Annotated in this window: 192 protein-coding genes, 24 tRNA genes, 3 rRNA genes and 1 riboswitch (2 of these 220 running past the window's edge); of the genes, 100 read left to right on the plus strand and 119 right to left on the minus strand. The window is 56.3% G+C overall.

The genetic code is table 11. The features are described from left to right. From arcA to NH461_RS14345, 8 genes are all read left to right on the plus strand, one after another. Positions 1-1,218: the 3' portion of an arginine deiminase gene (arcA, locus tag NH461_RS14310; RefSeq protein WP_261600991.1), read on the plus strand. The gene continues 3 nt to the left of window position 1, outside the view; the window shows 1,218 of its 1,221 coding nt (coding positions 4-1,221); its start codon lies off the left edge, out of view; it ends in the stop codon at positions 1,216-1,218. Between the two features lie 144 nt (positions 1,219-1,362). After that, positions 1,363-2,274 (plus strand): carbamate kinase, encoded by a 912-nt coding sequence (arcC, locus tag NH461_RS14315; RefSeq protein ID WP_261600992.1) that lies wholly within the window; start codon positions 1,363-1,365, stop codon positions 2,272-2,274. Positions 2,275-2,395: 121 nt separating this feature from the next. After that, positions 2,396-3,400: an ornithine carbamoyltransferase gene (locus NH461_RS14320; protein WP_261600993.1), complete on the plus strand. Its 1,005-nt coding sequence runs from the start codon at positions 2,396-2,398 to the stop codon at positions 3,398-3,400. A 421-nt stretch (positions 3,401-3,821) separates the two neighbouring features. Further along, on the plus strand, positions 3,822-4,751 hold the full coding sequence (pyrB, locus tag NH461_RS14325) for an aspartate carbamoyltransferase (protein WP_261600994.1): 930 nt from the start codon (positions 3,822-3,824) through the stop codon (positions 4,749-4,751). Between the two features lie 16 nt (positions 4,752-4,767). After that, entirely contained in the window at positions 4,768-5,232 is a 465-nt protein-coding gene (gene pyrI / locus NH461_RS14330; RefSeq protein WP_261600995.1) for an aspartate carbamoyltransferase regulatory subunit, read from the plus strand. Between the two features lie 204 nt (positions 5,233-5,436). Further along, complete coding sequence (locus NH461_RS14335) at positions 5,437-6,489, plus strand: serine protease (RefSeq protein ID WP_261600996.1); 1,053 nt, start codon at positions 5,437-5,439, stop codon at positions 6,487-6,489. 169 nt (positions 6,490-6,658) lie between these two features. Continuing rightward, entirely contained in the window at positions 6,659-7,126 is a 468-nt protein-coding gene (locus NH461_RS14340; RefSeq protein ID WP_261602920.1) for an arginine repressor, read from the plus strand. Positions 7,127-7,235: 109 nt separating this feature from the next. Next, entirely contained in the window at positions 7,236-7,622 is a 387-nt protein-coding gene (locus NH461_RS14345) for a Rid family detoxifying hydrolase (RefSeq protein WP_261600997.1), read from the plus strand. 89 nt (positions 7,623-7,711) lie between these two features. Here NH461_RS14345 and idi read toward each other — a convergent pair whose 3' ends face one another. The 8 genes from idi to nudF form a co-directional block, all read right to left on the minus strand. Next, positions 7,712-8,239, minus strand: a complete 528-nt coding sequence (gene idi, locus NH461_RS14350; RefSeq protein WP_261600998.1) for an isopentenyl-diphosphate Delta-isomerase — start codon at positions 8,237-8,239, stop codon at positions 7,712-7,714. 88 nt (positions 8,240-8,327) lie between these two features. Continuing rightward, entirely contained in the window at positions 8,328-9,056 is a 729-nt protein-coding gene (locus NH461_RS14355; protein WP_261600999.1) for a 1-acylglycerol-3-phosphate O-acyltransferase, read from the minus strand. 145 nt (positions 9,057-9,201) lie between these two features. Then, positions 9,202-11,466, minus strand: a complete 2,265-nt coding sequence (parC, locus tag NH461_RS14360) for a DNA topoisomerase IV subunit A (protein WP_261601000.1) — start codon at positions 11,464-11,466, stop codon at positions 9,202-9,204. A gap of 124 nt (positions 11,467-11,590) precedes the next feature. After that, positions 11,591-13,474 (minus strand): DNA topoisomerase IV subunit B, encoded by a 1,884-nt coding sequence (gene parE / locus NH461_RS14365; protein ID WP_261601001.1) that lies wholly within the window; start codon positions 13,472-13,474, stop codon positions 11,591-11,593. A 142-nt stretch (positions 13,475-13,616) separates the two neighbouring features. After that, positions 13,617-14,198, minus strand: coding sequence for an esterase YqiA (gene yqiA / locus NH461_RS14370; RefSeq protein WP_261601002.1), 582 nt, complete (start codon positions 14,196-14,198; stop codon positions 13,617-13,619). Then, positions 14,198-15,022, minus strand: a complete 825-nt coding sequence (gene cpdA / locus NH461_RS14375; RefSeq protein WP_261601003.1) for a 3',5'-cyclic-AMP phosphodiesterase — start codon at positions 15,020-15,022, stop codon at positions 14,198-14,200. The genes yqiA and cpdA overlap by 1 nt, the downstream gene beginning before the upstream one ends. A 30-nt stretch (positions 15,023-15,052) precedes the next feature. Next, positions 15,053-15,481 carry a DUF1249 family protein gene (locus NH461_RS14380; RefSeq protein ID WP_261601004.1) on the minus strand — a complete coding sequence of 143 codons (429 nt, stop codon included), beginning with the start codon at positions 15,479-15,481 and terminating at the stop codon, positions 15,053-15,055. A 26-nt stretch (positions 15,482-15,507) separates the two neighbouring features. Then, positions 15,508-16,140 (minus strand): ADP-ribose diphosphatase, encoded by a 633-nt coding sequence (gene nudF / locus NH461_RS14385; protein ID WP_261601005.1) that lies wholly within the window; start codon positions 16,138-16,140, stop codon positions 15,508-15,510. 252 nt (positions 16,141-16,392) lie between these two features. Between nudF and tolC the strand changes: the two genes are divergently transcribed. Beyond that, on the plus strand, positions 16,393-17,673 hold the full coding sequence (gene tolC, locus NH461_RS14390; RefSeq protein WP_261601006.1) for an outer membrane channel protein TolC: 1,281 nt from the start codon (positions 16,393-16,395) through the stop codon (positions 17,671-17,673). A gap of 136 nt (positions 17,674-17,809) precedes the next feature. Here the strand turns inward: tolC and hldE are convergent, their stop codons facing one another. The 4 genes from hldE to NH461_RS14410 all read right to left on the minus strand — a co-directional run bounded on the left by hldE (position 17,810) and on the right by NH461_RS14410 (position 25,740). Then, a complete protein-coding gene (hldE, locus tag NH461_RS14395; protein ID WP_261601007.1) occupies positions 17,810-19,240 on the minus strand; it encodes a bifunctional D-glycero-beta-D-manno-heptose-7-phosphate kinase/D-glycero-beta-D-manno-heptose 1-phosphate adenylyltransferase HldE in 1,431 nt (476 codons plus the stop codon). Positions 19,241-19,285: 45 nt separating this feature from the next. Further along, complete coding sequence (gene glnE / locus NH461_RS14400; RefSeq protein WP_261601008.1) at positions 19,286-22,147, minus strand: bifunctional [glutamate--ammonia ligase]-adenylyl-L-tyrosine phosphorylase/[glutamate--ammonia-ligase] adenylyltransferase; 2,862 nt, start codon at positions 22,145-22,147, stop codon at positions 19,286-19,288. Positions 22,148-22,287: 140 nt separating this feature from the next. After that, on the minus strand, positions 22,288-23,889 hold the full coding sequence (locus NH461_RS14405) for a methyl-accepting chemotaxis protein (RefSeq protein ID WP_261601009.1): 1,602 nt from the start codon (positions 23,887-23,889) through the stop codon (positions 22,288-22,290). A 333-nt stretch (positions 23,890-24,222) separates the two neighbouring features. Then, positions 24,223-25,740 carry an inorganic triphosphatase gene (locus NH461_RS14410; RefSeq protein ID WP_261601010.1) on the minus strand — a complete coding sequence of 506 codons (1,518 nt, stop codon included), beginning with the start codon at positions 25,738-25,740 and terminating at the stop codon, positions 24,223-24,225. Positions 25,741-25,924: 184 nt separating this feature from the next. On the opposite strand from NH461_RS14410, the gene NH461_RS14415 reads away from it, so the two are divergent. The 3 genes from NH461_RS14415 to NH461_RS14425 all read left to right on the plus strand — a co-directional run bounded on the left by NH461_RS14415 (position 25,925) and on the right by NH461_RS14425 (position 28,646). Beyond that, entirely contained in the window at positions 25,925-26,605 is a 681-nt protein-coding gene (locus NH461_RS14415) for a TIGR00153 family protein (protein ID WP_261601011.1), read from the plus strand. Positions 26,606-26,637: 32 nt separating this feature from the next. After that, complete coding sequence (locus NH461_RS14420; RefSeq protein WP_261601012.1) at positions 26,638-27,909, plus strand: inorganic phosphate transporter; 1,272 nt, start codon at positions 26,638-26,640, stop codon at positions 27,907-27,909. Positions 27,910-28,046: 137 nt separating this feature from the next. Then, complete coding sequence (locus NH461_RS14425) at positions 28,047-28,646, plus strand: TIGR04211 family SH3 domain-containing protein (protein WP_261602921.1); 600 nt, start codon at positions 28,047-28,049, stop codon at positions 28,644-28,646. Positions 28,647-28,729: 83 nt separating this feature from the next. Here NH461_RS14425 and NH461_RS14430 read toward each other — a convergent pair whose 3' ends face one another. Together NH461_RS14430 and NH461_RS14435 are read right to left on the minus strand one after the other, a co-directional pair. Next, positions 28,730-29,599, minus strand: a complete 870-nt coding sequence (locus NH461_RS14430; RefSeq protein ID WP_261601013.1) for a general secretion pathway protein GspB — start codon at positions 29,597-29,599, stop codon at positions 28,730-28,732. Beyond that, the gene (locus tag NH461_RS14435; RefSeq protein WP_261601014.1) at positions 29,599-31,347 is read right to left on the minus strand and encodes an ExeA family protein; all 1,749 of its coding nucleotides are present in this window, start codon (positions 31,345-31,347) and stop codon (positions 29,599-29,601) included. Before NH461_RS14435 ends, NH461_RS14430 begins: the two co-directional genes overlap by 1 nt. A gap of 136 nt (positions 31,348-31,483) precedes the next feature. Between NH461_RS14435 and NH461_RS14440 the strand changes: the two genes are divergently transcribed. Beyond that, positions 31,484-32,710: a multifunctional CCA addition/repair protein gene (locus tag NH461_RS14440; protein WP_261601015.1), complete on the plus strand. Its 1,227-nt coding sequence runs from the start codon at positions 31,484-31,486 to the stop codon at positions 32,708-32,710. A 102-nt stretch (positions 32,711-32,812) separates the two neighbouring features. Here NH461_RS14440 and NH461_RS14445 read toward each other — a convergent pair whose 3' ends face one another. Genes NH461_RS14445 through folB form a run of 3 tightly spaced genes read right to left on the minus strand, consistent with a single transcriptional unit; the run spans position 32,813 to position 34,472 of the window. After that, the gene (locus tag NH461_RS14445) at positions 32,813-33,616 is read right to left on the minus strand and encodes an undecaprenyl-diphosphate phosphatase (RefSeq protein WP_261601016.1); all 804 of its coding nucleotides are present in this window, start codon (positions 33,614-33,616) and stop codon (positions 32,813-32,815) included. Between the two features lie 20 nt (positions 33,617-33,636). Further along, positions 33,637-34,122 carry a 2-amino-4-hydroxy-6-hydroxymethyldihydropteridine diphosphokinase gene (gene folK / locus NH461_RS14450; RefSeq protein ID WP_261601017.1) on the minus strand — a complete coding sequence of 162 codons (486 nt, stop codon included), beginning with the start codon at positions 34,120-34,122 and terminating at the stop codon, positions 33,637-33,639. Further along, a complete protein-coding gene (gene folB, locus NH461_RS14455) occupies positions 34,119-34,472 on the minus strand; it encodes a dihydroneopterin aldolase (RefSeq protein ID WP_261601018.1) in 354 nt (117 codons plus the stop codon). Before folB ends, folK begins: the two co-directional genes overlap by 4 nt. 222 nt (positions 34,473-34,694) lie before the next feature. On the opposite strand from folB, the gene plsY reads away from it, so the two are divergent. Beyond that, positions 34,695-35,318 (plus strand): glycerol-3-phosphate 1-O-acyltransferase PlsY, encoded by a 624-nt coding sequence (gene plsY / locus NH461_RS14460; RefSeq protein ID WP_261601019.1) that lies wholly within the window; start codon positions 34,695-34,697, stop codon positions 35,316-35,318. A gap of 78 nt (positions 35,319-35,396) precedes the next feature. On the opposite strand, the gene tsaD is transcribed toward plsY, so the two are convergent. After that, complete coding sequence (gene tsaD / locus NH461_RS14465; protein WP_261601020.1) at positions 35,397-36,416, minus strand: tRNA (adenosine(37)-N6)-threonylcarbamoyltransferase complex transferase subunit TsaD; 1,020 nt, start codon at positions 36,414-36,416, stop codon at positions 35,397-35,399. A gap of 183 nt (positions 36,417-36,599) precedes the next feature. On the opposite strand from tsaD, the gene rpsU reads away from it, so the two are divergent. The 7 genes from rpsU (at position 36,600) to NH461_RS14500 (ending at position 44,186) form a co-directional block, all read left to right on the plus strand. After that, on the plus strand, positions 36,600-36,815 hold the full coding sequence (rpsU, locus tag NH461_RS14470; RefSeq protein WP_005301411.1) for a 30S ribosomal protein S21: 216 nt from the start codon (positions 36,600-36,602) through the stop codon (positions 36,813-36,815). A gap of 28 nt (positions 36,816-36,843) precedes the next feature. Next, a complete protein-coding gene (locus NH461_RS14475; protein WP_261601021.1) occupies positions 36,844-37,287 on the plus strand; it encodes a GatB/YqeY domain-containing protein in 444 nt (147 codons plus the stop codon). A gap of 120 nt (positions 37,288-37,407) precedes the next feature. Continuing rightward, entirely contained in the window at positions 37,408-39,162 is a 1,755-nt protein-coding gene (dnaG, locus tag NH461_RS14480) for a DNA primase (RefSeq protein ID WP_261601022.1), read from the plus strand. A 92-nt stretch (positions 39,163-39,254) separates the two neighbouring features. Continuing rightward, positions 39,255-41,096 carry an RNA polymerase sigma factor RpoD gene (gene rpoD, locus NH461_RS14485; RefSeq protein WP_261601023.1) on the plus strand — a complete coding sequence of 614 codons (1,842 nt, stop codon included), beginning with the start codon at positions 39,255-39,257 and terminating at the stop codon, positions 41,094-41,096. Between the two features lie 187 nt (positions 41,097-41,283). Further along, positions 41,284-41,359: transfer RNA gene (locus tag NH461_RS14490), tRNA-Ile, on the plus strand. Between the two features lie 380 nt (positions 41,360-41,739). Then, the gene (gene nirK, locus NH461_RS14495) at positions 41,740-42,915 is read left to right on the plus strand and encodes a copper-containing nitrite reductase (protein WP_261601024.1); all 1,176 of its coding nucleotides are present in this window, start codon (positions 41,740-41,742) and stop codon (positions 42,913-42,915) included. A 158-nt stretch (positions 42,916-43,073) separates the two neighbouring features. Then, on the plus strand, positions 43,074-44,186 hold the full coding sequence (locus NH461_RS14500; protein WP_261601025.1) for an alpha/beta hydrolase family protein: 1,113 nt from the start codon (positions 43,074-43,076) through the stop codon (positions 44,184-44,186). 6 nt (positions 44,187-44,192) lie between these two features. Here NH461_RS14500 and NH461_RS14505 read toward each other — a convergent pair whose 3' ends face one another. From NH461_RS14505 to NH461_RS14520, 4 genes are all read right to left on the minus strand, one after another. Further along, positions 44,193-45,341: a helix-turn-helix domain-containing protein gene (locus NH461_RS14505; RefSeq protein WP_261601026.1), complete on the minus strand. Its 1,149-nt coding sequence runs from the start codon at positions 45,339-45,341 to the stop codon at positions 44,193-44,195. Between the two features lie 148 nt (positions 45,342-45,489). Further along, positions 45,490-46,524, minus strand: coding sequence for a peroxiredoxin family protein (locus NH461_RS14510; RefSeq protein WP_261601027.1), 1,035 nt, complete (start codon positions 46,522-46,524; stop codon positions 45,490-45,492). 18 nt (positions 46,525-46,542) lie between these two features. Beyond that, complete coding sequence (locus NH461_RS14515) at positions 46,543-47,076, minus strand: TlpA family protein disulfide reductase (protein WP_261601028.1); 534 nt, start codon at positions 47,074-47,076, stop codon at positions 46,543-46,545. A 13-nt stretch (positions 47,077-47,089) separates the two neighbouring features. Further along, a complete protein-coding gene (locus NH461_RS14520) occupies positions 47,090-47,776 on the minus strand; it encodes a cytochrome c biogenesis protein CcdA (protein WP_261601029.1) in 687 nt (228 codons plus the stop codon). 219 nt (positions 47,777-47,995) lie between these two features. On the opposite strand from NH461_RS14520, the gene NH461_RS14525 reads away from it, so the two are divergent. Further along, positions 47,996-50,410, plus strand: coding sequence for a winged helix-turn-helix domain-containing protein (locus tag NH461_RS14525; RefSeq protein WP_261601030.1), 2,415 nt, complete (start codon positions 47,996-47,998; stop codon positions 50,408-50,410). A 94-nt stretch (positions 50,411-50,504) separates the two neighbouring features. Here the strand turns inward: NH461_RS14525 and NH461_RS14530 are convergent, their stop codons facing one another. Next, positions 50,505-53,852: a hypothetical protein gene (locus NH461_RS14530; RefSeq protein WP_261601031.1), complete on the minus strand. Its 3,348-nt coding sequence runs from the start codon at positions 53,850-53,852 to the stop codon at positions 50,505-50,507. 771 nt (positions 53,853-54,623) lie between these two features. Here NH461_RS14530 and pykF point away from each other — a divergent pair. Further along, positions 54,624-56,036, plus strand: coding sequence for a pyruvate kinase PykF (gene pykF, locus NH461_RS14535; protein WP_261601032.1), 1,413 nt, complete (start codon positions 54,624-54,626; stop codon positions 56,034-56,036). 319 nt (positions 56,037-56,355) lie between these two features. Beyond that, a complete protein-coding gene (locus tag NH461_RS14540) occupies positions 56,356-56,979 on the plus strand; it encodes a GntR family transcriptional regulator (RefSeq protein ID WP_261602922.1) in 624 nt (207 codons plus the stop codon). A 32-nt stretch (positions 56,980-57,011) separates the two neighbouring features. On the opposite strand, the gene NH461_RS14545 is transcribed toward NH461_RS14540, so the two are convergent. The 8 genes from NH461_RS14545 to NH461_RS14580 all read right to left on the minus strand — a co-directional run bounded on the left by NH461_RS14545 (position 57,012) and on the right by NH461_RS14580 (position 65,960). After that, positions 57,012-57,140 (minus strand): hypothetical protein, encoded by a 129-nt coding sequence (locus NH461_RS14545; RefSeq protein WP_255388636.1) that lies wholly within the window; start codon positions 57,138-57,140, stop codon positions 57,012-57,014. 176 nt (positions 57,141-57,316) lie between these two features. Next, a complete protein-coding gene (gene ilvN, locus NH461_RS14550) occupies positions 57,317-57,814 on the minus strand; it encodes an acetolactate synthase small subunit (RefSeq protein ID WP_261601033.1) in 498 nt (165 codons plus the stop codon). Further along, the gene (locus NH461_RS14555; RefSeq protein ID WP_261601034.1) at positions 57,814-59,532 is read right to left on the minus strand and encodes an acetolactate synthase 3 large subunit; all 1,719 of its coding nucleotides are present in this window, start codon (positions 59,530-59,532) and stop codon (positions 57,814-57,816) included. The genes ilvN and NH461_RS14555 overlap by 1 nt, the downstream gene beginning before the upstream one ends. 587 nt (positions 59,533-60,119) lie before the next feature. Then, positions 60,120-61,943, minus strand: coding sequence for an AMP-dependent synthetase/ligase (locus tag NH461_RS14560; protein WP_261601035.1), 1,824 nt, complete (start codon positions 61,941-61,943; stop codon positions 60,120-60,122). A 316-nt stretch (positions 61,944-62,259) separates the two neighbouring features. Further along, positions 62,260-63,216: a transcriptional regulator LeuO gene (leuO, locus tag NH461_RS14565; RefSeq protein WP_261601036.1), complete on the minus strand. Its 957-nt coding sequence runs from the start codon at positions 63,214-63,216 to the stop codon at positions 62,260-62,262. A 339-nt stretch (positions 63,217-63,555) separates the two neighbouring features. After that, the gene (locus tag NH461_RS14570) at positions 63,556-64,668 is read right to left on the minus strand and encodes an MJ1255/VC2487 family glycosyltransferase (RefSeq protein ID WP_261601037.1); all 1,113 of its coding nucleotides are present in this window, start codon (positions 64,666-64,668) and stop codon (positions 63,556-63,558) included. After that, positions 64,665-65,174: a phosphatase PAP2 family protein gene (locus NH461_RS14575; protein WP_261601038.1), complete on the minus strand. Its 510-nt coding sequence runs from the start codon at positions 65,172-65,174 to the stop codon at positions 64,665-64,667. The genes NH461_RS14570 and NH461_RS14575 overlap by 4 nt, the downstream gene beginning before the upstream one ends. Positions 65,175-65,300: 126 nt before the next feature. Next, a complete protein-coding gene (locus NH461_RS14580) occupies positions 65,301-65,960 on the minus strand; it encodes a TetR/AcrR family transcriptional regulator (RefSeq protein WP_261601039.1) in 660 nt (219 codons plus the stop codon). 475 nt (positions 65,961-66,435) lie between these two features. Here NH461_RS14580 and leuA point away from each other — a divergent pair, with 475 nt between their 5' ends. From leuA to thiQ, 8 genes are all read left to right on the plus strand, one after another. Then, entirely contained in the window at positions 66,436-67,986 is a 1,551-nt protein-coding gene (gene leuA / locus NH461_RS14585; protein ID WP_261601040.1) for a 2-isopropylmalate synthase, read from the plus strand. A gap of 2 nt (positions 67,987-67,988) precedes the next feature. After that, a complete protein-coding gene (gene leuB / locus NH461_RS14590) occupies positions 67,989-69,077 on the plus strand; it encodes a 3-isopropylmalate dehydrogenase (protein WP_261601041.1) in 1,089 nt (362 codons plus the stop codon). A 23-nt stretch (positions 69,078-69,100) separates the two neighbouring features. After that, a complete protein-coding gene (gene leuC / locus NH461_RS14595; RefSeq protein ID WP_261601042.1) occupies positions 69,101-70,540 on the plus strand; it encodes a 3-isopropylmalate dehydratase large subunit in 1,440 nt (479 codons plus the stop codon). Positions 70,541-70,559: 19 nt separating this feature from the next. After that, a complete protein-coding gene (leuD, locus tag NH461_RS14600) occupies positions 70,560-71,162 on the plus strand; it encodes a 3-isopropylmalate dehydratase small subunit (protein ID WP_261601043.1) in 603 nt (200 codons plus the stop codon). A gap of 139 nt (positions 71,163-71,301) precedes the next feature. Then, positions 71,302-72,084: a DUF547 domain-containing protein gene (locus NH461_RS14605; protein WP_261601044.1), complete on the plus strand. Its 783-nt coding sequence runs from the start codon at positions 71,302-71,304 to the stop codon at positions 72,082-72,084. An 86-nt stretch (positions 72,085-72,170) separates the two neighbouring features. Then, a riboswitch (TPP riboswitch) is annotated at positions 72,171-72,278 on the plus strand. Between the two features lie 138 nt (positions 72,279-72,416). After that, positions 72,417-73,370, plus strand: coding sequence for a thiamine ABC transporter substrate binding subunit (thiB, locus tag NH461_RS14610; RefSeq protein ID WP_261602923.1), 954 nt, complete (start codon positions 72,417-72,419; stop codon positions 73,368-73,370). A 13-nt stretch (positions 73,371-73,383) separates the two neighbouring features. Further along, positions 73,384-74,973, plus strand: coding sequence for a thiamine/thiamine pyrophosphate ABC transporter permease ThiP (gene thiP, locus NH461_RS14615; protein ID WP_261601045.1), 1,590 nt, complete (start codon positions 73,384-73,386; stop codon positions 74,971-74,973). After that, the gene (gene thiQ, locus NH461_RS14620) at positions 74,973-75,701 is read left to right on the plus strand and encodes a thiamine ABC transporter ATP-binding protein (protein ID WP_261602924.1); all 729 of its coding nucleotides are present in this window, start codon (positions 74,973-74,975) and stop codon (positions 75,699-75,701) included. Before thiP ends, thiQ begins: the two co-directional genes overlap by 1 nt. 115 nt (positions 75,702-75,816) lie before the next feature. On the opposite strand, the gene NH461_RS14625 is transcribed toward thiQ, so the two are convergent. Then, a complete protein-coding gene (locus tag NH461_RS14625) occupies positions 75,817-77,193 on the minus strand; it encodes a PhoH family protein (RefSeq protein WP_261601046.1) in 1,377 nt (458 codons plus the stop codon). Between the two features lie 308 nt (positions 77,194-77,501). On the opposite strand from NH461_RS14625, the gene rapA reads away from it, so the two are divergent. The 3 genes from rapA to NH461_RS14640 all read left to right on the plus strand — a co-directional run bounded on the left by rapA (position 77,502) and on the right by NH461_RS14640 (position 82,333). Beyond that, positions 77,502-80,420: an RNA polymerase-associated protein RapA gene (rapA, locus tag NH461_RS14630; RefSeq protein ID WP_261601047.1), complete on the plus strand. Its 2,919-nt coding sequence runs from the start codon at positions 77,502-77,504 to the stop codon at positions 80,418-80,420. A 166-nt stretch (positions 80,421-80,586) separates the two neighbouring features. Then, on the plus strand, positions 80,587-81,303 hold the full coding sequence (gene rluA, locus NH461_RS14635; RefSeq protein WP_261602925.1) for a bifunctional tRNA pseudouridine(32) synthase/23S rRNA pseudouridine(746) synthase RluA: 717 nt from the start codon (positions 80,587-80,589) through the stop codon (positions 81,301-81,303). A gap of 76 nt (positions 81,304-81,379) precedes the next feature. Beyond that, positions 81,380-82,333, plus strand: a complete 954-nt coding sequence (locus NH461_RS14640; RefSeq protein ID WP_261601048.1) for a D-2-hydroxyacid dehydrogenase — start codon at positions 81,380-81,382, stop codon at positions 82,331-82,333. 74 nt (positions 82,334-82,407) lie between these two features. On the opposite strand, the gene djlA is transcribed toward NH461_RS14640, so the two are convergent. Then, positions 82,408-83,253, minus strand: a complete 846-nt coding sequence (djlA, locus tag NH461_RS14645; RefSeq protein ID WP_261601049.1) for a co-chaperone DjlA — start codon at positions 83,251-83,253, stop codon at positions 82,408-82,410. A gap of 189 nt (positions 83,254-83,442) precedes the next feature. Between djlA and lptD the strand changes: the two genes are divergently transcribed. The 6 genes from lptD (at position 83,443) to apaH (ending at position 90,236) form a co-directional block, all read left to right on the plus strand. Beyond that, a complete protein-coding gene (gene lptD, locus NH461_RS14650; RefSeq protein WP_261601050.1) occupies positions 83,443-85,803 on the plus strand; it encodes an LPS assembly protein LptD in 2,361 nt (786 codons plus the stop codon). A 68-nt stretch (positions 85,804-85,871) separates the two neighbouring features. Continuing rightward, positions 85,872-87,176 carry a peptidylprolyl isomerase SurA gene (gene surA, locus NH461_RS14655; protein ID WP_261601051.1) on the plus strand — a complete coding sequence of 435 codons (1,305 nt, stop codon included), beginning with the start codon at positions 85,872-85,874 and terminating at the stop codon, positions 87,174-87,176. Next, the gene (pdxA, locus tag NH461_RS14660) at positions 87,163-88,155 is read left to right on the plus strand and encodes a 4-hydroxythreonine-4-phosphate dehydrogenase PdxA (protein WP_261601052.1); all 993 of its coding nucleotides are present in this window, start codon (positions 87,163-87,165) and stop codon (positions 88,153-88,155) included. The genes surA and pdxA overlap by 14 nt, the downstream gene beginning before the upstream one ends. Then, positions 88,152-88,967, plus strand: a complete 816-nt coding sequence (gene rsmA, locus NH461_RS14665; RefSeq protein WP_261601053.1) for a 16S rRNA (adenine(1518)-N(6)/adenine(1519)-N(6))-dimethyltransferase RsmA — start codon at positions 88,152-88,154, stop codon at positions 88,965-88,967. The genes pdxA and rsmA overlap by 4 nt, the downstream gene beginning before the upstream one ends. 61 nt (positions 88,968-89,028) lie before the next feature. After that, the gene (apaG, locus tag NH461_RS14670) at positions 89,029-89,412 is read left to right on the plus strand and encodes a Co2+/Mg2+ efflux protein ApaG (protein WP_261601054.1); all 384 of its coding nucleotides are present in this window, start codon (positions 89,029-89,031) and stop codon (positions 89,410-89,412) included. Between the two features lie 8 nt (positions 89,413-89,420). Beyond that, positions 89,421-90,236 (plus strand): bis(5'-nucleosyl)-tetraphosphatase (symmetrical) ApaH, encoded by an 816-nt coding sequence (gene apaH / locus NH461_RS14675; protein WP_261601055.1) that lies wholly within the window; start codon positions 89,421-89,423, stop codon positions 90,234-90,236. 137 nt (positions 90,237-90,373) lie between these two features. Here apaH and folA read toward each other — a convergent pair whose 3' ends face one another. From folA to rplU, 7 genes are all read right to left on the minus strand, one after another. Beyond that, entirely contained in the window at positions 90,374-90,865 is a 492-nt protein-coding gene (folA, locus tag NH461_RS14680) for a type 3 dihydrofolate reductase (protein WP_261601056.1), read from the minus strand. A gap of 18 nt (positions 90,866-90,883) precedes the next feature. Then, on the minus strand, positions 90,884-91,357 hold the full coding sequence (locus NH461_RS14685; protein WP_261602926.1) for a threonine/serine exporter family protein: 474 nt from the start codon (positions 91,355-91,357) through the stop codon (positions 90,884-90,886). Then, positions 91,354-92,148 (minus strand): threonine/serine exporter family protein, encoded by a 795-nt coding sequence (locus tag NH461_RS14690; protein WP_261601057.1) that lies wholly within the window; start codon positions 92,146-92,148, stop codon positions 91,354-91,356. Before NH461_RS14690 ends, NH461_RS14685 begins: the two co-directional genes overlap by 4 nt. Before the next feature lie 123 nt (positions 92,149-92,271). Beyond that, positions 92,272-93,444, minus strand: a complete 1,173-nt coding sequence (cgtA, locus tag NH461_RS14695) for an Obg family GTPase CgtA (RefSeq protein ID WP_261601058.1) — start codon at positions 93,442-93,444, stop codon at positions 92,272-92,274. An 87-nt stretch (positions 93,445-93,531) separates the two neighbouring features. Then, complete coding sequence (locus tag NH461_RS14700; protein ID WP_261601059.1) at positions 93,532-94,458, minus strand: DMT family transporter; 927 nt, start codon at positions 94,456-94,458, stop codon at positions 93,532-93,534. A gap of 65 nt (positions 94,459-94,523) precedes the next feature. Then, positions 94,524-94,781: a 50S ribosomal protein L27 gene (gene rpmA / locus NH461_RS14705; protein ID WP_007467532.1), complete on the minus strand. Its 258-nt coding sequence runs from the start codon at positions 94,779-94,781 to the stop codon at positions 94,524-94,526. An 18-nt stretch (positions 94,782-94,799) separates the two neighbouring features. Then, positions 94,800-95,111 (minus strand): 50S ribosomal protein L21, encoded by a 312-nt coding sequence (rplU, locus tag NH461_RS14710; protein ID WP_047880949.1) that lies wholly within the window; start codon positions 95,109-95,111, stop codon positions 94,800-94,802. Positions 95,112-95,558: 447 nt separating this feature from the next. On the opposite strand from rplU, the gene ispB reads away from it, so the two are divergent. Together ispB and NH461_RS14720 are read left to right on the plus strand one after the other, a co-directional pair. Further along, positions 95,559-96,530: an octaprenyl diphosphate synthase gene (gene ispB, locus NH461_RS14715; protein ID WP_261601060.1), complete on the plus strand. Its 972-nt coding sequence runs from the start codon at positions 95,559-95,561 to the stop codon at positions 96,528-96,530. Positions 96,531-96,746: 216 nt separating this feature from the next. Next, positions 96,747-96,941, plus strand: a complete 195-nt coding sequence (locus tag NH461_RS14720) for a hypothetical protein (protein ID WP_261601061.1) — start codon at positions 96,747-96,749, stop codon at positions 96,939-96,941. Between the two features lie 115 nt (positions 96,942-97,056). Here the strand turns inward: NH461_RS14720 and mdh are convergent, their stop codons facing one another. Further along, entirely contained in the window at positions 97,057-97,995 is a 939-nt protein-coding gene (gene mdh / locus NH461_RS14725; protein ID WP_261601062.1) for a malate dehydrogenase, read from the minus strand. A gap of 377 nt (positions 97,996-98,372) precedes the next feature. Between mdh and argR the strand changes: the two genes are divergently transcribed. The 4 genes from argR (at position 98,373) to NH461_RS14745 (ending at position 103,339) form a co-directional block, all read left to right on the plus strand. Next, positions 98,373-98,843, plus strand: coding sequence for a transcriptional regulator ArgR (argR, locus tag NH461_RS14730; RefSeq protein WP_261601063.1), 471 nt, complete (start codon positions 98,373-98,375; stop codon positions 98,841-98,843). 291 nt (positions 98,844-99,134) lie between these two features. After that, the gene (locus tag NH461_RS14735) at positions 99,135-100,103 is read left to right on the plus strand and encodes a TAXI family TRAP transporter solute-binding subunit (RefSeq protein WP_261601064.1); all 969 of its coding nucleotides are present in this window, start codon (positions 99,135-99,137) and stop codon (positions 100,101-100,103) included. Positions 100,104-100,235: 132 nt separating this feature from the next. After that, on the plus strand, positions 100,236-102,812 hold the full coding sequence (locus NH461_RS14740) for a TRAP transporter permease (RefSeq protein ID WP_261601065.1): 2,577 nt from the start codon (positions 100,236-100,238) through the stop codon (positions 102,810-102,812). A gap of 77 nt (positions 102,813-102,889) precedes the next feature. Continuing rightward, complete coding sequence (locus NH461_RS14745) at positions 102,890-103,339, plus strand: universal stress protein (RefSeq protein WP_261601066.1); 450 nt, start codon at positions 102,890-102,892, stop codon at positions 103,337-103,339. Between the two features lie 78 nt (positions 103,340-103,417). Here NH461_RS14745 and NH461_RS14750 read toward each other — a convergent pair whose 3' ends face one another. Next, a complete protein-coding gene (locus tag NH461_RS14750; protein WP_261602927.1) occupies positions 103,418-104,050 on the minus strand; it encodes a flavin prenyltransferase UbiX in 633 nt (210 codons plus the stop codon). An 8-nt stretch (positions 104,051-104,058) separates the two neighbouring features. Continuing rightward, on the minus strand, positions 104,059-105,420 hold the full coding sequence (mpl, locus tag NH461_RS14755; protein ID WP_261601067.1) for a UDP-N-acetylmuramate:L-alanyl-gamma-D-glutamyl-meso-diaminopimelate ligase: 1,362 nt from the start codon (positions 105,418-105,420) through the stop codon (positions 104,059-104,061). A gap of 209 nt (positions 105,421-105,629) precedes the next feature. Here mpl and fbp point away from each other — a divergent pair, with 209 nt between their 5' ends. Both fbp and ppa read left to right on the plus strand, forming a co-directional pair. Continuing rightward, positions 105,630-106,646, plus strand: coding sequence for a class 1 fructose-bisphosphatase (gene fbp / locus NH461_RS14760; RefSeq protein ID WP_261601068.1), 1,017 nt, complete (start codon positions 105,630-105,632; stop codon positions 106,644-106,646). Between the two features lie 170 nt (positions 106,647-106,816). Continuing rightward, positions 106,817-107,347: an inorganic diphosphatase gene (gene ppa, locus NH461_RS14765; protein ID WP_261601069.1), complete on the plus strand. Its 531-nt coding sequence runs from the start codon at positions 106,817-106,819 to the stop codon at positions 107,345-107,347. Positions 107,348-107,601: 254 nt separating this feature from the next. On the opposite strand, the gene NH461_RS14770 is transcribed toward ppa, so the two are convergent. The 3 genes from NH461_RS14770 to NH461_RS14780 are packed head-to-tail and all read right to left on the minus strand — an operon-like array spanning position 107,602 to position 113,454. Next, entirely contained in the window at positions 107,602-107,958 is a 357-nt protein-coding gene (locus NH461_RS14770; protein ID WP_315903228.1) for a gamma-glutamylcyclotransferase family protein, read from the minus strand. 16 nt (positions 107,959-107,974) lie between these two features. Then, positions 107,975-111,736 carry a translocation/assembly module TamB domain-containing protein gene (locus NH461_RS14775; RefSeq protein ID WP_261601071.1) on the minus strand — a complete coding sequence of 1,254 codons (3,762 nt, stop codon included), beginning with the start codon at positions 111,734-111,736 and terminating at the stop codon, positions 107,975-107,977. Beyond that, complete coding sequence (locus tag NH461_RS14780; RefSeq protein ID WP_261601072.1) at positions 111,733-113,454, minus strand: autotransporter assembly complex protein TamA; 1,722 nt, start codon at positions 113,452-113,454, stop codon at positions 111,733-111,735. Before NH461_RS14780 ends, NH461_RS14775 begins: the two co-directional genes overlap by 4 nt. Positions 113,455-113,623: 169 nt before the next feature. Between NH461_RS14780 and msrA the strand changes: the two genes are divergently transcribed. Continuing rightward, positions 113,624-114,268, plus strand: a complete 645-nt coding sequence (msrA, locus tag NH461_RS14785) for a peptide-methionine (S)-S-oxide reductase MsrA (RefSeq protein WP_261601073.1) — start codon at positions 113,624-113,626, stop codon at positions 114,266-114,268. Positions 114,269-114,271: 3 nt separating this feature from the next. Here the strand turns inward: msrA and NH461_RS14790 are convergent, their stop codons facing one another. Continuing rightward, positions 114,272-114,481: a DUF1107 domain-containing protein gene (locus tag NH461_RS14790; protein ID WP_261601074.1), complete on the minus strand. Its 210-nt coding sequence runs from the start codon at positions 114,479-114,481 to the stop codon at positions 114,272-114,274. Between the two features lie 289 nt (positions 114,482-114,770). Here NH461_RS14790 and NH461_RS14795 point away from each other — a divergent pair, with 289 nt between their 5' ends. The 8 genes from NH461_RS14795 to NH461_RS14830 all read left to right on the plus strand — a co-directional run bounded on the left by NH461_RS14795 (position 114,771) and on the right by NH461_RS14830 (position 121,331). Further along, positions 114,771-115,322, plus strand: a complete 552-nt coding sequence (locus NH461_RS14795) for a YtfJ family protein (protein ID WP_261601075.1) — start codon at positions 114,771-114,773, stop codon at positions 115,320-115,322. 100 nt (positions 115,323-115,422) lie between these two features. Continuing rightward, complete coding sequence (locus tag NH461_RS14800) at positions 115,423-115,716, plus strand: hypothetical protein (RefSeq protein WP_261601076.1); 294 nt, start codon at positions 115,423-115,425, stop codon at positions 115,714-115,716. Positions 115,717-115,758: 42 nt separating this feature from the next. Beyond that, positions 115,759-116,499: a DUF2796 domain-containing protein gene (locus NH461_RS14805; RefSeq protein ID WP_261601077.1), complete on the plus strand. Its 741-nt coding sequence runs from the start codon at positions 115,759-115,761 to the stop codon at positions 116,497-116,499. Between the two features lie 214 nt (positions 116,500-116,713). Continuing rightward, on the plus strand, positions 116,714-117,409 hold the full coding sequence (locus NH461_RS14810; RefSeq protein WP_261601078.1) for an ATP-binding cassette domain-containing protein: 696 nt from the start codon (positions 116,714-116,716) through the stop codon (positions 117,407-117,409). Then, the gene (locus NH461_RS14815) at positions 117,406-118,665 is read left to right on the plus strand and encodes an ABC transporter permease (RefSeq protein WP_261601079.1); all 1,260 of its coding nucleotides are present in this window, start codon (positions 117,406-117,408) and stop codon (positions 118,663-118,665) included. Before NH461_RS14810 ends, NH461_RS14815 begins: the two co-directional genes overlap by 4 nt. 10 nt (positions 118,666-118,675) lie before the next feature. Then, complete coding sequence (locus tag NH461_RS14820; RefSeq protein WP_261601080.1) at positions 118,676-119,158, plus strand: DUF3299 domain-containing protein; 483 nt, start codon at positions 118,676-118,678, stop codon at positions 119,156-119,158. Positions 119,159-119,630: 472 nt separating this feature from the next. After that, positions 119,631-120,272 carry an NAD(P)-dependent oxidoreductase gene (locus NH461_RS14825; RefSeq protein ID WP_261601081.1) on the plus strand — a complete coding sequence of 214 codons (642 nt, stop codon included), beginning with the start codon at positions 119,631-119,633 and terminating at the stop codon, positions 120,270-120,272. 168 nt (positions 120,273-120,440) lie between these two features. Next, positions 120,441-121,331: a TIGR03899 family protein gene (locus NH461_RS14830; protein ID WP_261601082.1), complete on the plus strand. Its 891-nt coding sequence runs from the start codon at positions 120,441-120,443 to the stop codon at positions 121,329-121,331. Positions 121,332-121,463: 132 nt separating this feature from the next. Here the strand turns inward: NH461_RS14830 and NH461_RS14835 are convergent, their stop codons facing one another. The 14 genes from NH461_RS14835 to cysG form a co-directional block, all read right to left on the minus strand. Further along, a complete protein-coding gene (locus NH461_RS14835) occupies positions 121,464-122,801 on the minus strand; it encodes an IS4 family transposase (protein WP_261600266.1) in 1,338 nt (445 codons plus the stop codon). Between the two features lie 400 nt (positions 122,802-123,201). After that, a tRNA-Asp gene (locus tag NH461_RS14840) sits at positions 123,202-123,278 on the minus strand. 14 nt (positions 123,279-123,292) lie between these two features. After that, a 5S ribosomal RNA gene (rrf, locus tag NH461_RS14845) occupies positions 123,293-123,408 on the minus strand. Between the two features lie 148 nt (positions 123,409-123,556). Further along, positions 123,557-126,445: ribosomal RNA gene (locus NH461_RS14850) — 23S ribosomal RNA — on the minus strand. A gap of 354 nt (positions 126,446-126,799) precedes the next feature. After that, a tRNA-Val gene (locus NH461_RS14855) sits at positions 126,800-126,875 on the minus strand. 65 nt (positions 126,876-126,940) lie between these two features. Continuing rightward, a tRNA-Lys gene (locus NH461_RS14860) sits at positions 126,941-127,016 on the minus strand. 1 nt (position 127,017) lies between these two features. Then, a tRNA-Glu gene (locus tag NH461_RS14865) sits at positions 127,018-127,093 on the minus strand. 96 nt (positions 127,094-127,189) lie between these two features. Next, a 16S ribosomal RNA gene (locus NH461_RS14870) occupies positions 127,190-128,755 on the minus strand. The 16S, 23S and 5S rRNA genes sit together here with 4 tRNA genes alongside, the layout of an rRNA operon. Positions 128,756-129,490: 735 nt before the next feature. Then, on the minus strand, positions 129,491-130,231 hold the full coding sequence (gene cysQ, locus NH461_RS14875; RefSeq protein WP_261601083.1) for a 3'(2'),5'-bisphosphate nucleotidase CysQ: 741 nt from the start codon (positions 130,229-130,231) through the stop codon (positions 129,491-129,493). 15 nt (positions 130,232-130,246) lie between these two features. Continuing rightward, positions 130,247-130,870 carry an adenylyl-sulfate kinase gene (cysC, locus tag NH461_RS14880; protein ID WP_261601084.1) on the minus strand — a complete coding sequence of 208 codons (624 nt, stop codon included), beginning with the start codon at positions 130,868-130,870 and terminating at the stop codon, positions 130,247-130,249. A gap of 35 nt (positions 130,871-130,905) precedes the next feature. Then, positions 130,906-132,633 carry an SLC13 family permease gene (locus NH461_RS14885; protein WP_261601085.1) on the minus strand — a complete coding sequence of 576 codons (1,728 nt, stop codon included), beginning with the start codon at positions 132,631-132,633 and terminating at the stop codon, positions 130,906-130,908. Between the two features lie 5 nt (positions 132,634-132,638). After that, positions 132,639-134,069, minus strand: coding sequence for a sulfate adenylyltransferase subunit CysN (gene cysN / locus NH461_RS14890; protein WP_261601086.1), 1,431 nt, complete (start codon positions 134,067-134,069; stop codon positions 132,639-132,641). Positions 134,070-134,079: 10 nt separating this feature from the next. After that, complete coding sequence (cysD, locus tag NH461_RS14895; protein WP_261601087.1) at positions 134,080-134,988, minus strand: sulfate adenylyltransferase subunit CysD; 909 nt, start codon at positions 134,986-134,988, stop codon at positions 134,080-134,082. Positions 134,989-135,001: 13 nt separating this feature from the next. Then, the gene (cysG, locus tag NH461_RS14900) at positions 135,002-136,408 is read right to left on the minus strand and encodes a siroheme synthase CysG (protein ID WP_261601088.1); all 1,407 of its coding nucleotides are present in this window, start codon (positions 136,406-136,408) and stop codon (positions 135,002-135,004) included. Positions 136,409-136,819: 411 nt separating this feature from the next. Here cysG and NH461_RS14905 point away from each other — a divergent pair, with 411 nt between their 5' ends. The 3 genes from NH461_RS14905 (at position 136,820) to NH461_RS14915 (ending at position 140,094) form a co-directional block, all read left to right on the plus strand. Next, entirely contained in the window at positions 136,820-138,778 is a 1,959-nt protein-coding gene (locus NH461_RS14905; protein WP_261601089.1) for a bifunctional 2',3'-cyclic-nucleotide 2'-phosphodiesterase/3'-nucleotidase, read from the plus strand. A gap of 95 nt (positions 138,779-138,873) precedes the next feature. Then, entirely contained in the window at positions 138,874-139,443 is a 570-nt protein-coding gene (locus tag NH461_RS14910) for a Crp/Fnr family transcriptional regulator (RefSeq protein WP_261601090.1), read from the plus strand. A gap of 186 nt (positions 139,444-139,629) precedes the next feature. Next, a complete protein-coding gene (locus NH461_RS14915) occupies positions 139,630-140,094 on the plus strand; it encodes a GNAT family N-acetyltransferase (RefSeq protein WP_261601091.1) in 465 nt (154 codons plus the stop codon). 49 nt (positions 140,095-140,143) lie between these two features. On the opposite strand, the gene NH461_RS14920 is transcribed toward NH461_RS14915, so the two are convergent. Further along, on the minus strand, positions 140,144-140,860 hold the full coding sequence (locus NH461_RS14920; protein WP_261601092.1) for a LysM-like peptidoglycan-binding domain-containing protein: 717 nt from the start codon (positions 140,858-140,860) through the stop codon (positions 140,144-140,146). A 121-nt stretch (positions 140,861-140,981) separates the two neighbouring features. On the opposite strand from NH461_RS14920, the gene NH461_RS14925 reads away from it, so the two are divergent. Next, positions 140,982-141,602: an FKBP-type peptidyl-prolyl cis-trans isomerase gene (locus tag NH461_RS14925; RefSeq protein WP_261601093.1), complete on the plus strand. Its 621-nt coding sequence runs from the start codon at positions 140,982-140,984 to the stop codon at positions 141,600-141,602. A gap of 296 nt (positions 141,603-141,898) precedes the next feature. Continuing rightward, on the plus strand, positions 141,899-142,387 hold the full coding sequence (locus NH461_RS14930; RefSeq protein WP_261601094.1) for a DUF2780 domain-containing protein: 489 nt from the start codon (positions 141,899-141,901) through the stop codon (positions 142,385-142,387). Between the two features lie 157 nt (positions 142,388-142,544). On the opposite strand, the gene NH461_RS14935 is transcribed toward NH461_RS14930, so the two are convergent. The 7 genes from NH461_RS14935 to dusA all read right to left on the minus strand — a co-directional run bounded on the left by NH461_RS14935 (position 142,545) and on the right by dusA (position 149,566). Then, positions 142,545-143,306 (minus strand): phosphoadenylyl-sulfate reductase, encoded by a 762-nt coding sequence (locus NH461_RS14935; protein WP_261601095.1) that lies wholly within the window; start codon positions 143,304-143,306, stop codon positions 142,545-142,547. After that, positions 143,299-144,990 carry an assimilatory sulfite reductase (NADPH) hemoprotein subunit gene (gene cysI, locus NH461_RS14940; RefSeq protein WP_261601096.1) on the minus strand — a complete coding sequence of 564 codons (1,692 nt, stop codon included), beginning with the start codon at positions 144,988-144,990 and terminating at the stop codon, positions 143,299-143,301. The genes NH461_RS14935 and cysI overlap by 8 nt, the downstream gene beginning before the upstream one ends. Next, positions 144,990-146,801: an assimilatory sulfite reductase (NADPH) flavoprotein subunit gene (locus tag NH461_RS14945; protein WP_261601097.1), complete on the minus strand. Its 1,812-nt coding sequence runs from the start codon at positions 146,799-146,801 to the stop codon at positions 144,990-144,992. Before NH461_RS14945 ends, cysI begins: the two co-directional genes overlap by 1 nt. Before the next feature lie 134 nt (positions 146,802-146,935). Continuing rightward, positions 146,936-147,169, minus strand: a complete 234-nt coding sequence (locus NH461_RS14950; protein WP_261601098.1) for a thymidylate kinase — start codon at positions 147,167-147,169, stop codon at positions 146,936-146,938. Between the two features lie 114 nt (positions 147,170-147,283). Further along, positions 147,284-147,922, minus strand: coding sequence for a TIGR04219 family outer membrane beta-barrel protein (locus NH461_RS14955; protein ID WP_261601099.1), 639 nt, complete (start codon positions 147,920-147,922; stop codon positions 147,284-147,286). Between the two features lie 146 nt (positions 147,923-148,068). After that, positions 148,069-148,305, minus strand: a complete 237-nt coding sequence (gene pspG / locus NH461_RS14960; protein WP_261601100.1) for an envelope stress response protein PspG — start codon at positions 148,303-148,305, stop codon at positions 148,069-148,071. 220 nt (positions 148,306-148,525) lie between these two features. Then, positions 148,526-149,566, minus strand: coding sequence for a tRNA dihydrouridine(20/20a) synthase DusA (gene dusA, locus NH461_RS14965; protein WP_261601101.1), 1,041 nt, complete (start codon positions 149,564-149,566; stop codon positions 148,526-148,528). A gap of 843 nt (positions 149,567-150,409) precedes the next feature. Between dusA and zur the strand changes: the two genes are divergently transcribed. The 3 genes from zur (at position 150,410) to NH461_RS14980 (ending at position 151,834) form a co-directional block, all read left to right on the plus strand. Beyond that, positions 150,410-150,859, plus strand: a complete 450-nt coding sequence (gene zur / locus NH461_RS14970; protein WP_261601102.1) for a zinc uptake transcriptional repressor Zur — start codon at positions 150,410-150,412, stop codon at positions 150,857-150,859. Between the two features lie 34 nt (positions 150,860-150,893). Then, positions 150,894-151,358 (plus strand): chemotaxis protein CheX, encoded by a 465-nt coding sequence (locus tag NH461_RS14975; protein ID WP_261601103.1) that lies wholly within the window; start codon positions 150,894-150,896, stop codon positions 151,356-151,358. Positions 151,359-151,624: 266 nt separating this feature from the next. Beyond that, on the plus strand, positions 151,625-151,834 hold the full coding sequence (locus NH461_RS14980; RefSeq protein ID WP_261601104.1) for a cold-shock protein: 210 nt from the start codon (positions 151,625-151,627) through the stop codon (positions 151,832-151,834). Positions 151,835-151,903: 69 nt separating this feature from the next. Here the strand turns inward: NH461_RS14980 and pgi are convergent, their stop codons facing one another. Beyond that, on the minus strand, positions 151,904-153,556 hold the full coding sequence (gene pgi / locus NH461_RS14985) for a glucose-6-phosphate isomerase (RefSeq protein ID WP_261601105.1): 1,653 nt from the start codon (positions 153,554-153,556) through the stop codon (positions 151,904-151,906). Positions 153,557-153,837: 281 nt separating this feature from the next. Between pgi and NH461_RS14990 the strand changes: the two genes are divergently transcribed. Beyond that, a complete protein-coding gene (locus NH461_RS14990) occupies positions 153,838-154,257 on the plus strand; it encodes a secondary thiamine-phosphate synthase enzyme YjbQ (protein ID WP_261601106.1) in 420 nt (139 codons plus the stop codon). Here the strand turns inward: NH461_RS14990 and NH461_RS14995 are convergent. Beyond that, positions 154,238-155,353, minus strand: a complete 1,116-nt coding sequence (locus NH461_RS14995; protein ID WP_261601107.1) for a GNAT family N-acetyltransferase/peptidase C39 family protein — start codon at positions 155,351-155,353, stop codon at positions 154,238-154,240. The genes NH461_RS14990 and NH461_RS14995 overlap by 20 nt on opposite strands. A gap of 74 nt (positions 155,354-155,427) precedes the next feature. On the opposite strand from NH461_RS14995, the gene NH461_RS15000 reads away from it, so the two are divergent. Continuing rightward, on the plus strand, positions 155,428-156,894 hold the full coding sequence (locus tag NH461_RS15000) for a RimK family protein (RefSeq protein ID WP_261601108.1): 1,467 nt from the start codon (positions 155,428-155,430) through the stop codon (positions 156,892-156,894). Positions 156,895-157,117: 223 nt separating this feature from the next. Here the strand turns inward: NH461_RS15000 and alr are convergent, their stop codons facing one another. Further along, positions 157,118-158,197 carry an alanine racemase gene (gene alr / locus NH461_RS15005; protein ID WP_261601109.1) on the minus strand — a complete coding sequence of 360 codons (1,080 nt, stop codon included), beginning with the start codon at positions 158,195-158,197 and terminating at the stop codon, positions 157,118-157,120. 22 nt (positions 158,198-158,219) lie between these two features. Continuing rightward, a complete protein-coding gene (locus NH461_RS15010) occupies positions 158,220-159,617 on the minus strand; it encodes a replicative DNA helicase (RefSeq protein WP_261601110.1) in 1,398 nt (465 codons plus the stop codon). Between the two features lie 239 nt (positions 159,618-159,856). Between NH461_RS15010 and NH461_RS15015 the strand changes: the two genes are divergently transcribed. Beyond that, positions 159,857-160,621 (plus strand): YdiY family protein, encoded by a 765-nt coding sequence (locus NH461_RS15015; RefSeq protein ID WP_261601111.1) that lies wholly within the window; start codon positions 159,857-159,859, stop codon positions 160,619-160,621. Between the two features lie 134 nt (positions 160,622-160,755). Here NH461_RS15015 and rplI read toward each other — a convergent pair whose 3' ends face one another. The 7 genes from rplI to nsrR all read right to left on the minus strand — a co-directional run bounded on the left by rplI (position 160,756) and on the right by nsrR (position 166,272). Continuing rightward, complete coding sequence (rplI, locus tag NH461_RS15020) at positions 160,756-161,208, minus strand: 50S ribosomal protein L9 (RefSeq protein ID WP_261601112.1); 453 nt, start codon at positions 161,206-161,208, stop codon at positions 160,756-160,758. Between the two features lie 38 nt (positions 161,209-161,246). After that, the gene (gene rpsR / locus NH461_RS15025) at positions 161,247-161,474 is read right to left on the minus strand and encodes a 30S ribosomal protein S18 (protein WP_002539422.1); all 228 of its coding nucleotides are present in this window, start codon (positions 161,472-161,474) and stop codon (positions 161,247-161,249) included. A 16-nt stretch (positions 161,475-161,490) separates the two neighbouring features. Continuing rightward, positions 161,491-161,793 (minus strand): primosomal replication protein N, encoded by a 303-nt coding sequence (gene priB, locus NH461_RS15030; RefSeq protein WP_261601113.1) that lies wholly within the window; start codon positions 161,791-161,793, stop codon positions 161,491-161,493. Positions 161,794-161,800: 7 nt separating this feature from the next. Further along, complete coding sequence (gene rpsF / locus NH461_RS15035; RefSeq protein ID WP_261601114.1) at positions 161,801-162,187, minus strand: 30S ribosomal protein S6; 387 nt, start codon at positions 162,185-162,187, stop codon at positions 161,801-161,803. A gap of 238 nt (positions 162,188-162,425) precedes the next feature. Further along, a complete protein-coding gene (gene rlmB / locus NH461_RS15040) occupies positions 162,426-163,166 on the minus strand; it encodes a 23S rRNA (guanosine(2251)-2'-O)-methyltransferase RlmB (protein WP_261601115.1) in 741 nt (246 codons plus the stop codon). 3 nt (positions 163,167-163,169) lie between these two features. Continuing rightward, on the minus strand, positions 163,170-165,722 hold the full coding sequence (gene rnr / locus NH461_RS15045) for a ribonuclease R (protein WP_261601116.1): 2,553 nt from the start codon (positions 165,720-165,722) through the stop codon (positions 163,170-163,172). A gap of 118 nt (positions 165,723-165,840) precedes the next feature. After that, positions 165,841-166,272 (minus strand): nitric oxide-sensing transcriptional repressor NsrR, encoded by a 432-nt coding sequence (gene nsrR / locus NH461_RS15050; RefSeq protein ID WP_261601117.1) that lies wholly within the window; start codon positions 166,270-166,272, stop codon positions 165,841-165,843. Positions 166,273-166,385: 113 nt separating this feature from the next. Between nsrR and hmpA the strand changes: the two genes are divergently transcribed. Further along, positions 166,386-167,570 carry an NO-inducible flavohemoprotein gene (hmpA, locus tag NH461_RS15055; protein WP_261601118.1) on the plus strand — a complete coding sequence of 395 codons (1,185 nt, stop codon included), beginning with the start codon at positions 166,386-166,388 and terminating at the stop codon, positions 167,568-167,570. 196 nt (positions 167,571-167,766) lie between these two features. Here the strand turns inward: hmpA and motX are convergent, their stop codons facing one another. The 12 genes from motX to NH461_RS15115 form a co-directional block, all read right to left on the minus strand. Next, a complete protein-coding gene (gene motX, locus NH461_RS15060; protein ID WP_261601119.1) occupies positions 167,767-168,393 on the minus strand; it encodes a flagellar protein MotX in 627 nt (208 codons plus the stop codon). Between the two features lie 263 nt (positions 168,394-168,656). After that, positions 168,657-169,973 carry an adenylosuccinate synthase gene (locus NH461_RS15065; RefSeq protein ID WP_261601120.1) on the minus strand — a complete coding sequence of 439 codons (1,317 nt, stop codon included), beginning with the start codon at positions 169,971-169,973 and terminating at the stop codon, positions 168,657-168,659. A 122-nt stretch (positions 169,974-170,095) separates the two neighbouring features. Continuing rightward, the gene (locus NH461_RS15070) at positions 170,096-170,290 is read right to left on the minus strand and encodes a DUF2065 domain-containing protein (protein WP_261601121.1); all 195 of its coding nucleotides are present in this window, start codon (positions 170,288-170,290) and stop codon (positions 170,096-170,098) included. Positions 170,291-170,425: 135 nt separating this feature from the next. Next, entirely contained in the window at positions 170,426-171,412 is a 987-nt protein-coding gene (gene hflC, locus NH461_RS15075) for a protease modulator HflC (RefSeq protein WP_261601122.1), read from the minus strand. Between the two features lie 2 nt (positions 171,413-171,414). Continuing rightward, positions 171,415-172,575 (minus strand): FtsH protease activity modulator HflK, encoded by a 1,161-nt coding sequence (gene hflK, locus NH461_RS15080; protein ID WP_261601123.1) that lies wholly within the window; start codon positions 172,573-172,575, stop codon positions 171,415-171,417. Between the two features lie 57 nt (positions 172,576-172,632). Continuing rightward, complete coding sequence (hflX, locus tag NH461_RS15085; protein ID WP_261601124.1) at positions 172,633-173,922, minus strand: ribosome rescue GTPase HflX; 1,290 nt, start codon at positions 173,920-173,922, stop codon at positions 172,633-172,635. Between the two features lie 26 nt (positions 173,923-173,948). Further along, positions 173,949-174,218: an RNA chaperone Hfq gene (gene hfq / locus NH461_RS15090; protein ID WP_261601125.1), complete on the minus strand. Its 270-nt coding sequence runs from the start codon at positions 174,216-174,218 to the stop codon at positions 173,949-173,951. 85 nt (positions 174,219-174,303) lie between these two features. Next, positions 174,304-175,239, minus strand: a complete 936-nt coding sequence (gene miaA, locus NH461_RS15095) for a tRNA (adenosine(37)-N6)-dimethylallyltransferase MiaA (protein ID WP_261601126.1) — start codon at positions 175,237-175,239, stop codon at positions 174,304-174,306. Then, complete coding sequence (gene mutL / locus NH461_RS15100; RefSeq protein ID WP_261601127.1) at positions 175,232-177,289, minus strand: DNA mismatch repair endonuclease MutL; 2,058 nt, start codon at positions 177,287-177,289, stop codon at positions 175,232-175,234. The genes miaA and mutL overlap by 8 nt, the downstream gene beginning before the upstream one ends. A gap of 2 nt (positions 177,290-177,291) precedes the next feature. Beyond that, positions 177,292-178,965, minus strand: a complete 1,674-nt coding sequence (locus tag NH461_RS15105; RefSeq protein ID WP_261601128.1) for a LysM peptidoglycan-binding domain-containing protein — start codon at positions 178,963-178,965, stop codon at positions 177,292-177,294. A gap of 50 nt (positions 178,966-179,015) precedes the next feature. Next, positions 179,016-179,480 carry a tRNA (adenosine(37)-N6)-threonylcarbamoyltransferase complex ATPase subunit type 1 TsaE gene (gene tsaE, locus NH461_RS15110; RefSeq protein WP_261601129.1) on the minus strand — a complete coding sequence of 155 codons (465 nt, stop codon included), beginning with the start codon at positions 179,478-179,480 and terminating at the stop codon, positions 179,016-179,018. 9 nt (positions 179,481-179,489) lie between these two features. Further along, entirely contained in the window at positions 179,490-180,977 is a 1,488-nt protein-coding gene (locus NH461_RS15115; RefSeq protein WP_261601130.1) for an NAD(P)H-hydrate dehydratase, read from the minus strand. Between the two features lie 209 nt (positions 180,978-181,186). Between NH461_RS15115 and queG the strand changes: the two genes are divergently transcribed. Beyond that, positions 181,187-182,314 carry a tRNA epoxyqueuosine(34) reductase QueG gene (gene queG / locus NH461_RS15120; RefSeq protein WP_261602928.1) on the plus strand — a complete coding sequence of 376 codons (1,128 nt, stop codon included), beginning with the start codon at positions 181,187-181,189 and terminating at the stop codon, positions 182,312-182,314. A 917-nt stretch (positions 182,315-183,231) separates the two neighbouring features. Here queG and NH461_RS15125 read toward each other — a convergent pair. The 20 genes from NH461_RS15125 to orn form a co-directional block, all read right to left on the minus strand. Beyond that, positions 183,232-183,322, minus strand: a tRNA-Asn gene (locus tag NH461_RS15125). A 161-nt stretch (positions 183,323-183,483) separates the two neighbouring features. Continuing rightward, positions 183,484-183,559, minus strand: a tRNA-Gly gene (locus tag NH461_RS15130). A gap of 2 nt (positions 183,560-183,561) precedes the next feature. Continuing rightward, positions 183,562-183,637: transfer RNA gene (locus tag NH461_RS15135), tRNA-Met, on the minus strand. A 165-nt stretch (positions 183,638-183,802) separates the two neighbouring features. Next, positions 183,803-183,878: transfer RNA gene (locus NH461_RS15140), tRNA-Gly, on the minus strand. 91 nt (positions 183,879-183,969) lie between these two features. Beyond that, positions 183,970-184,045, minus strand: a tRNA-Met gene (locus NH461_RS15145). Positions 184,046-184,083: 38 nt separating this feature from the next. Beyond that, a tRNA-Asn gene (locus NH461_RS15150) sits at positions 184,084-184,176 on the minus strand. Between the two features lie 35 nt (positions 184,177-184,211). Then, positions 184,212-184,287, minus strand: a tRNA-Gly gene (locus tag NH461_RS15155). A 35-nt stretch (positions 184,288-184,322) separates the two neighbouring features. Beyond that, positions 184,323-184,398, minus strand: a tRNA-Gly gene (locus NH461_RS15160). Between the two features lie 35 nt (positions 184,399-184,433). Then, positions 184,434-184,509, minus strand: a tRNA-Gly gene (locus NH461_RS15165). A 35-nt stretch (positions 184,510-184,544) separates the two neighbouring features. Next, positions 184,545-184,620, minus strand: a tRNA-Gly gene (locus tag NH461_RS15170). Between the two features lie 35 nt (positions 184,621-184,655). After that, positions 184,656-184,731 (minus strand) — tRNA-Gly (locus NH461_RS15175). A 2-nt stretch (positions 184,732-184,733) separates the two neighbouring features. Beyond that, positions 184,734-184,810: transfer RNA gene (locus NH461_RS15180), tRNA-Met, on the minus strand. A gap of 38 nt (positions 184,811-184,848) precedes the next feature. Further along, positions 184,849-184,939, minus strand: a tRNA-Asn gene (locus tag NH461_RS15185). A 35-nt stretch (positions 184,940-184,974) separates the two neighbouring features. Next, positions 184,975-185,050, minus strand: a tRNA-Gly gene (locus NH461_RS15190). A gap of 2 nt (positions 185,051-185,052) precedes the next feature. After that, positions 185,053-185,129: transfer RNA gene (locus tag NH461_RS15195), tRNA-Met, on the minus strand. A gap of 38 nt (positions 185,130-185,167) precedes the next feature. Further along, a tRNA-Asn gene (locus NH461_RS15200) sits at positions 185,168-185,259 on the minus strand. Positions 185,260-185,294: 35 nt separating this feature from the next. Then, a tRNA-Gly gene (locus NH461_RS15205) sits at positions 185,295-185,370 on the minus strand. A gap of 132 nt (positions 185,371-185,502) precedes the next feature. Then, positions 185,503-185,578: transfer RNA gene (locus tag NH461_RS15210), tRNA-Gly, on the minus strand. Between the two features lie 19 nt (positions 185,579-185,597). Continuing rightward, positions 185,598-185,674: transfer RNA gene (locus NH461_RS15215), tRNA-Met, on the minus strand. Between the two features lie 130 nt (positions 185,675-185,804). Further along, positions 185,805-186,350 (minus strand): oligoribonuclease, encoded by a 546-nt coding sequence (gene orn, locus NH461_RS15220; RefSeq protein ID WP_261601131.1) that lies wholly within the window; start codon positions 186,348-186,350, stop codon positions 185,805-185,807. A 133-nt stretch (positions 186,351-186,483) separates the two neighbouring features. On the opposite strand from orn, the gene rsgA reads away from it, so the two are divergent. The 5 genes from rsgA (at position 186,484) to NH461_RS15245 (ending at position 193,338) form a co-directional block, all read left to right on the plus strand. After that, positions 186,484-187,536, plus strand: a complete 1,053-nt coding sequence (rsgA, locus tag NH461_RS15225) for a small ribosomal subunit biogenesis GTPase RsgA (protein WP_261601132.1) — start codon at positions 186,484-186,486, stop codon at positions 187,534-187,536. A gap of 170 nt (positions 187,537-187,706) precedes the next feature. Next, positions 187,707-188,588 carry an archaetidylserine decarboxylase gene (gene asd / locus NH461_RS15230; RefSeq protein WP_261601133.1) on the plus strand — a complete coding sequence of 294 codons (882 nt, stop codon included), beginning with the start codon at positions 187,707-187,709 and terminating at the stop codon, positions 188,586-188,588. A 136-nt stretch (positions 188,589-188,724) separates the two neighbouring features. Further along, complete coding sequence (locus NH461_RS15235) at positions 188,725-190,140, plus strand: SLC13 family permease (RefSeq protein WP_261601134.1); 1,416 nt, start codon at positions 188,725-188,727, stop codon at positions 190,138-190,140. 229 nt (positions 190,141-190,369) lie between these two features. Then, positions 190,370-192,247, plus strand: coding sequence for a methyl-accepting chemotaxis protein (locus tag NH461_RS15240; RefSeq protein ID WP_261601135.1), 1,878 nt, complete (start codon positions 190,370-190,372; stop codon positions 192,245-192,247). 191 nt (positions 192,248-192,438) lie between these two features. Next, the gene (locus NH461_RS15245; protein WP_261601136.1) at positions 192,439-193,338 is read left to right on the plus strand and encodes a DMT family transporter; all 900 of its coding nucleotides are present in this window, start codon (positions 192,439-192,441) and stop codon (positions 193,336-193,338) included. A gap of 279 nt (positions 193,339-193,617) precedes the next feature. On the opposite strand, the gene epmA is transcribed toward NH461_RS15245, so the two are convergent. After that, on the minus strand, positions 193,618-194,589 hold the full coding sequence (epmA, locus tag NH461_RS15250) for an elongation factor P--(R)-beta-lysine ligase (protein WP_261601137.1): 972 nt from the start codon (positions 194,587-194,589) through the stop codon (positions 193,618-193,620). A 499-nt stretch (positions 194,590-195,088) separates the two neighbouring features. Here epmA and frdA point away from each other — a divergent pair, with 499 nt between their 5' ends. The 4 genes from frdA to frdD are packed head-to-tail and all read left to right on the plus strand — an operon-like array spanning position 195,089 to position 198,393. After that, complete coding sequence (frdA, locus tag NH461_RS15255; RefSeq protein WP_261601138.1) at positions 195,089-196,894, plus strand: fumarate reductase (quinol) flavoprotein subunit; 1,806 nt, start codon at positions 195,089-195,091, stop codon at positions 196,892-196,894. Beyond that, complete coding sequence (locus NH461_RS15260) at positions 196,894-197,634, plus strand: succinate dehydrogenase/fumarate reductase iron-sulfur subunit (protein ID WP_261601139.1); 741 nt, start codon at positions 196,894-196,896, stop codon at positions 197,632-197,634. Before frdA ends, NH461_RS15260 begins: the two co-directional genes overlap by 1 nt. A 2-nt stretch (positions 197,635-197,636) precedes the next feature. After that, the gene (gene frdC, locus NH461_RS15265; protein ID WP_261601140.1) at positions 197,637-198,020 is read left to right on the plus strand and encodes a fumarate reductase subunit FrdC; all 384 of its coding nucleotides are present in this window, start codon (positions 197,637-197,639) and stop codon (positions 198,018-198,020) included. A 10-nt stretch (positions 198,021-198,030) separates the two neighbouring features. Then, a complete protein-coding gene (frdD, locus tag NH461_RS15270) occupies positions 198,031-198,393 on the plus strand; it encodes a fumarate reductase subunit FrdD (RefSeq protein WP_261601141.1) in 363 nt (120 codons plus the stop codon). A gap of 301 nt (positions 198,394-198,694) precedes the next feature. Here the strand turns inward: frdD and efp are convergent, their stop codons facing one another. Continuing rightward, positions 198,695-199,261, minus strand: coding sequence for an elongation factor P (gene efp, locus NH461_RS15275; protein ID WP_261601142.1), 567 nt, complete (start codon positions 199,259-199,261; stop codon positions 198,695-198,697). Positions 199,262-199,294: 33 nt separating this feature from the next. Here efp and epmB point away from each other — a divergent pair, with 33 nt between their 5' ends. The 5 genes from epmB to NH461_RS15300 all read left to right on the plus strand — a co-directional run bounded on the left by epmB (position 199,295) and on the right by NH461_RS15300 (position 204,393). Continuing rightward, positions 199,295-200,317, plus strand: a complete 1,023-nt coding sequence (epmB, locus tag NH461_RS15280) for an EF-P beta-lysylation protein EpmB (protein ID WP_261601143.1) — start codon at positions 199,295-199,297, stop codon at positions 200,315-200,317. 190 nt (positions 200,318-200,507) lie between these two features. Next, positions 200,508-201,779, plus strand: coding sequence for a methyl-accepting chemotaxis protein (locus NH461_RS15285; RefSeq protein WP_261601144.1), 1,272 nt, complete (start codon positions 200,508-200,510; stop codon positions 201,777-201,779). A gap of 9 nt (positions 201,780-201,788) precedes the next feature. Further along, complete coding sequence (locus tag NH461_RS15290; RefSeq protein WP_261601145.1) at positions 201,789-202,127, plus strand: methyl-accepting chemotaxis protein; 339 nt, start codon at positions 201,789-201,791, stop codon at positions 202,125-202,127. A 709-nt stretch (positions 202,128-202,836) separates the two neighbouring features. Continuing rightward, the gene (gene rimK / locus NH461_RS15295; RefSeq protein WP_261601146.1) at positions 202,837-203,742 is read left to right on the plus strand and encodes a 30S ribosomal protein S6--L-glutamate ligase; all 906 of its coding nucleotides are present in this window, start codon (positions 202,837-202,839) and stop codon (positions 203,740-203,742) included. Positions 203,743-203,850: 108 nt separating this feature from the next. Beyond that, positions 203,851-204,393, plus strand: coding sequence for an MgtC/SapB family protein (locus tag NH461_RS15300; protein WP_261601147.1), 543 nt, complete (start codon positions 203,851-203,853; stop codon positions 204,391-204,393). A gap of 710 nt (positions 204,394-205,103) precedes the next feature. Here NH461_RS15300 and groL read toward each other — a convergent pair. Then, positions 205,104-206,753: a chaperonin GroEL gene (groL, locus tag NH461_RS15305; RefSeq protein WP_261601148.1), complete on the minus strand. Its 1,650-nt coding sequence runs from the start codon at positions 206,751-206,753 to the stop codon at positions 205,104-205,106. Between the two features lie 41 nt (positions 206,754-206,794). Further along, complete coding sequence (locus NH461_RS15310) at positions 206,795-207,085, minus strand: co-chaperone GroES (RefSeq protein WP_255388782.1); 291 nt, start codon at positions 207,083-207,085, stop codon at positions 206,795-206,797. 195 nt (positions 207,086-207,280) lie between these two features. On the opposite strand from NH461_RS15310, the gene NH461_RS15315 reads away from it, so the two are divergent. Further along, the gene (locus NH461_RS15315) at positions 207,281-208,666 is read left to right on the plus strand and encodes an MATE family efflux transporter (protein WP_261601149.1); all 1,386 of its coding nucleotides are present in this window, start codon (positions 207,281-207,283) and stop codon (positions 208,664-208,666) included. Between the two features lie 96 nt (positions 208,667-208,762). Here the strand turns inward: NH461_RS15315 and NH461_RS15320 are convergent, their stop codons facing one another. Beyond that, positions 208,763-209,284, minus strand: a complete 522-nt coding sequence (locus NH461_RS15320) for an FxsA family protein (protein ID WP_261601150.1) — start codon at positions 209,282-209,284, stop codon at positions 208,763-208,765. A gap of 337 nt (positions 209,285-209,621) precedes the next feature. On the opposite strand from NH461_RS15320, the gene NH461_RS15325 reads away from it, so the two are divergent. The 4 genes from NH461_RS15325 to NH461_RS15340 all read left to right on the plus strand — a co-directional run bounded on the left by NH461_RS15325 (position 209,622) and on the right by NH461_RS15340 (position 214,558). Further along, the gene (locus NH461_RS15325) at positions 209,622-211,490 is read left to right on the plus strand and encodes a protein-disulfide reductase DsbD (RefSeq protein ID WP_261601151.1); all 1,869 of its coding nucleotides are present in this window, start codon (positions 209,622-209,624) and stop codon (positions 211,488-211,490) included. A gap of 234 nt (positions 211,491-211,724) precedes the next feature. Then, positions 211,725-212,360 carry a response regulator transcription factor gene (locus NH461_RS15330; protein WP_261601152.1) on the plus strand — a complete coding sequence of 212 codons (636 nt, stop codon included), beginning with the start codon at positions 211,725-211,727 and terminating at the stop codon, positions 212,358-212,360. A gap of 217 nt (positions 212,361-212,577) precedes the next feature. Continuing rightward, positions 212,578-212,844, plus strand: a complete 267-nt coding sequence (locus NH461_RS15335; protein WP_261601153.1) for a DUF4212 domain-containing protein — start codon at positions 212,578-212,580, stop codon at positions 212,842-212,844. A 10-nt stretch (positions 212,845-212,854) separates the two neighbouring features. Further along, a complete protein-coding gene (locus NH461_RS15340) occupies positions 212,855-214,558 on the plus strand; it encodes a sodium:solute symporter family protein (RefSeq protein WP_261601154.1) in 1,704 nt (567 codons plus the stop codon). A gap of 56 nt (positions 214,559-214,614) precedes the next feature. On the opposite strand, the gene NH461_RS15345 is transcribed toward NH461_RS15340, so the two are convergent. Both NH461_RS15345 and NH461_RS15350 read right to left on the minus strand, forming a co-directional pair. After that, positions 214,615-218,094, minus strand: a complete 3,480-nt coding sequence (locus tag NH461_RS15345) for a PAS domain-containing hybrid sensor histidine kinase/response regulator (protein ID WP_261601155.1) — start codon at positions 218,092-218,094, stop codon at positions 214,615-214,617. Between the two features lie 242 nt (positions 218,095-218,336). Continuing rightward, a complete protein-coding gene (locus NH461_RS15350; protein ID WP_261601156.1) occupies positions 218,337-219,503 on the minus strand; it encodes a 3-phenylpropionate MFS transporter in 1,167 nt (388 codons plus the stop codon). Positions 219,504-219,817: 314 nt separating this feature from the next. On the opposite strand from NH461_RS15350, the gene NH461_RS15355 reads away from it, so the two are divergent. The 10 genes from NH461_RS15355 to dusB all read left to right on the plus strand — a co-directional run. Beyond that, complete coding sequence (locus NH461_RS15355) at positions 219,818-221,632, plus strand: DUF294 nucleotidyltransferase-like domain-containing protein (protein WP_261601157.1); 1,815 nt, start codon at positions 219,818-219,820, stop codon at positions 221,630-221,632. A gap of 46 nt (positions 221,633-221,678) precedes the next feature. Further along, a complete protein-coding gene (locus NH461_RS15360) occupies positions 221,679-222,302 on the plus strand; it encodes a 3'-5' exonuclease (RefSeq protein ID WP_261601158.1) in 624 nt (207 codons plus the stop codon). A 196-nt stretch (positions 222,303-222,498) separates the two neighbouring features. Then, a complete protein-coding gene (acs, locus tag NH461_RS15365; protein WP_261601159.1) occupies positions 222,499-224,448 on the plus strand; it encodes an acetate--CoA ligase in 1,950 nt (649 codons plus the stop codon). 371 nt (positions 224,449-224,819) lie between these two features. Beyond that, the gene (aroQ, locus tag NH461_RS15370; protein ID WP_261601160.1) at positions 224,820-225,281 is read left to right on the plus strand and encodes a type II 3-dehydroquinate dehydratase; all 462 of its coding nucleotides are present in this window, start codon (positions 224,820-224,822) and stop codon (positions 225,279-225,281) included. A 66-nt stretch (positions 225,282-225,347) separates the two neighbouring features. Then, positions 225,348-225,812, plus strand: coding sequence for an acetyl-CoA carboxylase biotin carboxyl carrier protein (accB, locus tag NH461_RS15375; protein WP_261601161.1), 465 nt, complete (start codon positions 225,348-225,350; stop codon positions 225,810-225,812). A gap of 12 nt (positions 225,813-225,824) precedes the next feature. Then, positions 225,825-227,168, plus strand: a complete 1,344-nt coding sequence (gene accC, locus NH461_RS15380) for an acetyl-CoA carboxylase biotin carboxylase subunit (RefSeq protein ID WP_261601162.1) — start codon at positions 225,825-225,827, stop codon at positions 227,166-227,168. 186 nt (positions 227,169-227,354) lie between these two features. Then, complete coding sequence (locus tag NH461_RS15385; protein ID WP_261601163.1) at positions 227,355-227,636, plus strand: YhdT family protein; 282 nt, start codon at positions 227,355-227,357, stop codon at positions 227,634-227,636. Continuing rightward, complete coding sequence (gene panF / locus NH461_RS15390) at positions 227,629-229,089, plus strand: sodium/pantothenate symporter (protein WP_261601164.1); 1,461 nt, start codon at positions 227,629-227,631, stop codon at positions 229,087-229,089. The genes NH461_RS15385 and panF overlap by 8 nt, the downstream gene beginning before the upstream one ends. 154 nt (positions 229,090-229,243) lie before the next feature. Further along, positions 229,244-230,128 (plus strand): 50S ribosomal protein L11 methyltransferase, encoded by an 885-nt coding sequence (prmA, locus tag NH461_RS15395; RefSeq protein ID WP_261601165.1) that lies wholly within the window; start codon positions 229,244-229,246, stop codon positions 230,126-230,128. 163 nt (positions 230,129-230,291) lie between these two features. After that, positions 230,292-230,686, plus strand: partial view of a tRNA dihydrouridine synthase DusB gene (gene dusB, locus NH461_RS15400; protein WP_261601166.1) — the 5' portion only. 571 nt of this gene lie beyond the right edge of the window; only the first 395 of its 966 coding nucleotides appear in the window; its start codon is at positions 230,292-230,294; the stop codon falls past the right edge of the window.

The following is a 230,686-nucleotide window of genomic DNA, read 5'->3' on the forward strand; positions in this document are numbered from 1 at the left end:
AGTAAATTCTACGTAGGTTCTGAAATTGGTCAATTACGTCGCGTTCTTGTTCACCGTCCGGAACGAGCCCTCACGCATTTAACCCCATCGAACTGTCATGAATTATTATTTGATGATGTCCTGGCTGTGGAACGTGCCGGTGAAGAGCATGATGCCTTTGCCCAAACCCTGCGCGATCAAGGCGTCGAAGTTTTCCTGCTGAGCAATCTGCTGGCTGACACCCTGGCCGTCCCGGAAGCCAAAGACTGGCTGCTGAGCACACAGGTTTCCGACCTTCGCCTGGGCCCGCGTTTTGCCAATGACGTCCGCTGCTTCCTGGCCGATCTGCCGCATCAGGAGCTGGCTTCCATTCTGCTGGGCGGCCTGAGCTATGCAGAGCTTCCAATTCAGTCCTCTTCGATGATGCAAAGCATGTACGATGCACATGACTTCATTATCAAGCCCCTGCCAAATCATTTGTTTACCCGCGACACTTCCTGCTGGGTGTATGGCGGTGTCTCCATTAACCCGATGGCGAAACCAGCCCGCCAGCGCGAAACCAACCACCTGCGGGCGATTTACCGCTGGCACCCGACCTTCGCCGGACAAGACTTCATCAAATACTTCGGCGATGAAGAAAAGAGCTACGACAAATCCACCATCGAAGGCGGCGACGTACTGGTGATCGGTAAGGGTGCTGTCCTGATTGGGATGTCTGAGCGCACCACCCCGCAAGGCGTCGAGCAACTGGCGTCCAGCCTGTTCAAACACGGCCAGGCCAAGCAAGTCATCGCCATGGAGCTGCCGAAGCACCGCTCCTGCATGCACTTAGATACCGTGATGACCCATATGCGGGAAGACACCTTCTCGGTCTACCCGGAAGTGGTGCGCAAAGACCTCAAATGCTGGAGCCTGACCGGTGATGCGAGCGGCACCGTGAACGTCAAAGAGGAAGGCTACTTCGTCCATGCGATTGAAAAAGCTCTGGGCGTCGGTCAGTTGAATCTGATCACCACCGGCGGCGACAGCTACGAAGCCGAACGCGAGCAGTGGAACGATGCCAACAACGTGCTGACCGTCAAACCGGGCGTGGTCATTGGCTACGAGCGGAACGTCTACACCAACGAGAAATACGACAAGGCCGGGATAACTGTCCTGCCAATCCCGGGGGATGAACTGGGCCGCGGCCGCGGCGGCGCACGCTGCATGAGTTGCCCAATCGAGCGTGACGGTATTTAAGCGCTGCAGTTTTGAAACACATGAGGATTGGAACGTGACAGGCGCCAACCTGACACGTAGTCAACCCAAAAGCAGTCAACCCGAAAAAAGATGGCCGGCACCACGTCTGCCGGCCCTGACCAAACGATGAAGAGAGACGATCCCATGACCAAACAAACCGTCGTTGTCGCCCTCGGTGGGAATGCCCTGCTCCGCCGCGGCGAGCCACTGGAAGCTGATATCCAACGGCAGAATATTGCGACCGCCGCCAAAGCGATTGCCGATATCGCCACCGAATACAATGTCGTACTGGTTCACGGCAATGGTCCGCAAGTCGGCCTGCTGGCCCTGCAAGGACTGGAATACAAGCAGGTGAATCCTTATCCGCTGGATGTACTGGGCTCCGAAACCCAGGGGATGATCGGCTATATGCTGATGCAAGAGCTGAAGAACCTGCTGCCGGATCAGCAAATCTCCTGCATGCTGACCCAGATGAGCGTCGATCCGAACGATCCGGCGTTTGCCAATCCGACCAAGCCGATCGGTCCGGTCTATGACGAAGCCGAAGCCCGGACATTGGCAGAAAAATACCACTGGACCGTGAAACCGGATGGCCCTTACTTCCGCCGTGTGGTGCCGAGCCCGCTGCCAACCGGCATCATCGAAGATGAGGCCATTACCACGCTGATTAACCAAAACCATCTGGTGATCTGCACCGGTGGCGGCGGGATCCCGGTCAAAGAAGAAAACGGCAAGCTGGTCGGGGTGGAAGCGGTGATCGACAAAGACATGTCGGCAGCTTTCCTGGCCAAGCAGCTCGGGGCCGATGCCCTGCTGATCCTGACCGACGCCGATGCCGTCTACCTCGACTGGGGCCAGCCAACCCAGAAAGCACTGCGCAGCACCACCCCGACTGAACTGGCGCAATACCAGTTCGACGCCGGCTCCATGGGACCGAAAATCGAGGCTTCCTGCGAATTTATTCGCCAGGGCGGCAAGCTGGTCGGCATCGGCTCGCTGGAAGACGGCCTGAATATCCTGAAAGGTGAAGCCGGAACAAATATTATTTCAGAATAACAGAATAGTTATTCACAAATTCACCCAAATACGTTACACATGACACAGACGCACCGGCCAGGCTTGAGACGGATCGCCATGGCCGGGACAGAGAGATACCGATTATTGAGAGGAATACACCATGGCTTTTAATCTTCGCAACCGTAACTTCCTGAAACTACTCGACTTCACACCACGCGAAATTCAACATCTGCTCGAGCTGTCGGCCGAGCTGAAAAAAGCCAAGTACAACGGGTATGAGCAGCCACGCCTGACCGGCAAGAACATTGCGCTGATCTTTGAAAAAACCTCCACCCGTACCCGCTGCGCATTTGAAGTTGCCGCCTTCGACCAGGGTGCCCAGGTTTCTTACCTTGGCCCATCCGGTTCACAAATCGGCCACAAAGAATCGATGAAAGACACCGCCCGCGTCTTGGGCCGCATGTATGACGGCATCGAATACCGCGGCTTTGGCCAGGCCATCGTCGAAGAGCTGGGCCAGTATGCCGGCGTGCCGGTATGGAACGGCCTGACGGACGAATTCCACCCGACCCAGATTCTGGCCGATTTCCTGACCATGCAAGAGCACGGCCGCGGCAAGCAACTGCACGAAATCACCTTCGCCTACCTGGGCGATGCCCGTAACAACATGGGGAACTCCCTGATGGTCGGCGCCGCGAAAATGGGGATGGATATCCGTCTGGTGGCTCCGAAAGCCTTCTGGCCGGAAGACGCTCTGGTCGCGCAGTGCCGCGAGATTGCCGCGCAGACCGGCGCCAAAATCACCCTGACTGAAGATGTGCAGGAAGGCGTGCAAGGCTGTGACTTCCTCTACACCGACGTCTGGGTCTCCATGGGTGAATCCAAAGAAGCCTGGGAGGAGCGGGTGAAACTGATGACGCCGTATCAGGTGAATATGGATGTCATCAAAGCCACCGGCAACCCGCATGTGAAATTCATGCACTGCCTGCCGGCGTTCCACAACGACGAAACCACCGTCGGGAAGGAAATTGCAGAGAAGTACGGTATGGCCGGCCTGGAGGTCACCGAAGAGGTGTTTGAGTCTGAGCATTCCATCGTCTTCGATGAGGCCGAAAACCGCATGCACACCATCAAAGCAGTCATGGTGGCAACCCTAGGCAACTAAGCGCCCCGCCACCGTCCATGCACCCGCCGTCCCCCGATCCGGCGGGTGCATTTTTCTTCACGCCCCCAAAGAACAAAACCACGTTAAACCACTGAATATCAAGCCGTTGTTGCCATTTGTTATGCGCTTTTCTCTCTTGCCCAAATGCATAAATTTCCGCCCGGTGAATAGTTTTGGCAAACGCTTGCGCTCACAAAAAATGGGCGTATAATCCTCCGCAATTTGTCAAAAGGGCACGGAAAAATGAACCACGTTTCGCAGTACAACCTGACGCGAATCCGCCGAATCTCGGCGCTGGTCCCGTTTTTCTGTTTTTACCATTTTGAAAAAAGAGCCTCCTGATTTTAGGGGGCTTTTTTTTGTCTGCAGCCAGCATCAGTGCAGAATCGTGTTCAGTAATTAATCATAGGGAATAGCAGCCATGGCGAATACGTTGTTTCAAAAACACATCATCTCCATTCCGGAACTCAGCCGAAGTGAACTTGAACTTATTGTGGAAACCGCAGGGCAACTGAAAGCAACGCCAAATCCAGAGCTGCTGAAAAACAAAGTCGTCGCCAGCTGCTTTTTCGAGCCGTCGACCCGCACCCGCCTGTCTTTCGAAACGGCCATCCAGCGCCTCGGCGGCTCCGTGATCGGCTTTGATAACGGCGGCAACACCTCGCTGGCGAAAAAGGGCGAAACCCTGGCCGACTCGGTTCAGGTCATCTCCTCCTACGTTGACGCCTTTGTCATGCGCCACCCGCAGGAAGGGGCCGCCCGCCTGGCATCCGAGTTTTCCAACGGCGTACCGGTGATTAACGGCGGTGACGGCGCCAACCAGCACCCGACCCAAACCCTGCTGGACCTGTTCAGCATCTACGAAACTCAGGGCCGTCTGGATAACCTCAACGTTGCCTTTGTCGGCGACCTCAAGTACGGCCGCACGGTCCACTCCCTGACCCAGGCACTGTCGAAGTTCAACAACATCAACTTCTTCTTCATCGCCCCGGAAGTACTGGCAATGCCGGACTACATCTGCGAAGAGCTGGACGAAGCCGGGATCAGCTACAGCCTGCACAGCAGCATGGAAGAAGTGATCCCGCAGCTCGATGTGCTGTACATGACCCGGGTCCAGAAAGAGCGGTTTGACGAGTCTGAATACGCCCACATGAAAGCGGCCTATATCCTGACCGCCGACATGCTTCAGGAAGCCCGCGACAACCTGAAAGTGCTGCACCCGCTGCCACGGGTCGATGAAATCACCGTGGATGTCGACAAGACCCCGTATGCCTACTATTTCCAGCAAGCCGAAAACGGCGTGTATGCCCGCCAAGCCCTACTGGCCCTGGTACTGAACGAAGCCATTTAAGCAGGAGATGAACATCATGACCAAAGAAACCCAACTGCAGGTTGAAGCGATCAAAAACGGTTCTGTGATCGACCATATTCCGGCCAACGTAGGCATCAAGGTGCTCAAGCTGTTCAAAATGGACAGCACCAATCAACGCGTCACCGTCGGTCTGAACCTGCCGTCTTCTGCCCTCGGCGCCAAAGATCTGATCAAGATTGAAAACACCTTCCTCAGCGAAGAGCAGGCCAACCAGCTGGCGCTGTATGCGCCGAAGGCCACAGTGAACCAGATCGAAAACTACGAAGTGGTGAAAAAGCTGACCCTGGCACTGCCGGAGCAGATCCACGGCGTGTTTAAGTGCCCGAACACCAACTGCATCACCCACGGTGAGCCGGTCGACAGCAGCTTCACCGTGCGGACCAAGAAAGAAGATGTCCAGCTCAAGTGTAAATACTGCGAAAAAGTCTTCTCCCGCGAGATCGTGACCGAGTGTAACTAACCGGCCCGATTGTCCCGGCAACCTTGTCAACAAGCTAAGAAAACCGGCTCACCTGTGAGTCGGTTTTTTCATTCTCATTTCTAACGCGAAATCCCGCGGCCTCTCCCGCTACCTTTGTACCTGATAACTCCAAAATAAGCGGCGCGGATGCGCCTGTTCCCCCGGCCGGACACAACGGGCCCCTGAGATTCAGAGGAACACGGCATGACGTTGTTGGTACACCTGAAGCGATTTCACCGCCCCTCACGCACCGGGCTGTGCCTGAGCGTCTGCATGCTGGCCAGCTGCGTCACGAGTAACGGGCCGGTCAGCCCGGCCAACCCCCACCAAGCCAACCAAATGGTTGTGGTCGGCATCCCGCTGCTGCTGGGCGGATTCGGCTCCGCGGTCCCCGTCAATGACCAGTACATGATCACCGCCAAGCATGTCGCCAGGCTGTCGTGGGATTTCGAGGTGATCCACCATCCCTTCTGTGATCTGTCACTGATCCGCCGCCGCGCCGATTTTATTCCGACCTGGGGACTGATCTACCCGGATCAACCCGTTTCGCACCACGGCCATTCACTGCTCGGCAACACCATCAAGGGCAAGGGGAAATATCTTCAGGACGTGATTGATACCAACACCGACTGCCTGTATTCCCTCAGCGACGCCCCGGTCATGTCAGGCATGAGCGGCGGCCCGGTGTTCAACCAGTACGGGGATATCGTCGGGATCACCGTCGCGATCGTCAACAATCCCGAGGATCTGCGCAACCTGCGCCCCGCCCGGCGCTATAGTCAGTTTGTCCCGGCGACCCTGATCTTTGACTGGCTTGATGCGCTCGGTATCGCCACCACCGCTGCCACTTCGGAACTGGCGGCGATCCAGGTGTCTCCGTACGTGCGCCGGCTCAACCGACCGGGAGTGACCCCAACAGAGCTGGCCCAAACGAAGCAGCCCCAAACAGAACAGAGCCGCATCGACGGCTTAACCCCCGCCGTATCCGACAGTGCTGCGGCACTACGCTCCCCGGCCCCGGTACACCACGAGCCGCTGGCAACCCCGCAAACCGGCAGCCGGATCCCGGTCGCCCCGGCCTATCTGCCCCCGGGCCAGCACAGCGTACCGGCCAGCAATGCCGAAGCCCTGTCCGGACTCCGGCCGCAACCCGAGGACGACACCCAGCTGGCTGCCAAGCCTTCGGGGACACCAGCTTCGCCGCCGTTCAAGCGTCGGTATTTATTCGGCGGTTCGGAATATAATGCCGATCAGTAATGCTCATTACGGAATATTATTTTGGTGACAGGGGTCAAGAAACCCTGTTTTCATTATTGATATGATGCTTATGCAAAGTCATGCAACCTGAACATACCTGAGACGATCCCTGTTCCTGAAATGAATGAGAGAGGAGTTGCCCGTGATTGGAGCCCATTCGCACGGCGCGATGAATGCATTTCCCCCCGATGAAAATATCGCTGCGGCCTGTAAGCGCCTGCTTCAGCAACAAAGCTTTACCACCCAGGATGACATCCGCCAGCGGCTGATCGACCTGGGCTATGACGATGTCAGCCAGTCGACGGTTTCACGGCTACTCTCGCGCCTGGGCGTCGCCAAAATCCCGAACGCCTACGGCAAGAAGGTCTACTGCCTGACGGTCGAAAGCGAACCGGTCCAGGTCGGCTCTTCCATCGCCTCGCAAATCGAATTCATTACCCACAACCAGCTGGTGGTAGTGGTCAAAACCCATCCCGGCAGTGCCCAGCTCGTGGCCCGGCTCATCGATATCCAGCCCCATGCTGAAATTCTCGGCACGGTCGGCGGCAACGATACCGTGATGGTTGCGCCGAAAGACATCACCCGGATCGAGCAATGTGAGCAAGTGGTCAAGGCCCGGCTGGGTATCCCAAACTAGCATAAAAAATCCTGCGGCGGTCACAGGAAAATACTTTGACCTCAACCGGTTTGAGCTGCACACTAAAGCCCTCTCAAATTCGTTGTAACTGACTGAGTAAGGACAACCAATGACTCAAGTACTACACACCGATCAGGCACCGGCAGCGATCGGCCCTTACGTTCAGGGCGTTGATCTGGGCAATATGATCCTGACTTCCGGCCAGATCCCGGTCAACCCGGCCACCGGCGAAGTTGCCGAGGATATCGCCGAGCAAGCGCGTCAGTCTCTGGAAAACGTGAAGGCCGTGGTTGAATCATCGGGCCTGAAAGTAGCCGACATCGTGAAGATGACGGTCTTTGTCAAAGATCTGAACGACTTCGGTATCGTAAACGAGGTGTACGGAAACTTCTTTGACGAGCACAACGCGCCGTATCCGGCCCGCTCTTGTGTGGAAGTCGCACGTCTGCCGAAAGACGTCAAAATTGAAATCGAAGCGATTGCGGTCCGTAAATAAGCGATCGCCCGGTTGTGAATAACGCGGTAAAACGTGATAAAAAAAGCTGTCTTCGGACAGCTTTTTTTTTGGTTCATTTCGACGGACGGTCAGTGTGCCTGCACATAGGCCAGTACCTGCGGGAACCAGGCCGTGAACTGCTCCGGCGTCTCTGCCACCGCCTGCACCAGTTCTTGTTCCGGCCACCAGCGATGCGCCATCACCTCATCCGGGTTCGGGACCACTGCCAGCGAAGAAACACACGCCACCAGCACATGGTCCAGCTCATGCTCAATCAGCTGGTTGTCCAACTCGGCACGGTAGACAAAACGGGCGATGTCTTCCAGCTGCGCCACTGTGGTGATCCCCATCTCTTCCGACAAGCGGCGGATCCCGGCCTGAGCCAGGGTTTCTTCCCGGCGCGGGTGGGAACAACAGGTATTGGTCCACAGCCCCCCGCTGTGATATTTGCCCAGCGCGCGCTGCTGCATCAGATACGCCCGCCCTTGTGGCGTCTCACGATACAGCAACACCGAAAATGCCAGGTGCAACGCACCCTCCCGGTGAGCCTGCATTTTTTCCCGGGCTCCCAACACCCGCCCCTGCGGGTCGACTAATACTACCTGCTCTTGTGCCATATTCTCTCTGGATCAATTCACAAACAAAAAGGACACGCCCCGCATGTCCTTTTGTGATTTTCGCTGTTGCCAATCATAAGCTTAGCGGTTACTTGTTGGCTGCACGCTGAACCGCTTCGGCATTGAGGGCTTCCAGCTTGGCGGCCATCATCTCATGGCAGGTATTCGACAGATGGCGGACGTCTTCTTTAGTGTAGCCTTGTGTGGAGACCGGCGGCATCACTTCCACAATCACCACCCCGTTATCCCAGCGGTTCATCTTCACGTGCTCTGTCGAACTGCAGACAATCGGCACCACCGGCACACCGGCGCCAATCGCCGCGTGGAACGCCCCGGTTTTAAACGGCAGCAGACCACGGCCGCGCGAACGAGTCCCTTCCGGGAACATCCACACCGACACGTTGCGCTGTTTAATTTTCTCAACCACCTGACCGATGGTCCCGGCCGCTTTGCTGCGGTTGGCACGGTCAATCAGGATGTTACCGCTCAGCCAGTACAGCTGCCCAAACAGCGGCGTCCAGGCCAGGCTTTTCTTACCCACCGTCACCGTACGCGGCATCACCGCACCGGAGACCGTGAACAAATCGAAATTGTTCTGATGGTTCGCCACATAGACGCTCGGCCCGACCTGATCGGCCCCGTCAGCGTAGCGGATTTCCAGCTTGATCCCAAACACCCGGGACATCTTGCTGAACAGACGACCGAAGGTGTGCACGTGCTTCGGGTTCCGTGGGCTGAGCAGGCAATAGCCACAGCCAAAAACAAACATCACTACGGCAAACACAGCAACCGCAATCATTCGCAAGACAAAAATCATGTAACTCTCCTCAGCGTACAAGCGTTCGCTAGTATACTCAGAGAGCAGGAAATTACACCTCTTTCGTGGATAATTTACGCGCGCTTGGCTTTCGGGCACAAAAAAGCCCTCCGAAGAGGGCTTTGCACATCATCGTGCTGCGGGTTTAGGCCTCGTCACTGCCGCCCGGCAGCTCGATTTCCATCCGGGTCACCCGCTGCAGACCGCGGGGCAGCATAGTTCCGCGACGACCGCGCTCACCGCGGAAGTTGTCCAGATCGGACGCTTTCAGTCCCAGCTTGCGCTTACCGGCATACAGCGTAATGGTCGCATTGGCCGGCAACACCGCCAATTGCGACAAATACTCCTCACGGGCCTTGGAGCGGGCCGCCGGAATATTGATGATCTTATTGCCCTTGCCCTTACCGAGCTGCGGCAGCTCTTTGATCGGGAACAGCAGCATCCGGCCTTCATTGGTGATCGCCAGGATCTCATCCTGCTCGAGATCCCCAATCGGCTGCGGCGGCATCACCTCGGCACTTTCCGGCACCGTCAGCAGGGCTTTCCCGCTCTTGTTCTTCGACACCATTTCAGCGGTCTTACAGATAAAGCCATAGCCGGCATCCGAGCCCATCAGCCATAGCTGGCTCTCTTCGGCCATCAGTACCTGACGCATGCTGGTGCCCGGCGACAGGTTAAGTCGGCCGGTGATCGGTTCGCCCTGGCTTCGGGCCGAAGGCAAAGTATGCGACTCCAGCGCGTAGCTGCGACCGTCGGTCGCCAGGAAAATCGCCGGTTGGTTGCTCTTGCCACGGGCATGGGCCTGGTAGCCGTCCCCGGACTTGTAGCTCAGCGTGGTCGGGTCCACATCATGCCCTTTGGCATGACGGATCCAGCCTTTTTCCGACAACACTACAGTGATCGGCTCACTCGGCACCAGATCACGCTCGGTCAGCGCCTTAGCTTCTTCCCGCTCGATCAGTGGTGAGCGGCGATCATCACCGTACTTCTCGGCATCCGCCAACAGCTCTTTTTTGAGCAGCGTATTGAGGCGACGCTCGGAGCCCAACAGTTTCTCCAGCTTGTCACGCTCTTGCGACAGCTCGTCCTGCTCGCCGCGGATCTTGATCTCTTCCAGCTTCGCCAACTGGCGCAGCTTGATTTCCAGGATCGCATCGGCCTGGATCTCCGTGAGGCCGAACCGGGCCATCAGCTCGGCCTTCGGGTCGTCCTCGGTCCGGATAATCTCAATCACCTCATCAATGTTGAGGTAAGCGGCCAGCAAACCTTCCAGGATATGCAGGCGGGCATTGACTTTATCCAGACGGTACTGCAAGCGGCGGCGCACTGTTTCACGACGGAAGATCAGCCACTCGCCGAGAATATCCATCAGCCCTTTCACCTGCGGACGGCCATCGAGCCCCAGCATATTCAGGTTCACCCGGTAGCTCTTTTCCAGATCGGTCGAGGCAAACAGGTGGTTCATCAGCTGCTCGCAATCGACGCGATTAGAGCGCGGGACGATCACGATCCGGGTCGGGTTCTCATGGTCCGACTCGTCGCGCAGATCTTCGACCATCGGCAGCTTCTTGGCTCGCATCTGGTTGGCGATCTGCTCCAGCAGCTTAGCGCCGGAGACCTGGTGCGGCAGGGCCGTCACCACGATGTCGCCGTTGTCCTTGTGCCAGACCGCGCGCATTTTGATACTGCCGCGGCCACTGCGATACACTTTTTTCAGCTCGCTTTTCGGGGTGATGATTTCCGCTTCAGTCGGGTAATCCGGGCCCTGAACGAAGCTCATCAGCTCATCCAGCTCCGCCTTGGGGTGGTCAATCAGATGCACCACCGCCTCGGTGACTTCACGGGCGTTGTGCGGCGGGATATCGGTCGCCATCCCCACGGCGATCCCGGTGACCCCGTTGAGCAGGATATGCGGCAGGCGGGCCGGCAGCATTTTCGGCTCTTTCATGGTGCCGTCAAAGTTCGGTACCCAGTCCGCGGTGCCCTGACCCAGCTCGCTCAGCAGCACTTCCGAGAAACGGGACAGGCGCGATTCGGTATAACGCATCGCCGCGAAAGACTTCGGGTCATCCGGCGCCCCCCAGTTGCCCTGGCCGTCCACCAGCGGGTAACGATAGGAAAATGGCTGCGCCATCAGCACCATGGCTTCGTAACAGGCAGAATCACCGTGCGGGTGATATTTACCGAGCACGTCACCGACGGTCCGGGCCGATTTCTTATACTTGGCCGTCGCCGACAGCCCCAGCTCGGACATCGCGTAGATGATCCGCCGCTGCACCGGCTTGAGGCCGTCACCGATAAACGGCAGGGCACGATCCATGATCACGTACATGGAGTAATTGAGGTAGGCGTCTTCGGTGAACTTCCGCAGCGGAAGCTGTTCCACGCCATCCATTGAGACATCAGTCATCGTGGGGTATTCCGTTCAATCATTCTTGGTCGCCGCCGGTACCGGGTACCGACGGCGTATATCTTGGGTCTGCAGGCGCAATGGCAGCCGTTGCGGAATGGCCCCCGAAACCGGGGCCATCCCCTCACACTTCGGCCATGTCTCCTTTCGACTGCAGCCAGTGGCGGCGATCTTCCGCCCGCTTCTTGCCCAGCAGCATGTCCATCATCTCCGCAGTCTGCTGATCGTCATCAATCGTCAGCTGAACCAGACGTCGGGTATTGGGATCCATGGTGGTTTCGCGCAGCTGCAACGGGTTCATCTCACCCAGACCTTTAAAGCGCTGTACGTTGATCTTGCCGCGCTTGCCGCTCAAGCGCTCCAGCACGCCTTCTTTCTCGGCTTCATCCAGCGCGTAGTAAACCTCTTTGCCCTGATCGATCCGGTACAGCGGCGGCATGGCAATAAACACGTGGCCGGCACGCACCAGCGCCTGGAAGTGCTTCATAAACAGCGCGCACAGCAGGGTCGCGATATGCAGTCCATCGGAGTCCGCATCCGCCAGCACACAGATTTTGCCGTAGCGCAGACCGCTCAGGTCGTCGCTGTCCGGGTCGATCCCCAGTGCCACGGAAATATCATGCACTTCCTGCGAAGCCAGCACCTGATCAGCCGAGACTTCCCAGGTATTCAGAATTTTACCGCGCAGCGGCATGATGGCCTGGAAGTCGCGATCCCGGGCCTGCTTGGCAGAGCCGCCCGCCGAGTCCCCCTCGACCAGGAACAGCTCGGTCCGGCTGAGATCCTGCTGCGAGCAGTCCGCCAGTTTACCCGGCAGCGCCGGACCGGAGGCGATTTTCTTGCGCACCACCTTCTTGCTGGCACGCATCCGGCGCTGGGCGTTGGCAATACACACTTCGGCCAGTTGCTCGGCCAGCTGCGGGCGCTCGTTGAGCCACAGACTGAAGGCATCTTTCACCACCCCGGAGACAAAAGCGGCGCACTGACGGGACGACAGGCGCTCTTTGGTCTGACCGGCAAACTGCGGATCCTGCATTTTCACCGACAGCACATAGGCACAGCGATCCCAGATATCATCGGCGGTCAGCTTGACCCCGCGCGGCAGCATGTTGCGGAATTCACAAAACTCGCGCATGGCATCGAGCAGGCCCTGACGCAGGCCGTTGACATGGGTCCCGCCCTGCGCAGTCGGGATCAGGTTGACGTAACTTTCCGTCAGCAGCTCGCCGCCTTCCGGCAGCCACAGCAAGGCCCAGTCGGCCGCTTCGGTCTGGCCGCTGAACGCGCCGGTAAACGGCTCTTCCGGCAGCAGGGTGTAGCCCTTGACGCCTTCGGCCAGGTAGTCTTTCAGGCCGTCTTCATAGCACCAACTCAGGATTTCATCATTGACCTTGTCGGTGAAGACGATCTCCAGCCCCGGACACAGCACGGCTTTGGCCTTGAGCACGCTTTTCAGGCGGGAGACGGAGAATTTCGGGCTGTCGAAGTATTTGGCATCCGGCCAGAAATGGACCCGGGTTCCTTTGGCCCGGCGGCCACAGGTGCCGATCACTTCGAGCTCAGAGACCTTGTCCCCGTGCTCAAAAGCAATCTGGTAGATCTGACCATCGCGCTTGACGGTGACTTCCACCCGGTTCGACAGAGCATTGACCACTGAGATCCCGACCCCGTGCAGACCGCCGGAGAACTGGTAGTTCTTCCCGGAGAATTTACCCCCGGCATGCAGCTTACACAGGATCAATTCAACACCGGACACCCCTTCTTCCGGGTGGATGTCCACCGGCATCCCCCGGCCGTCATCAATCACCTCAAGGGACTGGTCGGCATGGAGGATCACTTCGACTTTGCGGGCATGGCCGGCCAGCGCTTCATCGACACTGTTATCGATGACTTCCTGACCAAGGTGGTTCGGCCGCGCCGTATCCGTGTACATCCCGGGACGACGCCGTACGGGCTCGAGGCCATTGAGAACTTCAATGGCGCCAGCGTTATAGCTCTGATCTGTCATAGTTTACGGAAATTTACGAGAAAATTTTTGCCACAATACTCAGTAACCCCAGCCCGGTTGTCAAGCTGAGGGTATAGATAAGGGCCACAATTGTGAGTCGCGCTCCACCCGCCGGGCCGCTCTCAGCACCGGTCAGGTCAGGTTATAACCCGAGGAACGCAATGATGTCTGAGGGAAAACGATCGAATCCGACGAAACTGTGGTCGCCACCCGGCTCCACGGTCTGTTTGCAAGCGGCATATTTGGCCACCGCCTGGCGGTAATCCAGTACTTCGTCGCCTTCCTGCTGCAACAGCCAAAAATTCGCGGGCGTGGCCAGATCCGCCACATCCAACTGCCGGAGTTCATCCATATGCTGCGGTTGCAGCACATAGCGTTCGCCGGTATACGGGTTTTCCTGCTCGCCCAGATAATCGACCAGCAACTCATACGGTTTCACCGCCGGGTTCACCAGCACCGCCGGCAAGTCATAACGCTGGCTAAGCCAGGTCGAGAGATAGCCGCCAAGCGAGCTGCCCACCAGGCCAATCCGGTAGTTCGGCAAAGCAGACGCGACCAGCTGGTCGATCAACTCAGCCGCCGCTGCCGGATAACACGGCAGTTGCGGGATCTCGACCCGAATATCCGGCCGGTGCAGGCGGCAGTAGTGGGCCATCTGCTGCGCTTTGAGCGACTGCGGCGAGCTGTTAAAGCCGTGCAAATACAGGAGCAGGGACGGTTTCATCAGTAGCCTCCGGCATCAAACTGCGGCTGAAACTGATCGCCCGCGATCCGGGACACCTGGGTGATCACCTCGCCCTGGTTGGTCAGCTCCAGATAGCGCCAGCCCGGATTTTTCGGATCCAGCGCAAAGTCGTGTGAATCAGGCAGAAACTGAATACAGGTCGACGGTGTCGCCAGCACCCGCACCCCGCGGCACAAACGGTCCAGCTCCTGGTGAATATGGCCGCACAAAATGGCCTTGACCTGCGGGTACTTGTCCACCACCTGCCAGAATGCCTCGGCATTGTGCAGTTTGTGCTGATCTAACCAGGCGCTGCCGGCTTCCAGCGGATGATGGTGCAGCAGCACCAGCGCATGGCGCTCCGGATGGGCGGCCAGCGCCTGATCCAGCATGCTGAGCTGGGCCGGGCTGAGTTCGCCGTGCGGCACGCCCTGAACCTGGCTGTCGAGCAGGATCACCTGCCAGTGGGCTCCGGCCAGCACCTGCTGACACGGCTTGATCTGCGGCGACGGCAGTACGGCGGTCATACTCGGCTGATAGTCATGGTTCCCCGGCAGCCAGAAACACGGCTGGGGCCAGCGGGCAATCCCGTCACAAAAGCGCTGATAGGACTGCTGGGAGTGATCTTGCGAGATATCACCCGTGGCCACGACTGCATCAAACGGCCGGGCAGCCGCGTCCACAGCATCCAGCACCGCGTGGAAACTGTCCCGGGTTGCAACACCCAGCAGACTACCTGCCGCATCGGCAAATAAATGGGTATCGGTAATTTGGAGGAGAACCACGCTGTCGGGGTTCGTCTGCGGCAGAGAATACGTCTGCAAAACGTCAAAAACCTTGTTTATTTAATACTGTTAACAAACCGATTGCTTGCTGATCCCATGCCGGAGGCAATAGGCCAGCCAGTCTCCCAAAAAGCGATTAACCTGATGCTTTTCATCTTGTTGATGCATTCGCAAATTGGGGTAATCATACCGCGGCTTCAGCCGGGAAATCTGCTGGGCGGTACACACTTCTGCGACTCTGGCATCATGGTATAACCGGACCGTCAGCCGGGGGATCAGATACAACGGCAGCTCCCCGTCCGAGCGCTGCCACAGCTCAACCAGCGTGGTATAACGGGTTGATTCGGTGATCGTCAGTTGGTACTCCAAGTCACAAACCTGGTAGACGCACACGTCTCCTACCTGATCACTTTTAGGCAGTAATGGGAGCAGCTTCGCATAGTTGGTTTCATACAGTCGCATGATACCAGCGAGATCCACGGTGTATCGTTTATTCAATCGGAGTCCTTAAGCCTGTGGACTGGTTACTGAGTTTTTGCCTGCAAGTCTAAATAGTTTAGTTGCAACCATTGTAGCGCAATGATTGAGGCGGCATTTTCAATTTTACCAGATTCTACCCACTGGAAGGCTTGCTGACGGGAGACTACACGGACCCGGATATCTTCTCCCTCATGAGCCAGACCATGGATCCCGGCGGCCTTGCTGCTGTCGACCCGGCCGACAAAGATGTCCAGCGTTTCCGAGCAACCGCCGGAACTGGACAGGTAGCGGGTAATTTTTTTCAGCCCGCTGACCGTGACCCCGGCTTCTTCGACCGCTTCCCGGCAGACCACGTCTTCGGCACTCTCGCCCGGCTCGATGATCCCGGCGACAATTTCCAGCTGCCACGGGGCACAATCCGCGGCCAGGGCACCCACCCGGAACTGCTCAAGCAGTACCACGGTGTCGGTCTTCGGATCATAGGGCAGCAGCGCCGCGGCCTGGCCGCGCTCAAACAGCTCCCGCTCCAGCGGCGCACTCCAGCCCCCGGCGAACAATTTGTGGCGCAGGCGATATTTCACCATCCGGAAAAATCCCTGGTACGCCGTCTCGGTGGACAACACCTCGACATCCGCCTTGCTGAAGCCGTCCTGGCCTGTAGATTGCTTATGACTCATGCGGTTATCTCCCTTTGCCTTATATCTTTTCATTCATAGCCGCCGGCAGCAATGGTTTAATTCAACATTTATGACAAATATTATGATTTTTTTTAAGTCCAAATTTAGAGTTGGATAGATTACAATCACCTATGAGAAAATACATCAGGTTAAATTCAAGTAAAATATGAGCGATGATCAGTTTCAGGCAAGGTTCCTGGGTGTAGACTGACTATCTTTGCACTGTTTTTGTCAGGATCAGGAAAGGCATCAATGAAAAAATTGCTTCCGCTTATTATTAGCGTCGCGCTTGGCGGCTTGAGCCAAGCTGCTCTGGCGGATGATCTCGCCGAGATCTACCAACAAGCCAAACAGAATGACCCTCAGCTGCTCCGTGCTGCTGCCGATAGAGATGCAGCGTTTGAAGCGATTAATTCATCCCGCAGTCAGCTGCTCCCACAAATCAACCTCGGTGCCGGCTATACCGTGGCCCGCATGGACGGTGATGATGAAGGCTTCAACGGCGGTCTGACCCTGAGCCAATCCCTTTATAACCGCGCTAGCTGGGTCAACCTGGACATCAGCGAGAAGCAGGCCCGTCAGAGCGATGCCTCGTATGCGGTCTCCCAACAAACCCTGATCCTTCGGGTGGCCAATGCTTATTTCGACGTACTGCGTGCGATGGACAACCTGGAGTTTGTCCGGGCAGAAAAAGCCGCGGTCGGTCGCCAACTGGAGCAGACCAAGCAACGCTTCGAAGTCGGTCTGTCTGCCATCACAGACGTGCATGATGCCCAGGCCCAGTACGACAGCGTGCTGGCCGATGAGATTCTGGCAGAGAACAGCCTGACCAACAGCTACGAAGGGCTGCGTGAAATTACCGGCCAGGCCCACACGGACCTGAGCATTCTCGACACCAACCGCTTTTCGGCCAGCGGCCCGAAAGCACGGGTCGATCAGCTGATCAAAGATGCGGAAACCGAGAACCTAAGCCTGCTGACGGCGCGTATTACCCAGGATGTGGCCCGCGATCGGATTTCGCTGGCCGAAACCGGTCATCTGCCAACCCTGTCGTTTGACGCCGGTTACGACTACAACGAATTCAATCACTCGGATGACGGCACCCTGAGCGCCGGGATCAACCTGAAGCTGCCGCTGTATACCGGTGGCCGCGTGACCTCTGAAGTGAAACAGGCGCAATTTGCCTACGTCTCGGCCAGCGAAGGCCTGGAAGGCTCCTACCGCAGCGTGGTGAAGGACGTCCGCGCCTTCTACAACAACATCAATGCTTCGATCGGTGCCCTGCGTGCTTACCAGCAGTCAGTGGTCTCTGCCCGCTCTGCGCTGGAAGCCACCGAAGCCGGTTTCGATGTCGGAACCCGGACCATTGTAGATGTGCTGGATGCGACCCGCCGTCTGTATGATGCCAACCGTCAGCTGGCCAATGCCCGCTACGACTACATCATCAGCCAGCTTCAGCTGAAGCAAGCGGTCGGGACCCTGAGCGAGCAGGATATCCTCGACGTCAATGCCGGTCTGACCGAAGGGAAATAATCCAATCTTCCGGCCTCCCGGTTGACATCGGGAGAAGCAGCCGGGAGCAGCAGCCGAATAAAAAAAGCGCCATCAGTGATGGCGCTTTTTTGTTGCCCGCAACCTCAGGTCGCGGAACGGGAACCAACGGGGGCGATTAGCCGCGTCCGCCGCGGATCGCTTCGATGATCTCCGTCGTCGAGCAGCCGTCTTCAAAGTTCAGGACTTTGACTTCGCCACCGGCAGCAATCACTTCCTGACCCCCGGCAATTGCTTCCGGCTTGTAATCCCCGCCTTTCACCAACAGGCTCGGCAGAATTTCACTGATCAGGCGCTGCGGGGTTTCCTCGCTGAACGGTACGACCCAATCAACAGCCCCCAGCCCGGCCAGCACGGCCATCCGGCGATCTTCCGGATTCACCGGACGTCCCGGACCTTTCAGCTTCTGCACCGAGCTGTCAGAGTTCACCGCCACAATCAGGCGATCGCCCAGCTTGGCCGCTTCATTGAGGTAAGCCACGTGACCGGCATGCAGAATGTCGAAACAACCATTGGTCATCACCACTTTCTCGCCCCGGGCACGCGCGGCTTTCACCGCCTGCTTGAGCTGCGCTTCGCTGATCACGCCGAAGCCGCTGTCCTGACTGCCGTGAATCGCATCGGTCAGCTCGATGGTCGACAGCGTCGACGTCCCCAGTTTACCGACCACGACACCAGCGGCGGCATTGGCCAGCTTACAGGCATCCGACAGCGATTTACCGGCCGCCAGCGACGCCGCCAGCACCGAAATCACAGTATCACCGGCACCGGTCACATCGTAAACTTCCTTCGCCTGAGTCGGCATGTGCAACGGCGCCTGACCTTTCTGCAACAGGGTCATCCCGTGCTCACTGCGGGTGACCAGCAGGGCTTCAAAGTCAAACTGCTCGATCAGCCCCAGGCCTTTTTCAACCAGGTCATCATCGCCGTTCACTTTGCCGACCACCGCTTCGAACTCCGACAGGTTCGGCGTCAGCAAAGTCGCGCCGCGATAGCGCTCGAACTCGGTCCCTTTCGGATCCACCATCACCGGCACACCAGCCTGGCGGGACAGCTGGATCATCGCCTGAACGTGTTCCAGTGCACCTTTGGCGTAATCCGACAGGATCACCGCTTTGACATTCGGCAGGGACTGCTGCAGGCGCGGCAGGATCAGGTCGGCATTCACATCGTGAAAACCTTCTTCAAAATCCAGACGGATCAACTGCTGGCCGCGGCTCATGACCCGCAGCTTGGTGATCGTCGGGTAATCCGGCAGCGACACGAAATCACAGCGCACGTCCAGAGATGATAACTTTTCGGTCAACGCCTTGGCCGCTTCATCAATGCCGGTCAGACCGACCAGACGGGCGTGACCGCCCAGGGCTGCGATATTCATCGCGACGTTGGCCGCGCCGCCCGGACGCTCTTCGATCTGATCGACCTTCACCACAGGCACCGGTGCTTCCGGCGAAATACGCCCGGTCGGGCCGTACCAGTAGCGGTCCAGCATCACATCACCCACCACCAGCACACCTGCTTGATCATAATCAGGAAGTGTCAGTTTCATTATTATCTCCGGGATAGAAAAAACGGAAAAATACTACCACAAGCCCTAACCGTCTGCATCTGACGGAAAGCACTGCTGCCAAATCTGCGCCACCGTATCACGCTCGACCCGGAACTGCTCCTCCGGCACATAGGCCGGCAGCCCCAGCAGATTGAGACGGTGGATCTCATCACGCAGGTGACAATAGGCCTGCTTCAAAGCCGCCGCCTGCGCCGGACTGAGGATGTCACAGTCGGCCATGGTTTCAAAAATCCGGATATTGTCCGACCAGCGAGTCAGTGCCCGCTCACCGCCGGCATGGCACAACACCAGGTACTGCGCGATGAATTCGATGTCGGTAATGCCGCCGACATCCTGTTTCAGACCAAACATGCCCGGCTTTTTGCTGCCGAGGTGGTCGCGCATTTTATGGCGCATCGACACCACCTCAGTCTGCAGGGCCGCCGCCTCGCGTGGTTGCATCAGCGTCGCCTGGCGCACCTTGGCAAAGGCCTGCTGCAACGGTTGATCGCCGTACACCATGCGCGCCCGGACCAGGGCCTGATGCTCCCAGGTCCAGGCTTCCTGCTGCTGATACGCCGAAAAGGCATCGATGGTGCTGACCAGCAAGCCGGAAGCCCCGGACGGACGCAGCCGGACATCCACTTCATACAGCACCCCGGACGCCGTCCGGGTCGAGAACAGGTGGACAATCCGCTGGGCCAGGCGCAGGTAAAACTGACGACCGTCAATCTCTTTCGGTCCGTTGGTATAGATATGCTCCGGGCAGTCATGGAGGAACACCAAATCCAGATCCGAGCCGTAGCCGAGCTCCCAACCGCCAATCTTGCCGTAGCCGAGGACGCCGAATCCCTTACCGTCCCGATCCTGCAGGTGGGTCGGCTCGCCGTATTTCTCTGCCATCTGCAGCCAGGCCTGGTTGACGACGGCGGCAATAATAGCTTCGGCCAGATAGGTTAAGTGATCACTTACTTTCATCAGCGGCAATGCCCCGGCAATATCCGCCGCCGCAATCCGCAGCAACTGAGCCTGCTTGAACTGGCGGATCGCTTCCATCTGCTGCTCCATATCCTCTTCCGGGATCCGGGCCAGGTACTCGCGCAGTTCGTCCTGGTACTGATCCAGCGGCGTCGGATGATACAGATGTTGCGGGTCGAGCAGTTCATCGAGCAGGATCGGGTACTGGGTCAGCTGCTCGGCCACCATCGGGCTGGCCGCACACAACCGCACCAGCTGATCCAGCGCCGCCGGGTGCTCGCTCAGCAGCTCCAGGTAGGTGGTTCGGGTCGCCACCCGAACGATCAGCTTGGTAACCCGTCCCAACACATGCACGGCATCGGGCCGGGTGGTGATCCGCGCCAGCACCTCCGGCATCAGCTTGGCCAAGACCTCGCGCCCGCGCGGGCCGAGGGTCCGCTTGGACAGCTCGGCTTTCATTCCCAGCAGGATACTGGTCTGGCTGGCACCGTCCGGTGCCGCCAGCTCATCAAAAATACTCAGCAGCACCTCTTCATTTTTCACCATCGCCCACATTTCGTGGAACCGGGCGTCAATCGCAGCCTGCTCTTCATCTTCGTCGCTGCCGATGATGTGCTCAAACACCTGGTGAATTGCTGCCATCTGGCTGTAAATCGCCTGGTGCAGGGCCGCCCAGTCTTCATAACCGAGCGCCGCGGCCAGCCGCAGCTGATCCAGCGGCTTATCCGGCAGGGTCTGGGTTTGCTTATCATCAATGGCCTGCAGCAGATTCTCAACCCGGCGCAGGAAGCTGTACCCTTCCACCAGGGCATCCACCTGCGCCGCCGGCAGCAACGCCAGCTCCCGGACCGTGGCCAGTGTCTCAAACAGCCCCCGATGGCGCAGGCCCGGCTCGCGCCCGCCGCGGATCAGCTGGAAGGACTGGGCGATAAATTCCACTTCCCGGATCCCTCCGGCCCCGAGCTTGATATTGTTGCTCAGGCCCCGGCGCCGGACTTCACTGCTGATCATCGACTTCATCCGCCGCAGCGACTGAATGGCACTGAAATCAATGTAGCGGCGGAACACAAACGGCCGCAGCATCTGGCGCAGCGCCTGGTAATGACTGACACTCTCACGCCCCATCACCCGGGCTTTGATCATCGCGTAGCGCTCCCAGTCGCGCCCCTGCTCCTGATAGTAATCTTCCAGCGCCGCGAAGCTCATCACCAGCGGACCGCTGTCCCCGAACGGGCGCAGCCGCATGTCGACCCGGTAGCAAAAGCCGTCAAACGTCTGCTGGTCGAGCACCTTGATCAACCGCTGGCCGAGCCGGGTAAAGAACTGTGCATTGGCCAGGCTGCGCCGCCCGCCCTGGGTTTCGCCGTTTTCGGGATAAGTGAAAATCAGATCGATATCCGATGAGAAGTTCAGCTCGCCGCCGCCCAGTTTGCCCATGCCGAGGATCAGCATCGGCTGCGCCACCCCATTAGCATCGGTGGGCGTGCCCCACTCCTGGCTGCACTGGCGATACAGCCAGAGGTACGCTTCCATGATCAGCGCTTCAGCCAGTTGGGACAAATGTGCCAGGCTCTGCGTCAACGTGGCTTTGCCGGTAAAATCACGCCAGGCAATCCAGACCATTTCCTGACGGCGGAACTGACGCAACAGGCGCATCAGGCTGTTTTCATCGGTTGCCGCGGCGAGCCGCTCGGCCAGCGTTTCCCGGTAGGTCGTGGCATGATCGTCATCCTCAAGATGCTGCGCCAGCCAGGGCAGCAGGTTGCCGTCCCGGACAATCGACGCGGCGACAAAATCACTGTACCCCAGCACCTGATGCAACTCGGCCTGGCGCTCGGCCGGCCAAGCCGCCCAGAGATCCGGATGGGCGTGCTCGATGTTGTGGCGTGCCTTGTCAGCGGCAGCAAGTAGTAGATCAGGCTGGGTCATTGCGATTCCTTTATTCTGATTCCCGGCAACGCGGTCAACTTGTCCTAAGGGTTTACCATACTATAACGCCCGCAAAGGAGCGGGCGTTAGGCTTAAAACGATTTCCATGCCCCCGTCAGGGCTATCGGCTGACGACCGGCTCAGATCCGAAATGCCTGGATCTTGGCTTCCAGATCCGTGGCATGGTTCTGCATAGTTTCCGAGGTCTCGGACAGCTCAGAGACCACGACGACGGACGCTTCCACCAGCTCACGCACATTGGTCAGGTTCTGGTTCATTTCATCGGCGACCGCACTTTGCTGCTCAGCCGCCGAGGCAATTTGGAAGTTCATGTCATTAAGGCGGGTGACCTGCTCAACAATCTTATCCAGCTCCCCGCCGGCACTGGTCACCTGATCAACCCCTTCCGCGGCTTCGACCACCGACTGCTCCATCAGGCCGACCGCCTGCTGGGCACTGTTTTGCAGCTGGGTGATCATGTCCTGGATCTCAACCGTCGCCTGCTGGGTCCGCTGGGCCAGGTTACGCACTTCATCCGCCACCACGGCGAACCCGCGACCGGCCTCACCGGCCCGCGCCGCTTCGATCGCCGCGTTCAGGGCCAGCAGGTTGGTCTGCTCGGAGATCCCCTGAATGGTGACAATCACGCTGCCGATCTGTACCACGCGCTCTTCCACCTGGTTCACGGCATTGGCCGACTGACTGATGTCCTGCGACAGCTGGTTGATGGTTTGAATGGTTTGAGAGACAAACTGCTGACCCTGAGAAGCCTGCGCCGAGGTGCCTTCGGTGGCGTTGGACGCTTCCCGGGCATGATCGGCCACCGTCTGCACCGTGGAGCTCATCTCGCTCATTGCCGATGCCAGTTGGTCGATCTCATTGAACTCTTCCTGCGCCGACTCCTTGGTTTCCATCATGCTGATCGACAGCACTTCCGCCAGTCCGGACAACTCCGACGCCGCATCGCGCTGGTTATGGATCACCTCATTGAGCTGAATCCGGGTTTTTTCCAGTTCGCGGGCCAGATCGCCATACTCATCCCGGCAATCCATTTCAATTGGTTGTGACAGATCCCGGGCCGCCAACAGCTGGATGCTGTCCGCCAGATAGCGGGTCTGGCGCAGCATCACACTGGAGCCACCCAGCAGGATCACCACAAAGGCGATAATCATCATCCCGGTCTGCCAGGCCACCTGAACCAGGTATTCATTGTAATGAGCTTCGGCTTCGGAAGCAGGTTGTGAGGCCACGACCAGCCAGTTCCAGTGCGGCAGCTCAACCGCAAACTCAAAACGACCCGGTTGCTGCAACACCAGCGCGCCGCTGCCCGACAGGGAAGTTAACTTCCCGACCAGATCGCTGCCGTCTGTCAGGGTTGCCGATAAATCGCGCAGGGTACTGGCCTGCGGATGACCCAAGACCTTGCCGCTGTCCCGCTCAACCAGGTACAGGAAAGCACCGTCATTCCAGCTGCCCACCTGGGCAAGTATCACCTGCTCGGCCAGCGTTTTGCCGGATGCGCCCTGTTCATGCAGCTTGCCCAGCAAGGCCGCGCTGGCCTGCGCTTGCTCCTGCGCCCGGTCTTGTTGAATTTCAATGACGGACTGGTAAAAGGTACTCGCATCCCACAGTTGCTTTCCGATCAGCAACACCGTACTGAACACCATCAACAGCACCAATTTCGGCACCAGCCGAATATTGGTCAGCCCTTTCTCCCATGGTTTGAATACCATCTTCGCCATTTGGAATCTCCATTTATATTCGATGCGTTCCCGGCAGCGCTGCTGACAACCAAAGTGCTCACATCAGCCGGTTATCATGGCCTGTGCCCGTCATCACGAGCAATATCCCCCGAAAGCCATGATGCATCATGGGTTTCGATATTCTATAGGTCGGCAGCAAATAGCGGAAATTTAATGCTAAAAAATATCGATGCCGTCAAACATAAGCCAGATCACATCCGGCTTGGCCAACCGGGGGAGAGCATACATCAGTTGGATAAAAAAACGTCCTGCGCGGGCAGGACGTTCATGGATGGACACATGCATGTGCAGCCGCTGGGAGCTGCCGGCCACTCAGGGCCAGTACGGCGCCTGTTCGATACCGATCTGGCGGCTCTGATCCATGGCATGGATCAACGACTCTTCCTTGCGTTGCAGCCATTTGGCAATCTGACGTCGATCTTCTTCGTCTTCCTGCAACGCCTGCAGGGCGCGGATCGGCTCCAACTGGCGCAGATCCTCGATCCCCTGCAACAGATCCAGCCAAGGCAGGCGGAAGCTGGCACGGCGCTCTTCTTCATACAGACCGGCCAGACAAATGCCGCTGAGCAGATTGCGTTGCAGACGGGGGTGCTGATCCAGATAATCGGCCCGGCTGAGCTGGCGAACCTCTGGGAAGGACTCTTCCAGCTCCTGCCAGGATTTGGCCAGCACCGTATCGGCGAAGCCTTTGACATTCCCGGCCAGACGCTCACGCGCCTTGTCATCCAGGAACGGCTGCCAACCGCGGCTTAAGATCCAGCGACTCAGATCCAGCAACAGGCCGCAATAGCGGGAGGATTCCAGCAGCGTCATCACCGCCTCATCTTCCGGCAACTCATCTTTGCGGGCTTTGAGCTGTTTCACCATCGCTTTGCGGGCATTGAGTTTTTTCAGCGCATAGCCTTTATCGGCCAGCAGGCGCTCAATGCTGAGGTACTCGTCAATCCAGTCCAGCTCCCCTTCCAGCCAATTCAGCTCCTGGCGAAGCAGGGCGCTGGCACGACGCGGGATCATGCTGCCGAACAGGGACAGCGTCTGGCGGATCAGGCACAAGGCTTGGTAAATTTCCTGCAATGCCGGCAGCTCCAGCCGCTCGGCAAAAATCTGTTCATGGTAATGCCAGTGATCCAGGGCATGCTCCAGGGTCCGCACGAACAAAGATTCAATCGAATCGCTGTCCTGCACCGGCACAAAAGCGAGGGGTTTGACGGCATCACCCAGATAACCGGCGGCCAGGCGGTAGCCACGGGCCGCCTTGCTCAGGTTCCCCAGTCGCATGCCGCCGTCGCTGCACAAATCCCGGGCCAGGGTAAATAAGGCGTCTGTCTGGCCGGATTTCAGCTCCAGCTCCACTTCGCAAATCGGATTGCTCTGATCATTGGCACTGACTTCGCCCTGATCAAATGCCAGTTCGATCTGGCTGCCGTCAGGCATCGCAATCAGCCATTGCTGACGTTCAAAATCAGTCGAGAATAGTGGGGTCAGTTGCTGCTGGACCGCGGCAACATCAACGGTTTCCGGCCAGGCATCTGCCGGATGCAGCGAAAGATCGGGAGCGGGGCCTGAGATTTCCGCGTTATATTCGGGGCGCTGGTGTAAACCGGCAACCACCCGTCCTGCGGTTTTCAGGGTCTGAACAAACACATCATCATAACGACGGACCCGCAGGCCGATATCGTGCTGGCGAAGAATTTGGTCTGGTGTGTCGAAATAGACATTGCCTAATTGTCGACGACTTTGTTGCAGAATTTTCGCTTCGGCAATTTTGCGTAATAATTGACTCGAAAATTCCGGTGAGACGAAAAACTTCAGTTCTATCTCGGTTTCCATAGTTATACCTATAAACAGTGGCAAACCAAGGATATTTCCAATCTTGCTCCGGGGCAAGCAGGAAATATCGACAAAACCTTGATCAAAATTAGTTCCCCTGTACTAACTTATACGTTAACATGCGCGCCTCTGTGACCATCGCTCAAGAATTAGCCTTTTTAGGCGCTCTTTAGGTTGATCGGCTATGCCAGTAAATACAATTATGGGGCTCTTTGCTAAATCCCCAATCAAACCGCTGCAACGTCATGTTACCCGGGTAACTGAATGTTGCGAACTGCTTGTACCATTTTTCGAGGCGTGTCACGCCGGGGACTGGGATAAAGCAGCCACCTTACGCGAACAGATCTCGCAACTTGAAAAAGATGCCGATGTCCTCAAGCGTGAGATCCGCCTCAAACTTCCACGTGGTCTGTTCATGCCTGTCGACCGGACTGACATGCTCGGCCTCCTTACCCAGCAGGATAAACTCGCTAACCTGTCCAAAGATATCGCCGGCCGCGTTCTGGGCCGTCAGCTTCAAATCCCTGTCGCAATGTACCCCGACTTTATTGCCTATGTTCAGCGTTGTCTGGATGCGGCCAATCAAGCCAGCCGGGTGATTAACGAACTGGATGAGTTGCTGGAAACCGGTTTTAAAGGTCGTGAAGTCACCTTGGTGGCTGAAATGATCAATCAATTGGACGTGATCGAAGACGATACGGATTCTATGCAAATCCAACTGCGTCAGCAGCTCATGTCCATTGAAGATCAGCACAACCCGGTTGATGTCATGTTCCTGTACAAAATTCTGGAGTGGGTTGGCGCCATCGCCGATCAGGCACAACGTGTCGGCTCACGCCTGGAAATCATGCTATCGCGCTCATAAGCGAAAGATTGTAACAAAAACAAGGTTTTACAATGGAAATCCTGGCTAATTACGGCACCATGATTATCGTGGTGGCGGCTTTATTCGGCTTTTTAATGGCGATTGGTATTGGTGCCAATGATGTTGCCAACGCCATGGGCACCTCTGTAGGCTCCAAAGCGCTAACCGTGAAACAGGCGATCATCATTGCGATGATTTTCGAATTTGCCGGCGCCTATCTGGCCGGCGGTGAAGTGACCGATACCATCCGTAAAGGGGTGATCGAGACTGCGCACTACGCCGATCAGCCGGAAGTACTGGTTTACGGCATGATGTCCGCCCTGCTGGCCGCCGGTACCTGGCTGCTGCTGGCCTCTTATATGGGCTGGCCGGTCTCGACCACGCACTCCATTATCGGTGCCATCATCGGTTTTGCCTGCGTTTCTGTCGGCACCGAAGCCGTCGACTGGGGCTCAGTCCAGGGGATTGTCGGTAGCTGGATCATCACACCGCTGATTTCCGGCTTCTTTGCCTACGCGATCTTTATCAGTGCCCAGCGCCTGATCTTTGATACCGATAACCCGTTGGTGAATGCCAAGCGCTTTGTCCCGGTGTACATGTTCATCACCGCGATGGTCATTGCCCTGGTCACGATCAAAAAAGGCCTGAAGCACGTTGGCCTGCACCTGTCGACCACTGAAGCCTGGCTTGCCTCAATTGCAGTTTCGGCAGTGATCATGCTGCTAGGCTACCTCTACATCAACCGCAAGTATTCTGATGATGACGGCCAGGCCGTAGACAGCAACGGCTATGCCGGTGTTGAGCGTGTGTTCAGCGTGCTGATGGTGGTCACGGCTTGTGCCATGGCATTTGCCCACGGCTCCAACGATGTGGCCAATGCGATTGGTCCGCTGTCTGCCGTGGTTTCAACCGTTGAGCACCTGGGTGAGATCGCAGAGAAATCAACGATTGCCTGGTGGATCCTGCCGCTGGGTGGCTTCGGGATTGTGGTCGGTCTGGCGACCCTGGGCCACAAAGTGATGGCGACTGTCGGCACCGGGATCACCGAGCTGACGCCAAGCCGTGGCTTCGCTGCGCAGCTGGCAACCGCTTCAACCGTGGTACTGGCCTCAGGTACAGGTCTGCCGATCTCCACCACACAAACTCTGGTGGGTGCGGTACTGGGTGTGGGTTTTGCCCGCGGTATTGCAGCCCTGAACCTGGGTGTGGTCCGGAACATCGTGGCTTCCTGGGTCGTGACCCTGCCGGCGGGCGCACTTCTGGCTGTCATTTTCTTCTACGTGATGCAAGCAGTCTTTGGTTAAAACCCGGCACAACTTCAAAAGAGGGAGGCATTGCCTCCCTCTTTTCTTGCACCCGAGACGCAAAATTTTTAGTATTTGAGCTCTTTGAATACACAGACAGGCTCCTCAAGGATCATATTGTGAAGCATCTTATCCACATCGTATTACTCGTTTGTGCCGTGGTGGCAGGCCAGGCGCAGGCTGAGCAGGTTCGCTACATTTCTGACGACCTGTTCACTTATATGCACCGGGGTCCGAGTACACAGTTCCGGATTATGGGCAGTATCAATACCGGAACAAAAGTCACGCTCCTTGAAAACAACAAGGAAACCGGCTTCAGCCGCATTACGGATGACCGCGGCCGGACCGGCTGGGTGAAGACAGACTACCTGTCGCCACAGGTCGGCCTGAAAGCCCGTTTCCCGGTGTTGCAGAAAGAGCTGGCGGAAGTGAAAGAAGCTCTGGCCCATGCCAAGGAATCGGAAGAAGCCAAAACTGCGGGTCTGCAGAACTCCCTGAAGATGCGCAATGAGCAAATCGCCGAGCTGGAGTCCCAGAACAGCCAGCTGAACGAGCAGCTGATGACCTCTCAGAGCGAGATCCGCGAGCTGCGTGCCAAGCTGGATACGCAGAAAGACGACCTGCTGATGAAGTGGTTCACCTATGGCGGCATGGTTGCCGGTGGTGGCCTGCTGTTTGGCCTGGTCCTGCCGCATATGATCCCGCGCCGTCGCCGTCGCAACAACGGCTGGGCATAAGCCCGACGGGTTTCCCGCCGACCGCAACGCACGATCAAAAATGGCAGCCACTGGCTGCCATTTTTAGTTTCAGGCTATCCAACCTACCACTCCGACAGGGCCGGCATCGCCACCAGGTACGATTCAAAATCAAACACCACCTGACGCGGCTCGATCCGGCGCAGAATCACGCCCGGCGCAATCTCATCCCCTTCAAACGCTTCACGACCGTTCACTTTCACCCAGCGACTGTTCGCCGAAGAGGAATAGATATGGGTCTGAAAGTTCAGCGTCGGGATCCGGCTCTGGACCGCGGCCGGCAACTCGCCCAGGGCGATCGTCGACAATGCCGGTTCAGCGCGCTGGGCCGGGACCGACGGCAGTGACTTCGGCGCCTCATCCGTCGCGGCAATAGCCGATTTTAACTGGGCTGCCAGCAGCGGTGATAACTCGGAATAGTCCAGCCCTTCCAGCCCCCACGCCGCAGCGTCTGTCGCTTGCGGCTCCCCGCTCACCGGGATCACCGCAGCCGGCTCGGCAGACAGCTCGGCAGCCAGAGCCGGCCTGCCCCGCCCGGAGGCCGCCGATTCAACAGCCGACACCGATCCGGCAACAGGCAGCGGCTCGGTGCGCAGTTCCGGGTACGGTAAAAACCGAACCCCGCCGACAGCGTCCGCCGACACAAGCGTCGAATGCGGTGCCGGCGTCGATACTTCACGATGAACCTGAGCCACCGGTCCCTGAACCATCCGGGGCTGCGGCACCACCACCGGGCTCATCTCCCCCGACGCACTGAGTAAACTGCTGTACGCCAGCGTGGCCGCCACCGGCGTGAGCATTAGCAGCGTCGGCGCGACCCAGGACGGCCAGCGCCGGGACGCATCCGCGGGTGAGCTCCGGCGATACCGAGCGGGTGCCGGCTGCTGCTGGTGCTGTTGCTCCGACTGGGCAATCGCCTTTAACAAATTAGACATTAACTTTTCTCCGGATGCAGGGTTGGCCCCGGCAGGTTTAACGCTGAGTCGATCACCATCAGGGTCTGCGGCCCGGCAATGCCGTCAGCCGCCAGATCCTGTGCCCGCTGGAACCGGCGCAGCCGCTCCAGCAACACCTGGTCAAACCGATCGCTGCGGGTCGGACTTTCCCCCAGCAGAAGGCTCAGGTGCTGATCCAGCCAACGAACCCGCTCGCCACGCTGGCCGTAACGAATGGTCGACTCCTCACCCAGCGGCGGCCGCCATAACAAGGTATAGCCCGGCTGCCAACGCTGTTGCAGCCAGTCATAGCCCACGGCAATCCGCTCGCCGCCGAGCAGCAACTCGACATGCTCCGGCGCCAGGGTGTACACCACCGCGTAATACGGCGGCTGGCCCGGCTCCTGCAACGTCACCAGCACCGGCCGGTTGATGATCCGCAACTGCTCCAGCGCTGCCGTCTTGCCCTGATAGCAACTCAGTGCCACCCGCTGGCTGGTTTCACAGTTGGCCTGGCTCAGACGGGTTTCATATCCCCACAGGCGATACAAGGTTTGCATCGCCTGACGCTCAGAGCGGCTTTGGGTCATCACCGCCTGCCAGCGTTGCGCCGGATCGGGCTGCGGCGGCGGCGGGGAAATGGCTGGTTGTTCCGGCGGCAACACCAGATTCGGGACCGAAGTCTGCACCACTAGCTCAGGCTCCGGCGCAGGGTGCACTGCCACCACCGTACTCATCGCCACGGCTTGTCCGTCGTTCGCAGCCGTATCCGTCAGCGCCAAACGCTGCCCGAGCTGCGACAGCCAGTCCGAGGGTTGCACCGCCTGATAGACGATCCCGGCAGAAAGCAAGCCCCCGGCCAGTAACGCCCCGCTCAGGAGCAGTGCCCGGCGGTGTCGCGCCGGTTCCGCACCGGCCGCTGCCCCGTTCGTCGCCGGCAACTGCCAGCTCAGCACCTCGTCACAGGCCTGGCTGACAATCGCCTTGCTCGCCTGGTGACTGGCCTGCTGACACGCCAGCAGCATCGCTTTGTCGCAGACCAGGTTGATCAGACGCGGGATCCCGCCGGTCGCCCGGGCGATCTGCCGGGTCTGTGCCGGTTCAAAAACCTTGTGCAGACACTCCACCGCCTGAAGGCGATAGTGGATATATTCCTCCACTTCACTGTCTGTCAGCGGCAGCAGGTGATAGCGGGAGGTGATCCGTTGCGCCAGCTGGCGCAGGCGCTCTTGCTGCAACAGCTGCTGCAATTCCGGCTGCCCGACCAGTACCACCTTCAGCAGCTTGATGCTGTCGGTCTCCAGGTTGGTCAGCAGTCGCAACTGCTCCAGCACATCCGGCATCAGGTGCTGGGCTTCATCCACCAACAGCAGGGTCTGCTTCCCGGCGCTGTGATTGGCCAGCAGATGGCGATAAATGCAGTCGGTCAGCACCTTGTAACTGGCGTCCTGCGGGTAGTCCACCCCCAACTCATCACAAATGGTGGCCAGCAGCTCCTGGGCCGACAGCGCCGGATTCAGCACCATCGCCACCTGGGTTTCCTGCGGCAGGCGGGCTACCAGCGCCCGCAACACCGTGGTTTTTCCGGTCCCGACCTCCCCGGTCAGCAACCCGAACCCGCCCCCACCCGACAGGCTGGCCAGCATATGGGTTAAGGCTTCCCGGTGCCGCTCACTGAGGTAGAGAAAGCGGGCACTGGGCACAATTGAGAATGGGGACTCGGCGATCCCGAAGAAATCCTTGTACATGCCGTCTACTCTTGGTCCTGTTTCGAATTAAATTACCTTTGCTGGTCAATATTGTATACCCTGAACCGGTATTGAAGCGATCGATGGCACACCTGTCGTCGTATTGAACCTGAAAGTGGTAATAAAGGAGTTGAGTGTGCAGACCTATCTGGTGGGCGGCGCCGTACGTGATGCGCTGCTGGGACTGACGGTAACCGATAAAGACTGGGTGGTGGTCGGGGCCACGCCGGAGCAGATGCTGGATCTCGGTTATACCCAGGTCGGCAGCGACTTTCCGGTGTTCCTGCATCCCAAAACCAAACAAGAATTTGCCCTAGCCCGGACCGAGCGCAAATCCGGCCAGGGATATACCGGGTTCATCTGCCATTTCGACCCGGAGGTTACCCTGGAACAGGATCTCCAGCGCCGGGATCTGACCATCAATGCCATCGCCCAGACCGCTGACGGGACGCTGGTTGATCCTTACCACGGCCAGCAGGATCTGGAGAGCCGCCTGCTGCGCCACGTCTCCCCGGCCTTTGTCGAAGATCCGCTGCGGGTACTGCGGGTCGCGCGCTTTGCTGCCCGTTTTGCCCATCTGGGCTTTACCGTAGCCCCGGAAACCCTGGCCCTGATGCAGGAAATGGTGGTCACCGGCGAGCTGGCCGCCCTGACCCCGGAGCGGGTGTGGAAAGAGTGGGAGAAATCCCTCTCGTCGGCCAACCCGGAAGTCTTTCTCAAAGTGCTGCGCCAGTGTGGCGCGCTCGGCGTGGTGATGCCGGAGATCGACGCCCTGTTCGGTGTCCCGCAACCGGAAAAATGGCATCCGGAAATCGACACCGGCATCCATACCATGATGGTCGCAGCGCAAGCCGCCCGGCTCAGTGCGGATCTCACGCTCCGCTTTGCCGCCCAGGTGCACGACCTCGGCAAGGCCCTGACGCCCGAAGCCGAGTGGCCGAGCCACAAACGACATTGCCAGAGCGGACTGGGAGCCATCCGGCAACTATGCCAGCGCCTGCGGGTGCCGAATGAGTACCGCGATATCGCCCTGATGGTTTGTGCGCAGCACACCAAAGTGCACCATGCCGACGAACTGCGTCCGGCGACCTTCGTCAAAATCTTTGATGAGATTGATGCCTGGCGCAAACCGGAGCGGGTGCACCAGTTGGCGCTGTGCTGCCGGGCCGATGTCCGCGGCCGGACCGGCTTTGAAGACGCCCCTTATCCGCAGGCCGATCTCCTCGAAGCTGCATTTGCCGCCGCCCAGGCCGTGGCCGTCAAGCCGATTGTCGAGGCCGGCTATCAGGGTAAAGCCATCAAGGAGCAACTGGCCCTGCGCCGCAGCGACGCGGTCACAACCTGCCTGGCGCGCCTGCGCTAACAGGGACTGGCAAGCCGAGTGAGCCCCAAAAGAAAAGCCTGACATCATGTCAGGCTTTTTTGTCTGCGATTTTCTCGGTGCGAGGGCACGATGATAAGCACTCTACTGACTCAACAGGAAGGTAATCAGACCGACGCCGAGCAACAGGCGGTAAATCACAAACGGCAGCATCCCCAGCCGGGTGACCAGCTTGAGGAACACATGAATACAGGCATAGGCACTGACGAAGGAAACCGCCAGACCAATCCCCAAACCACCGAACTCAATCGGTGCGCCGCTGGTGACCAGCTTCATTCCCAGGTAGCTGCCGGCCAGCACAATCACCGGGATCGACATCAGAAACGAGAATCGCGCAGCTGCTTCACGGGTAAAGCCCAGGTGCAGGGCTGCGGTCATGGTTGCGCCGGAGCGGGAGGTGCCCGGGATCATCGCCGCCGCCTGCGCCAGACCGATAAACAGCGAGCTTTTCCAGTTCGCCTGATATTCATCGTCCTGCTGGGTCGCCCGGCGGTCGACCCACCACAGCAACAGACCGAAAATAATCGTCGTCGCGGCAATCACCCAGGCCGAGCGCAGGTAAAGCTCAATAATATCTTTCATGAAAAAGCCGAACACACAGGCCGGGATCGTCGCCAGCACGATCATCCATGCCAGCTTGGCTTCGCCGCAACGGCGGCCGTTGAAAATCGAACCGAGCCAGGCGCCGAGCAGGGTGGTAACTTCCTTGCGGAAATACAACACGACGGCCGCCAGGGTCCCGAGGTGAACCGCAACATCAAACGCCAGTCCCTGATCGGCCCAGCCGAAGATTTGCGACGGCAAAATCAGGTGGGCGGAGCTGGAGATCGGCAAAAATTCGGTCAGTCCCTGGATCAGGGCCAACGCAAAGGCTTCAAAATGACTCATGGCTTCTATTCTTTCTATCCTTAACTGACGGCACACTCAACCGGCCACAAGGCCTGCGAGTGCTCAAACCCTTGCCATACCTGGGCAATGGTCCGGCCATCGCCCGGGATCACCAGATCCGGAGACAGCGCCATCATGGGCAATAACACAAATGCAAATTTAAACAGATCCGCGCGGGGCAACACCGGTCCGGTCGGCCGTACTTCGTCGCCAAACAACAGAATATCGAGATCCAGCGTGCGATCCTGATTCTTCCGCGCATCCGGCGCGCGCCCGTATTTCAGCTCCAGCTGCTTCAGGGTCTGCTGCAGCATCGAAAGCGACAGGGGCGTTTGAAAGACAACAACACAGTTGTAAAAGTTCGGTCCGTGAAAGCCAACCGGCTCCGCTTCATACAGCGGCGACACCCGGCACTCGCTGCCGAGTCGCTTCAGCTCCTGGATCGCAGCCCGGATATGATATTCGCGCTCAATGTTCGATCCCAGGCTGATATAGGCCGTGGTCACTTACTGCCTCGTTCAATCAGCACCCCGACCCCGCGGGCATTGGCGACCGCACCCGGCTTGGTGACCCGAACCCGGATCCAAGGCACCGAAAATTGCGTCATGATGAGCGTCGCCACTTCCTCGGCGACCCGCTCAACCAGCAGGAACCGGCCGTTCTGGATGTGCTCGGTCACCGCCGTACTGACAGCCGCATAGTCTAAGGCATAGGCCACATCATCGCTGTCGGCGGCGGGGCGGTTGTCGTGCGCCATTTCCAAATCCAGCACGAGTTTCTGCTTGATGGTCTGCTCCCAGTCATACACACCAATCGTGGCGATGACTTCGAGATGTTCGATAAATACTGAATCCATGTTCAATCGCTAATTTTGTTAGAGGTCGGATACCTAATTTGAGCAAAAACGCGTATTATCAGGGCGTAATCGTCAAAATTAATGACTTTCATTCCTTGCTCGGCCAAGCCTGTGAGCCGGATGTGCAAAGCACTATACCACACACAGTGTGCCAAAGCGGAATGTAAAGTCAGGGGTCGTACCGGAATGCGGCCTTGTGTCCACCAGCAGTTGGAATTTTGCATGACACCACTCGCGCTTCTGATCATTATCGCCGCCTATCTGCTTGGCTCCGTGTCGAGCGCCGTCCTGATTTGCCGGCTGTTCAGGCTACCGGATCCCCGCGATTACGGCTCCGGAAATCCGGGAGCAACCAATGTCCTGCGCCTCGGCGGACGCGGCGCGGCCGCGCTGGTGCTGCTGTGCGATATGCTCAAAGGGATGCTGCCGGTGTGGCTGAGCTACTTTATCGGGATCAACCCCTTCCTGCTCGGGGTCATCGGGATTGCCGCCTGTCTCGGGCATATTTACCCGATCTTCTTTCATTTCCGCGGCGGGAAAGGTGTGGCGACAGCACTCGGTGCCCTGGCCCCCATTGGCTGGGATCTCAGCGGGATGCTCATCGGAACCTGGCTGCTGACGGTGCTGATCTCGGGCTATTCCTCCCTCGGCGCACTGGTCACCGCACTGGCGGCGCCCTTCTTTACCTGGCTGATCAAGCCCGAGTACACCATGCCGGTGTCGATGCTGGCCTGCCTGATCCTCTTCCGTCACCACGACAACATCCGCCGCCTGAGTGAAGGCAAAGAGCACAAGATTTGGAATAAATTCGGCCGCAACAGCAAGCAACCCGGCAACCATTCATAACATGCGATGCCTTCAACATCGCCGCCCTGGTCCCGGCTGCCTGCTGCGGCGGCCGTATAAAGTAAATGCTGCGGATTATTAGCCGTTGATCGGCTTGAGGGTGTCGATCGGCCAGCGCGGATAGGCCTTCACGCCCAGATCCATGATTTCCTGGTTTTTCAGGCGCTGCATCCCGGCATAGGCAATCATCGCGCCATTATCGGTACAAAACTCCGTCCGCGGATAGAACACTTCACCGTTCATCTTCGCCATCATGGCTTCCAGCTGCGCACGCAGGTGCTTGTTGGCACTCACGCCACCGGCAATGACCAGGCGCTTGAAGCCGGTTTGCTTCAGGGCGCGCTTACATTTAATCGCCAGGGTATCGACCACGGCATCCTGAAACGCGTAGGCAATATCGGCCCGGGTCTGATCATCATCGCCGTTGGCACGGATGGTGTTGGCGGCAAAGGTTTTCAGACCGGAGAAGCTGAAATCCAGCCCCGGACGGTCAGTCATCGGACGCGGGAAGGTAAAGCGCCCCGGCGTACCTTGCTCGGCCAGCCGTGACAGCAGCGGGCCACCCGGATAATCCAGCCCCATCAGCTTGGCGGTTTTATCAAACGCTTCACCGGCGGCATCATCGATCGACTCACCCAGGATCTGGTATTCACCAATCCCGCGCACTTCCACCATCATGGTATGACCGCCGGAGACCAGCAGCGCGACAAACGGAAATTCCGGCGGATTGTCTTCCAGCATCGGGGCCAGCAGGTGGCCTTCCATATGGTGCACCGCCACGGCCGGCAGATCCCATGCGTATGCCAGGCTGCGACCAATCGTCGCCCCGACCAGCAGCGCGCCCACCAGGCCCGGGCCGGCAGTATAGGCCACGCCATCCAGGTCTGCCGGGGTCAGGCCGGCATCGGCCAACGCCTGTTTGATCAGCGGAATAGTTTTCTTCACATGATCCCGTGAAGCCAGCTCGGGCACCACGCCGCCATAGTCAGCATGCAGCTTAACCTGACTGTAAAGCTCATGAGCCAAAAGGCCTTTTTCATCATCGAAAATAGCAACGCCTGTTTCGTCACAGGAGGTTTCGATGCCCAGTATACGCATAACAACCTCTATACTTATGGTAATCGGGGAGCAATACTACCGTCGTTGACAGAAATTAACCAGTTCGGGGTTGCAGAATGCTTTACAAATGCCCCCGGATCAGATTAGAATTTCGCACCATTTTTAATCAGCTGACACTTTTGAACGTCAGCGTTAACCGAATCACTCTGAGGTGAGTATTACATGCCAGTAATCAAAGTACGTGAAAACGAACCGTTTGACGTAGCACTACGTCGTTTCAAGCGCTCTTGCGAAAAAGCAGGTATCCTTTCTGAAGTTCGTCGTCGTGAGCACTTCGAAAAGCCGACAACTGTACGTAAGCGCGCTAAAGCAGCGGCTGTTAAGCGTCACCTGAAGAAATTGGCTCGCGAAAACGCGCGTCGCGTTCGTCTGTACTAATCGTCCCGATTAACAGAAGGAACGTGTTATGACTCTGATTGAACGTCTGAAAGACGAACAAAAAACGGCGATGAAGGCGAAGGACAAACCTCGCCTTGGTACCATCCGTCTTGCTCTGGCTGCCGTCAAGCAACGTGAAGTTGACGAAAAGATCACGCTTTCCGATGACGACGTGCTGGCAGTCCTGACCAAGATGGTCAAGCAACGCCGTGATTCTGTAGCTCAATACGAAGCTGCAGGACGCCAGGATCTTGCTGATGTCGAGCTTGCTGAAATTAAAGTACTGGAAGAGTTTATGCCACAACCGCTGAGCGAAGACGAAGTCGTTGCTCTGCTGGATGCGACCATTGCTGAAACCGGTGCTGCCAGCATGCAGGACATGGGCAAACTGATGGCGGTGCTGAAGCCTCAGGTTCAGGGTCGTGCCGATATGGGGAAAGTTAGCCAGCTCGTGAAAGCGAAACTCGGCTAAAACTCACCCAATTCTGCAGCAAGCCGTGCTTTCCAAGTTGATTGGAGTGCGCGGCTTGTTTGTATTCAAGCGTCAGATTTTTTACACTCTTACTCCGTTTTCTCAGGTAACACACTCTCTATGGCAGGAAGAATCCCTCGTTCTTTTATCGATGATCTGATCTCACGCCATGACATCGTGGACGTGGTTGATGCCCGAGTGAAGCTCAAAAAGCAGGGCAAGAACTTTGGTGCCTGCTGCCCTTTCCATAACGAGAAAACCCCCTCTTTTTCAGTCAGCCAGGAAAAACAGTTCTATCACTGCTTCGGATGCGGCGCCCACGGCAATGTGCTCGACTTTGTGATGGAATTCGACCGGCTGGAATTTGTCGACGCAATTGAAGAGCTGGCCTCGCAGCTCGGGCTCGAAATCCCGCGCGAACAAGGCAGCGGCGGCGGCCAGTCCGGCACCCGCAGCAAAGAAAAACTCGGCCTGTACGAGATGATGGGCCAGATTGCCCAGTTCTACCAGTCCCAGCTCCGCACTCCGGACGGACAAACCGCCGTGGATTACCTCAAAGGCCGCGGCCTGTCCGGCGAAGTGGTGAAGAAGTTCGACATCGGTTTTATCCCGGACCAGTGGGATCTGGTCAGAAACCGCTTCGGCCGCGATCCCGAATCGCAAAAAGCCCTGGTCACCGCCGGGATGCTGATTGAAAACGACAACGGTCGCCGCTACGACCGCTTTCGGGGCCGGGTCATGTTCCCAATCCATGATCGCCGCGGGCGGGTGATCGGTTTTGGCGGCCGGGTCCTGGGCGACGGTACCCCGAAATACCTCAACTCGCCGGAAACCCCGATCTTCCATAAAGGACGGGAGCTGTACGGGCTGTACGAGGTGCTACAGACCTACCGCGAGCCAGAGCAGCTGCTGGTGGTGGAAGGCTATATGGACGTGGTGGCCCTGGCCCAGTTCGGCGTTGATTACGCCGTGGCCTCACTCGGCACCTCGACCACCGGCGACCATATCCAGACCCTGTTTCGCCAGACCGGCACCGTGGTGTGCTGCTACGACGGCGACCGGGCCGGCCGGGATGCGGCCTGGCGGGCGATGGAGCAAGCCCTGCCGTACCTGACCGACGGCCGCCAGCTCAAGTTCATGTTCCTGCCCGACGGCGAGGACCCGGACACCTACATCCGCCAGTACGGTAAAGAAGGCTTCGAGGCACAGATCGAGCAGGCGATGTCGCTGTCGGAGTTTATGTTCAATTCCCTGGTCGCCCAGGTGGATATGAGCAGCCGGGAAGGCAAGGCCAAACTCAAGACTCTGGCCAAGCCGCTGCTGGAAAAAGTCGCCGGAGAAACACTTCGTGAGTACCTGCTCAATACTTTGGGCTATAATTTAGGGTTGCCACCCGATCAAATCCGGCTCGAGCTCAAGCGGGATGAAACCCAGCGACCTCAGCAGCAACAACAAAATATCAAACGCACCCCGATGCGGGACGTGATCGCCCTGCTGTTGCAGCACCCGGGCTTTGTCGACAGCCTGGCGTTTGAGATGGCGGCATTTGAAGGGATAGAGATCCCTGGACTAAATTTATTGATATCAATAGTTGATAAATGCCGGGCCAACCCCAATATCACTACAGGCCAGTTACTAGAGTCCTGGCGTGGCAGTAAGAACGAGCAAATGATGGCTCGCCTGGCAGCATGGGAACTCCCGCTGGCCAAGGACGAAGACAACACTCTAGATGTATTTTTAGACGCGATGGATAAAGTTATCGATCAGTGCGTCAAACAACAAATCGAAAAGTTGCAGGCTAAATCGAACACCGTCGGCTTATCAGTCGAAGAAAAGCGGGAATTGCAGTTACTGATACTCAACCGTCCCGGCTAATTTATAGTCAACAATTGGAAAGTTTGTTATATTAACAGGTTTGCATCTCTGCATACTAAACTCTCACTCAGACCCGAAGTTGGATATCGTCTATGGAGCAAAATCCGCAGTCTCAGCTGAAGTTACTTGTCGCAAAAGGCAAAGAACAAGGCTATCTGACCTACGCCGAAGTAAATGACCACTTACCGGAAGACATCGTTGATTCCGATCAGGTGGAAGACATTATTCAGATGATTAATGACATGGGTATTAAGGTGGTGGAAACCGCCCCTGATGCCGATGATCTGATGATGACTGAAGATAATGCAGACGAAGATGCGATTGAAGCCGCTGCCCAGGCGCTTTCCAGTGTTGAGAGCGAAATTGGCCGTACCACGGACCCGGTTCGCATGTACATGCGTGAAATGGGGACCGTTGAGCTGCTGACGCGCGAAGGCGAAATCGACATCGCGAAACGTATTGAAGATGGGATTAACCAGGTTCAGTGCTCCGTGGCCGAGTACCCGACTGCCATCGCTCACCTGCTTGAACAGTTCGATAAAGTAGAAGCGGACGAGCTGCGCCTGACCGACATTATCTCAGGCTTCGTGGATCCGAACGAAGAAGAAACCTCAGCGCCGACCGCGACCCACATTGGCTCAGAACTCAGTGAAGCCGATCTGGAAGACGAAGACAAAGATCTCGAAGACGACAGCGACGACGAAGAAGAAGAAGAAGATTCAGGTATCGATCCGGAAGTGGCGCGCGAGAAGTTCGATGAGCTGCGTATCACTTACGAAAAAATGGCCCTGGCGATCAACACCTACGGCCGTAACGATGCCAAAACCGTGCAAGCGGTTGAAGAGCTGTCTGATGTCTTCAAGCAGTTCCGTCTGATCCCGAAACAGTTCGACAAACTGGTTGGCTCGCTACGCGACTCCATGGATAAAGTGCGCACCAACGAGCGCCTGATCATGCGCATGTGTGTCGACAACAGCAAAATGCCGAAGAAAACCTTCGTCACCCTGTTTGCCGGCAACGAGTCCTCGAGTGAGTGGATCGACGAAGCGCTGAACTCGGGCAAGCCTTATGCTGAGCGCCTGAAAAATTACGAAGAAGAGCTGCGTCGCTGCTCGACCAAGCTCCGTATTCTGGAAGAAGAAACCGGACTGTCGGTTGAGCGGATCAAAGACATCAGCCGCCGCATGTCGATTGGTGAAGCCAAAGCTCGCCGTGCGAAGAAAGAGATGGTTGAGGCCAACCTGCGTCTGGTTATTTCGATTGCCAAGAAATACACCAACCGCGGCCTGCAGTTCCTGGATCTGATCCAGGAAGGGAACATCGGCCTGATGAAAGCGGTTGATAAGTTCGAATACCGTCGTGGTTACAAGTTCTCGACCTACGCCACCTGGTGGATCCGTCAGGCGATCACCCGTTCGATTGCCGACCAGGCCCGGACCATCCGGATTCCGGTTCACATGATCGAGACCATCAACAAACTGAACCGCATCTCACGTCAGATGCTGCAGGAAATGGGCCGTGAGCCGCTGCCGGAAGAGCTGGCCGAGCGCATGCAAATGCCAGAAGACAAAATCCGTAAGGTACTGAAGATTGCCAAAGAGCCAATCTCGATGGAAACCCCAATCGGTGATGATGAAGATTCACATCTGGGCGACTTCATTGAAGATACCACGCTTCAGCTGCCAATGGACGCCGCCACGGCAACCAACCTGCGCATGGCGACCAACGAAGTACTGGCTGGCCTGACGCCGCGTGAAGCGAAAGTCCTGCGGATGCGTTTCGGGATTGACATGAACACCGACCATACGCTGGAAGAAGTGGGTAAGCAGTTTGACGTCACCCGTGAACGGATCCGTCAGATTGAAGCCAAAGCCCTGCGTAAACTGCGCCACCCAAGCCGTTCCGACGTGCTGCGCAGCTTCCTGGACGAGTAAGCAACACCCACACCAAAAAACGGGCCACTGGCCCGTTTTTTTATACCCGCGCATCACGAAAAAATTCAATCACTTACATCATCCCCTTCCCCGCCAGCACCGGTCCCTAACTGCCGAAAAAGCAAGCAAAACAACCACTTTATTCGCTAGACAAGATCAGATGCATCCCATATAATTTCACCCGCTTGGCCCCTTAGCTCAGTGGTTAGAGCAGGCGACTCATAATCGCTTGGTCGACAGTTCAAGTCTGTCAGGGGCCACCAAATTCCAGAAGGCTTATGGAGAAATCCATGAGCCTTTTTTCGTGTTCCCTGATGGCGGTTGTTCACCACCAATTCTCACTCCCCCAACCCACTGTCACAACGACACTTTCGTGTCGAATTCACACACTTTTTGCATGTCAATTAGACAGCAGTTTTTTGCTACATAGGCGAGAAGCCGCGATCTATCAAGTAATCATTTAGTGGCATACTCCTTGCTGTAGTCCTTTTGCTTACCTTTGTTGATGCCGACAAGCATAAGTACAGGATATTTGAGACAAAGAGCATGCTGATATTCCACCGAATAGCAAAGCTGCCACATTCTGTACCACCCTATAACCCATGCCGGCATTTTGATGATCCTTACAATGGAGTCCGTGACTATGTCTGAACAAATCGCTACTCGCCCGGAACAACTCGAAAGTGCCACCCGCCGTGATTTCTTTAAAGGCGCGACCGCCGCGGCCGTCGGGGCTGCTACCATTGCCGCATTTGGCAGCGTGTCGGCCCAGGCGTCATCCTCGGCAGCCTTCAAGCCTATTCCGAATGTCGACATCGCGTCTTTACAGCGTGTGAAGCAAAAACTGGTCCAGCCGCCGTTTGTTCCGGAACATGATCAGGTGGCCACCGGCAAGCCCAAAGTGATCGAAGTACGGATGGAAGTGGAAGAGAAGCTGATCGAAGTCGATCAGGGCGCCAAAATCTGGGCCTGTACCTTCAACGGCAGCGTGCCGGGTCCCCTCATTGTCTGCCACCAGGATGACTATATTGAACTGACGCTGGTCAACCCGGCCACCAACCAGCTGCAACACAACATCGATTTCCACGCCAGTACCGGTGCAATGGGCGGCGGTGCGCTGACCGAAATTATGCCCGGCGAAGAAGTGGTGTTTCGCTTCCGCGCCACTAAGGCCGGTACCTTCGTCTATCACTGCGCTCCGGGCGGCCCGATGATCCCGTTCCATGTGGTCTCCGGGATGAACGGTGCCATCATGGTGCTACCGCGCGACGGCCTGAAAGATGAGAACGGTAATCCCGTTCGCTACGATCACGCCTATTACGTCGGTGAGCAGGACTTCTACCTGCCGAAACACAGCAACGGCACCTATAAGCAATACGACACCATGATGCATGGGATGGCCGATATGCTGGAAGTGATGAAAACCCTGACCCCGAGCCATGTGGTATTCAACGGTGCAGTCGGCGCCCTGACCGGCAAAAATGCGCTGAAGGCCAAAGTCGGCGAGTCGGTGCTGATCATTCACTCCCAGGCCAACCGTGATACCCGGCCTCACCTGATTGGAGGCCACGGGGATTTAGTCTGGACTGCCGGCTCCTTCACCGACCGCCCGTCCACCAACCTCGAAACCTGGCATATCCCTGGCGGTGCCGCGGCGGCAGCGCTGTATACGTTCCACCAGCCCGGTCTGTATGCCTATGTGAACCACAACCTGATCGAGGCCATTTTGCTCGGTGCCGCAGCGCACTTCCAGGTCGAGGGGGACTGGAACGATAACCTGATGACCCAGGTCCGCAAACCGGGGCCAATCACGGCATAACCCAGCATAGCCTTCATTGAAAACCCACCCACCGGACCCAGGTTCCGGCGGCCAAGCGGACTACAACAGGATTCAGGACGTCCTGAATCCTGTTTCAGGTCTCTTAAAATCAATCACTTCGGATAATGGCCTCACATTCATCAACTCTGAGGTCAACCATGCAACAACTCTGGATCGCCCTGATCGCACTCCTGCTTCTCAGCAGCCCGGCTGCGGCGTCAACTAAAGCTGCGTCAACTGAAGCGCCCGCAGCGGATCACGCCCACCCCCAAAAAACACGCGAAGCCACGGAAAGCGACATCGGCTTCCGTCAAATCCACCTGCAAGATGACCAAGCGCAGCGGCCGCTGACCGTCAGCCTCTGGTATCCGGCCCGGCACGATACCGGCCAGCCGGTCAAACTCGGCGACAACCCGGTGTTCTACGGCGTCCCGGTGCTGAAAGAAGCCCGGCTCTCTGCCCCCGAACCGCTGCCGCTGATCCTGATGTCGCACGGTTACCGGGGCCACTGGCGTAACCTGAACTGGCTGGCAGCCACCTTGGCCCGGCAAGGCTATCTGGTGGCCGCCCCCGATCATCCGGGCACCACAACCTTCGACACCGACCCGGCGCAGGCTGCCCAGTGGTGGCAGCGCCCGAGGGATCTCTCACGCACCCTTGACGGGCTGCTCGCCAGCCCGACGTACGGCAGCCACATCGATCCCCACCGCATCGGCGCCATCGGCCATTCTCAGGGCGGCTGGACGGTTGTCAGTCTCGCCGGCGGTCAAGTCAGCAGTGCGCATCTGGCCCGCCAGTGCCGGGAGCCCGGACTGAGTAATGGGTGCGGCTTAATCACCGAATTAGGGCTGGCGCAGGATAGCGACGCACAAGGACGAAGCCGGAATCTCGGGCTGCACGACCCGCGGATTGCCGCCATCATCAGTCTGGATCTGGGGCTTGCCAACAGTTTCACGCCGCAGAGCCTGGCCGCCATCATGGTGCCGACGATGATCCTGGCCGCCGGGGTCAATAACCACAACCTGCCGCAGGCGCTGGAGTCCGGCTATCTGGCCAAGTATTTAGATCCGCGCCTCACCGATTATCAGGTGCTGGCCAACGCGACCCATTCCACCTTTATGGGCCGCTGCAAACCCGGCGGCAAGGCAATTGTCGAGGAAGAAGCCCCCGACGAGGGCAAAGTGTGTGATTCCGTTCCGGGCACCACCCGCGCACGGGAACATCAGGCGATTGCGCGCCATGTGACGGATTTCCTTACCCGGCACCTGTAAGGCAATTCAGTCCGCCGAGCGACGATAGGCGCTCGGCGTCATCGCCGTCAGTCGGGAAAATTCGCGATTAAAGTTTGATTTGGTGTTGAACCCGGCCATGCCGTAAATCTCGGTAATGCTGAAATCCGTCTCTTTCAGCAATTGCCGGGCTTTTTCAATCCGGTACTGGTTGATCAGCTGCGAGACATTGAGTCCGGTTTGCCGGTTCACCGCAGCAGAGAGCTGCCGGGCCGGGATCCCGGTTTTTCGGGCCAGCACGGTCAGGGTTAGATTCGGATCCAGGTAGAGAGCCTGCTCGTGCAACAGGGTCGTCAGGGCCTCCATGGCCCGGGCGTCTTGCTCTTCTGCTTGATGAACCACATCATCTGATGAATCGGCGGATCCCGAACCCGGTGCAGAAACAGGTGCAGTAACAGGCATCGAAGCAGACACAGTCGCCTGCGTGTCAGGGACTGTAGTTGGGGTTGAGGCTCGGGCCGGGGTTAAGTCGGGAGTCAAGGCCGGGACCTGCGTCGCGGGCAGCTCAGCCCCGCCGGCGATCCGGCTGACGGTAATCACGGCATAACTCAGCCCGGTGACAACCAGACATTGCGATATCGTCAGGATCCTGATGAGCGACTGCCCCTGCCCCAGCCAGGCATCCAGAGCGATCGCAACATCGGTCACCACCGAAAACAACAAAAATAGCCCGGCCCCGAGACACAACCGCGGCACCCCATGGCACTGACTGAACATCACCTGAGAAAAATCATCGCTTGAGCGGCGGGAGAGCCGAAACAGCAGCGCGGCATGGCCGAGATAGCTGAGGCTGATCAGCACATCCAGCCCCTGTCGCCAGCCGACCGGACCGAACATCAGCACCGGCACCAGCCCCACCGGCAGCCAGCTGAGCAACCGACCAGATGCGGCATAGCCAATGGTTCGGGTAAAACAGAGCCACAGCAGCGAGGGCAGCAACACCGCCAGCATGGGTTGAACCATCGCCATCGCGGGCCACTGATAATGCCAGCGCAGCCCGACGCAGGCGACCAGTAAGGCACAGAAACTCAAAAAAGCGACGGCCAGCCGGGCCGACTTTCCCCGTTCACGGGGCAACTGCGCGGCCAGGAGGATCAGGAGCAGCGCGATGACAAAAGGGAGCGGGATCGCAGGCATCTCGTTCTTATCTTTTCCTTGATATCAATCAGGTTGCAATCATAAGCAATCTGACAAGGACCGCCAAGGTGAGACGCTGCAAAATCAGAGCCGCCGGAGCAATCCAAGATCGCCCCGGCTTAGCTTGTCGTGTCAAAGATAGCTTCGACTATCGGATCTGCTCGCTTCGCGAGACCAAGGTGCCATCTGCGCCAATATCGATTTGATACGGCGAGGCATGCACCCCGTATTGCTGAAAGAGCTGGTTGTCGACATCAAAGACCACCGGCACATCAAGCGTATGCTTCTCGGCAAATGCCCGGGCAATCGACTCATCAATATAAAAGCCGCTGATCACCCCGACCCACTGTCGCTGTGGTGAGTCCTGAACCAGCGCGCGCCACTGCGCCAGCTTCGCCTCACAATCCGGGAATTGCGGCATCGGACACAACGCATCCATAAACAGCAGGCTCACCGGCTGACCACCCGCGGCCGGGTTCAGTAACCCTGCCAGGGAAAGCCGCTCACCCGACAGGGTCTCGACCGTAAAAGGCGGCGCGGATTCACCGGGCTTCGGCACATGATAAACCGTCTTGTTGGCCAAAAGAGCTGCTTCCTGCGCCTGTTCTTGGTCCTGAACCTGAACCTGAGCCTGTTCTTGGGCTTGGAGCGACGCAGACGGCTCAGGCACGTCCTGATTCAGGTAACGCAGCAGCGCCGTATTGTCGCCCTGAAACACCACTTTTCCTTCTTCAACCAGCACATGAGATGGGGTTTGCCAGAACTGAAACTGCCGTAGCAACTGCTGAGACCGATCCAGCACCAGCGGGGCAACCATCGGATAATAGCCCTGAAATTCTTTCAACTGTGCGGTTGTGACATTGATCTCCGGCTGGATCCAGATCTGCTGGCTCTGTGCCAGGAAATCTTCCGGCAGGGCCGCGACAAACTGCTCGGCGCCCTGCCCGGCATAACTGTTCCAGATATCCATAAACACCAGGTGCGCGGTTTTATGCTCAGGCAGCGTCAGGAATCGGCCATGAATGGTCGGCTTTTCAGCCAGCAGTTGTGCCACATCCGAAGACAGTGCCACGGACGGTGCCACTTCCTGAGCGTTAACCTCCGGCGGCGAAGCCATGGCCAGCGGCGCAGGCGCGATCGTCAGCAGGGCAATTCCCGCCAGCACATTCAGTTTTGTATTCATCAACAACACTCCTTATGGTTAATGGGCGGTTTCGGCAGCCGTTTGGCCCCACGACGTTACCAGCGCATCCAGCTGATCGGTGGCCAGGAAGGTCTGGTAGGCAATCTTGCCCTGCTTGTCGATCAACACATGGTAGGGGGTGCCCACCACCTGATACTTGCGGGTCAGCTCGCCTTGTTGATCAAACACCGTCGGCAACTGGTATCCGTGCTGCTGATAGAACTGTTGAATGTTGGCCTTTGAATCATTGAGTCCGATATTGACCGTCAGGATTTCAATCGCATCGCCATATTGCTGAGCAATAGCATCCAGGTGCGGCATCTCCGCTTTGCAGTAACTACACCAGGTGGCCCAAAATTTCAGGTACACCGGCTTGTTGCCGCGATAGTCCTGCAGATCAAACGTCCGCCCGTCCAGGGTGGTGGCCTGGAATGTCGGCGCCTGTTGCCCGGCGGCCAGAGGCTCGGCCATCCCCTGCCAGCTACTGCCGAGCAAGCAGGCAGAGAGCACCCAGCGGCCCAGCGGCTTGCGTGCAAACATCATCATTTTCATCGTATCTCCTTGTTTATAGAGCCAAATAGAAAAAATAGAGCCCGGAACCTGCCATCAGGGACGCCATCAGCCACTTCACCCCGTTCATCCAGGGGCCGGAGCGCGGCATGATCGTCAGGGCGCCACTGAGGCAACCGGCCAGTACCAGCAAGGCACTCATCCCGATGGCAAATACGAACATCAGCAGCGCCGCCCAGTACGGATCACCGGCCGAAGCCACATACATCAACAACATCCCCAGCACCGGCGAGGTGCAGGGAGCCATCACCAGCCCGGAGCAGGCCCCGGCAACAAAGGTGCCCAGCAGGGGATGGCGGATGGCGGATCCGCTCGGGATCCCCAAATCAAGCTGCGGCAGCCGGATCCAGCCCAGCATCCACCCCGCCATCAACAGGCAAAGCAGGGCGACCCCCATTAAGGTCAGCGGGTGGCTGGCAACCGCACCGAACAGCTGGCCGGTACTGGCCGCCAACATCCCCAACAAGGCGTAAACCAGAGACAAGCCGAGCACATAAGCCGACGACAAAACCGCCGCCTGGGCCTGACTTTTCGCCTGACTGCCGACCACCGAGACCGTGATCGGTAACATGGGATACACACAAGGCGTCAGGCTGGTGAGGAGCCCGGCCAGAAAGACCGTCCCCACCACCCACATCCCGTATTGCTGAGTCATCAGCGCTTGTTGAATAACCATTTCCATCGCCAACATCCGTCCTATGCAGAAATTCTGGAGCCAGTTATACGCAACACCGGGCGGGCAAATATGAAATCGGGATAAAATCGAGGTGAAATCGAGATGAAATGAAATAATCACTTTAAAAACATACATTTAGTTAAAATCAAAATTCGCAAAAAATATTGAATTACGAGCATCGCACCGTAGAATATGAACTCATTCTTCTTGACGCACGGACGCCGGATGACCCGTTATCACTTCGCTTCATTTGTTTTTGACCCCACTTCAGGCGCACTGAGCCAATGCCCCCCGTCGGGGGAGCCGGAAACGGTTTACCTGCGTCATAAGGTCAGCCAACTGCTGGCCTACCTGCTCGCCCATGCCGGGGAAGTGATCGGCAAAGACGCCTTACTGGATGCGCTGTGGCAACATGGTGAGTACCGGGAAAACTCCCTGACCCAAAGCATCCGGGAGCTGCGCAAAGCTCTGGGCGACAGTGCCCAGTCCCCCCGGTTCATCAAAACGCACCCGCAACGGGGGTATCAGTGGATCTGCCCGGTGTCCGAGCCACCGGTGCCGACCGAAGCCGAAACGACTTCCTCTGCTGCCCCATTCGCATCAACCCCAGCAGGATCGCCGCCAGCAGACTCAGCCCCACCAAACACGACGGCACTCGACAAGGTCCGTCGCCGCACACGCGCCTCCTGGACCGTGGCTGCCAGTGTCCTGATATGTCTGGTGATTGCCGTGGCGGCCTGGCGCCTGTATCCGGCCGCTCAACCCGAATCCGCCGAACAGGCATCCGCCTTGCTGGTATTGCCGCTCAGCAATGAAACCGGCGATCCCCAGCTTGACTGGATGGCCTTAGGGCTGGCCGACATGCTCGGCGTGAGCCTGGGGCAACAGGGCCGTCAGCCAATCACGCCGCCGGCAATGGCCAATCTGTGGCTGCTCGATAATGAGCTGAGCTGGCCGGCGTTACCGGGCCAAATCCGGACCTTGTTGCAGCAAAAACACCACCGGGTCGCCTTATCCGGCAGTGTCCGGCTGCACAATGGCCAGCAGGTGCTGGATTTTCAGCTGATCTATGCCGACGGCACCATTCAGCAGGGCAGTATTGCCTATCCGTCCCTGGCGACGGCGACCCAGGCGATCAGCCGTCAGTTGCAACTGATGCTCAACCCACAGCGCGCGCCCGCCTCGCCGCCGGTCGATGAATCCACCATGCAGGTCCAAACCCTGGCACAGGGGCGCCACCTGCTGCAGACGGCCGGGGCATACAAAGCACGAAAATATTTTGAAGCCGCGTTGGTCCTGCAACCCGAGGATGACTGGGCCCGGATTCAGCTCGCCCAGGTCGACCTGCTGCTTGGTGATTGGGACCGGGCCCGCGCGCAGCTCTCCGCCTTGTCGGACACCCGGCTGCAACACGATCACGCCCTGCGCGCAGCGCACGCCTACTGGCTCAGCGAGCTCAGCTACCGAAGCGGGGAAGCGAATGCGGCGAGCCTCACCGAAGAAGCCATCGCCGCGGCAGAGTTGGCGGACAACCCGATGCTGAAAGCCCGGGCCTACCAACTGAGTGCCCAGCAGGCCTGGAACCGAATGGACTGGGAGCGGCACCAGCAGGACACCGTCCGGAGCATCGCTTTGCTAGGCGACAGCCACGCTTTGCGTCAGGATGCGGACAAACAGTTCTATCTGGGCAATCCGGCCAATGAAGGGTTGGAAAAGAGCCCCACCGTGGATCTGCGCGCCAATCAGCCGCGCCTGCGCAAAGCCCTCAACTTTTATCGTCAGCTCCATGACCAACCGAAACTGGCGGCGACCCAACTGGCCATTGCGCAGAACTATACGTTCCCGCTGGATCAGCGGGAGGCCGCGCTGTCAGATGCCATCGCGCGCTACCGCCAGCTCCAACAACCCTATGAGCTGGCCCAGGCGCTGCTGTATCAGGGCTTTTACCTGATGCAGCTGCATCAGGGCAAAGAGGCCGATCGCTATTTCAAAGAGGCCAGCCAGATTGCTACCGGCCTGGGCGCCCGAACGCTCCTGCAGGACAGCCAGTTTTACCGCGCCTTTGCCGCCATGGACCAAGGCCTGGATCAGCGGGAGCGCGGCGGGCATGGCCCGGTTCCGGTGCAACTGAAGCGGGCCTCCGACGCTTTCCACACCCTGCTGGCGCAGAATCCGCCCCCCCAGATGCAGGCCAACATCCATCTGTTCCTCGGCTGGATCCTGACCCAGCAGGCAGCGTACGAGGCGGCGAACGCCACACTTCAGCACGCCGAACGTCTGGCCAGCCAACAAAACATGGCGACAACCCTGGCCTATATCCGCTATTCCAGGATGCGGGTTGCGCTGGCACAGCAAGACTACGACGCGGTGATCGCGATGGCTCAGTATCCCGTCATTACCCGTCTCCAGGCGGTGTATCTGGCCCGGGCTTACTTTGAAACCGGTCAGGCCGCGACAGCTGTTCAGGTTCTGGATCAGTTTCGCCGCCAGCGGCCCGAGCAATGGCAGCCGGACGATCAGCGCCGCCGGGTGCACTACCAACGGGCAGGACAGGGCCAGCCCGTTACCCTGGCTGCTGAGCCGAACGCCCATCTGGTGTATTGTGAAACGGACTGGCTCACGAGCAGCAGTCCGCTATGATGCGCGGCGTCCCTGTTTCTCAGCACTTCGGCGACATCCGGCGAAAAGAAAAAGGGCCCAGCCTTGGCTGGACCCCTGACACACGGTGGACCCCTTAATCACATAACCGGTGCTGGCTATAGCGATTGAGCTTAGTCGCGAGCTTGCCAGCGGTATAGCTATCCCAACTGCCCGGATGATATCCTAGGTGCGAATAGCCGCCCTGCTCCAACATTCTTTGCGCCCGCTTCATCACCCGGTCCGATTGATCACAAGTGCGGTAGCCGAGATCGCGGCTGAGCGTGGCATGCATCAGCTTGGTCGCCAAATCATCAGCGCTGCCCTTGCTCGAGTCATGATCCAGCAAGACCGAGAGCTTGTCGCAATGATCGATCGGATAATACCCCACCCGATAGCCTCTGCCGCCAATCATTTCATGCGTCACATAACGGCCATTGAACGGCTGGTCATAACACGCTGTTGGCTCCGGATCCTCGGGTTGATACGGCTCATCAGGCTCATACGAATCATACGGATCGAGGTACTGCATATTATCGATCACCATCTTCAGAATCTGACCCGGTTTCACCGTAAAGTTGACACAGTAAGTCTCCGGCTCGGGACTGCTTCCATAGCCGCCGTAACTCCCGTAACTCCCCTCGCTTTCACCATTCAGCAGGTAGACCGAACTGATGCCATAATATGGGTGAACCGGCGCCTCCGTTGTACCCTCCAACTCTTCCAGAATGGTTTCCGGATAGCCGTCTTTATTGAAATCCATCAACCAGACCGGGTGCCAGCCAACAGGGATCTCCGTTTCACACAGGGTGTAGATATCACCCGGGATCAATTTTGCCCCGTCAAAGTCGAGGTAAGCCTGGGGCGTTTGCGCCGCGGTGTTGAGGCCGGGACCGGTCAGGGTAAAGTGCCAGATGTCATTGGTTTGATACCCATTCGTCTTTTTAATGACTTTCACCATCCCGCTCTCACGGTTGGTAAAGGTGCAGGTCACCGTCTCCCCCGGATCCAGCTCGATGCCGACCATTCGCGTCGCCTGATTCGGGGTCGAGTTTTCAACGTCCGATTCGGTACAGGTTAAATCCGCCAGCTGGAAGGCCGGGCTCGGATCATCTTCAGCCACCTGATATGTTCCCGGCAAGACGTCGGTAAAGGTCTGGGTCTGGCCATGATCGAGCGATAAGTTGGTGCCGTTCTCTCCAATGTTATGACTAAAGCTGAAACCGCTGCCGTACTTCGGCTCGGTCAGCTTTTTCACCACAATCGTCCCGAGTTTCTGGTTGGTGATCACGCACTGTTTGGTCTGCCCGGCATCTGCCACTACATCCACCGTAAACGAACAACCACTGCTGGCCGTCTGCGCCCAGCCGGGGCGTGGCGTTTCGGTAATGGTGTAGTCACCGTCCTGCAGCTCAAAGTCACTGTTATCGATCTGGAAGACTTCAAACGTTGCCGGATCGCCGTCCGTGCTCAACGTAACGCCTTCCGAAGGCAATCCCGGACCTTGCAGGGTCATTTCCCAACCGCTTTCATATCCGGCCGGCAACGTCACCTTATTTACCGCGACAAGCACGGGATCATCAGGCTGAGGAGCTTCCAGGGTGAAGGTCAGGGTATCAGCACAGTCGGCAAGACTCGGCTGCGCTGGCAGGGTCATATCAATCGTCTTGACCGTGGTGCCGACCAAGTTGCCACAGCTGGTGACCGTCGCGGTATAGCTGTCCGGCTCGATATCCTCAGCAGTTTCGGTCAGGGTCGTTGCACCAACAGCATCAAACTCAAACACCAGGTTCTGAACCACGTTATTGCCGCTGTCTTTCACCTCCACATTACACGTCAGGTCTTGCGCCGCCGGAATCGTCAGTTCCACGTCGAGATCCACCAGCGCGGCAGCGGTCACCAGAATTGAGACCGGGTTATTGGCGTCACCGCTTGATGCCGTGGCGCCGTTAGAAGCCGTCAGCAGCGCCCAATCCGACAGCGTCCCGTTGGTGGTGGTTACTGCCGCCGCTGCAATGGTTTTGGTAAACTCGACAAAACCGACCGGGCAACCGGTATCAACGGCACAGGTGCCGGATGGTTGTTCCTCAGAAGTCCATACCAGATCCGGATCAGACTCAGTCAGGAAAGTGCCCTGGCTGTAGCTGTTACTAAAGGTTCCGCTGGCACTACCGCCGGCAATACTGGCCACCGCATAGCTGAGGCCGTCACCAACGATCTGCTCAGTATCCGAAATGGTTGCGGTCGTTTCAGTTTGCGACCCAGGCTGGATGTCACTATTCGGCAGGTCGAACGTGACTTCAATCGTTTCGGCAAAAGGCTCATTGGTCGCCGGGTCGATAAAAGTCAGAACCGCGGTATCGCTCAAGTCACTGGCATCTGCCGGCGCATCAAACAGATGGGTCAGCACCAATGTTTCGCTGCCTGCCGGCACCGGGACATCTTCAGCGGTAGCGACATCATTCACAGCTGGGGTTCCGTTGCCTGTCAGCGTATCCGTCACATCCACCAGAATATCCCGCGATGCCGGGTTGGTAGCATAGATATTGGTGACCACCGCCACGGTGCCGGCTTCGGTCGGACGCACTTCCCAGCCCACCCGGATGGTCACATCTTTTTCATTGGCCTCATTGACATCACAGGTGTTACCTAAGTCAACCTGAGCCGGCAGTGCCTGCTTGGTGACGTTCCACACCAGACCGCCACCTTCGGTGGCCGACATGTCTTTCCGCGCTGCCGCGGCTTCAATATCTTTGACCGGGATCGGCACGGTGCGTTTGCCTTTTTGAAAGTCCGGGGCTTCAAACATATAGGCCTGGAGTGAAGAGCCGCTGAATTGGCTGGCCCCGATAGCAAGCCGGTTGGCCCAGTCAATCACACAGGTGGTGTTTGCCCCCTGGGTGATCGTCAACTGGCGATAAATGACTTCTTGGATCCCGCCCGTCACCGTACCAGATGCATCGATCAGCTGTGCTCCGACGACGAGGCTACAATTGCCATCCGAAAAGACATTGAGCGTATCCGGCGCCTTAATCAGCTGCACATCAAAGATCCGATCGTACCCCTCAATCCCGCTGGCCAGGGCATGATCCGCAGCAATGATGACATCATAAGTCACGGTATCGTCACTATTGCCATTTTTAGCAATTAAACGGTGCGGTACCAGATCCAGCTCATGCCAACCTTTGCCCAGGTTCCCGGTGGTATAAGGGGTATCATTCCCTCCCAAAGTGGATGGATCCTGGCAAGTAAAATTATTCTCCGTATTCGGCAAGGTATTACTCCCTGCAATCAAAGTCGGGTTGCCGTCATTGCGGCACCCTTCCAGGGTAAACTGCACGGTATTCGGGGGCTCTACAGCCCAGGCGGATCCCACTGCCGTCAAACAAAGCAATGAAACGCCCAGCGCATGTTTTATCCCCCTCAGGATAACGTCAGGTTTCATTTCTCTTCCTCATGGTTAGACTTCTTCATAGATGGCGCTCACTGATGCCGATGAAGGATCCGCCAACTCCCCGGCAGCATTCATCACAACAGCGCATCAGATTGATATGAAAATAGTCAATAAGCAGTGCATGGCAGAGTGGCAAACCTGAGACAGTCTCAGGATCCGGCGTCCTTGTATGCAAAACAGCACTTAAACATGAATAAACAGTCACGACTTTTCAGTCATTCGTACCAAGGCAGAACCAGCTTGTAGAAACACTGTATTCACACACAGAAACAAAGTGGTAACCTTTCCTTGTTTTCCGACCAGAAATAAGCCAACTATTGATACACAACAAGAAAAATCTGTGAAATACGTAGATAATTTCGACGCTGACTGAAATGGGGGAAAAAGCTTGCTCATTATCACAAGGTGATAAAAGAACCGGGCTATGCTATGATGATGAGCTTGTTTCTTAGCCTGATTTATGGCTGGAGAACATCATCTCGTCACAATGATATGCGAGTCTCCTCCCGGTCAGCAGGGCGATGTACCGCGTTGGCCTGCCAGACAGGAGCAGCCTTATCAAAGCAAGCCGATGCTTTCATAAGGCTATATTTTTTGTAAAAAATTTGTTTTGCCACTGCGTTCTGAGGACTGAAAGTTAAAAAATTTTGAACTCCGCCACAGTTTGTAGGCGATATTCAACATAAATGAACTTTCATTTTCAGGTATAAATCAGTGAATCAAATTTCCCTTGGGTAAAAGTTTGTCCGGAGACAATCCTCAATGAAAAAGACTAAGATCGTATGTACGATTGGACCGAAAACAGAATCAAAAGAGATGCTGACCAAGCTGGCAGAAGCCGGCATGAACGTAATGCGTCTGAACTTCTCGCACGGCGACTTCGCTGAGCACGGCCAGCGTATCCAAAACCTGCGTGACGTGATGGCGGAAACCGGTAAGCAACTGGCCATTCTTCTGGACACCAAAGGTCCGGAAATCCGCACCACCAAGCTGGAAAACGGTCAAGATTTCTCACTGGTAGCCGGTCAGGAATTCACCTTCACCACCGACACCACAGTGATCGGTAACCAAGACCGCGTTGCCGTGACCTACCCAGGCTTTGCCCAAGACCTGGCGAAAGGCAACACCATCCTGGTTGATGACGGCCTGATCGAAATGGAAGTGCTGGAAACCACCGACACGGAAGTGAAATGTAAAGTGCTGAACAACGGCGACCTGGGCGAAAACAAAGGTGTGAACCTACCGGGCGCTTCTGTCAAGCTGCCAGCACTGGCTGAAAAAGACAAAGCCGACCTGAAATTCGGTTGTGAGCAGGGCGTTGACTTCGTGGCCGCTTCTTTCATCCGTAAAGCCGATGACGTGAAAGAAATCCGTGAACTGCTGAACGCCAATGGCGGCGAAAACATTCACATCATCTCGAAAATCGAGAACCAGGAAGGCGTGGATAACTTCGACGAAATCCTGGAAGTGTCTGACGGTATCATGGTTGCCCGTGGTGATCTGGGTGTTGAAATCCCGGTTGAAGAAGTGATCTTCGCGCAGAAGATGATGATCGAGAAATGTAACCGTGCCCGCAAAGTTGTCATCACGGCAACCCAGATGCTGGACTCGATGATCAAGAACCCACGTCCGACCCGCGCCGAAGCCGGTGACGTGGCCAACGCCATCATGGACGGTACTGATGCCGTCATGCTGTCTGGTGAGTCTGCGAAAGGGAAATACCCAATCGAAGCCGTGACGATCATGGCACAAATCTGTGACCGTACCGATGGCGCCCTGAAAGCTGAGCTGGGCTCTCGCCTGGACAGCCCACGCCTGCGCATCACCGAAGCCGTTTGTAAAGGCGCGGTTGATACGTCTGAAAAACTGAACGCACCACTGATTGTTGTGGCCACTGAAGCCGGTAAGTCTGCCCGCTCTGTACGCAAGTACTTCCCGACCGCAAAAATCCTGGCAGTCACTACCAATCCGAAGACCGCGGCTCAGCTGACGCTGACCAAAGGGGTAACACCGGTTGTGGTTGAATCAATCGACAACACAGATGCCTTCTACGCCCGCGGTAAAGAGCTGGCCCTGGAAACCGGTCTGGGCACCAAAGGCGATATCGTTGTGATGGTCTCCGGCGCGCTGGTTCCTTCAGGCACCACCAACACCGCGTCTGTTCACGTCCTGTAATTTCAAACGTGAAGCTGTACCGATAATGACGGGAGCCAGTCGGCTCCCGTTTTTTATCCCCCGGCAACAGCTCCTACCTGTACCCGAACGTTCACAGAACGCCGCTTTATCTATCGCCCTGTCAATCTATCCTCTGTATACTCGAGCTGTAGCAAAATTCCCCAAAGGTATAGGAAATCGCTGATATCCTCCCCGATATCGGTGCCAGACTATCGGCCTTTTTTGCTCCCTGTACCCTCTCCAGGCATGAGATGCCCGGGGCACCATAACGAAAACAATGAGGATACACGTGTCTAGCCCGACGTTAACCAATAAAGTCATGGAGATGATCCGGCAGGATATTTTGCTCGGCGAACTTGCGCCCGGCCAAAAGCTTGTCGTGGCAGAATTGAAAGCACGATACGACGTCGGAGCCTCGCCGATCCGGGAAGCCCTGGTCCAGCTGTCGTGGAAGAAGTATGTCATCTTTGCGCCACAAAAAGGCTGCTGGGTCGCCCCCGTTTCAGTCGCCGAGCTGGAAGAGCTGTTCGAAGCCAGCCAGTTGCTGTCTCAAACCCTGCTGTCCCAAGCCATCGACCAAGGCGGAGAAGCCTGGGAGCTGAACATTCTGACCAGCTTCCATAAGCTCAGTCGCCTCAACCCGGCGGCGCAGGATATTGATTTCAATGAGTGGGAGCAGCGGCACAGCGACTTTCATCTCGCCCTGTTAGAGGGCAGCCAGTCCAGCGTGATGCTGGCGCTCTATCGCGAGGTCTACGAGCAAATCGAGCGTTACCGCCACATTTGGGTCAGCCGCACACGACGCTTTGAGGAGCGCTACCATGATCACGGCGAGCACGAAGCGATGATGAAGGCGGTGCTGAACCGGGATACAGCAACCGCTCTGAAGCTGCTGACCAACCACTCGCAGCGGGCCATGGAGATGATCAAAACCTACCTCTGAGCCCCCCGCTCACGGGCCCACCATCAGGGAACTTACCAGAATATTTCCTTATGGTGGGTGTTGAGCAGCAGCACTGCCAACAGAAAGTACAACGCACTGACCTGAAATCCCAACAAGAACAACCCCAGCGTTGTCAGCCGGACCAGAAACTTATTCACCATGACTGCACACCTTTCCTGCACGCCAAGCGCGCGCGACACCTATTAGACTTTAGTCGAATATGGCGGCGCTTTCCGGTGCAAAATTCAGACGCTGATCTGGCGGGATTTCGAGATCAAAACAGCCCGACTCAGATCTCCCTGAGTCGGGCTGTTCAATCAATCAGGGGGCCTTGCGATCAGGCTTTCAGCGCGCGCTCCCCGCGGGCAATCCCCACCACCCCGCTGCGGGCCACTTCGATAATATCAGTTGCCTCAGCCACCGCGGCGATAAAGGCATCGAGTTTGTCACTGGTGCCGGTCAGCTGAATGGTATAGATCTGGGCGGTCACATCGACAATCTGGCCGCGGAAGATATCCGCCGAGCGTTTCACTTCCGCCCGGGCAAAGCCGCTGGCTTTGACTTTCACCAGCATCAGCTCCCGCTCAACATGATCGGTTTCCGTCACATTGCTGACCTTGAGAATATCGATCAGCTTATGCAACTGCTTCTCGATCTGCTCCAGGGCAGCATCGTCGTCCACATGGGTGGTGATATTCAACCGCGACAGCGTTGGATCATCGGTCGGCGCCACTGTCAGCGATTCAATGTTATAGCCGCGTTGAGAGAACAGGCCAACCACCCGTGACAATGCGCCCGATTCGTTTTCCAGTAAGACCGATACAATTCTGCGCATTAGGTTCTCTCCGTTTTACTTAACCACATTTCACTCATCGAGCCCCCCCGGATCAACATCGGGTACACGTGCTCAGTCTCATCCACACTGATATCAATAAACACCAGCTTGTCTTTCATCGCCAGCGCTTTTTCCAGTTCACTTTCCAGCTTGGCCGGATCGGAAATCCGCACCCCGACATGGCCGTAAGCTTCGGCAATCGCGGCAAAGTCCGGCACCGAATCCATGTAGGAATGGGAATGGCGGCCCTGATAAATCATGTCCTGCCACTGCTTCACCATCCCCAGGAACCGGTTGTTCAGGTTGATGATCTTCACCGGGATATCGTATTGCAGCGCCGTGGACAGTTCCTGGATATTCATCTGGATACTGCCGTCACCAGTGACACACACCACCTCGGCATCCGGCAGGGCAAACTTCACCCCCATCGCTGCCGGCAGGCCGAAGCCCATGGTGCCGAGGCCACCGGAGTTGATCCAGCGACGCGGCTTATCAAACGGATAATACAGGGCGGCAAACATCTGGTGCTGACCGACATCCGACGCCACATAAGCATCCCCGTGGGTCAGTTTGTGCAGCACTTCGATCACCTGCTGCGGCTTGATCCGCTCGCTGTCAGTGGCATAGCTCAGGCACTTGCGGGCACGCCAGGATTCGATTTCGCTCCACCAGCTGTCGATGGCCTGGCCATCATTGCTGCCGTCCTGCTCGTCGAGCATCTTCAGCATGCTGCTCAACACGGTTTCAGCCGAGCCGACAATCGGAATATCCGCGGCGATCGTTTTCGAAATCGAAGACGGGTCGATATCGATGTGCATCACCGTGGCATCCGGACAATACTTGGCGACGTTATTGGTGGTCCGGTCATCAAAGCGTACCCCGACCCCGAAGATCAGATCCGAGTTGTGCATGGCCATATTGGCTTCGTAGGTACCGTGCATCCCCAGCATGCCCAGGCTATTGTGATGGGTGCCCGGGAAAGCGCCCAGCCCCATCAGGGTACTGACCACCGGCAGGTTCAACCGCTCGGCCAATTGCAGCAACTGCTCGCCGCACTCGGACATAATCGCACCGCCGCCGACATACAACACCGGCTTCTTGGCCGCCAGCAGGGCGCGCAGCCCGCGCTTGATCTGCCCTTTATGGCCTTGCGTCGTCGGGTTGTACGAGCGCATCGCAATCGACTCGGGATATTTGTACGGGTAGGTTTCAGCCGGGTTGAGCATGTCTTTCGGAATATCAATCACCACCGGGCCGGGACGGCCGCTGGATGCGATATAGAAGGCTTTTTTGACGATGTCCGGAATGTCTTCCGGATTCTGTACCAGGAAGCTGTGTTTCACGACCGGGCGGGAGATCCCCACCATGTCACACTCCTGGAAGGCATCATTCCCAATCAGGTTACTCATGACCTGACCGGAGAACACCACCATCGGAATGGAGTCCATGTACGCGGTAGCAATCCCGGTGACCGCATTAGTCGCCCCAGGCCCTGAAGTCACCAAGACCACCCCGACATCGCCGGTTGCCCGGGCGTAGCCGTCTGCCATGTGGACTGCCGCTTGTTCATGGCGAACAAGCACGTGTTCAATATCACTCTTCTCATGCAGTGCGTCGTAAATATCCAGCACTGAACCGCCAGGGTATCCGAAGATATGTTTTACGCCTTGATCGATCATGGACCGCACGATCATCTCGGCGCCGGACAACATTTCCATATTTTCTGCCTCCAGGTCGCGTATATCATCCCATATAGCTAATTCTTCCGGTCCGTTTCCAAGGCGTTCCTGCTCAGCGCGGGCAAGCCGGAGGGGCAAGGCTGGCCGACACGTCACAGTTCGGTAGAACCACCGCAGGTTGCGGCCGGAGAAAATACCGGGCTGACGTGCAAAGTCATCCCCACCGTATTTTTCCAATTAGCTATACGGGCTGATATCACATAGTTAGGGCTTATTTTTAGCCTAAGTTGAAATCATTTTCGTCTCTCTATGTTCGCCGGCGTCAGTCATAACAAACGCCGGTAACCCGAAACAACTGTAACGTTTTTTTATCAATCAAGTCTATCGGTCTACACCAGTTCACAGTATTCCTCTGCAACATGATGAATTCCGACCAATTCCTTCGGCAGGGTTCGCACTGAACAAAGATCATACACTGGGAATGAAACGATATTGAGAGAATCGCGCTGTGAGACAGCGGCGCAGGGAAGCAAAAGCGAGAGATTGCAGGGCGGGGCAAGAGCCCGGGTGCGGCACGCACCAAAAAGCCGGGCAAGGGCCCGGCTGCTTTTGAGGGGAGCGAGGGTTTAATGCGGACGTGGCGAGCGCTTATGGCTCTCTTCGTACATTTTCTCAATCTCCTGATGATAGCGATCCTGGATCACCTTCCGGCGCAGCTTCTGGGTCGGGGTCAACTCGCCCTGATCCATCGAGAACGCCTTCGGCAGCAGGGTGAACTTCTTCACCTGCTCGAACCGGGCCAGATCTTTTTGCAGCTCCACCACCCGCTTCTCAATCAGCTCGATGATCTGATTATGCTTGATCAGCTCCAGGCGATCCTGGTACTTGATATTCAACTCACGGGCGTGGGCTTCCAGCGTCTCAAAACACGGGACAATCAGGGCCGAAACAAACTTGCGGGTATCGGCGATCACTGCGATCTGCTCAATGAAATGATCTTTACCAATCGCCCCTTCGATGACCTGCGGCGCGATATATTTCCCGCCCGATGTTTTCATCAGCTCTTTGATCCGGTCGGTGATCAACAGGTTGCCGTGCTCGTCGAAATGACCGGCATCACCGGTTTTGAGGAAGCCGTCTTCGGTGAAGTTTTTGGCGGTTTCTTCCGGCATATTGTAGTAACCGCGCATCACCATCGGCCCGCGCACCAGAATTTCGTTATTCTCGCCGATCTTCACTTCCGCGCCCGGCATCGGCATGCCGATCGAATCCGGGTTAAAGCACTGATCATCCCAGCAGGACACGGTTGCCGTGGTTTCGGTCATCCCGTACCCCAGCTTGACGTTGATCCCGATGGCATGGAAGAAACGGCCGATGCTTTCATCCAACTTGGCCCCGCCACACGGCATAAACTTGATGTTTCCGCCCAGCAGATCCCGCAACTTGCTCAGTACCAGCTTGTCGGCCAGGGCATAGCTTTGTTGCAGCAGCCAGGACGGCTGGCGACACTCCTGACGCGCCAGCGCCATCCGCGCCCCCATATTGACCGCCCAGGTAAACATCACCTTGCGATGCAGCGGCGCCCGGGACACTTTGTCATGCACCGCCGAGTAGATTTTCTCATACACCCGCGGTACCGCCGACATCACATTCGGCTTCACCTCGGCCAGCGCGTCTTTAAGCAGATTGGTATCCGACAGGTAACAGTTCACACCGCCGCGATGGAGAACGTAAAACGTCCAGGCGCGCTCGAACACGTGCGAGAGCGGCAGGAAGCACAGCGAAACATCGCCCTCTTCCAGCGCCAGCTTCTGGTCGTGTCCTTCGATCTGTGAGGCAATGTTGGCATAATCCAGCATCACGCCCTTCGGCGTGCCCGTGGTGCCCGAGGTATAGATCAGGGTCAGCAGATCATCCATCCGGGTTTCGTCCAGGCGCTGGGCCAGCACGGCCGCATCCGCTTGCGGGGCATAGGTGTCGATAAAGTCACGGTAATGGCAAACCAGCGGGTGATCGGCCAGTACCACAGTGTCGTCCATCACCACAATGCGCTCGAGCTGCGGACAGTCGGCAGCCAGGGCCAGCGCGGCATCATGCTGCGCCTGCTCGCCGACAAACAACACCCGGACATCGGCATCATTGAGGATATAAGCGGCTTGCTGCGGGGTATTGGTCGGGTAAATCGGCACCGTGACACAACGGTTATACAGGGTGGCAAAATCCGCAATGGTCCAGCGCGGCATGTTGTTGGAGAAGATCCCGACCTTGTCCTGAACCTTCAGTCCCTGCCCGGCCAGCGCCAGTGCCAGCTGGTGGATCTGCGCGCCAAACTCGCGCCAGCTGATCTCCTGCCACTGACCGGCGACCGGATGACGCAATGCAACCCGATCGCCCAACCGGGCAATCTGGGCTCGAATTCGATTGACGATATGAAAATCAAGTTTAGCCATAACTACATTCTGTTACTTTAGCTTACACCTGTAAGCTCATTAGAGATGCGCAGTCTACAGCCGAGAGCAGAAAAGGCAATCAATAACCGTCGGCATGTCGCGGTTATGCTGGTCTGATCTCAGTCCAGTCCAGAAAAACAGTCCAATTGGTACAAAAGTTGCGCCGCCTTTACCGCTGAGCGCCAGGTCATAGGGGGAAACGAAGGGAAAATCGGGCGGGGGTTGCGGGCCGCACAGAGTCGCAGGGGGCCCCGGTGCGCCAGGCCCAATCACGGGCGCGCCAATGTGCGCCCGTCACGTCGCAGGTTCAGGCCGTTCAGGCGGTGGTGTCCCCGCAGACCGTCATCAGTTGATCGCGCATCCAGATATGGCCTTTGTCTTTTTCAGACGATTCATGCCAGCTCAAGTAACCGCTGATCCGGTCATGCTCAAACGGCAGGCTCAAGATGTTCAGCTGCAACGCCTCCTGCGCCGATTCCGCCAACCAGCGCGGTACTACCGCAATCAAATCGGACTGGCCGACCACGTACATCATATTGCTCAGACTGGCGCCCTGGTAGGCTTCATGGAAATGGGTCGGCTGAGTATAAATGCGATCGGCGAACAACTTCACCCCCGGCACGGGCTTGAGCACGGCATGTTTTTCCGCGGCAAATTCCGCCGCACTGATGGTGTTATCCAGACGCGGGTGGTTGTTGGCCGCGATCACCACCAGCTCGTCGCTGAACAGCTCAGTGCTGCTAAAGCCCGGCTCGTCAAAGCGAACGTAATCGATCACGAAATCAATTTCCTGATAGCGCATTTTCTGCGGCAGCTCAGCATCAAACTCAGCTTCCAGGTGAATTCGCAGATTCGGTGCCTGCGCGGCGATCTGGCTTAAAATCCGTGGGGCAAACCGAATATCAGACGGGCTGCACACCGCCAGCTTGAACGCGCGGTTGGAGGTTTCCGGGTCAAAAATAGACGACGGCAGCTCATTGCGGACCAGTTGCAGCGCCTGACGGATCGGACCGAAGATCTGCTTGGCCCGCAGTGTTGGCTGGATACCGCGGCCATGACGAATGAACAGCTCATCGCTAAACATCACTTTCAACCGAGCCACCGCGTTGCTGACTGCAGGCTGGGACATGCCCAGATTCTGCGCCGCACGGGTAATGTTCTGCTCTTGCATCACCGCATCAAATACCGTCAGCAAATTCAGATCCACCCCCCGTAGCGTTGACTCTGTGCCAAAACTATCCGTCGGATGAATAGGAGAACTTCTTCGCGTCATTGTTTGCCTCTACTTGAATACCTTCCGGGGCAAGATCCGTTGTGCCGCCGCTAAAATGGAAAGAGCTGCTCCCCAGCCCTCGAGCAACAGACTCATGCTCGGCGTGCGGCCAAGTATTATTCAAATAGATTGACGAAACCAATAGCCGAATGTCAGCAAATGTAAAGGCAGCTCAAAAAGAGACAAAAACACCTAACAAAAACCAGCAAAAACAATAAATTGATAAACTTCTAAAATGTTCTAAATCTTTCTTAAACCACCTGAAACGCTGCAAAACGGGACGATTTCCCGCCGAAAATCACCCCGACAAACGCAACGCACCACCGGGTTCGCCACAGATTAATAACTCCCGCTGATTGAAAAAAGCGGGCTGTTCGCCTGCGCCGGCGGGTCAAATTCTGCCATGGCTTCTCGCACCATTTCCGGGAATTCCACCAGTTGCCAGAGCTGTTGCCATAATTCATCAGACTGATGCCACTCCCCGGCCAGCACCCAACGGGCAATCGCCAGCGCCACATCCGGCAGCACCACCGCCCCGACCGCCTCGCTGTCGAGCCACTGGCGCACCGCAGACGGATCCAGATAAGCCATCGACATCGCCAGGCCCATCTGCTCCAGCGTTGCCACGTTGCTCTGCTGCTCGTACTGGCCCTGCAGCGGCTTGAGCAACAACTTTTTCCCCAGGCCAATCGCTTCGGACGGGAGTTCAAAGCCACCATTGGCAATCACCCCGGCACAGCGGTGCAACCGGTGATGGAAGCTGTCCCGGTTGAGCGCGCGGATACTGATATTTTCCAGCTCCTGATCCTGCTTGACCGCCGGGTGATAACAGTAAAAATGGATTTGAGAGAAACGGGTCAGCAGGGCCAGGACCTTGCCCAGCTCTTCAAACGGCAGGTAGACCAAAATACTGCCGTCGCTGTCGGGGATGAGCCCCTGGGTCGGCGGGACGATCGGCGGCAGGATCAAATGCCCGAAGTGGTGCCAGTGCAGTCCCAGTTGCTGGGACGTCGGGGCAAAATAGCGGGTGATCAACCGATCCACGGCCGTCTCGGCTTTTTTCGGCACTGGATGGAGAAAAGCATTCTGGTGGCTGATCCCGATGCTGTGCACCTTCTGTCGCTTCGCCGCCCAGGCCGACACCGGCTCGAAGTCGTTGAGCACCACATCATAATCGCGGAGATCCAGCTGGCGCACATCGCGCAGAAACGCTCCCGGCCGATTATGAGTCAGGGTTTTCCATTGGTTCAGCTGACCGTTTTCCGTCACGAAGGTCAGGCCGCGGCGGGTCTGGAAATCCCCGAAGCAGGCCATATCGAAATATTGCGCCGCAGGGCGGCCGGAAAACAGGTAGTCCACCTCGACGCCGAGCTGGCGAAAGGCCCGGGCCATTTCCCGCGCCCGCGAAATATGGCCATTGCCGGTTCCCTGGATCCCGTACAGTATTTTCATAGCGCCCCCAACACGAGCTCAAAACACACCAGACCGAGTACGGCACCGGCAATAATATCGGTAATAAAATGGACCCCGAGCAGCACCCGGGACAGCCCGACCATCATCGCCCAGGGCCAGACGATCCAGGCGGCTGCGGGATAAAAGGTTGTAATGAGCGAAGCCATGATGAAGGCGGCAGCCGTATGGCCGGAGGGCAAGCTGTACTTGTCAGACGGTTGGATAAAACTGGGCAGCTCACGGGGTCGTTCCCGCTTGAACATATTTTTCAGCACCAGGTACACCGGCAGCTCCAGCAGGAAGGCCAGCAACCCGAGCGTCAGCACCTGGGCACCCTGCTGCTTATCACACAGCCAGGCCACCAGGCCAAAAGCCACATAGAGCGGCCCATCCCCGGAACGTGACACCGCGCGACTGAAGGTCGCAACCTGGCGGTTAAACCGGTGGCACAGACAAAGACTCGAAAACGCGGTATCAAAACGCTGTATCGGTGCAAGAACGGTCATATTCAAACCCTTCGCTGACTAGATTATCGCCAGCCTAAAAAAGGGATGTGACAGGGCCGTGACGTTTTCAAGGAGCCTCAATGACAAATGCCGCCCGACCTCTCCGGTGCCCGGCCGGGGCAGACATCAGGCGGATTTTTTGGCGGCGGCCTCCGCGAACGACGGGGCCAGCACCCCCTGCATCAGCACGTTGACATTGTGATCCGCCAGATCATTGAGCCAATCCTCATCCATGGTGATCCCATGAAGTCCCAGCAAAGACGGTGGCGCCAGAAACGGAAACACCATCATGCTGATCATCGTCATCTTGGCCATCTCCGGCTCCACGTCGGCCCGCAGCAATCCCTGGTCCTGCACCTGATCCAGCATCAATGACTGGGCCAGCGGCGCGATGTCGCGAAAGATGGCCTCGATGGCCTGGCGCTGAACATCTCCGGGCGCCAGCATCATCGCACGCACAATCAGCTTCGGCAGATCCGGATTCGGGATCATAATCCGATAGTAGGTGCGCATCAGTTCCCCAATACAATGGATATTCCCGGCTTTGATCATTTGATTGAGTTGGGTCTGGATCGGCGCGATCGACTCCCGCAGCATGGCTTCAAACAAGCCGCCCTTGTTGCCGAAATAATACCGGATCAAAGCGACATTCACTTCCGCCCGGTTGGCGACCATCCGAGTCGAGACCTTGGCGTAAGGCAAGGCCACAAACAGTTGTCGGGCGGCCTCGATCAGCCGCGCCCTGGCATCGGATCCCCCCACCGGGCGACCTGCTTTTCCTGTCATCTGCACACTCCGTAAATTAATCACATGATGAATAACATACGTGAACTCCCTCCCGGCGTCGCCCCCCTTTAATTCAACACCAAGGCCGCAATGATGAATTTTTCGCAAAAATCGAACGCCACAGGCCGGGCAACAGGGAGCCGCCATGGGGGAAACCCAGCCCCTCTTCACAAAAGCCCTATTTATCAGCACATTAATTATATCTGCTAAATATTTATTCAATTTATGGTTGACGGTGAACCTGTCTATTTGGTATTCATTTGTTAATCAACTTTGTGGATATTATTGAAAACATGCAAACACGTTTTTCCCTCCTCATTAGCCTCCTCCTTATCGTGAACAATCGCGCGGGTAGCTGATGGGTGGAAAACACCACGAAGAATTCAAGAAGCCCGCGCAATAGCGCGGGTTTTTTATATCAAAAGCCGGCGCAGCGGATGCAAACACACCAGGCAGGCAACAAAAGGAAGCAGCCATGAATGATCAGGTCATAATTTTCGACACCACCTTACGCGACGGCGAGCAAGCGCTGTCCGCCAGCTTAACGGTCAAAGAAAAACTGCAAATCGCCTATGCATTGGAGCGACTGGGCGTCGATGTGATTGAGGCCGGTTTCCCTGTCTCCTCGCCGGGTGACTTTGAATCGGTCCAGACCATCGCCCGGCACATCAAAAACAGCCGGGTCTGTGCCTTGTCCCGCGCGGTGGCCAAAGACATTGATGTCGCTGCCGAATCCCTGAAAGTTGCCGAAGCCTTCCGTATCCACACCTTTATCTCGACCTCGACCATCCATGTTCAGGACAAACTGCGCCGCAGCTATGACGACGTGATCGAGATGGGCGTCGCCGCGGTCAAACGTGCCCGCCAGTACACCGATGATGTCGAATTCTCCTGTGAAGATGCCGGACGTACCCCGATTGACAACCTATGCCGGATGGTCGAAGCCGCGATCAACGCCGGGGCGACCACGGTCAACATCCCGGACACCGTCGGCTATACCCTACCGAGCGAGTTCGGCGGCATCATCACCCAGCTGTTCAACCGGGTACCGAACATTGATAAAGCCGTGATTTCCGTCCACTGCCACGACGATTTGGGCATGTCGGTGGCCAACTCCATGGCCGCGATCCAGGCCGGAGCCCGTCAGGTTGAAGGCACCATCAATGGCATCGGCGAGCGGGCCGGGAACTGTGCGCTGGAAGAGATCGCGATGATCATCAAAACCCGCGCCGAGCTGCTGGGCGTCCACACCGGATTGAAGTATGAGGAAATCTCGCGCACCAGCAAGCTGGTCAGCCAGTTGTGCAACATGCCAATCCAAGCCAACAAGGCGATCGTCGGTGCCAATGCCTTCAGCCACTCCTCCGGCATTCATCAGGACGGCATGCTGAAGAACAAGAACACCTACGAGATCATGACCCCGGAATCGATCGGCCTGAAAAACCAGGCGCTGAACCTGACCTCGCGCTCCGGCCGCGCCGCAGTGAAGAGCCATATGGACACCATGGGCTACAGCGAGAACGAGTACGACTTGGATACCCTGTACGCCGACTTCCTGAAGCTGGCCGACCGTAAGGGCCAGGTGTTCGACTACGACCTGGAAGCGCTGATGTATTTCGCCAACCTGCGCGACGAGGACGATTACTACAAACTGAACTACCTGAGCGTGCAGTCCGGCAGCGTGATGGCCACCACCAGCATCAAGCTGCAATGTGGTGAAGAAGAAAAATGCGAAGCCGCAGTCGGCAACGGCCCGGTAGACGCCCTGTACCAGTGCATCTACCGGTTGACCGGCTATGACATCGTGCTGGATAAATTCGACCTGACCGCCAAAGGCGAAGGCGAAGACGGTCTGGGTCAGGCCGATATCATCGCCAACTATAAAGGCCGCAAATACCACGGCACCGGCCTGGCGACCGACATTGTCGAAGCCTCCGGCCAGGCGCTATTGCACGTGATCAACAGTATTCACCGTGCCGATCAGATTGAGCAAATTAAACAAAAATCCCATATGGAGACCGTATAACCATGGCAGGTACTTATCAAATCGCCGTTCTACCCGGTGACGGCATTGGCCCGGAAGTGATGCAGCAAGCCCACAAGGTGCTGGACGCCGTCCAGGAGAAGTTTGGCTTCACCCTAAACTGCAGCGAATATGATGTCGGCGGCATTGCCATCGACAACCATGGCTGCCCGTTGCCGGAAGCGACCCTGAAAGGCTGTGAAGCGGCCGATGCCGTGCTGTTCGGCTCGGTCGGCGGCCCGAAATGGGAGCACCTGCCGCCCAATGATCAGCCGGAGCGCGGTGCCCTGCTGCCGCTGCGCAAGCACTTCCAGCTGTTCTGTAACCTGCGTCCGGCGCAGATCCATGCCGGCCTGGAGCGCTTCTCGCCGCTGCGTGCCGACATTTCCGAGCGCGGTTTTGACATCGTCGTCGTGCGCGAGCTGACCGGCGGGATCTACTTCGGCCAGCCGAAAGGCCGCGAGGGCGAAGGGGCCGAGGAAAAGGCATTTGATACCGAAATTTATCACCGTTATGAAATTGAGCGGATCGCCCGCATCGCATTTGAGTCGGCGCAGCTGCGCGGCAAGAAAGTCTGCTCGATTGACAAAGCCAACGTGCTGCAAAGCTCAATCCTGTGGCGCGAAGTGATTGAGGAAGTCGCCCGGGACTATCCGGACGTCAGCCTGAGCCACATGTACATCGACAACGCCACCATGCAGCTGATCAAAGATCCGTCCCAGTTTGACGTCATGCTGTGCTCCAACATCTTCGGCGACATCATCTCGGATGAGTGCGCGATGATCACCGGCTCGATGGGGATGCTGCCTTCGGCCAGCCTGAACCAGGACAAGTTCGGCATGTACGAGCCTGCCGGCGGCTCCGCCCCGGACATCGCCGGGAAAAATATTGCCAACCCGGTGGCCCAGATCCTGTCCGCCGCGCTGATGCTGCGCTACAGCCTGGGTGAAGAGGCCGCGGCCCGCGCCATTGAGCAGGCCGTCTCGCAGGCGCTGGAAGCCGGTGAGCTGACCGCCGATCTGGCCGGCACCCACCCGGCGCTGTCCACCAGCGAGATGGGCGACAAGATCGCTGCCTACACCCGCCAAGCATAATCAGAACGAGGAGCACCCGAGCAATGTCAAACACAGAAGCAAAAGCGCCGAAGACGCTTTACGAAAAAGTCTACGATGCCCACGTTGCCGTCGCGGCGGAAGGCGAAACCCCGATCCTGTACATCGACCGTCACCTGGTCCATGAAGTGACTTCGCCGCAGGCCTTTGACGGCCTGCGCGAAAAAGGCCGCAAGGTGCGTCAGGTCGGCAAAACCTTCGCCACCATGGATCACAACGTCTCGACCCAGACCAAAGATATCAAAGCCTCGGGCGAGATGGCGCGGATCCAGATGGAAACGCTGGCCAAGAACTGTGAAGAGTTCGGCGTCACCCTGTACGATTTGAACCACAAATATCAGGGCATCGTCCACGTCATGGGCCCGGAGCTGGGCATCACCCTGCCGGGCATGACCATTGTCTGTGGCGACTCCCACACCGCCACGCACGGCGCATTCGGCTCACTGGCGTTCGGCATCGGCACCTCCGAAGTCGAACACGTACTGGCAACCCAAACCCTGAAGCAAGGCCGTGCCAAAACGATGAAAATCGAGGTCAGAGGCAAGGTCGCGCCGGGCATTACGGCCAAAGATATCGTGCTGGCGATCATCGGTAAAACCACCGCCGCCGGCGGCACCGGCTATGTGGTTGAGTTCTGTGGCGAGGCCATCACCGACCTGTCGATGGAAGGGCGGATGACGGTGTGTAACATGGCCATTGAGCTGGGCGCCAAAGCCGGGCTGATCGCCCCGGACCAAACCACCTTTGATTATGTCCAGGGCCGCAAATTTGCCCCGACCGGGGCTGATTGGGATGCCGCCGTCGCCTACTGGCAAACCCTGAAAACCGACGCCGGAGCCGAATACGATGCCGTGGTGACCTTAGAAGCCAAAGACATCAAACCGCAAGTGACCTGGGGCACCAACCCAGGCCAGGTGATTGCCGTCGATGAACCGATCCCGGCCCCGAGTGATTTCGCCGACCCGGTCGAGCAGGCATCCGCCGCCAAGGCCCTGGCCTACATGGGCCTGGAAGCGGGCAAGAAGCTGTCTGATTTTGCCATCGACAAAGTCTTTATCGGCTCGTGCACCAACTCGCGCATCGAAGATATGCGCGCCGCAGCTGCCGTGGCCAAAGGCCGCAAGGTCGCACCGAATGTACAGGCGCTGGTGGTCCCGGGCTCTGAGCAGGTCAAAGCGCAGGCCGAACAAGAAGGGTTGGATAAAATCTTTATTGAAGCCGGTTTTGAATGGCGTCTACCAGGCTGCTCCATGTGTCTGGCAATGAACAACGACCGCCTGGGCCCGGGCGAGCGCTGCGCCTCGACCAGTAACCGTAACTTTGAAGGCCGCCAGGGCCGTGACGGCCGTACTCATCTGGTCAGCCCGGCGATGGCCGCTGCTGCTGCCTGTGCCGGTCACTTTGTCGATATCCGCGCGCTGGAACCAGAAGCCGCGACTGCGTAATTCAGAAGGAACGAAAGCAATGACAGGATTTAAACAACACACCGGCCTGGTAGTTCCTTTGGATGCTGCCAACGTGGATACCGATGCCATTATCCCGAAACAGTTTTTGCAGAAAGTCACCCGCACCGGCTTCGGCAAGCACCTGTTTCACGACTGGCGCTTTTTAGATGATGCCGGTAAGCAACCAAACCCGGATTTCGTGATGAACGCGCCGCGCTATCAGGGTGCCAGTATCCTACTGGCACGGGAGAACTTCGGGTGTGGCTCATCCCGCGAGCATGCCCCGTGGGCACTGGCCGATTACGGCATCCAGGTGATGATTGCGCCGAGCTTTGCCGACATTTTCTACGGCAACTCCATCAACAACCAGATGGTGCCGGTGCGCCTGAGCGACACCGAAGTCGACGAGCTGTTCACCTTCGTTACCGCCAACGAAGGCGCGGAAATCACCATAGATCTGGAAGCCATGACGGTCACCGCCAACGGTAAGCAGTACCATTTTGAAATCGACGAGTTCCGCCGCCACTGCCTGCTGAACGGTCTGGATAACATCGGCCTGACTCTGCAGCATGAGGACAAAATCGCTGAGTATGAGCGCAATATTCCGGCATTTCTGGCCTGATTACTGATACTATCCCCCTCGCCCCGGCCACCGTGCCGGGGCTTTTTTCATGGTTGCGACTTGGTTTGCCTAACCGCTGTAAGAAAACAGCGGTTCGCGGGTCTAACCTTTGAATCTCCCGGAAACTGAAGGACACCCCATGCGATCCCTGATGGCCCTGACCCTGCTGTTACTCTCGGCAAATCTGTTTGCCGCCCCAAAAGCCGATCTCTGGCCGTACTGGCAACCGCATCACGCCGCCAGCACCGTGCAGGTCGACCACAGCCGCTGGCAACAGTTGCTCGATACCTATCTCGTCACCCAACCGACCCAGACCCTGTTTCGCTACCGTCAGGTCAGCGATGCCGACCGCTACGAGCTGGGCCGCTACCTGCGCGATCTGAGCCAGCGCGATCCGCGCCAGCTCAACCGCCGCGAGCAGTTTGCCTACTGGGTCAACCTGTATAATGCCCTCACCGTCCAACTGATCCTCGAGAACTACCCGGTGAGCTCGATCACCAAGCTCGGCGGCCTGTTCAGCTTCGGGCCCTGGAATGACACCGTCATCACCATCAACGGCAAAGCGCTGACCCTCAATGACATTGAACACCGGATCCTGCGCCCGATCTGGCAAGACCCGCGCATCCATTACGTGGTGAACTGCGCCAGCCTCGGCTGCCCGGATCTTCAGCCGCAGGCCTTTACCGCCGCCAATGCCGAAACCCTGCTTGAGCAAAGTGCCCGGCGTTTTATCAACAGTGACAAAGGCGTGGCGGTGCAAGGCAACCAAGTACGCCTGTCGTCAATTTATGACTGGTACGGCAGCGATTTCGGCACCCGTGACCAGTTGCAGCGCCACCTCAACCGCTACCGGGATGGGGAACCCGTGACGCTCAACCGCGTCAGCTACGACTATAACTGGGCCCTGAACGAGGCCCGTTAACGGACGGCGGCTCCGGTCTAACGCGCCTCGCCTTTCAGTCGATCCCGAGAAACTGGCAACCCACCGCCGGGCGGATTACAATACCGGCTGTTCTCATGGGGTGCCTGAGCCCGCTCAGACTGAGACTGCCAACGCAGAACCCATTGAACCTGAACCAGATCATGCTGGCGTAGGAATTGAGATGATTTGAAGTGCCTTTGCTTTTCCAAGTCGCTGCACGATGCCGCGAGCCCTTCTCAACCCTAAGCCGCTCAACCGATTTTTTCTCTTGCAGGACGCAAGAGTATCAGGAGCGCACCGTGAAAAAACACCTGTCGATCTTAACGCTGGCGATGGCCGCCGGCTCTGCCTGGGCTGCCGACGACACCCTGACCGTCTATACCTACAGCTCGTTTGCCTCTGACTGGGGACCGGGCCCGGCGATTGAAAAAGCCTTCGAGGCCCAGTGTGGCTGTAATCTGGAATTTGTCGCCCTGGACGATGGCGTGTCCATCCTCAACCGTCTGCGCCTAGAAGGCAAAAACACCCAGGCCGATATCGTGCTGGGGCTGGATAACAACCTGATCAGCGAAGCAAAAAATACCGGCCTGCTGGCCGAGCACCAACTCGACACCAGCAAGCTGGCCCTGCCGAACGGCTGGCAGGACACCACCTTTGTCCCGTATGACTACGGCTACTTTGCCTTTATTTATGACAGCAGCAAGCTGAGCAATCCGCCGAAGAGCTTAAAAGAGCTGGTTCAGCGCGACGATCTGAGCATCATTTACCAGGATCCGCGCACCTCCACTCCGGGCCAGGGCCTGATGCTGTGGATGAAATCCGTCTACGGCGAGCAAGCCAGCGACGCCTGGCAGCAGCTGGCGAAGAAGACCGTGACCGTCACCAAGGGCTGGTCGGAAGCCTACAGCATGTTCCTCAAGGGCGAATCGGATCTGGTGCTCTCTTACACCACCTCCCCGGCGTATCACCTGATTGCCGAGAACGAAGGCAAGTATAAAGCAGCGAACTTCAGCGAAGGCCACTATATGCAGGTGGAAGTGGCTGCCAAGCTGAAAAACAGCCACAGCCAAAAACTGGCCGATCAGTTCCTGGCCTTTATCCTGACGCCGCAATTCCAGGCCGAAATCCCGACCGGCAACTGGATGTACCCGGTGATCAAACAGGACCTGCCGCAAGGGTTCGAGCAGTTGACGCTGCCGGCCAAATCGCTGGAATTTACCGCAGAGGATGTTGCGGCGAATCGACGTGGATGGATCCGTGAATGGCAACATGCACTGACCCGTTAATAGCGAGACTCTGTTGAATACCCGCGTAACCCAAGTTCTGCCCGGCCTGATCTCGGCCGGGTTCATTGTGGCTCTGGTGATCAGCGCCCTGAGCGCCCTGATCAGCCAGGCCCACGCCCTGAGCCCGTGGCTGATCTGGCAGGATCCCTACCTGCGCCATATCACCGGTTTTAGTTTCTACCAGGCATTCCTGTCCACGCTGCTCAGCATTGTCCCGGCCATTCCGATCGCCTATGCGTTCTCCCGCCGCCGGTTTCCCGGTCGTCAGCTGCTGCTGCGCCTGTTTGCCATGACGCTGGTGCTGCCGGTGCTGGTTGCCGTGTTCGGCTTGCTGGCGATATACGGTAAGAGCGGTCTGCTGGCCCAGTGGCTGGAAAGCTGGGGCGGGTCGATGCCGTTTTCCATCTATGGGCTCCACGGCATTTTGCTGGCCCACGTCTTTCTTAATCTGCCGCTCGCCACCCGACTGCTGTACCAGAGCCTGGACGGTATTCCCTATGAGCAGCATCAACTGGCCGCCCATCTAGGGATACGCGGCTGGAGCAAGTTTCGCCTGATCGCCTGGCCGCGGTTGCGCCAGCAGTTGCCGCAGGTCATCGGCCTGGTGTTCATGCTTTGCTTTACCAGTTTTGCCGTGGTGATGTCGCTCGGCGGCGGCCCCAAGGCAACCACCATTGAGCTAGCGATCTACCAGGCGCTGCGTTATGACTTTGATCTGGCCGGCGGGGCCATGCTGGCCCTGTGGCAAATGCTGATCTGCTGCGGCCTGGTGTTGTTCAGCCAGCGGTTTGCCAAGCCGTTGGCGACCCAGAGCGGCGCGACCGCACGTCCGTTGCCGCCGCAGCATGACAGCTGGCAGGCCCGGGCCTGGGACGGACTGTGGATCGGCCTGACCCTGCTGCTGGTGCTGCCGCCGCTGCTGGCCGTGATCAGCGCCGGGCTGAACCCGCAACTCCCGGGGCTGCTAAGCAACCCCGACTTGTGGCAGGCGGTCGGCACGTCCCTCAAGATTGCCTCGCTGGCCTGTCTGCTGGCATTGCTGGGCGGGGTGACGATCCTGCTGGCCAGCCGTCAGTGGCGGCTGCGCCATCACGGCCTGTCGGCCGACGGCATCGAGCTCATCGGTACCATGATCCTGGTGACGCCGGGACTGGTGCTGAGCACCGGGATCTTCCTCCTGCTGCGTCAGTTCACCGATGTCTTTGCTGCGGCCTTCTGGGTGGTGGTCTGCGTCAATGCCCTGATGGCCCTGCCCTATGTGATCAAAACCCTGAGCCAGCCGATGCTGCACATCGCCCAGCAGTACAACCCGCTGTGCCATAGCCTCGGCATGCGGGGCTGGACCCGGCTGCGGCTGGTTGAATGGCCGGCCCTGCGCAAGCCGATCGCCCAGGCGCTGGCGATGGGCTTTGTGCTGTCGCTGGGCGATTTGGGTGCCATCGCCCTGTTCGGCAGCCAGGGCTTCCAGACCCTGCCGCTGTATCTGTATCAGCTCCTCGGCAGCTACCAGATGGATGCCGCAGCCGTGGCCGCGCTGGTGTTGCTGCTGCTGAGCCTGGGCCTGTTTACCCTGGTGGAAAAATTGCTCATTCGGAATCCATGATGTTAACCCTGAACCAACTCACCCACAGTTACGTCCAACCGGGCCGCGATCACCAGCGTGAACGCACCCTGTTTTGCTTTGATTTTAATGTCGAGGCCGGCGAAATCGTCGCCCTGCTCGGGCCTAGCGGCGCCGGGAAAAGTACCCTGCTGGCGATGGTTGCCGGTTTCCTGACGCCTGACAGCGGCGAGCTGATCATCAACGGTCAGCGCATCGAACGCCAGCTGCCGTCCGAGCGTCCGCTGTCATTGCTGTTTCAGGACCATAACCTGTTTCCGCACCTGAGCGTGTTCGACAACCTCGGTCTGGGGCTACACCCCGGCCTGAAGTTGACCCATGAGGATAAAGAGAAAATCGTGGTGGCGGCGGCCCGGGTCGGGATCCAACCTTATCTCGACCGGTTGCCCGAGCAGCTCTCCGGCGGCCAGAAACAACGGGTCGCCCTGGCGCGCTGCCTGCTGCGCAACCGCCCGCTGCTGTTGCTCGACGAGCCGTTTTCTGCGTTGGATCCGGCGCTGCGCAACGAAATGCTGACACTGGTGAAAAGCCTGGCGCGTGAGCACCGCACCACCGTCTTGTTGATCACCCACAGCCCGGAAGAAGCGCTGAAGATTGCCGACCGCTGCGCCTTTATCAGCCAGGGTCAGATCCAGCTGGCCGGCCCGACCCGCGAGGTGCTGGAGAGCCCGCAACATGACGATCTCAAGCGCTACCTCGGGCGGGCTTAACCGCCCCCCCTCCCTCCCTGAAAAGCAACCCCTGAAAATCACAAGGAGCAAGGGGGTTTCCCTTGCTCCTTGACGTTCAAATCAGTGAATGAATGGCCGACCCGCGGCCGGAAAATTACAGGTTCTCTTCGGCAAATTCGGCCAGGCGACTACGCACCACGCCGTTCAGGTACACGTTGGCACTTCCCTCGAAATTCTTGAATCGCTCGACGATATACGTCAGGCCCGAGGTCACAGGAGATAAGTAAGTGGAGTCAATCTGCGCCAGGTTCCCGGAGCAGACAATTTTGGTGCCTTCCCCGCATCGGGTGATGATGGTTTTGATTTGCGAGGCGGTTAAGTTCTGACACTCATCCAGCAAGACGAAAGCATTCTGGATCGAGCGTCCGCGCATGAAGTTAATCGATTTAAACTGAATATTGGCTTTGTCATAGATGTATTTCATGGAGCCGTCAGTACATACGTCATTCTTGTGCAGGGCTTCCATGGTGTCGGTCACGGCCGCCAGCCACGGCATCATTTTCTCTTCTTCGGTCCCCGGCAGGAATCCGATCGATTCGGCGATCTCCGGCGTGTTCCGGGTCACGATGATCTTGTCGTACATCCCTTTCTCAATCACCTGCTCCAGGGCTGCCGCCATGGCCAGGATGGTTTTCCCGCAGCCCGCCGGGCCGGTCAGGATCACCAGATCGATATTCGGGTCCATCAGCGCATCGAGTGCCATGCCCTGGTAGATGTTTTTCGGATGGATCCCCCAGGCCTGCCGATGCATCAAGCGCTCCTGGCCGATGTCTTTCACCACTACGTCCTTGCCGTCGACCGACTGGACCCGGGCCGCGAAATCCGTGCCCTCGTCATACAGGTACTGGTTCACAAACGGGGTTTCGAACAGCTCCGCCGGTAAGGTATGCAGCGTCGAACGCCCCTCAGCTTTCGACTGGCATTCCCCGACCCGCTCCCAGAAGTTGCCCGGGAACTGATAGAAGCCCTTGGTCAGCAGCCGGACATCATCGATCAACTGATCCGAGCGATAGTCATCGACATGATAGACCCCGGCGCCCTTGGCCCGCAGCCGCATGTTGATGTCTTTGGTGATCAGCACCACCTGGCGCGGCGCATAGTCGGCCTGGAGAAACAGCACCCCGTTCAGGATCCGGTTGTCCCCGGCCTTGTCGGCAAAAGCGTGGACGGTTTCAGTCACCTCGTAATCGGCAAAAATGGCAATCGTCCCAGTGCCCTCACCATCTTTGGATAAAGGGATCCCGGCGGAGATCTCTTCCGGGGTAGCATCGTGGAAAATGTCTTCCAGCGCCCGAATCGCAATCCGGGCATCCCGGGAGACGTCACGCTTGCTATCCTTGATTCGGTCCAGCTCTTCCAGCACGGTCATGGGGATGACCACGTCATGCTCTTGAAATGAATATACGGCGAGGGGCTCATGAAGCAGAATATTTGTATCGAGTACAAACACTTTCCGATCAGTGTCGTCCATAGATACCTCCTTGGTAACAGTCTGACGGCAACTGTTGTGCCGCTATTTTCAGCGTACGCCAACCACGTTATCTGACTTCTATTTATGACCGGATTTAATGAAAAAATTGTGACAATCGACTCGAAAATGACACAAGCCAATTCTGTTAACTTTCACCGTGACCTTGCTCACAGCATGCAGTACCATTACCCCCCTTTTATGGCCGGTGCAGATTCTGACTTACACTTATATTTCAGTGTAGCGCACAAAAAGAAGAGCACCCGCTTAGCATCTCCTTAATATCAAATAATTAGAAGGTTTTAACCACTATGCCATTTGCTTTGGGTCAACGTTGGATCAGCGATACTGAAAGTGATCTGGGACTAGGCACGGTCGTCGCAATGGACGCCCGCACCGTCACCCTGATGTTCTCTGCGACAGAAGAAAACCGCTTGTATGCGCGCACTGATGCCCCCGTGACCCGGGTGATGTTTAATGTCGGCGATGTGATCGAAAGCCACGACGGCTGGTCGCTGCAAGTCGAGCAGGTGGATGAAACCGGCGGGGTGTTTACCTATTTCGGGACCCGCACCGATACCGGCGAAGAAAACGTCCCGCTGCGCGAGATTTTTCTCAGCAATCAGATCCGCTTCAACAAGCCCCAGGACAAGCTGTTTGCCGGTCAGATCGATCGCATGGACCGCTTTGCCCTGCGCTACCGGGCGCTGAACAATCAGTATGAACAACATAAAAGCCCGCTGCGCGGCCTGTGCGGCATGCGTGCCGGGCTGATCCCGCATCAGTTGCACATCGCCCATGAAGTCGGTCGCCGCTATGCACCGCGCGTATTGCTGGCCGATGAAGTGGGTCTGGGGAAGACCATCGAAGCCGGGATGATTATCCACCAGCAGGTGCTGTCCGGCCGTGCCGAACGCATTCTGATCCTGGTGCCGGAAACCCTGCAACACCAGTGGCTGGTCGAAATGATGCGCCGCTTCAACCTGCATTTCTCTATTTTTGACGAAGAGCGCTGCGTCGAAGCCTTTGCCGATTCCGCCAACCCGTTTGATACCGCCCAGTATGTACTGTGCTCGCTGGATTTCCTGCGCAAGAGCCGCCGCCGCTTCGAGCAGGCGCTCGAAGCCGACTGGGATCTGCTGGTGGTCGATGAGGCCCACCACCTGGAATGGAGCGAAGACAACCCGAGCCGCCAGTATCAGGTCGTCGAAGCCCTGGCCGAGAAGAGCCCTGGCGTCCTGCTGCTGACCGCAACCCCGGAGCAACTGGGCCACCAGAGCCACTTTGCCCGTCTGCGTCTGCTCGACCCGGACCGCTTTTACGATTACGACGCTTTTGTCGAAGAAGAGCGCCAGTACGCCCCGGTGGCTGACGCCGTCTCCCGCCTGCTGTCCGGCGACAAGCTCGATGATGTGGCCAAAAACAGCCTGACCGAGCTGTTGCCGGAGCAGGACATTGAGCCGCTACTGCGGATCATCGAGGCCGGTGACATCGACCCGGCACAACAGGCCAGCGTCCGCCAGGAGCTGATCGACAACCTGATGGACCGCCACGGCACCGGCCGGGTGCTGTTCCGTAATACCCGCGCCGCGATCAAAGGCTTCCCGCAGCGTCACCTGAACCTGTACCCACTGGCGCTGCCAACCCAGTACCAGACCGCGATGCGCGTCGCCGGAATGATGGCCGGCCACATGTCTCAAGAGCAAAAAGCGGCCAAGCTGCTGTATCCGGAAGATATTTATCAGGAATTCGAAGGGGAATCCGCAACCTGGTGGAACTTTGATCCCCGGGTCAACTGGCTGCTGGACATGCTCAAAGCCAACCGCAACGAAAAGGTGCTGGTGATCTGCTCTCGCGCCCAGACGGCGATGACCCTGGAGCAGGCCCTGCGCGAGCGCGAAGGGATCCGGGCCACCGTGTTTCACGAGGGCATGTCGATCATTGAGCGTGACAAAGCCGCCGCATACTTCGGCCAGGAAGAAGACGGCGCCCAGGTGCTGCTGTGTTCGGAGATCGGCTCAGAAGGCCGCAACTTCCAGTTTGCCAACCAGCTGGTGATGTTCGACCTGCCGGACAACCCGGATCTGCTGGAGCAGCGGATTGGCCGTCTGGACCGCATCGGCCAGAAACGCGATATCGAAATCCATGTCCCGCACCTGCAAGGCACCTCGCAGGCCCTGCTGGCCCATTGGTACAACGAAGGGCTCAATGCCTTCGAAGAAACCTGCCCGACCGGCCGTGCCATCTATGATGCCGTCGGTGCTGATTTGATCGAATTGCTGGCCAGCGACAAGCCGGATGGCGAAGCGCTGGAAGCCCTGATTGAAAAAAGTGCCGCCATGCACCAGGCGCTCAAGGCCAAACTGGAGCAGGGCCGAGACCGCCTGCTGGAAATCCACTCCAACGGCGGGGCCGATGCCCAGGCGCTGGCGGAGCGTATTGCCGCCAAAGACGGCGATACCAACCTGGTCACTTTTGCGCTGGGCCTGTTTGATACCATCGGCCTGAACCAGGACGACAGGGGTGAGAACGCGATTGTGGTCACCCCGTCGGAGCATATGATGGTGGCCAGCTATCCGGGCCTGCCGTATGACGGCTGTACCATCACCTTTGACCGCGACACCGCACTGGCCCGCGAAGACATGCATTTCATCAGCTGGGAGCACCCGATGATCCAGGGCGGGATTGACCTGCTGCTGTCGGAAGGCGTCGGCACCACCGCCGTCTCGCTGCTGAAGAACAAGGCCCTGCCAGTCGGCACCCTGCTGCTGGAGCTGATCTACGTGGTCGATGCCCAGGCACCGAAGCAATCAGGGATTGCCCGCTTCCTACCGCACACGCCGATCCGGATCCTGCTGGATGCCAAAGGCAACAACCTGTCGGCCAATGTCGAATTTGAAGGCTTCAACCGCCAGCTCAGTCCGGTCAACCGCCACCTCGGCAGCAAGCTGGTCAACTCGGTGCAAAAAGACATCCATGTCCTGATTGAGCATGCCGAGAAGGCCGTGGTCACCGAGCTGGATACCGTCCGGGCCAACGCGCAGCGCGAGATGGAAACCACCCTACGCGCTGAACTGGACCGCCTGCAGGCGCTGAAAGCGGTGAACCCGAATATCCGCGACGACGAGCTGGCATTGATTGAAACACAGATCGAGGAGCTGACCGGCTACATTGCCAAAGCGCAGATCCAGCTCGACTCGCTGCGCCTGATCGTGGTCAGCCACGGCTAACCGCAGGTTCAGTCGCCCAGCGACGCAGCCCCCAACAGAGCAGTCCCATGCCGGTCCCCGTGACCGGCATTTTTTTCCCGTTTCCCCCACCACGCACGATACGCACGGGTCAGTCCGGTATGCTATGATGCCCGCCTTACGTGCCACCAACCCGACGACACTTCACATGAGACCACTGCCGATACTGGACTACAATCCGCCGACCGATCCCTGGCTGGATGTGCTCTATCACGATCAAGACATCATTGCGGTCAACAAACCCTCCGGACTGCTGTCCAACCCGGGCCGGGATCCGGCTTTTCACGACAGCATTTACACCCGGGTGCTGACCGAGTCCCCCGACTCGCACATTATCCACCGTCTGGATATGGCCACGTCCGGGCTGATCGTTCTGGCGCTGAACAAACAAGCCGAACGCCACCTGAAAGCGCAGTTTCGCGATCGCCTGACCGAAAAAGTCTACTATGCCCGGGTGTGGGGCCACATCGCCGCCGATCACGGTACGGTTGATCTGCCGCTGATCTGCGACTGGCCGAACCGCCCGCGCCAGAAAGTTTGCCATGAAACCGGCAAGCCCTCCGTCACCCATTACCAGGTGCTGGCCCGGGAAGACAACACCACCCTGGTTCGCCTGCGCCCGGTAACCGGCCGCTCGCACCAGCTTCGCGTCCATATGCAGGCGCTCGGCCACCCAATCCTCGGCGATGGCTTCTACGCCCACGATGAAGCCTATGCTCTGGCGCCGCGGCTTCAGCTGCATGCCGCCGAGCTGACCTTCAGCCATCCGGCCACCGAGCAGCCGATGCATCTGTTCGCACCGTGCGATTTTTACCCGGACGCCCCGCGCAGCACCCTGCCCGAGCGTCTCGGAGACCCGGCATAAATCATCATCCGGGCTTGAGCTGAAGAGCGAAGTTAGTGTTAACTATCAACACCATTTCTCAACGTCAGCCAAGCCCATGGAGCAGATCGTCTTTCTCGACCGGGATACCATCCCGGCGCATATTCACCTACCAACACCGCAGTTTGCGCACCAGTGGACAGCCTACCCGGCAACCGCGCCGGACCAGGTGCTACCCCGGTTGCAAAACGCCACCATCGCAATCACCAATAAAGTCATCCTCGATGCCGACACCCTGCGCCAGTTGCCGCAGCTCAAGATGATCGCCATCGCCGCCACCGGCACCAACAACGTCGATCTCGACTACTGCCGGGCACACGGCATTGTCGTCAGCAACATTCGCGGCTATGCCACCGACTCGGTGCCGGAGCATGTGATCGCCATGATGTTTGCCCTGCGGCGCAATCTGCTGGGCTATCATCAGGATATTCAACGGGGGGTATGGCAGGAAAAAGGGCAGTTTTGTTTCTTCAACCATCCGATTGGCGATATTCGCGGGGCGACCCTGGGGATTGTCGGCGGCGGCAGCCTGGGACAAGCGGTGGCGGATTTGGGCCGGGCGCTGGGCATGACGGTGCTATTGGCCGAGCGCAAAGGTCAGCCGGACTGCCGGGCGGGCTACACCCCGTTTGAGACGGTGCTGGCCACTGCCGACGTGCTGACGCTGCACTGTCCGCTCAGTGAGCAGACCCGCAACCTGATCGGTGCGGATGAGCTGGCCGCGATGAAAGCGAGCGCGATCTTGATCAATACCGGGCGGGGCGGGCTGGTCGACGAGCAAGCCCTGGTCGATGCGCTAACCCGAGGCACCCTCGCCGGGGCCGGAGTTGATGTCTTTACCGAGGAGCCGGCACCGAACTACAACCCGCTCGTGGCCAACAGCCATTTACCCAACCTGCTCTTGAGCCCGCATGTTGCCTGGGGATCCGACTCCGCCATTCAGACGCTCGCTGACCAGCTGGTCGAGAACCTCAACCACTTCGTCGCCGGCCAGCCGCAAAATCAAGTCTGAAGCTCCACCATAAAAAAACACGGCCCGGTTATAAACCGGGCCGTGTTGAACACTGTAATCGCTGATACGGGCACCTACTTGAGCCCTTTTGCCTTGCGGATCAAATCATACGCCGCCTGCAATTCCTGGGTTTTCTGCTTCGCCAGCTCCATCATCTCCGGCGGCAGGCCTTTGGCCGCCAGCTTGTCCGGGTGATGCTCATTCATTTGCTTGCGGTAGGCCCGTTTCAGCTCCTGCGCCGTTGCAGAGGCAGGCACCCCCAGCAGCTCATACGCATCGGCCAGCTGATCCCGGGTCGGTGCCTGACGGAACCCACCCTGTTGCTGATATTGCTGCTGAAATCCGCCCTGCTGGAAACGAAAGGCCGCTTCCTGCATATGCAGCCGCTGTTCCAGTTGCTGCGCGGAAAAGCCCAGGCCGCGGGCAATGACATGCAGCAATTCACGCTCGCGCGGATGCAGGCTGCCGTCGGCAAAAGCGGCCTGGATCTGCAGTTCAAGGAAGAACTGCAGTAAATCCGACCGACCGGCGCAGCTCATGCGCACCTTGGTCAGGGTTTCCCCCAGCGGGAAATCCTCTTCTTTCCCTTCCCGGAACGCATTCTGGGCCTGGTGACGCGACTCGCCATGCAGCCCCATCCGATCCATCAGGGCGCTGGCGACCCGGATTTCCTCCTGAGTGACCCGGCCTTTGGATTTCGCCAGGTGGCCCATCACCGCAAAACCGGCGTAGAAAAACTCGGCCTGCCGCTCGGCACTGTTGGCACGCCCGGCACCAAATCCGCCAAAACTGCCGCCAGAATAAATATTTGTCCGCGCTTTATCGAACTTATGGCCGAGAAAGAGGCCTAACAGTAACCCGAACGGCCCACCAAGGAGGAAACCAAAAAATGCGCCTAAAATCTTGCCCCAAACCTGCATTCTCTACTCTCTGGTAATTTGCTAAATTTAGATATATTTCTTCGACTTTACCCGGCCTTCGCAACGCCAAGAGATGCTGTCGGGCTGAATTTGCATTATGATAGCTGGCATTTATCGGGAATGCTTGCAAAAAGCACCAACAATCCGATTTCAAACGCGCTATAGATGAATACAGGAAAGTGTAACTAGATGTCATTAACTTCCCGCAGCTTACTGGCCACCATGATCAGCCTCGCGCTTTATGGCCCGGCCATGGCTTCCGAGACCCCTGCTTTAAGCGAAGATGTCAATGATGAGTCTGCGGCTGTCAATGGCGCGCCCGATCACCTGGAAATGGTCCGGGGCACCTGTCTGGCGCCTCAGGACCAACCGGCCGATCCGAACAATGAACCGATCACCGTCAGCGCCGATACCGCGGAAGCGCAGCCGAACCGGAAAGTGACCTATGCCGGCGACGTGGTGCTGCAGCAAGGACACCGCACCGTCGCGGCAGATACGGCCACCCTGCACCAGCCGGAAAATGTGGTCACGGCCGAAGGCAATGTCTATTTCCACGACGGCTCGATTGAAGTCTATGCCGACCGCATCCAGAGTAACCTCGACACAGAGGACTCCGAGATGAACAACGCCGTCTATAACATGACCTGTGAAGCCGGCCGGGGTGAAGCCGAGCGGGTGACCAAAAACGGCATCTCTTACTACCGGCTGAAAAACGGGACCTATACCACCTGTCCGCCGGGTGACAAGAGCTGGCAGTTCACCGCCTCCAGCATCGAGCGTGAGGCCGATTCTCCGTTTGCCGATCTGTATAACGCCCGGTTTGAAGTCGCCGATGTGCCCGTCTTTTACCTGCCGTACCTGCGGGTGCCCGTCGGGGATCAACGCCTGACCGGTTTCCTGTATCCGTCGCTCAGCTACGGCTCCCGGGACGGCTTTCAGCTCGAGACGCCGTTTTATTGGAATATCGCGCCCAACTACGACATGACGATCACTCCGAAGTACATGACCAACCGCGGCTTGCAGCTCAATACCGAGTTCCGTTACCTGACGGAAGCCGGAACGGGCCATCTGCGCGGGGAATACCTGGGGGATGATCAGGAATCACCGGACGGCGATCCACGCTGGGGCTATAACTGGACCCACAACGGCATGTACAACCAGCACTGGCTGTTCGAAGTCGACTACAGCAAAGTCAGTGACGTGAACTACTTTGCCGACATCGATTCCAACATCGGGGAGCGGGAAGACAACAACCTGCTGCAAACCGGGGAAGTTTCTTACCGGGACCGCTACTGGGATTCCACGTTGCGGGTCCGGAATTTCCAGGCGCTGACGCCGGGCGTCTCGTCAAACTACAAGCTGCTGCCGCAGCTGGCGTTCAACTATTACCGGCCGGACATGCCCTACGGCTTCGACTTTCACCTGAACAGCCATTTCAGCCGGTTTGAAAACGATGCCGACGATAAGCCATCCGCAGATCGGATCCATCTGGAACCGACCCTGACCCTGCCGTACGCCACCCCGTGGTGGTCACTCACCTCTGAGGCAAAACTGATGTATACCTATTACAATCAGGATTTTAATGCCAATGTGGATGAACTGGCCTCACTCGAGGAAACCGCAACCCGGACCGTGCCGAGTGCCCGGATCCACAGCGGCCTGTACTTCGAGCGGGATGCCTGGTTGTGGGGCGAGGACTACACCCAGAGCCTGGAGCCGCAGGTTCAGTACCTGTATGTGAAAGATGTCGAGCAACAGGATATCTACGCCAGTTATGACACCACCTTGCTGCAAACCGACTACTACGGCCTGTTCCGCGATCGCCGCTACTCCAGCGTCGACCGGATCGCGGCAGCCAACCAGTTCACGGTCGGGGCAACCACCCGTTTCTTTGACAGTGAATTTATCGAACGTTTCAACCTGTCGTTCGGCCAGATTTTTTATCTCAACAGTTCCGGCCGCAACTTGGACGAAGCCGGCGAGTCTTCCCCGAACTACTCAGCCTCGGCGTTTGAGTCCGACTTTAACTATGATGACTGGCTGTTCTTCCACGGCAGCCTGCAATATGACGCCAGCGAAGATGTCATGCAGTTTGCCAACGCCGCCGTCGAATACCGCCAGGATGATGTATTCAGCCAGCTCAACTACCGCTATGTGTCGAAAGACTATATCAAGCAGAGCCTGCCGGATAACGATCAGATTGATAACTACACCGAAGAAGGGATCTCGCAACTGGGCTTCTCAACCGGGTTCCCGGTTTACGGCAGCCTGAGCCTGCGCGGGGACTACTACCATGATTTGACCGAAAACCAGATGCTGGAAGGCCAGATCACCCTGAACTACCGCTCGGCCTGTTGGATGATCAGCCTGGGCTACAACGAGTACATGAAGTCGCGCAGTAACGTCAACACCCAGTCGGCCGAGTACGAGCAGAACTTCAGTATCTCCTTCAGCCTGATCGGGCTGGCGGGGGCCACACCGGCGAGCTTGTCGAATGCCGACGGCGGCAATGCCATTGCCTACGGCCGTCCTTTCTACCTCAATAACTGATTCAGCTGCCGCGACCCGGTCGCGGCTGAGCTGAAAGAACGCGCTGATGCGCACAAATGGAAAGATGTATGAAAAAGTGGAAGTCTTCCCTGCTGGGCCTGACCTTATGGAGCCTGGCCGCCGGTAGCTTTGCTGCCCCGCAACAACTCGATAAAGTGGTCACCATCGTCAACGACAGCGTGATCCTGCAAAGCGACGTCGATGCCATGCTGAAAACCGTGCGCATGAATGCCGCCGGTCAGAACCAGCCGCTGCCGTCCGATGACATCCTGATCGATCAAATCATGGAAAAACTGATCATCGAAACCCTGCAAATCCAGCAGGCGGATCAGTTCGGGATCCGGATCGACGACAACCGCCTGGATCAGGCGATTGGCCAGCTGGCGGCAGAGCGCCAGATGTCGGTCGCCCAATTGCGCCAGTACCTGGCCGACAACGGCATCAGCTTTGCTGTCTTTCGCGAGCAGATGCGCCGTGACCTGACCGCCAGCGAAGCCCGCACCATCCAGGTGCGCCGCCGGATCAACATCCTGCCGCAGGAAGTCGAGCTGCTGGCCGAGCAACTGAACAAGCAAAACCTGCAAGACACCAGCTACAATATCAGCCACATCCAGCTGCGTATCAGCGAAGATGCCAGTGCCGAAGCGCGGGAAGCTGCACAGCAGCAAGCCAAGGAGCTGGTCCAGCAACTCAAGCAGGGCGCGGATTTTGCCAACTTGGCCTATCGTTACTCCAAGGGCCCGAAAGCCCTGCAGGGTGGCCAGTGGGGCTGGATGCGTAAAGAAGAAATGCCGACCATCTTTGCCGACCAGCTCGGCAGCAGCGGTAAAGGCGCGATTATCGGCCCGTTCCGCAGCGGCGTGGGCTACCATATTCTCAAGATCAACGCCGTTCAGGGACTGGAAACCGTCTCGGTGACCGAAGTCAATGCCCGCCATATTCTGCTCAAGACCTCGGTCATTCTGAGCGATGAAGGTGCCAAACGTCAGCTGGAGAAGGCACGACGTGCTATCATGGCCGGAGAGAAGAGTTTTGCGGATGAGGCCCAGGTCCTGAGCGCTGATCCGGGCTCTGCTGCCAATGGCGGTGAGCTGGGCTGGCAAACGCCGGATATTTACGTTCCGGCGTTTAAAGACAAGGTCGAAACCTTGCCGGTCGGCACCATCAGCGAACCGTTCAAGACGGTTCACGGCTGGCATATTGTCGAAGTGCTGGAGCGTCGCGATGTCGACCGCACTGACGCCGCGGTGAAAAACCGCGCCTATCGCATTCTGTTTAGCCGCAAATTTAACGAAGAAGCCCAGGCGTGGCTGCAAGAGCTACGCGCCGGGGCTTATATCGAAAAGCCGGAAGAAACCAATGACCCAAGTTAAACGTATCGCGATCACCCCCGGCGAGCCTGCCGGGATTGGTCCGGATCTGGTGATCGCCCTGGCCCAGGAAGACTGGCCCCATGAGCTGGTGATTTGTGCTAATGCCCAGCTTATGGTAGAACGTGCGGCCCAGCTGGGACTTCCACTGCAAGTGATCCGGTATGATCCGGCCCAACCGGCCCGGCCACACCAGGCCAGCACACTGGTGGTTGCCGATCATGCCCTTGCCGCCCAAGTCACCGCCGGGGAGCTGAACGAGCAAAATGGCCACTATGTGTTAGACACGCTGGCCCGGGCAGCCGACGGGAACATGAGCGGCGAGTTCGCCGCCGTGGTCACCGGCCCGGTCCACAAAGGCGTGATTAACCGCGCCGGGGTCTCGTTCAGCGGGCATACCGAGTTCTTTGCCCACAAGGCCAACTCCTCCCAGGTTGTCATGATGCTGGCCACCGAAGGGCTGCGTGTGGCCTTAGTCACCACGCATATCCCACTGGCTTATGTGTCGAAAGCCATCACCGAGGGGCGGCTCCAGCAGGTGATCCGGATCTTGCATGACGATCTGGTCAACAAGTTCGGGATTGCCGAGCCGAAAATTTACGTGTGCGGGCTCAATCCGCATGCCGGCGAAGACGGTTGCCTGGGCATGGAAGAGATCGAAGTGATCTCCCCGACCCTGGAAAAACTTCGCCAGGAAGAAGGCATGAATTTGATCGGTCCGTTACCGGCCGATACCATCTTCCAGGAAAAATATCTTGCCGATGCCGATACGGTGTTGGCGATGTATCACGATCAAGGGCTGCCCGTGCTGAAATTCAAAGGTTTTGGCAAATCGGTCAACATCACGCTCGGCTTGCCCTTTATCAGAACTTCAGTAGATCATGGTACCGCACTGGAACTCGCCGGTACCGGACAGGCGGACACCGGTAGCCTTCGGACAGCGCTATCGCACGCCCTAGAATTGGTAGAAAAACAAACATGAGCAGCGATCAGGTCCATCTCGGCCACCGCGCCCGTAAGCGCTTTGGTCAGAACTTTTTGAACGACCCATACATCATCGACGGCATTGTCTCGGCCATTAATCCGAGACCAGGCCAGAACCTGGTGGAAATCGGCCCGGGCCTGGGCGCGATCACCGAGCCGGTCGGCAAACAGGTCGATAAATTCTCGGTCATCGAGCTGGACCGGGATCTGGCCGAGCGCCTGCGCAACCATCCGGATCTGGGCAGCAAGCTGACCATTTATGAAGGCGATGCCATGCGCTTCGACTTCACGCAGCTGATCAAAGAGAACAACAAGCTGCGGATTTTCGGCAACCTGCCGTACAACATTTCCACGCCGTTGATGTTCCACCTGTTCAGCTTCCATGCCCATGTGCAGGACATGCACTTCATGCTGCAAAAAGAAGTGGTGAACCGTCTGGCAGCGGGTCCTGGCAGCAAAGCCTACGGCCGCCTGACTGTGATGGCGCAGTACTACTGTAAAGTCACCCCGGTACTGGAAGTGCCGCCGTCGGCCTTCAAGCCGGCGCCGAAAGTAGATTCTGCCGTCGTTCGCCTGATGCCGTATGAAACGCTGCCGCATCCATGCACCAGCCTGAAGTGGCTGGATCGGGTGTGCCGCGAAGGATTCAACCAACGCCGTAAAACCATCCGCAACTGCTACAAGCAACTGCTGACCGTCGAGCAACTGGAAGCGCTGGGGATTAACCCGAGCATGCGTCCGGAAAACCTGACGCTGGAGCAGTTCGTTGCGATGGCTAACTGGCTGGATGCCAACCATCAGCCATCCTAACGGGTCATCCGTCTGCCCGGGCCGCCGGTCCGGGCAACAGCCAACGAAAGGAAGCAAAACTGTGACATCCAAGGCGATCCCAACCATCAAATGCAGAGTGGTCACCCACTATCTCGAAGAGCAATCCGAGCCTGAAAACCAGCGCTATGTGTTCTCTTACACCATCACGATTTGCAACCTGGGAAGCGGTACCGCGCAGCTGCTCAAGCGTCACTGGCAGATCACCGATGCCAACGGCAAAACCCTGATCGTCGATGGCGAAGGGGTGGTCGGTGAGCAACCGAGCATTGCTGCCCATGAAGAATATACCTACACCAGCGGCACCATTATCGAAACCCCGCTCGGGGTGATGCAGGGCCACTATGTCATGGTCAATGAGCAGGGTGAGCACTTCAAAGCGGATATCGCACCGTTCCGGCTGTCTCTCCCGAATATTCTGCACTAAGGCACACCATGGCGACATATCTGGTCGGCGACATTCAGGGCTGTTTTGACGATCTCTGCGACTTGCTGGATCAGGCCAACTTTAACCCGCAACACGACGAACTCTGGCTCTCCGGCGATCTGGTCGCCCGCGGCCCAAAATCTCTGGAAACCCTGCGCTATGTCAAAAGCTTAGGGGATAAAGCCACCGTGGTGCTGGGCAACCACGACCTCCACCTGCTCGCTGCCGCCCACGGGCTGGCCAAAGTCAAAAAGCGCGATCAGGTGCAGCCGATCCTCGATGCGCCGGATCGTGACGTGCTGCTCGACTGGCTGCGCCACCGACCCGTGCTGGCTGAGCACCCCGAGCACCCGTTTGTGATGGCCCATGCCGGGATCCCACCGCACTGGGATCTGGCCACTGCCCGCCGCGAGGCCCGCAGGGTCGAAGCCTGTCTGCAAAGCCAGGATTTCCTCTGGCTGTTGGAGCATATGTACGGTGATGGCCCGGACGCGTGGCACCCCGACCTGAGCGGGATCGCCCGCTATCGCTATACCATCAATGCCCTGACACGGATGCGGTTCTGTTACCCGGACGGCCGGCTGGATATGGCATGCAAGCTATCGCCGGATGATCCGGCTATCGGTGATCTGACGCCCTGGTTTCGCCTGCCGCGCCCGCCGTTGGGGAAAACCGTCATTTTCGGTCACTGGGCTGCCTTGATGGGGCACCAGGACTCACAAGTCATTGGCCTCGATACCGGCTGCGTCTGGGGCAACAGCATGACCCTGCTGCGCTGGGAAGACGGCGCCCGTTTCGAAAAAGCCTGCCCGGCTTACGCGTAACCCGGCCTTCTTCTGAATCACAAAAGGGCTGACCTAATGCAGGTCAGCCCTTTTTGATCTCAGACTTTATTCCGTGTCTTCGACGCCCGAACCTTCAGGCACTGCCGGGCCCCCAGGCGTCAGAAGCGCATTAGTCCTCAGGCGCCGGCGGCTCGCTCCAGGATCACAAACCGCATGTCGTGGGCATTTTTCTCATCCGCAGCATGGGACTCGCTATGCACCTCTTGCCAGCCTTCGCCCCAGTCCGGGAACCGGGTATCGCCTGTCACCTCGACGTCAATAAACGTCAGATAGAGGCGATCAGCTTGCGCCAGGCAGGCCGTATAAATCGCCCCACCGCCAATGATCATCAGCTCATCGACGGCGCCGGCAGCAGCTTTGGCCGCAGCAATATCGTTCACCACCGTCACGCCGTCGGCCTGAAAATCCGGATTGCGGCTGATCACGATATTGTGGCGTCCCGGCAAGGGCCGGCCAATGGACTCAAAGGTCTTGCGGCCCATCACCACCGGCTTGCCTAGGGTTGCCTGCTTGAACCAGGCAAAATCGGCCGGCAGGTGCCACGGCATCGCATTGTTCTTGCCGATCACCCGGTCGTGCGCCATTGCGGCGATCATACTGATCTTCATCTTGTTCCCCTCGCAAATCTAGACCACAGGCCGGCGACGATAAAACAATAGGCCCGGCATTGCCAGCCCGATGGCCAGGGCAGCGACAATAAATACGGCCTTGATAACATTTTCCAGTAGCAGGGTCCACAGCTCGGGGCTGAATCCGCGATGATTGATCTCCACCAGGGCAATCATCGCTTTGAACGCAAACACCCCGGGCACCATAGGGATCATGGCTGCCACAGTAAACACTTTGGGGTGGGCGAGAAAACGATGCGACCAGTGGACCCCGATCATGCCCACCAGCGTCGCAGCGCCCAAAGTTGCCCATTCAATCGGCACCCCCCAATGCATCAGGACAAAGCGGCTGCCGTGGCCCAGCGCGCCACCAATTGCACAATACTTCAGGGCCTTATGCGGCACATTAAACACCAAAGCAAAACCGACCGCCGGGATCATGGCAAAAAACATGTCATTGAGCAGTGCTAGCAAAAACTCCCCGACCGTCATGACACCCACCCCCAGACACCGAGAATATTCATCGCCGCCACGATCCCCATACTGGTTGACAGGGTGAGCAGGCTTGCCATCACCCAGCGGGCAATCCCCATATCGATATACCCTTTGACCATGTCCGCCACCGCATTAATCAGCGGAAACCCCGGCACCAGCATCAGCACCGAGGACGCCATCGCCAGAAACGGGGCTTCCCCGATCTGCCACACCACGCCCAGTCCGGAAATCAGGGTCGTGACAAAAGCAGTAATACCGAAATTCACCAGCGGGTTAAAGTGTCGGTGGCCGATTTCCTGGCGCACCGTCATCCCGATCGCCGAAGCGACAAACGTCAGCCAGAACACCGGCCAGTCCGCCCCGGCCAACCGGCTGAACGAGGCACAGGACAGACCGATCATCGCCACCACCAGCCAGCGGTTATAGCGCAGCGGCTGGATCCGGTCGAGCCGCTGATGGACTTCCTCGACGCCCAGCACCCCGCGCTCAGCCATGATGCACACCCGCTGAATCTCCGTCACCACCTGCATGTTGATCCCGCGATCCTGGCAGCGCCGGGTGGTCGTAATACAACGCCCCTGGCTGAGCGTGGTGATCACCATCGAACTTGGCGAAAGCGACACCTCGACGCTTTCGACCCCCAGCGCCAGACCAAGCCGGCTGGTGACATCGGTCACCAGCGTACTCTCGGCCCCATGCTGCAGCAGCCGCTGACCGGCCAAAACAGCCAGCCGGGAGATCTCCCGCTGCACCGGCTCTGTTAATACCCGCGGCTCCATTTCCGCCATGTTTCCCTCTCCATTCCATCGTTATCGCACAATTATCAGGCTATCCGGATTCCGCCGCGTTGACCAGACACAAAAAAGCCGCTCCAAGGAGCGGCTATCTTTGTAACATTTGACCATCAGGCATTATGGCTTGTAGATAATTTCCACATCGTAATCATCTTCATTCCAGTCATCCCAGTCGTCGTCATCATCATCTTCGACTTTCTTGACCTGCGCTTCGTGGTAATCATCCCACTTGAACGCGACTTTCTTCTCTTCAGTCTCATCTTCTTCTTCGATGATTTCAACCGGCATTTTCTCAATCTGTGCCATCAGATCGTAGGTCAGCTCTTTGGTCCCCATGCGGTTCAGGGCAGAGATGCAGTAGTAATCCCCTTCCCATGCCAGCGCATCCAGGATCTCATCGATCTTGGCCTGTGCCTCTTCTTCCGGCAACAGATCCACCTTGTTGAACACCAGCCAGCGCGGCTTATTCGCCAACTTCTCGCTGTACTGCTCCAACTCGTTGAGGATAGTAAAGGCATTTTCAATCGGATCAGAGCCGTCAGCCGGCAGCAGATCGATCATATGCAGCAATACCCGGCAACGCTCCAGGTGCTTCAGGAAGCGGATCCCCAGACCGGCACCATCAGCCGCGCCTTCGATCAGCCCCGGAATATCAGCCACGACAAAGCTGCGCTCGTTATCCACCCGGACCACACCCAGGCTCGGGACCAGCGTGGTAAACGGATAATCCGCCACTTTCGGCTTCGCAGCAGAAACCGAGCGAATGAAAGTGGATTTACCGGCGTTCGGCAGCCCCAGCATACCGACATCGGCCAACAGCAACAGCTCCAGACGCAACTGACGCACTTCGCCTTTGGTACCCATGGTTTTCTGGCGCGGTGCCCGGTTCACAGACGATTTAAAGCGGGTGTTACCCAGCCCGTGGAAGCCCCCTTTGGCGACCATGATCTTCATCCCGTGCTGGGTCAGATCGGCAATCACCTCGCCGGTTTCTTCATCAATCGCCCGGGTCCCGACCGGGACCGACAGCACGCAGTCTTCGCCCCGTTTCCCGGTACAGTTACCGCCACGGCCGTTCTCACCGCGCTGGGCGGCATGGAATCGTTCAAAGCGATAGTCAATCAGGGTATTCAGGTTTTCATCGGCCAGCAGGAACACATCACCGCCGTCACCGCCGTCACCGCCATCCGGGCCCCCTTTCGGGACATATTTCTCGCGTCGGAAACTGACGGTGCCGTTGCCACCGTCACCAGCATCAACTTTAATTACCGCTTCATCTACAAACTTCATCTTCTTCTCCGCACTATGGCGTGCTCATTCTGTCGACCAGGCACGTCACCCGCCCGATCGCTATTAACCTATTGTAACGGACCTGAGCTAGTTATGCTGCCTGATCAGCTTATGGCCGATCGCACTGAACATCGCTCCGAAAACTACCACGACAGCGCCCAAATAGCCCATCGCATTGAGTGGGGTTGCGGCAACATACTGCGGCCAAAACCAGCTGGCCAGGTCGACAAACACAATCGTACATAAGGGGGCCAGGGTGATCACCGCACTCACCTGCGATGCCTGCCAGCGGGCCATTGCCTCGGCAAACGCCCCATACCCCACCAGGGTATTGATACAGCAAAATGCCAGCATCCCGAACTGACGGGGATCCATCAGCTGGATCTGTGTCGGTGATGCCAGCGGCGTCAGCATGATCGTGCAGATCACATAGATCATCAACAGGATCTGAGGTGAGCTGAAATGCTTCAGCATCACTTTCTGCGCCAGCGCGTAGACCACCCAGACCACGGCAGCCATCACCGCAATAATCACGCCCAAAGTGTAATCCGACAGGCTGGTAAACAACTCGACCAGCCGTTCATTAAAAAAGAGTCCCAATCCCAGCACCAGGCAGGCCACACCGATGATCTGGTGTCGGCCCAATTGCTCCTTGAACAACCAGACACTCGACAGCAGTAAAATCATCGGTGCCAGCTGGATAATCACCCCCACGACTGCCGGATTCAGGTACCTCAGCGCCGTGTTGAACAGGACAAAGTTACAGGCCAGGCCCAGGCTTGCCGCCAGCAGGAGGACGCCGCCAGAGATGCTCAGCGCACTCAATTTGGGCAACTGGCCTCGCCAGTGGAGCCATGCCCCCAGCCCGATGGCCGCCGTCAAGAAGCGGTACCAGACAATGGTCTGGGGCGACATCACCTCGACGGCCTGCTTCATGGCAATCGGCAGCGCGCCCCAGAACAGGACCGTCACCAGGGCCAGCAACAGCCCGGCGGTCGGGTTTTGATTCGGCATTCCCCATCCCCATAACAAAAAGCCCCGCCGGAAGGCAGGGCTTTATCATTCTTGTCGAGTCTGAATTATTCAGCTTCGATAGAAACGAATTTACGGTTTTTAGGACCTTTCACTTCGAATTTCACTTTGCCGTCAGACAGAGCGAAAAGCGTGTGGTCTTTACCCAAACCTACGTTGTTACCAGCGTGGAATTTAGTACCACGTTGACGAACGATGATGTTACCTGCTAGTACAGATTCGCCACCGAAACGCTTAACACCTAGGCGTTTGCTTTCTGAATCACGGCCGTTACGAGTAGAACCGCCAGCTTTTTTGTGTGCCATCTTTAAATTCTCCTATTATTAAGCGCTGATGCCAGTAATTTTGACTTCAGTGAACCACTGACGGTGGCCCATTTGCTTACGAGAGTGCTTACGACGACGGAACTTAACGATTTTTACTTTATCGCCACGACCGTGCGTAACTACTTCAGCAGTTACTTTACCGCCAGCTACGAAAGGTGCGCCAACAGTTACTTCTTCGCCATTAGCAACCAGAAGAACTGAATCGAACTCAACGCTAGCGCCAGTTTCAGCGTCTAGTTTTTCTAAGCGAATGGTCTGGCCTTCGCTTACACGGTGTTGTTTACCACCACTTTGGAAAACAGCGTACATGTCTTACTCCGCTTTTCCGCATAGGCCATTTGCCGGATAAATTTTGGGCAATGGGTATGCGCTTAATCTTGTCATCAATAGGGCGCGAATGTTACGTGAAAAAGGGGCTTGTGGCAACCCATTAAGCAAAGAAAATTGGCGAAAAGCTAGCCAGCAATAAAACACCCTGATTTAACTGTCGCCGAAGATATGAAGGAAACACAATTTTAGTGTAGTATTCGGTAATTATTTTGGTGCCAATTCACAAAACTTGTTCGACAAATCAAGGCGTAGCAAAAAACCGCTTCATCAGCTGCAATGTAACGCGCCAAAGTCACCGCCCGGGGCCCGTCACCGACCGTGATGAAAGTGCCCCACCTGGCTGCCGATTTGTCTGTGCGAGTCCTTGTTGAATTGCATACCCTGAATCATTCCGCCTGGTGCGGCAACAATTTTGCTGGATGTACAATGGACTTCAAAGCTATCCAAGCACTTACCGCCAACGATATGGCGGAAGTCGATGCGAAGATACTGGCGCAGCTGAACTCTGAAGTGGCGCTCATCAATCAACTCGGATTCTATATTGTCAGCGGCGGCGGCAAGCGCCTGCGCCCGATTCTGGCTGTTCTGGCGGCCCGTGCGTTGGGTTACGAGGGCGACAAGCACACCACCGCAGCCGCCTTCATCGAATTTACCCATACCGCGACCCTGTTGCACGATGACGTGGTCGACGAGTCGGATATGCGTCGCGGCAAAGCCACGGCCAATGCCATGTTCGGCAACGCGGCCAGTGTGCTGGTCGGCGATTATATCTACACCCGTTCATTTCAGATGATGACCAGCCTGCGATCCTTGAAGATCCTCGACATCATGAGTGAAGCGGTCAACGTGATCGCCGAAGGGGAAGTACAGCAGCTCATGAACTGCAACGATCCCGACACCACCGAAGCCAGCTACATGCAGGTGATTTATTCTAAAACAGCCCGCCTGTTTGAAGCCGCGACCCAGGTCGCTGCCATTTTGGCGGAATCACCGGCCGAGGTCGAAGTGGCCCTGCAAAATTACGGCCGCTATCTGGGCACCGCATTCCAGCTGATTGACGATGTCCTGGATTACACCGCCGATGGCGAGGAGATGGGCAAGAATGTCGGTGACGACCTGGCCGAGGGCAAGCCGACCCTGCCGTTGCTCCATGCCATGCACCACGGCACGGCTGAGCAAGCGGCGATGATTCGAGAAGCCATTGAGCAGGGCAACGGTCTCGACAAGCTGACACCAATCCTGGCCTGCATGCGCGAAGTCGGCTCCCTGGCCTACACCCAGCAGCGGGCGGAAGAAGAAGCCGAGAAAGCGATTGCCAGCCTGGCGATCCTGCCGGAATCCGAGCACAAGGAAGCGCTGATCGCCCTGGCGCACCTGGCCGTTAACCGCAATAAGTAAGTTCGCGGTGCCAGAATCCGAAAGCCTGCCATCGTGCAGGCTTTTTTGTGCCGCTAATCTTGTGTCCGCCGATGCTCCTCTCGCTGGGATCCTGCTCCGGATCCTTGTCTTAAGATCTCGATCTCAACCGGCATCGATCGCCGGATCTTTGCGATGTCCTATAGTTAAAACAGATCCAACAGTTAAAGCAGATCCAAACCGATCCCATGGAGGTCGATGATGCAAGCTAAAGATCTGAAGCGCGGCATGTGGGTAGAGTGCCGGGAAGGCGTGGCAGAAGTGGTTGATATAGACGTCGAGCACAATACCGCCATCGTCGAAAACATGCGCGATCACAAGCGCATCAACGTCAACTGCGACGACATCAAGGAGCAGCCCCAACTACACACCGGCTGTGACAGCTACTACTGATCAGACGCAGCGCGATTGAACTCCCCCCGTAGAGTCCACGACGACCCCACGTTACAACAGACAACAAAAAAGCGGCCATGGGCCGCTTTTTCTATTCCAGGCAATTCGCCTCGGCTTACTTAGCCGCGAACTCTTCACCCAGCTTGATATCACCTTTCAGGGTATCCAGCATGCTTTCCAGCGCTTCCTGCTCAAAAGCACTCAGGGTGCCGTAATCCATGATCTCTTCCACACCGTCTTTGCCCAGTAACACCGGCTGTGCAAAGAAGCGCGCGTGTTTGCCGTCGCCTTCAACATAAGCACACTCGACAACACCCTGCTCACCTTGCAGCGCGCGAACCACAGACAGGCCGAAGCGACAAGCTGCCTGACCCATCGACAGGGTTGCAGAGCCGCCACCGGCTTTGGCTTCAACAACCTCAGTCCCCGCGTTCTGGATGCGTGGCGTCAGGGCCTTGATTTCTTCTTCGGTGAACTCAACGCCTTCAACCTGAGACAGCAGCGGCAGGATGGTCACGCCAGAGTGGCCGCCGATCACCGGTACAGACACCTGACCCGGATCCAAGTCTTTCAGCTCTGCAACGAACGTTTCCGAGCGGATCACATCCAGTGTGGTCACACCGAACAGTTTACGCTTGTCGTAAACGCCGGCTTTTTTCAGCACGTCGGCTGCAATGGCGACGGTGGTGTTCACCGGGTTGGTGATGATCCCGACCACGGCTTTCGGACAAACCACGGAAATTTTCTCTGCCAGTGATTTGACGATCCCGGCATTGACATTAAACAGATCCGCACGATCCATCCCCGGCTTACGCGCAACACCGGCTGAAATCAGAACCACATCCGCACCTTCCAGCGCTGGTGTCGGATCCTCACCGCCGTAACCTTTGATTGATACCGGCGTCGGGATATGGCTCAAGTCCGCCGCAACCCCTGGGGTTACTGGTGCAATGTCATACAGCGCCAGGTCAGAGCCGGCAGGCAGACGGTTTTTCAACAGCAGGGCCAGAGCCTGGCCGATACCGCCAGCAGCACCAATCACAGCAACTTTCATGTTCGTTCTCCTTTACGATAGAAGTATATTTTTCAGACCGAATACCAATCAGATGAAATCACTGCTGATATTAAGCGCATGATTTCATTTGATTGGCATGAATGGACGTTATAGCAACAAGCCCCGAAATACAATCAAACCCGGTGCGCTTTGAGAGCTTACGCATGGGCATGAACAAAATGTGCTACATGTTTATAACATGATTTGTTACGCAATGCAGCTCTCCCGGCGGCAGGGGCAAAACCCGTCTCTAAATAATTATGCAGCGGATGCGGCTATAATGGTGACAAGCACGCCAGTTTCGGCCTTCACTGTTTGCTCCGGCCCGGGGGCTGTGACAGAATACGGCACCTCGTCCCTGTATATGAAATTTACTTATGCGAAATTCAGATAAACAAGAGCGCTTAATCAAAGCCTTTAAAGCCATTCTCAAAGAAGAAAAATTCAGCTCACAAGGCGAAATCGTCGACGCATTGAAAGCTCAGGGGTTCGACAACATTAACCAATCCAAAGTCTCCCGCATGCTGACCAAATTTGGCGCGGTACGTACCCGCAATGCCAAGATGGAAATGGTCTACTGCCTGCCGGTTGAGCTGGGTGTGCCGACCACCAGCAGCCCGCTGAAAGAGCTGGTGATGGAAGTGGGCTACAACAATGCCCTGGTCGTGATCCATACCGGTCCGGGCGCGGCACAGGTGATTGCCCGCCTATTAGATTCACTAGGCAAGGCCGAAGGGATCCTGGGGGTTGTCGCCGGGGACGATACCATTTTCATTACCCCGACCCAGGCCCTGACCACCAAAGAGCTGTTCGACTCAGTATGCGAGCTATTTGACTACAGCGGCTGAAGCAGCCCCGGTACTCTCTCTCCGCAAAGTGAGAGAGAGTTCACATTCAGACAAACTGGGTCACCTGACCAACAAATTTCACAACCCATTGATTGATATAAATAATTATTCGATCCCGACTGATTTCCCCGCATTTTTCCCAGCCTTCCTTTCCTCACAGGCTTTAACATAATTTCAATTTTTCCCTAGGCTTTTGTTATCATCATTTTGATTTGCTTCAGCAAATATGCCTTTTCCACCGATGGAGCACGTGTCCATACTGGAGATAACAACAATTAGGAAGGGATTAACATGGCATTAAAACAACTCTTGAAAATCAGCGCATTAGCAGCGGCCATGACCACCAGTGGTCTGGCCGGCGCCCAGGACTTTATCACGATCGGTACAGGCTCTGTGACCGGCGTATACTATCCGACAGGCGGTGCCATCTGTAAGCTGGTCAACAAAGAACGCAAACAATACAACGTTCGCTGTTCGGTTGAGTCAACCGGCGGCTCTATCTATAACGTCAACACCATGCGTGCCGGCGAGCTGGATTTCGGCGTCGTGCAGTCCGACTGGCAGTACCATGCCTACAACGGTACCAGCAAGTTCGAAGAGCTGGGCCCGTATAAGAAGATCCGTGCGGTCTTTTCCCTCCATACCGAACCGTTTACCGTCATTGCCCGTGCCGATTCCGGCATTAACGGTGTCGCCGATCTGAAAGGCAAACGCGTCAATATCGGTAACCCGGGCTCCGGTGACCGCGCAACCATGGGCGTGGTGATGGATGCAATGGGCTGGACCAACGAAGACTTTAAACTGGCTGCCGAGCTGAAAGGCTCCGAGCGCTCGCAAGCCCTGTGTGACAACAAAATTGACGCCTTCGTGTACGTGGTTGGCCACCCGAGCGGTTCTGTCAAAGAAGCAACCACCTCTTGTGATGCCAAGCTGGTCCCGGTCACCGGTGCTGCCATCGACAAGATCGTGGCGGATAACCCGTACTACGCCAAGAGCACCATTCCGGGCGGCATGTACAAGGGCACCGACACCGATACCAACAGCTTCGGTGTGGCCGCGACCCTGGTGTCTTCAACTGATGTCTCTGACGATGTGGTCTACGCCCTGGTGAAATCCGTGTTCGAGAACTTCGACACCTTTAAGCGCCTGCACCCGGCGTTTGCAAACCTCAAACCTGAAAACATGGTGAAAGACGGCCTGTCGATCCCACTCCACCCAGGTGCGGTTCGCTACTACAAGGAAAAGGGTTACCTCAAGTAATCCCACCGGAACGAACCTTGGGCACCTTGTGCCATTCATGCGCCGCTCACGCGGCGCATGCTGTTTCACCACCCTATAAAAATAACAATCACGATTGATTTAACTACCTAGTCCATCAAAGAAGGATGATGCATGACGAAGACAACTGAGACGTCGACAGAGGTGCAGGAAATGGTGGCTCAGGCTGATACCGGGGCCAGAAACCCTGTCGGTATCCCCGGCCGAATTCTCTGGTTCGTGCCGCTGTGCTGGTCACTGTTCCAGTTATGGTACGCTTCGCCCCTCCCTTTTATCGTCGACTTCGGGGTACTCAATGACACCGAAGCGCGTTCCGTCCATCTGGCGTTTGCGATTTTCCTGGCCTTCACGGCTTATCCGGCCCTGACCCATTCACCCAGAGACCGGATCCCGGTCGTTGACTGGCTGTTGGCCCTTGCCGGTAGCTTTTCTGCGGCCTATATCTACCTGTTTTACAGCCAGCTTGCCGGACGGGCCGGCGCCCCGACCGGGATGGATGTCGTCGTCGCCGTCACCGGGATGATCCTGCTGCTGGAAGCTACCCGCCGGGCCCTCGGGCCACCGCTGATGGTGGTGGCAGCCGTGTTCCTGCTCTATACGTTCGGCGGCCCTTACATGCCGGATGTCATTGCCCACAAAGGTGCCAGCCTGAACAAGGCCATGTCTCACCTGTGGCTCACCACCGAAGGGGTCTTCGGGATCGCGCTGGGGGTCTCGACCTCATTCGTATTCCTGTTTGTCCTGTTCGGCGCCATGCTTGAGCGGGCCGGGGCCGGGGCTTACTTTATTAAAGTTGCCTTTTCCCTGCTGGGCCATATGCGCGGCGGCCCGGCCAAGGCTGCGGTCGTTGCATCCGGTCTGTCCGGCCTGGTCTCCGGCTCGTCGATTGCCAACGTGGTCACCACCGGGACCTTCACCATTCCGTTGATGAAGAAAGTCGGTTTTCCGGGCACCAAAGCCGGCGCAGTGGAAGTTGCAGCCTCAACCAATGGCCAGCTGACACCGCCGATCATGGGAGCTGCGGCCTTTCTGATGGTCGAATATGTCGGGATTTCCTATGTCGAGGTGATCAAGGCGGCCCTGCTGCCTGCGCTGATCTCCTACATCGCTCTGCTCTACATCGTCCACCTGGAAGCCTGTAAAGCCGGGATGACCGGGCTCAAGCGCCACTACAAACCCACCCTGGCGCAGAGCCTGCTGTCCTTCAGCGGCACAATCCTGGGGCTGGTTGTGTTAAGTGCAGCGGTTTACTACGGCATTGGCTGGACCAAAGATGTCTTCGGTGCGGCGGCAACGCCGATGATTGCCGTGGTGATCCTGATCGCCTATGTCGCGCTGGTCAGACTGTCCTCGCGCTATCAGGATCACCTGCTCGAAGATCCGAATGCCGAAATCACCGAAGTGCCGGATCCGGGCCCGACCATTAAATCCGGCCTCTACTTCCTGCTGCCGATTGTGGTGCTGGTCTGGTGCCTGACGGTTGAGCGCTTCTCACCGGGGCTGTCTGCTTTCTGGGCCACGATGTTTATGATCTTCATCCTGCTGACCCAACGCCCGCTGCTGGCGCTGTTTAACCGGGAGCAATCATTGGCACAAGCCGCGGTGGAAGGCGGTGTGGATCTGCTGGAAAGCCTGGTCTCCGGCGCGCGGAATATGATCGGGATCGGGGTGGCCACAGCTGCGGCCGGGATCGTCGTCGGGGTCGTCACTCTGACCGGGATCGGCCTGGTCATGACCGAGTTCGTCGAGTTTATCTCGGGCGGCAACATCATGCTGATGCTGCTGTTTACTGCGGTGATCAGTCTGATCCTCGGCATGGGCCTGCCGACAACCGCCAACTATATTGTGGTCTCCACCCTGATGGCCCCGGTCATCGTCACCCTGGGTGCCCAAAGCGGCCTGATCATTCCGCTGATCGCCGTCCACCTGTTCGTGTTCTACTTCGGGATCCTGGCCGACGATACCCCGCCGGTCGGCCTCGCGGCTTTTGCGGCAGCCGCAATCGCCAAAAGCGATCCGATCCGCACCGGGATTCAGGGCTTCACCTATGACATCCGGACCGCCATCCTGCCGTTTATGTTCATCTTCAACACCCAGCTGTTATTGATGGACATCGATTCCTGGTGGCACCTGTTCCTGACGGTCAGCTCCGCCATCATCGCCATGCTGACTTTCTCGGCAGCCACCCAGGGATGGTGGTTTACCAAAACCAAATGGTGGGAAGTGATTGCGCTATTGGTGATCACCTTCTCACTTTTCCGCCCGGGTTTTTGGTGGGATATGGTGTATCCGCCTAAATTGGACATGCCGGGAGTGGCCATCCAGGAGGTCGCAGGACAACTGGCCATCGGTCAGCCACTGGAGCTTCAGGTTAGCGGGGAAAACCTCGAAGGCAAGCAGGTCAGCAAACATGTCCTGCTGCCGTTTGACGCCGATGCTGGGGATGCCGAAGCGCGGATCGCCTCCACCGGCCTGATGCTCCGTCAGGACGGCGACAACATGCTGGTCGACCTGATTGAGTTCGGCAGTGCGGCAGAAGCTGCCGGGATCGATTTTGACTGGGAAATCACCCAGGTGAGTTTGCCGGCTGAGCGGCCAATGAAAGAATGGGTCTTTGTACCGACCCTGCTGTTGCTGGGCGCATTAGGGTGGAACCAGCGGCGGCGTGCCCGCCAGCTCGTCACGGCCTAGCCCGGTTAAGGACAAGCTATACCGGTCTAAACTATAGGGAGAGCCTGCTCTCCCTTTACCTCTGAGAGAATAATAATATGTACAGACAGATTTTAGTGCCCGTTGATCTGAATGAAGAAGGGTTTGCCGATAAAGCCGTCGAGCAGGCCGTTTGGCTGGCCCGACAATCCAATGCCACCATCCATCTGCTCAATGTCCTGCCCGGCATTCACATGTCGATGGTGTCGAGCTACTTCCCCAAAGATGCCGCCCGTAAGATGATGCAGGATACCCAGCACCAGCTCAAAGCATTTGCGGCCGAGCATATTCCGGATGAGCTGATGCACCATCAGTATGTTTCGGAAGGGAAAACCTGGTCGACGATTTTAGAGCATGCCGAGCGGGTCGGTGCCGATCTGATCATTATTCCGAGCCACAAGCGCTCCCGGCTCGACAAGGTGATGCTGGGCTCGGTCGCGGCCAAAGTGGTCGAGAACTCCCCGATCAATGTCATGGTGATCAAGCCTCAGGTGCATTTGCCTGAATAATCACCGACGTTGTGAACCTATAGCGATAACAAAAAGCCCGCAACTGCGGGCTTGTTCAAATCAACCTAGTGGTTTTTCTCAGCTCGGTTGTGACACCGCGCGCTGATCATATCCCCAGCGCGGTACCAGCCCCTGCTCAAGCCCGAGATGGTCCAGGATCCGGGCCACCATGAAGTCGACCAAATCATCAATGCTGGATGGCTGATGGTAAAACCCCGGTGCCGCCGGCATGATAGTAACCCCCATTTGGGACAGCTTGAGCATATTTTCCAGATGCAGGGTCGAAAACGGCGTTTCGCGCACCACCATCAACAGCTGCCCCCGCTCTTTGAGCACCACATCCGCAGCCCGCTCAATCAGGTTATCGGACATCCCGTGTGCGACTGACGCCAGGGTCCCGGCCGAACACGGACAGACCACCATCTGCTTCGGCGCCGCCGATCCCGATGCTACCGGCGAGAACCAGTCTTCCTTACCGCACACTTCCAGCTTGTCGGCATCACATTTCAGGTAAGCCGTCAGGGCCTGCTTCGCCGCCTCAGGCCCGGCGGGTAGCTTCAGCCCGTGCTCAGTGGCCAAAACCACCCGCGCCGCCGAAGAGATCAGCAGGTAGACCTGGTAATCCGCCGCCAGCAGGCATTCAAGCAGGCGCAAACCGTAAGGTGCTCCGGAAGCGCCGGTCCAGGCCAGGGTGATCCGTTTGTCGTGCATCTTGATACTCACTCTTCTTTCCGGGCCAGGGCAGCCAGCAATTTATCGTGGATCCCGCCAAAGCCGCCATTGCTCATCACCAGGATCTGATCGCCCGGTTGCGCAGCAGCGGCAATTTTCGCCACCAGCGCATCCAAATCACCATCGGTTTGCGCCGGCTGGCGGCAGGCATCCGCAATCTCCTGGACAGACCAAGGGATATTGTCGGGCTGATAAATGAACACTTCGTCGGCCTGGGCCAGCGCCGGGGCCAGATCCAGCTTGTGCACCCCCAGCTTCATGGTATTGGAGCGCGGCTCCAGCACCGCCAGGATCCGCGCAGTGCCGACTTTGGCGCGCAAACCGCCCAGGGTCAGTTCGACTGCGGTCGGATGGTGAGCGAAATCGTCATAGACGGTTACGCCGCCCTGCTCACCCTTGAGCTCCAGGCGGCGCTTGGTATTGATAAATTTATCCAGTGATTCACAGGCCAGATCCGGTGTCACGCCGACATGGCGGGCCGCGGCAATCGCCATCAGCGCATTGCTGACATTATGGTCGCCCACCAGCTCCCAGTTCACCGTACCGGCCAGTGCGCCGTCCAGACAGACCTCGAAGCAGCTGCCATCCGCAATTTGCTTGCGGGCCTGCCAGTGGCCGTCCTCACCGGTATATTCCAGCTCGCTCCAGCATCCCATGGCCAGGGTTTGCTCAATCGCCGCCGCGCCCTTGGGCGCCAGGATCCGACCATTGCCCGGCACCGTACGCACCAGATGGTGAAACTGGCGTTGGATCGCTTTTAAATCGTCAAAAATATCTGCGTGATCGAACTCCAGGTTGTTCATAATCAGGGTTCGTGGTCGATAATGAACAAACTTAGAACGCTTATCGAAAAAAGCACTATCGTATTCGTCCGCTTCGACGACAAAGAACATACTCTCCCCTAACCTCGCGGAAACACCGAAGTTTCCGAGCACGCCACCGACCAGAAATCCCGGCTGATAGCCGCAATCTTCCAGGATCCAGGCCAGCATACTGGCCGTTGTGGTCTTGCCGTGCGTACCGGCAACCGCCAGGACCCAGCGATCGTGCAGCAGGATCTCCTGTAACCATTGCGGCCCGGAGGTATAGCGCAGGTTATGGTTCAGCACATATTCCACACAAGGATTGCCCCGGCTCATGGCATTGCCCACGACCACGAGGTCTGGTGCCGGATCGAGCTGCGCAGGATCATAACCCTGAATTATTTCAATACCTTGCGATTCAAGTAAGGTGCTCATTGGCGGGTAAACGTTTGCATCACAGCCGGTTACCTTGTGGCCCAGCTGGCGGGCCAGAATCGCGGCGCCGCCCATAAATGTGCCGCAAATTCCGAGGATATGGATATGCATAACTGTCGGCTCACTGGATTAATTGTTGTTTATTTCACGCGAAAGCGTTACTTCAGTACCATAAAAAAGATCTTTATATACAATTCTTTATACGTAAATAAAGCACGTAATCACAGGCACACTGCCTGACAAAAGGTACATAAATTGTCCACCAGAGACATTGTACCTGACTTAACAGCCCCAATGACAACAAGATGCAAGGATTGTATATGTCCAATATGAGAACCCTTGGCGAGTTCATTGTCGAGAAACAAACTGACTTCCCCCACGCCAGCGGTGACCTATCTTCACTGTTGGGTTCGATTAAGCTGGCAGCGAAAATCGTCAACCGTGAAATCAATAAAGCCGGTCTGGTCGACATCACCGGCTCTGTTGGCGAAGAGAATGTGCAAGGCGAAGAGCAGCAAAAGCTGGACGTCTATGCCAACGACAAATTTAAAGCTGCCCTTGAAGCCCGTGATCAAGTGTGTGGTGTGGCCAGTGAAGAAGAAGACGAAGCCGTCGCCTTCAACAAAGAGCTGAACCGTAACGCCAAGTACGTCGTGTTGATGGACCCACTGGATGGTTCTTCGAATATTGACGTAAACGTTTCCGTTGGGACCATCTTCTCGATTTACCAGCGCGTGTCGCCTGTCGGCACCCCGCCGACTGAAGAAGATTTCCTGCAGCCGGGCCACCGCCAGGTTGCGGCCGGTTACATTATCTACGGCTCGTCCACCATGCTGGTGTACACCACGGGGAATGGCGTTCACGGCTTTACGTACGATCCGTCTCTGGGCGTGTTCTGCCTGTCGCACGAAAATATGCAAATTCCGCAGGACGGCCGGATCTACTCGATCAACGAAGGCAACTACATCCGCTTCCCGATGGGCGTGAAGAAGTACATCAAACACTGCCAGGAAGATGTGCCGGCGGATAACCGTCCTTATACCTCACGCTATATCGGCTCGCTGGTTGCAGACTTCCACCGTAACCTGCTCAAGGGCGGCATCTACATGTACCCGAGCACCGCGACGCACCCGAACGGCAAGCTGCGCCTGCTGTATGAGTGCAACCCGATGGCCTTTTTGATCGAGCAGGCGGGCGGCGTTGCCTCCGACGGTAAAAACCGGATCCTGGATCTCAAACCAACCGAGCTGCACCAGCGGGTGCCTTTCTTCGTCGGCTCAACCAATATGGTTCGCGACGTGGAAGCCTTCCTGGCCGAATTCCCGGACCACAAGTAATGCCCTCGATTTAACTTTCAACAGGCTGCCCCGGCAGCCTGTTTCTTTATCCGCCATTTTCAGCACTCCCCCGGTGAAAACGCGGCTCCAAATAGACAACGCGCAGATGAAGTTGGTATTATTATTTCTACACATCTACATCCAGTTAATTCACCAAAAGGAAAAACATCATGAGCCTTAACCAGGTGCCTGCAGGAAAGGACATGCCGGAAGATATCTATGTCGTGATCGAGATCCCTGCCAACGCGGATCCAATCAAATACGAAATCGACAAAGACACCGGTGCTGTATTCGTTGACCGTTTCATGGCAACGCCAATGTTCTACCCATGCAACTATGGTTATGTAAACAACACGCTGTCTCTGGACGGCGACCCAGTTGATGTTCTGGTTCCAACCCCGTACCCGCTGGTACCAGGTTCAGTGATCCGCTGCCGTCCGGTTGGCGTCCTGAAGATGACTGACGAGTCTGGTGAAGACGCGAAAGTGGTTGCAGTGCCGCACAGCAAACTGACCAAAGAATACGACCACATTCAGGACGTTCAGGATCTGCCCGAGCTGCTGAAAGCGCAAATCACACACTTCTTCGAGCGCTACAAAGAGCTGGAAGCCGGTAAGTGGGTGAAAGTTGACGGTTGGGAAGATGCAGCTTCAGCGAAAGCTGAAATCCTGTCTTCTTTCGAGCGCGCGCAAGAGAAATAATACCAATCAAAGTAAGTAAGTGTTCGGAAATAGCGCAGGAAAAGGGTTTGAGAGCAAGGCAGATTTTTTTGATAAGTAGTTATTCTACAATCAAAAATTCTAACGCAGTTATCGAGCATTTGAACAAGCTAGGATGACCCCTTATTTACTGCGATTGGTATAACTTGTTGCTGAGTGCTAAAAAGCGCGCCTTGCTCTTCGCAAGGCGCGCTTTCTTTTATCCGGCTCTCCGGCAACAGTACCCGCAGCGCAGGCTAACCCGTTTGCCGCCGGCACCAGTCGCCATGTGCAATCACCGGCAATCCGGCCACCGACTGCACATACAGATAGATCCACGCCATCCCGAACGCCGTCTCGACAAGCTCGCGGGTATAAACGGCCGGGTACTCCTCCAAGGCATCCAGCGCGGCAAATGTCTGGCTGTCAACTTCATAGACCTCCCCGACCAGCACACTGCCCGCCGGTTGGCGAATTGCCCCGGGATAATCGCCGAAATCATACAGCCGATATCCGGACGGCAGCTGGCAGCGACCCAACCGGGCCGTCTGCCGTAACAACGAATGGTTCGACTGGCCCGCGCGCAACGTGCCATAGACAAACACCTTTTCCACCTTTGCTCCTGAGAACTTAGTTAAACTCAAACTGATATAACAGGTCGACCGCGCTATCCAGCCCGGACACCCCTTCAACATACAGATCTTTCATCAGACGATAACGTACCGTGAACTCTCCGATGGCATTGAAGATCCCGACACCGTATTTCACCTGCAGCCCCGGCGCGATATAACCGCTGATCGTCACCTGGGAATCATCCCCGGAGCCGGCGGTATCAAGCGCCAGATCCTGGACTCCGAAGGCTTGCCCGACATTTCCGACCAGCTGGCCGCTTTTTGCCAGTCCCATACTGATCAAAGCCGTGGTCATGGCACTGCCGCTGCTGCCGGACTCGGTATCAATGTCTTTTCCGCGCAACAGGTAAGACAGGGCATTTTGCTGCGGCATTGCCGGATCGGAGAAAATATCCGCCCGCGGCTCGTCTGCCGGACCGCTGACCCGGATCCCCGCCGTCACGTCATCTTCAATACTGTTCGGGTTCCGAATCGCTTCAATCGCCAGGTACGGCTGGTCCGCCGGGCCGGTAAACAAGATCTGCCCTTTGCGGATCAACAGCTCCTGGCCAAACGAACGATAGGTCCCGCGGCGCAGGTTCACTTCCCCGTACACCATCGGTCCCTTGTCCTGCTGACGCACATTCAGCTCCCCAACCAGCCCGGCTTTCAGGCCAAAGGCCGACAGCTTCACATTGTCGCCGATTTTCACCCGCACGTTGGTTTTCACGGCAAACGGGATCGCAGGCTCAGTTTCCATTGGCTGCAAATCATCGGTCAGCAGAATTTCATCATCCGACACCGCCACCGCAGATTCCGGCAACTGGTCCACCGTGATCCGCCCCCAGGGAATTTCCACCAGCCCGGAAATTTCCGCCAATTGCGGCGACGCCTTGATGGTCAGGTCCGGTGACACTTTCAACGCCAGCATCGGCGGCACATTCACCTTCAGCTCGCGGCCATTGATCTGCAACTGGCTCTGCCAGGCCGCCAGATCCTGCCAGCTCCCGTTCCCCTGCAGCCGCAGCTTGCCGTCCGGCGTCAACAACTCACCGTGCAACGTGCCGCTATAGCCACTGAAGCTTGCTGTAATATCGGCATGATTGATATCCAGCGGGACCTCACGACCAATCGCCTTCACCCGGGAGATATTAAGCACCCCGTTGACTGCCGGATGCATCACCGGCCCGCGAACCAGCAGGTCGGCATTCACCTGGCCATCAAATTCCTCATAACCCTGGATCAGCGGCGTCAGGAACCCGAGGGTAAAGCGATCGATTTTTACCCGGGCATCCAGTTGCTGCTCGCCCGTGAGTTCGGTGATCCGGGCCTGACCGGTAATATTCCCGTTATCCCGGATGTTGATCGCCCAATCCGACCGGAGCACATTGCGCTTCACCTCGGCATTGAGAATGACCCGCTCCCAACCGATTTTCAACGGCTCGGCTTCCAGATCGTCCTGCTTCACCACAGTCCCCGCCGGCAGCAATACCTGCGCCTTCACATAGGGCGCAGCTTCAGGTGCCCAGGTTGCTTCAACCGTGGCCCCCAGGGCTCCTTTCAGTTGTACGCTGTCCGGCATAAAGGGCGCAATCAGGGTAAAATCAAAGTTGTTCACCGCCAGCTTTGCATGACCCGAGGCCCCCGCTTCCATGGCTTCGGTCAGACACAACGCCGATTTATCCTGCTGCCAGCAATGCGGTGCGACGCTGACCAGCTGATTTTTGAAGCCAAAGCCCAGCTTGGTCGGCCGGTTCAAACGCCAGGGGCCAATCTCCGTCCCGATCTCGCCTTGCTGCAAGATCCCCTGCCAGCCGATTTCCCGGTTGAGCTGCCCGTTCAGCTGCAGCGCGGCGCTGACCGGCTCGGCATCGAGATCCAGCACCAACCGGTGCTTGGCTTCCGTCCCCTGAAAGGCCAGCGACAAAGTCTTCAGCCTGGCGCCATCCGCCACGCCATTGCTGGCATTAAGGCGAATATCCGCCTTCAGCGCCGGCATCGGCGTCACCCGCCCTTTCAGGTTCAACTGCTCCAGCGTCGCCAACTCCTGCCAGGCCAGCCCATTGGCATCGAGCTGCACATCAATGTCCGGCTCGGCCATTTTGCCACTCAACACGATGTTCCCCTGGATCCGCCCCTTGGCATCCGGCAGCGAGCGGGACAGATCCGGCGCATTCACCTGCGCTGTCATATCCCAGGTTTCGCTCAGCTTACCTTTTGCCGTCAACCCGTTAGGTCCATGCTGCAATCGCAGTCGTTCGGTCACCAGCTCAAGATTGCCTTGGCCACTCTTATCGCTGGCATTGAGCTGGCCATCCAAGGTAAAACGTTGCGCCATCAGCAGACCATCAACAGCCAACTCCGGGAGCTCAACATACCAACCGCCTTGCTCGGTAAGCCCGCCTGCGGTACGTAACTTGCCGCTCAGATCTCCTTTGGCTTCCGGCCACTCCAGCCCCGGCTGAATATGGCTGAAATCCAGCGCCCCCTGCCAGCTGACCTGATCTTGCCAGCTGGCTTTGGCATTGCCGGTAATGGTCCCGCCCAGGGTCTCGACGGTCAGTTTCTTCAGCGTGACTTGCGTCAGATCGCCCTGGCCTTCCAGTGCCGTTTTCACCGCCGGCATCGGCACACCATCGACGGCGGTCGCCACCGTAAAGGTAAAGCCATTGAGATCACCGTCGGCCTTGACCGCGGTGTCGGAGACCTCAAACTCGGCCTTCTGATCGATCGGCCACTGAATATGCCGGCTGCTCAGGTTGATATCGAACGGCAACGCCGGATCCAGCGGTGACAGGGAGCCCTTGAGAACCGCATCAATCGTCCCTTTCAGGTTAGCATCCAACGAGAGCTTCTCCAGAGAGCCACCCGCCTTGAGCTGCAACTGATGGTTTTGCACTGGTGCCATCGCAATATCCAGCGCAGCATCGAGCTGCAAGGGATAATCCGCCGTCAGGGCCACCGTCGCCGTCGCATCCAGTTTGGCTTGCGGCACGTCCACCAACAGCTTCTGGATAATGACATTGCTCCCTTCAGCCGTCGCGGCCAGATCCAACACACGGACCTGCTGCGGGGTTTCCCCCTGCAGAGTGAAATCCTTGACGGTAAATCGCTGTACCTCAACGGCCAGCGGTAACACCACTTCCGGTAACACTATCGGTTCCACAGCCGGCGGCTCTGTGGCTGGCGGTGCCGATGACGACGTCTGCGAGCTGTCAGCCGAGGTCGCCGGGGCCAGAGTCAGGTTGATCCCTTCCCAATCTGTCGGCTTGAGCACCAGGCGGCTCCCTGCCATCTCGGCAGCGGTGGAGAAATGCTGCCAGGCAACCTGGTTGCCCAGGACATCCAGTGCGATATCATCCAGCACCACCCGATCGATACGGATCGGCAACGGCATGACGATTTCGGTGACCGGCGCAGACGGCGACTCTGGCTCTTCAGCCCCCGGCGGCGGTAATTCAGGCATCGCAAACTGCACACCGGAAATCCCCAACTCGGCGATACACACCGCCGGCATCAGCAGGCAGTTGTCGTCAATCTCCAGCCGGAGCCGATCCGCCGACAGCGCAATCGGCGCATCATTATACTGGACTGTTTCGAGGGTGAAGCCCCGCAACAGGCTTCCCGAGGTGTCCCCTACCGACAGGGCCGGCAGCGCTTTCTGCGCGCCCCAAACCGCAACTTTGACCCCGGCCGGGGTATAAAGAAACGCAGCGACCGTAATGACGATCACCAGCAACAGGGCCAGCACTCCCCATGCAATTCGTTTTAACCAGATCATATTTCAGGCCCCAGCGTAAAGTGGATCTGGAACTTATCCCTGTCCTTATCCAATCCCCATGCAAAATCCAGACGAATCGGCCCCACCGGAGATGCCCAGCGCACACCGGTTCCGACCCCACGGTACCAATCCGGCGTCTCACTCCAGGAGGAGCCGTAATCGAAAAACAGCGCGCCCCACCAGTTTTCATAGACGCGATACTGATATTCCAGGGTCGAGGTCAGCATATATTCCCCCCCAATCAGCTTGCCTTTACTGTCCTTGGGCGCGATGGACTCATAGCTGTAGCCGCGCAGGCTGAAATCCCCCCCGACGAAGAAACGCATTGACGGCGGCACATCTTCGATCTGCTCAGCGAGCACCGCACCACCGTCAATCCGCGCAATTCCACGGTGATCCTCACCCGCGCTGCGGATCCAGGCCGTCCGGCCCCGGAAATGGGCAACACGGGTATCCGAGCCCCACATCGGATCGGCGTATTCGATGGAAATCAGCTGTTTATCGCCCCAGGTCGGCATAGATCCGCCCCGCAACCGGGTCCGATCATAACTGATCCCCGGGATCAGCATTCTCAACACCCCGGACTCCTCCGCCCCCTGCTTATAGTTCTCATACAGATAGCGCAGTGAGGCGACCCGTTTCCATCCGGACTCCAACTGCCAGTGCCGCTCGACCCCCAGGCTGGTTTCCGTACTGATGGTGTCATGGTTATCGACATAGCGGATCCCGCCGACGATCTGGTAATAATCGTTCAGCACATCTTCCAGCGGGATCTTGTAGACCGCCTCAACCTTAGGCTGAACCTGGGAGATTTCCGTTTTGATATCCAGGCTGTGCCCGGCACTGTTCAGCCAGGGCTTGCGCCAGTTAAATTTCAGCCGGGGGCCGACATCCGTCGAATAACCGATACCGGTCTCGATCTGGTTTTTGACCTGCGGCTCCACGGTGACCTTAATCGGGATCTGATCGCCTTCCAGGTGTTCAATGTCACCGCCGACAAAAATCGAGGAGAACCAGCCGACTCGAGACAAACGCTGGTTAAACTCCCCCAGGCTGGATGCCAGGTAGGGCTCTCCTTCTTCATAAGGCATCAGGGAACGCAGCCGGTTCTCTTCAATCTGGCTGCCGCTGAACAGCGTGTCGCCGAATCGGTATCGCTGCCCGGAGGAAAACTCAATCGTGATAAAGGCCTCGCTGCGGGTCGGTGCCACCTCCAGCTTGCTCTGAATGAGCTCCGCATCGAAATACCCTTTGCGCAGCGCCAGGCTGCTGAGGGACGACTTCAGCGATTCATATTTGCCGTGATTGAGGATTTTTCCGAGCCCCAACCCGGATTCCCGCACCAAAGCCAGGAAATCCGGATCATCTTTCGCCATCCCGGTGATCCGAATGTCACGACGAGCAATGCGCGTTTTGGGTCCGGCATCCACCGTCACGATCATCTGGGTATTGTCCCCTTCCTCCTGGATGTCGTAGGAAAAAGTCGGCTGATAGCGTCCCAACGCCTTCAGGGCGTCTTCAATTTCGCCTTCCAATTGTTCACGAAACCGGACCGATATACTGTAATCTTCCGTCGGGATCGCCGAGACATACGCCTCGACGTTATCTTTGAGTTTTCCGCTTAACCCCTGAATGGACAACGTTGTTTCCGCGGAGACCGGCGCAGAACACGCTAAAGCAAGCGCGGTCAAACTCAACCGCTTAAAATGTTTATTCATTCTTCACTGACTTCACTAGTGAACATTATTGTTGTTTCTCTATATGCATAAGTCATTCTGACAAAGGGACACGCTAACTGCCAGTTTTTCGGCTGTTTGCAACGCAGTATTGATTGTCGTTCCGGATTCCTCTACTTTCTTTGTGAAGACTGGGTAAAAGGAAATAACAATGTCCGTAACGAAACAACAGATGATCGCGCCGGAAGCTGCTTTGATTGGCCGCGCGACTCCCATCATCCCTTCAGTTCCCCACGCCGTGAACGGCACGCCGCTCGATGACATGCTGCCAGCAGGGCTGGACAGTATTATTCTGGGCATGGGCTGTTTCTGGGGTGCAGAGCGACTGTTCTGGCAATTGCCCGGGGTGTACAGCACTTCCGTCGGTTATAGCGGTGGATTTACGCCAAACCCGACCTACGAGGAAGTGTGCACCGGCAAAACCGGCCATGCAGAAGTGGTCCGGGTCCTGTTCGATCCGCAGCAAATCTCACTGGAAACGTTACTGACCAAGTTTTGGGAAAACCACGATCCGACGCAGGGCATGCAGCAGGGAAATGATATCGGGACACAATACCGTTCTGTGATTTATATCACATCTGAGGCGCAATTGGCATGCATCAACGAAAGCAAAGCCCGCTATCAGCAGGCCCTGGCCGAGCAGCAAATTGAACGCGCGATCACCACAGAGATCGTACCGGCCGGAAACTACTATTTTGCCGAAGACTACCACCAGCAATACCTGGCGAAAAACCCGAACGGGTATTGCGGACTGGGCGGGACCGGGGTTTGCCTGCCACCGCAACTTTCATCATAACCGTCACACCACATCGGTTTCCAGCAGCTGGATTTCCCGATTGACTTCCGACAAAACAGCCAGGGCATTGAGGTCCTGGCTTTTCGGGGGTAACAGACGTCCGCGGTCAAATTCAAACGCTCCTACGCCCATGATAAAAAGACGCCCCCGATAATAACTTTTCACAAAACGAGCCACCTGGCCCGGACGATACTGCTTAAAAACCCTGAACATACAGTCCCCTTTTCATTGATATTACATCAGACCATGCCGTAACGGATTCGTTTCGCCGCCATCGTTTTTGAAGCTTACGGATAAATACATCAAGAGCCCCGGAATTAATTATTCACTGTAGAACAGAAAGCGCATCGTTGCATAATACCGGCTTTGATTGGGCGTCACGCCCTTTCTTTGAATCAGCACGATTGGGTGACCCAGATCGACTTTTTTCAACTGGTTTTACCAGTTGAACGTAACTGTTCTAAGATAATTGGGCGTCTAACAATAAACGGAATAAATACAAATGAATAAGAAGCCACTCATCGCTTTACTTGCCGCCCTGCTCCCAGGCATTGCAACCGCACACACACTGAACATCGGTCAGCCGCTACCTATAGCTACGGTCACCGACCAGGGAGAGATCATGTTGCAAGGCGATGACATTACCTATCAGCCCTGGAATACCAGCCAACTGTCCGGCAAAGTGCGGGTGATCCAGGCGATTGCCGGGCGCAGCTCTGCCAAAGAAATGAACGCCGAGATGATGCAGGCCATCACCGCTGCGGGTTTCCCGGCGGATCAGTATCAGACCACAACGATCATCAATCAGGATGACTCGATTTGGGGCACCGGAGGATTTGTGAAATCTTCTGCCGAAGACAGCAAACGAGAATTTTCCTGGTCTTCCATGGTTCTGGATGCCGAGGGACAGGTCCGTGCCACCTGGGAACTACAGGAAGAGAGTTCAGCGATCATCGTGCTCGACAATGCCAGCAATGTCTTGTTTGTCAAAGAAGGAAAACTGAGCCAGGATGAGATTGCAACGGCTATCAATCTGATCAAGCGTCAGCTGTAACCACTCACCGAACACACGTAGCAGCAACAAAACCATGACCGACGCTAAAAAGTAATGTTATATTATTACAGTTGTAAGCCCTCATGGATTTGTTGCTGACGTGTTTCGGTATGCTCCCGGGTTAGCCCGGTTTTACTTCATCTTATATGTTGGTCTGATCACCCTGATCGGGCCAATATCAGTGCTGCATGCACTGGATGCCGATCCCCTGCATCACCATGTGCAAACCTGTACGATTTGCCATCTGGCAACTGATGCCGCCGGTACATTGTCGCTGCCTTTGTGGCACGCAACGTCCGCTCCGCTTCATGGTGCTCCGCTGCCATGTTTGGCCGGCCATGATCGGCCCAATCTCCCTCTGGCACGTGCTCCGCCCATCTACGCCTGTAATTGATCTTTTCCACCATTTCAATGTTTCTGATTTACAGGAGTTACTATGCCTTCTTTTCGTCTTTCTCACTGCGCGCTCATGCTGGGCACGTTGACCTTCACCCAATATGCCCAAGCAGATCACCACACTTATCGTCAGCACGACGCTCATGTCCACGGGGTGGTCGAAATGAACCTCGCTCAGGATGGCCAGGAAGTCTTGCTGGAGATCACCGCTCCCGGTGCCGACGTCGTGGGTTTTGAACACGCCCCGGAGACGCCAGCACAGCAACAGGCGTTAAAGGATGCCATTCGCCAGCTGAAGCAGACCAATACCCTGCTTGCACTCACCCCTGCAGCGCATTGCCAGCTCACTGACGTTCGGGTTGAAGAAACACTCACAAACGCGCATGACGATCACGATCATGAGAGCCATAACGAGCATGAACATGCCCAGCACGATCATGAAGACCATGACCACGCCCAGCACGATCATGAAGACCATGGCGAACATGACCACGCCCAGCACGATCATGAAGACCACGACGAACATGACCATGCCCAGCACGATCATGAAGGCCATGATGATCATGACCACGACGCGCATGATCATCACGAGGCACACCAGCACGGCGAGTTTTCGGCGCAATATACCTTCCACTGTGATCACATCGAGCAACTCAGCACGATGCAAGTCCACTGGTTCCGTCACTTCCCGAATACCGAGAAAATGACGGTTCAGGCGATCACCGATACGCGCCAGAAAGCCGCGCAGCTGACGCCCGATCAGACAACTTTTACCTTCTGATGGCTCATACCAATCAAAGTAAGTGATCAGAAATAGCGCAGGAAAAATGGTTGAGAACAAGGCAGATTTTTTAGATAAGTAGTTATTCTACAATCAAAAATTCTAACGCAGTTATCGAGCATTTGAACAAGCTAGGATGACCAGTTATTTACTGCGATTAGTATTAATAGAGATCAAACATGGTGGGAAGGACACTTCCCACCAGGGGTATGATATGAACGTAATCGAAGTCTCAAACTTAAGCTTTCGCTGGCCGGGACAGGACCTCCCGCTGCTCGACATTCCGTCACTGACCATTCGCCAGGGCGAAAAAGTATTCCTCAAAGGACCCAGCGGCAGTGGCAAATCCAGTCTGCTGAGCCTGCTGGCAGGGATCACCGAGCCGGACGCCGGAGAGATCACCCTGCTGGAGCACCCCTTCAGTGCACTCAAGCCAACCCGGCGCGATCAATTTCGAGCCAACCATATCGGGTATATTTTTCAGATGTTTAATCTGCTGCCTTACCTGTCTGTGCTCGACAACGTCCTGCTCCCCTGCCGATTTTCCCCACAGCGGACACAGAAACTCAATGGCGCGATGGCCCAGGAGGCCCGGCGGCTGCTCACCCAACTTCATTTGCCAGAATCGACCTTAACCCAACCTATTCACGCACTCAGTATCGGCCAGCAACAGCGGGTTGCCGCCGCCCGGGCACTGATCGGCCGGCCTGAACTGCTCATCGCCGACGAGCCGACTTCGGCGCTGGATCACGATAACCGGGAAGCCTTTATTCAGTTACTGATGGAAGAGTGTGATAAATCCGGCACGACTTTGTTGTTTGTCAGCCATGACGCGACCCTAGAGCCGCTGTTTGATCGGCAACTGGCACTGAACACCCTCAACCGGGCTGCCCAGAGGAGCGCATCATGACTGCAATTGCCCGACTGGCTTGGCAGAGCCTGGCCAACCGCAAAGCCACCGCGATGCTGACCCTGTTGACCGTCGCCATTTCCGTCACCCTGCTATTGGGCGTTGAGCGGGTGCGCACCCAGGCCAAAGCCAGCTTTGCCAATACGATCTCCAATACCGATCTCATTGTGGGTGCGCGTGCCGGACAGGTTAACTTATTGCTGTACTCGGTGTTTCGGATCGGCAATGCCACCAATAATATCGACTGGCAAAGCTATCAGGAAATTAGTCAGCACCGCAGTGTGAAATGGGCTATTCCGATCTCTCTGGGGGACTCTCACCGCAGTTTTCGCGTGATCGGCACCAGTACCGCCTATTTCGACCACTATCAATACGGACGCAAACAGCCATTGCAATTCGCCGCCGGAGGCGCATTTTCCGGCTTGTTTGAAACCGTCGTCGGTGCCGAAGTGGCCCGCCAGCTGAACTATCAACTGGGAGATGAGATCATCATCGCCCATGGCATCAGCGATCAGGCTTTCAGTCGCCACGACAACCTCCCCTTCAAAGTCGTCGGGATCCTTGCCCCAACTGGCACACCGGTTGATCGCAGTGTCCATGTCTCTTTAGCAGCCATCGAAGCGATCCACGTCGGCTGGGAATCCGGGGCCCGACTGGGTGCCACTCCGGACGCCGCCACCTTAGCCCATTACGATTTCGAGCCCAAGCAAATCACGGCATTCATGCTGGGACTGAATTCCAAGATCCAGACCTTCGCGATGCAGCGATACATCAACACCTATGCTAGCGAACCGCTAAGTGCCATCATGCCGGGGATTGCCTTGCATGAGCTGTGGGGGATGATGTCTGTTGCCGAGCAGGCGCTATTGATCGTCTCCGGCTTCGTCGTTGTCGCCGGCCTGCTGGGGATGCTCAGTAGCCTGCTGACCAGCTTAAATGAACGACGCCGGGAAATGGCAATCCTGCGCGCGATGGGCGCCCGGCCCGGTCATATTTTCTTTCTGCTGATCAGCGAAGCCACCATGCTGACCGCAGCCGGGATCGTGCTTGGACTCGGGGTGCTCTATGGTTTGATGGGGCTTGCCCAGCCGCTGATTCAACAGTACTTTGGTCTCTTTATTGAGATCAGTGCCCCGACAAGTTATGAGTTCACACTACTCGGAATCGTCCAGATGGCGGGCATACTCGTAGGTTTAGTCCCGGCATTACGCGCCTACCAGCATTCGCTGGCCGACGGCATGACAATTAAAGTTTAAGGAAGCAACAATGAAAAAATGGCTACTGCTCTTCTGCTGCTGGCTACCAGTGATTGCCCATGGCAGTGACGTGTTAACCCTGGACTGGCTCGATCTGGTACCGGAAAAAGAGCGCAATCAATTCAATCAAAATGCGATGCCGGTGATGGATCATCAGGGAGATGCAGCGAAGCAGTCAATGATCGGGGCCGTTCGCCCGGAGCTCAACGGCAGTACCGTGAAAATCCCCGGCTTCGTGATTCCCTTGGAAGGAGATGATAAGGCCATTACCGAGTTTTTACTGGTGCCTTATTTCGGGGCTTGTATTCATGTACCGCCGCCGCCACCGAATCAAATCATCTATGTCAAGTTTGCCAAAGGCGCACCGATCCAGCAACTTTGGGATGTGGTTTATGTGGTCGGTAAATTACAAACGCAGCATATCAGCCATGAAGTGGCAGAAGTGGGATACCTGTTAGAAGGAACAGCATTGGAAGCATATGATGATATGTAACCGCCACCAGGAAAGTTAACTCAATGTAAAATAGACTGGCTTATCTGATCAAAAAATGACAATTACACGTTCATCGCCAGATAAGCCAGTATTGAGGCATACCCCAGTATCAACAGCACGTCAGTCAGTCGTTTCCCAGACTTCTTCATCTGTACCTCCATCATTTTCAGTCCCATCTTCTACTTTCGTCTAACACGCAATAAATTTAACCATTGATTAACACAAAAGTCACGCATCTTCCCGAAATAGCGCCTTTGTTGATACAAGTAACATCATTCCTCCGATACATTTCACACCCCGACCGAGAAACTATTCATCCAAGCATTATCTCGTTCGCCATCCCCGCACGAACGAATCCCAGGCTCACCTCGACTCAAACCATTCAGCTCAGTTCAAAAAACAAACAGTTGACAGCTACATATCTTTATATCAAGATAAATTTGTCTTGATATAAAGACAAATGGAGCAAGTGATGAAAATACTCGTACTCGGCGCAACAGGGAATATTGGTCGCTATATTGTGGCAGAAGCGCTATCACGCGGTCATAACGTAAGCGCTCTCGTCCGTGAAGCCAGCAAAGCAGATAGCTTGCCGAGCGAAGTAAATACTGTGATTGGACATCTTGAAACCCTCCACTCAAATCACGACGTCCTTCGCCAGCAAGATGTCGTGATCGCAGCCATTCGACCACCACAAGGGCAAGAGCAACAGTTGATTGAGATGACCAGTACCCTGCTCAACGTGACGGCTCAGCACCAGGTGCGCTTGGTGATCTCGGGTGGGGCGGGCGGCCTCTTCTCCCCGAGGGCAGACCAACGACGTCTGGTTGATGATCCTGACTATGTCGGAGATGGCTGGAAAGACATTGCGATAGCCTGTGCAGAGCAACTGATTCACTGCCAACAGAGCACGTTCTCGCACTGGACGTATCTGGCGCCAGCGGCTTATATTGGCGGAGCAGAAAAGACGGGGCAGTTCCGACGGGGCACAGAGACCCTGGTAGTCGACGAGAAGGGACAATCAAGGATTTCGTTACCCGATTTGGCAATAGCGTTGGTTGACGAAGCCGAGACCGCACAATTTCAAGGCAACCAATTCACCATTGCCTATTAACCCTGCCTTTCAAACAAGGCCATGGGGCGGGAGCCAGGACTCGGAACTGGCTCCTTCGTTCCTGCCCCCACGTTTAACCAGATCCTCGTCCCGATAAACGGCTGTATATTGCCAAAAGCATCGCTTTGCTGATAAAAATAGCATCTCCCCTTCATTGATGAGCCCGCGATGAGTCAGACAGAAGAACAAGATGGCATCCCGACAGTCAGCAATCCCCCCGCCCTCCCTGTGGCTGAGAGTGATACGAAATCGACTCATCTTCACAACAGCCGAAGCCGTGCCAAAGCCCTTGCCGGTGAATACGCGATTGACTTCCTGATCACCCGTGAGGCAGAGCATGATCTCTTAGAAAGAGCCCGATTAAGAGAGCACAATGAAGTAAAGCGGCAACAAGAAAATCTGGAACAAATCAGCAAGCTTGCCTATGACAGCTGCGGTGAGGAAAAAGCCGGGATCCCTGATCCCGACTGGATGCATTATTTCCTGTCGATCGCGAAAAATATTCGCAGCACCGCCATGCAAAAGCTCTGGAGCCGTGTTCTCAAGCAAGAGATCACGACGCCTGGCACCACATCGATTCATACTTTGGATACACTGAGAAAAATGACCCAGCGTGAAGCCCAGATGTTTCACCGCGCCTGCATGCTGGCCTGTCACTTTGGTGGAGATGAACACAAAAAGTTGCTCACCGGCGTGACGCCACGTCAAACAGCCTTAAGACTGTTTCGTCCACGCCCTGCAGATAAACTGCCACTCGGCGGATTCCAGTTACCCTACTCCAGTTTATTAATCCTCATGGATTTAGGACTGATCCTGAGAGGAGAGCTCGAATCGGGAGAGATCGCCACAGACTCACCGCTGGCATTTGGCTACCAAGGCTATCAATATCGGCTCAGAACACCGAAAAAAGGCATCACCTTTACTTATTACCGCTTCTCCCCGACGGGACAGGAAATCGCCAGCCTGCTGGGCAATAAGCATCATGAACCGTTCAAGGAAAGTCTACTGGAGATCCTAGCCAAGCATTTCGTTGTTGAAGAAGTCCAGCAACCGACATAAACGCAGCAGATCGCAATTTCGCAGGGGATAAACGCGGAAGAAAGCTATCGTGACCCTAGCCGAAGTTTTGTGAGAGTCCATTCAAGATCCTACAAACGATAAAAAGCCCCGCTATTTCTAGCGCAATGCAGTTCACTTAAGGGGAGCTGCATGGCGATTAACCGGGTAGCGGGTCTTTGATATCTTAACTGCCCTGGGCCTAGATGGCCTGGGGCGATTTTCCTTGAAGAGCACTGACAGGTCCCCCCGTAGTGCCTTTAGCCTCTTGGGCGTGTTTCCCGGTGACAGTGCCTTACTCATTACCCTGAGCTGACTTGCAATAAACTGGCAGGCGTACTTGAAGCTTATTTCTGTGGGGGCTCTGTCATGCGCCACAGCCGCCTGGCTTGCCTCTCTCCTGACCAGGTTGTAGCCGAGAAGCAACCCCCATAACTCTTGATAAACCAGCTCGACCGTTTTGCTCCGCAAGGTAAGAGAATTGTGCTGCATGGAGCTCTTTATATCGCGGTAGCCCAGTTCAATCTCCCAGCGTTCGTGGTATAGGGTGGCAACCTGCTCGGCGCTGTACATCTCTCTTGGCAGGGAGGTGAAAACCGTTTTCTCTTTCCCGTCTACCTCATAGGTGACTGCCCGTACCTGCCATTTCTCAGGAAGGGTCGGATTCTTCTTTCTCGCTTGGGGCGAGACCTTCATCTCGATAAGGTTGTCATTGGTTTCCTCCTCGTCGAGAAGTGTGTATACCACGCCTTTTTTAGCAGGAATAAGCCAATGTCGGTTTGCCCCGCTGGCAGAGATGCCCAGCAACAGGCTTGCTCCGTAAAATCCCTTATCCAGCAAAGTCACCGAGTTATCCGGCAGCGAGTTGATAAAGGGTTGGGCCAGCGGTATTTCACCTCGGCGATAAGGGCTGATATCGGCATCAATGATGATATGGGAACGCACGTTCATCATGGTGACAAGACGGAGTACAGGGTAAGGTGTCTGGCGCTTTCCGGATGTGTTTCCCGAACCGAAGTGTTCGCGAAGCCCGGGGGTATCCGGGGTCCTGAACAGAGCCCCATCAACAGCAAAAACCTGAAGTTTATTCCAGCTGTCTTCCGGGTACCTTTCTTTACCCCATACCTGAGCACACTGTTTGAACAGCCATTTAGGCGCTTCCTTTCCCAGTCGCTGACGGGCTTGTGTCAGAGCACTCTTGGCCAGGAGTTCCTCGTTTGCCAACCCTTCGGCACAGACATTCATACGGCGGGCCACTTCAGCTATAGGCTCATTGCGGAAAAAGGCCATACCGACAATAAGCCAGAGCACCATATCACTGGGGAGCCGTCTTCGTCTGATGGTTGCCTGAGTCGATAAAGATGTAGCTCTGGCAACCCACTCGTCGGGAACGTGTTCAGAGAAAGTGGTCAGCTGGGAGATATCGACAGGAGACTCTTCAAGAAAATCTGTGAGTGCGGAAGCTAAGGGCATAAAAAAACCGGAAACCAGTAAATGATTTCCGATTTTGACGCATCAGAAGGATCAGTCAACCGATCCTTAACTGATCAGCATTGCGCTATTTCTAGCGGGGCTTTCGAAGAAGTGGCTGAGCAGATGGGGCTCAACGGCACGGCCAGTGCCGAGACCAAGAGACCGAAGGGCGAACATTATCTTTAAACGTAAAAAAGTCCAAGCATTTCTGCTTGGGCTTAGTATCAGTAGCAGAACTGCCGGGATCGCGCACGACCGGGACTCGAACCCGCGCCCCCGGCATGACAGGCCGCTCTGCTCTCAAGATAGATAGGCAAGGTAAAAAAACTAACCAACTGAACAACCGCTCTATACTGCGCATACAAAAAATCCCCAGCATTGCTGCTAGGGACTTAATGATTGGCGGAGTGGACGGGACTCGAACCCGCGACCCCCGGCGTGACAGGCCGGTATTCTAACCAACTGAACTACCACTCCGCACTAAATTGGAAGCCTGGCGATGTCCTACTCTCACATGGGGAGGCCCCACACTACCATCGGCGCTGCTGCGTTTCACTGCTGAGTTCGGCATGGGATCAGGTGGGTCCGCAACGCTATGGTCGCCAAGCAAATTCGACGTGAAGGGATTCACGAATATCGCGATGCCATGGATGGCAAGGAGCGATGTGACCCTACACTAAATCTGGAAAAGTTAACTAGTATCTCAAACACTCATTCAAGTGCTCATGGAGTCCGTAAAACCCCTTGGGTGTTGTATGGTTAAGCCGCACGGGCAATTAGTACAGGTTAGCTCAACGCCTCACAGCGCTTACACACCCTGCCTATCAACGTCGTCGTCTACGACAACCCTTCAGAAGGCTTAAAGCCTTAGGGATGACTCATCTTGAGGCTCGCTTCCCGCTTAGATGCTTTCAGCGGTTATCGATTCCGAACTTAGCTACCGGGCAATGCGTCTGGCGACACAACCCGAACACCAGCGGTTCGTCCACTCCGGTCCTCTCGTACTAGGAGCAGCCCCTCTCAATCATCCAACGCCCACGGCAGATAGGGACCGAACTGTCTCACGACGTTCTAAACCCAGCTCGCGTACCACTTTAAATGGCGAACAGCCATACCCTTGGGACCGACTTCAGCCCCAGGATGTGATGAGCCGACATCGAGGTGCCAAACACCGCCGTCGATATGAACTCTTGGGCGGTATCAGCCTGTTATCCCCGGAGTACCTTTTATCCGTTGAGCGATGGCCCTTCCATTCAGAACCACCGGATCACTATGACCTGCTTTCGCACCTGCTCGAACCGTCATTCTCGCAGTCAAGCGGGCTTATGCCATTGCACTAACCTCACGATGTCCGACCGTGATTAGCCCACCTTCGTGCTCCTCCGTTACGCTTTGGGAGGAGACCGCCCCAGTCAAACTACCCACCAGGCACTGTCCGCACCCCCGATAAGGGGGCGACGTTAGAACATCAACACTACAAGGGTGGTATTTCAAGGACGGCTCCACAGATACTGGCGTACCTGCTTCGAAGCCTCCCACCTATCCTACACATGTAGGGTCAATGTTCAGTGCCAAGCTGTAGTAAAGGTTCACGGGGTCTTTCCGTCTAGCCGCGGGTACGCAGCATCTTCACTGCGATTTCAATTTCACTGAGTCTCGGGTGGAGACAGCGTGGCCATCATTACGCCATTCGTGCAGGTCGGAACTTACCCGACAAGGAATTTCGCTACCTTAGGACCGTTATAGTTACGGCCGCCGTTTACCGGGGCTTCGATCAAGAGCTTCTCCGAAGATAACCCCATCAATTAACCTTCCGGCACCGGGCAGGCGTCACACCGTATACGTCATCTTTCGATTTTGCACAGTGCTGTGTTTTTAATAAACAGTTGCAGCCACCTGGTATCTGCGACTCTCAATAGCTCCATCCGCGAGGGACTTCACCGTCAAGAGCGTACCTTCTCCCGAAGTTACGGTACCATTTTGCCTAGTTCCTTCACCCGAGTTCTCTCAAGCGCCTTGGTATTCTCTACCCGACCACCTGTGTCGGTTTGGGGTACGATTCCTTACTATCTGAAGCTTAGAGGCTTTTCCCGGAAGCATGGCATCAATGACTTCAGTGCCGTAGCACCTCGACATCGGGTCTCAGCCTTGAGATGGTCCGGATTTGCCTAAACCATCAGCCTACACCCTTGAACCTGGACAACCGTCGCCAGGCCCACCTAGCCTTCTCCGTCCCCCCATCGCAATAGTAAGAAGTACGGGAATATTAACCCGTTTCCCATCGACTACGCCTTTCGGCCTCGCCTTAGGGGTCGACTCACCCTGCCCCGATTAACGTTGGACAGGAACCCTTGGTCTTCCGGCGAGGAGGTTTTTCACCCCCTTTATCGTTACTCATGTCAGCATTCGCACTTCTGATACCTCCAGCAGCCCTTACAGACCACCTTCAACGGCTTACAGAACGCTCCCCTACCCAATACAATAAATTGCATTGCCGCAGCTTCGGTGTATCGCTTAGCCCCGTTAAATCTTCCGCGCAGGCCGACTCGACCAGTGAGCTATTACGCTTTCTTTAAATGATGGCTGCTTCTAAGCCAACATCCTGGCTGTCTGAGCCTTCCCACATCGTTTCCCACTTAGCGATAACTTTGGGACCTTAGCTGGCGGTCTGGGTTGTTTCCCTCTCCACGACGGACGTTAGCACCCGCCGTGTGTCTCCCGGATAGTACTTACTGGTATTCGGAGTTTGCAAAGGGTTGGTAAGTCGGGATGACCCCCTAGCCTTAACAGTGCTCTACCCCCAGTAGTATTCGTCCGAGGCGCTACCTAAATAGCTTTCGGGGAGAACCAGCTATCTCCAGGTTTGATTGGCCTTTCACCCCTAGCCACAAGTCATCCGCTAATTTTTCAACATTAGTCGGTTCGGTCCTCCAGTGCGTGTTACCGCACCTTCAACCTGCCCATGGCTAGATCACCTGGTTTCGGGTCTAATCCCAGCAACTGCACGCCCAGTTAAGACTCGGTTTCCCTACGGCTCCCCTAGATGGTTAACCTTGCTACTGAAATTAAGTCGCTGACCCATTATACAAAAGGTACGCAGTCACACCACGAAGGTGCTCCTACTGCTTGTACGTACACGGTTTCAGGTTCTATTTCACTCCCCTCACAGGGGTTCTTTTCGCCTTTCCCTCACGGTACTGGTTCACTATCGGTCAGTCAGGAGTATTTAGCCTTGGAGGATGGTCCCCCCATCTTCAGACAAGATAACACGTGTCCCGTCCTACTCGTTTTCACTGATAAGATGTTACCGGTTACGGGGCTATCACCCTGTATCGCTGAGCTTTCCAGCTCATTCACCTGACATCAAACCAACTTAAGGGCTAATCCGGTTTCGCTCGCCGCTACTGCCGGAATCTCGGTTGATTTCTCTTCCTCGGGGTACTTAGATGTTTCAGTTCCCCCGGTTCGCCTCAATACGCTATGGATTCACGTATTGATAACTGCTTCTGCAGCTGGGTTTCCCCATTCGGAAATCGCAGACTCAAGTGGCTCTTACTGCCTCATCTGCGCTTATCGCAAGTTAGTACGTCCTTCATCGCCTCTGACTGCCCAGGCATCCACCGTGTACGCTTAGTCACTTAACCATACAACCCCAAAGGGTCTGTATCGTAAACAACCAAGGTTTCCATCAATTGCTTGATGGATTAATTTGTTTTGCCGGACTCTTTGTCTGTCTTCACTTTGAAAAGTGAAAGCAAACTTACACAAGACACTTGAATGTGTATTGCTTGAGAACTCGTTTCACCTTTCGGTGAAACAATAAATCAATCTTTTCGATTGAATTTACTAGTCAGCTTTCCAGATTGTTAAAGAGCATGTGTTTTCTCATCTCCGCAGAGACAGAACCACTTTCTAATGATTTTCGGCGGCAAAAAATCGGACTCAATAAAGTTAACCTTCATTGAATCTGCGATTCCGTGCAGAAAATGATTAGAAAGTGGTGGGCGATACCGGGCTCGAACCAGTGACCCCCTCCTTGTAAGGGAGGTGCTCTCCCAACTGAGCTAATCGCCCTCCGTATTTCAGCTTATTTTCACTTTTGTAAAAGTGAAATCAAACTGCCATCTTCGAGGAGAAGATGGTGGGTCGTGCAGGATTCGAACCTGCGACCAATTGATTAAAAGTCAACTGCTCTACCAACTGAGCTAACGACCCGTGGCGTCCCATAGGGGAGTCGAACCCCTGTTACCGCCGTGAAAGGGCGGTGTCCTAGGCCTCTAGACGAATGGGACTTTGGTTTCTAAGTTTGGGCACTTAGAAAAACATGTTCTTTCTATTTCGACCAAGCAATCTGTGTGGACACTGCATCAAACAATGCGTCATATCGTTAAGGAGGTGATCCAGCCCCAGGTTCCCCTAGGGCTACCTTGTTACGACTTCACCCCAGTCATGAACCACACCGTGGTAAACGCCCTCCCGAAGGTTAAGCTATCTACTTCTGGTGCAGCCCACTCCCATGGTGTGACGGGCGGTGTGTACAAGGCCCGGGAACGTATTCACCGTGGCATTCTGATCCACGATTACTAGCGATTCCGACTTCATGGAGTCGAGTTGCAGACTCCAATCCGGACTACGACGCACTTTTTGGGATTCGCTCACTATCGCTAGCTTGCAGCCCTCTGTATGCGCCATTGTAGCACGTGTGTAGCCCTACTCGTAAGGGCCATGATGACTTGACGTCGTCCCCACCTTCCTCCGGTTTATCACCGGCAGTCTCCCTGGAGTTCCCACCCGAAGTGCTGGCAAACAAGGATAAGGGTTGCGCTCGTTGCGGGACTTAACCCAACATTTCACAACACGAGCTGACGACAGCCATGCAGCACCTGTCTCAGAGTTCCCGAAGGCACCAATCCATCTCTGGAAAGTTCTCTGGATGTCAAGAGTAGGTAAGGTTCTTCGCGTTGCATCGAATTAAACCACATGCTCCACCGCTTGTGCGGGCCCCCGTCAATTCATTTGAGTTTTAATCTTGCGACCGTACTCCCCAGGCGGTCTACTTAACGCGTTAGCTCCGAAAGCCAGTGTTCAAGACACCAACCTCCAAGTAGACATCGTTTACGGCGTGGACTACCAGGGTATCTAATCCTGTTTGCTCCCCACGCTTTCGCATCTGAGCGTCAGTCTTTGTCCAGGGGGCCGCCTTCGCCACCGGTATTCCTTCAGATCTCTACGCATTTCACCGCTACACCTGAAATTCTACCCCCCTCTACAAGACTCTAGCCTGCCAGTTCCAAATGCGATTCCGAGGTTGAGCCCCGGGCTTTCACATCTGGCTTAACAAGCCGCCTGCATGCGCTTTACGCCCAGTAATTCCGATTAACGCTCGCACCCTCCGTATTACCGCGGCTGCTGGCACGGAGTTAGCCGGTGCTTCTTCTGTCGCTAACGTCAAACAACTAAGCTATTAACTTAGCCGCCTTCCTCACGACTGAAAGTGCTTTACAACCCGAAGGCCTTCTTCACACACGCGGCATGGCTGCATCAGGGTTTCCCCCATTGTGCAATATTCCCCACTGCTGCCTCCCGTAGGAGTCTGGACCGTGTCTCAGTTCCAGTGTGGCTGATCATCCTCTCAGACCAGCTAGGGATCGTCGCCTAGGTGAGCCGTTACCCCACCTACTAGCTAATCCCACCTGGGCTAATCCTGACGCGAGAGGCCCGAAGGTCCCCCTCTTTGCTCCCATCTCGTAAAAGACAGGAGATTATGCGGTATTAGCCATCGTTTCCAATGGTTATCCCCCACATCAGGGCATATTCCCAGGCATTACTCACCCGTCCGCCGCTCGCCGCCCAACAAATCACCCGAAGGGTCAATGTTGTCGCTGCCGCTCGACTTGCATGTGTTAGGCCTGCCGCCAGCGTTCAATCTGAGCCATGATCAAACTCTTCAATTAAAGTTTTGGTGTTTCCGAAGAAACGGCTCAGTGATTACTGATTTCTTGCCGCCGCTTTTAAGAAAAGCAGAAGCAAAAATAAATTGACTGTGCTGATACCGAAGTATCAATTTGGTCACTCAGCTCACTGATAAATCTTTTGACTATCATTTCACGAGTGCCCACACAGATTGCATGGTCAAATTGTTAAAGAACGTTGACTCGACTTTCTTTCCGGTCAGGGCTGCGTATTTTACACAAGCCTCCTTCAAGGTCAAGCACTTTTTTTAAATTCTTTTAGAACCCAAACCAGCGCTTAACTTACCTCACCAGAGAAGAGATGACTTTTTAAAGCCTTGACACTCAACTCAGAAGAGGATGGCCATTCTAGACAGTTTGAAAACCGTGTCAAGCACCATTTCCAATTAATTTTCTTACCCAGAAGACTCACTAACAAGTTATGCACAGCTTGTAAATAACTTACTCACTACGCGTCTGCCCTGTCAGTGAGGCGGCATTATAGAGAGCATCAGGGATATGACAACTAGTTTTTTGATATTTCATGCCAACTGATGAGATTTGCGCCCATAACTGTCAAAATTGACACTAAAGTCACCGCATTTCGTCACAGGCAGTCACTAAACCAATAGACAGTAGATTAAAATTAGACGAAAAACATAAAAACGGATCTTATTTTTAAGCCTCATAAAAACGGGCAGCCGACGCTGCCCGTTATTCTGGCGGTTATGACGAAGCTTAGAGCGTCACCATAAAATGAGGATTCAATAATGTTTCCCGATGATAGTTCAGCGGTTCTCCATCCAACTGTTGCACAGTCGCACCCGCACTTTCAGCGACACATTGTCCTGCCGCAGTATCCCACATCATGGTCGGACCTAAACGCGGGTAGTATTGCGCCCGACCTTCAGCGACCAGACAAAATTTCAATGAAGAGCCTACTTCTGTCATCTTGTGCTCTCCCAGTTGCTCCAGAAACGCTGCCATATCCGGACTTGGATGAGAACGGCTTCCCACCACGGTCGGCACAGTCGCTGGCCGAACCTTGATCTGTTCACGTCCTGCTTTGGTCTCCAACCAGGCTTTATGCCCATCCCCCAACCAGGATTTATCCAACGCCGGAGCATGAACAACAGCCAATACCGGCTTGCCCTGCTCGATGAGAGCAATGTTGACCGTAAACTCACCGTTCTTACGCAGGAATTCTTTGGTCCCGTCCAGCGGATCCACCAGCCAGAAACGCTGCCAATGCTGGCGCTCCGGCCACTGGGTATGAGCCGACTCCTCAGATAACACCGGAATCTCCGGAGTTAGTGCTGTCAGTTGCTGAACAATAATGGCATTCGCGGCGAGATCCGCCGCCGTGACCGGACTGCTGTCAGCCTTCTCCGAAACTTCAACGTTGGCGTGATAGTGCGCCATGATGGCAGCGCCGGCTTCTTTGGCGATGTGATAAATCGATTCGAGTAGCGTACTCACCCGCGATGACTCCTTTTATTGGCGGATAATCTGACGTTCTTTTAACGACTCCAGACACAGGTCAACCAGCTCAGTAATAGACGCATCACCAGCCGGTAAGTGGATCTCTGGGCAATCAGGTGCCTGATACTCAGAGTCGATCCCTGTGAACTGTTTAATTTCACCCGCTCGCGCTTTCTTATACAAGCCTTTGGGATCACGCTTCTCACATTCCGCCAGTGGGGTATCGACAAAAACTTCAAGAAACTCGCCAGCCGGTAACATATCCCGTACCAGTTGGCGTTCCTGGCGATGGGGTGAAATAAAAGCCGTCAGGACAATCAGCCCGGCGTCGGCCATCAATTTGGCGACTTCACCAATGCGGCGAATATTTTCCCGGCGATCTTCCGACGAAAAACCTAAATCACGGCACAGACCATGGCGGACATTATCGCCATCCAATAAATATGTGTGATAACCCAGTTCAGCCAGACGCTCTTCCAAGGCGCCCGCAATGGTTGATTTCCCGGCACCGCTGAGTCCGGTAAACCACAATACCGCGGGTTGCTGAGATTTTTGTTGCGCCCGGCTGGCTTTCGTCACCTGATGGCGATGCCAAACCACGTTTTCATTCTCATGCGGCTCAATGACGGCTGTCATAATAAACTCCGTTTAAACGATGCCAATACATAGCATTAAAAAGGAAAGAGTTGCGGGATTAACGCCAACACCACCACGGAATACACCACAGAAACCGGCAGCCCCACTCGCACATAATCTTTCAGTTGATAGTTCCCGACGCTATAGACCAGCAAATTGGTCTGATATCCGTAAGGAGAAATAAAGCTGGCACTGGCGCCGAACAAAATGGCCATGATGAACGGCATGGGATCAGCCCCAGAACTAACAGCCAGGCTATAGGCGACCGGGAACGACAGTGCGGCAGCAGCGTTATTGGTCACCAGCTCGGTCAGAACTAAGGTCAGCAAGTACACCGCGATCAAGGCGCCGTATAACCCCCAGCCATTGAACGAACTCATCAGGAGGCTGCCCATTCGTTCGGACAGGCCACTGGACATCATCAGTTGGGCGACCGATAAAGCCGAGCCGACAATCACCACAATATCCACAGGAAAACGTCGCCGGATTTCGGCAAACGAGATGATCCCGGTAGCAACCAGCAGCAGCAGATAAGCAGCCAGGCCATTAATGATCGGCAACACCTGTAACAAGGCCGCGGCAATCACGGTCAAAAAGCCAACCAGCACACTCAGGCTTTTCGGGCTGTCCAGGCGGGCGCTCGAATCCAGCCCGTTCACCAGCACAAACTCGCGGTTGAGCTGTTGTTTCTTCTCGTGAAATGTTTTCCCCGGTACCACCACCAGCGTATCGCCTGCGTGTAACTCGATATTGCCCAGGCCGCCACCCAGACGTTCATGTCCCCGGCGAATCGCCACCACCACAGCATCAAACCGCTCACGGAAGCGCACACTTTTCAGGGTTTTGCCCCGAATGCCGGCCGAATGACTGACAACCACTTCCATCATCGACTGACCATTCAGGTGGTGCTGGCCAAACAGGTGCAGGCCATTAATTTCCTGCAACGTGGTGACACTTTCCACATCCCCGCAAAACAACAGGTTGTCGCCGGCCATTAACCGGGTCTCCGGACAGACCGGGGCGATGGTTTTCCCATCCCGGATCACTTCGGCCAGAAACAAACGGCGCAGGGCACGCAACCCATTTTCCGCGACGGTTTTTCCGGCCAGCGGCGACCCCCCTACAATTTTGGCTTCCAGGAAATACGGCAGATCATCCTGGCTCTGATCATCATAGACCGGCAGCAGGTAACTGAGCGGGATCAACACCGCCAAGCCGACCACCAAGACGGCCAGCCCAATCGCAGTCGGCGCAAAGAAGCCCAACCCGGGTAACCCGGCATCTTCCACAAAGCTGTTGATGATCAGATTGGTGGAGGTGCCAATCAAGGTCAGCGTACCGCCGAGTATCGCGGTATACGACAACGGGATCAGCAAGCGTGACGGGGCATGACGCTGATTGCGCTTAACCGCCCCAATCAGCGACACCACCACCGCCGTGTTATTGGTAAATGACGACAGGAAAGCGGTCGACAGCCCCAGCTTAGCGACGACCGTGGATTGGCCGCCCTGGGAGATCTGACGCCCAACCCAACTGATCAGGCGTGTTTTCTCCAGGGCAATGGAAACAAGGATCAGCAACACCAGCGTCAACAGTGATGAGTTGGTAAAATTGCCCGCCAGCGTCGGCAAGTCAATCATCCCGGTCTGAAAACCGACAAACGCCGCCCCGGCAAACAAGTAAGCCGGTTTGATCCGCGTGGTCAGTAAGCAGGCCACAATCACCATCAACATGGCCAGAACCGTTCCTTGTTCCCAACTCATGCCATTTATCCCAGTAAGTGACGGATGTCTTTCGCTTCCCAATGCGGGAAGTGCTTGCGGATCAGGGCATTCAATTCCAGTTCGAAAGCACTGAACGACATGCCCTGCGCCTGGCTTGATTCGGCCAGTGCTTCACGCACCATCCCGGCCCCTACGGTGACATTGGTCAGCCGATCGATCACGATAAAGCCACCGGTATCTGCGCACGCCTGATAGGCGTCGACGGCAATCGCTTCGGTCAGTGCGACTTCACACAAGCCAATGCCGTTCAACGGCAGACTCTCAGTCTGGAAGGTCTCCAGGTTATTGATGTCGACTTGGTGGCGGATCGCTTCTACCGTCCCGACCGTTTTCTTCCCGGCCACTTTAATGTCGTACTGACGCCCAATTTCCAGCGGCGCTTCTGCCATCCAGACGATGTCGGCCAACAGGCGGTTGCTCAATGGCACATCTGCATCCGCAGCGACCAGCGTATCGCCACGGCTGATATCAATCTCATCAGTTAATGTCAGGGTGATCGCCTGACCCGGATGGGCTTCCGGCAGATCGCCATCAAAGGTGACAATGCGGGCGACCGTGGACGTTTTGCCAGACGGCAACGCTTTCACGGCATCCCCGACTTTCACCACACCAGAAGCCAGCGTCCCGGCAAAGCCGCGGAAATCCAGATTCGGACGGTTCACATACTGCACCGGGAAGCGCAGCTCACCGGCTTCTTTTTCCTGGCCAATTTCAATCTGCTCCAGAATCGTCAGCAAGGGCTCACCGTCATACCAAGGCGTCTGCTCACTGGCATCCACCACGTTGTCGCCTTCGAGGGCAGACAGCGGCACCAGCTTGATATCCAGATCGCTGTTGAGTTTTTCAGCAAACGCCAGGTATTCATCCCGGATTGCCTCAAAGCGGTCCTGTTCAAAACCGACCAAATCCATCTTGTTGATCGCCACCACAAAATGGCGGATCCCCAGCAGGCTGGCGATATAGGAATGACGACGGGTCTGATCCAACACCCCTTTGCGGGCATCAATCAGGATCACCGCCACATCACAGGTGGACGCACCGGTGGCCATATTCCGGGTGTACTGCTCATGTCCCGGCGTGTCAGCAATGATGAATTTGCGCTGCTTGGTCGAGAAATAACGATACGCCACATCAATAGTGATCCCTTGCTCACGCTCGGCCTGGAGGCCATCCACCAGCAAAGCGAGATCCGGCCTGTCGCCGGTGGTGCCGACTTTCTGGCTATCAGCATGGATCGCGGCCAGCTGATCTTCGTAGATTTGCTGAGAGTCGTGCAGCAGACGGCCAATCAGGGTACTCTTCCCGTCATCCACCGAGCCACAGGTTAAAAAACGCAGCAGGGATTTGTTCTGGTGCTGGTCAAGATAGGCTTCAATGCCCAGCTCGGCCACTTGTTGTTCAATTACGCTGTTCATTGTGCTCTCCTTAGAAGTAACCCTGGCGTTTTTTCAATTCCATCGAGCCGGACTGATCGTGGTCAATCGCCCGCCCCTGGCGTTCACTGGAAGTCGCCACCAGCATCTCTTCAATAATCCCCGGCAACGTATCGGCTTCCGATTCAATGGCGCCGGTCAGCGGATAACAGCCCAGGGTGCGGAAACGCACACTCTTTTGCTCAATCGTCTCGCCCGGCTGCAGTTCCATCCGATCGTCATCGACCATGATCAGCATGCCGTCACGCTCAACCACCGGCCGAACCGCAGAAAGGTACAGCGGCACAATTTCGATCCCTTCCAGATAGATGTATTGCCAGATATCCAGCTCAGTCCAGTTCGACAGCGGGAACACGCGAATGCTCTCGCCTTTATTAATTTGGCCGTTATAGGTTTTCCACAGCTCCGGCCGCTGGTTCTTCGGATCCCAGGTGTGGTTTTTATCGCGGAACGAGTACACCCGCTCTTTGGCGCGGGATTTCTCTTCATCCCGGCGGGCCCCACCGAATGCGGCGTCAAAGCCATACTTGTTCAGCGCCTGCTTCAGGCCCTGGGTTTTCATAATATCGGTGTGTTTGGAAGAGCCGTGTTTGAACGGGCTGATCCCCATGGCCAGGCCTTCCGGGTTTTTATGGACCAGCAATTCAAAACCGTATTTTTCCGCCGTGCGATCCCGGAATTCGATCATCTCGCGGAATTTCCAGTCGGTGTCCACATGCAACAGCGGGAACGGAATTTTGCCCGGATAGAACGCCTTGCGCGCCAGGTGCAGCATCACCGATGAATCTTTCCCGATGGAATACATCATCACGGGGTTGTCGAACTCAGCAGCCACTTCGCGGATGATATGAATACTCTCCGCTTCCAGCTGCTTGAGATGGGTTAATCGTTTCGGGTCCATCACTCTCTCCATTCTATGCCAGCTTGACCACAGCAGGCTGCTGAGGCTGTTCCTGCTTGCCGAACCAATGTAATTTTTCTGATAAGGTCACCACTTCACCCACTACAATCAGGGATGGGGAAGCCGCCTGCTCTGCCAGTGTGGCCAGCTCACTGAGCTGACCTTTCAAAACTTTCTGGGTTGCCTGGGTGCCGCGCTCGATAATCGCAATCGGCGTCTCTGCGGCGCGGCCATGGGTCAACAATTGCTGCTGAATATGACTCGATTTCATCAGCCCCATGTAAATCACCAGGGTTTGCTTGCCGCGGGCCAGCGTTGACCAGTCCAGCTGATCGCTGCCCGGCTTCAGGTGACCGGTAATAAACATCGCCGTTTGGGCGTAATCACGATGGGTCAGCGGGATCCCGGCATACGCCGTGGCTCCGGCTGCCGCCGTGATCCCCGGGACCACCTGAAACGGGATCCCGGCATCAAACAGCACTTCCAGCTCTTCGCCGCCGCGGCCGAAGACAAACGGATCACCGCCTTTCAGGCGCACCACCCGCTTGCCCTGCTCGGCATACTTGACGATCAGTTGGTTAGTCTCTTCCTGCGGCACACTGTGGAAGCCGGCTTTTTTGCCGACACAAACCAATTCTGCATCCCGGCGCACCAGATCCATCACTTCATCGGAGACCAGGTAGTCGTACAGCACCACGTCTGCCTGCTGCATCAGCTGCAGCGCCCGCAGGGTAAGCAACCCGGGATCGCCCGGGCCGGCACCAATCAGGGCCACCTGGCCTTGCGGCGAAACCTGCCGCGACAGCGCTTCCAGCTCTTGCTCAGCCGCCTGTGCCTGACCGGCTGCAACCAGCTCAGCAAAACGCCCACCGAAGGCCTGCTCCCAGAACATGCGGCGACCGGTCAGGGTCGTCACGGTGTCAGACAGACGCTTGCGAAAACGTCCAGCGATGGTCGCCATCTGACCCAGGTGTGCCGGCAGCAGCGCTTCGAGTTTCTCCCGCAGCAAGCGGGCCAGGACCGGCGCTTTGCCGGAAGAAGAAATCGCGACGATGATCGGCGAGCGATCAACGATAGAAGGGACAATGAAACTGCAGCGCTGGGTATCATCCACCACATTCACCATCACCTGGCGCTGGTTGGCCGACTGGTACACCAGTGCATTAACGGCTTTCCGATCAGTGGCGGCAATCGCCAGGAAGATGCCGTCCAGATGCGACGGCTCAAAGGTGTCAGCCAGGTGCGTCACCTGCTCCTGTTGAATCGCCTGTTGAAATTCCGGATTCAGTGCAGGGGCGATCACCCGGACATCTGCACCAGCCTTTAATAATAAGCGGGTTTTGCGCCATGCAACTTCACCGCCGCCGACCACCAGGCAAGGCCGTCGCTTCAAGTCTGCAAAAATTGGCAAGTAATCCATGTCCTGCGCCCTCTGTACTGATAACTCTCAGCACTATAGACGGGGCAAGATATTACCTGAAATTCTAAAATTTCATTTTTTATTCCAAAAAGTTTGAGATTGGTCAACGTCGAACGAAAAGCAGACTGCGTGTGCAAAGATGGGGGGATCAGGTAGGTTCTGCGCCTGATTTGATTCATTTAACACCAGTTCCCTCCTTGATGATAGGTCGTTTGGACTTATGTTATGCCATTTTCATCTGATGTACCGAACACCGCCGCTTGAAAAACATTGCCTGCTTAACCAGTCAAGGGGGCTGGTTTCCTTTAAATATGAGACCCCGGACACAATATGCCTCCCCTTTCACGTTACGATCATCATTCTTTTGGTACGTTAAGCACGCTTTGACAACTCACTGTTCCGGAGAAACTCATGAAATTACCTGTCAAGCCATTGTCTGTTGCAGTTCTGGGCGGCTTACTGGCCCTGGCCGGCCCGGCGACCGCCGAAACGATCAAGCTACGGATCCTGGAAACCACTGATATCCATACCAATGTCATGGATTATGACTATTACAAGGATAAACCGACGCTGAAAACCGGTCTGGTTCGAACCGCGACGCTGGTCAAACAGGCCCGTGCCGAAGTCACCAACAGCATTCTGGTGGATAACGGCGATCTGCTTCAGGGCAGCCCGATGGGGGATTACATGGCCGCGAAGGGGATCAGCGCCGGTGAAGTCCACCCGGTCTACAAGGCGATGAACCAACTCGATTATGATGTTGCCAACCTGGGGAATCACGAGTTTAACTACGGCCTCGACTTCCTCAAGAAATCGCTTGATGGCGCGGCGTTCCCATATATCAACGCCAATGTGATTGATTTGAAAACCGGTGAGAACCTGTTTACGCCATACCTGATCAAAACGCACCGGTTCCAGGATACCGATGGCCAAACCCACGATGTCAAAGTCGGTTATATCGGCTTTGTGCCGCCGCAAATCATGATTTGGGACAAGACGAACCTGGAAGGCAAAGTCAAAGCGCTGGATATCAAGCAGGCGGCGGAGAAATTTGTCCCGCAAATGAAAACGGAAGGGGCCGATATCATCGTGGCGATCCCGCACTCCGGCGTCTCTGCCGACCCGTATAAAGTGATGGCGGAAAACTCGGTCTACTATCTCACCCAAGTCGAGGGGATTAATGCCATTGCCTTCGGCCACTCTCACGCAGTCTTCCCGAGCAAAGCCTTTGCCAACCTGCCGAATACGGATATCGACAAAGGCACCATCAACGGCGTTGCGGCCGTCATGCCGGGCCGCTGGGGCGATCACCTCGGGGTCATGGATCTGGTGCTGGAGAAAACCGCTGACGGCTGGAGTGTTGCCGGCGCCCAAACCGAAGCCCGCCCGATCTACGATAAATATGAGAAAAAATCTCTGGTCGATGCCGATGCCAAGCTTGTGGCCGCCGTTGCGGACGATCACAAGGCAACCCGGACCTTCGTCAATCAGCCGATTGGCAAAGCCAGCGATGTGATGTACAGCTACCTGGCCCTGGTGCAGGATGATCCGACGGTCCAAATCGTTAACCTGGCTCAGAAAGATTATGTCGAGCGCTTTATCCAGGGCGATCCGGACCTGGACGGGATCCCGGTCCTGTCTGCGGCAGCGCCGTTCAAAGCCGGTGGCCGGGCCAACGATCCGGCCAACTACACCGAAGTTGAAGCCGGTCAGCTGACATTCCGCAACGCCGCCGACCTGTACCTGTACCCGAACACCCTGGTGGCACTGAAAGTCACCGGCAAGGAAGTGAAAGAGTGGCTGGAGTGCTCCGCGGCCCAGTTCAACCAAATCAACCTCAACAGCGACCAGCCCCAACGGCTGATCAACTGGGACGGTTTCCGCACCTATAACTTTGATGTCATTGATGGGGTGCAGTACCAGATTGATGTGTCGCAACCCGCGCGCTACGACGGCGACTGTAAGCTGATCAATGAACAGGCCTCGCGTATCCGTGAGCTGACCTTCAACGGCAAGCCGGTGGATCCGCAGCAGCCCTTCCTGATCGCGACCAACAATTACCGCGCCTACGGGGCAAAATTTGCCGGGACCGGCGATGCCTTTATTGCCTTTGCAGCCCCGGATGAAAATCGCACCGTACTGGCCGTCTACATCAGCCGGATCAGCAAGTCAGAAGGTCAGGTCGTGCCGAAAGCAGACAACAATTGGCGCTTTGCGCCGCTCCAGAGCAAGCAGCCGCTGGATATCCGCTTCGAAACCTCACCGAGTGACAAAGCGGCGGCCTTTATTGAGGCCAACCGTCAGTATCCAATGACACAGGTAGCGACTGACAAAATCGGCTTTGCCGTATACCGGATCGATCTCCGGTAACACGGGTCGCACACCGCAATGCTTTCTCATACCGCAGCCTGGCTGCGGTTTTTTTTTGCTATGATGCAGGGGGATATTTCGCCAAGAGCCTCAAGATGCACGACGAACTACAACATTTTCTCAGCCAGTTGGGCGCCTCTCCGGCTGCCGTGACGCAAGCCCTGGCCGCAGCCGAGCCAATGGAGCTGCCAACCCGCCACATCCTGCTCAACCAGGGAGAATCCCCGACCCACGGCTATTTTCTGCTGGAAGGCATTTGCCATGCCTGTTATCTGACCGAGGCAGGCAAACAATACAGTAAAGAGTTTTACTGGGATCAGGATGTCCTGCTCGGGTTTGAAAGCCTGCTGAGCGAACAACCGTCGCCGTACCTGCTGGAAACCCTCTCGGCCAGCCGCCTGCTGGCCCTGCCGCTGAGTCTGTTCCGCACCTGGCGGGATGAAGGCGAGCCCCTGTTCACCCGCCAGCTGGAAAGACAGTTGCTGTTCAAAGAGCAAAAAGAACGCTTTATGCTGATGCACACGCCCGGGGAGCGCTACCGGCTGTTCAGCAGCAGCTTCCCGGAACTCATGTCCCGGGTAACGGATTATCAAATCGCCTCTTATTTGGGGATCAACCCCAGTAGTCTGAGCCGACTCAAACAACGCCTGAATCAAGAGACGTAACCGGCAGGGCTCCGCCCTTCCCCCGATCGGCGCATACAATCATTCCGAGGGAGTAGCTTAACCTTGGGTAATGTCCGGGCGCACCGGATCTGTTAGGGTAACCGTTGTAACCTCATGCCCGGCGTATTCAACCCAGGTCTCACCGAAGAAAAGAACACCCCAGGGCCCAGCGCCAAGGAGAAAACGATGCAATGGCAATGCCTGACCTTTGAACAACTGTCGAACCACCAGCTTTATGAACTCCTCAAACTCAGGGTGGATGTGTTTGTGGTCGAACAACACTGCCCCTACCCGGAGCTGGATAATAAAGACCTGCTTCCGCAAACCCGTCATTTACTGGGCTACCAACAAGGTCAACTGGCTGCATACCTGCGACTCCTGGCACCGGGCAGCACCTACCCGAATGCGAGCATCGGCCGGGTGTTGACCGCCGATTTCGCCCGCGGCCATGGGGCCGGTCATGCCCTGCTGATAGAAGGATTAGCACGCGCTGAGCAGCTGTGGCCGGATCACAGCCTGGATATTGGCGCCCAGTCGCATTTGCAGCCTTATTACCGCCGCTACGGTTTTGAGCCGATTTCTGAAGAATATCTGGAAGATGGGATCCCGCATATCGACATGCGACTGCGTAAAGGAAAAGTTTTTGACTGACAGGCTAACCGCCCCTCCCCGGATGCACGTCCGGGGAAGGACAATATGATTACTGGCTACGGACGAAACTGCCGTCTGAACGCCGGAAGAACATCACCGGCTCTCCCGAGCGACTCTCGATTTGCAACACATCCAGATCCCCACCCGCGGTTTGCTTATAACGCAACAACTGCCCAGCTTTAATCCGGCTGAGCGGCTTGTCTTTACCCTCAATTGCAGCAACAGCATAGAGATCGCCCAGCGGCAGCGATTTATCCCGGAAGATATTAGCCAGGGTTTCGCCCTGTTTGACCTGATAGCTTTGCCAGGCGACAGCCGCAGACGATGCGGCCTCAACTGGTGCCGAGGCGCTTGAAGCGGTGGCTCTTGAAGCAGTAGTGCCGCCCGAACCTGTTTCACTTGCCGCAGCAGTCACCTGAGTACGTTGGGGGGACGGCGGCTCCGGACGCTGACCGACCGGCGGTAAGTCCTGGCGTTGCGGCTGCCCGATATCCAGCGTAACTTCCCGGCGAACCGCCGCGGCGTTGTCATCCGGCAGCGGTGCTTTGGCCGGCAGCAATAATAAAACGCCGACCACCGGGGTCAGCACCGCCAAGGCCCGGCGATGCAACACCGGCAACGCGGCCCACTTGCTTTTCACGCGCGACACGGCGGCCGCCCCCCGCGCTGTTATCGCGCCGGTTTTCAGCGTTTTTAGTTGGCTCAGGGAAAAACGGGGAAACGTAAATTCACTCTTTTTCTTTGAACGGCGTCTGGCCTGTCCCATAGTCACACTCCGGCACTCTCAACTCACGCAATCAATCGACAACTTGCCACAAAAGTTTACCCCTCGGGGTCGAAACTGTTATCCTGCCTGCTTTATTCACTCTACTGAAAGAGATGACATTATGTCTGACGTTAAACTAGATACAGTCGAAACGAAAGCAAGCTACGGTATCGGTCTACAAATGGGCCAACAGCTGGCACAGAGCGGTCTTGAAGGCCTGAACGTTGCAGCCATTGCCAAAGGTATTGCCACTTCACTGACTGGCGAGATGCCAGAAATCGAAGTTGACGAGATCAACAATGCACTGCGTGAGCTTCACACCCGTGCGGAAGCTGTACGCCAGGAGCAAGCCAAAGCTGCTGCAGCTGAAGGCGAAGCTTTCCTCAAAGATAACGCACTCCGTCCGGAAGTAACAGTGACTGAATCTGGTCTTCAGTACGAAATCCTGGTTGAAGGCAACGGCGAGATCCCAACTTCAGACAAACAAGTTCGCGTTCACTACCACGGTGAGCTGACTGACGGCACTGTTTTTGACAGCTCTGTTAGCCGCGGCCAGCCAGCGGAATTCCCGGTAACCGGCGTGATCGCAGGTTGGGTTGAAGCCCTGCAAATGATGCCTGTTGGCTCGAAGTGGAAACTGTACATTCCACAAGACCTGGCCTACGGTGAGCGTGGCGCGGGTGCAGCGATCCCACCATTTGCTGCCCTGGTCTTCGAAGTTGAGCTGCTGGACATTCTGTAAGTCTATCCACAACTCAGTGTTCGAAAAAAACGGTGCCGACGGCGCCGTTTTTTTATGCTGCTCCCCTCACCGGCACCCTAACTCGCTTTCATGACCTCGCTTATAGAGCTCGCTTCAGGCACCGCTCCTCAAGGACCTCACGCCAGTCGCTTCAATCCCGGGCCTCATCTCAATGGACTCGATTCAGACCCCATCTGCGCACCTGCCTCCCATACTCTGGAGTACCAAAACTTAGCCGAACTGGTGCAAATACCACTACGCTTATAGCCAAGTCCCTTCAATCACTGGAGAATGCCATGGTCAACACCCTCTCAATGCTCAGACACTTGTTCGTTCCGGTCACCCTGATTGCTGCCCTGCTGCTCTCGACAACCAGTGCCGCCTTCAGCCTGTCCGATCTGTTCGGCAGCGGAGATGACAAATCCGCCGCAGCCAATAACCCGCTGACCGAATTGCTCACCAGCCAGCTCGATGTCAGTCCCGAACAAGCAGCCGGGGGCGCCGGTGCCCTGCTTTCTCTGGCTTCCAGCCAACTGAGCGGCGATCAGGCCAGCGAGCTGAGCAAAATGATCCCCGGTGCCGACCAACTCAGTGCCGCCATTCCAGCCGAGTTAAGCGGCATGTTGGGCAACATGGAGACCATCAACAAGATTTTCACGACTTTAGGGATGGATCCGAGCATGGTCAGCCAGTTTATTCCGGTGATCCTCAAGTTTGTCGGCAGCAAGGGGGCCAGCGCCGGGCTGATGGACGCCTTGGGCTCCGTCTGGAACCCCGTCGGGTGATCCGATACCGGCTGGCGAGCATATAAGGAATACGCGGTTGCCCTGTCAGGGAGGCGTCAAAACTGCGGTGATTTCCGTCGCTTTACCCTGATAAAAGAAAACCTTATCTGCTTTGGGCAGATAAGGTTTCAATCATGACCGCATGAGGTTGTTCGACTCAAATCCCGGAGCCGTCGGCCTCGACATCATCTTCATGCAAACCGCACTCACGCTTGAGACCGAAGAAACGCGTTTCCTGCTCGGTCATGCCCGGCTCCCATTTCCGGGTGGTGTGGGTATCGCCCACCGACAGATACCCCTGATCCCACAACGGGTGATACGGCAAGTCATACTCGGTCAGATACTGATGAATGTCTTTGTTCGACCAGTCAATCAGGGGCAGAAACTTAAACACCCCATTCTGAATCGCCAGCACCGGCAGGCTCGCCCGGCTGTCCGACTGCTCACGGCGCAGTCCGGAAAACCAGGTACCGACCCGCAGCTCATCCAGCGCCCGACGCATCGGCTCGACTTTATTCAACCGATTATACTGTTTGATCCCGTCCAGCCCCTGATCCCAAAGCTGTCCATAACGTGCTTCCTGCCAGGCCGCGCTCTGCGTCGCGCGGTACACATGCAGGTTCAGCGACAACCGTTCGGTCAGGTGATCAATGAACTGGTACGTCTCCGGGAACAGATAGCCGGTATCGGTCAGGATCACCGGAATATCCGGCTTTTCCTGCGTGACCATATGCAGCATCACCGCTGACTGGATCCCGAAGCTGGAAGCCAGAGCAAATTCTCCCTGCAAATGCTCCAGCGCCCAACGGATCCGCTCCCGGGCCGTCAACTGCTCCAGCGCTGCGTTCACTTCCGCCAGCTGCAGGATCTGCGCCACCTTGTTTTGACCGACCAGCTCAGCCAGCGAAAATTTAGGCATAAAAGTCCCTCTTCGATACGATAACTGGGTCAATGATCCCGGCCCGGATGGTGAAATCTCCGAAGTCTTCTCCATCTTCCCGCTCGGTTGCCCAGCGGCCGACCAACGTGTCGATTTCTGCCATGATCTGAGCAACCGTGATGTTTTCCCGGTACATTTTCGGGATCCGGGTGCCATTGCGGTTCCCGCCCAGGTGGAGGTTATAGCGCCCCGGCGCCTTACCCACCAGACCGATTTCCGCCAGCATTGCCCGGCCGCAGCCATTCGGACAGCCGGTCACCCGCAGGATGATATTTTCATCCTCGGCCAGGCCGTGCTTGGCCAGCACCCCTTCCACATCGGTGACGAACTCTGGCAGGAAGCGCTCAGCTTCCGCCATCGCCAGCGGACAGGTCGGCAAAGAGACACAGGCCATCGAGTTTTTACGTTGCTCGCTGACCGCAGCGTCGATCAAACCATGATCGCGGGCGATCTTTTCGATCCTTTCCTTCTCGCCAGCCGGTACCCCGGCCACAATCAGGTTCTGGTTCGCCGTCATCCGGAAATCACCCTGATGTACCTTAGCAATTTCGGCAACCCCGGTTTTCAGCGGTTTCCCCGGATAGTCGAGGATCCGACCATTCTCAATAAACAGTGTCAGGTGATGCTTGCCGTCAATACCTTCGACCCAGCCGATACGATCGCCGCGCTCGGTAAATTCATACGGACGGCTGTCGGCAAACGTCACCCCGGCGCGCTTCTCGACTTCCGCTTTGAAGACATCGCTGCCGACCCGATCCAGGGTGTACTTGGTCTTGGCATTCTTCCGGTTCGAGCGGTTCCCCCAGTCACGCTGGGTCGTCACGACCGCCGCAGCCACATCCAGGGTTTTCTCCAACGGAATAAAACCGAAATCATCCGCCCGACGCGGATAGGTCGCCTGATCGCCATGGGTCATGGCCAGGCCGCCCCCCACCAGGACGTTGAAGCCCACCAGCTTGCCATTATCGGCAATCGCGACAAAGTTCAGGTCGTTGGCATGGACATCCACGTCATTTTGCGGCGGGATCACCACCGTGGTCTTGAACTTACGCGGCAGGTAAGTACTGCCGAGGATTGGCTCTTCGTCAGTGGTTTCCACCTTTTCGCCGTCCAGCCAGATCTCGGCATACGCCCGGGTTTTCGGTAATAAGTGCTCACTGATCTTCTTGGCCCACTCGTAGGCCTCCTGATGCAGTTCAGACTCCACCGGGTTGGTAGTACACAGAACGTTCCGGTTCACGTCCCCGGCAGTCGCAATCGAATCAATCCCGATGCTGTTCAGGGTCTGGTGCATCAGCTTAATATTTGGCTTAAGCACGCCGTGGAACTGGAATGTCTGACGGGTGGTCAGACGGATGCTACCGTACAGGCTGTGTTCGGCCGCAAACTTGTCGATGGCCAGCCATTGGGTCGGGTTGATCACCCCGCCCGGCATCCGCGCCCGCAGCATCACGTTATGCAGCGGCTCCAGCTTCTGCTTGGCACGCTCATTGCGGATATCCCGGTCATCTTGCTGATACATGCCGTGAAAGCGGATCAACTGGAAGTTATCAGCGGTAAACCCACCGGTGATCCGATCGTTCAGGTCTTCGCTGATCGTCCCGCGCAGGAAGTTACTTTCACGCTTCAGGCGTTCGTTATCTGATAATTTTTGCTCGCTCATTAGTACACGTCCTTCTGATAACGCTTGTTCTTGCGCAGTTCATTCAAGTACTGCTCGGCCTGTTCACGGCTATAGTTCCCCTGTTGCTCTGCCACGGTGAGCAGCGCTTCATGGACATCTTTGGCCATGTGGTTGGCATCGCCACACACATACACATGGGCACCATCTTGCAGCCACTGCCAGACCTGAGCAGCATGCTCAAGAATGCGATGCTGAACGTATACTTTCTCAACCTGATCACGGCTGAAGGCCACATCCAGTTGATTCACGACTCCGGACTTGAGGTACTTCTGCCACTCGACCTGGTAGAGGAAGTCTTCGGTAAAGGTACGGTCGCCGAAGAACAGCCAGTTCTTCCCTTCCGCCCCCCGGTTGTCGCGCTCCTGAATAAATGCACGGAACGGCGCGATCCCGGTTCCCGGACCGACCATGATGACCGGGGTGTGATCGTCAGCGGGCAGCTTGAAGTTGTTGTTGCTCTCGACAAAGACCTTCACCGGCTCGCCTTCTTCCAGACGTTGTGCCAGATAGCTCGATGCTCCCCCCTGGCGGATTTCATCACCCTGCTGGTATTCCACCAACCCGACCGTCAAATGCACTTCTTCGCCAACTTCTTCCTGGCTCGATGCTATCGAGTACAAACGCGGGGTCAGTCGGCGCAGCAGGCCAACCAGCTGCTCAGCGCTCAGTTGGGTCTTCTTCTCGGCAAGGACATCAATCACCTGCGTGTTACCGGCATACTGGCGCAGCTTGTCTTTGTCGGCGACCAGCTTCTCCAGCTTCTTGCTGGCAGACAACTCGGCAAACTTGGTCACCAACTGCGGATTCGCCGTGGTGATCTCAAACTTGCTGATCAGCGCCTGCTTCAGGGACATCGCTTCCCCGTCAATTTCCACCGACTCACTGCCGTCCAGACCAACGCGGACTGCCAGGGCCTCTGCCAGCGCCGGATCATTTTCGAACCAAACGCCCAGGGCATCACCCGGCTGATACGTCAGGCCGGAGCCTTCCAAATCAATCTCGACGTGGCGGACATCTTTGCCGGAGTTACGACCGGTGATCTTCTGGCTGGCCAGCAGGGTCGCTTTATACGGATTCTGCTTGCTGTACTGACTCACCGCCTGCAGAGCCTGGCCCACCGGCAGCTGCACCACCTCGGCTTCGCCGGTCGACAGCGTTTCTTTCACCTTGGTCAGCGCTTCTGTACGCCACTCGGCAGCCGGCGCATCGTAATCCACATCACAGTCGAGACGCACCAGCATCGGCTCTGCGCCCAAGCGATTCAGATAGCTGTCGAAATCTTTAGCCGTCTGGCAGAAGAACTCGTAGCTGGAATCCCCCAGGCCAATCACCGCGTACTTGAGGTTCGGCAACTTCGGCGCTTTTTTCGATTGCAGGAATTCATGCAGCTCGATGGCATCATCCGGCGCTTCCCCTTCACCATGCGTCGAGGCGACGATGATGACATGGGTTTCCTTGGCCAGGTTCTTGCCTTTATAGTCACCGGCAGAAAACAGCGCGACGGCAACCCCGGCAGCTTCCGCTTCCTGCTTCAGTGCTTCGGCAACCCCTTTGGCATTGCCGGTTTGCGAGGCATAGATAATGGTAAGTTTGCCTGCCGGCTGAACGGCCGCTACAGGCTGCGAAGCAGGCACATGCTGGCCTGCAGGTTGATTCTGGCTAAGCCCCCAAAAGTAGCCGCTGATCCACGCCAATTGTTGTGGCGACAGTTCGGCGGCAGCCTGTTGCAGCTGACCTATTTGCTGATCATTAAGCGGGCTGGCTATGGCCGAGAGTTCCTTAAGTAACATGACACGACGATCCCTTTACATTGCGTTGTGTTAGATTAGCTACTCAAGGAAATAACAAGAAAGAATAGATAAGAATGTTTTATAACTTTTTGTAAGGGAGAAGCCCCGGGGAAGAGCTGCGCTTCCCCGCCAGCTTAAAACGTATCGGCGATTCGTACCTGATGGAACCCGACCTCAAACGCCCGTTCAGTCGCGGTGTCGATATCGTGGTAGCATTTCTCACTGCCGGAGCCGTCGGTTAAGGGGACAAAACCGCCGCGGCGATGACGGAACTCAACGATCCACCCATTCGCCTGAATGGAAGGCTCGATCACCGCTTCCACAATATCCTTATTGGCATACAGTTGCTGTAATTCAGTGATGGTCATGGCCTGTTTCCTAAGCGTTGTATCATTTTAAAAATGGTACAGAAACCTGAAAACAGGCAACAAAAAAGCCACGATGCGTCGTGGCTTTTCTCTTCAGCTGAGCAGAACAATCACTTAGAAGTCCAGTTCAACCCCGGCAAACCAGCCGTCAATTTTCACTTTACCAGCTGAGCTCTTGATGAAATCCAGATCGTAATCCATCACCCGATAGCCCGCACGCAGGTTCAGGTCAGCAGCAATCAGCGGCAGAGCCCAGTTCACCCCGGCAGTACCGTCCACCGTACTGGTGCCGTCATAGTTGCCCATGTTCAGATCAACAAAGACAGAGACCGGCGTCATCGGCAGGCCGACTTCCGCATTGCCGTACAGGCTCGGATGCCATTCGCTGAAGCTTTCCCCGGCGAATTTACCATCGTTGAACTTCGTCAGCGTGATCCCCGCATCAAGTGACACCAGCTCATTGTCCAGGAACTCGTAGTACGCCGTGTAATCGGTCTGGCCAAAAGAGACCGCACCCACATCAACATCGGTATACCGCAGACGCGCATTCGGTACCAGCGGTACAAAATGCTCAAAAGCAAGATGATATGAGAAGTTTGTCTCGTCTTCGTTGCTCTTCACGTCGTTAATGGTCGCATTGGTAAACCAAGCGTCCGCCCCTGCCTTCACACCCAAAAGCACAGCTGCCTGCGCCGGCACAGCTGCTGCCAGCGCCACTGCTGCCGCGACAGCCGAAGTTGTCAGTTTATTCATTCTTCCGAGTCTCCGCTCTTTATTAGAATATTCAAGTTCGGCCAGACTATACCAGATGCTGTATAAGAAAACCGCATTTCCTGCCATCATGAATAAGCATGATTTTACTTGGCCACAAATGGGGTGATCTCGCTCCCAGAATGCAATTAGTAACGACGGCGTTCATACGTCCGCCGACACTGCGCCGGCCGATGACGACGATACAGCCAGACACCGACGGCAATCAGCACCAGCCAGGGCAGCAGTTTGAGCACCACACCCAGCATCCCGACCACGGCCATCACCACAAAACCAACAAATACGGCGAGCGCCATCCCCAACAGGCTGACTCCGGTAAACAGCAACACAAACGCAAACGCAACTAAAAACAAAAATTCAATCATGATAGGTCCTCTCTCCTGATCTGCTTCCTGTCATACAGCACAAACCAGGCCAACTTGGAACAAAATGCAAGCAACTGATTTAATAGGGAAAATAAAAAGGCGCCGATCGTTTCCAATCGGCGCCTCAGGCAAGATTTAGCGACTTTCGCCATCTCAGTGGTAAAACACACCAATATTGACGTCACGCGATATCTGCAAGCCCGCGTTCAGGCTCCCACCCTTATACATCCAAATGCGCCGGAATTTTCGCCAGCGCCTGCTCCAGGACTTCAATCCCCGAACCTGGTTTGTGCGCATTTTCACTGATATGACGGCGCCACTGCCGAGCACCCGGCATGTTCTGGAACAGACCCAGCATATGGCGGGAGATATGATTCAGATAGGCGCCCTTGGATAACTCGCGCTCAATATAAGGGAACATGGCTTCAACCACGGCACGGCGTTTTTTCACCGGTTGAGCGCTACCGAACAGACGCTGATCCACTTCCGCCAGCAGGTAAGGATTCTGATAAGCTTCACGCCCCACCATCACCCCATCCAGATGCGCCAGATGATCTGCCATCTCTTCAAAAGTTTTGACCCCACCGTTCACCGCCATAGTCAGATGCGGGAAATCCTGCTTCAGCTGATACACGCGCGGGTAATCCAGCGGTGGGATCTCACGGTTCTCTTTCGGGCTCAACCCACTGAGCCACGCTTTGCGGGCATGAATGGTAAAGTCGCGGCAGCCGCCTTTCTCGCTGACCGTACTGATAAAGTCGGTCAAAAACGGATAGGAATCCTGCTCATCAATCCCGATCCGCGTCTTCACCGAAATCGGAATATCCACCACTTCCCGCATGGCTGCGACGCACTGAGCTACCAGCTCAGCTTCACCCATCAGGCAAGCGCCAAAGCGACCGTTCTGTACCCGATCAGACGGACAGCCGACATTGAGATTCACTTCATCGTAGCCGCGCTCTTGGGCCAGCTTGGCGCACTGGGCCAGATCCGCCGGATTCGAACCCCCGAGTTGCAGGACCAACGGATGCTCTTCTTCGTTATATGCCAGGTAATCCGCCTTGCCGTGAATAATGGCCCCGGTCGTGACCATCTCGGTATACAACTGGGCATGTTCACTCAATTGGCGATGAAAATAGCGGCAATGCCGATCTGTCCAATCGAGCATCGGTGCCACGGAAAAGCGGCAAGCGGGAATGTCCGCATTGGGGGGTGATTCAGTTTGTATCTTGTCGTGCTCGACCACAGCATTCTCTGACATCGAAAAGCCTCGTTGTAACCCGCGCCTCCGTGTTGCAATCCCGCTACCCAGCCCGGAGAGCACACCCGGCAGCGACCTTCACCCGGGCCGAAACACCGGTGTGAATGAAAAGAGAGCGGATTCTATCGCATTCCGGCGGTCAGCCCAACTCTCACGCACCCGGATTCGCTCCCAGGCAGAAAATGCACCCAGTAAAAAGAACATCACAGGCCAAGAAAAACAAACAGCAAGGCACTGTTTTTAAAATAAAAAAACCAAATTCCCTTCACTCATGTGCAGCTATGATATCTTTTGACCACCAACAACCCAAAAAGCTGTACAACTGATAAACAATCAAAATATCAACCATTTAAAACCAAGCCAAAATATCAAGCCAAACATCAAAACCTTTTACCCGCTCACTCAACAAAAAGCTGTACAGCGCTCTGTTGCCGAACCCACCTATCGTTCAAAAGAGACTTCAGGCAAATAGAACATCACGAGACGATTGAATTAAACTGCAAAATGTTGATTTAAAATAAAAAAACTAATATGCCCAACCACATGTACAGCTCTTTTAGCTTTTGGAACATAATACTCCAAAAGCTGCACAAGCTGCTCTTTACTTATGAATCAAAGAGTTATAACCTGTCTCCTTGGATAAGTACCAAGTGGAGCAGCTTTTTACTGCCATAGCTACCGAAAGGTGAACAAACCTCTTTGTTTTCCTAGCCGCCCGAAAACAAAGAGGCGTGATCTATGACACGGTTTTTCCGGCCGATTTTGTCCGATCCCGAGGAACAGAGATACGTTTCCCGAATGCTATGATAAACTATTGGACTTATCGCTGTTTTTTGAGGTTATATGGCGAATCACACGCAATTGCTGACCAAAGCGCAACAAATTTGCGAAGAACGAGGCGTTAGACTAACCCCTCAAAGACTGAAGGTTCTCGAACTTATCATCGAACACCACAGTTCCATCAGCGCTTATGAGTTGCTGGATCTGCTGCGCGAGAGCGAGCCGCAGGCCAAACCGCCGACGGTGTACCGGGCCCTCGACTTTCTCCTCGCGCAAGGGTTTGTGCATAAGGTCGAATCAACCAACAGTTATATTGCCTGTTGCGTGCTTGGCCATGCAGATCACTGCTCTCAGCTGCTGATCTGTGATGAGTGTGGGACCGTCGAAGAATGTCATGACGATGAGCTGGCGAAATTGCTGCGCCAGAAGGCAGAAAAACATGGTTTTCAGATCTCCAACCATGTTGTGGAAAGCCATGGCGTATGTCAGCAATGCCAAAGCAGCAAGCAGTAACCTTACCACTTACTAATACAGTCATTATGAGATTATGCGCGCAGAATTTGTAAACCCTTTTCTAGCTTCACTGCTGAATGTGCTTAAGACGATGGCATCAATGGAGCTTGCTCCGCAAAAGCCACGACTGAAGAAAGACGAAGTTGCACGCGGTGACGTTTCCGGTCTGATCGGGATGGTGGGTCCACAAACGAAAGGCTCAATGTCGATCACTTTTGATGAACGACTGGCGCTTGAGATCATGCAGCGTATGTTGGGCGAGCGCCCCAACGCCATCAACGAAGAAGTGACCGATATGGTCGGTGAAATCACCAATATGGTGACCGGTGGCGCCAAGCGGATCCTGTCCGACAAAGGCTATGATTTTGAAATGGCTACACCGGCGGTGGTTTCCGGCCGCGGCCACACCATCACCCACAAGTGTGATGGCGCAATCATCATCATGCCGTTTGACTCGGAATACGGCAAAGCCTTCATCGAGATTTGCTTCGACGGCTAAGCCGTGCAACACGCACGCTATCGCACCAGCCAGCACGTTCTGGCTGGCGATCTCCCCGCCAGCAATCATGTTGACTATCACTTTGAATTTTATGTGAAGTCCTCTTAAATCCCGGACAAAAAACTACCCACTCGCCATAATTCGGTCTAGACTCAATTATGCTGAATAAGCATTCAAGCTCCTATGACCCTGTTTTTCAGCGCGTAAGTTTGCGGGCCGCTCCGGCCTCGCAAGGAAATACCCTCATTCAAAGGAAAGATCGTAACATGAGCAAACTGACTGGAACCGTGAAATGGTTTAACGATGAAAAAGGCTTTGGTTTTATTTCTGGTGCAGATGGTAAGGATGTTTTCGTCCACTTCAGCGCCATTCAGGCTCAGGGTCGCCGCACGCTGAGAGAAGGCCAAAGTGTTGAGTTTATCGTGACAGATGGTCAGAAGGGTCCGCAAGCAAGCGAAGTGGTCGCACTGTCTTAATACTGCTGAAACAGACTCATAAGAAAAACGCCGCAATTTGCGGCGTTTTTTCATGCCATGACGAAGGGCTTAGCTACGCCACTGTTTGAAAGCGTTGATCAGCCCGTTGGTAGAACTGTCATGGCTGCTGATCGCCGCCTCATTGGTCAACTCCGGCAGAATGTTGTTGGCCAGTTGTTTCCCCAGCTCAACACCCCACTGATCAAAGCTGAAGATGTTCCAGATGACCCCTTGGATGAAGATCTTATGCTCGTACATGGCAATCAACGCGCCCAGCACAGCCGGCGTGACTTGTTTCACCAGGATCGAGTTGGTCGGACGGTTCCCTTCAAAGACCTTGAATGGTACCAGTGCCTTCACTTCATCCAGCGACTTACCGGCCGCCAGGAATTCCGCTTCAACCTGGGCTTGCGTCTTGCCGAAAGCCAGCGCTTCCGTCTGAGCAAAGAAGTTGGCCATCAGTTTCGGATGGTGATCACTCAGCGGGTTGTGGCTGAGCGCCGGCGCAATAAAGTCACACGGGATCAGTTTAGTGCCCTGGTGGATCAGCTGATAGAAGGCATGCTGACCGTTGGTGCCCGGCTCACCCCAGATGATTGGACCGGTCTGGTAATCAATCGGATTGCCGCCGCGATCGACGTATTTCCCGTTCGATTCCATATTGCCTTGCTGGAAATAGGCCGCGAAGCGGTGCAGGTACTGATCATACGGCAGAATCGCTTCAGATTCCGCGCCGTGGAAGTTGTTGTACCACAGGCCAATCAGCGCCAGGATCACCGGCAGGTTTTCCGCCAGCGGGGCTTCGACAAAGTGCTGATCCATGGCATGCGCGCCCTCCAGCAGAGCGACAAGGTTGTCGAAACCAACTGCCAGGCTGATCGACAGGCCAATCGCCGACCACAGTGAGTAACGGCCACCGACCCAGTCCCAGAACTCGAACATGTTCTCGGTATCAATGCCAAACGCCGCTACGGCCTCGGCATTAGTCGACAGGGCCGCAAAGTGCTTGGCAACATGGCCTTGATCCCCAGCCGTCGCCAAGAACCAGTCACGCGCTGAGTGGGCGTTGGTCATGGTTTCCTGGGTGGTGAAGGTTTTCGACGCAATCAGGAACAGGGTGGTTTCCGGGTTCAGCGCCTTCAGGGTTTCTGCAATATGGGTACCGTCGACATTGGAGACGAAATGCATGTTCAAACGGGTTTTGTACGGCATCAGCGCTTCGGTCACCATATAAGGACCCAGATCAGAGCCCCCGATCCCGATATTCACCACATCGGTAATTTCCTTGCCGGTGTACCCTTTCCACTCACCGTCCACGATGCGAGCCGTGAAGCCCTTCATCTTCTCCAGCACCGCATTGACTTTCGGCATCACATCTTCGCCGTCCACCATCACCGGGGTATTGCTGCGATTACGCAGTGCCGTGTGCAGAACCGCGCGATCTTCAGTGCGGTTGATCTTCTCACCGCCGAACAGGTCGGCAATCGCCGCTTTCACTTCCGTTTGCTCTGCCAGGGCCAGCAACTTGGCCATCGTCTCTTCGGTGATCAGGTTTTTGGAGTAATCCAACAAAATATCTGAGCCAAATTGTGCGGAGAACTTAGCAAAGCGCTCGCTGTCCTGGGCAAACAGCTCGCTCAGTTGTAGATCCTGGGCCTCTTCAAAGTGTGCCGTCAGCGCTTGCCACGCCTGGGTGTGCGTTGGGTTAATGTTTTTCAACATGATGAAGTTCCTGATAATTTCATTTCAATCCATGGGCCTAGTCAGTCTCATCCAAGCCGTGGATCCCCGATGTGTGTAAATGTTGTCAAGTGTAGCCCACCCTGTCCGGCTGGCTATATTTTTGTAATTTTACGACTTATGACAAATTATGGCGTGAACCGACCCCTGCCTTCATTGAGTCAGGTCACGAAAACCAAGCATAAATCATAGACGGAAAAGCAGCGGATGAGTACCGTAATCATCTAAGATTACAGTCAGATGGTGACAATAAGGCAAAGACTATGTGGTTTCAGAAAACAATTCAACTTTCCGCCAAGTGCCGGGGCTTTCATCTCATCACCGATGAAATTGAACAACAAATTCCGGAAATCCAGGACTATCAGGTCGGCCTGGCCCACTGTTTTATCCAGCACACGTCCGCCAGCCTGACAATCAACGAAAACGCCGATCCGACCGTGCGCAGTGATATGGAGGCCCACTTCAACCGGGCCGTGCCGGAGCGAGCCCCCTATTACCGACACACATACGAAGGCGATGACGATATGCCAGCCCATATCAAAGCCTCAACCTTGGGGTGCAGCGTCTCGATCCCGATCCAGAACGGCCGCCTGGCTTTAGGCACTTGGCAGGGAATTTACCTCGGCGAACACCGCGACCACGGCGGCAGCCGCCGGGTGGTGATCACGCTCCAGGGGGCGTAACGGCCGGTGTGTCGGGCTGCAGTACCACGCAGGCGGTCTGTTTTTGCCGCCCGAAGCCCAGCACCTGACTCAGCCCGGCTTTGGTCAACGGGACATGGGCCCGGTGCCCGCTGTCCGCCCGATCTTCGGCAAAGGGATCATGGAAGAAAAAGAACTGCTCACTGACACCGGTGAGCAAAATCCAGTGCGGCTCCTTGCAGCCGTTAAACCGGTAAGTACTGATCAGCATCAGCAGGCAACAGCCCTGCCGTAGCCAGGCTTCAATCTGGGGCACCGACGGCATAGCTTCCACCACCGCCACGCCCGCGTCATCGAGCTGCTGACAAAAATCCTGGTGGACCAGCTCGATGATCTCTTTTTTCTTCGGATCCCTGACACTGTCGATAAACGGCGTAGACTGCGACTGTGCCCATAGCGCCACCCGGCAGCCCCGCCGGTTCGCCGCCAGCGCCAGCCCATGCCCACTACACCCACCATGGCCGGAAGCCATGAAAATCGTCGTGGCCTCCCGCCACAGCTGCATCTCCAGCTGGCGGCTGGGCTGATAATCCGGCTGCAGGTAGGCCAGGCTCATCATCAGGCAGGCCGGACCGCAGGTAAACGGTGTTGTCTGCACATACAAAGGCAACGGTAGCAGCCACTTTGACTCAACCGGGGTCAGGCGCTTTTGCATCCGGATGCCATCGGCCAGATCATCGTAGTAATGGATTAAGACTTTTAATGGTGAGTAACCGCATTTTTCATAGAGATTTCGCGCAGGAAGATTGTCATGACGCACTTCCAGCCTTAATGTATTGAAACCATTTTCCAGGGCCGCCGTTTCACAGGCAGCCAAGAGCTGCTGGGCCAGACGCCGGCCGCGAAAATCGGGATCGACGGCAAGGGAGTACAAACGCGCCAACTGGGTTCCCCGGTGAAACAACACCAGCCCATAGCCGGCGGTTCGGCCTTCTTCTTCCGCGAGAAACAAGACACTCTGAGGCGATTTGATAAACCGCCGCATCTGACGGGGCGAAATCCGATCCCCGTCGAAAAGCTGAGCCTCCAGAGTATTTAAGCTATCGAGATCATTAAGCTGCGCAGTACGGACTTTCATGGACGGATTCGCCTCTAGTGGACTGACTCGATTTAATCCCAAATTTAGCCACAAGGCTAGAGGTAAGCTTCGCGATGACGAAAGTTCTCATCATTACCGACAACGACAGTGACTGGCGGCAGTATTTTCCCTCAGACAGGGTCGTCACGGTCGATGCCTATTTACAGCAGGGCGCATTTTGCGACCAGAAGGCAACCCAAATCATCAACCTGTGCCGGGATTACGGCTATCTGAGCAGCGGCTATTATTGCTCGCTGATGGCCGAGGCCCGGGGACACCGGGTGATCCCCCGGATGATGACGATTACCGATCTGTCCCAGCCCTTCCTGCTGTCGGTGCCCTCCGATCAGCTGGAAAAAGCCTTCGCCGATCAGCAACTGCCGGTCGGGGCGCTGCTGGAAGAAAAAATCTACTTCGGCCGTGCAGCGGTGCCGGGATTTGCCAAAATTGCCCGTCGGCTGTTCGAGCACTTTATGATGCCGGTGATGAAGGTGAGTATCCGCCGGACGGAAACACACTGGCAGGTCGAGCAAATCACCCCGTTTCCGTTCCAGGACCTGACTGATCCGGAGCAGGATCAGTTTGCCGATGCGCTGGAGCGATTCTCCAACAAAGTCTGGCGTTCGCCCAAGCCCAGCAAGAACGCCCGTTATGATCTGGCGCTGCTGGTCGATCCGAGCGAGAAGATGCCGCCTTCCGACGGCCCGGCCCTGCAGCAGTTCAAGAAAGCGGCCAAACGGCTGGGCATGCGCCTACAAACCATCACCCCGGACGATCTGTCCCGGTTGGGGGAATTTGACGGCTTATTTATCCGGGCAACCACGAATATTGATAACTTCACCTACCGGTTTGCCAAAACCGCAGAGAAGCTGGGCCTGGTGGTGATGGACGATCCGGAGTCCATTATGAAATGTACCAACAAGGTCTTCCTGACCGAGTTGCTGCACCTGCACCATATTCCGGCGCCCAAGAGCGTGGTATTAAAGCGGTTCGACCCACACTGGCTGGCCTTGGCCGAAGCCGAGATCGGCTACCCCATGGTGCTGAAAGTGCCGGACGGGGCGTTTTCGGTCGGGGTGGTCAAGGTCAGCCATCGCGAGCAGTTGCTGAGCCAGATGGAGCACCTGTTTGCCCGCAGCACACTGATCCTGGCCCAGGAGTTCCTGCCGACCGATTACGACTGGCGGATCGGGGTGCTCAACCGCCAGCCGCTCTTTGCCTGTAAATATTACATGAGCCGCGGCCACTGGCAGATCTACCAGCACCATCAAAGCGGGCGGGTCAGCTCCGGCGGGTTTGAAACCCTGGATCTCAAGCAGGTGCCCAAAGCCGTAATCGATACCGCGCTGAAAGCTGCCAACCAGATCGGCAGCGGCCTGTATGGGGTAGACTTGAAGGAAGTGGATGGCCAGGTGCGGGTGATTGAAGTCAATGACAACCCGAGTATTGACCACCACGTGGAAGATGCGTTTCTCGGCGATCTGCTCTATGACCGGGTCATGACCGAGTTTCTGCGCCGGATCCAGCTGCGCGGGTTCTGAAGCGACATGTTTATGAAGCTGTGTATTTCTGAAGCCGGGCATTTCTGAGGCCGTGTGTTTCTGAAGCTGTGCATTGTTGAAACAATGCTTTGATAAAACAAGCGGTGATTCGACCGGCACGGCCTGATACAAAACCAACACCAACACCAACAAGGCGAGCCTGAGCTCGCCTTGTTATGTCGTCGGAATAATTTTGTTCTCGGGAGCTTCGCTATATCGCAACTTAGCTGTAGGCCATGGCCACCCGGGAAGTCAGCTTAGTCACCAACTCATAGGCGATGGTTCCGACATGCTCGGCCACCACTTCCGCCGGCAGGCCACGTCCCCATAAAATGGCTTCGTCACCGACCTGATCGGTGGCATCCGGCCCCAAATCGACCGTCAGCATATCCATCGACACCCGACCGGCAATCGGTACCCAGCGGCCATTAATCAGCACCGGCGTGCCATTGGGTGCCGAGCGCGGATAGCCGTCGCCGTAGCCGATGGCGACCACCCCGATTTTGGTATCCCGCTCACTGGTCCAGGTGCCGCCGTAGCCGACCTGCTCGCCTTGTTTCACCTGGCGCACCGCAATCACGCTGGACGCCAGGGTCATCACCGGCTTCATACCAAATGCTTGGGCCGAATGGCTTTCGTCCGCAAACGGCGAAATCCCGAACATAATGATCCCAGGACGGATCCAGTCGAGATGGCTGTGACGCCAGGCCAGGATCCCGGCGGAGTTTGCCAGGGAGCGTTCTCCGCGACACCCCTCCGTGAGGGCCATAAAAGTCTGGATTTGCGACTCCGTGACCGGATTTTCCAGTTCATCGGCACAGGCAAAGTGGCTCATGTAACGCAGCGGCTTCGCGACGTTCGGACAAGCATGGAGCCGTTCGACAAACTCGCGAAGTTCTTCCGGACGCACCCCGAGCCGATGCATACCGCTATCGATCTTCAGCCAGACCTTGACCGGTGCTTCCAGGCTCGCCAGCTCCAGCGCTTCGAGCTGCTCCGGGGTATGGACCACGGTCTGGATATTGTTGGTCACCAGAACCGGCAAATCGCCCGGGGCATAAAACCCTTCCATCAGCAAAATCGGCTGCACCACCCCGCAGGCCCGCAGGGACAGCGCTTCTTCAATTCGTGCCACACCGAAGCCGTCGACATCCGGCAGACTGGTCGCGACCTGCTGTAACCCGTGGCCATAGCCATTGGCTTTCACCATCGCCAGCAGTTTACTGGCCGGTGCCTGCTTGCGCAGCTGGCTGACGTTATGGCGCAGTGCCTGGGTATCGATATATGCGGTCGCGGCTTTCATGTACTGTCCTGTCACTTACAAGTTATTCATCATCAAAGGCCGGGCCGGCGTAGTTATCAAACCGGGAGAACTGGCCCTGGAAGGTCAAGCGTACAGAGCCGATGGGACCATTCCGCTGCTTACCGATGATGATTTCGGCAATGCCTTTCAGGGCACTGTCTTCGTGGTAAACCTCATCCCGGTAGATAAACATGATCAAGTCGGCATCCTGCTCGATCGCACCGGATTCACGCAAGTCCGAGTTGACCGGCCGCTTATCCGCCCGCTGCTCCAACGAGCGGTTCAGCTGCGACAGCGCCACCACCGGCACGTTGAGCTCTTTGGCCAGAGCTTTGAGCGAGCGCGAGATCTCGGCAATTTCCAGGGTCCGGTTATCCTGCAACCCCGGTACCCGCATCAGCTGCAGGTAGTCGACCATGATCATGCTCAGGCCGCCGTGGTCACGCGCCACCCGGCGCGCCCGGGAGCGCACTTCGGTCGGCGTCAGACCGGAGCTGTCATCGATATACATATTCTTCTTCTCCATCAGAATACCCATGGTCGATGAAATCCGGGCCCAGTCTTCGTCATCCAGTTGGCCGGTCCGGATTTTGGTCTGATCCACCCGGGACAGGGAGGCCAGCATACGCATCATGATCTGCTCTGCGGGCATCTCCAGCGAGAAGATCAGCACCGGCTTCTCCTGCTCCATCGCGGCGTTTTCACACAAGTTCATCGCAAAGGTGGTTTTACCCATCGACGGACGGGCCGCCACGATGATCAAGTCTGAGCCCTGCAAACCGGCGGTTTTCTTGTTGAGATCGGTAAACCCGGTCGACACCCCGGTCACCCCGTCCTGCGGCGACTGATACAGCAGCTCGATCCGCTCCAGAGTTTTCTCCAGCACACTGTCGACGTTCTGGGGGCCTTCATTTTCAGAGGTGCGCTGCTCGGCAATGGCAAAAACCTTACTCTCAGCCATATCAAGCAGATCTTCACTGGTGCGCCCTTGCGGGTCGTAACCGGCGTCGGCAATTTCGTTGGCCACCCCGATCATGTCGCGGATCAGCGCCCGCTCCCGGACGATGTCTGCATACGCCGAAATGTTCGCCGCCGAAGGGGTGTTTTTGGCTAGCTCTGCCAGATAGGCAAAACCGCCGACATCTTCCAGCTGATCACCCCGCTCCAGATGCTCCGACAGGGTGATCAAATCCAGTGGCTGACCGCCTTCAAGCAGCATCGCGGCACTTTCAAAAATCAGCCGGTGCGGCCGACTGTAGAAGTCTTTGGCAACGACCTTCTCCGCGACCGTATCCCACTTTTCATTGTCCAACATCAGACCGCCAAGAACGGACTGCTCTGCCTCCAACGAGTGGGGCGGCATCTTGATGGCGTCCATCTTCGAATCTTTCGGTTTATACGGTTTACTGTTTTCTGCCATAGGATTTGCGTGCTTACCGGGAACCAGACCGGGCATTATACCTTTTCATGCGGGCGCAATGTATCTATATCATGGGAAAAACATCGATCAACCGCGCCCCTTTCCTGTCATTGATTATGCCCTGCATCCTTCCCCCAGCGCGAGATTCCTCACATTTCCTGACGAAACGCTGACATTTCTCGGCTACACTCTGCGGCTTGCTTTCCACCCGATGAACATGAGCCACCGCCGGAGGATCCTTGGCAAGATATCTACTGACCTTATTGCTGCTTGCCAATGCGACTGCTTACGCCAACGATGAAGATCAACCCAAGCGACCGCGCTCTCCCTGGGCGAGCGAGCTGGAGCTGGGTTACCAGGCCCTGGGCGGGAACTCCGATTCCGAGTCGCTCAACGCCCGCGTCGGACTCACCTATGTCAAAAACCAGTACCGGCATACCACCGAGGCCAAGTATCTGCTGGCCGAGAAGGACGGCGAGGAAGACAAACGCAAGGGCCAGCTTGAGCTGCAAAGTGACAGAAAGATCAATGACAGTACCTATGTGCTGGGGAACGTCAGCTACATTGATGATCGCTACGGGCCATACTTCAGCGACTTTACCTTTTCGACCGGTCTGGGTTATCAGTTGTTGCGGCTGGAAACCTTTCAGATGGAAGTGGAAGCCGGCCCGGGCTACCGCCACCAGGAGCCGAATATCGACGAGATCGATGATGACGATATTATCGTGCCGATGACGGTCAACGAGCTGATCCTACGGGGCAATACCAAGTTTATCTGGAAACCTTCCAAGACCGTGGAAGTCGAAGGGCGAATCACCACCATTGCCGGCAACAGTAACAGCACCCTGGAAGCGGAGCTGAACCTGACCAGTGCCATCTCGGAACATATCGCCATCAAGCTGAGCAATACCCAGAAGCTCAACAGCTGGGTCCCGGACGGGCTGGATAAACGCGATTCCATCATGACTATCAACCTGCTGTTCCGGTTCGATCCCGTCCGTTAATCCTGCACACAAACCGCAAGCACACGTTCACCGAAGCGATCTCAGCTCTTCTGCCCGTTCGGCGACAAAAACCAATGCCCAGATAGCAAAAAACCAGCCCGAAGGCTGGTTTTCTGTTTCAACACCAAACGTTATTAGTCTTCTGCAACAACGTTCAGGTTGATTGTAGCGAACACGTCAGAGTGCAGCTGGATGCTGATCTCGAACTCGCCAGTTGTGCGCAGTGCACCTTCTGGTAAGCGAACTTCGCTCTTCGCTACTTCAACACCTGCCGCAGTGATTGCGTCAGCGATGTCACGAGTACCGATAGAACCGAACAGTTTACCTTCATCACCAGCTTTAGAAGCAAGAACAACTGCTTCCAGAGCGTTCAGTTTCTCAGCACGTGCTTGGGCAGCAGTCAGTTGCTCAGCAACTTTAGCTTCCAGCTCAGCACGACGAGCTTCGAACATCTCAACGTTAGCTTTAGTTGCCATCACAGCCTTACCTTGTGGGATAAGGAAGTTACGTGCAAAGCCCGCTTTCACGTTAACCTGATCGCCTAGGCCACCCAGGTTACCGATTTTATCAAGTAGAATAACTTGCATTATCTTGTCCTCTTAAACGTAATAGAAGCCGCTACCAATTACTGATGCTTGTCAGTGTATGGCAGAAGTGCTAGGTAACGAGAACGCTTGATAGCGCGAGCTAGCTGGCGCTGGTATTTAGCGCGAGTACCAGTGATACGGCTTGGTACGATTTTACCAGCTTCAGTGATGTAGTTTTTCAGAGTTGCTACGTCTTTGTAGTCAATCTCTTGTACGCCTTCTGCAGTGAAACGGCAGAATTTACGACGACGGAAGAAACGTGCCATGGGCTTATCTCCTGAACTAAATTTTTTCAATGTGATCGGCATGCAACACTAATTTCCCGATACCGTTCCGGCCGGTTTGGTAGGAGATAAATCCCGCTACCTTAATGTGGCTGCCGATAGCTAAATCTTGCGTGAGTGCTTGTTGACCTTGGCCACTGACCACCACGTTGATGTAGCAATACACCTGGCGGGGTAAATCAGCTTCCCGCTGAACCGAGCGATGCTCAAGCACAAAGTGACAATGAGGAATGCCCGCAGGGGACTGGCTTCGTTTGGGGTTTTTAGCGATAACGCCGGCCAACTCCAGACGATTGGTCATTTAACAATTACTCAGCTGCAGCTTCGCCTTCAGATTGTGCTTCTGCACGCTCTTCACGACGTGGGGCACGCTCTTCTTTAGCCTTCATCATTGGAGATGGCTCAGTGATAGCGCCTTTAGTGCGCATGATCATGTTACGGATCACAGCATCGTTGAAGCGGAAGTTAGACTCCAGCTCGTCAATTACAGACTGCTCAGCTTCAACGTTCATCAGAACGTAGTGTGCTTTGTGCAGTTTGTTGATTGGGTAAGCCAGTTGACGACGGCCCCAATCTTCCAGACGGTGAATCTGACCACCAGAATCTTTGATTGCACCAGTGTAGCGCTCGACCATGCCAGCAACTTGCTCGCTTTGATCTGGGTGCACCATGAATACGATTTCGTAATGACGCATGGGTTGCTCCTTACGGATTAATCAGCTTCTCTAATTGGCTCGGTCATCCAGGAGAAGCAAGGAACGAAAATAAAGAACCGAGAATTTGGAGGCAGAATAGTACAGAGAATGGGCAATCTTAGCAAGCTAATTTTATCCAAGATGATGAAGGCCAATGGCCATCACGGCAGTGGCCGAAAACAAACCGGCGCGGCTGCTCAGGCCGCGCCGGTTTTCATGCTGTTACCCTGCTTAACAATCAGGATGCCTGGCGTTGGCGTACCGCCTCAAACAGGCAGATCCCGGTCGCCACGGAGACGTTCAGGCTTGAGACCGAGCCGGCCATCGGGATTTTGATCAGATCGTCACAGGTTTCCCGGGTCAAGCGGCGCATGCCTTCCCCTTCCGCCCCCATCACAATCGCCAGCGGGCCGGTCAGCTTGCTCTGGTACAGATCATGTGTCGCTTCCCCGGCGGTGCCAACCACCCAGACCCCCTGCTCCTGCAGGCTGCGCAGGGTCCGGGCCAGGTTCGTCACCCGGATCAGCGGCACCACTTCAGCCGCCCCGCAGGCCACCTTGCTGGCCGTAGCGTTGAGCTGTGCCGAACGATCTTTCGGCACAATCACGGCCACGGCACCGGCTGCATCCGCGTTACGCAGACAGGCGCCCAGGTTGTGCGGGTCAGTCACGCCGTCCAGCACCAGCAGCAGCGGGTTCTCTTTCCCGGCCAGTACATCCTCGAGATCGTTCTCATTGTACTGCTTGCCCGGACGCACCCGGGCTACGATGCCCTGGTGCGACGCGCCTTTGACTTTATCATCCAGCGCCTTGCGGCCCGCCTGCTGAATGGTGATCCCTAGCTGTTGCAGCTCATTGAGGATCGGCAACAGACGCTCGTCCTGGCGCCCCTTGAGCACAAATACTTCAATGAAGCGTACAGGATCGGACGCTAATACAGCTTTCACGGCATGAATGCCGAAAATCATCTCATTACTCATCGGTTATTTCTTCTTCGCGGCCCGTTCTTTTTTACCGGCACGTTGTTTTTTCTTGCGCGCCTTGGTGGATTTTTTCTTCTTCCCCTTGGCACTTTTGTCGTCCGCTTTGTCGCCCGGCGCCTTGTCGCCTTCAACCCGTGGGATCGCCCCGGCTTTCAGCTTCTGGCGGATCGAGCGACGCTCGTTCTTGGCTTGACTGGTCGACTCTTGCGCTTCGCCTTCTTCCACCCGGTACACTTTCAGGCTCTGGCGCTTCAGCCCTTCAGCCTTGCGCATCCGCTGTTGCTGCTCACGCTTGTCCCGTTGCTTGGCAGTTTTGCCAGCGCCGCGCGGCTTGCGGGTACTGCCGACGATATCAAAGTCAATCTGGCGATCGTTGAGGTTGATCGAAGCAACCTTCACTTTCACCGTGTCGCCCAGACGATAAACCTGACCCGAGCTGTCGCCGATCAACCGCTGGCCAATCGGATCAAACTGATAGTAATCATTGGCCAGATTGGAGATATGCACCAAGCCATCAATGTTGAGTTCATTGAGGCGGACAAAGAAACCAAAACCGGTGACATTGGCAATCACACCGTCAAACTCATCACCGACATGATCCTGCATGTACTCACATTTGAGCCAGTCCGACACATCGCGGGTCGCATCATCCGCACGGCGCTCGGTCATCGAGCACTGCTCGCCCATGGTATCGATGTCATCGAACGAGTAGTGATAGCCACCGGTCGGGGTCCAGCGATCCTGGTTATTCCCGGCTTCTTTGGCGATCAGGTACTTGATGGCACGATGCAGCAGCAGATCCGGATAACGACGGATCGGCGAGGTGAAGTGGGCATACTGCTTCAGCGCCAGGCCGAAGTGGCCGATATTATCCCCCTGGTACACCGCCTGCTTCATCGAGCGCAGCAGCATGGTCTGGATCAACTCCTGATCCGCACGGCCGTGGATCAGATGCGCCAGCGCCGCATAATCTTTCGGCGATGGCTCCAGGCCGCCCGACAGCTGCAGGCCCAGCTCGCCCAGGAAGTCGCGGAAGCCGGTCAGACGCTCTTCACCCGGGGTGTCATGCACCCGGTACAGCGCCGGCTCTTTGGCTTTTTCCACCAGACGGGCCGAGGCGATGTTGGCCAGGATCATACACTCTTCGATGATCTTATGGGCGTCATTGCGCTCCGCCGGCACAATGCGGTCAATCTTGCGATCGGCATTGAAGATAAACTGGGTTTCCACCGTCTCGAACTCAATCGCGCCCCGCTCCTCACGGGACTGCTTGAGCGCCTTGTACATGCTGTACAGATCTTCTAAATGCGGGACCAGCGGCGCGTAACGCTCGCGCAGCTCTTCATCCCCTTCCAGCATTTTGCTGACTTTGGTGTAAGTCAGACGGGCGTGGGAATTCATCACCGCTTCATAATGTTTGAAGCCCGACAAACGGCCGCTTTCCGAAACGGTCATCTCACACACCATACACAGGCGATCGACCTGCGGGTTAAGCGAACACAGGCCGTTCGACAGCACTTCCGGCAGCATCGGGATCACCTGCGCCGGGAAATAGACCGAGTTGCCGCGCTTAATCGCTTCGTGATCCAGCGCCGAGCCCGGACGGACGTAGTAACTCACATCAGCAATCGCCACCCACAAGCGCCAGCCGCCGGACTTCTTGCGTTCACAATAGACAGCATCATCAAAGTCACGGGCATCTTCGCCATCAATGGTGACCAGCGGCAAATCGCGCAGATCAACCCGACCTTGCTTGGCCGATTCCGGCACTTCTTCACTCAGGCCTTTGATTTGCTTCTCGACTTCAGCCGGCCACTGATGCGGAATATCATAGGTGCGCAGGGCAATATCAATTTCCATCCCCGGCGCCATGCTCTCACCCAGCACTTCGACGATCTTACCGACCGCATTGTACTGGCGGGTCGCCCGCTGGGAAATTTCAACTACCACCACGTTCCCCATCCGGGCACCCATGCGCTGGTCGTTCGGGATCACGATATCCTGGGCAATCCGGGAATCATCCGGCACCACATAACCCATGCCGTCTTCGATAAAGAAACGGCCGACAATCTGGCCTTCGTACTGTTGCAGCACCCGGACCACCCGCCCTTCACGGCGGCCTTTTTTATCGGTTCCGGCGACTTGGGCCAGGATGTAATCGCCGTGGATCACCCCGCGCATCTGGTGATGCGGCAGCAGTAAATCATCTTCTTTGGCATGGCTGCCTTCCGGCCGGAGGAAACCGAAGCCGTCACGGTGGCCAATCACATGGCCTTTAATCAAATCCAGTCGCTCCGGCAGGGCATAGCATTGGCGACGGGTAAAAATCAGTTGGCCGTCGCGCTCCATAGCGCGCAGCCGGCGGCGTAAGCCTTCGTATTGATCATCCCCTTCCAGCTTCAGCTCGGTAAACAACTGATCCCGGCTGACCGGTGCGGTAAAACCGCGGATCACTTCCAGAAGCATCTCGCGGCTAGGGATAGGGTTTTCATAATTTTGTGCTTCGCGATCGCGAAAAGGATCGACCGGTAAATCGGTAGTACCTTTGGACATATGCAGATCCGTTTTGGCGAAAATAGTGAGTATCTCCGCCTTTGGGTGAACAGACGGGAGACAGGCTGGGCCTGTCGCCACGGAATAAAGCTAAGAAGTTATTGATTCGTTGTTACGATTATACGACAGGACGGTCCAGAAGGACACGAAGCGGTGGATTATCGGTCACCATGCTGGCCAGGGTATGTTTGTCCAGCTCAGCCAGAAATGCACTTCGCGCGGTATCCAGCACCCCTTTGAGGCGGCACGCCGGGGTAATATGACAAAAATCGTCACTACAATTGACGATCTGCAACGGTTCAATCGCCCGAACCACATCCCCGATCACGATTTGCTCTGCCGGCATCCCCAAACGGATCCCGCCATTTTTTCCCCGCACTGTCTCCACATAGCCCAACTGACCGAGCTTATTGATGATCTTCACCATGTGGTTACGGGATACGCTGTAGATATCTGTGACTTTCGAAATACTGGCCAACTCACCTTCCGGGAGGGTCGCCAGGTAAATCAGGGCCCGCAGGCCATAATCAGTAAAACTCGTTAGCTGCACAATAACTCCTCCTGCTGCCATTTTAATCTGGTTATTGACTAAAAGATACAGATCAGATACAACTTATAAGGTGCATTAAATATACAACTTTAAAAAGAGAAAGTCATTCAGCCATGATTAGCCAACAAACCATTGAAACCGTCAAAGCTACCGCACCGATCCTGGCCCAAACCGGCCCGGCCCTGACCGCCCATTTCTATGAGCGTATGTTCAGCCATAACCCTGAACTCAAAGATATTTTTAACATGAGCAACCAGCGCAACGGGGATCAGCGCGAAGCCCTGTTCAACGCGATTTGTGCTTATGCCAACAACATCGATAACCTGGCGGCCCTGCTACCAGCTGTTGAAAAAATTGCGCACAAGCACACCAGTTTTATGATCACCGCCGAGCAATATGCGATTGTCGGCGGCCATCTGCTGGCCACCATTGATGAGCTACTCGCACCGGGACAGGCGGTGCTGGATGCCTGGGGCGAAGCCTATGGTGTGCTGGCGAATGTTTTTATCCAGCGTGAAGAAGCGATCTATCAGGAAAATGAGCACAAACAAGGCGGCTGGCGCGGCACCCGCACCTTCACGCTGACTGAGAAGCAACGTGAGAGCGACACCATTACCAGCTTCGTGTTCAAACCGGTTGACGGCGAATCGGTCGCAACCTTCAAGCCAGGCCAGTACCTGGGGATCGCACTGCAACCCGCCGGTTTTGAGCACCAGGAAATCCGCCAGTACAGTCTCTCCGGCGCCCCTCATCCTGATCATTACCGCATTTCGGTCAAACGCGAGGCTGGCGGCAAGGTCTCCAGTTATCTCCACGATACGCTGCAAGTCGGCGATCGCGTTGAGCTGGCCCCGCCAGCCGGGGACTTTTTCCTTGACGTCACCCCACAAACCTCGGTTGCCCTGATCTCCGGTGGTGTCGGCCTCACTCCGACCCTGTCGATGCTGGAAAGCCTGCGCGATCATCAGGCGGACGTGCACTGGATCCACGCCACAGAAAACGGCGCCCAACACGCGTTTCGCCAGCATGTCCAACACCTGGCCGCGCAGTCAGCGCATATCGCGACCCATACCTGGTATCGCGAGCCACAAGCCGAGGATCGCCCGGCGGAAGATTTCCAGTATCAGGGCCTGGTCGACTTGTCCAAGCTGAGCGCAGCGCTTGACAACCCGGCCATGCATTACTATTTCTGCGGCCCGGTGGGCTTCATGCAGCATGTCGCCCGCCAGTTGCAGGCGATGGGGATCAGCGAAGAGCGCCTGCATTACGAGTGCTTCGGTCCGCACAAAGTGCTTTAATCACACAAAGTACGTTAACCACACAAAGTACTTGAACCGCACAATGCTTTAACCACGGCGGGGATCGCTCCGACACCGCTTGGTTCAGCTCCCCCAGAAACGCAAAAGAGAGGTCAATGACCTCTCTTTTTCGATTCTCGATTTGGCTTACGGCTTCACAGTGCAAAAATTTCTTCCGCATCGCCGCGATGACAGCTCACCAGAAGGTATCCCGGCGCTTGGCCCGGGCAATCACATTACCCGGCATCCGGGTTTCCAGGCTGGTGCGCAACCGGGTGATCTGGCGGTGTTTCTGGCGACTGGCGGTCACGGTGTTATATAACCAGCGATAGGCATCTTCAAAGTCCAGCGGGCTGCCATAGTCCCGGAGTAACAGCTCTGCCAGCTGGATCCGGGCATCCACATGCCCCATCGAGGCCGCTTCCCGTAAATACGGAATCGCACGTTCCTGATCCTGTTGCACCAGAGTGCCGGTGGCATAATAGCGCCCGAGTTGCTCCAATGCGGCCGGTGAGCCCTGATGCGCCGCTGACTGCATGTAATACACCCCCAGCTCCACATCCCGCTCGACACACACGCCCCAGGCCAGCATATCCCCGTACAGGAACTGATACGACGGTGACTCGACCCGGACTGCCCGGGCTTCAATATCCTGGACCAACTGGCAATCATCCGCCTTGACACGCTCCAAGTGCGTATTGTTTTCAAACAACCGGTTCAACTCATTGTCGCTATAAACGGGCACTGCATCACCGACATCTTCCAATGCATGCGCAGGTGTTGCAGCCAGCCATGTAAAAAGAAGCAGGGTATGCAGTTTCATGAAAACTTCTCTGTTGAACCGTAGTTACCTTATCGGCGGTTCGGGATCAGACTTTAATCACTTTATCAGAAATTCGGCAATTTTTTGCCACTATGCCGTGAATCCATGGCGAAAAATTTGACGCAACAATATCCGGCCAAGATTGGGAGCAACATCAAGCCGGATTTGCCAAATTACAGGCATAAAAAAACCAACCCCGCGGGGTTGGTTTTTTCCATCCGTCACCTGTCGGTGCGGCGTACATCAGGGATACCAGATGGCAATTAGTTGCCGTATGGGTGAACCTTGATAATCGTCTCGTTACGATCCGGACCAGTCGAGATAATGTCGATTGGTACACCGGTCAGCTGCTCGATACGCGCAATGTAATCCAGTGCAGCCTGCGGCAACGCGTCCAGTGACTTCGCACCAAAGGTGTTTTCAGACCAACCAGGCATCGTTTCGTAAATCAGCTCCAGATCTTCGTAAGCGTCAGCCGCCATTGGAGAAACTTCCAGAACCTTACCATCTTTGGTCTTATAACCCGTACAGATCTTGATTTCTTTCAGGCCATCCAAGACGTCGAGCTTGGTCAGGCAGAAACCTGAGATAGAGTTGATCTGAATGGCACGGCGCATCGCGACCGCATCAAACCAACCGGTACGACGAAGACGACCCGTCGTGGCACCAAATTCGTTACCGACTGTACCCAGGTGCTTACCAACAGGGTCTTGCTTCTCTTGACCGTCGTATAGCTCGGTCGGGAACGGACCCGCACCCACACGGGTACAGTAAGCTTTCGCGATACCCAGAATGTAACCCAGGTGACGCGGACCGAAACCAGATCCTGCCGCTACGCCGCCAGCAGTGGTGTTAGAAGACGTTACATATGGGTAAGTACCGTGGTCAATGTCCAGCAGCGTCCCTTGTGCACCTTCGAACATGATCTTGTCGCCACGCTGACGCGCGTCGTCCAGCTCTTGGGTCACGTCGATGATCATCGACGTCAGAATGTCTGCCTGTGCCATGACATCTTCCAGCACAGCTTCGTAGCTCACTGGCTCAGCATTGTAGTAATGCTCCAGTTGGAAGTTATGGAAGGCCATGACTTCTTTCAGTTTCTCAGCAAAGGCTTCTTTGTCCAGCAGGTCGCCAACACGCAAACCGCGACGGGCAACTTTATCTTCGTAGGCAGGACCGATACCACGGCCAGTGGTGCCGATGGCTTTCTTACCACGGGCAGCTTCGCGCGCTTGGTCCAGAGCGATATGATATGGCAGGATTAGCGGACAAGCTTCTGACAGGAACAGACGTTCGCGAACTGGGATACCACGCGCTTCCAGCGGGCCCATTTCTTTCATCAGGGCATCCGGAGAAAGCACCACACCGTTACCGATGATACATTTAACGTTGTCACGCAGGATACCGGATGGGATCAGGTGAAGAACAGTTTTCTCACCATCAATGACGAGGGTGTGACCCGCGTTGTGACCACCCTGGTAGCGCACAACATAATTAGCATCTTCGGTCAACAGATCAACGATCTTACCCTTGCCTTCGTCACCCCACTGGGTGCCAAGAACGACTACATTATTTGCCATCTTTCTTCGTCTATCAGTAGTTAAAAACCGATTCTAGCACCTTCATCTTCGCCTTGCAGTCATTTTTTGACCATGGGCAATATTTTTGTCAGAAGAGCGTCACGATTGCAGGTTAGGCTATTTTACATACGACTGTACATCATGTAAGCAATCACGCTGCCCGCCGCCACCAGGCAGCCGCCGATCCGTCGTAAGGTATTGTCATTCTGCTGACTTAGCTGACTGACCATCTCACGCCACCCGCGCGGTGCCAGCAACGGCCCTAAGCCTTCCACCACCAAGACCAGTCCGACCGCCAGCCACATCGCTTCACTCATGGTTTCTCTCACTCGCCCCATTTGGGTGTCAATCCATCATTGCGCCCGTATTATCCTGCTATCGCCTTCCCGGAGCCAGACGCCAGGCAAAAAAAAGACAAGGCCGGAGCCTTGTCTTTTCGGGTTCTGCAGCGATTACTGCACACCGTTCGCTTCTTTCATGTATTTGAAGAAGTCGCTGTTTGGATCGACCACCAGCACATCATTCTTCGACTTGAAGCTGTTCTCGTAAGCTTTCAGGGAGCGCAGGAAGTTATAAAACTCCGGATCCTTATTGAAAGCTGCCGCATAAATCTCGGCAGTTTTCGCATCCGCGGTACCGCGTACCGTGCGTGCTTCACGATCCGCTTCCGACAAGATCTTCGCTACTTCCAGCTCAGACTGAGCACGGATCACTTCAGCTTTTTCTCGACCTTGCGAGCGGTGTTTCCGCGCGACAGATTCACGCTCCGCCCGCATCCGACGGTAAATCGACTCACTGATCTCATCCGGCAGGTTGATTTTCTTCATCCGGAAATCAACCACCTCAACACCCAAATCTTTCATCGCACTGATTTTGGTATCGGCCAGGACGTTGGCCATAATCTGATCACGCTGGCCTTCGATCTCTTTACGCGGCGCAACTTCGGCCACAATCTCTGTAGCCGGCGCATCCGCCAGTTCATCACTCACCGAGCCCAACGCATCACTATCCGGACCGGAGACGATCTGCTTGATTTCACGCGAGCCGATTTCCGAGCGCAGGCTGTCGACCACTTTACGTTTCAGCAGCGCTTCGGCTGTCGAGACATTACCGCCACCGGTAGTCAGGTAGTACTGCCCAAAATCTTTGATGCGCCATTTCAGATACGTATCAATGATGACGTCTTTTTTCTCAGACGTGACAAAGCGGTCGGCCTGATCATCCATCGTCTGGATACGGGCATCCAGCATCCGTACGCGATCAAACACCGGCACTTTGAAATGCAGGCCCGGCTCATAAATCCGCGCGATTTCATTGTTGTCTTTCAGGATCCGACCAAACCGGACGACGATACCGCGCTCGCCTTCCTTCACCACAAACATTGACATCAGCAATGCTGCGATAAAGATGACAATCACTGGGATCATTAATTTACGCATGATTAATATCTCCCCTGACGGCCAGTATCACCACGTGGGGTCGGCGATACGGGATCGGAATTTTCTACTTTTTCCAGCTCAATGCCAAAAGTACCACTTGGTGTTGTGCTCTTCGGCTGAGTGCTCTGGCCTGACTGATTCATCAGCTTGTCCAATGGCAGATACAGCAGGTTACCGCTCGAGCTTGAGTCGATCATCACCTTACTGGTATTGCCGTAAACACGCTCCATCGTCTCCAGATACAGACGGTTCCGCGTGACTTCCCGGGACGCCAGGTACTCCGGTAGCAGTTTCTCAAACTGTGCCACTTCACCCAACGCACCATTGATCACCCGCTCCGAGTAACCTTGTGCCTCTTTCTTCAGACGCTCAGAACGACCGGTTGCTTTGGGCAAAATATCATTGCTGTAAGCTTCCGCTTCACGCACAAAACGCTCTTCATCCTCACGGGCCGCAATGGCGTCATCGAACGCATCTTTCACCGCTTCCGGCGGACGCGCCGACTGGAAGTTCACGTCTACCACCAGAATACCCATATCGTATTTGCTGATGATTTGTTCGATCTCTTGCTGCGTCTTCGAACGGATCACCTGACGACCTGTGGTCAGTGCTGCATCCATAGTCGAGTCCCCGATCACCGCACGCAGTGCAGAGTCCGTGGCCTGACGCAGGCTGTCATCAGCATTGGTGACGCTAAACAGGTACCTGTTGGCATCAGAAACACGGTACTGAACATCCATTTCGACTTTCAGCACGTTTTCATCTTTAGTCAGCATCAGGCCCGAGCTACGCAGCGAACGGATCGCCTGAACATTCACCGGTTCAACTTCATCGATAAAAGTCGGCTTCCAGTTCAGACCCGGATCGACCATTTCGTAGAACTTACCAAAACGCAGCACCACGCCCCGCTCAGCTTCCCCGATGGTGTAAAACCCGGAAAATCCCCAGACAGCGGCTGCCAGCACAGCAATCGCTCCCAGACCCGCAGCACTGCCACCGGACGAAGGACCTCTCTTATTCCCCAAAATACCACCAAACTTACGACTCAGTTTCGAGAAAACCTCATCAAGATCCGGTGGCCCTTGATCACGACCGCCGCGATTATTATTCCCCCAAGGGTCTTTATCACGGCCACCGTTGTTACCAGGCTCATTCCACGCCATTATAGAACTCCATCAATATGATATGACGACAGTTTTTCTTATTACTCTAGCAGCCCATCAGGCTACGATAAAGTCATCTAACGCTGTACTTTCTCTTTTTTGCAGCCGGGACCACTCTGCCAGCGGGATGCGAATGTCCACCGTCAGGCTGCCATCGGGCTCATATTCTTCACGCACAATACAGCCCAACTGGTAAAACTTACTGCGATAGCGCCCAATCAAATGTGGCGGCAAACGCAGGGTATGTTTCACCATAGTGCCGGACAGACGCTCCGTCAGGGCCTCAAACAACAGGTCAATTCCCTGCCCGGCCATTGCAGAGATCCAGACCCGGCACGGCATCCCGTCATCGTCGCGTTCAATCCGCGGCGTCGCCCCTTCCAGGCAGTCAATCTTATTCATGACCACCAGCGTCGGCACTTCGGCTGCCTCTATTTCCTCCAGCACGTTGTCGACTGCCTCGATGTTTTCGCGAAAGCGATCATCACTGGCATCCACAACATGCAGCAGCAAACTGGCATCCTGAGTTTCTTTCAGCGTCGCTTTAAACGCGGCGACCAGATCATGCGGCAGGTGGCGGATAAACCCGACCGTATCGGCCAGAATTGTGGTGCCGACATCCGCCACATCGATCTTACGCAGCGTCGGATCCAGCGTCGCAAACAGCTGATCCGCAGCATATACTCCGGCGTCCGTTACCCGGTTAAACAGGGTCGACTTCCCGGCGTTGGTATAGCCCACCAGCGAGATCGTCGGGATCTCGGCCCGATTTCTCGCCCGACGGCCCTGATCCCGTTGCTTGGCCACTTTATCCAGCCGTTTCAGGATGGTTTTGATCCGCTCCCGTAACAGACGACGGTCTGTTTCCAGCTGGGTCTCCCCCGGCCCCCGCAGACCAATCCCGCCTTTTTGTCGCTCAAGGTGGGTCCAGCCCCGGATCAATCGGGTTGAAATATGGCGTAGCTGCGCCAGTTCAACTTGCAGTTTACCTTCGTGAGTGCGCGCCCGCTGCGCAAAGATATCCAGGATCAGACCTGTTCGATCCAACACCCGGCATTTACAGATCCGCTCCAGGTTCCGCTCTTGCGCTGGAGAGAGGGAGTGGTTAAATATGACGATCTCGGCCTCTTCGGCCCGAACCGCATCGGCAATTTCCTGTGCTTTACCTTCTCCCACGTAATACTTAGGGTGGGGAGTATTACGACTGCCTGTAATGACACGCAGCGCATTGACTCCCGCGGAGGAGACCAGCATTTCAAACTCGCTTAAGTCTTCCCATTCCCCTTCTTGCGTGAAGTTGATATGAACAAGAATAGCCTGCTCGCCGGCTTCATAACGGTCAAACAAGCAATCAACTCCTTATTGAAGAATATTTATTCTTCAGGTTTTTCCTGAGTACGCTCGGTAGGCGCCTGACGCTCACCGGCATGGTGGTGGTTCACCGGGCGAGCCGGTACAACAGTCGAGATAGCGTGCTTATACACCATCTGATTAACCGTATTTTTGAGTAGGATAACGAACTGATCGAATGACTCGATTTGGCCTTGCAGTTTGATACCGTTGACCAGGTAGATAGAGACCGGAATTCTTTCTCGACGCAGCGCATTCAAAAACGGGTCTTGCAAAGATTGCCCCTTAGCCATTATTTCTTTTCCTTATTTGTTTGTAGTTGTATTTAGCAACGAACAACATTAAAAATACGCAAAACAGTGTGAGTATACACGCGAATCAAACGCCACATCTAACTGAGTTTGTGACGGTTTGTAACGCAGTCTCCACATCACTGCTATCCAACCACGCCAAATCTTTCCAGCTTCTCAGCCAGGTGATTTGACGTTTCGCCAATTGACGGGTCGCACAGATCCCGCGGAACACCGCTTCGTCTAAATCGCAGTTCCCGTCCAAGTATTCCCACATCTGTCGGTATCCTACACAGCGTATCGATGGCAAATCCGGATGGAGATCCCCTCGCTCATACAAAGCACGAACTTCCTGTTCAAAACCGGCTTTGATCATGTTGGCAAAACGCTGTTCGATCCTCTGATGCAGGACAGCCCTGTCCTTGGGGGTTATTGCAAACTGATGAACCTTATACGGCAAAGACTCACCCTGGGTTTTCGTCAGCTCAGTTAAAGTTTTACCCGAAATACGGAAAACTTCCAATGCCCGAGACAAACGCTGCGGATCATTCGGGTGGATCCGCTCGCCAGAGACCGGATCAATCCGTACCAATTCCTCATGCAGTGCCTGCCACCCTTTGGTTTCTGCTTCTTGCTCGATCGCTGCCCGAATCGCAGGATCGGCTGCCGGCAGAGGGGACAAGCCTTCCAGCAAGGCTTTGTAATACAACATAGTACCACCAACCAGCAGAGGAATCCGTCCAGCAGCCACTATATCAGCCATTTCTTTCAGTGCATCAGCACGAAAGTCCGCAGCTGAATAACTTTGCGCTGGATCACGAATATCTATCAGACGGTGCGGTGCCAGAGCAAGCTCCCGGGCATCCGGCTTGGCTGTTCCGATATCCATCCCCTTATAAATAAGGGCGGAATCAACACTTATCAACTCCACCGGTAATTGCTGACGCAAACGAATGGCCAGATCCGTTTTTCCCGATGCGGTCGGCCCCATTAAAAAGATGGCCTGTGGTAGTGGCTTAGTCATAATGAAATGCTTCTACTGCTGCGCGGATATCGACCGGACGCAACAGGTGTGAATAATAATGTTCAAGGGTCTCTCCCCACAATTGTTCCAGTTCAGCCACCAGCTGAATCGCCTGGGACAAACTGAATGTTGCGGCGGGGATCACAAGTTGGCCAGCGAGCCAGTCTAACAATGGCTCCCAGCCCTGGGCATCCGGATCGTCAGCCACACCGGCCAGATAATCGAGCAGTGCCGGCAGCAGTTGTTGCAGGTTCTGCTGGCGCAGCGGCAAACACACCGACATCACGATCAAGCCCGTGTTGCCCTTGGCTTTGAGCTGGATCCCCAGTTGTTTGAGCAGCCGGGCATGTTGCTCGGCACAGGCGATCATTGCCGGCTCAAGCGGCAACGCATGCGGGATCAACAAGGGCTGCGGTTTCAACCCCTCGCCCTGCGCCTGGCGCAACTGGCCTTTATACCGGAGTTGCTGGGCATAATCGAGCGATAACAACGCCAGTCCGCCCGCCTGGTTGAGCAGCAAATAGCGCTGCTCAACCAGGCACAGGGCTTTGCCCAGCCCGTCCCCCGCATAATCGGTGACCGGCGCAGAAGCGCCACTGGCCGGAATGACGGTAGTTGACGATGGTGCAGGCTCCGGTGCCGAAGGCCGCTCCATCGATTCAGGCTGCGCCGGAGTCTGCATGAGCTGCTGGTAGGCTTGGACTTCTTTTTTCGAGGGCGATTCACTGCCATAGCGGCGATCACCACCAGAAGCCGCATTGCCGGAAGTCGGGCGCTGGGCTGGATACGACGCGGCCGCACGCGATTCGCCCCGATGAGCCGAGGCCGGTCGCTCCCGCGGCGTCTCCGCAGCAGGCATCCATTCGTGGGCTTGCGCTTTATTCGGATAATCCGGCGTTCGGGCCAGTGCCGCCATCATTGATTCCGGGATCTCCGGTTCCGGGATCTCCGTCACCGGTTCAGCAGACGGCACGCTGGATTGCGGCGGGTAGTCATAGTCGGCCCGGGCACTGGCCCGGGTCGGCGTCTGATACAGGCCATTCGGCTCAGCCAGCGACTGCTGCAACGCGCTTTGCAGCCCCTGGCAAATAAAATCATGCACCAGACGCGCCTGGTGAAAGCGGACTTCATGTTTGGCCGGGTGGACATTCACATCCACCTGATGCGGGTCAACTTCGATATACAGCACGTAAGCCGCATATTGATCCGCCGCCAGGCTACTCTCGTAAGCCTGACGAATGGCGTGGTTGATCAGCTTATCCTTCATCATCCGGCCGTTGACGTAGCAATACTGAATATCGTTCTGGGTCCGGGCACCTTGCGGGCTGCAAATCCAGCCCGACAGCTTCAGATCACCATGTTCGAGCGATACGGCCAGGGCATGGTTAAGGAAAGGGGTGCCGCAGACTGCGGCCAGCCGGCGCTCCTGCTGGATCTGCGTTTGCGCCGCCCGGTACTGGCGCACACTCTTGCCGTTGTGGCGCAGGTTGATGGTGACATCAAACCGGCTCAGGGCAATTCGTTTGAGCAGCTCGTCAATGTGGCCGAATTCGGTTTTTTCGGTTCGGAGGAACTTGCGCCGGGCCGGGGTATTAAAAAACAGATCCAGCACTTCCAGCGTAGTTCCCACCGGGTGGGCCGCTGGCTTGAGCTTGACCTCCATCTCCCGCCCTTCGGCATACGCGGCCCAGGCTTCCTCCTGCGCCGCCGTCCGTGACGTCAGCGTCAGCCGGGAAACCGAGCTGATACTGGCCAACGCCTCACCGCGAAAGCCCAGGCTGGCAATGGCTTCCAGATCATCCAACGTAGCAATCTTGGAGGTCGCATGACGACTCAGCGCCAGCTGAAGTTCATCTTTGGGGATCCCTTTGCCGTTATCACGGATCCGGATCATGCGGCTGCCGCCCTTGTCGATATCAATCTCGATTCGGGTAGCACCGGCATCCAGGCTGTTTTCGACCAGCTCCTTCACCACCGATGCCGGACGCTCGACCACTTCTCCCGCCGCGATTTGGTTTGCCAGGCGGGCTGGCAAGATCTGAATAGGCATAATTAACTTCTAGGTATCGTTAGCGTTTGGCCAACAGCCAGTGTATCTGAGCTTAGCTGATTCACCTCACGAATACGACTGATACTGATCCCATAACGGGCCGCGATTTTCCCCAGAAACTCCCCCCGTTTCACGGTGTGGGTCAGGGCTTCTGGCGCCTGCACGGCAATCTTCAGTCGCTGACCGATCGCCAACTCATCCGAGCGCAACCGGTTTGCCTGGCGTATACTGGCCACCGTCACACCGTAGTTGGCCGCAATCTTGCCCAAAAATTCCCCCCGCTTCACCGTATGGGTGCGGGTCACGGTGCGGGTCCCTGCCGGAGGCGATACAGGAGTAGCGGCCGGAGGCACCACGATCGGGGTCGGTGTTCCGGCCTGTGGGATCTGCAGCACCTGCCCGACCCGTAATGTCGTGCTCTTGAGGTGGTTGAGTTGTTTCAGCGCCGCGGTGGTCGTGCCGTAGCGTTCGGCAATCACACTGAGCGACTGGCCCCGGGCCACGGTATGTTTGACCCCATTTTTCCGGGCCGCAAACAGCGTCCCCTCCGGCGGTTTCTCGTTAAAGTAAGCCAGCACCCCCTGGTAGACGGCATTGGCCAGCTTGCTCTGGTGGGCGCGGGTATTCAGGAGCCGCTCTTCCTGCGGGTTCGTGATAAAGCCCGTTTCAACCAGCAGGGAAGGAATATCCGGCGATTTGAGCACGGCCAGGCTGGCATGTTCCGGCTTGCTCTTGTGCAACGCGGTGATCTTGCTGAGTTCTTTCAGTACCCGCGAGGCCACGTCATAGCCCTCTTTCTGGGAGTGGCTGAACTGCAGATCCAACACCGCCATGCTCAGGTATTGATCATCGCTGCCCCCCGTGAGCACATCGCCCCCGCCAAGCAGCTCTGATTGCTTTTCCTGTTGCTCCAGCCAGCGGCCAATCTCGCTGTTGGCGCGGCGGGTGTTGAGGACCCATACCGAAGCCCCACGCGGGTGTGGCTGGTGAAACCCATCGGCATGGATGGACACCAACAGGTGTGCTTTGTTCTTGCGGGCAATTTCCGAGCGTTTATTGAGATTCACAAAATAATCGCCGCGCCGGGTCAGGACCGCTTTCATCCCCGGGGTCGCATTAATCTTGGCCGCGACCTTTTTCGAAATATCCAGGGTAACGTTTTTCTCGTACTTGCGGCTCGGACCGATCGAGCCCGGATCTTCACCGCCGTGTCCGGCATCAATCGCGACGATAATATCGTCGGTGCCATACGGCAGCAGCGCGTCACGGTTCTGAGTCACCGGCTTTTTGGCGGCCGGCTGCACTGGCGTCGCTTTTTTCTGATGGGGCAAGTCCAGCACCAGGCGGTGGCCGTAATGGCCATCCGGCGTCGGTGCCAGCTTGAAGATCGTCGGGTCGGTCCCGGCCTTGGTTTCAAACACCAGGCGGTAGGTCCCGGCCTCCGGCGGGCTGCTGCTGCGAATGTTCGTCAGGACGGCACTATTGTCCACGCGAAGCGGCAGCTTGGTTTTCAGCGCAGTCTCTTTTAGATCGACAACCAGGCGGTTCGGCTTGGTCAGGGTGAAAAAGGTAAATGCCACTTCATCCTGCACATCCAGCACTACCCGGGTTTCATCCGGTGCCGGCCAGACACGAATGCTTTTCAGCTCGTTGGCCCAGGCCAACGAGCTGCACATCCCTGCGCCGACTATCAATATGGGCAATAAAGACCGAAGTGACATCCTGATCAACACAACTCCAAACGCTCGATCAATGCTCGACCATACTCATTATTCGCCGTCATAATGACCTGGCGCTGAGTGTCATGATAGCGCATCTCAATATCCAGATCCGGGGCCGGTAACAGACCTTCTCCTTTCTCCGGCCACTCTACCAGGCAGATCGCATCTGCCGTAAAGTAATCCCGGATCCCCATAAATTCCAGCTCTTCCGGATCGGCCAGGCGATACAGGTCGAAATGGTAAACCTGCCAGGGCGGCAGCTCGTACGGTTCCACCAGGGTATACGTCGGGCTTTTGACATTACCCTGGTGACCCAGAGCACGAATAAAGCCACGACTGAACGTTGTTTTTCCCGCGCCGAGATCGCCATGCAGATAGATCGTGGTCTGGCGATGACAAGCATTGGCCAGTTGAAGACCTAACGCGACGGTTGCCTGCTCATCGGCAAGCAATGTTTCAAATGTTTGCATTGTTTTCTTTTATCTTGGGTTAACCAGTTGGCGAAGATAGGGAAACAGATCACTGGCCAGCATTCCTCGCTCACCGTCACGGGCACATAAATCGGCTGCGGTGCTATGGATCCACACCCCCGTTCGTGCCGCTTCGGACAAGGACATGCCCTGCGCTGCCAGTGCCCCGATGATCCCGGACAGCACATCTCCCATGCCGCCCGTTGCCATTCCCGGATTACCGGCAGTACAGATCCAGCACTGCCTACCATCATCAATTAGTGTACCGGCACCTTTGAGAACCACTACACCACCAAATTGTTGCTGCAAATGCCGGGCGGCCGTAAACCGGTCAGCTTCGACCCTGGCCACAGACCAGCCCAACAGCCGGGCCGCTTCGCCCGGGTGCGGCGTTATTATACGATTATTTTTATAGTCTGGTGAGAGGGCCAATAAGTTCAACCCGTCTGCATCCACGACCATTTTTTTCTCGGTGTCTTCAAAGTGGAGCAGCAAAGCCTTGCTCCAATCACTTTGTCCCAGCCCCGGTCCAATCACAATCACATCGGCCCAGTCCCGGCGCTGGCGAATTTCATGGGCTTTGTCGTGCCAGCCCTGCACCATTATTTCAGGCCTGGCTGTCACAATTGACAATACATTGTCAGATTGCGTGATCACGGCGGTCAACCCCGCACCGCACCGGGCACAGGCTTCAGCAGCCAGTCGAATCGCACCCGGCATCCCCAAATCGCCCCCGACACACAAGACCCGTCCATGATCGCCTTTGTGCGCCGTTCGCCGCCGCGGGGGTAACGCGTGCAGCACGCTTTGGTAATCCAACCGATAAGCCGAAGGCTCCGTCTCGCTGGCAAAGGTGTACTCCACCCCCAACCCGGCAAAATACCGCTGCCCGCAATAATGGCTGGCCTGGCCGGTACACAAGCCCTGCTTGCAGCCAATGAAGGTCACCGTGGCTTCAGCCTGAATGGCCGTTCCCAGAACGGCCCCCGTATCAGCGCACAGACCCGAGGGTACATCCACAGCGATGATCGGCCGGGCAGCCAGATTCAGCAGCCCAATCAGTTGTCCGCAATCTTCGCGCACCGGGCCGGTCAGGCCTGTGCCCAACAGCGCGTCAACAATCACTTCGACATCATCCGGAATCTGCGACTGCGCCGATGTGATCTGCCCGCCGACAGCCAACCAGTCATCCCGCGCCCGCGCCGCATCGCCTGTGAGCCGCGCTGCATCACCCAATTGCCACAGCCGAACCGAGATCCCCGCCGCACGCGCCAGCCGGGCGACCACATACCCGTCACCGCCATTGTTCCCACCCCCGCAACAGATCAGCACAGACCGGCACGTCGGGTAACGCTGGCTCAGCACGGAAAATACGGCCTCGCCCGCGCGTCGCATTAACTGATACATCTCCAGTTGCATCGCCTGAGCCGCCCGAAGCTCACCTTTACGGACCTGCTCAGCCCGGTACAGCAATTGAGGTAATTGTGTTGTGACCATATGCGCTCCCTCGTTCACAGCCTGAGCCCATCCTCGAGCGCACGGCTGGCAGTGAACAAATAGTGCCCAAAACCGCCATCAGGTACAATCATAAATCCCCAACAGCTTGAAGCAGACACCAAGGCTTCTATGATTGATTCAATTGTTGATGATTATGGTACACTTCGGCCCCTTTACTCTCAGCCACGCAGTACACACCCAAAATGACGATAAACTACAGCGAACTGGCCCTAAACATTAAGCAATGGGGAAAAGAACTCGGTTTTCAGCAGGTTGGGATCTGCGATGTGGATCTGAAAAAACACGAGGCCCAGCTTCAGCGCTGGCTTGATGCCGGTTATCACGGCGAAATGGACTGGATGGCCCGCCACGGCATGATGCGCGCCCGACCGGACGAACTTTTACCCGGCACCGTGCGGGTGATCAGCGTGCGGATGAATTATCTGCCCCCTGAAGCCGGATTTGCCCAAACCCTGAAGCAACCGGAGCTGGCTTACATCAGTCGCTATTCTCTGGGTCGGGATTACCACAAGCTGATCCGAAACCGCTTGAAGCTGTTGGGCCAGCGGATTGAACAAGCCGTCGGGGCCTTTGGGTATCGGCCGTTTGTCGACTCAGCCCCGATTCTGGAACGGCCACTGGCTGAAAAAGCCGGTTTAGGGTGGACCGGTAAACATTCATTAATTTTAAGTGAACAAGCCGGTTCCTGGTTTTTCCTGGGTGAACTGCTGATCGATTTACCTTTACCCGTTGACCAACCCGTCGAGAACCAATGCGGTAAGTGCGTTGCCTGCATGACCAGTTGTCCGACAGGCGCCATCGTTGAAGAAGGCGTCGTGGATGCCAGACGCTGTATTTCCTATCTGACCATCGAGTTCGACGGGGTGATCCCGGAAGAGTTTCGCGAGCCGATGGGCAACCGGATATACGGCTGCGACGACTGCCAGCTGGTATGTCCGTTCAATCGCTATTCCGAGATTACCGAAGAGAGCGACTACCATTGCCGGGACAGCCTGGACCAACAACCCCTGCACGTTTTATATCAGTGGACAGAATCGCAATTTCTCAAACAGACCGAAGGTTCAGCCATTCGGCGGATCGGTCACCTGCAGTGGCTGCGAAACCTGACCATTGCAATGGGCAACGCCCCTTATCGGCAAGAGATTATTGATGCCCTCGAACAACGGCTGGGGGAGAGTGTACTCTTGGATGAACACATCCACTGGGCCCTCGACAAACAGCGGGAGAAACGCCAGGCACTCACCATTGAAGTGCTGCCGGGTAAAACTAAACGGCTTATCCGGATTATTGAAAAAGGGCTCCCCCGCGACGCTTAAAACGCCTGGTAACGCTCCTGCCCAATCGAGACATTGCACAAAATGGGAGCAGTGTCAGCCTTAACCGGAAATGTGGAAAACCGTTTCATCCCCGCCAATATTTTCCATTCTCAAAAAGATTAAACACAGCCGAATATACTCACAATCAAAACAGTTATCCCAAGGATGAACATATTGATCAGGCTGTATATAACCCTTGGATAAAGACAAGAAATCCCAGCCTTATCAAACACTTGTCTTGTTGATATCTTTTATTGAAAAATGAGGAATAGGAAAATTACAAGTGAGTGAAAAGAGTTATTCACACGACGTCGGCACATGTAATCAACTGAGTTACCCACAACAGAAAAGATGTGGATAAATCTGTGTATGAACGATAGATTTAAGCAACCTAGCTCACCGCAAACCCAGAGATTCTCGGCATTTCAGCGGGGTTGGATTCTGGATAAGAAATATGATTTACAGATCAAGCCTCCCTGCATTCATCAGGGGGTATCCACAAAATAAAAGAGCATGTACCGTTACCAGGAACCAAGCCTCTCATCGGCTGGCTGGACAGAGCATCTTAATGAGCAGAGACAAATAAACAGCCACTCAGGCTGTCGAAGTCTCTATCTGATGATGTCATTGAAGCTGATTGCTTCCTGAGGTTCTGAATCTGATGGATCCGGAACTCTGGCGCGACACACAAGATCAACGAATTCACCGTCTGATCGAGGAATGTTGCAGTAGGACTAATACTTCACAGTAGTAGTTTGCCGTATGACCACATTCGTGGCGACAGCAAGATTTGGAGCGACACACGTGGTTCCTGATCGTCAAGGAACCAAGCGTGGCCTCAACCTTAATAAGGTTTCAGCCGACCAATTAAGCGAGTGTCGCATTCGTCACCGTTAAGCACGATGAAGGCTGTAATTTGGAGCGACACACGAGGTTCCTGATCTTCAAGGAACTAGGCGTGACCTCAACCTTAATAAGGTTGCGCTCTACCAACTGAGCTAGTGTCGCATTCGCCACCGTTAAGCACGATGAAAGCTGTAATCTGGAGCGACACACGTGGTTCCTGATCTTCAAGGAACTAGGCGTGACCTCAACCTTAATAAGGTTTCAGCCGACCAACTGAGCTAGTGTCGCATTCGCCACCGTTAAGCACGATGAAAGCTATAATTTGGAGCGACACACGAGGCTCGAACTCGTGACCTCAACCTTGGCAAGGTTGCGCTCTACCAACTGAGCTAGTGTCGCATTGGTTGCGGGGCCGGATTTGAACCGACGACCTTCGGGTTATGAGCCCGACGAGCTACCAAGCTGCTCCACCCCGCGTCCGTATTTCATCGTTAAGTACGATGACAACTATAAATTTGGAGCGACACACGATGTTCCTGATCTTCAAGGAACTAGGCGTGACCTCAACCTTAATAAGGTTTCAGCCGACCAACTGAGCGAGTGTCGTATTCGTCACCGTTAAGCACGATGAAAGCTGTAATCTGGAGCGACACACGAGGTTCGAACTCGTGACCTCAACCTTGGCAAGGTTGCGCTCTACCAACTGAGCTAGTGTCGCATTGGTTGCGGGCTCGGATTTGATCCGGGCGGCGCATCCGTCGATGGCCTGAGGGTTATGACAACCATAACACCAGACTATCTGAAATTGTTGGTTGCGGGGCCGGATTTGAACCGACGACCTTCGGGTTATGAGCCCGACGAGCTACCAAGCTGCTCCACCCCGCGTCCGTATTTCATCGTTAAGCACGATGACAGCTGTAATCTGGAGCGACACAAGAGGTTCCTGATCTTCAAGGAACTAGGCGTGACCTCAACCTTAACAAGGTTGTAGAATCTACCAACTGAGCTAGTGTCGCATTCGCCACCGTTAAGCACGATGAAAGCTGTAATTTGGAGCGACACACGAGGTTCGAACTCGTGACCTCAACCTTGGCAAGGTTGCGCTCTACCAACTGAGCTAGTGTCGCATTCGTCACCGTTAAGCACGATGAAAGCTATAATTTGGAGCGACACACGAGGTTCGAACTCGTGACCTCAACCTTGGCAAGGTTGCGCTCTACCAACTGAGCTAGTGTCGCATTCGTCACCGTTAAGCACGATGAAAGCTATAATTTGGAGCGACACACGAGGTTCGAACTCGTGACCTCAACCTTGGCAAGGTTGCGCTCTACCAACTGAGCTAGTGTCGCATTCGTCACCGTTAAGCACGATGAAAGCTATAATTTGGAGCGACACACGAGGTTCGAACTCGTGACCTCAACCTTGGCAAGGTTGCGCTCTACCAACTGAGCTAGTGTCGCATTCGTCACCGTTAAGCACGATGAAAGCTATAATTTGGAGCGACACACGAGGTTCGAACTCGTGACCTCAACCTTGGCAAGGTTGCGCTCTACCAACTGAGCTAGTGTCGCATTGGTTGCGGGGGCCGGATTTGAACCGACGACCTTCGGGTTATGAGCCCGACGAGCTACCAAGCTGCTCCACCCCGCGTCCGTATTTCATCGTTAAGCACGATGACAGCTGTAAACTGGAGCGACACACGAGGTTCCTGATCTTCAAGGAACTAGGCGTGACCTCAACCTTAACAAGGTTGCGCTCTACCAACTGAGCTAGTGTCGCATTCGTCACCGTTAAGCACGATGAAAGCTGTAATCTGGAGCGACACACGAGGTTCGAACTCGTGACCTCAACCTTGGCAAGGTTGCGCTCTACCAACTGAGCTAGTGTCGCATTGGTTGCGGGGGCCGGATTTGAACCGACGACCTTCGGGTTATGAGCCCGACGAGCTACCAAGCTGCTCCACCCCGCGTCCGTATTTCATCGTTAAGCACGATGACAGCTGTAAACTGGAGCGACACACGAGGTTCCTGATCTTCAAGGAACTAGGCGTGACCTCAACCTTAACAAGGTTGTAGATCTACCAACTGAGCTAGTGTCGCATTCGTCACCGTTAAGCACGATGAAAGCTATAATCTGGAGCGACACACGAGGTTCGAACTCGTGACCTCAACCTTGGCAAGGTTGCGCTCTACCAACTGAGCTAGTGTCGCATATTCTCATGAAGAGAATTGGTTGCGGGGCCGGATTTGAACCGACGACCTTCGGGTTATGAGCCCGACGTAGATCTACCAACTGAGCTAGTGTCGCATTCGTCACCGTTAAGCACGATGAAAGCTATAATCTGGAGCGACACACGAGGTTCGAACTCGTGACCTCAACCTTGGCAAGGTTGCGCTCTACCAACTGAGCTAGTGTCGCATATTCTCATGAAGAGAATTGGTTGCGGGGGCCGGATTTGAACCGACGACCTTCGGGTTATGAGCCCGACGAGCTACCAAGCTGCTCCACCCCGCGTCCGATTATCAGAAAAGCAAAACTATTGAATATTTGCCTTTCGAGGCTGCGCATTATACGAAGAAATTAGACGGATGCAATACTTCCTCAAAAAAATATGGAATTTTCAACGCGACCGTCTAAATCATCATCAAATTTTAAAAATATGCTCACGATAGTAACGCAATTCATTGATTGAATCACGAATATCATCCAATGCCAAATGGCTCCCTTGTTTATGAAATCCAGTCAGCAAGTCAGGCTGCCAGCGGCGGGTCAGTTCTTTCAGGGTGCTGACATCCAGATAACGGTAGTGGAAGTATTGCTCCAGTTCCGGCATATGTTTATACAGAAAGCGGCGATCCTGCCCGATACTGTTCCCGCAAATCGGTGACGCGCCCGCCGGCACCCATTGCTCCAAAAAAGCAATGGTCTGACGCACCGCTTCTGCCTCATCGACCTTGCTCTCACGCACCCGCGCAACCAATCCACTTTTAGTATGGGTGGAAGTACACCACTCATCCATTTTTACCAATTCCGACTCCGGCTGATGGATCGCCAAGACAGGACCTTCTGCCAGGATATTCAATTGCGCATCCGTCACGATCGTCGCAATCTCAATAATTTTGTGGGCTTCAGGATCCAGCCCGGTCATTTCTAAATCGATCCAAATAAGGTTCTGATCGCTGATCGTCATCGGATATTGCCTATTCTGTGAGTAAACCATGTATGATAATACCAAACGCAAGCCGATTCCGGGGAACAGACAACATTCCCAGACGGCCAATGCCCTTATTCTACCGTAAGCCAACTAACTGAACGAAATTCTTGTGGCAAAAAAGAAAAAGCTGACCAAAGGACAGAGCCGTCGTGTTCGCTCCAACCAAAACAAACGCCTGACGCGCGAAAAAGCCGATGTCCAGTGGGATGAATCCCTACTGGCATCCGCCCGTGAAGGACTGGTGATCACCCGTTTCGGCCAGCATGCCGACGTTGAAGATCCCCAAACCAGGGCGATTCACCGCTGCAACCTGCGCCGCAGTATCCAGAGCCTAGTCTCCGGCGACCGCGTGGTCTGGCGCCCGGGTGTCGAAACCTTGCAAGGGATCGCCGGGGTCGTGGAAGCGGTCCATGAGCGAGAATCCATGCTGACCCGTCCGGACTATTACGACGGTGTCAAAGCAGTCGCGGCAAACGTCAATCGCATTATCATTGTCTCCGCCGTCTTACCGGAGCTGTCGCTGAACATTATCGATCGCTACCTGATCGCCGCAGAAACCGTCGGGATTGAACCGCTGATCGTTCTGAACAAGATAGACCTGCTCAATCCGGAAGAACGCTGCCGCGTCGAAGATCTGTTATCGCTGTATGAAAACATTGGCTATCAGATCCGATATGTCAGCACCGATACCGGTGAAGGAATGGAAGCGCTGAAAGAAGACCTGAAAGATCATGTCAGCATCTTTGCCGGCCAATCCGGGGTGGGTAAATCCAGTATGGTCAATGCACTGATGCCGGAAGTCGACGCCGAGATCGGTGATGTCTCCGAATCATCCGGTTTGGGCCAGCACACCACCACGGCAGCCCGTCTGTATCACTTCCCGGACGGTGGTGATCTCATTGACTCCCCCGGGGTACGGGAATTCGGTCTGTGGCATCTGGAGCCCGAACAAGTCACCGAAGCTTTTGTTGAGTTTCGCGATTACCTGGGCGGCTGTAAATTCCGTGATTGTAAACATGGTGACGATCCCGGCTGCCTGATCCGCGAAGCGGTAGAGGACGGTAAGATCCGCCGTGAACGCTATGACAGCTACCATCGCATTATCGACAGTATGTCGGAAAATGTCGCTAACCGTCAGTTCTCTCGCAACAAACCGGAATAACCACGCCATCTCTTCCCCTCCCCGGCCCCCGGGGAGGCGGGCCGCAAAGCGCGACGCAATAAACTGACTTTCCCGAACCTTTTCGGTATGATTCCCGGTTCGGGTTATTCTTGATTTGTTACAAGAGTAATCAAGTTGTTGATTAATTGACGCTTTCTGGAATTCATACCGTGAACGATAATCTCAAGATCGGCCTGCAGTACTGCGCGCCGAAACATGCTCTGACCCGAGTTGCGGGTAAACTGGCGGCCCTGAAAGGCGGCAAGCTGACCACCGCAGTGATCCGCTGGTTCATCAACCGCTACAAGGTTGATATGTCTGAAGCACGCAACCCGGATCCGGCCGCTTACGCCACGTTCAATGATTTCTTCATCCGTGAGCTGAAAGACGGCGCCCGCCCGATCGCAGAGCAGGCTGAGATCATGACCCACCCGGCAGATGCCATGGTCAGCCAATGCGGTCCGATCACTGAAGGCCGTCTGATCCAAGCCAAAGGCCACACCTTTGAGGCTGTTGAATTGCTGGGCGGCGATCAGGCCTTGGCAGATGAATTCCAGGGCGGTGATTTTGCGACCTTGTACCTCTCTCCGCGTGATTATCACCGGGTGCATATGCCGTGCGACGGGACCCTGCGCCAGATGATTTACGTTCCGGGCGATCTGTTCTCGGTCAACCCGCTGACCGCGGAAAACGTGCCGAACCTGTTCGCGCGCAACGAACGGGTTGTTTGTGTCTTTGATACCGAGCACGGGCCGCTGGTTCAGGTGCTGGTTGGCGCCACCATCGTCGGCAGCATGGATACCGTCTGGGCCGGCACTATCACGCCGCCGACCGGCCCAGTGGTACGTCGTTGGGACTACCCGACGACCGGAGACGAAGCCATCGCGCTGAAAAAAGGCGAAGAAATGGGGCTGTTTAAACTGGGCTCAACCGTGATCAACCTGTTCCCGAAAGACATGGTGGAATTTGTCGACACGATGCAGCCGGGGCAACCAACCCGAATGGGTCAGCCGTACGCAACACTCAAACCTGTTGCGGCCTCAGAAGCGTAACCAGTTAACATTTTTACACAAAAAGGGCGATTTTCGCCCTTTTTTCATAGCAGAATATTAACCGGCGCGAAGACATCCCCGTTGAACAAATAGTATGCTGGCAGTCTATTCCCTAGCAGAATCAAGCCAACACACTATGAACAATCTTTCCGTTGCTCAGATTGCCAAACTACTGATTGCGTTCGGCATTCCGCTCAGCATCGCTTGTCTTCCCATTGAACTTATCCCCATCGAAGGCCTCACCGTGGTCCAGCACCGCCTGCTGGCAATTTTTGCCCTGGCCGCCCTGCTCTGGGTACTGGAACCGGTGCCGGTGTTCGCCACCTCGATATTAATCATCGCCCTGGAACTCATCATGATTTCCGATAAAGGGCTGCATCTGTTCCGGGCTGAATCCGGCGCCCATCCGATGGGCGATCTCATCCCCTACACCGAGATTCTGGGGGCGTTTTCATCGCCGATTATCATTCTATTTATGGGTGGCTTTGCCCTGGCCATTGCCGCCTCCAAATATGAGCTGGATAACAACCTGGCCCGAGTGCTGCTCAAACCGTTCGGCACCCAACCCCGCTTTATTATGCTGGGCCTGATGCTGATCACCGCAGTGTTTTCCATGTTCATGTCGAACACCGCCACCACGGTGATGATGCTGGCTCTGCTGGCCCCGATTGTTGCCGCGGTGCCCAAAGGTGATACCGGGATCAAGGCGCTGGTGCTGTGTATTCCCATCGCAGCCAATACCGGCGGGATCGCCACACCCATCGGCACGCCACCGAACGCCATTGCCCTGCAATACCTGACCGGGGAGCACAGCATCAGCTTCCTCGGCTGGATGATGATCGGCCTGCCCTTTGTCATTCTCCAGCTCACCTTTGCCTGGTGGCTGCTACAAAAGCTCTTCCCGTCGACCCAGCAGCAAATGGCCCTGAAACTGGACGGGCAGTTTCAGCGCAGCTGGCAGGCTTTGGTCGTATACACCACCTTCGCCCTGACCATTATTCTGTGGATCACCACCGCCCTGCATGGCATGAACACCTACGTCGTCGCGATCATCCCGCTGGCCGTGTTTACCCTGACCGGCATTATGGGCAAAGAGGAGCTCAAGCTCATCAACTGGGATGTACTCTGGCTAGTTGCCGGGGGGATTGCCATTGGCCTCGGCCTGGATCAGACCGGTCTGGCCGAAGCACTGGCACATGCGATTGACTACAGTGTACTGTCGCCCGCAGCCGTGGTGCTGGCCCTGTCGCTGATCTGCTGGTTAATGGCGAACTTTATGTCCAATACCGCTACCGCCAACCTGCTGATGCCGATTGCCGCCGCCGTGGCCGTTTCCATGGACAGCCTGGCTGCGATTGGCGGCCTGCAGGGCGTACTGGTGGTCGTGGCCTTCTCCGCTTCTCTGGGCATGATCCTCCCGGTCTCCACACCACCGAACTCCCTGGCCTACTCCACCGGGCTGATTGAAAGCAAAGACATGGCGAAAACCGGGGTGATCCTCGGCTTAGTCGGCCTGTTCGTCGTCTACCTCGGCGCCTGGCTGCTGACCTGACCACTATATGCATCCAATGCAATACTTCTCCAACGTGAAGGCAGTGTGACTGCCTTCACTTCCCCCACCTTTGGACAAGATTTGTAAGCAACATCACGGTATTCCCGCAAGTAGTCATCAATGATTGCTCCGACTCGCCGATAAAACACCCAACACGATGCAATAAAAATCATGATACCCACGGCATCCTGTGAACCACCATACTCAGGCCATGAAGTGAGAGCCCAAGATGAAGCATACGATCAAGTTTAAAATCCAAGTCGCCATCGCGGTGATTATCGCCTCGGTCAGTGCCGTCCAGGCCTGGCTGTCAATTAACCAGCTCCAACAGGAAACCACCACCGCAGTCACCAACCAGATGCGGGATATCGGTCAGGCGACCAGTCGCTACATTACCGACTGGCTCAGCGCCCGACGCGATATGATGCTGGCCAACGAGCCGCTGATCGCCAATCAGGACAACGTCGACCGCGAGCTCCTGCTGACCAAACGTGCCGGCCAATTCCTGTCGGTCTATGCCGGTTTTAATGACGGCAGTATCGCTTACGGTGATAAAAGTGAAGACTGGCCGGCCGACTACGATCCCCGCACTCGCCCCTGGTATCAGGATGCGATGACCGCGGGCAAACTCATTGTCACCGAACCTTACCAGGACTTTGACGGCAGTTTGGTGGTCAGTTTTGCCAAGCCGTTTCAGGGGCAGTACCAAGGAGTGCTGGCAGCGGATCTGACCGTCAGTCATATCATCCGACAAGTGCTTGACCTGAAACTCGAAAACAGCGGCTATGCTTTCCTGATCGACGGTCAGCACAATATTGTTGCCTACCGGGACGAAGCACTCAGCCAGCAGCCAATCACCCGCCTGGGCAACGATCTGACCCCGGCCCTGCTCAACCAACTTCAGGCCAATCAAACCATCGGAACCATTTCGCTCGATGGCCAGGAGAAACTGATTTCTGCCGTCCCCATTGCCGGCACCGACTGGACCCTGGGCCTGATCGAAGACAAGGCCGAAGCCTTTGCCGGGATCAGCCGCCAGGTCACCTTCATTAGCCTGGCTTCGCTGGGACTTTACCTGGTGATCGCCGTAGCCGCCGCAATGATTATCAATCGCCTGCTCAATCCCCTGAACAACCTGAGTCAGTCGGTCCGTCAGCTGGCTCAGGGCAGCGGCGACTTAACCCAGCGAATTGAAATCGAGCGTATGGATGAGATTGGCGAACTGGCCGATCACATGAATCGCTTCCTGGCACAGATCCAGACCATGATCACCGGCATTGTGAGCCAGTCTCACACCCTCAGTGAGCAGGCGGCGCGATCTGCCCGCCAAACCGAGCAGGCCAACCATAAAGTGGCAGAGCAGCAGAACGACATTAACCAAATCGCGACCGCCATTCACGAAATGTCAGCGACCTCCGGGGAAGTGGCCAGCCATGCCGAACTCACCGCGTCGGCCGCACAGGCTTCAACCACCGCCTGCGAAGCCGGTCAGCACGTGATTGGCCAAAACCGCAACGCCATTACCCAACTGGCCGATCAAATTCAGGATGCCGCGGGCGTGATCCATGAGCTCGAAGCCAACGCGCAGAACATTAACCAGATCCTCTCCACCATTCAGGGCATTGCCGAGCAAACCAACCTGCTGGCGCTCAACGCCGCTATTGAAGCCGCCCGGGCCGGGGAACAAGGGCGCGGGTTTGCCGTGGTCGCCGATGAAGTGCGGGTGCTGAGCCAGCGCACCCACGATTCGACGGAGGAGATCCGCAGCATGATCGAAACCTTGCAACAAAATACCCGCCAGGCGGTCGACAGCATGGAAGCCAGCACTGGCCTCGCCGGACAAAGCGTCGACTTTGCGGCAGCGGCCAGTGACAGCCTGACCCAAATCACCACCGCAATCACTGAAATCTCCGATATGGCGACCCAAATTGCCAGCGCCGCCGAAGAGCAACGGGCGGTGAGTGAAGATATCAGCCGCAACACCCAGGCGATCAAAGATGTTTCCGATCATCTGGCCGAACAGACCCGCGATGTGAATCAGAGCAGTCAGGCCATCCACAGCGCCGCCGAGACCATGCGCGAGGATATGTCTCGCTTTCGCGTGTAACCCGCGACCCAGAGTGATCCGGCAATACGCCGGATCACTCGCAGACGGCCAAATCGTGCATCAAATGCCGTCATCTCTCCAATGCATGAATCTCACCTCGCAAGCGTTTCTCCCCCAAACAGACTGAGGTATTATCCTCATTCCATGATCAGGCCCGGACGGCCAAGTGTTACAAGGAATGTCACCAACCTATGCTCGGATCCGCCTCACTCGCCGAATGGTTTGCCCTCGGTGCAGCCTCACTCTGGGCGCTCAGCAGCCTGATTTCCGTTACCCCTTCGCGTCATCTGGGCGCCTTTGCCTACAGTCGCTGGCGGATGGCCTGCGTGACCCTGATGCTGTCGGTGATGGCGCTGCTGAACGGGGGTTGGGGTACAGTGCAATGGGAGAGTGCCGGGATGATGCTGCTGTCCGGGTTGATCGGAATTTTCATCGGTGATACGGCCCTGTTTGCCTGCTTCAACCGGATCGGCCCCCGCCGGGGCGGCCTGCTGTTCGCCTGCCATGCCGTTTTCTCGGCACAGCTCGGGATCTGGCTGTTTGGGGAAACCCTGGCCGGATGGAAACTGATCGGTGGCCTGGCGGTATTTCTCGGCGTGGCCTGTGCCATTTTCTTCGGCCAGCAGCAAACCCATCTGTGGGAGAAGATCCACGGCAATTTATGGATTGCCATTGTCCTGGGTCTCACGGCAGCCCTGTGTCAGTCGCTCGGCGCGGTTATTGCCAAACCGGTGATGCAAAGCGGGATTGATCCCATCGCGGCGTCTGCCGTGCGTATGGCCAGCGCCTTCGCGGCACACAGCCTGCTGCGGCTGACCGGCGCCCGGCTGTTCCGCCCGCTCAATCCTATCACCTGGCCGATTTTCGGCATGGTCGCCCTCAACGGTTTTCTGGCCATGGCCGTCGGCATGACCCTGATCCTGTATGCGCTTCGCCATGGAGATGTCGGCACCGTCGCGCTGCTCTCTTCAACCACGCCGATCATGGTGCTGCCGCTACTGTGGCTGCATACCGGCAACCGGCCGAATCAAAGCGCTTGGTTCGGCGCTGCCCTGGCTGTGATCGGGACAGCCTTGATCGTCACCCATTAGCCCGCCGGGACACACAAACACAACTGAGAACCATTTGCATTTAATTCAGAGATGACTTATAGTCAGCCCGTTTCGATAAGACGCCTTGAAATCCTAATCGGTCGCCTCATCGACAACGACCAGCTGTTCCCCCTGTATCAGAAAGTCCGTATCTTCTGGCGGGATACGGCCATACTGCAAAGTGTGTTTGGCCGCTTTCAAGCCGGGGTTCCCGTGCTTACGCCAGCATCACCCGGTGCGGCACTGCCGCATTCAGGGTCTGATACCGCCGCGTCTGACTCAGGCAATTGTCACCGGGAAAGCCATGACCTGATCGATATGGCTCAAGTTCTGGGCCAGCATGATCAACCGATCAATGCCCAGCGCAACACCGGCACAATCCGGAAAGCCTGCCCGCAGCGCAGCAACCAAGTGATGGTCGATCGGCTGCGGTGCCAGCCCCATCGCCTGCCGTTTACGGTTATCGGCTTCGAACCGGGCCAGTTGCTCGTCCCCGTCTGCCAGCTCATGAAACCCATTCGCCAGCTCGATTCCCTGAAAATACACTTCAAACCGCTCAGCTACCCTGTCATCCGCCGGGTTGATCTGCGCCAGCGCGGCCTGTGATGCCGGAAAATCATAAACAAATGCCGGGGTCGTCTGGCCGATGTTCGGTTCAATACCGATACTGAACAGCAGTTGCAGCAAAGTATCACGATCAGTTTCCGGCTCAGCAATATCCGCCAGTCCGAGTGGGCCGGCCGCTGCTTTCAACGCGTCCATGTCGGCCGTCAGCGGGCAAACACCCAATACCGTCAAAAAAGCCTGCTGATAGGTCATCCGTTCGGCACGGCCACACTGGAGCACCAGCTGCAGCAACGCCTCCATTTCATCCATCAGCGCATGGTGATCGAACCCCGGGCGATACCATTCCAGCATGGTAAATTCCGGATTGTGGAAGCGGCCGGATTCTTCATTGCGAAACGACTTACAAATCTGGTAAATCGGCCCGCTGCCGGCCGCCAACAGGCGTTTCATGTGAAACTCCGGGCTGGTCATCAGATACAGCGTCTGGCCTGAAGCGAACCCCGGCCCGACAAATTCAGTCTGGAACGTATGCAAGTGGATATCGGTCACCGTCGCTTGGCTCATCGCCGGGGTGTCCACCTCCAGCACGTCACGGCGGGCAAAGAAATCGCGGATCGATGCAATAATCGCAGCGCGCTGTTTCAGTTGCGCGATCGAAGCAGTAGGTTGCCAGTGCTGAGTCATAACTTCTGTCTTACTTGTATCTGGGATGAAAAGAGGCGCAGAGTGTAGCAGACTCCTCCCCGGGCATCAGCATGCCTTCCTGGTGAATCTCAGACTGCCAATGCCGACACCGGGCAAACCACAACACAAACACAGCCTGATAACACTTCCGTCACCCAGGTGACATAATGGATACATTCCTCGCCTGCACACGCTTTCCTATTCGCAACTTTGTTTTTTAAATGAATCAGTTGCAACCAAGATTAGAAACACAATTTTTACGAGCCAGAAATAACTCATCCAAGCCGAAAACGCGCTGTAACAATATGCAAACATGGGCACCTGTGATAGTTATCACACTTCCCGTAATCAGCTGCTACTTTTGGGCTATTTCCCTGAAAAAGCTGCGTCTAAATCAAATTTTCTATCGATAGCGTTGCATAGAATGATTTTAGGATTTCAAGGATAGGCGCGCTCCGGCGGCCTTTTTCAATTTTCGTCTTACCTTCGGAGGATAGCTGTGAAGACTATTACCACAGATATCGCTGTAATCGGTGCTGGTGGTGCCGGCCTACGCGCGGCCATCGCAGCAGCAGAAGCCAACCCAGAGCTGAATATTGCTCTGATCTCTAAGGTCTACCCAATGCGCTCCCACACCGTGGCCGCGGAAGGGGGCTCTGCCGCCGTCATCAAAGATGAGGACAGCCTGGACAACCACTTCAATGACACCGTCGGCGGCGGTGACTGGCTGTGCGAGCAGGACGTGGTCGAGTATTTCGTCGAGAATGCCACCCGCGAAATGACCCAGCTCGAGCAATGGGGCTGCCCGTGGAGTCGTAAAGAGAACGGCGAAGTCAACGTCCGCCGTTTCGGCGGAATGAAGGTCGAGCGAACCTGGTTTGCCGCCGATAAAACCGGCTTCCACATGCTGCACACCCTGTTCCAGACCTCCATCAAATACAAACAGATCCAGCGCTTTGATGAGTACTTTGTCGTCGATCTGCTGGTGGATGACGGCCAGGCCCAGGGCCTGATTGCGATCCACATGTCCGAAGGTGAGCTGATCTGCATTAAAGCCAAGTCGGTGATCCTGGCTACCGGCGGTGCCGGCCGGGTTTACCACTGCAACACCAACGGCGGGATTGTCACCGGCGACGGCATGGCCATGGCGTATCGCCACGGCGTTCCTCTGCGCGATATGGAATTCGTGCAGTACCACCCGACCGGCCTGCCCGGCACCGGGATCCTGATGACCGAAGGGTGTCGCGGCGAAGGCGGTATTATCGTCAATAAAAACGGCTACCGTTACCTGCAAGACTACGGCATGGGCCCGGAAACGCCGATTGGCCAGCCGAAAAACAAATACATGGAACTGGGGCCACGGGACAAAGTCTCCCAGGCGTTCTGGCATGAACAGCAAAAAGGCAACACCATCGAGCACCCGCTGGGCGATGTAGTCCACCTGGATCTGCGCCACCTGGGCGAAGAGTACCTGCGCGAGCGCCTGCCGTTTATCTGCGAGCTGGCCAAGGCCTACGTCAATGTCGACCCGGTCAAAGAGCCGATCCCGATCCGTCCGACCGTGCACTACACCATGGGCGGGATTGAAACCAACAGCCGCAACGAAACCCGGATCAAGGGCCTGTTCGCGGTCGGCGAATGTTCCTCAGTTGGCCTGCATGGTGCCAACCGCCTCGGTTCGAACTCCCTGGCAGAGCTGGTCGTCTTCGGCCGGGTGGCCGGTGAAGGGGCTGTCGCGCGTGCGGCCGAATTCAAAGGCTGGAACGACGCTACTATCAACGCCCAAATCCGTGAGGTTCAGGCACGCATCGACACCCTGATGAATCAGAAAGGCGATGAAAACTGGGCTGATATCCGCACCGAAATGGGTCAGTCCATGGAAGCGGGCTGCGGGATCTACCGCCAGGAAGATCTGATGCAGGCCACCATCGACAAACTGGCCGAGCTGCGCGAACGCTACAAGCGCATCAGCATCAAGGACAAAGGCAAGGTCTTCAATACCGATCTGCTGTACGCCATTGAGATCGGCTACAGCCTGGAAGTGGCCGAAGCCATGGCGCACTCTGCCCTGCTTCGCCGCGAGTCCCGCGGTGCCCACCAACGTCTGGATGAAGGCTGTACCGAGCGGGATGACGAGCACTTCCTGAAGCATACGCTGGCCTTCTACAACGGCGATCAGGCACCGAAGATTGAGTACAGTGAAGTCACCATTACCAAATCTCAGCCGAAAGCCCGACTGTATGGTGCCGCCGCCGAAGAGGCCGCCGCCAAAGAAGCCGCAGAGCAGAAGAAGGAGCAGGCCTAATGTCAGCCAATCGTATTCAGAACATTGAAATTCTGCGTTATGACCCGGAAACAGACGCAGAGCCCTACTTGCAGCGGTTCGAAGTGCCGTTCAACGAAACCATGTCGGTGCTCGATGCCCTGGGCTATATCAAGGATCACCTGGACAAGGATCTGGCCTACCGCTGGTCTTGCCGGATGGCGATCTGCGGCTCGTGCGGGATCATGGTCAACCAAGTGCCGAAACTGGCCTGTAAAACCTTCCTGCGGGACTACCCGAACGGACTGAAAATCGAGCCGTTGGCCAACTTCGCTATCGAAAAAGATTTGATTGTCGACATGACGCCGTTCATCGAGCGTCTGGAGGCCATCAAGCCTTACATCATCGGCAATGATCGCACCCCGGAAGACGGTCCGAACAACCAGACCCCGGAGCAGCTGGCGCGTTACAAGCAGTTTTCCGGTTGTATCAACTGCGGCCTGTGCTACGCGGCCTGCCCGCAGTTCGGCCTCAACCCGGAATTCATTGGTCCGGCCGCGCTGACGCTGGCGCATCGCTACAACCTCGACAGCCGGGATCACGGTGCTGACGAGCGGATGAAGCTGATCAACGGCGAAAACGGCGCCTGGGGCTGCACCTTTGTCGGCTACTGCTCTGAAGTATGTCCGAAGAGCGTGGATCCGGCAGCAGCGGTCAACCAAGGCAAAGTGGAATCGTCCAAAGATTTCGTCATTGCCATGCTGAAACCTCAGGAGGCCTAAGGATGAGCAACCGTAAACCCTATGTTCGCGAAATGAAGCGCACCTGGTGGAAAGACCATCCTTTCTACCGTTTCTACATGCTGCGTGAAGCCACCGTGCTACCGCTGATCTTCTTCACCCTGTGCCTGACCTTCGGTTTGGGCTGCCTGGTGAAAGGTCCGGAAGCCTGGCAAGGCTGGCTGAGCTTTATGGCCAACCCGGTTGTGATTGTCCTGAACCTGTTGGCGCTGGCCGGCAGCCTGTTCCATGCCCAGACGTTCTTCAGCATGATGCCGCAGGTGATGCCGATCCGCATCAAAGGCAAAGTGCTGGATAAGAAAATTATCGTCCTGGGGCAGTGGGCCGCGGTCGCAGCCATCACCCTGTTTGTTCTGATCCTGGTGTAAGGAGAGCCCTGTGATTAATCTCAACCCGAAACGTTCTGACGAGCCGGTCTGGTGGGGCTTGTTTGGTGCCGGCGGCACCTGGTTTGCCATGCTGACCCCGGTCACCGTGCTGGTACTGGGGATCATGGTGCCGTTGGGCATCATCGATACCGAAGCCATGAGCTACGAGCGCGTCTCCGGCTTTGTCACCAGTATTATCGGCGCCCTGTTCACCATCGCGACGCTGGCGCTGCCGATGTGGCACGCTATGCACCGCGTACACCACGGCATGCACGATCTGAAATTCCACACCGGCGTGGCCGGCAAAGTGGCTTGCTACGCCTCGGCGTTTCTGATCTCGGCCCTGGCGGTGATTTTCGTGTTCATGATCTAATGCCACACTGATCCCATCAAAAAGCACCGCCGGGCGGTGCTTTTTTCATTTCATCTGGCTCGATATCAAAAAGAGAAGCCCCTGACAACTGCGCACATCCGACTATTTCGTTTGCTTGTCTGATGTCAGCTGATCGCTTTTCTCCAGCATCCCCAAGGCCCCCAAACCGGTGATCACATCCAGATTAGTGGTCATTTTGCCGCCCGCGATTATCCATCGCTGAAACATCGCTCGAAAAAAGCCAAACAACAGGCATAAAAAAAGGCCGCCGCAGCGACCTTTTTTGAAGCTATCGGGTAGCTTATTTTACGCGGCTGACGTATTCAGCAGAGCGCGTATCGACCTTGATCACTTCACCGATCTGGATGAACAGTGGTACACGAACCACTGCACCGGTGGTCAGCGTCGCCGGCTTACCGCCAGTACCCTGCGTATCCCCTTTCAGACCTGGATCGGTTTCAACCACTTCCAGCTCAACAAAGTTTGGTGGAGTCACGGCGATTGGGTTACCGTTCCACAGCGTCAGCGTACAGGTGTTGTTCTCAACCAGCCACTTCGCGTTGTCACCGACCGCTTTGGTATCCGCAGCGATTTGCTCGAACGTCTCGTTATTCATGAAGTGGAAGAACTCACCGTCGGTGTACAGGTAATCCAGCTCGTTATCAACGACATCAGCCGCTTCAACAGAATCGCCAGATTTAAAAGTCTTCTCAAGAACCTTGCCAGAAAGCAGCTTGCGGATTTTAACGCGGTTGAAAGCCTGGCCTTTACCTGGCTTCACAAATTCATTTTCGATAATGACACATGGTTCATTATCTAGCATAATTTTCATTCCGCCGCGGAATTCATTGGTGCTGAAAGACGCCATTTCTATCCTCTTAACATCTTCGAGTTGTAATTAATGCCGCATATCATAACCCGAAACGCCGCAACTGTTGAGCAAAACTGGCTCAATGATCTGGCGAATGCGATATCTGATCCCTTTCAGTTGTTAACCACCCTGAAAATTGATCCGGCCCCGTGGGAGAAAGGGCTGGCGGCCCGGAAGTTGTTTGCACTGCGTGTCCCTTTGAGCTTTGTCGAAAGAATGGAAATTGGCAACCCGTATGATCCCTTACTGCGCCAGGTGTTGCCCCTGGAAGAAGAGTTCGAGGTCCATGACGGCTACTCCCATGATCCGCTCGAAGAGCAGGACAATGCGATTCCCGGGCTGTTGCATAAATACAAGAACCGGGTCCTGCTGATCACCAAAGGGGGCTGTGCGGTTAATTGCCGCTACTGTTTCCGCCGCCATTTCCCGTACCAGGACAACCAGGGCGGCAAGCGCAACTGGCAAGTCGCCCTGGATTATGTCGCCACACAACCAGAGATCAACGAAGTGATCCTCTCCGGCGGCGATCCCCTGATGGCCAAAGACAGTGAACTGCGCTGGCTGGTTGAGCACATCAGCCAGATCCCGCATATCAAGCGCCTGCGGATCCACACCCGGCTGCCGGTGGTGCTACCGTCCCGGATCACCGATGAGCTGTGTGAGCTGCTGCAACACAGTCGCCTGCAAACCATTCTGGTCACCCATATCAACCACGCCAATGAGCTCAATGATGAGCTGCGTCAGGCGATGGCGAAGCTGAAACAAGCCCGGGTCACCCTACTCAATCAGAGCGTGCTGCTCAAAGGGATCAATGATTCGGTCGGTGCGCTGGTTCAGCTCAGCGAAGCTCTGTTTGATGCCGGCATTTTGCCTTACTATTTGCATGTGCTGGACAAAGTACAGGGCGCGGCGCATTTTATGGTCGAGGATACCCGGGCCCGTCAGTTGATGGCAGGACTGCTGGAGCAGGTTTCCGGTTACCTGGTGCCGAAACTGACCCGGGAAATCGGTGGACGGCGCAGCAAGACCCCGCTGGATTTGCACCTTGAATAAATCCCGACTGGATTGCTGAAAAAGGCAGAAATCCTGCCTTTTTTTCAGCTCATTACGCTTAAAAACTCAATTTTTCAGACGAATGATTTAATAATTTGGCTCGTAAGCCGCTAATAACAGATACAATGCACGCAAAATGGAACGGATATCACGTTTTGCATTAGTTAGCGCAACATTAAGTCATTCATATATGAACCTAACAAATAAACTGTCTGCCTGCTTTGCCGGCCTTTCTCTCACCATCATCCTGCTGCTTTCCTTCCTGTCCTACGATTCCCTGAAAGAATCAACGCTACAGCGCCTCAATGAGCAGTTGCTCACGGCAGCCAACGCGACCGATCACATTGTCGGACAGCAGGCCCACGATCAGTTGGGGAACACTTCCCCCGCAAACTATGATGCTGTTTCACGCCGGTTAGCCGATTTTATCCAAGCTTCAGGGCTGGACTGGGCCTACGCCACCGTCAAGCGGGGCCACCGCGTGTACTACACCTACATCAACCAAACTCAGGAAGAGTTGCAAAACGGTCACTACCAAAACTGGTACATGGAAGAGTATAAAGTGGTCCCGAAAATGCTCCATGCCGCATTTGACACCCGCCAAATCCAGTTTGAGGACTACCAGGGAGAGTACGGTCGCTACCGGTCGATTTTCCTGCCGTTTTATAATCAGCAGGGTGAGCTCTATGTCATTGGGATCGATATTTCGCTGAGTGACGTCGATCAGATGCTCGACAACGCGCTGAAGCAAACCGCAGTGGTCGCCCTGGTGGTGTTGATCGCGGCCTTGGTCGCCGCCCGGTTCATCGCGGTCCCGATTGTTTCCCCAATCAACGCCCTGTATGCCGTATTGATCGATATTGCCAACGGCAACTGGGATCTGACCCGCCGCGTGAGCGTGACCACACGCGATGAAGTCAGCAAAATGTCGGAAGCATTCAACACCTTCATGGCAGCCCTGCGCGAGCGGATGCTGGAAGTCAACCAGTCGACTGACAGCGTCGCGGCCATTACCGCCCAGTTGGATCCGTTGGTCAGCGCCATTACCCAGCGTTCGATTGCCCAGGCCGACAATGTCGGAAACAGCGCAACCGCGATTGAAGAGCTGGCAACCAGCTCGCAAAGTATTTCCACGGTCGTGGAGCAGGCCAACCAGCAAATGCTGAACTTTGAACTGCATACCGATACCACGGTAGCTGCCATTAACGAAGCTGTGGTCGGAATGCAGCGCGTTCAGCGAGAAACCAATGAACTGGCCGATAAACTGCGCCAGCTTGATGGCCGCGCCGTCGAAATCAACTCAATTCTGGAAGTGATCAAAGGCATTGCCGATCAAACCAACCTGCTGGCGCTCAATGCCGCTATCGAAGCCGCCCGGGCGGGTGCACAGGGTCGAGGGTTTGCCGTGGTGGCCGATGAAGTGCGCCAACTGTCTGAACGGACGGCAAAAGCCACCATCTAGATCAGCACGATGATCAATGCGATTCAGCATGACACGTCAGGGGCAACCGAAACCATGCAATCTGCCGTGGTTCAGGTGGACAACTGTGTGCAGCATGCTGCGCAAGCCAACGCAACGTTAGGGGGATTCCGCAGTGAAATCACCCAAATTACCCACGGTATGGATGAAATTACAGAATCCGTGCGTGAGCAGGCTTGTGCTGCGGAGCACCTGTCCGCCAACGTGGCTGATCTCAGCAGCAGCGCAGATGACAACCGCACTTCGACCGAAGAAGCCAAGCAAGGCGTAGAAGAGCTGAAGCGCCGCTCCGGTAGCCTGCGCGATGTAGTGCAACTCTTTCGATTCTAAATAACATGGAGAAGCACGCCCTGCTTCTGCCGACCACCATGAGGCGAGCTGACGTCAGCTCACCTCATGCTCCGCATCAAACCCTCGCCCGTCCGGGTATCAATGTACAGCTTTCCCAAATAAAATCACCTTTTCCCAGATCAAAATTCAAGCTGATATAATCACTTAAAAATAACGAAGTAAGCACCTGTTTTTATTTATATTTTTTAGTGTTCAGCTTTTTGAGCGATTTTTCCTGTCAACACAGTTCAGCGTTTTGATGGTCGCGATGTCATGTTAATGCCGCGACAGCTGCAACTGCGCGGTAACAGCAAGTGCAACAACAACTGCCACTTCAACTGGCACCGCAGGCCAGAACGTACAGCTATAAGAGTAATCAGCACCAATTTGATGAACAAAACAAACCACGGGTACCCACCCTTAAAAACCACACGTAAGACACTGAAATAAAACAAGTAAAAACATGTGCAGCTTTTTTTGGTTTTTTCCGGACAAACTAAAAGACCTATCGCAGGCCAAATACTCATCAGATCGTCATGTTATCTCGCCTTATCCATCAACTTTTTCTCTCATCAGCATCAAAAAATATCATCGTCGATCCACTCGATTTTTACCCCGTGGGAGCGCATAGTCGCGCTCCATACTGCGGACAATGAAGATAGCCAAACTTCGCCGCCCGCAGGCTTTCCAGACTGTTATGAGTATCGCAATGAAAATTGGCATCCTTTCCCAAAACGAGAACCTGTATTCCACCCGACGCTTACGTGAAGCGATTGAAGCACGCGGCCATGAAGCCGTGATCATCAATGCGTTGCGTTGCTATATGAACATCAACTCGGTCCAACCCTCGATCCATTTTGAGGGCAATGATTTGACAGGCTTTGATGCCATCATTCCCCGCATCGGGGCTGATATCACCTTCTATGGGTGCTCTGTCCTGCGCCAGTTTGAAATGATGGGGGTTTTCTCGGTAAACCAGTCCATTGCGATCAGCCGCTCCCGGGACAAACTGCGCTCACTGCAACTACTCAGTCGCAAAGGCGTCGGCATGCCCATTACCGGCTTTGCCAGCAAACCGGACGATATTCCGGACTTGATCAAAATGGTCGGTGGCGCGCCGCTGGTGATCAAGCTGCTAGAAGGCACCCAGGGCATCGGTGTCGTGCTGGCCGAAACCCATAAAGCGGCCGAGAGCGTGATCGAAGCCTTTATGGGCCTGAAAGCCAACATTATGGTGCAGGAATACATCAAGGAAGCCGGTGGTGCCGATATTCGCTGCCTGGTGATTGGCGACAAAGTGATTGCCTCGATGAAGCGCCAGGCAGCAGAAGGTGAATTTCGCTCTAACCTGCACCGCGGCGGCAGCGCGTCACTGATCCGGATCACCCCGGCAGAGCGCAAAACCGCCGTCGCCGCCGCCAAAGCCATGGGGCTGAGTGTGGCAGGGGTTGATTTGCTGCGCTCCGAGCGCGGTCCGCTGGTGATGGAGGTCAACTCATCTCCGGGACTCGAAGGGATTGAAACGGCCACAGGCAAAGATATCGCCGGGATGATTATCGAACATATCGAAAAAAATGCGGTGAAGAAAAACCGTCGTCAGCTGGCGCACCAGTAAGCCGGACGCTATCCCAACGGGATGATGCGACAAAACACAGACGGCAACGCATAGCAAATGCGTTGCCGTGCCGCCTTTGAGAACCCTAACATTTTGGAGGACACGGGGATGTTACCTGACATCACCCCATTTAGCTGGCCGGCACTGTTGCAGTGCGGTGTGTGCGGTGCCCTGATTGGCCTGGAACGCCAACTGCGCGGCAAACCGGTCGGGATCCGTACTTCAACCCTGATTATTGTCGGCACCTACTGCTTCATCATGCTGGGGCGGACCCTGTCGACCAGCAATGCCGATCTGGCACGAGTGGTCGCCCAGGTGATCACCGGCATCGGCTTTCTCGGCGCCGGCGTGATGATGAACCGGGACGGGCAAATTCACGGCGTGACCTCAGCGGCCGTGGTCTGGATGCTCGCCGCACTTGGGATCACCATCGGTCTGGACCACGGACAAACTGCCGTGATCATGACCGGCCTGGTGATTGGCCTGTTGCTCGGCGTCGACAAGCTGGAAAACAGCCTGCGCTTTTTACGCAAAGGGGTCCATGCTCACTGGGCTGATCGCCATCGCCGCAAGAAAGTCGCACAACCGCAAGCCGCAGATTCGGCAGAAGCACCTCCGGCTACGGAAGCCGATGAATCTCCCCGGCAATAAACCAGAACCATACGTGCACCAAATCGAATTTCGTACATCGAAAAGGTGCACACTTTTATCGTCAGAAAAAACCAGCCCCAAATCACGGTCAAGCTACTGTTTTTATTGAATTTATTTGACGTACAGCTTTTCCGGCATTTTCCCAGGCAAGCTGCTTAACCACAGATCGCACCTTTCCTTGCTCATCCTCATCTTCACCCGCATCCACGTACAGCAAAACCAGAACAAGACAGCAAAAAGATGCACAAAGAGCAGGATTAAAAAAACGCGCTTAACATGAGACATAAGCAACTGTTTTTAAAATACTTTTTTCATGTACAGTTTTTTAGGCTTTTCTCTAATGAACCTCAATCGGCCCGGTATAGCCCCCCTGCAGCTTGATCTGCTGAAGATGCCAGCCCGCCCGCAGTAAGAGCTGATCGCTGGATGACACTCTGTACACCAATTAAAACCAGTTACAGCAAAAAGGTGACCTGGAATTAACACCGAGAAATTCATTGCATGACAACAACATAAATATTTGTTTTTAATGGTAATTTTGTTGCGTGCAGCTTTTCAGGCTTTTTTTACCAATCAGCCCGGAGGACCCGGTATTCCCCCGAACCACGCCCTTGGCCTCTGGCAAAAACCTACAAACATCAAACGTCAGACATAAAAAAACGGAGGCATCAGCCTCCGTTTTCAAAGAGATAGTGTGGACTATCAGCGGATTACATCATGCCGCCCATGCCACCCATACCGCCCATGCCACCCATATCAGGCATCGCCGAACCAGCAGAATCCTGCGGCGCATCGGTAATCATCGCTTCAGTGGTGATCATCAGGCCGGCAACAGAAGCGGCGAACTGCAGCGCAGAACGCGTCACTTTCGTTGGGTCCAGGATACCCATTTCGATCATGTCGCCGTACTCACCGGTTGCAGCGTTGTAACCGTAGTTCCCCTCGCCAGCGCGCACGTTGTTGGCAACAACAGACTCTTCGTCACCGGCGTTCTTGGTGATTTGACGGATTGGTGCTTCCATCGCACGCAGTGCAACACGGATACCCACGTTCTGCTCTTCGTTCGCGCCTTCAAGGCCAGCAACTTTGGAAGCGGCACGGATCAGGGCAACACCACCACCGGCAACCACGCCTTCTTCAACCGCAGCACGGGTCGCGTGCAGGGCATCTTCAACGCGGTCTTTCTTCTCTTTCATTTCAACTTCAGTCGCTGCGCCGACTTTGATCACCGCAACACCACCTGCCAGTTTCGCCACGCGCTCCTGCAGTTTTTCTTTGTCGTAGTCTGAAGTTGCATCTTCGATTTGCTGGCGAATTTGCGCCACGCGGCCCGCAATCATCGCTTCTTCACCCACACCGTCAATAATAGTGGTGTTTTCTTTGGTAATGGTGATGCGTTTGGCTTGGCCCAGATCTTCCAGCTGAACTTTTTCCAGTTCCAGACCGATTTCTTCAGAAATCACGGTACCAGCAGTCAGCACTGCGATATCTTGCAGCATCGCTTTACGGCGGTCACCAAAACCAGGAGCCTTCACCGCCGCAACTTTCACGATACCACGCATGTTGTTCACAACCAGGGTCGCCAGCGCTTCGCCTTCGACATCTTCAGCGATGATCAGCAGCGGACGAGAGGCTTTTGCAACGGCTTCCAGTGCTGGCAGCAGTTCACGGATGTTCGAGATTTTCTTGTCAACCAGCAGGATGAATGGGTTTTCCAGATCAACGGAACCCGCTTCCTGGTTGTTGATGAAGTATGGTGACAGGTAGCCACGGTCGAACTGCATGCCTTCAACCACGTCCAGCTCATCGTGCAGAGCCTGACCTTCTTCAACGGTGATCACACCATCGCGGCCGACTTTTTCCATCGCTTCAGCAATGATGTTGCCAACCGTCTCATCAGAGTTGGCAGAAATCGTCCCCACCTGGGCAATCGCCTTGGTGTCTTCACATGGCACAGACAGCGCTTTCAGCTCTTCAACCGCAGCCGCAACTGCTTTGTCGATACCGCGCTTCAGATCCATTGGGTTCATGCCGGCTGCTACGGCTTTCAGGCCTTCATTCACAATCGACTGAGCCAGAACAGTGGCTGTTGTGGTACCGTCACCGGCTGCATCGTTGGCTTGAGAAGCAACTTCTTTCACCATTTGTGCGCCCATGTTCTGGAACTTGTCTTCCAGCTCGATTTCACGGGCAACAGAAACACCATCTTTGGTGATAGTTGGGGCACCGAACGACTTGTCCAGCACCACGTTACGGCCTTTCGGGCCCAGTGTGACTTTTACGGCATCGGCCAGAACGTTCACACCTTCCAGCATTTTTACGCGAGCGTCGTTACCAAATTTTACGTCTTTAGCAGCCATCTTTATCTTCCTTTCTTCATTATTCGTTTGAGGTGATCGGATTATTCAACGATTGCCATGATGTCGTTTTCAGACATGATCAGGACTTCTTTACCATCGATCTTCTCAGACTTGGTGCCGTAGCCTTCTGCAAAGATCACAGTATCGCCAACTTGCACGTCCAGCGGTTGTACTGTGCCGTTTTCCAGAATGCGGCCTTTACCTACTGCCAGCACGGTACCGCGGGTAGATTTTTCAGCTGCTGAACCAGTCAGAACAATGCCGCCCGCTGACTTAGATTCAACTTCCTGGCGTTCAACGATCACTCGGTCATGTAAAGGACGAATATTCATCGGTCGTCTCTCCTGATTTTTGGTAATATCCATACGTTATATAGGAACAGCGTCTCATGACACTGACTCTTTCTGATACCTAATCATGTTGGGACGTTTTTTCGGATCCCAAGTCCCCAGCAAGATTTTTTTCGAAAATTTCTCGCAGATTTTTTGCCCGCTCACACTCTTTGCATTAGGGTAAGCGGGCATTCCATGACCGAGACCACTATGGCCACAGAAAAACTGGCAGATAAGCACGGGCTGCTCACTGCGCCCATTCCCGATGTGCTGCGGCGCTTAACCATTCCGATGGTCTTCGGCATGGTGGCAATTCTCATGTTCAACCTGGTCGATACCTTCTTTATTTCGCTGCTCGGCACCGAAGCGCTGGCCGCGGTCAGCTTCACATTTCCGGTCACCTTTGCCCTCAACTGCATCACCATGGGGGTAAGTGTTGGGCTCTCGACCCGGATTGGCCGCCTGCTCGGTAGTGGCGATACCCAAAGTGCCGCCCGCTTTGCCACCCACGGCCTGCTGCTGGCGATGCTGTTGATGCTGTTCGCCGCCGGCCTTGGCCTGCTCAGCATTGAGCCGCTGTTTACCCTGATCGGCGCCAGCCCGGAGCTGCTGCCGATCATCAAGGATTATATGCAGATCTGGTACCTGGCGATCCCGCTGCTGGTGATCCCGATGGCCGGCAACAGCGCCATCCGGGCCACCGGCGATGCCCAAGCCCCGGCCAAGATCATGATGCTGGCCGGGGTGCTCAACGGGGTCCTCGACCCCTTACTGATCTTCGGCTACGGGCCATTCCCCGAACTGGGCGTGCAGGGCGCGGCAATTTCCAGCGGGATCAGCTGGGCCTTTGCGCTCAGCCGCTCGCTGTATATTCTGATCCGCCGTGAACAGCTGCTCACCTGGCCGCAACTGCGCTGGCTGCGTCAGGACTGGCACCAAATCATGCAGGTCGGCACCCCGGCCGCCCTGTCCAATACCCTGAATCCGCTGTCGGGCGCGCTGCTGATGTCGCTGCTGGCCGCACAGGGCACGGCTTCCGTCGCAGCCTACGGCGCAGCCATGCGAATTGAGTCGATTCTGGTGATTGTGATGATGTCCCTCGGCTCCGCCCTGATGCCGTTTATGGCCCAGAACCTCGGCGCCGCCAAACCCGACCGGGCTTTCCAGGCCCTGTTTACCGCGATGCGCTTTGCCATCCTGTTCCAGTTGCTGGTGTTTATCATGATGGTGCCGCTGAGCTGGCCGCTCTCGTCCCTGTTCAGCCAGGATGCCGAGGTGCAGCAGCAACTCTGGCATTACCTGATCGTGGTGCCGATCAGCTACGGCATGCAGGCGGTGTGTATGTTGCTGATCAGCGCCCTCAATGCCCTGCATCAATCCCTCCACGCATTGGTGTGGAACCTGTTGCGCCTGTTTGCCTTCTTGCTCCCGGCCGCCTGGGTAGGCAGCCTGCTCGGCGGCACGGAGGGCCTGTTCATCGGCATTGCCATCGCCAATCTGCTCAGTGGCATCGGCGCTTACCTTTATGCCCTGCGCCTGCGCCGGACCCTGACCGGGCCCGGCATCGAACCCGGTCAATAAAGACGACCCACCAACATCGTGGTCGCGCCCTCCGGCCCACAGCGCACCAAACAAAAAGGCAACCCGAAGGTTGCCTTGTTGCTATCTGCGCCGCGTTTAGTGCAGGCGATGATTGTCATCGGATTTTTCTTTGTCTTTGCGCTCGAACTCACCGTCAAAGACATCGCCACCAGATGGGCGGGAATTGAACGGATCGTCCTGGCGATCAAACGGTCCCTGGCCCTGAAAGCCCTGACCGCCGCCGAACCCGGCGCCCATGCTCCGCACTTTCACTTTGCTCATCAGCTGTTTGGCCAGCATGGCGCGCGGCCCCGGTAACAGTACCAGCATCCCCAGCGCATCGGTCATAAAGCCCGGGGTCAGCAACAACACGCCGGAAACCGCCAGCATCACACCTTCAACAATCTGCTGGGCTGGCAGCTCGCCTTGCTGCAGGCGCTGCTGCACCGACATCAGGGTGGCGATCCCCTGGCTGCGGACCAGAGACGCCCCGACAATTGCGGTGATCAGTACCAGTGCGATGGTCGGCCATAGCCCCAGAAATCCCCCCACCTGAACAAACAGGGCAATCTCAATAATCGGTACAACAATAAACAGAAACAATAAAACAGGAAACACGAGTCACCCCTTGTGGTTGGTGTCTGTGGCATCAGATCGTCTGCACATGTCTCCATGTGGCTTTCTTCCAGTGCCTTCTCTCCCTTTTATAGTGGGAGGGATACGGTTGCGAGTCAAAGGGCAAAGTGTAGCAAATGTTAACGGCCCCTCAGAAATCCAGACAAAATATCCGGGAAATTGATGGGCTGATGAAACCAAACGCTGAACAACTCGGTCTGAGAGAGTATAGTGATCAGCAACGCGGATCGGTTACTGTCATCACCGTGCCGATCCCATCATTCTGCTGAATCGACATGCTTTCAATTTCCAGGGAGCCCCGGACGCTGAGCCAGATATCATGATGAACAGACATAAACCTTTTCGACTTTCCCGCTTTCAGGCTGTGGTTGCGCTCACTAGTCTGCTACTTTTGAGCCTTAGCAGCTTACCACTACGGGCAGAATTTAACTTACCGGGCCTGTCGAGCAGTTCGACCAACCAATTTGTCACGGTTGACGAAGCCTTCCCGTTTAACTTCAGCCAGCAGGGCGATGTCGTCTACCTCGACTGGCAGGTCAAACCCGGCTACTACCTCTACCAGCACCAGCTGTCGGTCACCTCGGACACCGCCCGGCTCGGGACACTCAGTATTCCAAGCGGCAAGCCTTATCACGACGAATTCTTCGGCGAAGTCAACATTTACACCGAACCACTGACCGTCACCGTCCCGCTGCTCGATGCCAGCGATAGCGCCACCCTGACCGTGCGCTACCAGGGCTGTGCCGAAGCCGGCTTCTGTTATCCGCCGGAAGTGCGTCAGGTGCCACTCTCGGCAGTGACCGCCCGCCAGGACAGTCCTGCGGCGACACCACCATATGTCACCACTCAGACTGACAGCACAGGCACTAAATCGCAAGTAAGCACTAACATCCCAACCTCTACGGCAACCATTGCGCCGGCATCCGAGCAGGATCAACTGGCCAGCGATCTGGCCGAGCAATGGTGGACCCCGCTGCTCTTCCTCGCTCTGGGGATCGGGCTGGCCTTTACCCCCTGCGTGCTGCCGATGTACCCGATCCTGACCGGGATTGTACTGGGCAACGGCCAGCTCAGCCCGGGCCGCACCTTCCGCCTGGCCTTCACCTATATTCAGGGCATGGCACTGACCTACACCCTGCTGGGGCTGGTGGTCGCGTCTGCCGGAATGCAGTTCCAGGCCGCGCTGCAACACCCCTATGTGCTGATCGGCCTGAGCGTGTTGTTCGTCGCGCTGGCGCTGTCGATGTTCGGCGCCTACACCCTGCAACTACCGAGCAGTATCCAGACCTGGCTGAGCCAGCAAAGTAACAAACAACAGGGCGGCCACAGCGGCGGGGTCTTCGTGATGGGGGCGATCTCCGGCCTGGTCTGCTCGCCCTGTACCACGGCGCCGCTGTCCGGCGCGCTGATTTATGTCGCCCAGAGCGGGGACTTACTCACCGGGGCCATCGCCCTGTATGCACTGGCCATCGGGATGGGGATCCCGCTGATCCTGGCGGCGATGTTCGGCAATAAACTGCTGCCGAAAGCCGGCCTGTGGATGAACCATGTCAAAGTCTTCTTCGGCTTCATCCTGCTCGCCGTGCCGATCTTCCTGCTCGAGCGGATCCTGCCGCACGCCGTGGTGCCTTACCTGTGGTCACTGCTGGGGCTAGCAGCCTTCGGCTGGCTCTACCATATCAAGAGCACCCTCGCCGTCTCCTGGCGCAGCAGTGCCCTGGCGGTGGTCGCGATTGTCGGCCTGCTGGGTGCCGCGCAACCGCTGCTCAGCGCCCTGCTCGGCCAACCGGTCAACGAGCAAGCCGCGCCAACGGTTGAATTCAAACAGGTCGCCAGCGTGGCCGAGCTGAACCAGGCCTTGGCCGCAGCCAAAGCCGAAGGAAAACCGGTGATGCTGGATTTTTACGCCGACTGGTGTGTGGCCTGCAAAGAGTTTGAAAAGTACACCTTCCACGATCCGGCGGTGGCCCCGCAGCTTGGCCGGTTTGTGCTGCTGCAGGCGGATGTCACCCGCAACACCCCGGCTGATTTTGACTTGCTGCAACAGATGAACGTGCTGGGGCTGCCGACCCTGGATTTCTGGGATGCCCGGGGCAACAAGCTCAGCCAGGCCCGACTAACCGGGTTTATGGAAGCCGACCCGTTCCTGACCCACCTGCAAAACCACCAGCTGGTGAGCCCGAAATAAACCATCCACGAACCTTGACTGCGCACCCCTCGGGTGCGCAGTGTGTTTCTCAGACCGACCGTTCAACCACAAGCCAACCCGAAAGCCCACCTCCGTTCCGATGCACCACCAGAGCTGCCGCCGATTACATCCTGTCTCGCCCGGAGCTGATCCAGCTCCGATCTTATGTGTTAACAAATTGATCTACACTATCAGCAGTGATAGCTTGATGAAAAACAATGAGAAACAACTGCCATGGACGCTCAGTACACGATTGTGATTGCCGATGATCACCCGCTGTTTCGCAATGCCCTGTTTCAGTCAGTGCACATGGCGATCAGTGGCGCTAACCTGCTGGAAGCAGATTCCCTCGATACCCTACTCGCCCTGCTCGACAAAGAGCCCGACGTCGACCTGATTTTGCTGGATTTGAAAATGCCCGGCGCCAACGGCATGTCCGGACTGATCCAGCTGCGCAGCCGCTACCCCGACCTGCCGATTGTGGTAATTTCCGCCAGCGAGGAAACCAGCGTGATCCGCCAGGTGCGCAGTCACGGCGCCTTCGGTTTCATTCCCAAATCCAGCGATATGCGGGCGTTGATCGGTGCGCTGAACCAGGTGCTGGACGGCGAGCCCTTCTTCCCTGAAGGACTGGGAGAAGAGGACGAAGAAACCAATGAGCTGGCCGAGCGGATCGCCACCCTGACCCCGCAGCAATATAAGGTGCTGTGCATGCTCTCGGACGGCTTGCTCAACAAGCAGATCGCCTATGAGCTCAATGTATCGGAAGCTACCATCAAGGCCCATATGACCGCGATCTTCCGCAAACTTGGGGTCAAGAACCGCACCCAGGCGGTGATCCTGCTGCAGCAAATGGATCTCACACCGTAAGCACGGATCATTTGGGATCCGCGCATTATACTTTCGGCTAAGCCACGGCCGCCGTCCTCCCCCCAATTCTTAGCCTTGTTCACAAAACCGCCGCATTTGGGGCGGTTTTGCCGTTTCCGGCTCGACTAAAGTTGCACAGCCTCCCCGCGCGATCGTTGCTATTGTCTGCATGTAACATTTCATTAACGCGATTTCAATGACGTGAAAGGAGATGACAATGGCGTTTGAATCCAAGGAGCAGGCGCAAGCCTATTGGAAAGAAAATCTCAGTACCATGGGCACCCTGCTGGCGATCTGGTTCCTGGTGTCGTACGGCGCCGGGGTGTTGTTTGTCGATGCCCTCAATGCCATCCACCTCGGTGGCTTCAAGCTGGGGTTCTGGTTTTCCCAGCAGGGCTCAATCTACACCTTTGTGGCCCTGATTTTTATTTATGTCGTCCGTATGAATGCGCTCGACCGTAAGTTTAACGTTCAAGAAGATTAAGAGGTGACTCATGGAAATCCAAACCTGGACGTTTATCTTAGTGGGCGTCACCTTTGCCCTGTATATCGGCATCGCCATCTGGGCCCGCGCCGGCTCCACCAGTGAATTCTACGTCGCCGGCGGCGGCGTGCACCCGGTTGCCAACGGGATGGCGACCGCAGCCGACTGGATGTCAGCAGCCTCCTTCATCTCCATGGCCGGGATCATCTCTTTCGTCGGCTACGACGGCGGGGTATACCTGATGGGCTGGACTGGTGGCTATGTGCTGCTGGCGCTGTGCCTGGCCCCTTACCTACGTAAATTCGGTCAGTTCACCGTGCCGGACTTCATCGGCGAGCGTTACTACTCGAAAACTGCCCGTATGGTAGCCGTCTTCTGTGCCATCTTCGTTTCCTTTACCTATGTGGCAGGCCAGATGCGTGGCGTGGGCGTGGTCTTTGCCCGCTTCCTGGAGGTTGACATCAATCTGGGGATCATCATCGGGATGGCCATCGTGTTCTTCTATGCGGTGCTGGGCGGCATGAAAGGGATCACCTACACCCAGGTGGCACAGTTCTGCGTGCTGATTTTCGCCTTCCTGGTGCCGGCGATCTTCACCTCCATCATGATAACCGGGAACCCGCTGCCGCAAATCGGCATGGGCTCAACCATTTCCGGCACTGAAACCTACCTGATGGATAAGCTGGACGGCCTGACCACGGAGCTCGGCTTTACTGCCTATACCGACGGCTCGAAGAGCATGGTCGATGTGTTCTTCATTACCGCGGCGCTGATGGTCGGGACCGCCGGTCTGCCACACGTCATCATCCGCTTCTTCACCGTACCGCGCGTGCGTGATGCTCGGATCTCTGCGGGCTGGGCCCTGCTGTTTATCTCGCTACTGTACACCACCGCCCCTGCCGTTGCCGCGTTTGCCCGCGTCAACATGATCGAGACCATCAACGGTCCGCAGAACCAGGGCGTCCTGGCTGAAGAAGCACCAAGCTGGGTGACCAACTGGGAAGCCACCGGCCTGGTGAAATGGGAAGATAAAAACGGCGACGGCCGGATGTTCTACTCCGGTGACGAGCGCAACGAAATGAACATCAACCGCGATATCATCGTGCTGGCAAGTCCTGAGCTGGCGAAACTGCCGAACTGGGTTGTGGCCCTGCTGGCTGCCGGTGGCCTGGCTGCCGCGCTGTCGACCGCTGCCGGTCTGCTGCTGGTGATCTCCACCTCGGTCTCTCACGACCTGCTCAAGAAAGGCTTTAAACCGAATATGACGGACAAACAGGAACTGCTCGCCGCCCGGATCGGTGCTGCGGCTGCCGTCATCGGTGCCGGTTACCTGGGGATCAACCCACCAGGTTTCGTGGCTCAGGTGGTCGCCTTTGCCTTCGGTCTGGCAGCGGCGTCCTTCTTCCCGGCCATTATCCTCGGGATCTTCTATAAGAAGATGAACAAGGAAGGTGCGATTGCCGGGATGCTGACCGGGATCCTGTTCACGGCCTCGTACATCGTGTACTTCAAGTTCATCAACCCGGCTGCCAGCACACCAGAAAACTGGTGGTTCGGCATCAGCCCGGAAGGGATTGGTACACTGGGGATGTGTCTGAACTTCGTGGTCTCGATTGTGGTGAACAAGTTCACCGCCGAAGTCCCGACCGAAGTTCAGGATATGGTGGAGTCCATTCGCTATCCGAAAGGGGCAGGTGCCGCGCACGATCACTAAGCGCAGCCCGAACCCAAACCTCAAAAAACGGAGCCTCGGCTCCGTTTTTTCATGCATCAACCCGTGTGCCCCGGCTCCTGGGCGATTTCGCGCCGATGCTGGTTCAGCAGCGCCCGCAGCTTGAGCGGCTTGACCGGTTTGCTGATAAAGCCAAAGCCGTGTCCCCGGATTGCCTGCTGGATTTCATCGGTGCGGTCGGCACTGATCACCACCCCCTTGAAGGTTTTTCCGAGACGCAGACAGCACTGGTGCAGCACCTGCAAGCCGGTTTGCTGATGGGTCAGGTGATAATCACTCAACACAAAGTCCGGCCGCCAACCGTCATCCAGCCGCTGCATCGCCTGCGACACCGTTTCGGCCAGACGCACTTCACAGCCCCAGCGCGACAACAGGCTATCCATCCCCAGCAAAATATCCGGCTCATTATCGACACACAGCACTTTCAGCCCGGCCAGCGGTGCCGACACCGGCGCGACCGGATCCGGGACAACCGGCTCGACCGCCACACCGCGCGCAACCCCCAGCTCAAACACCGTGCCCTGTCCCGGCCAGGATCGCATGGCCAGCGGATGGTCGAGCACCCGGCAAATCCCGCGGGCAATCGCCAATCCCAGACCCAGACCATGATCGACCCCGTTGCGTTCAATCCGGGTAAACTCTTCAAAGATATGGGCCTGCTTCTCCTCCGGGATCCCCGGGCCATTATCCCACACCTGAATTTGCAGCCGCTCCGCCGAGCGCCGGATCCCGAGCACCACCTTGCCGCCCGGATTGTAACGAAAAGCGTTGGTCAGGAAGTTCTGCAAGGCCCGGCGCAGCAGCTTGGGATCAGACACAATCACCGCCCGGCTATTGACCACTTCAAAGGTGAGCCCCTGCTCACGAGCCAGGGCGCTGAACTCGGCGCTGAGGGTATCGAGCACTTCACTGGCCGGGAACGCACGCACATTCACCTGCAACTTACCCGCCTCCAGCCGCGACACATCCAGCAGATCGCCAATCAGATCTTCCGCGCCCCCCAAAGCACTTTCGATATGCTGAGCCAGCTTCACCACCTCCGCCACCGCCTGCGGATCCTTGGCCACCTCGGTCAGGGAGGACGAAAACAACCGGGCCGCATTGAGCGGCTGCATCAAATCATGGCTGACCGCGGCCAGAAACCGGCTTTTGGAGCGGGCCTGCTGCTCTGCCTGCTGCGTCGCTGAAACCAGCTGGCGGTTGAGCAGTTCCAGTTCGCGGGTCCGCTGCCGCACCCGGGCTTCGAGGTTTTCGTTGGCTTCCTTCAGCGCCTCTTCCGCCAGGCGGAAATCGGTAATATCGGAAAAGCTCATCACAAAGCCCCCACCGGGCATCGGGTTGCCCTGCACTTCAATGACCTGACCATCGGGACGGATCCGCGACGAGGTATGGGCCGTGCCCCGTTTCAGGTGCTCGACCCGCTTGGCGACATGCCGCTCCGGATCGCCCGGGCCACACAGCCCCTGCTGAGCGTTATGACGGATCACATCGGCAATCGGCCGCCCGACCTGGATCAACCCCGGCGGAAACGAAAACAGCTCCAGATAACGCTGGTTCCAGGCCACCAGCCGCAGCTGTTTGTCGACCACCGCAATGCCCTGACTGATATGTTCAATCGCCCCCTGCAACAGTCCTCGGCTGAAATCAAACAGCTCCGACGCCTCATCGACAATCGTCGCCACCTCTTCCAACTGCATGTTGCGCCCCTGCAGGGCCGAGGTCAGCACCAGCCGCGCCGAGGAGGCGCCGAAGACCCCCGCCAGCACCCGCTCGGTATGGCGGATCAGCGTGGCCGGGGCCTGTTGCTGCGGCAGCAAGTCGGCGTGATGCTGCTCAGCGAACTGCGAGAAGGCATAACGCACCCGCTTGCGGCCGACAAAGCGCGCCGCCAGCATTTCCAGCTCGGCCACCGTCACCCGGGTCTGGTACAGGCTGGCATTCTCAGAGTCCGGCAACGGCGCACCGACGAAGGTCGCCGCCTGCAACCGCTCCGTCAGCGAGGTGCGGGTCAGCAGCGACACCGCGACATACAGCGCCAGGTTCACCAGCAGGCTCAGCAGCATGCCCCAGTCTACCGGGGCCAGCTGTTTCAGCACCGGCCATTGCGGCGGTGTCAGCAACCACAGCAACAGGTTGGTTTCCGCGCTGCCGGCCAGCATTTGAGTCTGGTTCATCATAGTGATCACCCAGAGCGCCAATCCACCGAGCATCCCGGCGTACACCCCTTTGCGGTTGCCTTCGCGCCAGTAAATCCCGCCGAGCAGCGCCGGCGCAAACTGGGCAATGGCGGCAAACGAAAGAAAGCCGATCGCCGACAGCGACTCAATCTCATCCAGCACTTGGTGGAAACCCCAGGCGGCTGTCAGCAGCAACAGGATCAGGGTCCGGCGCACATTGAGCAGCAGGCCGGAAAATTCGGCGAAATTGCGCCCGGAGATCCGCAGCCGCCGCAGCAGCAGCGGCAGCACCAAATCGTTAGACACCATGATGGTCAGGGCAATCGTCGAGACAATCACCATCCCGGTCGCCGCCGACGTCCCGCCGAGGAACGCCAGCAGGGCAATCTCGTCGGCGCCCTGCAACAACGGCAGGTTAATGACATAGGTGTCAGCCACCACCCCCGGCAGCAGGGCCTGGCCGGCCAGCGCCAGCGGCACCACGAACAGTCCCATCAACAGCAGGTAGCCCGGAAACACCCAGCGGGCCAGGTGCAAATCCTGTGCCCGGCTGTTTTCCACCACAATGGTGTGAAACTGGCGCGGCAGACAGATAATCGCCGCCATGGTCAGCAGCATATGGATCAGCAGGCTGCCGAAATCCGGGGTTACGGCGGGGGCATCGAGCGCCCCGGCCAGCGCCTCAACCGGCAGATCCGCCAGCAGACCGAGTGCAAACACCCCGACAATCAAAAATGCCACCAGCTTGACGATCGACTCAAACGCCACCGCCATCATCATGCCGCGGTGGTGCTCGGTGCTGTCGATATGACGGGTGCCGAACAGCACGGTGAACACCGCCAGCGCGGCAGTGACCATCCAGGCTATATCGCTGTCATCAACCCCGCTTTGCTGGCCGAGCGACGGTGCAATTTGCGCCAGCCCCATGGTGATCCCGCGCAGTTGCAGGGCGATATACGGCAGGATGCCGATCACCGCAATCAGGGTGACCACCACCGCCAGCCCCTGGGACTTGCCGTAACGGGCGGCAATAAAGTCGGCAATGGAGGTGATATGCTCGCGTTTGGCGATCAGCACCAGCCGGGCCAGGATCCGCCAGCCCACGGTGAACACCAGGATCGGCGCCAGATAAATCGGTAAAAACGACCAGATATTCTGGCTTGCCTGACCGACCGTGCCGTAAAAGGTCCAAGAGGTGCAGTAAACTGCAATTGAGAGGCTGTAAATCCACGGCCGCCATCCCGCCATCCACTGCGGTTTTTTATCGCCGTACCAGGCGATCAGAAACAACAATCCCAGGTAGGCCAGCGAAACCGGCACAACGATCCATCCCAGTGCCATGATACTTCCTGATTGTAAATAAGAGGTAAACGCATGGTAGCGGATCGATGCGGTTGCACTCAATCAGCATGATCACACTTCTATGGCGGGCGAGGTGCTGCGGGCAGCGGGAAAGTCGTGGCTGGCAGAGCGAAGTCGTGACAAGCAGAGGGTGGGCGTTGGCAGGCGGATGAACAAGCGGAGAGACTGCGCCGATCTGTATCGGCGCAGGATAAGTTTTGATGTCGTATGAAGTCGCGGGATCAGCTGCGGGCTTCGGCCACCTGGCGATCCGGCTGGGAGTCGATTTTCATCAGCAGGACCGGCGCCCCCATGGCCGCCATCAACCAGAACACGTTGGCTCCCCACAAACCGTACAGCCAACCGCTGAGCGCGGTCATCAGCGCCATAAACGCCCCCAGCGGCAAAGCGTTATACAGCGCCTGCAACGCTACCACCTGGTTGCTCCGGGCATGCTGGATATAGCGGATCGTCGCCAGGTGACACGCGGCAAACGTCACCCCGTGCAGTGCCTGAACTGCCACCAGCACCGGCAGCTCTGTCATGGTCGCGGTGATCCCCCAACGCAGCATGACGCCGACCGCCGCCAGGCGGAACATCGCGGCCACACTCCAGCCGGAGAATAAGTACTTACTGAAGGCAAACACCGCCACTTCCGCCACCACACTGAAGCTCCAGAGGTAACCAATCACATCTTCGCTGTGGCCGGCGCCCTTCCAGTAAATGGTACTGAAGCTGTAATAGGCGGCGTGGCTGCCCTGCAACAGAGCAATAATCACCAGAAATCGCACCACCTGGTGATCGGTCATCATCTGCATCAGTGCCGGGCGCGCCTGCGCCTGATCGCCCTCAGAGATCAGCGGCACCGTCGGCTGGCGCAGGGAGAACAACAGCGCAGCAACCATCCCGGCAACGGCCACCCAGGGGATCACCGACGCATCGTATCGGGCGGCCAGCATGCCGACCACGGTTGAGCCGGCGATAAACGCGATCGAGCCCCACAACCGGGTTCGACCATAGTCTAAATGGCCGTCTTTGGCGTAGTGGTTGGCGACCGCATCAGACAGCGGCATGATCGGACCGACCAGCAGGTTATAGGCAATTGTCACGATAGTTAGCGCCCACAAACTTCCACCACAGTAAATATACGCAATACAGCTGAGCAAGGTCGCCAGTGCCAGCCAGCGCAGCGCCGGGATCAGGTGCTCGGCCCGGTGAATGCGCGGCGTGATCACCAGGTTCGCCAGACAACGGACCGCAAACCCCAACCCGAGTAACAAGCCGATATTGGAAGCGCTGACCCCGAGATGGGCCAGCCACAAGGCCCAGAAAGGCAAATAAACGCCGTAATTAAAAAAGAAACCAATCAGGTATTGTGAGGTCCACCCGAACGGGCTGCTTCGCAACATGCCAAATCCTATATGCAGAATGAAGAATAATCAGCTGCTATTATGCCGAAGATCTTCTGCTCGCCCCAACGAAATTATCAGACAATTTATTTTCCCCTTTTCTTATCCCGCCAGCCCGCCGACCGCTATCACAACCGCAACCACAACAACCGGCAAAGATACGGAAGCCCCGCCGCCTGATGAGCGCCCACTCACCCAGCCCGGACCCTAGACTAAAGTCGTCTGGAGCTTACTGCCGTCCTGAACAACACTAGCTAGCATAAATGCCCAATCCCTTTTCTGTGCGCCATGCGCCCTTTGTGCGGAAGCCTGTTATGCCAGATAAATTCGATACCTCGTTGCCACCTTTTGACCGCCTCAGCGACAGCCAGCAACAGCGCTTGCGTGATGCCCTGGATGTTGCCTATTTCCGGGCCGGGGAGACCATTATCGAAGCCGACGAAGCCTGCCAGCAGCTCTACATTATTATCAAAGGCAGCGTGGAAGAGCGCTCAGCCGACGGCCAGGAGATTTTCGCCCATTACACGGCCGACGACTTGTTCGATGTCCGTGCCCAGCTCGATCTGCACAGTCGCCACCACTACCAGGCGCTGGAAGACACCTTGTGCTACCTGCTGCCGCGCACCCACTTTGTCGAGCTGTACCAGTCCAACCCGCAGTTTGCCGCCTATTTTGACGGCAACCTGGCCCAGCGCCAGCAACTGCTGGACGAGGCGCACCGGCAACAAAACCTGGCCGAATTTATCCTGACCAAGATCAGCGATGACAACATCCAACCCTGCCTGATTGTGCCGCACGAGACCGATCTCACCGCCGTCACCCAGGCCATGCGCGAGCACCGCATGGACGCCGCGCTGGTCAAACTCAATGCCACGCCGCAATACGGCATTGTCACCCGCACCAACCTGCTGCATGCCGTGCTGCTGGACGGCCTGCCGCCCTCAACGCCGGTCAGCCAGGTCGCCACAACCCCGGTGATCAGCGTGAACAAGGGGGATTTCCTGTTCAATGCCATGCTGGCCATGACCCGGCATAAAGTGAAGCGGGTGCAGGTGCTCGACGGCGACGCCGTGGCCGGGATGCTGGATCTCACCCAGGTGCTGAGCCTGTTCTCCACCCACTCCCATGTGCTGACCCTGCGCATTGCCCGGGCCGAGACCATTGATGAGCTGGCGCTGGCCGCCGGTAGTCAACACCGATTGGTGGAAACCCTGTTTAACAACGGCATCCACACCCTGTTCGTGATGGAGCTGATTGCCACCGTCAACGAGCAGATTATCGAGAAAGCCTTCCAGCTGGTGGTCCCGCCCGAGATGCACGACCATTGCTGCCTGATGGTGATGGGCTCGGAAGGACGCGGCGAGCAGATCCTCAAAACCGACCAGGACAATGCCCTGATCATCCAGGACGGGATCGACTGGCCGGGGTGCGCGCAGGTCATGGCCCAACTGACCCAGACCCTGCACCAACTGGGCTACCCGCTGTGTCCCGGCAAAGTCATGGTCAACAACCCCCTGTGGGTCAAGCACCAAAGTGAGTGGTTACATACCATCAGTGATTTTGCCCGGGCCGGCACCGAAAACACCATGATGTCCCTGGCCATTCTCGCCGACAGCCACGCGGTGGCCGGGAACCGGGCATTGCTGACCCCGTTGCAGGACCACCTCCACCAGCGGCTGGCCGATCAGGAATTGCTGCTGGCGACCTTCACCCGGCCGGCCCTGAAGTTCAGTGTGCCACTGACCCTGTTCGGCAAACTGAAAGCCGGCAAGGAAGGACTGGATATCAAGCGCGGCGGGATTTTTCCCATCGTCCATGGCATCCGGGCCCTAGCGCTGGAGCACGCCATCGCCGACAACAACACCTTTATCCGGATTGACCAACTGACCCACCGCCGGGTGCTGGAATCCGATACGGCCTCCAACCTGAGCGAGGCCCTCAAACTGTTTATCAAGCTGCGCCTGCGCCAGCAACTGAGCCAGCATCAGGATCCGCAGAGCCGGGGGCTGCAACAGCACCTGGATATCAGCGTGCTGAGCCGGGCCGAGCGGGATCTGCTGCGCCACAGCCTGCATGTGGTGAAGAAATTCAAAGAGTGGTTGGGTTACCACTATCAAATCCGGGATTAACCCGGTGTCGGTGGTCCGCCTGCGGACCGCCCGTTGAGGAGATGTGATGAATATGCTCAGCCGTTGGTGGTACCAACATAAATTCAAGGATACCCCGCACCAGGCGCTGTTCCAGCGCTACCAAGGGGATGAACTGGTGTCGCTCGACTGCGAAACCACCAGCCTGGATCCGCACAGTGCCGAGCTGGTGACGATTGCCGCGACCCGCATTAAAGCCAACCGGATCATGACCAGTCAGTCGATCCACCTGACCCTGCGCGCGCCGGGCAGCCTGGACGCCGACTCGGTCGCCGTGCATCGGATCCGCCACCAGGATTTGCAGGAAGGCATGGAGGAGCGCGAGGCGCTGCGCCAGTTGCTGGATTTCATCGGCAACCGGCCGCTGGTCGGTTACCACATCCGCTACGACAAGACGATCCTCGATCGCTACTACCGACGCCTGTTCGACTTTCCGCTCCCGAACAAAGTGGTGGAAGTGAGCCATCTCTACCACGAGCGCCTTGAACGACTGCTGCCCAATGCCTATTACGACCTCAGCCTGGAAGCCATCAGCCGCCACCTGGATCTGCCGGTGCCGGAGCGGCACGACGCCCTGCAAGACGCCATTACCGCCGCGCTGATCTATGTCCGGCTCAAGCACGGCGACATCCCCACCCTGCGCTCGGCCTGACGAGGCCGCCTGCCCGGTGCAAGCTTTTCACTGCAACGGCAATGTAACAGCCCATTGCCGTCCCTGAGGGGCCTCTCTCATCCTAAAGTCTAATTGTGACCGGCAGCGTTCTGTCGGAAGTTATATTCACACAAGACAGCATTACCCAGCATTATCCGGTCCGGTATGGACAGTGACGGAACACAAGGAGAAGAGAATGAGTGAGGTTCATGTGTATCCAGTAACCGAGGACATCGCAGCCAAAGCCCATATCAACGACGAGCAGTACCGCGAGATGTACCAGCAGTCGGTGATTAACCCAACCGGCTTCTGGCGCGAGCACGGTCAGATTGTTGACTGGATCAAACCTTTTACCCAGGTCAAGAACACCTCATTTGACACCGGCCACGTCAGTGTTAAATGGTTTGAGGACGGCACCCTGAATGTGTCAGCCAACTGTCTCGACCGTCACCTGGCCACCCGCGGCGATCAACCGGCCATCATCTGGGAAGGCGATGATCCGGCTGATGATGCCACCCTGACCTACAACGAGCTGCACGAACAAGTCTGTAAATTTGCCAACGCGCTGAAAAGCCAGGGCGTACGCAAAGGCGATGTCGTCTGCCTGTACATGCCGATGGTGGCTGAAGCTGCCGTCGCCATGCTGGCCTGTACCCGCATCGGCGCCGTCCACACCATCGTCTTCGGCGGATTCTCGCCGGAAGCCCTGGCCGGACGGATCATCGACTCCAATGCCAAAGTCGTCGTCACTGCCGATGAAGGCGTGCGCGGCGGCCGTGCCGTGCCGCTGAAGCAAAATGTCGACGCCGCGCTGGCCAACAGCGACGTCACCAGTATCGAAAAAGTCGTGGTGTTCAAGCGCACCGGCGGCGAGATTGTCTGGGATGACACCCGCGATGTCTGGTGGCATGAAGCCACAGCCGTGGCCTCAGCCCATTGCGAGCCGGAAGAGATGAACGCCGAAGATCCGCTGTTCATCCTCTACACCTCAGGCTCGACCGGGAAACCGAAAGGGGTCCTGCACACCACCGGCGGCTATCTGGTGTATGCCACCATGACCTTCAAATACGTGTTCGACTACCAGGAAGGCGACATCTACTGGTGTACCGCGGATGTGGGCTGGATCACCGGCCACAGCTATCTGGTCTACGGCCCGCTGGCGAACGGGGCCACCACCCTGCTGTTTGAAGGGGTGCCAAACTATCCGTCCACCAGCCGCATGAGCGAAGTGGTCGACAAACACCAGGTCAATATTCTCTATACCGCCCCGACCGCCATCCGCGCGCTGATGGCCAAAGGCAACGCTGCCATTGAAGGCACCCAACGGACTTCCCTGCGGATCATGGGCTCGGTCGGTGAGCCGATCAACCCGGAAGCCTGGGAATGGTACCACCGCACCATCGGCGACAGCCGCTGCCCGATTGTCGATACCTGGTGGCAAACCGAGACCGGCGGGATCCTGATCACCCCGCTGCCGGGGGCAACCGCCCTGAAACCGGGCTCAGCCACCCGTCCGTTCTTCGGCGTTCAGCCGGCACTGGTCGATAACATGGGCAACATTCTCGAAGGGGCCACCGAAGGCAATCTGGTGATGATTGACTCCTGGCCGGGACAAATGCGTACCCTGTGGGGCGATCACGAGCGCTTCGAGCAAACCTACTTTTCGACGTTCCAGGGCATGTACTTTACCGGAGACGGGGCCCGTCGCGATGAAGACGGCTACTACTGGATCACCGGTCGGGTCGATGACGTGCTGAACATTTCCGGCCACCGGATGGGCACCGCCGAAATCGAATCCGCGCTGGTGGCGTTCGATAAGATTGCCGAAGCCGCCATTGTCGGGGTCCCGCACGACATCAAGGGCCAGGCCATTTATGCCTATATCACCCTGAACAACGGTGAAGTGCCGACTGCCGAGCTGCACAAGGAAGTCAAAGACTGGGTCCGCAAGGAAATCGGCCCAATTGCCACCCCGGACTTCCTGCACTGGACCGACGCGCTACCGAAAACCCGCTCGGGCAAAATCATGCGCCGTATCCTGCGCAAGATCGCCACCGGCGACACGGCGACGCTGGGAGATACATCGACCTTGGCCGATCCGAGTGTGGTCGAGAAGTTGATTGCCGAGAAACAGAAAGTCCTGTGATCCGGCCCGGTAAAAAAACCGCCTGCGGGCGGTTTTTTTGATCGAGCCCTAAAACTCCCGCGCTTATCGCGAACCGATGCGATAAGCAAGCTACACTGAACAACATTGCCTTCAACGTGCGCCAAACCGCAAACCACCGCGGCCCCGAGCCTGTTTGGGCGTCATCTGGCCGCCATCCAGTCTTCAGCGTACAGATGTGCAGGTTAAAATGTGGTGATTAGACCAGTATTTTGCTGCGAATTGTGGTGAATTCTCTATAATTGCTCAGCAAGCGTGTTTTGGCAGCAACTGCGGGAAGAAAAATCAGCTGACTTGCGTTTTAATGCAACAACCTGACACATTCCCCTGATTACGAGTGAAATAGCCTCAAGATGTCGACAAATTACCGAATTTTATTACTCAATGGCCCCAACCTGAATCTGCTCGGGACCCGTGAACCGGGGATCTACGGTCAGCAAACGCTGGACGAGATCGTGGCCAACCTGTCTGCCAAAGCACATACACTGGGCGCGACCCTGGAACACCTTCAATCCAATGCCGAGCACGAGCTGATTGAAGCGATCCATCAGGCCCGAGACCGGGTGGATTTCATCCTGATCAACCCGGCAGCTTACACCCATACCAGCGTCGCCATTCGCGATGCCTTACTGGGGGTCAGCATCCCGTTTATTGAAGTGCACCTGTCCAATGTGCATGCCCGCGAGCCGTTCCGACACCATTCTTACTTGTCGGATCAAGCCGTTGGGGTGATCTGCGGACTGGGCACCGACGGTTATAAATTTGCACTGCAAGCGGCCGTTCGTCGCCTGCAGGCCATCGCCGACCTGAAATAACATTCGCCGTGGAGGCAGCCCGTTGTTGCCTTCCCATCGCTAAACGAACAAAACAGAGAAAGATAAATGGATATTCGTAAGATTAAAAAACTGATCGAACTGGTTGAAGAGTCTGGTATTTCTGAGCTGGAAATCTCTGAAGGTGAAGAGTCAGTACGCATCAGCCGTAACTCTACCGTTGTTGCTGCACCGGCACACGCCCAAATGTACGCACCTGCAGCACCTGTCGCGCCGGCACCAGCCGTTGCGATTGAAGCGCCTGAAGCGCAAGCGACCACCACGCCGTCAACGCCTGCCGGTCACTCTGTGCTGTCGCCAATGGTCGGGACTTTCTACCGCGCGCCAAGCCCGGATGCGAAACCATTTGTTGAAGTTGGCCAGAGCGTCAATGTCGGCGATACCCTGTGCATCGTTGAAGCGATGAAGATGATGAACCAGATCGAAGCTGACAAAGCCGGTACGGTTGTTGCGATCCTTGCAGAAGATGGCGACGCCATTGAGTTTGATCAGCCGCTCGTTATCATCGAGTAACCGGGGCGCGATATGTTAGATAAAATTGTTATCGCCAACCGAGGCGAAATTGCCCTGCGTATTTTGCGTGCCTGTAAAGAGCTGGGCATCAAAACCGTTGCCGTTCACTCCACCGCAGACCGCGATCTGAAGCACGTGCTGCTGGCAGATGAAGCGATCTGCATCGGTCCGGCACCAAGCAGCGAAAGTTACCTGAATATTCCGCGCATTATCAGTGCCGCGGAAATCACCGGCGCGGTTGCCATCCACCCGGGGTACGGTTTCCTGTCTGAGAACGCGGACTTTGCCGAGCAGGTTGAGCGCAGCGGCTTTATCTTTGTCGGCCCGAAAGCGGACACCATCCGCATGATGGGTGACAAAGTGTCTGCCATCACTTCGATGAAGAAAGCCGGCGTCCCGTGTGTACCGGGCTCTGACGGCCCGCTGGGCGACGATGAAGCCAAAAACAAAGCCTGTGCCAAGCGCATCGGCTACCCGGTGATCATCAAGGCGTCCGGTGGTGGCGGCGGTCGTGGGATGCGTGTCGTGCGCAGCGAAAGCGATCTGATCGAGTCCATTGCCATGACCCGTGCCGAAGCCAAAGCAGCCTTCAACAACGACGTCGTTTACATGGAAAAATTCCTGGAAAACCCACGTCACATTGAGGTTCAGGTACTGGCTGACGGTCAGGGCGGCGCGATCCATCTGGGTGAGCGTGATTGTTCCATGCAGCGTCGCCACCAGAAAGTGGTTGAAGAAGCACCGGCACCAGGCATCACCGAAGAGATGCGCAAGTACATCGGTGAGCGTTGTACCCGTGCGTGTATTGAAATCGGCTACCGCGGTGCCGGTACGTTCGAGTTCCTGTATGAAAACGGTGAGTTCTACTTCATTGAAATGAACACCCGAATTCAGGTTGAGCACCCAGTGACAGAAATGGTCACCGGCGTCGACCTGATCAAAGAGCAGCTGCGCATCGCAGCCGGCCAGCCGCTGTCGTTCACTCAGGATGACATCAAGCTGCGCGGCCATGCGATCGAGTGCCGGATCAACGCAGAAGATCCGGTCCGCTTCCTGCCATGCCCGGGCAAAATCACCCGTTTCCATTCGCCAGGCGGTATGGGCGTACGCTGGGAGTCCCACATCTATTCGGGCTACAGCGTGCCACCACACTACGATTCCATGATCGGCAAACTGATCACTTACGGTGAAAACCGTGATGTGGCCATTGCCCGCATGAAGAATGCCCTGAGCGAGATGATCATCGACGGGATCAAAACCAACGTCCCGCTGCAGCAGGACATCATGGCTGACGAAAACTTCCAGCACGGTGGCGCCAACATCCACTACCTGGAGAAGAAGCTGGGTATCCACTAAGCACCCTGCGCAATGACTGACGAAGGCTGCCTCCGGGCAGCCTTTTTCTTTCTCCTGCCCTCGCCGTTTCTAGCGCCGCTCCCCATCTTTTGCCACAATAGCCGCCTTGCTTTGGTACCGGCATTACTCACCCTTTTCGTTCAAACCGTTCGCGACTAATGCTGCTTAACGACTGGAGACTTCCGCATGAAGACACTCTCTGCTCGCTATCGCCAGGCCCATAAAGAAGCAAAATGGGCCCTGGGGTTAGCGCTCGCTTATTTTTTCTGGTGGTACGGCTCGGCATATGCCTTCGCCCCCGACCCGGTCCAGCACGCGCTCCCGGAGCTGTACTGGGGCTTGCCGCTCTGGTTCCTGCTGGCCTGTATTATCGGCCCGGTGATCTTTACCCTGCTGTGCGCCCTGATGGTGAAATACCTCTATCAGGACATGCCGCTGACGGTTGACGAGGATACGCCGGATGTCTAATTCCCTGTTGATCCCTCTAGTGCTGTACCTTGCCGCCGTGTTCGGTTTCGCCTGGTTCACCCGCCGCCACCAGCAACGCGGCAGCGGCTTTCTCAGCGAATACCTGGTCGGGGGCCGCAGCATGGGCGGGTTCGTCCTGGCGATGACGCTGGCCGCCACCTATGCCAGTGCCAGCTCATTTATCGGCGGGCCGGGCGCGGCGTACAAAATGGGCCTGGGCTGGGTGCTGCTGGCGATGATCCAGTTGCCGGCCGCCTGGCTGACGCTGGGAGTGCTGGGCAAGAAATTTGCCATCGAGGCCCGGCGCCACAACGCCCTGACACTCAACGACATGCTCTATGCCCGCTATCGCAACCGCGGCGTGGTGATCTTCGCCTCCCTGGCGCTGCTGCTGGCCTTCTTCGGCACCATGGTGGTGCAGTTCGTCGGCGGTGCCCGGTTGCTGCAAACCGTCACCGGCCTCTCTTATGAGCAGGGCCTGATGCTGTTCGCTGCCACCGTCGGCCTGTATACCACCATCGGCGGCTTCCGCGCGGTGGTGATGACCGACACGGTTCAGGGGATCATGATGATCATCGGCACGCTAGCGCTGCTCGGCGGGATCATCCATGCCGGGGGCAGCGTCGGAGAACTGATCACCGATCTGCATCGGATCGATCCGGATCTCATCACCCCGTTCGGCCCGGACAACTTTCTCTCCCAGCCGTTTATGCTGAGTTTCTGGGTGCTGGTATGCTTTGGCGTGATCGGTCTGCCTCATGCGGCCGTGCGCTGCATGTCGTACAAAGACAGCCGCTCGCTTCACCGCGGCATGGTGATCAGCACCGCGATGGTGGCTTTCCTGATGCTGGGCATGCATCTGGCCGGCGCCCTGGGCCGCGCCATTGTGCCGGATATCGCCAGCCCGGATCAGATCATGCCGACCCTGATGATGACAGTACTGCCGCCGGTGGTGGCCGGAATCTTCCTCGCCGGTCCGATGGCCGCGATCATGTCGACCATCGACTCGCAGCTGATCCAGGCCTCGGCAACCCTGCTCAAGGATCTTTACCTCAATTACATCAACCCAGCCGCTGCAAACGCCCCGGAGACCGAATCCCGACTGCCGAAGCTCTCGCTGTGGGTCACCGGCATTTTCTCGCTGCTGGTGTTCATTGCCGCCACCAACCCGCCGGAGATGATTATCTGGCTCAACCTGCTGGCCTTCGGCGGCATGCAGGCGGTCTTCCTCTGGCCGCTGGTACTGGGTCTGTACTGGAAAAAAGCCTCGGCTACCGGTGCCTTTGCCTCGATGATCACCGGCCTGGGCTGCTACATCGGCCTGTCGGTGTTCAAGCCGGATCTCGGCGGCCTACATGCCATCGTCCCGACGCTGGCCCTGGGCCTGATCAGCTTTGTCCTCGGCAGTCTGGCCAAACCGACCCTCGTCGCCAAGCCGCAGCCCCAGGCGTAACGCCCGCCCGTCAAACCCCACCCGATAGCACCTCCCGGTGCTATCTTTTTTTCAAGGCCAGCCCCGGCCGGCGCTGCCATGAATCAGGTGCGAGCTGCTGACTTTTTATGCTAGACTCCGCACCTTTGAACCGAAGCCTGATTGGAAATGAGCCATGCCCTGGATTCAGATTAAACTCAACGCAACCGCAGAAAATGCCGAAGCCATTGGCGATATGCTGATGGAAGAGACCGGCGCCCTGTCCGTCACTTTCCTTGACGCCCAGGATACTCCGGTGTTTGAGCCGCTCCCTGGTGAAACCCGCCTGTGGGGCGATACCGATGTCGTCGGTTTGTATGATGCCGAGTCCGACATGGATCTGGTGCTCACCCTGCTGAAAAACAGCCCGCTGCTGGCTGACGACTTTGCCTATAAAGTCGAACAGCTGGAAGACAAAGACTGGGAGCGCGAGTGGATGGAAAACTTCCACCCGATGCGTTTCGGCCGCCGTCTGTGGATCTGTCCAAGCTGGCGCGAAGCCCCGGATCCGGATGCCGTCAACGTCCTGCTTGACCCGGGCCTGGCTTTCGGAACCGGAACCCACCCGACCACCTCGCTGTGCCTGGAATGGCTGGACGGCCAGGATCTGACCGGTAAAACCGTGATCGATTTCGGCTGTGGTTCGGGCATCCTGGCGATTGCCGCCATCAAGCTGGGTGCCGCCAAGGTGATCGGGATTGATATCGACCCACAAGCTATCCTGGCTTCCCGCGACAATGCCGAGCGCAACGGCGTGGCTGACCAGCTGGAACTTTACCTGCCGCAAGATCAACCGGCCGACATCCAGGCCGACGTCGTGGTCGCCAACATCCTGGCCGGGCCACTGCGCGAGCTGTCGCCGGTGATTAAGGGACTGGTCAAAGACGGCGGCGATCTGGCGATCTCCGGCGTGCTGGAAAGCCAGGCGGAAGATGTCGCCTCGTTCTACAGCGACGCCCTGACCCTGGACCCGATCACCGCCCGTGAAGAGTGGTGCCGGATCTCCGGTCACAAGGCATAACGACACAATCTCGGCCAGGATTTGATTGTGTACAAAATGGCCAATTGATTGAATTTCATACGCTTTTGTAATTCAAAAACGAAATGCTCAATTATTGGCCTTTTCAGAAAGGGAAAAAATGCGTAAAATGCGCGCCCTTACTGGCACTGTCAGGAACAGACGTTTGAAGATCGGTCCTTATCAACTAAAAAACCAGCTGATTGTCGCACCCATGGCGGGTGTCACCGATCGGCCATTTCGTGAGCTGTGTCTGCGCTATGGCGCGGGAATGGCGGTGAGCGAAATGATGTCTTCAAATCCAGATTTGTGGAATACGTCTAAGTCCCAGAACCGCATGGTCCATGAAGGCGAGTCCGGGATCCGCTCGGTCCAGATCGCCGGCGCCGATCCGGCCCTGATGGCCGAAGCGGCACAATTCAGTGTTGAGAACGGTGCGCAAATCATCGACATCAACATGGGTTGCCCGGCCAAGAAGGTCAACAAGCGGCTGGCGGGCTCGGCCCTGCTGCAATACCCGGCGCTGGTCGAAGAGATCCTGCGCAGTGTGGTGAACGCGGT

Source organism: Photobacterium sp. TY1-4 (assembly GCF_025398175.1).
Taxonomy (GTDB): domain Bacteria; phylum Pseudomonadota; class Gammaproteobacteria; order Enterobacterales; family Vibrionaceae; genus Photobacterium.

Bases quoted from the DNA above. Each gene is read 5' to 3' on its own strand.
- arcC (WP_261600992.1), top strand. From the start codon at position 1,363: ATGACCAAACAAACCGTCGTTGTCGCCCTCGGTGGGAATGCCCTGCTC.
- NH461_RS14320 (WP_261600993.1), top strand. From the start codon at position 2,396: ATGGCTTTTAATCTTCGCAACCGTAACTTCCTGAAACTACTCGACTTC.
- pyrB (WP_261600994.1), top strand. From the start codon at position 3,822: ATGGCGAATACGTTGTTTCAAAAACACATCATCTCCATTCCGGAACTC.
- pyrI (WP_261600995.1), top strand. From the start codon at position 4,768: ATGACCAAAGAAACCCAACTGCAGGTTGAAGCGATCAAAAACGGTTCT.
- NH461_RS14335 (WP_261600996.1), top strand. From the start codon at position 5,437: ATGACGTTGTTGGTACACCTGAAGCGATTTCACCGCCCCTCACGCACC.
- NH461_RS14340 (WP_261602920.1), top strand. From the start codon at position 6,659: ATGAATGCATTTCCCCCCGATGAAAATATCGCTGCGGCCTGTAAGCGC.
- NH461_RS14345 (WP_261600997.1), top strand. From the start codon at position 7,236: ATGACTCAAGTACTACACACCGATCAGGCACCGGCAGCGATCGGCCCT.
- idi (WP_261600998.1), bottom strand. From the start codon at position 8,239: ATGGCACAAGAGCAGGTAGTATTAGTCGACCCGCAGGGGCGGGTGTTG.
- NH461_RS14355 (WP_261600999.1), bottom strand. From the start codon at position 9,056: ATGATTTTTGTCTTGCGAATGATTGCGGTTGCTGTGTTTGCCGTAGTG.
- parC (WP_261601000.1), bottom strand. From the start codon at position 11,466: ATGACTGATGTCTCAATGGATGGCGTGGAACAGCTTCCGCTGCGGAAG.
- parE (WP_261601001.1), bottom strand. From the start codon at position 13,474: ATGACAGATCAGAGCTATAACGCTGGCGCCATTGAAGTTCTCAATGGC.
- yqiA (WP_261601002.1), bottom strand. From the start codon at position 14,198: ATGAAACCGTCCCTGCTCCTGTATTTGCACGGCTTTAACAGCTCGCCG.
- nudF (WP_261601005.1), bottom strand. From the start codon at position 16,140: ATGAGTCATAAGCAATCTACAGGCCAGGACGGCTTCAGCAAGGCGGAT.
- tolC (WP_261601006.1), top strand. From the start codon at position 16,393: ATGAAAAAATTGCTTCCGCTTATTATTAGCGTCGCGCTTGGCGGCTTG.
- hldE (WP_261601007.1), bottom strand. From the start codon at position 19,240: ATGAAACTGACACTTCCTGATTATGATCAAGCAGGTGTGCTGGTGGTG.
- glnE (WP_261601008.1), bottom strand. From the start codon at position 22,147: ATGACCCAGCCTGATCTACTACTTGCTGCCGCTGACAAGGCACGCCAC.
- NH461_RS14405 (WP_261601009.1), bottom strand. From the start codon at position 23,889: ATGGCGAAGATGGTATTCAAACCATGGGAGAAAGGGCTGACCAATATT.
- NH461_RS14410 (WP_261601010.1), bottom strand. From the start codon at position 25,740: ATGGAAACCGAGATAGAACTGAAGTTTTTCGTCTCACCGGAATTTTCG.
- NH461_RS14415 (WP_261601011.1), top strand. From the start codon at position 25,925: ATGCCAGTAAATACAATTATGGGGCTCTTTGCTAAATCCCCAATCAAA.
- NH461_RS14420 (WP_261601012.1), top strand. From the start codon at position 26,638: ATGGAAATCCTGGCTAATTACGGCACCATGATTATCGTGGTGGCGGCT.
- NH461_RS14430 (WP_261601013.1), bottom strand. From the start codon at position 29,599: ATGTCTAATTTGTTAAAGGCGATTGCCCAGTCGGAGCAACAGCACCAG.
- NH461_RS14435 (WP_261601014.1), bottom strand. From the start codon at position 31,347: ATGTACAAGGATTTCTTCGGGATCGCCGAGTCCCCATTCTCAATTGTG.
- NH461_RS14445 (WP_261601016.1), bottom strand. From the start codon at position 33,616: ATGAGTCATTTTGAAGCCTTTGCGTTGGCCCTGATCCAGGGACTGACC.
- folB (WP_261601018.1), bottom strand. From the start codon at position 34,472: ATGGATTCAGTATTTATCGAACATCTCGAAGTCATCGCCACGATTGGT.
- plsY (WP_261601019.1), top strand. From the start codon at position 34,695: ATGACACCACTCGCGCTTCTGATCATTATCGCCGCCTATCTGCTTGGC.
- tsaD (WP_261601020.1), bottom strand. From the start codon at position 36,416: ATGCGTATACTGGGCATCGAAACCTCCTGTGACGAAACAGGCGTTGCT.
- rpsU (WP_005301411.1), top strand. From the start codon at position 36,600: ATGCCAGTAATCAAAGTACGTGAAAACGAACCGTTTGACGTAGCACTA.
- NH461_RS14475 (WP_261601021.1), top strand. From the start codon at position 36,844: ATGACTCTGATTGAACGTCTGAAAGACGAACAAAAAACGGCGATGAAG.
- dnaG (WP_261601022.1), top strand. From the start codon at position 37,408: ATGGCAGGAAGAATCCCTCGTTCTTTTATCGATGATCTGATCTCACGC.
- rpoD (WP_261601023.1), top strand. From the start codon at position 39,255: ATGGAGCAAAATCCGCAGTCTCAGCTGAAGTTACTTGTCGCAAAAGGC.
- nirK (WP_261601024.1), top strand. From the start codon at position 41,740: ATGTCTGAACAAATCGCTACTCGCCCGGAACAACTCGAAAGTGCCACC.
- NH461_RS14500 (WP_261601025.1), top strand. From the start codon at position 43,074: ATGCAACAACTCTGGATCGCCCTGATCGCACTCCTGCTTCTCAGCAGC.
- NH461_RS14505 (WP_261601026.1), bottom strand. From the start codon at position 45,341: ATGCCTGCGATCCCGCTCCCTTTTGTCATCGCGCTGCTCCTGATCCTC.
- NH461_RS14510 (WP_261601027.1), bottom strand. From the start codon at position 46,524: ATGAATACAAAACTGAATGTGCTGGCGGGAATTGCCCTGCTGACGATC.
- NH461_RS14515 (WP_261601028.1), bottom strand. From the start codon at position 47,076: ATGAAAATGATGATGTTTGCACGCAAGCCGCTGGGCCGCTGGGTGCTC.
- NH461_RS14520 (WP_261601029.1), bottom strand. From the start codon at position 47,776: ATGGAAATGGTTATTCAACAAGCGCTGATGACTCAGCAATACGGGATG.
- NH461_RS14525 (WP_261601030.1), top strand. From the start codon at position 47,996: ATGACCCGTTATCACTTCGCTTCATTTGTTTTTGACCCCACTTCAGGC.
- NH461_RS14530 (WP_261601031.1), bottom strand. From the start codon at position 53,852: ATGAAACCTGACGTTATCCTGAGGGGGATAAAACATGCGCTGGGCGTT.
- pykF (WP_261601032.1), top strand. From the start codon at position 54,624: ATGAAAAAGACTAAGATCGTATGTACGATTGGACCGAAAACAGAATCA.
- NH461_RS14540 (WP_261602922.1), top strand. From the start codon at position 56,356: ATGGAGATGATCCGGCAGGATATTTTGCTCGGCGAACTTGCGCCCGGC.
- NH461_RS14545 (WP_255388636.1), bottom strand. From the start codon at position 57,140: ATGGTGAATAAGTTTCTGGTCCGGCTGACAACGCTGGGGTTGTTCTTG.
- ilvN (WP_261601033.1), bottom strand. From the start codon at position 57,814: ATGCGCAGAATTGTATCGGTCTTACTGGAAAACGAATCGGGCGCATTG.
- NH461_RS14555 (WP_261601034.1), bottom strand. From the start codon at position 59,532: ATGGAAATGTTGTCCGGCGCCGAGATGATCGTGCGGTCCATGATCGAT.
- NH461_RS14560 (WP_261601035.1), bottom strand. From the start codon at position 61,943: ATGGCTAAACTTGATTTTCATATCGTCAATCGAATTCGAGCCCAGATT.
- leuO (WP_261601036.1), bottom strand. From the start codon at position 63,216: ATGACGCGAAGAAGTTCTCCTATTCATCCGACGGATAGTTTTGGCACA.
- NH461_RS14570 (WP_261601037.1), bottom strand. From the start codon at position 64,668: ATGAAAATACTGTACGGGATCCAGGGAACCGGCAATGGCCATATTTCG.
- NH461_RS14575 (WP_261601038.1), bottom strand. From the start codon at position 65,174: ATGACCGTTCTTGCACCGATACAGCGTTTTGATACCGCGTTTTCGAGT.
- NH461_RS14580 (WP_261601039.1), bottom strand. From the start codon at position 65,960: ATGACAGGAAAAGCAGGTCGCCCGGTGGGGGGATCCGATGCCAGGGCG.
- leuA (WP_261601040.1), top strand. From the start codon at position 66,436: ATGAATGATCAGGTCATAATTTTCGACACCACCTTACGCGACGGCGAG.
- leuB (WP_261601041.1), top strand. From the start codon at position 67,989: ATGGCAGGTACTTATCAAATCGCCGTTCTACCCGGTGACGGCATTGGC.
- leuC (WP_261601042.1), top strand. From the start codon at position 69,101: ATGTCAAACACAGAAGCAAAAGCGCCGAAGACGCTTTACGAAAAAGTC.
- leuD (WP_261601043.1), top strand. From the start codon at position 70,560: ATGACAGGATTTAAACAACACACCGGCCTGGTAGTTCCTTTGGATGCT.
- NH461_RS14605 (WP_261601044.1), top strand. From the start codon at position 71,302: ATGCGATCCCTGATGGCCCTGACCCTGCTGTTACTCTCGGCAAATCTG.
- thiB (WP_261602923.1), top strand. From the start codon at position 72,417: ATGGCCGCCGGCTCTGCCTGGGCTGCCGACGACACCCTGACCGTCTAT.
- thiQ (WP_261602924.1), top strand. From the start codon at position 74,973: ATGTTAACCCTGAACCAACTCACCCACAGTTACGTCCAACCGGGCCGC.
- NH461_RS14625 (WP_261601046.1), bottom strand. From the start codon at position 77,193: ATGGACGACACTGATCGGAAAGTGTTTGTACTCGATACAAATATTCTG.
- rapA (WP_261601047.1), top strand. From the start codon at position 77,502: ATGCCATTTGCTTTGGGTCAACGTTGGATCAGCGATACTGAAAGTGAT.
- rluA (WP_261602925.1), top strand. From the start codon at position 80,587: ATGAGACCACTGCCGATACTGGACTACAATCCGCCGACCGATCCCTGG.
- NH461_RS14640 (WP_261601048.1), top strand. From the start codon at position 81,380: ATGGAGCAGATCGTCTTTCTCGACCGGGATACCATCCCGGCGCATATT.
- djlA (WP_261601049.1), bottom strand. From the start codon at position 83,253: ATGCAGGTTTGGGGCAAGATTTTAGGCGCATTTTTTGGTTTCCTCCTT.
- lptD (WP_261601050.1), top strand. From the start codon at position 83,443: ATGTCATTAACTTCCCGCAGCTTACTGGCCACCATGATCAGCCTCGCG.
- surA (WP_261601051.1), top strand. From the start codon at position 85,872: ATGAAAAAGTGGAAGTCTTCCCTGCTGGGCCTGACCTTATGGAGCCTG.
- pdxA (WP_261601052.1), top strand. From the start codon at position 87,163: ATGACCCAAGTTAAACGTATCGCGATCACCCCCGGCGAGCCTGCCGGG.
- rsmA (WP_261601053.1), top strand. From the start codon at position 88,152: ATGAGCAGCGATCAGGTCCATCTCGGCCACCGCGCCCGTAAGCGCTTT.
- apaH (WP_261601055.1), top strand. From the start codon at position 89,421: ATGGCGACATATCTGGTCGGCGACATTCAGGGCTGTTTTGACGATCTC.
- folA (WP_261601056.1), bottom strand. From the start codon at position 90,865: ATGAAGATCAGTATGATCGCCGCAATGGCGCACGACCGGGTGATCGGC.
- NH461_RS14685 (WP_261602926.1), bottom strand. From the start codon at position 91,357: ATGACGGTCGGGGAGTTTTTGCTAGCACTGCTCAATGACATGTTTTTT.
- NH461_RS14690 (WP_261601057.1), bottom strand. From the start codon at position 92,148: ATGGCGGAAATGGAGCCGCGGGTATTAACAGAGCCGGTGCAGCGGGAG.
- cgtA (WP_261601058.1), bottom strand. From the start codon at position 93,444: ATGAAGTTTGTAGATGAAGCGGTAATTAAAGTTGATGCTGGTGACGGT.
- NH461_RS14700 (WP_261601059.1), bottom strand. From the start codon at position 94,458: ATGCCGAATCAAAACCCGACCGCCGGGCTGTTGCTGGCCCTGGTGACG.
- rpmA (WP_007467532.1), bottom strand. From the start codon at position 94,781: ATGGCACACAAAAAAGCTGGCGGTTCTACTCGTAACGGCCGTGATTCA.
- rplU (WP_047880949.1), bottom strand. From the start codon at position 95,111: ATGTACGCTGTTTTCCAAAGTGGTGGTAAACAACACCGTGTAAGCGAA.
- ispB (WP_261601060.1), top strand. From the start codon at position 95,559: ATGGACTTCAAAGCTATCCAAGCACTTACCGCCAACGATATGGCGGAA.
- NH461_RS14720 (WP_261601061.1), top strand. From the start codon at position 96,747: ATGATGCAAGCTAAAGATCTGAAGCGCGGCATGTGGGTAGAGTGCCGG.
- mdh (WP_261601062.1), bottom strand. From the start codon at position 97,995: ATGAAAGTTGCTGTGATTGGTGCTGCTGGCGGTATCGGCCAGGCTCTG.
- argR (WP_261601063.1), top strand. From the start codon at position 98,373: ATGCGAAATTCAGATAAACAAGAGCGCTTAATCAAAGCCTTTAAAGCC.
- NH461_RS14735 (WP_261601064.1), top strand. From the start codon at position 99,135: ATGGCATTAAAACAACTCTTGAAAATCAGCGCATTAGCAGCGGCCATG.
- NH461_RS14740 (WP_261601065.1), top strand. From the start codon at position 100,236: ATGACGAAGACAACTGAGACGTCGACAGAGGTGCAGGAAATGGTGGCT.
- NH461_RS14745 (WP_261601066.1), top strand. From the start codon at position 102,890: ATGTACAGACAGATTTTAGTGCCCGTTGATCTGAATGAAGAAGGGTTT.
- NH461_RS14750 (WP_261602927.1), bottom strand. From the start codon at position 104,050: ATGCACGACAAACGGATCACCCTGGCCTGGACCGGCGCTTCCGGAGCA.
- mpl (WP_261601067.1), bottom strand. From the start codon at position 105,420: ATGCATATCCATATCCTCGGAATTTGCGGCACATTTATGGGCGGCGCC.
- fbp (WP_261601068.1), top strand. From the start codon at position 105,630: ATGTCCAATATGAGAACCCTTGGCGAGTTCATTGTCGAGAAACAAACT.
- ppa (WP_261601069.1), top strand. From the start codon at position 106,817: ATGAGCCTTAACCAGGTGCCTGCAGGAAAGGACATGCCGGAAGATATC.
- NH461_RS14775 (WP_261601071.1), bottom strand. From the start codon at position 111,736: ATGATCTGGTTAAAACGAATTGCATGGGGAGTGCTGGCCCTGTTGCTG.
- NH461_RS14780 (WP_261601072.1), bottom strand. From the start codon at position 113,454: ATGAATAAACATTTTAAGCGGTTGAGTTTGACCGCGCTTGCTTTAGCG.
- msrA (WP_261601073.1), top strand. From the start codon at position 113,624: ATGTCCGTAACGAAACAACAGATGATCGCGCCGGAAGCTGCTTTGATT.
- NH461_RS14790 (WP_261601074.1), bottom strand. From the start codon at position 114,481: ATGTTCAGGGTTTTTAAGCAGTATCGTCCGGGCCAGGTGGCTCGTTTT.
- NH461_RS14795 (WP_261601075.1), top strand. From the start codon at position 114,771: ATGAATAAGAAGCCACTCATCGCTTTACTTGCCGCCCTGCTCCCAGGC.
- NH461_RS14805 (WP_261601077.1), top strand. From the start codon at position 115,759: ATGCCTTCTTTTCGTCTTTCTCACTGCGCGCTCATGCTGGGCACGTTG.
- NH461_RS14810 (WP_261601078.1), top strand. From the start codon at position 116,714: ATGAACGTAATCGAAGTCTCAAACTTAAGCTTTCGCTGGCCGGGACAG.
- NH461_RS14815 (WP_261601079.1), top strand. From the start codon at position 117,406: ATGACTGCAATTGCCCGACTGGCTTGGCAGAGCCTGGCCAACCGCAAA.
- NH461_RS14820 (WP_261601080.1), top strand. From the start codon at position 118,676: ATGAAAAAATGGCTACTGCTCTTCTGCTGCTGGCTACCAGTGATTGCC.
- NH461_RS14825 (WP_261601081.1), top strand. From the start codon at position 119,631: ATGAAAATACTCGTACTCGGCGCAACAGGGAATATTGGTCGCTATATT.
- NH461_RS14830 (WP_261601082.1), top strand. From the start codon at position 120,441: ATGAGTCAGACAGAAGAACAAGATGGCATCCCGACAGTCAGCAATCCC.
- NH461_RS14835 (WP_261600266.1), bottom strand. From the start codon at position 122,801: ATGCCCTTAGCTTCCGCACTCACAGATTTTCTTGAAGAGTCTCCTGTC.
- cysC (WP_261601084.1), bottom strand. From the start codon at position 130,870: ATGACAGCCGTCATTGAGCCGCATGAGAATGAAAACGTGGTTTGGCAT.
- NH461_RS14885 (WP_261601085.1), bottom strand. From the start codon at position 132,633: ATGAGTTGGGAACAAGGAACGGTTCTGGCCATGTTGATGGTGATTGTG.
- cysN (WP_261601086.1), bottom strand. From the start codon at position 134,069: ATGAACAGCGTAATTGAACAACAAGTGGCCGAGCTGGGCATTGAAGCC.
- cysD (WP_261601087.1), bottom strand. From the start codon at position 134,988: ATGGACCCGAAACGATTAACCCATCTCAAGCAGCTGGAAGCGGAGAGT.
- cysG (WP_261601088.1), bottom strand. From the start codon at position 136,408: ATGGATTACTTGCCAATTTTTGCAGACTTGAAGCGACGGCCTTGCCTG.
- NH461_RS14905 (WP_261601089.1), top strand. From the start codon at position 136,820: ATGAAATTACCTGTCAAGCCATTGTCTGTTGCAGTTCTGGGCGGCTTA.
- NH461_RS14910 (WP_261601090.1), top strand. From the start codon at position 138,874: ATGCACGACGAACTACAACATTTTCTCAGCCAGTTGGGCGCCTCTCCG.
- NH461_RS14915 (WP_261601091.1), top strand. From the start codon at position 139,630: ATGCAATGGCAATGCCTGACCTTTGAACAACTGTCGAACCACCAGCTT.
- NH461_RS14920 (WP_261601092.1), bottom strand. From the start codon at position 140,860: ATGGGACAGGCCAGACGCCGTTCAAAGAAAAAGAGTGAATTTACGTTT.
- NH461_RS14925 (WP_261601093.1), top strand. From the start codon at position 140,982: ATGTCTGACGTTAAACTAGATACAGTCGAAACGAAAGCAAGCTACGGT.
- NH461_RS14930 (WP_261601094.1), top strand. From the start codon at position 141,899: ATGGTCAACACCCTCTCAATGCTCAGACACTTGTTCGTTCCGGTCACC.
- NH461_RS14935 (WP_261601095.1), bottom strand. From the start codon at position 143,306: ATGCCTAAATTTTCGCTGGCTGAGCTGGTCGGTCAAAACAAGGTGGCG.
- cysI (WP_261601096.1), bottom strand. From the start codon at position 144,990: ATGAGCGAGCAAAAATTATCAGATAACGAACGCCTGAAGCGTGAAAGT.
- NH461_RS14945 (WP_261601097.1), bottom strand. From the start codon at position 146,801: ATGTTACTTAAGGAACTCTCGGCCATAGCCAGCCCGCTTAATGATCAG.
- NH461_RS14950 (WP_261601098.1), bottom strand. From the start codon at position 147,169: ATGACCATCACTGAATTACAGCAACTGTATGCCAATAAGGATATTGTG.
- NH461_RS14955 (WP_261601099.1), bottom strand. From the start codon at position 147,922: ATGAATAAACTGACAACTTCGGCTGTCGCGGCAGCAGTGGCGCTGGCA.
- pspG (WP_261601100.1), bottom strand. From the start codon at position 148,305: ATGATTGAATTTTTGTTTTTAGTTGCGTTTGCGTTTGTGTTGCTGTTT.
- dusA (WP_261601101.1), bottom strand. From the start codon at position 149,566: ATGTCAGAGAATGCTGTGGTCGAGCACGACAAGATACAAACTGAATCA.
- zur (WP_261601102.1), top strand. From the start codon at position 150,410: ATGGCGAATCACACGCAATTGCTGACCAAAGCGCAACAAATTTGCGAA.
- NH461_RS14975 (WP_261601103.1), top strand. From the start codon at position 150,894: ATGCGCGCAGAATTTGTAAACCCTTTTCTAGCTTCACTGCTGAATGTG.
- NH461_RS14980 (WP_261601104.1), top strand. From the start codon at position 151,625: ATGAGCAAACTGACTGGAACCGTGAAATGGTTTAACGATGAAAAAGGC.
- pgi (WP_261601105.1), bottom strand. From the start codon at position 153,556: ATGTTGAAAAACATTAACCCAACGCACACCCAGGCGTGGCAAGCGCTG.
- NH461_RS14990 (WP_261601106.1), top strand. From the start codon at position 153,838: ATGTGGTTTCAGAAAACAATTCAACTTTCCGCCAAGTGCCGGGGCTTT.
- NH461_RS14995 (WP_261601107.1), bottom strand. From the start codon at position 155,353: ATGAAAGTCCGTACTGCGCAGCTTAATGATCTCGATAGCTTAAATACT.
- NH461_RS15000 (WP_261601108.1), top strand. From the start codon at position 155,428: ATGACGAAAGTTCTCATCATTACCGACAACGACAGTGACTGGCGGCAG.
- alr (WP_261601109.1), bottom strand. From the start codon at position 158,197: ATGAAAGCCGCGACCGCATATATCGATACCCAGGCACTGCGCCATAAC.
- NH461_RS15010 (WP_261601110.1), bottom strand. From the start codon at position 159,617: ATGGCAGAAAACAGTAAACCGTATAAACCGAAAGATTCGAAGATGGAC.
- rplI (WP_261601112.1), bottom strand. From the start codon at position 161,208: ATGCAAGTTATTCTACTTGATAAAATCGGTAACCTGGGTGGCCTAGGC.
- rpsR (WP_002539422.1), bottom strand. From the start codon at position 161,474: ATGGCACGTTTCTTCCGTCGTCGTAAATTCTGCCGTTTCACTGCAGAA.
- priB (WP_261601113.1), bottom strand. From the start codon at position 161,793: ATGACCAATCGTCTGGAGTTGGCCGGCGTTATCGCTAAAAACCCCAAA.
- rpsF (WP_261601114.1), bottom strand. From the start codon at position 162,187: ATGCGTCATTACGAAATCGTATTCATGGTGCACCCAGATCAAAGCGAG.
- rlmB (WP_261601115.1), bottom strand. From the start codon at position 163,166: ATGAGTAATGAGATGATTTTCGGCATTCATGCCGTGAAAGCTGTATTA.
- rnr (WP_261601116.1), bottom strand. From the start codon at position 165,722: ATGTCCAAAGGTACTACCGATTTACCGGTCGATCCTTTTCGCGATCGC.
- hmpA (WP_261601118.1), top strand. From the start codon at position 166,386: ATGATTAGCCAACAAACCATTGAAACCGTCAAAGCTACCGCACCGATC.
- motX (WP_261601119.1), bottom strand. From the start codon at position 168,393: ATGAAACTGCATACCCTGCTTCTTTTTACATGGCTGGCTGCAACACCT.
- NH461_RS15065 (WP_261601120.1), bottom strand. From the start codon at position 169,973: ATGGCAAATAATGTAGTCGTTCTTGGCACCCAGTGGGGTGACGAAGGC.
- NH461_RS15070 (WP_261601121.1), bottom strand. From the start codon at position 170,290: ATGAGTGAAGCGATGTGGCTGGCGGTCGGACTGGTCTTGGTGGTGGAA.
- hflC (WP_261601122.1), bottom strand. From the start codon at position 171,412: ATGCGTAAATTAATGATCCCAGTGATTGTCATCTTTATCGCAGCATTG.
- hflK (WP_261601123.1), bottom strand. From the start codon at position 172,575: ATGGCGTGGAATGAGCCTGGTAACAACGGTGGCCGTGATAAAGACCCT.
- hfq (WP_261601125.1), bottom strand. From the start codon at position 174,218: ATGGCTAAGGGGCAATCTTTGCAAGACCCGTTTTTGAATGCGCTGCGT.
- miaA (WP_261601126.1), bottom strand. From the start codon at position 175,239: ATGACTAAGCCACTACCACAGGCCATCTTTTTAATGGGGCCGACCGCA.
- mutL (WP_261601127.1), bottom strand. From the start codon at position 177,289: ATGCCTATTCAGATCTTGCCAGCCCGCCTGGCAAACCAAATCGCGGCG.
- NH461_RS15105 (WP_261601128.1), bottom strand. From the start codon at position 178,965: ATGTGCAGCTCGTTGGCCTGGGCCAACGAGCTGAAAAGCATTCGTGTC.
- tsaE (WP_261601129.1), bottom strand. From the start codon at position 179,480: ATGCAAACATTTGAAACATTGCTTGCCGATGAGCAGGCAACCGTCGCG.
- NH461_RS15115 (WP_261601130.1), bottom strand. From the start codon at position 180,977: ATGGTCACAACACAATTACCTCAATTGCTGTACCGGGCTGAGCAGGTC.
- orn (WP_261601131.1), bottom strand. From the start codon at position 186,350: ATGACGATCAGCGATCAGAACCTTATTTGGATCGATTTAGAAATGACC.
- NH461_RS15235 (WP_261601134.1), top strand. From the start codon at position 188,725: ATGAACAATCTTTCCGTTGCTCAGATTGCCAAACTACTGATTGCGTTC.
- NH461_RS15240 (WP_261601135.1), top strand. From the start codon at position 190,370: ATGAAGCATACGATCAAGTTTAAAATCCAAGTCGCCATCGCGGTGATT.
- NH461_RS15245 (WP_261601136.1), top strand. From the start codon at position 192,439: ATGCTCGGATCCGCCTCACTCGCCGAATGGTTTGCCCTCGGTGCAGCC.
- epmA (WP_261601137.1), bottom strand. From the start codon at position 194,589: ATGACTCAGCACTGGCAACCTACTGCTTCGATCGCGCAACTGAAACAG.
- NH461_RS15260 (WP_261601139.1), top strand. From the start codon at position 196,894: ATGTCAGCCAATCGTATTCAGAACATTGAAATTCTGCGTTATGACCCG.
- frdC (WP_261601140.1), top strand. From the start codon at position 197,637: ATGAGCAACCGTAAACCCTATGTTCGCGAAATGAAGCGCACCTGGTGG.
- efp (WP_261601142.1), bottom strand. From the start codon at position 199,261: ATGGCGTCTTTCAGCACCAATGAATTCCGCGGCGGAATGAAAATTATG.
- epmB (WP_261601143.1), top strand. From the start codon at position 199,295: ATGCCGCATATCATAACCCGAAACGCCGCAACTGTTGAGCAAAACTGG.
- NH461_RS15285 (WP_261601144.1), top strand. From the start codon at position 200,508: ATGAACCTAACAAATAAACTGTCTGCCTGCTTTGCCGGCCTTTCTCTC.
- NH461_RS15290 (WP_261601145.1), top strand. From the start codon at position 201,789: ATGATCAATGCGATTCAGCATGACACGTCAGGGGCAACCGAAACCATG.
- rimK (WP_261601146.1), top strand. From the start codon at position 202,837: ATGAAAATTGGCATCCTTTCCCAAAACGAGAACCTGTATTCCACCCGA.
- NH461_RS15300 (WP_261601147.1), top strand. From the start codon at position 203,851: ATGTTACCTGACATCACCCCATTTAGCTGGCCGGCACTGTTGCAGTGC.
- groL (WP_261601148.1), bottom strand. From the start codon at position 206,753: ATGGCTGCTAAAGACGTAAAATTTGGTAACGACGCTCGCGTAAAAATG.
- NH461_RS15310 (WP_255388782.1), bottom strand. From the start codon at position 207,085: ATGAATATTCGTCCTTTACATGACCGAGTGATCGTTGAACGCCAGGAA.
- NH461_RS15315 (WP_261601149.1), top strand. From the start codon at position 207,281: ATGACCGAGACCACTATGGCCACAGAAAAACTGGCAGATAAGCACGGG.
- NH461_RS15325 (WP_261601151.1), top strand. From the start codon at position 209,622: ATGATGAACAGACATAAACCTTTTCGACTTTCCCGCTTTCAGGCTGTG.
- NH461_RS15330 (WP_261601152.1), top strand. From the start codon at position 211,725: ATGGACGCTCAGTACACGATTGTGATTGCCGATGATCACCCGCTGTTT.
- NH461_RS15335 (WP_261601153.1), top strand. From the start codon at position 212,578: ATGGCGTTTGAATCCAAGGAGCAGGCGCAAGCCTATTGGAAAGAAAAT.
- NH461_RS15340 (WP_261601154.1), top strand. From the start codon at position 212,855: ATGGAAATCCAAACCTGGACGTTTATCTTAGTGGGCGTCACCTTTGCC.
- NH461_RS15345 (WP_261601155.1), bottom strand. From the start codon at position 218,094: ATGGCACTGGGATGGATCGTTGTGCCGGTTTCGCTGGCCTACCTGGGA.
- NH461_RS15350 (WP_261601156.1), bottom strand. From the start codon at position 219,503: ATGTTGCGAAGCAGCCCGTTCGGGTGGACCTCACAATACCTGATTGGT.
- NH461_RS15355 (WP_261601157.1), top strand. From the start codon at position 219,818: ATGCCAGATAAATTCGATACCTCGTTGCCACCTTTTGACCGCCTCAGC.
- NH461_RS15360 (WP_261601158.1), top strand. From the start codon at position 221,679: ATGAATATGCTCAGCCGTTGGTGGTACCAACATAAATTCAAGGATACC.
- acs (WP_261601159.1), top strand. From the start codon at position 222,499: ATGAGTGAGGTTCATGTGTATCCAGTAACCGAGGACATCGCAGCCAAA.
- aroQ (WP_261601160.1), top strand. From the start codon at position 224,820: ATGTCGACAAATTACCGAATTTTATTACTCAATGGCCCCAACCTGAAT.
- accB (WP_261601161.1), top strand. From the start codon at position 225,348: ATGGATATTCGTAAGATTAAAAAACTGATCGAACTGGTTGAAGAGTCT.
- accC (WP_261601162.1), top strand. From the start codon at position 225,825: ATGTTAGATAAAATTGTTATCGCCAACCGAGGCGAAATTGCCCTGCGT.
- NH461_RS15385 (WP_261601163.1), top strand. From the start codon at position 227,355: ATGAAGACACTCTCTGCTCGCTATCGCCAGGCCCATAAAGAAGCAAAA.
- panF (WP_261601164.1), top strand. From the start codon at position 227,629: ATGTCTAATTCCCTGTTGATCCCTCTAGTGCTGTACCTTGCCGCCGTG.
- prmA (WP_261601165.1), top strand. From the start codon at position 229,244: ATGCCCTGGATTCAGATTAAACTCAACGCAACCGCAGAAAATGCCGAA.